A 175,174-nucleotide genomic window follows, 5' to 3' on the forward strand; every position below is an offset into this window, starting at 1 on the left:
TCGGTCACGTAGCAAAATAATACCTCGCCGAGCTTCGGCAAGCTTGTTCAGGAGGGTTTCGCTGCTCTTGACGACTTTCTCCATAGGGCTAATGTCATTCATATCCATGAGATGGCCCATTTAGCGTCCGCAATACCAAAGCCATAATCTTTCTGTGGCGAAAGACATTCAATCCCTATTTGTTGTGGCCGACCTCGAATTTTTGGTCCGCGTCGCTCCTGGCCACGTCGTCCATCTGTAGGTTTTCCCTACACCAGCTTCCTGTCGGGAAACCCGACAACTTGCCCATGCCCATAAATAGCGTCGGAAAAACCGACAGCAGGGAGGCGGCAAATGCGGGCATGGGAATTCATGAGGGAAGATGCGACGGCCAACAGCTTCGCCGACAATCTGAAACGACAGGCCGACGCCAAGGCCGATCAGGCCAAGAAGCTCAAGCAAGCGGCTTCCGTGCAAAAGAAGCGCGAACAGGTGAACAGCACGAGGACATCCTTGATGAAGAAGCAGGGCGAATTAAGCAAGATCGCCGCCGCATGAGCAAAACATAAGAAAATTCGCAATTTATTATGTTTGCCGTTAACCACTTGATTATCAATGCAGATAATTGCTGTCGGCCCTACTGCGCTTTTGATCATATAATGTTTTACCTAACGGAATAACTTTTCATTAGGTAAAGCGATGAAACAGGCCAAGGTACTCAGCGAAACGGAACTCAAGCGCGTGCTGTCCGTTGTCGCCAATCAGCGTCATGCAGCCCGCAACCGCGTTGCGCTCATGCTCAGCTTTTATGCTGGAATGCGCGTTGGCGAGATTGCCCATTTGAAGCTCGGCGATGTGATTGACGGCGATGGCCGCGTGAAGGACCAAATCGTGCTGCTGGCCCATTACACCAAAACCGCCGAGGCCAGGACGGTGTTCGTCAGCGGCAAGCTGCGCCGCGAACTGGAACGCTTCGTGTCGTGTAACACGACAACGGATCGCGCCGCGCCGTTCCTCGTGACGCAAAAAGCCACGGCGTTCTCGGCCAACACCCTCTGCCAGCTATTCGGCCAGATTTACGAACTGGCAGGCATTGATGGAGCGAGCAGCCACAGCGGTCGGCGGTGGTTTATCACGCAGATGGCCCACAAGGGCGTTTCAGCCAAGGTCATCATGACCCTGGCTGGTCATCGTCACCTATCTACCACGCAGCGGTACATTGAAGTCAACGACCAGATGATGAAAGCTGCGGTAGAAGTTCTATAGCTGGCGAAGATTAAATGCGGTCAAATCCGACGTTTTAGAGTTGTGCGAAATTATATTGCGGTTCATTCGCAATAATTGTTCTTTGATTACCCCCTCCCTGTTCGTGTAAGAAGATGTGACAAAACCACTCATAATGTATGGGTATTTGAGAGGGCGGGAATGCTGGCAAGCAACGTGGCGGGAACCAAGGCGGCAGCAATGGCGCCGATGGTTGGAAAGACAGTGGCCGTTGGAATTGGTGCGACCGTCGGATGGGGCGTGTTGTCCATCCTGGCCGTGGCCGCTGTGGGTAGTGTCTATTTCGCGAGGAAATACGCAGGCCCGATTGATGTGCCTGTTACCGATCTTGAGGCATAGGCCGTCGCCTTTTCGCTCGGCCACGCTGTGCGTGACGATGATCTGGCCGAACTCGCTAAACAAATAGCTCAAGCTTGGGCACGCGGTAGCGGTCGATCTGAAATTCAGGGACAGGCGGCCGTAGCGTCAATTTTCATGACGCTCCGCGAAATCCACGATCATGGTCATCAGCAAAATGCGGTCTTCGTGGAAAAGCCCAAGTCCAAACAATCAGTCAAGCTTGTGTGCTGTCCCGATTGCGAACGGGTGATGCGCGACTATTCTGCACTCGGTCGTCACAGCAAGTTCTGCACGGCCAATCTGCGCAATGTCCGCATAAAGTGAGCATGACAGCTTGTCGTGTTACACGACAAGCGCCTTCTCCACCAGCAAGCCAGCTTCCATGGCCGCTGCAATCATAGCATCGGCCCTCGGCCCGCGAACCTCGTCGGGCAACGTGACAGCGGTCTTCCATGAACCGTCAGGCGCTCGGTAATTGGGCAGGGTGATTTCGGTCTTGCTGGCATCGGCGCGAACCTGAACGCCGTGGATGACCAAAGACACGCCGTCGAGGATCAACCCCACGTCGGCCAACGCCAGCACGCGGCCAGCATGGATGGCCGTGATCTTTTGGACGCTGATGGTGGACGTGCTGGTTTCCATGTCGGCAGCATAACATCGGTTCGCCGTAGGTTTAACCTACACACCGCCAAGCCCACCAAAGAAAACGCCCCCAGGCGTTGGCCTGAGGGCGCGTGCTGTCGGAAAAACCTACAGAACCTTTATGGCGTTGCGGCCAACGATTGGTTCGAGGTGGTGACCGCTTGTGCTGCGACAACAGGCGGAATTGTGCTGGCCGAGTGCGCCGAAGGTGCCGAGGGCGGTGACGCAACGATGGGGGCTGCCGCAACAGGCGGTGCAACAATGGCCAAGGGCTGCGGCTGCACAGGTGCAGGGATAGCCCCACTTTGCTGAGCCTTCACAACGATGTCTTCAATCTCGCGCATCAGCTCGCGCAGATCAAAGCAATTGGCCTTCACCACGCGCTCAAGCGCAGCCCGATTGACGTTGTGGATGCCGTACTTCTTGAGGACGCTCTCGGCATAAGGGACGTAATTCATATAATTGACTTGGGTGAAATCGGCCTTGTAGCACCGACTTGCAATGGACGGAGCAACGTCGTCAATGTTGTTGGTAATGAAAATTGCCATACAATTCACGCGGCAGTCAGTCAGAGCATTATTCAAAGTACCGACAGACGCTTTGGAAATTCCCCCGAATTCATCAAAAATGATGAAGGATTTTTTCTTTGAGTTCATGCCAATCGTCCGCATGAACGTATTGGCAAGCTGCGCGATGGTCCGTGCGTCGTATTGCGCAGGATTGGCGAGCCTGACCTCCCAGGGATTGACGTCGGGGGCAATGGCCTTCGGCAGGAGGCCCGCCATCGTCGTCTTTCCCGAGCCCTTCGGCCCATACATGATGATGTGGCCAGATTTCCATCCGTTGACCAGCGCTTCGCACATGGCCGCAACACCTTCGTTCGGCATGGGGAGGTCGGACAGGTCGGTAATCGCGTTATCAAGTTCAAACTGAGACATAAAATTTCTCCTATAAATTGGATTGAATTGCGAAGGCGTGGGGAGCGCTGCGCGCACTCCCCTGGCCTTGCTGTTTGCCCTACGCGGCTTCGCGGCCAGCAGCGTCGTCGGCAGCAGCGCCACCACCGATCAGCTTGTTCACCGCATCCTCGTAGCTCATTTCCCCTTCTTCGCTGTTGAAGAAGCGCTCCTTGCGATTAACCGCGCCTTCATCAAAGCAGGAGAACTGGTTCGGGAAGATGCCGTCGGGGTCCGTCAAGCTCTTGGCGTTATCGTTCTCCTTGCCGATGGCACGGACGATGGCCTTGATCTGATCGCTGTTGGGATTTCCGACAGGGCGGTGGACCTTGATGGTGCCGTTCGCCTCAACGGTGCAAAGCATCAGGTACAGGCCGCTGCCGCTGGCGATGGTGCGAGTAGGCTCAAGCGTGGCGTATTCCCCCTGGCCGACCAGCTTGGCCAAGCCATCGGTGAACTGCTTGTCCTTTGTCGCCTGAGAGACAGGCGTCTTGCCGCGCCGCACATTTTCCACGCCGCCGCTCTTTTCCAGCCAGCTGACAAACTCAGCGGTCTTGATCCCCTCGGCTTCAGCAATACGGAGAACCTGGCCGTAATTGCTGGCACGCCAGCGGGGTTCTGCGCCGAAAACAATCTTGATCAGCTTGATTGCAGAAGGAGTAGCGCGCTCAACATGGATGCCGAGCTCGTCGGCAACCTGAGTGAGCAGCTCGCGGCTCGTTTTCGTGAGGGAAACGGTCGTATACAGGTCATAGCATTCGGCCAGAATGCCATAGAGGCGCTTGTTGCTGGCCGCGAGTTCCACACCCTCCCAGTTCTTGCGGGAGGCGATCAGGGTGGTGCAGGCGTTGGTCAGAGTGAAGATATCGTGAGACATAATATTTTCTCCTATATGGGGTCAGGCTTGGCGCCGATCTCGTCGGTCAAAATTCAGCCGTGACGATGTTCTTATTGATATTGGCTTTACGGGAAGCGCGAACGCCACGTACCAGTAATAGCCAAAATTGTATGCGATTGAGCATCCTCAGGTGGTGTCGATAGACATGATAGTCCTCCTCTCGGCAGCGCCTCGTAAAAGGCAAGGCTTGAGCGATATACAGAAATATTATTTCTGTAGCTTTGGCGAAGTCATGACACAAACGCAGAATAATTTGCGCTGATGCATGTGCTTTTATGGGAGATTTTGGAGCTATCTAAGCGCGTGTTATTCGACGCTTGTGGAGACAGCTTTGAATTCGACCATTCTGCCTCCCTTCCCCTTAGATGGTAGTGCTCATTTGATGAGATGCACCCTAACAAATTTTTTCAGACTGGTGGTCAAGTTTTTTTTGAAATCACGAAAAATATTTTCTCCGCACCTCTTGATTTTTCCTGAAACACGCAGAAAACCGCCATTTTTAAGGGGCAAAATTTTTGCACAAGCTCCATCGAGCGATATATCAATGCGTGTTACGCAGATTAGAATCTTTACCCATTAATAGAATAGTTGTTGCGCAGAACATTCTGGCTGTCGTGTAACACGACACGGCCTTCTGTAGGTTAAACCTACACCTGCCTTTCGGTTGTCCTCCTCGGCCATCAGGCCATAGCATGTTCGTCATGTGTTCCCATTTGGAGGATATGATGATGAGTGCATTGGACAAGCTGAAGCTGAGCGAAAAAACCCGACGCGCCGTTGCGGCAACGCCTGAAGGGCGTCTGCGGCACAAGCTGGTGGAGGCCATCAATCAGCAGATCGCTGCTGCGGAAGCGATGCAGAAGGGCGAAGGCTTTGAAATTCGGCGCAAGCGCTGGACGAAGGACGGCGAGGGCAACAAGACCCTGCAAGACCGAATGGTAAAATTTCGCCCCTGGTATTGGCAGGAGGCCAATGGGGCGTTCATGCTGGAAGTGCGCTACGGCAACAAGATCGTGGAGATTAAGCCGAAGAAGACGGCCATTGAGATCGGCGACGTGGCGGAACTGGTGCCCACGCTGACGCTGGTGCGCGATGCGGTGCTCGCTGGCGAACTGGACAAGCAGTTGGCCGCGATGAAGGGACGCTTCGGCAAGAAGCTCGCTTAAACGCCAAACAGCCCCGTACAAGCGGGGCTGTTTCCATGAGTGCCGTACTGCTGGACGCTCAAATCGGCGGCATGTACGACGCGCAAAGGGCCAAAGCGACGGCGGCCTATATATAAGGTGCGCCTGTCGTGTAACACGACACTCACTCGGCACGGCTCAGGCTCGCGGCAAACCAAGGTGCAGGCGGTAGAACTCAAGCAGAAGTTGGAACCAGTATTAGCCCTTTGCTCGGAGGAACGGCCTCGGCCGCCGCTAAAGCGGCAGCGTTTCCTCGGATAGCAACAGCCATCAAAGCATCAAATCCTGTAATATGGTCAGCAAGCCAGTTTACGACACCCTTTATCACATCTTCACCAATGACAGCGTTTTGATCTGAGATGATTTGCTCGCGCAATTTATGGACATGAGCTTCGAAGCCGTCATGGGCGCGCTTATGAGCCTCCATTCCATTATATGCACATGCGGCCATGGCGCGTTCTTCACGGCGAAAGTGATGCTCAACGTAATCACACAGGGAATCGATCACGTATATCAGGGTTTTATGCGGAAAGTTGTACGCGCCCATAGCGTGAATATCATTGATCCACGCAACGATATTCCTGTGGTCGTCATCGATTGACGGCACACCAACTTCCAGAGCACTTTCCCAATTGATCAGAGCCATTGGCGGTGCTCCTGCGAGGCATGCGTGGAAGAGAACCAAATTTGGATAATTTCAAATATATGTCATGCCCTGCCTTTGACCAATAGGCCAGCGTTCAACCTGTCGTGTAACACGACAGGTCAGGGCTTTTTGCCTTCCCGTTCGCTTGCGTCATCGCCTTTCCCTCTCTTCGATTTATGCGGGAATAGGGCGTGATGAAAAACAAACAAGGCAATGAGTGGGATCAGCATGTAGAGCGCTTTGAAGCGTGGCTCCAGATACTCGTCGAATAGCCAACTTGTGGCGAACATCACCGACAGTGCCAGAACGATAAAGCGGACCTTCGTCAATTATGCGCTCCGATGGTATCCTGCCCATCCCATCCTTGCTGCCGATCAGCTTAACATACTGCGCTGAAGGTGCGCGCGTCGTGTAACACGACAGGTCAGGGCTTCTTTTTTGGATCGCGCTGTCGCTTTACCTTCTTCAATTTCTCCCCATCCAGCGTCAGCCAGTCAATGTCTGTGTTGAATTCGTTGGCCCTGCTCACCGACGTGTCGTGTCCGTAATAGCGGTGGATCATGTCGGGGCCAGTGCCCATGTTGATACCGACCAAGCGATCCGAGACCCCCTCATTGAGCTTCAGCGTGGCATAGGTATGGCGCAAGCTGTACGGCACGAAGTGGTCGCCATGCACATCGGTTTCCAGCCTCAGCGCCTTCAACATGGTGTTGAACTGCCGCTTGAATGACACAACCGCCTCGCCCGTTTCCTGATTGGCCAGGACGAAATCATCTTCGCCATTGAACTTGCTGACATAGCGAAAGCCCGACAGCATCGGCCACACGAAGCTGTCGCAACGCACCTGTCGCGTGCCCGTCTTCGTATTTTTCACGATGGTCAAATAGGCGTGTTCCACGCCGCCGACGACCTTGACGGAAAAGTGCTTCCACTTGATCGGTTGATGCTCTTTCCCTGGCCGAAGCCCCGTGCCGAGAACGAGGTGGATAAATGCGCTGAATACCATCCGCTCGTTGGTCAGCTTTTCCGAGGGATCGTCGGGGAAGCTGTTGCAGTAATCCAAGATGGCCTTGGCCTGCTCCTTCGTGAACGCTGGGCGTCGGTTCACAGCGCCTTTATCGCCGCGTGTCGTCTTTTGTCCGATGATCGGCATTCGCGAACCATCAAGGTAATCGTTGCTGACCGCGAATTTGAAGATTTGCCTCAGCACAGTGTCTTCCGCGTCGCCCTTGCCCTTGCTCGTGACCGTCTTTTCCCGCGTGTATGATGTGCCGTCGCGCTTGCGGATTGTCTCTTCGCGCTGCTCAGCACCAGGACCAGTCTGCCAAAACGCCGCTCGCCAAATCTCGTATTCGCCCAAGGTCTTTTGTGTGATCTGCGTGATCTTGTGCTTGCCGAAATATGGGATGTGGTAGCGCTTCACGATCTTCGTGTAGTCGCTGATCTTGCGAGGCTTGTTGGACGGATCACGACCAATCGCAGCAAGCCAAAGCTCGGCCACCGATTTGAAGGACTTGGTGTTGGGATCAAGCCCTTGCTCCGTCAGCACCTCGGCCCGCATCTTCTCCTTGCGTGCCCAAGCCAAAGCCTTGTCAAAATTGCGCTCGCCTGTGCTGCGGACAAATGCCTTGCCGTCTTCCTTGACGATCCGCGTCTGCCACAAGGTGCTGTTGGGCCTCTGGTAGAGCGCTATCGCCTTGTCATCATAGTAGAAATATTCTGTCTTCTTTTCGCGGGGCATCTCGCACCAAAACAACTGTTAATTGTATCAATTCAATTCGCACTCGCTCTGAGCTTATGTGAAAAGAGTGTGAAATGCAAAAGGCCGCTTTTCAGCGACCCTGCATCATTGATTTTATTGAGGAAAATGGTGCCGGCGAGAGGACTCGAACCCCCGGCCCGCGCATTACGAATGTATGTTCCAAAAATATTGCATTGAAATACATAGCTTATTAATGCCATTTGCAAACTGTGAAAAGAGTGTGAAATAAACTGCGGAAAACATTATGATAGTTTTATAACAATATATGGCGTGCAAAATCAGCAATGCACCCAACATTTAGCGTCATTGAGTGCATTTTGCGCAGTGAAAATGCGCGGGTCGCAACTTGGTAGGTTCTTTATTTGTTCTTGTCCGATTTTGCTCGTTATCGTATGCTATAATGGGAAATCTGACCACCGAACGTGGCGCTCGGCTGTCGTGTAACACGACAGTGATGTGACAGGATTGGGGGGGGCTAAATCAAAACGCGACCGATGCATCAATTAAAGGGGAAATTACTACAGCAACTCCATCTCCACTAGTACAACTCCATTTATAATCATGATGATCTGGAAACCAATGATAACGAAGATTTATAACAGCATTTGCCCCATTGTGCTTTGCCTTCCACGAAAGCAAAGCGATGATTCGCTCATCTACTATTTCATTGTTGTCAATAGAATGATCAAACGCACTAATTTCTCCTATATTATTTGCAACATAATATCCCGGAACGCTGTCGCCTTGTGTGATCATTACGCCATCTATTAGAATTATATCTGGCGCTTTCAAAAAATTGTCACACGGGTGGTCAAGCCCTTTGCAAATAATAAAGTCATCGTCGCTGCGAAACAAATCGCGCACACAGTAACTCGAGGCAAAAAAATAATCTAACTCGTTCCGAGCCCATTTGTCCCAATCGTCATTCTCAATTGATGGAGTATTATTTTTCCATTCCCATATTTCACTCTCAGTCATTATCTTCCAGGCATCATCCGCCATTGCCTCCCACTCAGTTTTCACCCATCTCCATCGTTCAGTTCCCGACATTGTTGCCCAGGCATCTTCCCCCATAGTCACCCATTTATCCTCTGCCCAAGCCCTCCATTTGGCCCATATAATTTCCCTCCAAGTAGGAGGCTTGGAAGAGGCCTTCTCAACGTACCACTCGGGCAATAAAGAGCTTTTTTCGCTCCACCTGCGAAGATAATAATTTTTAATGGACATCCTCCACCTCGCTCACCATCTCAGTGCTTAGAACGAAGCTCCATTTTAACCCATTTTGAAGAAGATACGCTAATAAAATTAGTTATTCATTTTATGATCGCCGCTTTGGCAGCAAAATATTAAGCGAAGTTTTCCTAAAAATATTAACGGCAAACATATATACACGCAACATTCTCGTCGAAAAGCTTGCAATATTACATATGCGCAATTTATAGCCATACGCAGAATTTTATTAATGCACCAACTCAACCACGCCACTTTGCAACTCTTTGATAGCTCTAATCGCCATGCAATTCAGCTCGCTGAGCTTGCGGCAGTTCGCCTTCTCCATCTCGGTCGTCGCCACAGCGGCGTATTTGGCCGAGATGGATGCAAGTTTCTGCGACAGCCGCATCAGAACCAGCAATGACGGTGGCCGCTTCCGCGCCTTGGCGCAGGACATATAGCTGCGGGATTGGCCGAGCCAAAACCGCGAGAACTCATACTGGCTCTCAACCATCCACATCTCCCGCAATTCCCTATAGACCGTTTCCAACAGCATGTCCGTTCTCCCTCAAGGTGTTTCACGCCCGTATTTAGCCCTCCGCGCTAAATACGCTTACGGAGCAGCGCCACGCGGGACGCTGCCGCAAGGAGGAGAAAACGCCATGAACAGACTGACCTATTTGCCGAGGGGCTATTGCGAGATCGGATTTGACCGAGAGATCGTGCTGATCGAGGAGGCCGTCCATCAGGCCATCATCGTTACGCTGCTGCGGATGACAGCGAGGCGGTCGCCTTGTACTGCGGTGCTTTCAGGTTCGCATTGCGGGTCGGCTGAAGGTCAAATTTCCAGTCAGTGCCATTGATCTGCACGACGCACTGATTGGGCACGTCGCCGCGATAGCCCATGAACGCAATGCCGCAGCTCACGCCATGCCCTTCGCATTTGCTGTCGCGGAATTCATGGATGGCGCTGGCGACGTGCTTACGGGCCAATCTGCCCTCGGCAGCTTCGGCCTTGTCCAGCCAGAAGGGAATGACCTGGCTGCTGACTGCCTCGTACCACTGCCGCGCTTCCACGTCCTGGCCGCGCTCCACATAGATCAATTCCTCCACGTGACGTGGGCTGCGGAAATTCACGCGGTACTTCTCGTCTCCGACCTCCAATTGGCCGCGCACATAGCTGCGCGAACTGCCATCGACCCAGAGCGATATCGTGGCCTTGGAATTGGCCTTCATCTGACCTATTGGCCGATTGGCCTTTGCCCAAGTGGCGAACTCCTCATTCCCTCCAAGTGGCTCCCTCCTTCTCCCCAATGGCTCGTCCGATTTGGCGGCGAAGCCACGAAGTGGCGCAGCCGCATCGTCAATCACATTGTCATTCATTCCGATTGGGCAGATCACATCTCTTTCTTCCGAGTGGCGAGCCACAAGCGAGCCACCATCGACGAAATCGACCGAAGGGCCATTGGGCGTGGCCGAAGGCCGCGAATGAGCCAAAGGCGCATCGATTAGTTTTAGCAATAGCTTAGCAATAGTGACTTCATAAGTCGTTGTATCAACAGACGAATTAGCGCCTTTGGTGTGGAAAACGTGTGGGAACCGTGTGGAAACGGTGTGAAAAGTGTGTGGAAAGCGCCCGTTCAGATAGGCCATGCGGGTACTTGATGCATGGGCGTTTGTCCAATCCACGGCTTCCTTGATTGGCCGACGCTGCGCCTTCGTCATCTGTATTGCGCCGTGATGGGCCACCTGGATGCCGTAGTGCATGTCCAACTGCCTGACCAGCCAATCGCCCTGCTTCTCGGACGAACGCCCCTTTTGATGAAAGGCCGCGATGCAGCCAATCAGCATGTCGTCATACCGATGGCCCCCTTGGTGCTCGCATAGCTTGTTGATGTGTCTGTTCCATTGAATGTTTGCCATTTGCGTTTTCCTCCATGAGCGCTTTCGGTGAAAACGCTGGGGCGGCCTGGAAAACGCTGATGAAAGAGGCTGTCACTGATCCCGTCGGACGCAGTTAAGCCCCAGCATTGTATTTATCCCGAGCAGCCGCGCTGCCAACACGAATTTGGAAAATATTTTCTGCCGTCTTGTCACGTCGCGCCACATTGCTGCATGGCAGTAATCGTGCTGTTTGCAAGTCATTGATCTTATAGCAGAATTTCAGTTGATTATCGTGTTGTCGTGTTACACGACACCCGCGCCTGTAGGTTTAACCTACAGGCGGTCGACTTCCACGCCGTCAACTTGTCGGGAAAACCGACAACTCCCCCATGCCCATAAATAGTGTCGTGAAACCCGACAATAGGGAGGCGGCGATGCGGGCGTGGGAATTCATGACGGAGGAGGCGACGGCCAACAGCTTTGCGGACAATCTGAAGCGACAGGCCGATGCCAAGGCCGATCAGGCGAAGAAACTCAAGCAAGCGGCATCCGTGCAGAAAAAACGCGAGCAGGTAAACAGCGTCAGAGCGTCCCTGACCAAGAGGCAAGGCGAGTTAATCAAGCTGGCAGCTACAAACGCCAGCGCCTGAGCAAAACATAAGAAAATACGAAATTTATTATGTTTGCCGTTAACCGCTTGATTATCAATACAGATAATTGCGGTCGGGCCTGCTGTGCCTTTTATCATATAATGATTTACCTAACGGAATAACTTTTCATTAGGTAAAGCGATGAAACAGGCCAAGGTACTCAGCGAGGCGGAACTCAAGCGCGTGCTGTCCGTTGTCGCCAATCAGCGTCATGCAGCCCGCAACCGCGCGGCTCTCATGCTCAGCTTCTATGCGGGAATGCGCGTCGGCGAGATCGCCCATTTGAAGCTCGGCGATGTCGTTGATGGCGAAGGCCGCGTGAAGGATCAGATCGTGCTGCCAGCCCATTATACCAAGACAGCCGAGGCCAGGACGGTGTTCGTCAGTGGCAAGCTGCGCCGCGAGTTGGAACGCTTCCTGTCGTGTAACACGACAACGGATCGGGCCATGCCGTTTCTCGTGACGCAAAAAGCCACAGCGTTCTCGGCCAACACGCTCTGCCAGCTATTCGGACAGATTTATGCGCTGGCCGGAATTGATGGTGCGAGCAGCCACAGCGGTCGGCGGTGGTTCATCACCCAGTTGGCACACAGCGGAGTGTCCGCGAAGGTCATTATGACGCTGGCCGGTCATCGCCACTTGTCCACCACGCAGCGTTATATCGAGGTCAACGACCAGATGATGCGGGCAGCGGTGGAGGGGCTTTAACGGCATGTGCCTGTCGGGATTCCCGACAGGCGATTACCCCATACCCCAGCATTAATGCCTATGGAAGGCCAATCAACTTGTTGGAGCATCAGAAGGGCATCGTAAAAACTGCCTCAGCCTCCTCGCTCTAGGCAATATTAGAAAGCACTTAAGGAGTTAATGTTCGCACAATCATGGGGCGAGTTATTGGGTTAAGCTCCCGAGACCTATCCATTCCCCGAGCATCAACAGAAAACTGTTGTCCTACTCCGGAACCTCCCCCCTGAGTGCGCCCGGTTTCGAGTTGGCGGCGAAACTCCTCTCCCGCAGAGGTCGGGTAATTGCGGAGGCGTTCAATTTCTGCAACAAGCGTCATTGGTTGTCCCCGTCAGTTCACATGGCTACTGTAAAGGTAGGAGCGGATATCAACCCGAGACAGGTATTCTGAAAGGGTATCATTGTAGCGTCTAACAGCACGTTGCAGATCAGGATCTTGCCCGAAGTCGTCGATGTCTAGCTTACACCGCTCCTTTAGGGTCTGCATCCCGATCATGCGGCCATGGGAATGCCACTCCGCATTCGACGAAAGTAGGGTGGCTATTTCCCGCGCGCGCACAGCTTTCTCAACGTCCGTAACAGGTGCTCCCGCATTCTGCGTGCGATGGACCACCCAATCTTTAAATTTATACTGAACTAGCCATTTTTCAAGCAAGGCAACGGACAAGTCCCTCGCCTGCTCATAAAATCTAAGCATTGCCATATCTTGACTTATCAGCCACTGGAATTCGGCAGGGGTAATCGTGTTGTTTCCAGACTTTAATACAAGTTCATTTACCTTATCTAAATATCCCAGCGCAGGAACTAAAAATTTTCCCTCTCTATCGGGAACTTGTGGGTCGATTGGGCCTAGGGACGAGGAGTAATCCATATAGATTTTATCGCCGGACATGCAGAAAATGGTTCCTGCGGACATTGCCGCAACGGGCACAACAAAATAGACAAGCTTGAAGTGATTACGAACAACCTCAACAAGCTTCTCAACAGCTTCAGCTTGCCCGCCTGGAGTTGTTAGGAAAATTGCGATTGCATTCTTTTTCTCACGACGACCGGCTATTTTCTCAATAATCTCCCGGAACCAGGAGAATACATTCATCCGTATTTCGCTGTTGAAGTATATCACATCGGCGTCCAGGCGCTGTTCCAGGTCCATCTGGGCATCGCGTACAACCGTGAATATGATATCGTCATAGGCTGCCAATGCGCTTCCTCCCACTGGACACCCTCCCTATTAGCATACTGAGGGGGGCGTGAGAAGGCGTTCAGGCACAATATCTAGCTGCGGATATTGTGGAGGGGTGCGAATTGAGACGGTCGCGCCTGACAAAGGGATTGTTGGATTATGGCGAGACAGAGCATCAAATCGGCCGCGCCACCACAATTGCAGCTTACGAATGCCGTTTTCGGGCTACTGGATATGCCAGCAAGGGCACAATCCGATCACAGCCTTAATCGGCGTCCAAACCAAACCGGCTGGTGACGGATTTCCTCCGCTCTTGTACAAACAATAAGCGCACCGAAAGGCCTTCGTGCGCTGTCAGAGCTGTTGGATTGGGAGCCGTCGCCTGTGAACGCCGTCGAGATCGAAGAAGCCATCTCCGCGCTGGCTGAACAGCCTTTCGACCCTGCGGAATTTCCCTTCGCCTTCTTGGAAGCGTTCGGCAACAAGGACGCGACGCTGAAGCGTCTGCGCACCGGCGCGACCAATGGGTCCGACGTGGAAGGCGGCATTTGCCAGCGCAGCAACATTCATCTTGCCACCTGCGCGGCCGGAACCGTGTCGGCGACCCTGACCAAGCTGAAGGACAGCCCGGCCACCGCCAAGAACAAGGTGAAATTCATCCTCGCCACCGATGGCGATGAATTTCAGGCCGAAGACATGGCCTCGGGCGAGGTGGTGGCCTGCACCTATGCCGACTTCCCCAATCATTTCGGCTTTTTCCTGCCGCTGGCCGGGATCACCACGGTCAAGCAAATCCGGGAAAACGCCTTCGACATCCGGGCGACCAGTCGCCTGAACCGGCTGTATGTGGAACTGCTGAAGGACAATCCCGATTGGGCGGCGGCGGATCGGCGCAGCGACATGAACCATTTCATGGCCCGCCTGATTTTCTGCTTCTTCGCCGAGGACACCGACATCTTCAACGGGTCCGGCCTGTTCACTGCCACCGTCGATCAAATGAGCGCCAAGGACAGCAGCAACACCCACGAGGTTATCAGCTCTATCTTCCGCGCCATGAACACCAAGTTCTCAACGCCGGAACGTGCCGAACTGCCGCGTTGGGCGGGTGTGTTCCCCTATGTCAATGGCGGCCTGTTTTCCGGCAGCACCGATGTGCCGCGCTTCAGCAAGATTGCCCGGTCCTACCTTTTGACCATCGGCAATCTGGATTGGCGGCAGATCAACCCGGATATTTTCGGGTCCATGATCCAGGCCGTGGCCGATGACGAGGAACGTGGTGCGTTGGGAATGCACTACACCAGCGTCCCCAACATCCTGAAGGTGCTGAACCCGCTATTCCTGGATGATTTGCGGGCAAAGCTGGAAGAGGCGGGCGACAATCCGCGTTCACTGCTGAACCTGCGCAAGCGGTTGTCAAAAATCCGTGTCTTCGATCCGGCCTGTGGGTCCGGCAATTTCCTGGTCATCGCCTATAAGCAGATGCGAGCCATCGAGGCTGAAATCAACATTCGCCGGAGCGAAGCTGATCGCAGCAGCGAAATCCCCCTGACCAATTTTCGCGGCATTGAATTGCGGGAATTTCCGGCGGAAATCGCCCGCCTTGCCCTGATCATCGCCGAATTCCAGTGCGATATTCTGTATCGCGGTCAGAAACTGGCCTTGGCCGAATTTCTGCCCCTGGATTCCCAAAACTGGATTACCTGCGGCAATGCGCTGCGGTTAGATTGGTTAAGCATCTGCCCCCCGACCGGAACCGGGGTAAAGCTGCATGCTGAAGATTTGTTCCATACTCCGCTCGATCAGGCACAAATCGATTTCGAGAATGAAGGTGGGGAGACGTACATTTGCGGAAACCCTCCATACCAAGGAAGTCGAGAGCAGGCCAAAAGTCAAAAGGAAGATATGGACATCATCTTCTCGCCATACTTGAAAACATATAAAGATCTTGATTATGTCGCAAGCTGGCTTGTGAGAGCCTCAGAGTACTCACGCACTACAATGTCATGCTCTGCCTTCGTCGCGACTAATTCAATTTGCCAGGGCGAGCAGGTAGCGATGCTCTGGCCAATTTTACACTCCTTGGGGCAGAGCATATTTTTTGCCCATACATCGTTCAAATGGCAGAATAGTGCCACCGAAAATGCCGGCGTCACCTGTGTAATAGTTGGAATATCTCCAAACAAAATGCCTAGAGCAGTGCTTTATGAAAATCACGTAAGCCGCACAGCTCAAGTTATTGGTCCATATCTGATACCAAACAGCACTATAATAGTTCAAAAATTAGGAATAAGTGCATTTGGACTGCCGGAGATGGTGTCTGGAAACAAGGCAACGGATGGGGGCCATCTTATATTTTCGCGCGAAGAGGTTGATGAAATAGTCTCAGAATACCCAGATGGTCGTAATTTTTTTCGCCGCCTAGAGGGCGCGAAGGAATTTATACAGGGAACAATGAGGTGGTGCCTTTGGCTAGATGATAAGCAGCTCAGTGACGCAATTTTAATTGATGCAATACGGAGACGCTTGGAACTTGTTCGTTTTGTGCGGGAAGAAAGCAGGGGTAAGCAAGCAAACGATGCTGCAAAATTCCCTCATCGTTTTGTTTATGCTCCACACCAGAAGGGGCGCAGCATTCTCATACCATTTGTCTCATCTGAGCGCAGGAATTATATAACCTGCGGCCTATTTGATGACCATACGATCATAGTTGCGCCAAATCAGGTGGTTTATGACGCCCCTATATGGGGACTATCCCTAATCTCATCAAAGCTGCATCTAGTATGGATTACTACCATATGCGGTAAATTGGAGACTCGCATCCGATATTCCAACACTCTTGGATGGAACACATTCCCCGTTCCCTTGTTGACCGAGAAGAACAAAGCCGATCTAACTCGTTGCGCCGAAGACATCTTGCTGGCACGGGAATCGCATTTTCCGGCCACCATTGCCGACCTCTATGACCCGGATGCCATGCCTGACAATCTGCGGGCATCCCATGATCGCAATGACGAGGTGTTGGAACGCATCTATATCGGTCGCCGCTTCAAGAACGACACGGAACGGCTGGAAAAGCTGTTCGAGATGTATGGCCAGATGATTGCCGCTGAAGGTGGCGGCAAGAAGACGAAAGCCAAAAAGGGGGCCTGAGACATATGAGTGCCGCACAATCCATCCCTTCGGTTTCCGTCACCTATGCCCAGACCGGCAAGTCGGCCAAGGCCAATGAGTTGGGCATGCGTCCCATGCAGGAACGGGTCTATGAGAAGCGGGGCGAGCAATATCTGCTGATCAAATCGCCGCCCGCGTCGGGCAAAAGCCGGGCGCTGATGTTCGTCGCCCTGGACAAACTGCAAAAGCAGGGCCTATCGCAGGCCATCATCGTCGTGCCGGAACGCTCCATCGGGTCCAGCTTCAACGACGAACCGCTCTCCAAGTTCGGCTTTTGGGCCGATTGGGTGGTCACGCCTAAATGGAATTTGTGCAATGCCCCCGGCGATGACGGCGGCAAGGTCAATTCGGTCAAGGCGTTTCTGGACAGCGACGACAAGGTGCTGGTCTGCACCCATGCATCCTTCCGCTTTGCCGTTGATCGCTTTGGGATTGAGGTTTTCGACAACCGGCTGATCGCCGTGGATGAATTCCACCATGTCAGCGCTAGTCAGGACAATAAGCTGGGCGCACATCTGGGCCAGTTCATCGCCCGCGACAAGGTGCATCTGGTCGCCATGACCGGATCGTATTTCCGGGGTGACGCTATTCCGGTCCTGGCCCCGCAGGACGAGGCCAAGTTCGAGACGGTGACCTATACCTATTACGAGCAGCTAAACGGGTACGAATATCTGAAGGCCCTGGATATTGGCTATTTCTTCTATACCGATGCGTATACCGACCACATCATGCGTGTGCTGGACCCGATGGAAAAAACCATCGTCCACATCCCCAACGTCAATTCACGGGAAAGCCTGAAGGACAAAATCCGCGAGGTGGAACACATCCTGAGCGGCCTGGGGGATTGGCAGGGCAGCGACCCGGTGACCGGCTTCCAATTGATTGCCACGCCGGATGGCCGGAAGCTGAAGGTGGCCGACCTGGTTGATGATGACGCTGTAAGGCGCGAGCGTGTGATTACCGCCCTGAAAGACCCCGCGCACAAGAATGACCGCGATCATGTGGACATCATCATCGCACTTGGGATGGCGAAGGAAGGCTTTGACTGGATTTGGTGCGAACACGCCCTGACCGTGGGCTATCGCTCCAGCCTGACAGAGATTGTTCAGATCATTGGCCGTGCCACCCGTGATGCGAAGGGCAAGACCCGCGCCCGGTTCACCAACCTGATCGCCCAACCTGACGCATCCGACGAAGCTGTAAACGAAGCCATAAACGACACCCTGAAAGCCATCGCAGCCAGCCTGTTGATGGAACAGGTGCTTGCTCCCCGGTTCAACTTCGTTCCCAAGACCACCCAAAGCGGCCCACAGGAAGGCTTTGATTACGGCGAGGCCGGGTATGACCCTAATCGCTGCAATGTGGGATTCAACGAGGAAACCGCGCAGTTCCAGATCGAGATCAAGGGATTGGTGGAGCCGAAAAGCAAGGAAGCCACTCGCATCTGCAAGGAAGACCTGAACGAGGTGATCACCGCCTTTGTTCAGGACAAGACCACGTTGGAGCGCGGCCTGTTTGACCCGGAACTGGTCCCGGAGGAACTGACTAATGTGCGCATGGGCAAGATCATCAAGGACCGCTATCCCGAACTGGATGCGGAAGATCAGGAAGCTGTGCGCCAACATGCCGTCGCGGCCCTGAACCTGACCCAGCAGGCCAAGGCCATTGCCTTGAACAGCGATGACGGCATGGCAAAAGGCAACACGGCCCTGATCGACGGCGTGCGCCAATACGCCATGGATGTGCGTGAACTGGACATCGACCTGATTGATCGGATCAATCCGTTTGGCGAGGCTTATGCCATCATGGCCAAGACCATGAGCGAGGAAAGCCTGAAGCAGGTCCAAGCTGTCATCAATGCCAAGCGGGTGAACTTGACGCTGGAAGAGGCCCGCGAACTGGCCCAACGTGCCCTGAAATTCAAACAGGAACGTGGCCGGTTGCCGTCCATTACCTCGGCGGATGCGTGGGAAAGACGTATGGCCGAGGGAGTTGCGTTCCTTCAGCGCAAGGCTGCCGAGGCCAAGAATGGTTGATCAGTCCGATCTTGAACTTCTTGAGGCCCTTGGGGTTGATGTGGAGCCGGAGCGCAAGGGTTCGCGCACGGCCCGCGAAGAACGCATCATTGCGGGCTTCGAGGAAATCCAACGCTTCTATGACCAACATGGTCGAGCGCCCCGTCATGGCGGAGATCGCGATATTTTCGAGCGCCTTTATGCCGTGCGTCTGGACCGCTTGCGTGAACTGGAAGATTGCCGGGCCTTGCTGTTGCCGATGGACCGGCAGGGCTTGCTGAGCGGTAATGGCGCTGCCGATGCAGCGGCGGGCGAAAGCTTGGATGACGATGCTTTGTTGGCCGCGCTTGGTGTTGAGGCCGGTGGCGACGACGATCTGAGCAATCTGCGTCATGTCCGCTCGGTGGCCGAAAAGCGCGCCGCCGAAGAAATCGCCAACCGCACCAAATGCGAGGATTTCGACAAGTTCAAGCCGCTGTTTGCTCAGGTACAAAAGGAACTGGATGCGGGCATTCGGCAGACTCGTCCATTGAAGATTGGGGGCGAGGTTCGGCTTGAGGAAATCGCGCTTGCCGCATACTTCATCGTCGGCGGCCAGAAGGCCTACATCGCCGAAATGGGCGAGGAATTCGTCACAGAATACGACCGGCGTGATCGGCGATTGCGCGTCATCTACGACAATGGGACCGAGGCGGAAGTTCTATCGCGCTCCTTTCAGCGGGCGTTGCATCGAGATGACGCAGCCCGCAGGATCACCGATCCATCAGCAGGCCCCTTGTTCGATAACGTTAAGACCGAAGGCGACACCGAAAGCGGGACGATCTATGTCCTGCGCAGCAAGTCGGACCATCCCGTGGTCGTGTCACATCGGGAAGTGCTTCACAAGATCGGTGTGACCGGCGGCAGCGTCGAGCAGCGCATCGCCAATGCCAAGTTTGACCCCACCTATCTGATGGCCGAGGTCGAGGTGGTTGCCACCTACAAGCTCTGCAACATCAATCGGTCCAAGCTGGAACACTTGATCCATCGGTTCTTTGAACCGGCCCGGCTAAAAATCGAGATCACGGATCGTTTCGGCCACCCGGTTTCACCCAAGGAATGGTTTCTGGTCCCCCGCTTTGCCATTGATGAGGCGGTGGACCGGATACGGGACGGTACGATTGCCAACTTCACCTATGATCCCGGCAGCGCCAAGCTGGTGGTCCCAGCAAGCGGCAAGAATTAAAGGTAGTGATTGTTCAAAACGTTAATCGTGGCAGTTCTGTTTTTTTACAAGGCTGCATAGCACGCAGGCAGTGCTACATCGAGGTCAACGACCAGATGATGCGCGTTGAGGTCGAGGGGCTTTTACGACAAGAAACTGGCTTAGGTGCTGTTGGATGGCACCTAAAATCACCTTGCCATCTCCCATCTACAGGAAGAATCTGAGGCGAACTCTTCATAAAGGCAATCATCTCTTTGGAGGACAAATATGCCAACGCCGAAGCTTGATCAAAAATGTCGTTGGGTCATTTTCCCTGGCATGAAGAATAAGAAGAAACTTACTGAGTTTATGGATCAACCTACGAACAGGTCTTTTGCCAAGATCAGTTTGGCAATATTAGCAAAAAGTGGAAATGACGGAGTTCCTGTCGGAGCGCTCGGTTTTCTAGATGAGGACGCAACGGCATTCGTTTCGCATTTGGGACTGCCTCAAGAGCCTTGGGTTTCAGAAAATTTACATACAGAAGAAGAAATCAGGGCTTTGCTTGAAGATGTAAGCATGGAACTCTCTCATCAGAAATTTGCAAGGGGCCTAAAAGCTTTTTATAAGAAAAATGATCTAAATAAAGGCGATGAAGAGGTGAAGGATGGTGTTGAGTTCTGCTCTGATATAGGAGACAAAGCAGACAACTCCCTATTCGTACTTCAAGCTAAAATTTAGGATGTTGTAAGGTGGCGGCGCGCTACACGATAGCCACCTTCTCCATCAGCAGTCCAGCTTCCACGCCAGCAGCCATGACGGCGTCGCCCATTGGCCCGCGCACCTCCTCAGGCAGTGTCACGGCAGAACGCCATGAACCATCGGGCGCTCGGTAATTGGGAAGGGTGATTTCCGTTTTGCTGCCATCGGCACGGACCTGAACTCCGTGCAGGATAATCGCCACGCCATCAATGAGTAGTTCAACGTCGGCGAGCGCCAGCAAGCGGCCAGCATGAACGGGCGTGATGTTCAAAACGGTGATGGTGGCCGTGCTGGTTTCCATCGGGGCAGCATACCACGGAGGGCGTGCTGCGATAACTTGTCGGGATTCCCGACAAGTTGGCCGAGGCCAGAAGCACGAACGCCCCCAAGGGGTGAGCCTGGGGGCATTTGCGAAACAAGTGATGAACGGCAGCAGCTTTTTGGCTGAGCCGAGCTATAATATAGGCGCTATGCGGTAAGATTTGCGTGCGCAGACCTCTCTATTGAACGCAAGTGAGCCAATGATAGCGCCATAGAGTTGACAATTGACGCATGATCTTGCGGCATAAGCTTAATTGTATTGCTACATACAGGTATTGAAACATATCTTTTCGAGGTGCGAGATAAATTATTAATTGCATTTATCGTGCGGTCAAGCGCAATAGCGTCCTGCTTGGCAGTCAAGTACGCATTTATTAACGGCTTTAATTGCGTAAAAGTACAAGGCGAACCTTTGTTAAGTATAATTTTTTGCAACGCCGCGTTGTTTAGCGAAATCTTATACGCAAAAGCTTCGCTCTCGCTGACAAAGCCCATTACAACAGATGAGAATCCTAAACGCGGTATTTCTAGAGTTTTGTAATAAGTTTGGCACCACGCAAACGGCTGTAAATCACTGTTGATAGAGTCGATGGCGCTGCTAATGCTATTGAATTCGGTTAAAAAGTAATAGCGATTTTGTGTTGGCATTTTGACCTCCTATTTGTTTCTGGAAATTTCTTGTTTAATGCTCCCCAGGCTTTGGGCCTGGGGGCATTAACAATGTGTCGGGATTCCCGACAAGTTAACTACGCGGCGATTTGCTGCTGCGTTTTACGAATGCCGAGGACGACCTTTTCAAGGGCGCGCAGCAGCTGGCGGATGCTGCTGCTGTGCTGCTTGACCAGATCGACAACGACGTCGTGAGGCACTGCGACGTTTTCAGCACGCAGGACGCGTTCGGCCAGCGGCAGATAGGTCATGACGGAGCCATTGCTGAAATCAAAAGGATCGCAGCGGTCAAAAAGGCCGTGGTCAAATTTTGAAACGTCGTTGCTGGTCAAGATGACCATCAAGGATTCGGCGTTCTTCTCCAACGCGCCGCGCAGCACCGTTTTGGCCTCGGTGGACATCGTGTCCGCCTCGTCCAAAATCAGAAACAGCCTGTCACTATTAGGGGTAAACGCCGTGCCAATCATAAAGCTGTTGGCAAGATCGCGAATCTTATCAACGCTGGCATCCTTTGCTGCACTGATGAACAGAATGTCGTTCGGGTCAATGCCAGGGACAATTGCTTCGGGCAACATCTTGGCGATGGTCGTTTTGCCGCAACCATGCGGGCCATACATGAGGATATGCGCAAACGAACGGCCATCTACGTAATCCCCAAATTTTTCGGCAATAGCGGTACTTGGAAATACCAATTCGTCAAAGGTCTTAGGGGCGTGCTTTTTGAAAAAAATACTCATCGTTTTTCTCCTTTTCTGATGAGGAAAGGCGGGGAAGCAACGCGCTCCCCCGAGCCTTCTGGTTACGCAGCGATAGGCTGCTGGGTGCTGGACTGATTAAGGTCAGTGCCAGCGTTAATCGCGGCCTGAAGGGCGTCGGCCTGGGCCGTAGCCTGTGCGGCAGCGATATTGGCGACTGTGCTGGTCGGCACAGGCGTATTGGCATTGGACTTGCCCGACTTGGCCTTGTCGTTGCCGATGCGGCGGATTTCGGCCTTCACCTGGTCGCTGTCGGGATTCCCGACAGTTTGGATGACGGACAGAGCGCCGTTGGCATCGACGTAGCAGACAGCCAGGACATAGCCGTTGCGGGCAGTGACGTTGGCATGCGGGGCGATTGAGCCGATGCTGCCGACTTGCTGAAGCTTGGCAAGGCCGCTGCTGTAGGCATTGGTCTGCGCGGTCTGCTTTTGCTCGGGAGTAAGGCTGTTGCCGCGACGAACGGCATAAACGCCGCCGCTGTTGCTCAGCCACGCTTCAAAATCCGCTTTGCCAACATCCTGTGCGTCAGCGATTTTTAGCACTTTGGCGTAGTCACTGACTTGGTGGCGGTTGCCGTCGCCGAAGATGATTTTAATGACCTTGGCAGCCGTTGACGTGACTTCGTTGAACGACACGTTCAATGCAGCGGCAGCGTCGTTAATCGCCTTGCGGCCATCGTCCGTTTTGTTGTTGTCAACAAAGACGGCGTAGCAGCGAGCAAGAATGGAGTAAAGTCGCTTGTTGCTGGCGGAAAGCTCGTTTAGCTCCCAGTTTTCACGCTCGGCAATGATGGTGGCTAGTACGGACTGAAGGGTATTGTTTGTATTTTGCATAAGGTCCTCCTCTATGCAGGTTGCGGCATTTTGCCGTGTCGCAATTGCGCGACAAGAGGAAGCCTGATACTGTTGAAATACTATTTCAATAACTAAATGAATGTGAAAAGTGCCAAAATTGCACTTTTATTGCGTGGAAAAACAAGGGGTTACAAAAACGCTCTGTCCGCTTTTTGCCTGTCAGGTACCCCTGTACCGGGGGCGATTTTCGCCGGTTTTTCAAAAATTGATTTTTCGGCATGGAATTGGCCCTCCACGGCCAACTTGTCGTGTTTCCCAACAAGTGCCTTTCGGTTGTCCACCTCGGTTATCAGGCCATAGTGTGTTCGTCATGTGTTCCCAATTGGAGGATGTGATGATGAGTGCATTGGACAAGCTGAAGCTGAGCGAAAAGACCCGACGTGCTGTTGCGGCCACGCCTGAAGGGCGCTTGCGGCACAAGTTGGTGGAGGCCATCAATCAGCAGATCGCTGCTGCGGAAGCGATGAAAAAGGGCGAGAGCTTTGAAATTCGGCGCAAGCGCTGGACGAAGGACAGCGAGGGCAATAAGACCCTGCAAGATCGACTGGTCAAATTTCGCCCCTGGTACTGGCAGGAGGCCAATGGCGCGTTCATGCTGGAAGTGCGCTACGGCAACAAGATCATCGAGATCAAGCCGAAGAAGACGGCCATTGAGATCGGTGACGTGGCGGAACTGGTCCCGACGCTGACGCTGGTGCGCGATGCCGTGGTGGCTGGTGAACTGGACAAGCAGTTGGCCGCGATGAAGGGACGCTTCGGCAAGAAGCTCGCTTAACGCCAAACAGCCCCGTACAAGCGGGGCTGTTTCCATGAGTGCCGTACTGCCCGCGTATCAAATCGGCGGTGTGTACGACGCGCAAAGGCCCGCTGCGACGGCGGCCTATATATAAGGTGCCTCTGTCGTGTAACACGACAACGCCCGTGTATGTCACTGGCCTGCGTATAAAGAATTATTCTCCATACGCGCAGTAAAAATCACGACGTACAACACCAGTTGTTGCATATTAAAAATTGTGCGTTAGCTATGCGTTAGTATCGCGCCTTATGGCTGCCTATATCTGCTGTGAAAATGTAAGCTACCTTCATTCTTTGTGCGCCAACTCAATATCCACGCCTCTTGCAACGACAAAATCAACTATTGCAGTTGTCAGCAGTTCTAGTAGCTCGTCAATATGTGCCGGTTTTTGCATAAACCGATTTGCACCAGCATTATGCACCAAAGTGCCAACGTTAGTCTCGTCCTGTGACGACATAACGACAATTGGGATGTTCAACCACGAGTAAAATGAACGTATATATTTGGTAAGCTCAATTCCGTTAATAAAGTTCATATGTATGTCTGTAATTACTATGTCGTAGAAATTGTCTTCGCTTTTAAAGCGCTCACCCAGCATCTTTATTGCTTCCACGCCGTTAGCGGCTCTATCTATTATGCTGCTATATTCCATCTGCTCAAAAAGGAATAAAACAAGTCGTGCATAGCTATCGTCATCTTCAACAAGTAGCACCTCTACCGAACGCCCCATTTTGAAACTCCGCACACAAAAAGCTGCCCAGCCCCATGTGCCAGACAGCTTCTTCGTCACGTCCCAAACCCTGCATTACCGCGGAATTTGGAGATCCGTGTTAGCGCAAAATGCACATCCAATGCGGGTATGCCGTTGAGCGCATTGCATTTTTACGCTTTGAAATGCTGCCTGCTTCATACCTGTTATATCCCAAAAGCATAGTTGCAATCTACCACCTTTGCATCGTCAGCCCTTCCGCAGCGTCGCCATGCGCTCTTTCTTCGCTGCCGCTAGGGCCTTGTCCAGTTCGCCCGCTGCCACAGCCTCCATCAGCGTCTCGATCACGCCCGCAAGCTGCTCCAGCTTGCCCACCAGCACCGCCGTGTTGTCGCCGTTCAGCTTCAGTGGCTGATTGCCATAGCGCAGTTCCAAAAGTCAGTTGTACTCGTCACTTCGTTGGCAATGGCGGAGGCTTTCGCGTCAGGGCAGCATAGCACGGAGGCCGTACTGCGATAACTTGTCCGGAATCCAGACAAGTTGGCCGAGCCACAACATACATCATGTATGTTCATCGGCGTGTCGTGTTACACGACACTCGTCCCGTCAGATTTCTCATGCGAGCCGTTTGTCGGAAAACCCGACAGGCATAATCCAAGACTCCGTCGTGCTATATATAAGGCGCGCCTGTCGTGTAACACGACAACTCAGGGCTTCTTTTTCGGATTGGGCGGTCGCTTCAGCTTCTTCAGCTTCTCCGCATCCAGCGTCAGCCAATCAATGTCCGTGTTGAATTCGTTGGCCCTGCTCACCGACGTGTCGTGTCCGTAATAGCGGTGGATCATGTCGGGGCTTGTGCCCATGTTGATGGCGACCAGCCGATCCGAAACGCCTTCATTGAGCTTCAGCGTGGCATAGGTATGGCGCAGGCAGTACGGGGTAAATGGGTCGCCTTGCACGTCGGTTTCCATCTTCAGCGCCTTCAACATGGTGTTGAACTGCCGCTTGAATGAAACGACGGCCTCGCCAGTTTCCTGATTGGCCAAGACAAAATCGTCCTCGCCATTGAATTTGCTGACATAGCGAAAACCCGACAGCATCGGCCACACGAAACTGTCGCAACGCACCAGCCTCGTGCCCGTTTTTGTCTCTTTCACAATGGTCAAATAGGCGTGCGGTACGTCATCAACGACCTTGAGGGAGAAGTGCTTCCACTTGATCGGCTGATGCTCTTTCCCTGGCCGCAGGCCCGTGCCGAGAACAAGATGGATGAAGGCGCTGAAAACCAGCCGTTCGTTGGTGAGCTTTTCCGACTGAGTGTCGGGGAAGCTGTTGCAGTAGTCCAAGATGGCCTTGGCCTGTTCCTTGATGAATGAGGGGCGTCGCTTCACAACGCCCTTATCTCCTCGTGTCGTCTTTTGCCCGATGTTCGGCATGCGCGAACCGTCAAGGTAGTCATTGTTGACCGCGAATTTGAAGATTTGCCGCAGCACAGTGTCTTCCGCATCGCCCTTGCCCTTGCTCGCGACCTTCTTTTCTCGCGTATAGGTGGTGCCATCGGCCCGTCGGATTGTCTCTTCCCGCTGCTCAGCACCAGGGCCTGTCTGCCAAAACGCCGCTCGCCATATCTCGTAATCGGCCAAGGTCTTTTGGGTGATCTGCGTGATCTTGTGCTTGCCGAAATACGGGATGTGATAGCGCTTCACGATCTTCGTGTAGTCGCTGATCTTGCGGGGCTTGTTGGTCGGATCGCGGCCAATGGCAGCAAGCCAAAGCTCGGCAACCGACTTGAACGACTTGGTGTGCGGATCAAGCCCTTGCTCCGTCAGCACCTCGGCCCGCATCTTCTCCCGACGCGCCCATTCCACGGCCTTGTCAAAGTTGCGCTCGCCCGTGCTGCGCACAAAGGCGTTGCCGTCCTCCCTGACAATCCGCGCTTGCCACATGCTGCTGTTGGGCCGCTGGTAGAGCGCTATCGCCCTGTCATCAAGGTAGAAATATTCCGTCTTCTTTTCACGGGGCATTTCACACCAAAACAGCTAATAATTGCAGTAACCGCCCATGTGCTCGCTGCGAGCTTATGTGAAAAGAGTGTGAAATGCAAAAAGCCGCTTTTCAGCGGCCCTGCATCATTGATTTTATTGGGAAAAATGGTGCCGGCGAGAGGACTCGAACCCCCGGCCCGCGCATTACGAATGTATGTTCCAAAAATATTGCATTGAAATATATAGCGTATTACTGCCATTCGCGAAATGTGAAAAGAGTGTGAAATAAACTGCGGAAAACATTATGATAGTTTCATAACAATATATGGTGCGCAAAATCAGCAACGCACCCAACAATTAGCGTCATTGAGTGCATTTTGCGCAGCGAAAATGCGCGGGTCGCAACTTAATAAGTTCTTTGTTTGTTCTTGTCCGATTTTGCTCGTTATCGTATGCTATAATGGGAAATCTGACCACCGAACGCGGCGGTCGGCCGTCGTGTAACACGACAGTGATGCAGCCAACTTGTCGGGAAACACGACAACTGCCTCCTGTCGGTTAAGCCGACAAGGCATCCGCTCTGACCGCGTTGCTGACGATGCAGTTCAATTCGCTGAGCTTGCGGCAGTTGTTCTGCTCCATCTCGGTCGTCGCCACAGCGGCGTATTTGGCCGACATGGATGCAAGCCGTTGCGACAGCCGCATCAGCACCAGCAGCGACGGTGGCCGCTTCCGCGCTTTGGCGCAGGACATATAGCTGCGCGACTGGCCGAGCCAAAACCGCGAGAACTCATACTGGCTCTCGACCATCCACATATCCCGCAATTCCCTATAGACCGTTTCCAACAGCATGTCCGTTCTCCCTCAAGGCGTTTCGTCCCGCTATTTAGCCCTCCGCGCTAAATACGCTTGCGGAGCAGCGCCACGCTGGACGCTGCCGCAAGAAGGAGAAAACGCCATGAACAGACTGACCTATTTGCCGAGGGGCTATTGCGAGATCGGCTTTGCCAACGAGGTTGTGACCATCGAGGAGGCCGTCCATCAGGCCATCATCGCTATGCTGCTGCGGATGACAGCGAGGCGGACGCCTTGTACTGCGGTGCTTTCAGGTTCGCATTGCGGGTCGGCTGAAGGTCAAATTTCCAGTCAGTGCCATTGATCTGCACGACGCACCGGGTGGGCACGTCGCCGCGATAGCCCATGAAAGCGATGCCGCAGTTCACGCCAAGCCCTTCGCAATTTCTATCCTGGAATTCATGGATGGCGCTGGCGACGTGCTTACGGGCCAATCTGCCCTCGGCAGCTTCGGCCTTGTCCAGCCAGAAGGGAATGACCTGGCTGCTGACTGCCTCGTACCACTGCCGCGCTTCCACGTCCTGGCCGCGCTCCACATAGACCAATTCCTCCACGTGACGTGGGCTGCGGAAATTCACGCGGTACTTCTCGTCTCCGACCTCCAATTGGCCGCGCACATAGCTGCGCGAACTGCCATCGACCCAAAGCGATATCGTGGCCTTCACCTGAGCTGTTGGCCAATTGGCCTTTGCCCAAGTGGCGAACTCCTCATTGCCTCCAAGTGGCTCCCTCTTTCTCCCCAATGGCTCGTCCGATTTGGCGGCGAAGCCACGAAGTGGCGCAGCCGCATCGTCAATCACATTGTCATTCATTCCGATTGGGCAGATCGCCTCTCTTTCTTCCGAGTGGCGAGCAGCAAGCGAGCCACCATCGACGAAATCGACCGAAGGGCCATTGGGCGTGGCCGAAGGCCGCGAGTGAGCCAAAGGCGCATCGATTAGTTTTAGCAATAGCTTAGCAATAGTGACTTCATAAGTCGTTGTATCAACAGACGAATTTGCCCCTTTGGTGTGGAAAACGTGTGGGAACCGTGTGGAAACGGTGTGAAAAGTGTGTGGAAAGCGCCCGTTCAGATAGGCCATGCGGCCACTTGATGCATGGGCGTTTGTCCAATCCACGGCTTCCTTGATTGGCCGACGCTGCGCCTTCGTCATCTGTATTGCGCCTTGATGGGCCACCTGGATGCCGTAGTGCATGTCCAACTGCCTGACCAGCCAATCGCCCTGCTTCTCGGACGAACGCCCCTTTTGATGAAAGGCCGCGATGCAGCCAATCAGCATGTCGTCATAGCGATGGCCTCCCTGGTGCTCGCATAGCTTGTTGATGTGTCTGTTCCATTGAATGTTTGCCATTTGCGTTTTCCTCCATGAGCGTTTTCAGTGAAAACGCTGGGGCGGCCTGGAAAACGCTGATGAAAGAGGCTGTCACTGATCCCGTCGGACGCAGTTAAGCCCCAGCATTGTATTTATCCCGATCAGCCGCGCTGCCAATGTGGATTTGGAAAATAATTTCAGCCGTCTTGTCACGTCGCGCCATATTGCTGCATGGCAGCAATCGCGTCATTTGCAAGTCATTGATCTTATAGCCGAATTTCAGTTGATTATCGCCTTGTCGTGTTACACGACACTCGCGCCCGTAGGTTTAACCTACAGGCGGTCGGCCTCCACGCAGCCAACTTGTCGGGAATCCCGACAACTCCCCCATGCCCATAAATAGTGTCGTGAAACCCGACAACAGGGAGACGACGATGCGGGCGTGGGAATTCATGACGGAAGAAGCGGCGGCCAACAGCTTCGCGGACAATCTGAAGCAGCAGGCTGACACCAAGGCTGATCAGGCTAAGAAGCTCAAGCAAGCAGCATCCGTCCAGAAAAAACGCGAGCAGATAAACAGCGTCAGAGCGTCCCTGACCAAGAGGCAAGGCGAACTGGGCAAGGTCATGGCATCGGCCTCTTCGTTATAGATGGCCTCCGTATCGGCTACGGATAATCGGTCCTGCCGGGATCTGGTAAAATCTCAATCCCTGGAAATGCAGTTGGGGCCGTCTCATGAGTGCCGCGCCGTTCTGGCCCCTTTTCGGCCTCCAACCTCCGTCTCAAGACTCGCGATTACGGGAGCATGGCATGAGCCAGGATGGAGAAAAGTGCAAAACGCTCAAGGCAATGAGGAAAAGGCCCGCGCTGGCAGGAAACGATCACATTGATTTTCATCGGCGCACGATTAACTCCATGCTCAATTGCCCAAATGGCCGGGAATGTGAAGATCGTTCACTCTGCACCATTACCTGCGCCGCACTTCTGAGTGAATTACCCGTCAAGCATGACTGACAATCAGCGCTTTACCGTCGCGGTGATCGATGACGACGAGAGCTTTCGCGAAGCTGCTTTGTGGCTTGCCGCATCAAGAGGCTATTCCACAACAGGCTATGCCGATGAAAGCACCTTCTTGCGCGGACATCCTCTTGATGCTGTGGGGTGCGCCCTCATGGACCTGCGATTGGGCGAAAGATCGGGGCTTGATGCATTCCTGCAAGCGCGTGACCAGGGATTTGATATGCCCGTCATTATGATTTCTGCCTACGGTGATATTGCGACCGCCGTTCGTGCCGTTCATATGGGAGCATTTAGCTGGATCGAGAAGCCTATTCGGAATGAAAAATTAATCAAGGCGATTGAGGCAGCTTGTGCCGCACATGATGATATTTGTCGTCGTTATGGACGAGCCGCGAATTATGTTCGTAATTTCTCCATGCTTACTCAGCGTGAGCTTGAGATTTATTGGCATCTCTGCAAAGGACTGACTGCAAAGGAAATTGCCTCGGAGCTGGCCATAAGCCATCGGACGGTCGAGACGCATCGCAATCAAATTTCTGCGAAGCTGTGCATCCGCTCAATTAGGGATTTCTCATCCGCCGCATATCATACCAGATTTTTCGCCCCAAACGCCGCCGCATCAGTATCGGATACTTAGTTTCCTGTGCTGAGCGTAGCCCACTTAGTAATCAGACCGAATATCCCTGAGCCGTTCTGTTTGAGACAACCACTTCCAGGTGGCGTGCTTGTCTCGCGCAGATTACTCAAGGGGAACACTCAAATGAAACATTTTGCCGCTCTGGTCTGCTCGGTTGCCGTGTGCGCGACCATCGCAAGTGTCGCGACCGCCGCTGAAAATCAGCCCGCGAAGAAGTCTGGGTTCTACATGGGGGCTGAGGCTGGTTGGTCAGGGTCGCAGAGCACCAACTGGGGCGACGACCAGGGCAACACCAACATTCAAGTTTTTGGCTCTCAGAACGGAAGCCCGAATAAGCTGAATGCAGACGCAGGAAATGCCGCCGTCATGGGGCTGATGTTTGGCTATCAGTTTACCGATTGGTTCAGGGCCGACCTCGGCGTTGATTATCGGACGGGCTTTCAGGTGGATGGTTCCCGTACCGACATCACCATCAAGCAGTACAAGTCTGATGTCGATGTGTGGACTGTCATGGCCAATGGCTATGTTGAGCCGTTCACTTTCGGTAACTTCAAGCCGTATGTTGGCGTGGGCCTCGGAACTGCGATTGTCTCTACCAGTGGCGGTTATATCAATGATACCACCTCTGCGGGTGGCGTCAGCGGTAGAACCCAGACCAATTTCGCCTGGGATGCCAAGGCTGGTGTTGGTTACGCGCTGAATGACAAGTGGACCTTGGATTTGAGCTATCGTCACCTGGACGCGGGCAAGGTCGCTGTCGGAGGCGGTAGCGGGTATGGCCAGACCAAAGGTGATAAGCTGGAAACCAATGAGGTTCTCTTGGGCGTTCGTTTCGGTCTCTGATCGGCTATCAAGGCAATACAATAGGGCGGCCTTGGGCCGCCCTATTTTGTTGTGATGCTTCTGAACCCGCTACAGAATCTCTACCGCAGCCCGCATCATTTCGTCGTTCACATCAATGTAGCGCTGCGTCGTGCTCAGGTGCTTGTGCCCCGCCAGCGTCATGATGACCTTGGCCGATACACCCGAATGAGCGAGCCGCGTGATGAACCAGCGGCGGCCACTGTGGCTGGTCGCGCCATCAATACCGGCCTCATCATAGATCTGACCAAACAACTGGCACAGAGTGTTGGGCGAGAATGCCGTACGCTTCTGCGTCATCAGCAGCGGCTCCGCGATATCAAATGTCGTGTAACACGACACATAGCGCTCAATTTCTTTTCTCAGCTTGCCATTGATGAAGATCGTTCGTGCTTCATTAGCCTTGGTCATCGCTGCGCGGAGCGATATGCTGTCGCGCAATCGGCGTTCACTGTCAATTACGTCGCCAAGCTTCAGTGCCGCGATCTCTCCGACCCGCAATCCCGCGTAATAGCTCAGCATAACCGCCATACGGTTGCGGGACGCGAAGCGAGACTGCGCGATAACTGAGAGGACGCGTTTGAGTTCTGCTTCAGTTGGTACTCTTGCCTGCTTCATCGCAACACCTCATAAAATGTACGCTTTACGTATTTAATATTATACGATAGATATATGGCGGATCGCTACGGCGCTATTCTTTCGTAAGTTTCAATGCGTTAACGTGAAACATAATGAAACATAGCTTTTATGAGGTATTTTCCTGGGCAGTAAGGCCCCGTAAGGGAGCCGCGCTCTTTCGTGCCGCAGGGACAAGTGCCGTTTATGTTTTTGCGTGGATCGCCCTGTTTCGTGCGGCTATTGCCATGGGAGCCGCCCCAGGGGTAAGCGCTTGGTTCCCCCCTGCGGGTTTGACTTTTGCATTTCTTCTCAGGTTCCCGCGCTTGTGGCCCGTGGCATATGTTGGCGTTGGCTATATCGTTGCCACTGCACCGTATCCGCATTCAGCAATTGCCATTTTTCTCTCGTGGGTCATTCCACCGACGACTTACGTTGTTGGTGTTCATGCCTTGCGGCGCTCGCTGGGTTACGCGCGAATTGACCTCGCCAACATGCGCCACCTGATTGCTTTCTCAATAGTCTCGCTGCTGGTCCCCGTCGTGGCGGCGCTGGCCCTCATCGCGACCTTCTGTGCCGATGGACTGATCCTCTGGTCAAATTTCTGGGATATGGTTCTGCGGTTCTCCCTCGGTGATGCAATCGGCATCGTCACGCTCACCCCGATATTGCTGTTGACGCGTAGTGATTGGGTGGCGGCCATAAGCGGGCGCTCACTGATCTGGCTGATCGCCAGCTTTGCCGCAATCGGGCTGGCGCTCTATGTGGAAACGGTCGCCGTCATTCTGGGGCAAGACCAGGGGCCGATGTCGTATTTCCTGATGCTCCCCATTGCCTGGACAGCCATGCATTTCGGCAATGTTGGATCGTCGGCATCCAGTTTGATCGCTAATATCTCAATTACCTTAGCGAGTTGGTTGGCCCCCGATCATCGGATTGTCGCGGGCGCTCCCTACTTCATGCTGTCGGTCGGCTATCTCGGCCTGATCATCGGCAGCATGACCAGTGAACGCGAGCGAAGTGTGCAGAAGCTGCGGGTGCAGGAACGCGCTCTTGATCGCGCCTACACCCATTTTACAGGGCAGCAAACGGCGGCGAAGCTGGCTCACGAAATCCGACAGCCATTGGCGGTGGTCTCAACCTATGTCGAGGGGCTTGTCGGATATATTGAGAAGGACACCAATCGTACCGATGATGCACTGATGCTGGCTAAACGCACAGACCGCGAGGTTCAGCGCATCGGGGAAATCATTTCCGCTGCTCAGTCCAAAATTGAACATGCGGCAGGAAAGCGGGAGATTTTTGATTTCGCCAGCGTCATGCAAGACGTTGATCCCCTGTTACGCCAGATTTGCAAGGATCACGGTGTAACCGCGAGTTTTGATGTGGCCACATCGGCTCAGGTCTCGGGCATCAAAGCATCCTTGCAGCAAGTAATGGTGAATTTTGTGCGGAATGCCTGCGAGGCCATGAGCACGACTTCTCCAACGGACCGCCACCTCATGGTGGAAAGCAGCCACGACGACGAGCGGATCAACGTGACCGTTTCGGACACTGGAATGGGTCTTGCTGAGGACTTGGAGAAGGCTGGTCATGCACTGTTTGCATCCACAAAAGTCGGAGGCAGCGGCTTTGGCCTTCCCATCTCAAAAACCATCATCGAGGGGCATGGGGGGGCTTTGTTTATCATGAACCGCCCAGAAGGTGGTGCGGTTATTTCGTTCTGGCTCCCCATTGTGAAGGCCGACCGATCATGAGCGACAATCAGCACTGTACCGTTGCCGTGGTCGATGATGATGAAAGTTTCCGCGAAGCCGTTGTCTGGCTGCTGTCGTCGAGGTCTTTCAATGCCGCAGGTTACGCCGATGCCGCATCGTTCTTCGCCAAGCACCCCATCAAGGCTTTGGGCTGTGCTTTCATGGACCTGCGGTTGGGCGACCTGTCGGGCCTGGACGCGTACAGACAGACGCGTGAACGCGGCTTTGATATGCCTGTCATTATGATCTCCGCATACGGGGACATCTCAACGGCAGTCCATGCCGTTCAACTCGGAGCTTTCGGCTGGGTTGAAAAGCCGGTGCGCAACGAAAAGCTGGTTGAAATGGCTGTGTCGGCTTGCGCTGCGCATGAGCAGATATGCAAGCAATATGGTCGTGCGGTCGATTATGTCCGCAATTTCTCTCTGCTCACACCTCGCGAGCGGGAAATCTTGATGCATCTTGGCAAAGGGGCTACCGCAAAAGAGGTCGGCTTGGAATTGGAAATTAGCCACCGCACTGTTGAGACGCATCGCAATCAGATTGCGGAAAAGCTTGGCCTGAAATCTGCGCGAGACATTGCCGCAGCTCTTTTTCATACGCGGCATTTCTATGCAGAAGGGTCTGTTGAATGAATTATTTTTGCTCCCGCAGCGTGGCCGCTGCAATGTGTGTCGCCTCCATGGGAGTGATGCCCGCAGTCGCGGCTGAAGTTTCCAGCGACCATAAGCCGTCGATCAGTGGAACGGTGAATATGTTCATTGCCGACCGTTGGCGCTTTGCGGCTGAAGACAAAACCCAGCGCAATGACCTCTTCGTTTTTGTCGAGCCGTTCATAAAGGCAAACCTCAACAAAGAACTCTCAATTCAAACGCTATTCACCTACGACCCTGCCGTCGATCCCCATCCCGATGAAAGCCGTGCATTTGCGAATGAACAGCTGCACCTGAAAAACTTGGTCATTGACTACAGCAAGGACGAATGGGGCGTCTATGGCGGAAGGTTTGCCGCCGAATTTGGTCAGGCCTGGCTCACGCTTCCAGGCTATTTCGGCAGGGAACTGGCTGAGGACAACGCCATATGGGATCGCAACGGTGTTGGCGGCTGGATGAATGTGAAAGGCGGTGAAGCGGGGACCGTTCGCCTTGCCGCGAGCACCTTCATGCTTGACACCACTATTATGAGCAAATCGTGGATAGGGACGCCGACACGGACACGCAAGCGGCAATTTGACGGTGGAGCAAGCAATACGGGGCGTCTGGATTCTTTTGCAATATCCGCGACGGGAACCAAGTTGCCATCACTTGAGGGGTTTTCCTGGCATACGGGGGTATTGCGGCAGGAGGTCAGAAAAATCAGCACCACTAATTCCGATATTCCCGATGGTGAACTCGGTGTGGTCGGAGGCATTCGGCAGGAATGGAAATTTGACGAATGGCTTGTTGTGGCCCCGATGTTTGAGTATCAGCATTTCTGGAACAGGGGCGGTGTGCAGGGAGCGGAGCGGGATTACGTCTCAACGGGCATGGAGGTAAATCCTGCGAATTGGCGACTGAGCGTCGGCTATACGCTACGGGTCAGCAATGCGCCCAATGCCGAGGAAAAGCGCGACTATCTGTTCAACACGAGCCTCGGCTATGAGTTCGGAAACGGCGTTCGCCCCGAAATCGGCTACCGCGTCAGGAGCATCGACAGCCTTGAGGTGTACGAGATTACCTCACGGGTTCTGTACGTCTATAAATTTTGATCCAGGATCGATTAAGCATATTGGGGCGATATCTTTATAGAGATCTGTCTGGCGGTATTTGCGGATCAGATTGCATTCTTAAACATTCCACCGCAACCATTACCAACTCATAGGCCAGTCCATTCCCGCAGGCGCGGATTTCCTCGGCGGCACGTTCAAGAAACATGGCAAGGGCTTGCGGTGATGACGCCTGCTCTTTGGCGTGCCAGCGTTCAGGGTAAATGATCATTGATCACCCCCTTTCACGCCGAAACCGAGGAAACCTGAAGCGCCCGTGCGAGAGAGGCGTCAGCTTGATGCAGATGAATAATCAAATCGGGGATGAGGAAATCCAGAATTTTGGCAGCAGCGACAAAGTCGCCTTTGTCGCAGAGTGCCTCTTTCAGGTTATTGGCTATTCTTCTTGTTTCATAATGGGTTGCCCTGTGGCGCTCATCTTCGTGATCGCCCGCCTTTGTGAACAGCGTTTCCTCAAAAAGAAAATGCTGTTCGTTGACTTCCTCAAATTCCGCGAAAGCAATTTGAGCGGCTCCCAGGAGCCGCGCTTCCACAGCAGCGGCCACGGTGTCCAGTCGCATGAATAGCAGATGATGGGCCTCATCCAGTTCGGGGATGCCCAATATCATGCTGTCTGTCCATCTGAGCCGCATGGCCGCCGCTTTCGCCGATCCAATCAGCAAGGGTGTCATTGCCGCGTGATGGCGTGTATCCGTAGCGGCTACGGAGGCGCGAGAAAGCTGTTCTGCGAATGGTGTCGTGTTACACGACAGCCGCCTTCTCCATCAGCAGCCCAGCTTCCAGGCCAGCAGCCATAACGGCATCGCCCATCGGCCTACGCACTTCCTCGGGCAACGTCACGGCGGTGCGCCATGAGCCGTCAGGCGCGCGGTAATTGGGAAGGGTGATTTCGGTCTTGCTGCCATCGGCACGAACCTGAACGCCGTGCAGGATGACGGACACGCCATCAATGAGCAGTTCCACATCGGCCAGCGCCAGCAGGCGTCCAGCATGAACGGGCGTGATGGTCAAAACGGTGATGGTGGCCGTGCTGGTTTCCATGCCTGAAAAATATCATGGGAGGCATTGCCCACAAAAGCGAAGACCCCCGACTGCTTGGCAGGCGGAGGCTTCGCTGGTTAGGCCGCTTGGGAGCTTGGCGGCGACTGGTTGGGTGTCGGGTTACACGACACGGGGTTGGAGGTGGCCGCACTGGTCGGCGGCGACTGGTTGGGTGTCGGGTTACACGACACGGGGTTGGAGGTGGCCGCACTGGTCGGCGGGGACTGGTTGGGCGTCGTGTTACACGACACGGGGTTGGAGGTGACCGCACTAGTCGGCGGGGACTGATTGGGCGACGGTGTTTGGGTTGTAGTGCGCAAACGGTTGCGAAGCTTAAATTTGAGGACCATGCTTTCAAGCTGCATCAACAGTCCGCGCACACTGCCGCCGTGCGTTTCGGCAAAATGCTTGATTTGCTGATCGCTCATCGACAGCCCTTCCGCATTCAGCACCCGCTTCACCAGGGGGACGAGCTGCTGAACAGGAAGAGGGTCGAACAGAAACGCCTCTGACCGACTTTGAATTCCACCGTCCAGTTTGTTGATGGTGTTTGTAGTAAAGATAAACATTGCGCTCTCGATGAATTCGTCCAGAACGCCCTTCAACGAAAACTGTGCGGCTGCAGTAAGCTGTTCGGCTTCGTCAATGATGACAAACTTCGCGCCAATTTTGTTCCATGATACGTAATTCAGGAAATCTTCAATTGCACGAACCTCATTAATCCCGCGAACCATACTTCCATTGATAAAGCGCACATCATTCACTTCATCAACATCATCAACAACGGCCTTCGGCAACAGGCTGGCGACTGTCGTCTTGCCAGTCCCGAAAGTTCCATGAAGAATAATATGATTAAAGCGAACTGCATTTTCATAGAGCTTAATGCCAATTTCCGTATCAGTGTCGGGATACACGACATCAGCAAGGCACTTAGGCTTGTACTTAGTAACAAACGAAACCATTTTCTTTCTCCTAGCGGCTGGTGGATTTGTGCTGGAGGAGCGCCGCACCCCTCCAACACTGTTGGCCTGTTTTAGGCCGCAACATTAGCCTCAGTATTTTCATCATCTGCCTTGTAGGTGATTTCAAATTTTACACTGCTAATATCAATATTGCCGTCGTCATCATGGATATTGATATCTTCAGCCTCCTGTTCCGCCTTCTGTGCTGCCGCAAGCCGCCCATCAGGGGAATATTCCCACTTCCTCTTCTCTTCATCATCCTTCATTTTCCGCTCAATTGCCCGCTTTTCAGTCGCCTTATTCTTCTTAACGCACTTGCCAACGGACTTTTCCAGCAGCTTTTTTTCTTCGTCCTTGCGTGCCTTTTCTTCGGAGGCAACGACCTTAATGACCTGCGACTTTGCGTGGTCGTCGTTGACCTTGCCGACGAACTTGACGACGCTCAGGCTGCGATCAGGCGCAATGCGGGCAAGCACCATCACGTAGCCAGTTCCTTCGGGAAACTTGGAGCTGGGGGCAGTGGTGATGATGGCGGGCGTCTTGCTCAGCTGCGCATCGGCCTTGGTGAAAGCCTCAGTGCTTTTGGTCGATCCCGAGGAAGTGCTGCCACCCGTCGTGTTGCCAGTCCGAATAGCCTCAATGCCGCCCTTGTTCTTGACCCATGCCGTAAAGTCCGCGGTCGCTTTGCCCTTGTCTTCGTGCGCGGCCCGCATCACCGTCGCGTAGGAGCTGACGCGGCGGCGGTCATTGTCCCCGAAGATCAGCTTCATCAGCTTATTCGCGGGATGCAGCGTGGAGATGAACTTGATGCTATTCGCCTCCAGCAGCTTATCAACCTGGTCAACCAGAAACACATTGGCGACCATCTGCTTGTACACATCAAAGCAGGCGCTCAAGATCGTGTAGAGCTTGGCATTGCTGGCTGCGAGTTCGGTCGCTTCCCAGCTGACGCGCTGCTTGATGAGATTCTTGCAAGTAGTGGCGATGGAAGTATTAGAATTATTCATAATGTAGCTCTCCTTTATATTGTCAGGCTTGGCGCCGATCTCGTCGGTCAAAATTCAGCCGTGACGGTGTTTTTATTGATATTGGCTTTACGGGCAGCGCGGACGCCACATACACGCAATAGCCAAATTATATTAGTGCAATTAAGCGCTTAAGATGTGTCGTTAGGCATGGTTATCCTCCTCTGCTCATTTGCAGTTAAAATCCGAGATGGAGCAGCGCTGCGATGTAAAGTAAAAAACTATAAATTAGGCGCAAATATATCTTAGCGATGACATTGAATATCGTCGCAGTTCTTTTGCATCGATGTTTATGGAAGGTTTTAACTTGGCCTGCTGGCCGTGGGTTTTGGCGAAAAAAATACTGACCACTTTGTGATTTGCGGTCAGTTTATTTTTTTAAGGTGTTGCGCTTGACTGATTGGGAGACTACCAGAGCCACAAAATCTGTCAAGGAAAAAGTGAAGAAACATGGTTGACGAAGACTGTATTTTTATGGCAGCCACTCTGGCGTGACCTAGTCATTTGATTTCCCGTGATATTATTTTTTAGGCCGCTTAACAGGCTGCGGAAAAACTCTCGTCATTCCCGCGAAAGCGGGAATCCATGCATCAGCAACTCAATATCTTGTATCTAATCCCTCTCTTGCATCAACATGGCCCCCCACCTGCGCGGGGGTGACGATAGAAAGGGAGAGGGAACGAGTTTTTCCGCACCCTGTTAAATCTTGCTGGGAAGTTAACACGGCAAGGCTCAATTTCATCCTTACAGGCCTCTGTCGTGTAACCCGACACCCCCTGCCGTAGGTTAAACCTACACCTGCCTTTCGGTTGTCCAGCTCGGCGATCAGACCATAGTGTGTTCGTCATGTATTCCTATTTGGAGGATGTGATAATGAGTGCATTGGACAAGCTGAAGCTGAGCGAAAAGACCCGACGTGCTGTTGTGGCCACGCCTGAAGGGCGCCTGCGGCACAAGCTGGTGGAGGCCATCAACCAGCAGATCGCTGCTGCGGAAGCGATGCAGAAGGGCGAAGGATTTGAAATTCGGCGCAAGCGCTGGACGAAGGACAGCGAGGGCAACAAGACCCTGCAAGACCGACTGGTCAAATTTCGCCCCTGGTACTGGCAGGAGGCCAATGGCGCGTTCATGCTGGAAGTGCGCTACGGCAACAAGATCATCGAGATCAAGCCGAAGAAGACGGCCATTGAGATCGGCGATGTGGCGGAACTGGTCCCGACGCTGACGCTGGTGCGCGATGCGGTGGTTGCTGGCGAACTGGACAAGCAGTTGGCCGCGATGAAGGGACGCTTCGGCAAGAAGCTCGCTTAACGCCAAACAGCCCCGTACAAGCGGGGCTGTTTCCATGAGTGCCGTACTGCATTCCCAACAATTCCCCGGCGTGTACGACGCGCAAAGGCCCGCTGCGGCGGTGGCCTATAAGCGGCAATCTCAGTTCCGTTCACACAGGCGCGCGCATGGTGCGCCGAACTGAGTTGGACAGCCATGTAGCCGCCGCCACATCTCAAACGGTGTAAGAACGTAGAATGCGCCAAACACACAGAAGACTATGATTGATGCATTCCAAATAATATTGCCAAATTCAATATTAATTACAATGTATGAAATAATAGCGATGATTAAAGACGCAAGCAGCCATAGCATTAATGATGGTATTTTATACAGTGTGCACAGAGTGTGTTTATTTTTATTTGAAAGTATCATTATTCGCTCTCTTCGCATCGCGGTGGGGCCCAGGGGGGGGCAGGCAGAGCCGCCAACCAAGTGCTCATTTTCTCAGTTTGAGGGTGTATTGTCCATTCGTAGAATTTACGCTAAAACTTTAGTATTGGTCTGCGTGGTTGTCTTTGCCTCGTCCCAGCAATCATGGCGAGCCTGGGGGGCTAATCCCGCTAAAACACTGGCCCAAAAATTCACTTTTTGTTCGGCGCGCGTTCCGAATGACGCACCCATATTCTGATTGCCGAACCGTGGCGGTCGGCATCAGAGACAGGGGATGCCCAGCCTGTCGTGTAACACGACAACTCAGGGCTTCTTTTTCGGATTGGGCGGTCGCTTCAGCTTCTTGAGCTTCTCCGCATCCAGCGTCAGCCAATCAATGTCCGTGTTGAATTCGTTGGCCCTGCTCACCGACGTGTCGTGTCCGTAATAGCGGTGGATCATGTCGGGGCTTGTGCCCATGTTGATGGCGACCAGCCGATCCGAAACGCCCTCGTTGAGTTTCAACGTGGCATAGGTATGGCGCAGGCAATACGGGGTAAATGGGTCGCCTTGCACGTCGGTTTCCATCTTCAGCGCCTTCAACATGGTGTTGAACTGCCGCTTGAACGAAACGACGGCCTCGCCAGTTTCCTGATTGGCCAAGACGAAATCGTCCTCGCCATTGAATTTACTGACATAGCGAAAACCCGACAGCATCGGCCACACGAAACTGTCGCAGCGCACCAGCCTCGTGCCCGTTTTTGTCTCTTTCACAATGGTCAAATAGGCGTGCGGTACGTCATCAACGATCTTGAGGGAGAAGTGCTTCCACTTGATCGGCTGATGCTCTTTCCCTGGCCGAAGTCCCGTGCCGAGAACGAGGTGGATGAAGGCGCTGAACACCAGCCGCTCGTAGGTAAGCTTTTCCGACTGAGTGTCGGGGAAGCTGTTGCAGTAGTCCAAGATGGCCTTGGCCTGTTCCTTGGTGAATGAGGGGCGCCGCTTCACCGCGCCCTTATCCCCTCGTGTCGTCTTTTGCCCGATGTTCGGCATGCGCGAACCATCAAGGAAGTCGTGGTTGACCGCGAATTTGAAGATTTGCCGCAGCACAGTGTCTTCCGCATCGCCCTTGCCCTTGCTGGCGACCTTCTTTTCCCGCGTATAGGCGGTGCCATCGGCCCTTCGGATTGTCTCTTCCCGCTGCTCGGCACCAGGGCCTGTCTGCCAAAATGCCGCTCGCCATATCTCGTAATCGGCCAAGGTCTTTTGGGTGATCTGCGTGATCTTGTGCTTGCCGAAATACGGGATGTGGTAGCGCTTCACGATCTTCGTGTAGTCGCTGATCTTGCGGGGCTTGTTGGTCGGATCGCGGCCAATGGCAGCAAGCCAAAGCTCGGCAACCGACTTGAAGGACTTGGTGTTCGGATCAAGCCCTTGTTCTGTCAGCACCTCGGCCCGCATCTTCTCCCGACGCGCCCATTCCACGGCCTTGTCAAAATTGCGCTCGCCCGTGCTGCGCACAAAGGCGTTGCCATCCTCCCTGACAATCCGTGCTTGCCACATGCTGCTGTTGGGCCGCTGGTAGATCGCTATCGCCCTATCATCAAGGTAGAAATATTCCGTCTTCTTTTCACGGGGCATTTCACACCAAAACAGCTAATAATTGTAGTCACAGCTCGCGCACTCGCTGCGAGCTTATGTGAAAAGAGTGTGAAATGCAAAAAGCCGCTTTTCAGCGGCCCTGCATCATTGATTTTATTGGGAAAAATGGTGCCGGCGAGAGGACTCGAACCCCCGGCCCGCGCATTACGAATGCGCTGCTCTACCAACTGAGCTACGCCGGCCCATGACGTGGCGCGGACGTTACCGCCGCCGCCGCCGATTTGCAAGCACCGCCGTCGGACAGGGCTGGGCAACGGGTCCGGGTCAACCGCCGCCCAGAGCCGGAACCGCCGCTCCGAGGTATCCACGGCGGGATGAATCGTGCTAAAGCTTCCCGCCTTTCCAATGTGACGTGGTGTCGAGGTTGATGGTGAAGCGCTGGTTGCCGTGGCTGCTCAAGGGCGTGCTGTCGGTCGGACTCATCTGGTTCGCGTTCCGGAATATCGATCTCGACGCCGCCTGGGTTCAGGCCAGGACGATCGACCCCGCCATGCTGGCCCTCGCCCTCGGCCTGGGGGTGCTTCAGATCCTGCTGGGGGCGGTGCGCTGGTGGCTGGTGCTGCGCGCGCTGAAGGCGGCCTTCTCGGCGACCCAGGCCCTGCTGGTCTATTACATCGGCGTCTGCTTTTCCATCGTCACCCCGGTGGCCGGCGACGCCCTGCGCATGTGGAAGGCGCATCGGTCCGGACTGTCGCTGAAGGGCAGCGTCAATTCGGTGATGCTGGAGCGGGTGGTGACCATCCTGGGGCTGGTGCTGCTGGTGGCGGCGACCCAGCCGCTGCTGCTGTCCCGCGTCCCCGACATTCCCGGCTCCTGGGTGTTCCCGCTGCTGTCGGTGGCCGGGGTCGCCGGCATCGTGCTCCTGAGCCAGTTGGACCGGCTGCCCCAGACCCTGCACCGCTGGCGGCTGGTGCGCGGCCTCGCCCATCTGGCCGGCGACACCCGCCTGCTGTTCCGCCAGCCGGGATGGAGCGGCGGCACCCTGGCGGTCGCCATCATCGGGCACGCCAACCTGTCGGTGGTGGCCTATGTCCTGGCCCTGGGGCTCGGACTGGGGGACAAGGTCGACATGATCGATTGCCTGGTGCTGGTGCCGCCGGTGATCCTGGCCCTGACCCTGCCCATTTCCATCGCCGGATTCGGCGTGCGCGAGAACGTCATGAAGGTGGCCTTCGGCTATGTCGGCGTCGACGAGACCTCGGCGACGGTGCTGGGGCTGCTGTTCGGACTGAGCGGCATGATCACGGCCCTGCCGGGCGGCGTTCTCTGGCTGTTGTCCGCCGACCATCCCAGGCCGGAGGAAATCGCCGAGGTCGAACATGCCGTCGAGGACGCCGCCGAGAAGGCATAGGGGGCACGCCCCGGACGGACGGACGGAGCGGAAGGGAGGCCGAGGCATGACCAAGGCGCTGGTCGTTCTCAGCGATGCGCGCTTCAGCCTGCTGCGCAGCACCTGCGCCGAACTGGCCGAAGGGCTGGCCGAACTGGGCGTCGAGGCGGCGCTGGCCTGCTTTCCCGACCCCGCCGACGGACAGGCGGCGTTCGAGGCGGGCTATGATCGGGTCCTGGCCCGCATCCAGGCCATGGTCGATGCGGACGACGATTTCTTTCTCGTCGACCTCAACTGCAAGCTCAGCTACACGTCCCTGCGCCGACGCCGGCCGTTGCGGCGGTTCAGTTACGTCACCGACGCGCCGTGGAGCCAGTTCGACCATATCCATTCCGTCGGCGACGACACCACCATCAGCTATGTGGACCGCCACCACGCCGCTTTTCACCAGCGTTTCGCCAGCGGACGGCGGACGGTGTTCATGCCCCACGGCGGACCGCCGCCCGACCCGGCCTGGCATGACGAACGCCCCATCGACGTCCTGTTCATCGGCAATCTGGCCCCGCCTTGCCGCATGGAACAGTTCGAGGCGGCGCTGGCGCCGCTGCCGGAACCGCTTGGCCGCGCCGCCCGGCTGGCCCTCGACATGGTTCTTTGGGATGGCGGCGAGCCGTTCACCGCCCTCGATGGAGCGCTGGCGGCGGAAGGGCTGACCCCGGAAGGCCTGGGGCTGAGGCCATTCCTCGACCTGCTGCGCTTCCTGTCCGCCTTCGCCGAATCCCACGCCCGCCACCGCCTGCTGACCGGCCTGGGGCGGGTCAGGATCACCGTGGCCGGCCGGGTCGCGCCCGGCTTTTTCGACACGGTGCCGGACAACGTCCATCTGCTTGGAATGGTCGACGAGGCGGCGGCGCTGGCGCTGATGCGGCGAAGCCGCATCCTGCTGAATTCGGTGACGGTGTTTCCCGCCGGCTCGCACGAGCGCGTCTGGTACGCCATGGCCTGCGGCGCCGCCGTCTGCACCGAGCGCAGCAGCTTCATCGGGGAAACCCTGGATTGGGGGACCCATCTGCTGGACGCGGCCGACGCCATCGCCAGCGGCGGCGACACCCTGGCCGAAGCCCTGGCCGCCCCGCCCGGCGTGCTGGAGATGGCGCGGGCGGCGCGGATTCCCTATTCCGCCAATCATACCTGGCGGCGCCGCGCCGGCATCATCCGCCGGGCGATGACCGGGGGCTGAGCCCTTCCCCGCCCGTCATTCGCCGATCAGCGCCAGCCAGTCCCGTTCGGTCAGGGTCGCGACGCCCAATTTGGCGGCCTCGGCCGCCTTCGACCCCGCATCGAGGCCCACTACCACGTAATCGGTCTTCCTCGATACGCTGCCCATCACCTTGGCGCCCAGGGCCTCGGCGCGGGCCTTGGCCTCGGGCCGGGTCATGGCGGTCAGGGTGCCGGTGAACACCACCGCCTTGCCGGCCACCGGCGACGCGGCGGCCTCCACCACCCTGGCGTCCTCGACCCGACCGCCCAACGCCTCCATGGCTTTCTTCAGTTCGCCCAGAGCATTGACGTTGTGGCCCTCGGCAAAGAAGTCGAGCAGGTCGCGGGCGACGGCGGGGCCGATATCCTCGATGGAGGTCAGTTCGGCCAGCGCGGCATCCCCCCCCTCCATCGCCGCCATCCAGGATTCCAGGCTGCCGTAATGGCGCGCCAGCCGTTTGGCGGTGGCCTCGCCGACCTGGCGGATGCCGAGAGCGAAGATGAAGCGTTCCAGCCCGATGGTGGCGCGTCCGGCAATCGCCTCGAACAGTTTTTCGACCGAGCGCTTGCCCCAGCCGTCGCAATTCTCCAGCTTCCGGAGCGGACTTTCGTCGTTGGTCTTTTTCAGCCGGAAGATGTCGGCCGGGCTTCGGACCCAGCCCAGGTCCCACAGGAACTCGATGGCCTTGTCGCCCAGCCCCTCGATGTCGAAGGCGTTGCGCGAGACGAAATGCTTCAGCCGCTCCTTGGCCTGGGCGGCGCAGGTCAGCCCGCCGGCGCAGCGGCGGATGACTTCACCCTCGGGCCGCACCGCCTGGGCGCCGCAGACCGGACAATGGTCGGGAAAGGCGAAATCCGCCGCACCGCGCGGCGTGTTTTCCACCACGCCGACGATCTGGGGAATGACGTCGCCGGCCCGCTGGACGATGACGGTATCGCCGACCCGGACCCCCTTGCGGGCAATTTCATCCTCGTTGTGGAGTGTGGCGTTGGACACCACCACGCCGCCCACATTGACCGGCGTGAGGCGGGCGACCGGGGTCAGCGCCCCGGTACGGCCCACCTGGATCTCGATGGCCTCCAGCAGGGTTGTCGCCTGCTCGGCCGGGAATTTGTGGGCGATGGCCCAGCGCGGCGAACGCGACCTCATGCCCAGGCGGCGCTGAAGCTCCAGGTCGTCGACCTTGTAGACGATGCCGTCGATGTCGTAGGGCAGTCGGGCGCGGCTCGCCGCCATCTCGTCGTGGAAGGCCAGCAGCGCCGCCACGTCGGGGCAATGCCGGACATGGGGATTGACGGCGAAGCCCCAGGCCTTAAGCCGTTGCAGATACTGCCAATGGCTGGCGGCAACCGGCTCGGACGTCTCGCCCATGGCGTAGGCGAACAGGCTGAGCCGGCGGCCGGCGGTGACGGCGGAATCGAGCTGGCGCAAGGACCCGGCAGCGGCGTTGCGCGGATTGGCGAAGACCTTGCCGCCCTCCGCCTCCTGACGCTGGTTCAGCGCCAGGAAATCGGCCTTGGACATGTAGACCTCGCCCCGGATCTCGATCAGGGCGGGGGCCTCGCCGTCCAGCCGGCGGGGCAGTTCGGCCTCGGGCAGGGTCAGCACGTTGCGGGTGACGTCCTCGCCCTCGGCGCCGTCGCCCCGCGTGGCGGCCTGGACCAGGATTCCCCGTTCGTAGCGCAGGTTGATGGACAGGCCGTCGATCTTGGGCTCGGCCACGTAGGCCGGCGACGCCGCCAGTTCCAGCCCGAGAAAGCGCCGCACCGTTCCGTCGAACTCGATGACGTCCCCGGCCGAGAAGGCGTTGTCCAGCGACAGCATCGGCACACGGTGGCGCACCGTGCCGAAGCCCTCGGCCGGGACGGCGCCCACGGCGCGCGATGCCGGACTTTTCGCCGCCAGTTCGGGAAAGCGCGCCTCCAGTTCCAGCAGGCGCCGCCTGGCCGCGTCATAGACGTCGTCCGTGACCTCGGGGGAATCGGCGCCGTGATAGGCCCGGTCCCAGCGGGCGATGCGCTCGGCCAGTTCGCTGTGCTCGATGCGGGTCTCGAAATCGGCCAGCACTATGATTGATCGCCCCGATAGACGGTGACGCGGTCGCGGCCCTGGCGCTTGCCGTCGTAAAGCGCCTGATCGGCCTGTTCCAGCGATTCCTCCACCGAGAGGTCGGCCGACAGCAAGGTGATGCCGAAGGTGGCGCTGACCGGAATCGGGGTGCCGGCCTTGTCGGCCACCGCCAGGACATTGAGCGAGGCGCGCATGCGTTCCAGCACCATGATCCCGGCCTCCAGATTGGCGGCGGGCAGGCAGACCAGGAACTCCTCGCCGCCATAGCGGTAAAGGATGTCGTAGGGCCGCACCGCGCCGCGCAGACTTTCGGCGACGGCGCGCAGGACCTTGTCGCCGGTGGCGTGGCCAAAGGTGTCGTTGATGCGCTTGAAATGGTCGATGTCCACCAGACCGACGCAGCAGGGCTGCTTCAGCCGGATGGCGCGGTCGCGCTCGCTGACCAAATGGGTCATCATGGTCTGGCGATTGCCCAGCCCGGTCAGCGGATCGACGGTGGCCAGGGTCCGCCACGCCTCGCGCTCCAGATTCTGGGCGGCGGTGCCGAAGGCCAGGACCAGCGCCATCATCGCCTCGTAATCCGAGGTGGTGATGGTCTGCCCCGCCACCGCCCGGTCGGTGATGCAGTCGGCGGTCTGGTGAATCTCGCGGTGCAATTCCCCCAGCAGGTCGAAACCGGCGAAGCCGCCCAGGGCGCTTCCGGCGGAGGCGCCCTCGTACCACTCCTCGAACGGACAGGCGGTGGCGGCGTCGGACTGGCCGCCGCCGTCGCTCCAGTTGAGAATGGCGCTGTACCAGCCGCGCAGCCAGTCCATGTGTCCGCTCAGCGCCCGCTGATAGTCGCTGAGGCCGGAGAATATCTTTTCCGCCTGAAGCAGCGGCGGCATCTCGGCATGCATGTCAGTGCTCCTCGCGCCAGGAGGCCATGGCCTGTCTCGCCAAGGTCGGCGGGGCGAAGTGCAGCCCCTGGCCCGTCGCATAGCCGAGATCGAGCAGGGTGGCGGCGGTCTCGGCGTCCTCGATGCCCTCGGCCACCACGTCGATGTCCAGACGGCGGCACAGGTCGAGAATACCCTGAAGAATGGCCCGCTGTCGCGAGGAGGCATGGCAGCCCTGCACCAGCGAGCCGTCGACCTTGACGATGTCGAAATGCTGGCGGCACAAGACGTTGATGGAGGACAGGCCGGTACCGAAATCATCCAGGGCCATCCGGACCCCCAGGTTCCGCAGTTCGGTCATGCTGCGCCCGGCCGCGTCCATGTCGTCGATCAGGGCGGTTTCGGTCACCTCCAGGCACAGCCGCGACGGCGCCAAGCCGTGCTGATCCAGCATGCGCCGCAAGGTGGCGGCCAGATCGCGATCCTGGAACAGCCAGCCAGAGAAATTGACGGTGACGAACGGGGCGTCCGGGGCGTCCCCCAGGTGGGAGGCCACCGTCATGGCGCGGTCGGTCATGGTGAGGTCGATGCGCCGGATCAGGCCGGTGCGCCGGGCCATGGGCAGAAAATCGAACGGCCGCATCAGGCCCATGGTTTCCGACCGCCAGCGCGCCAGGGATTCGTAGCCCAGGGCGGCGCCGCTGCGCAGGTCGACGATGGGCTGGAGATAGGGCTCGATCTCGCCGCTGATGATGGCCTCGGCGATATTGCGTTCCACCACCAATTCGTTGTAGCCCGCGCCCAGATCCGAGGATCGCAGGGCGACGATGTCGTCGCCGGCGATCAGCGAGGCCTGGGTGTCGCGCAGGCGCCCCACCAGCTTGCGCATCAGTTCGGCGAAGAACGGATCGGATTTGGCGATGACCTGCTGAATCTGCTCGGCCGAGACCTCCACCAGCAGGCAGTTGCCGATGGCGGTGGCGGTGGCGGAACGGGGCGAGCCGTCGATCACGCCCATTTCGCCGAAGACCTCGCCCGGTCCCAGCATGGCCAGGGTCTGGCCGCCGCCGTCCGGTCCGACCGAGATTTCGACCGTGCCTTCCTCGATCAGGAAGGCCGCGTCGGCGGGCTCGCCCTCTGAAAAGATCAGATCGCCGGCGTCGATCTTCCTGGTCCGCATTCCGAAAGTCTCCCGAGGCTGTCTCCCGGCGGAGGCTGCACCCAGCCGCCGGCCTAGTCAACCATGCCGGAAGCGGATTGGCTAGCATCGGCCACTTCCACCCGGTTCCGGCCCATGGCCTTGGCCCGGTACAAGGCGGAATCGGCCTGGTCCAGCAGGGCGGACACGTCCGCCTGGGCGACGTCGCCGCGATCGAGGCAGGCGATGCCGATACTGACCGTCATGCCGAACTGATGCCCATGGGACGGCCGCACCACCACCTCGTCCACCTGATGGCGCAGGCGTTCGGCGATGACGCAGGCGCCGTCGCGTCCGGTGTTGGGCAGGGCGACGGCGAATTCCTCGCCGCCCAGCCGGCCCAGGATGTCGTATTCACGCAGGCAAAGCCGGCAGGCGGCGACGAAGGCCCGCAACGCCTCGTCGCCGGCGGCGTGGCCGAAGGTGTCGTTGACGCGCTTGAAATGATCGATGTCGAGCGCCAGCAGCGCGAAGGAACGGCCCATCCGCCGGGCGTGATCCAGTTCCAGCCCGGCGAGATGGTGAAAATGGCGGCGGTTGGCGATGCCGGTCAGGGAATCGCGGGTGGCCAGCACCTCCAGTTCCGCCACATGCTGCCGGGTGTCGCAGAAATCGCGCAACGACAGCGCCAGGTCGGCGACGCCGCCATCCTCGCCCAGCACCACCGGCACCCGCTCGATGGCCAGACGCAGAAGGGCGGTGGCCTCGTCGTCCCGGTCTCCGCAGGCCGTCGGATAGGCCCCCACCGCCAGCCAGCCGCCGCCGACCGGCAGCACCAGCCGCTGCCAGGTCTCAACCCGGCCGCCGTCGAACGGCGCGGTATAGGAACGCCACAGCGGCCGCCCCACCTGCCGGGCATAGGCGTATTCGAATTCCAGCATGCCGCGCCGCTCGGCCGGCAGCACGTCGGCCGGCAGCACGTCGATGACGCAACCGGTCAGGTCGGCGCCGAAATGCCGGGTGAAGGCGGCGCCGTAATGGACATAGCGGTTCCCCGCCGGTTCGGCCTCGATGACCAGCAGATGCGGGGCGTGCCGGGCGAAATGGGCGGCCGGGTCGGCGATATTGCCGCCCGCCGCCCGCCATTCGGCCAGCAGGTCGAGCAAGCGCGCGTCCATGACCTTGGCGATAAGAGCGGAGGCTGTCGTTGCCTGCATGAAAAGACTCCTGGCAGACGAGGCGGATTGATAGCACGATTATCGTTAACGACCCCTTCACGAGCCTCCGTCCGCAAGGATCACCATGCCATCCATGCCCCCGTCGGGTCTCGCCCGCGACCTGTTCCTGGCCACCCGGCCCATGTTCCTTCCCGCCTCGGCGATACCGGTGGCGGTGGGAACCGCCTGGGGCATGCACCAGTCCGGCAGGCTGGACCCGGCGGTGCTGGCGCTGACCCTGGCCGGAATGGCGCTGCTGCACGCCGGCGCCAACGTGATCAACGATGTCGGCGACGAGATCAACGGCAGCGACCGCCTCAATCACGACCGCATCCCTCCGTTCACCGGCGGATCGCGCATGATCCAGGATGGCCGCCTCGACCTGCGGACCATGGCGGTGTGGGGAACGCTGCTGCTGCTGGCCGGCGCCGGCGTCGGCATGGCGCTCTACACGATCAAGGGGCCGCTGGTGCTGGTGTTCGGCGTGGTGGGCGGCGGGCTGGCGCTGGCCTATTCCCTGCCGCCGCTGGCGCTGGCGTCGCGCGGACTGGGCGAACTGGCGGTGGCGGCGGGATTCGGCCTGCCGGTAACCGCCACCGCGTGGTTGCAGGGCGGCGCGTTCAGCCTTGCCGGCATCCTGGCGGCGGCGGTGGTGGGATGCTGGACCGCCGCTATCCTGATCTGCAATGAGGTTCCCGACAGCAAGGCCGACGAAGCCGCCGGCAAGCGGACCCTGGTGGTGCGTCTCGGCGCCAGGAGCGCGCCGTCCCTCTATGTCGCGGTCCACGCCGTGGCGGCGGCGCTGCAACTGGCGTTGGGCTGGCTGTCCCACCTGCCGCCGTGGGCGACGGTGCCGCCGCTGCTGATCATGCTGGCGGCATTGGCGGCGGCGCCGCTGATGCTGGGCGGCCGCGGCGGCCAGTTGGCCGCCATCCGCATCACCCTGGCGATTCACCTGCTGGGCGGAAGCTGGCTGGTCGCCGCCGCGCTGGTATGACGCCGGGCGCGGCCCAGACGGCCGCGCCCGGATGACTCGTTTCCAGTCCCTCAATCGCCGGGCGCATTCCTCCGGAATGCTTGGCTTTCGCGCCATGTGGCGCGCCGGGCGTCGCCCGCAACTCCTCGCCAATGAATTCATTCATTGGCTCGTCAATATTATACATTAAACAGGAAGTGGAAGATGTCGCCGTCCTGGACGAGGTATTCCTTGCCCTCCAGCCGCATCTTGCCGGCCTCCTTGGCGCCGGCCTCGCCGCCGCAGGCGATGAAGTCGTCATAGGCGATGGTCTCGGCGCGGATGAAGCCGCGTTCGAAATCGGTGTGGATGACGCCGGCCGCCTGGGGGGCCTTGGCGCCCTTCTGCACCGTCCAGGCGCGGGCCTCCTTGGGACCGACGGTGAAGAAGGTCACCAGGTGCAGCAGTTCGTAGCCGGCGCGGATGACGCGGGCCAGGCCGGTCTCCTCCAGCCCCAGGGTTTCCAGGAACTCCCGGCGCTCGTCCTCCGAGGCCAGTTGCGCCACCTCGGATTCGATGGCGGCCGAGATCACCACGTGGAGGTTGCCCTCGGCGGCGGCGAATTTGGCCACCCGCTCGGAATACTCGTTGCCGGCGGCGGCCGAGGCCTCGTCGACGTTGCAGGCGTAGACCACCGGCTTGGTGGTCATCAGGCCGAGCGTGCGCAGGATGCGGCGCTCCTCCTCCGAGTCGAAGGAGACGACGCGGGCCGGCTTGCCCTCGCGCAGCACCGCCAGCAGCGGCGTCATGACGTCGACCTGGGCCTTGGCCTCCTTGTCGCCGTTCCTGGCCTTCTTCTCCAGCGGCACGATGCGGCGTTCCAGCGAATCCAGATCGGCCAGCATCAGTTCGGTCTCGATGGTCTCGGCATCGCGCACCGGATCGACCGAGCCTTCCACATGGGTGATGTCGTCATCCTCGAAGCAGCGCAGCACATGGACGATGGCGTCGACCTCGCGGATATTGGCCAGGAACTGGTTGCCCAGCCCCTCGCCCTTGGAGGCGCCGCGCACCAGACCGGCGATGTCGACGAATTCCAGCTGGGTGGGGATCTCCTTCTGGCTTTTGGCGATGGCCACCAGCTTGTCCAGGCGCGAATCCGGCACCGCCACCCGGCCCACATTGGGCTCGATGGTGCAGAACGGGTAATTGGCCGCCTGCGCCGCCGCCGTCGAGGTCAGCGCGTTGAACAGGGTGCTCTTGCCCACATTGGGAAGCCCGACGATGCCGCAATTGAAACCCATGAAGGTCCTCGTTCTTGCTAGAGCGCGAAACGGCTGATGCCGTCGCGGATGAGGGGAACGTTGAAATTGATCAGGAAACCGAGCCGCTTTTCCGCCAGCTTGAGATAGGTCAGTATTTGGGCGCGGTGAACCGGAATGATCCGTTCCACCGCCTTGATCTCGATAATCACCGCATCCTCGACCAGGATGTCCAGCTTCAGGGCGGCGTCGATCACCTCTCCGTCGTAGATTACCGGCAACGGCACCTGACGTCTGGCCTGAAGACCGCGCTTGGCGATCTCGTGTGCGATGCAGTGCTCATACACCGATTCCAGCAAACCCGGACCGAGCGTCCGGTGAACCTGGAAGGCACAATCAACGATCACCTTCGCTAGGGGATCGAGATGGTTCGGTACATCAACCATCTTGGTGTCCTTGGTGCCTTGGTGGTGAAAAATCGTTGCTTTCACGGTCCCGGCCGGTGGTGGACCGGTCGCCGCAGGTTCTACCACCAAGACACCAAGGACACCAAGAGGACCTGCCGGCGGCTTCCCTCGAACCCGATCAGAAAGATCGCGAATGGATTATTCTTTCTTGTTTCCCGTCATGGCCGCCCGCAGCGCCTCGGCGAGGCTGCCGCCGGGCTGGGCGGTTGAATCCCGAGGCTCCGGAGCCGGGGCGGCCGCCGCCGGCTTTTCCTTTTTCGGCCGGGGCGGCGCGGTCAGATGCGCCACCCGCGTCATGAAGCCGGCATCGTCGCCCGCGACCAGCATGGGAAAGGCGGCGGCCACCGCGTCCAGCAGCGGCGTCAGCCAGGCCTCGTCCGCCTTGGCGAAATCGTGCAGCACATAGCCCGACACCAGATCCCGGTCGCCGGGATGGCCGATGCCCAGCCGCACCCGGCGATAAGTCTGTCCCAGGTGGGAATCGATGCTCTTCAGCCCGTTATGGCCGCCGGCGCCGCCACCGCGCTTGACCTTGAGGCGGCCCGGGACGATGTCGAGCTCGTCATGCAGCACGACGACGTCATCCACGGGAATCTTGAGGAACCGCGCCGCCGCCGCCGCCGACTGGCCCGACAGGTTCATATAGGTCATGGGCTTCAGGACCAGGACCTTGTCGCCGCCGATGGTTCCCTCGGCCAGTTGCCCCTGGAACTTGGCGCGCCACGGCCCAAAGGAATGGCGGCGGACGAGTTCGTCCGCCGCCATGAAGCCGATGTTATGCCGGTTCCTGGCGTATTCGGGTCCGGGATTGCCCAGTCCGACCACCAGCAGCGTCATGTCAGCCGGCGGCCTCTGCCTCGGTGGTCTCGCCACGGGCCACGGTCGGGGCCGCGATGGAAAGCACGGTGGCCTCGGCCGACATGTGATAGAGCTTCACGCCGGCCGGCAGCGCGATGTCCTTCAGATGAACCGACTGGCCGATCTCGAAGCCGGCGAGGTCGATGACGAACTCGTGCGGGATGTTGTCGGGGCTGCAGGTGACGTCGATCTCGTGCAGTTCGAGATTGACGACGCCGCCCTTCTTGATGCCCGGCGACTTGGCTTCGTTGGTGAAGTGGACCGGCACCTTGACGTGGATGGCGTGATCGGCCGAGACGCGCATGAAGTCGACGTGAACCGGCTGGTCGGTCACCGGGTGCATCTGGACGTCGCGGGCAAGGCAGCGATGCTTGCCGTTGGCGCCGAGGTCGACGTCGAACAGCTGGGTGAAGAAGCCCGACTTGGTGATCTGGGCCCACAGGACGCGGGGATCGAGCTGAATGCAGACGGGGGCCTGCTTCTCGCCATAAATGACTCCGGGAACCAAACCGGCGCGACGAGTGGCACGGGCGGCCCCCTTTCCGCTCCGATCGCGCAGCTCGGCGACGATGCTGATAGCTTCGGACATGATGTTCTCCAAGCAAACAGGTATGGGCGCGGCCTCCAGGGGTGCCGCGCGGAAGGGGCCCGTTTACACCGGTTGCGCCGGATTGGCAAGCGCCACGGCACGGGGAACCAGCCCCTTCATCCGTTCGGTCGCCCCGACCAGGGCGGCGCGCACCGGAACCTCCATGGCGGAATGGCCGGCGTCGGGAATGATCCTCAGCCGCGCCAGGGGCCAGGACTGGGCCAGTTCCTCGGCGGTGGCCGGCGGGCAGATGACGTCGTAGCGGCCCTGCACGATGATGGCGGGCAGATGCTGAATCCGCCCCAGCCCGGCCAGAAGCTGATCCGGTTCCAGAAAGCCGTCGTGGATCATGTAGTGGGCCTCGATGCGGGCCATGGCCAGGGTTCCGGGACCGTCCGATTCGTGAGCGGGGCCGATGGCGGATGGAATCAGGCGGGCGCAGGCCTCCTCGTAGCCGCACCAGATTCGCGCCGCCGCCATGTGCACCTCCGGATCGGGGTGGTTGAGGCGGCCCATATAGGCCGACAGCGGATCGGCCCGCTCGGCGACCGGAAGATGGCCCATGAACCGCCGCCACGCCTCGGGAAAGAAATGCCCCATTCCCGACAGGAACCACTCGACCTCGTGGCGGCGGAACAGGAACACGCCGCGCAGCACGAAGCCGGTGCAGCGTTCGGGGTGGGCCTCGCCATAGGCCAGCGCCAGGGTGCTGCCCCACGAGCCGCCGAACAGCAGCCAGCGCCCGATGCCGAGATGGCGGCGCAGGACCTCCATGTCGGCCACCAGATGGGCGGTGGTGTTGGCCTCCACCGAGGCGTGCGGGCGCGAGCGGCCGCAGCCGCGCTGATCGAACAGCACGATGCGCCAGAAGGCCGGGTCGAAGAAGCGGCGATAGGCGGGGGCGGACCCCGCGCCCGGCCCGCCATGGACGAACACCGCCACTGGCCCGTCGGGATTGCCCGAGACCTCCCAATACAGGCTGTGGCCGTCGCCGACCTCCAGCATGCCGAAGGCGTGCGGCTCGAACGGGGGGAACAGGTCCATGACGTCTCTTCGGTTACGGCAACGTCGCCTACTATGCCACGACGCCAGATCATTGACGCGCCTCTTTTGCCGGCCTAAACCGGGCGCCATGAACGTGGACGACTTCGATTTCGACCTGCCCCGCGAGATGATCGCCGAACGCCCGGCCGAGCCGCGCGGCGCGGCGCGCATGCTGCGCGTGACGCCGGACGGCCTCGCCGATGGCAAGGTGGCCGAACTGGCCGGCCTGCTGCGGCCGGGCGACGTCATGGTGTTCAACGACACCCGCGTCATTCCGGCCAGGCTGGCCGGCCGGCGCGGGCTGGCCGGCGTCGAGGTGACGCTGCACCAGCGGGTCGGGCTCGATTCCTGGAAGGCCTTCGCCCGCCCGGCCAAAAAGCTGCGTCCCGGCGACCGCATCGATTTCGCCGAGGGCTTCGCCGCCGAGGTGATGGAAAAGGGCGAGGCCGGCGAGGTCGGGCTTCGCTTCGACCGCTCCGGTGACGATCTGCTGGCGGCGCTGGAGACGTTCGGCCGCATGCCGCTGCCCCCCTATATCCGGAAGGGCGAGGCCGACGACCGCGACCGCGACGACTACCAGACGGTGTTCGCCAGCGCGAAGGGAGCGGTGGCGGCGCCCACCGCCGGGCTGCACTTCACCCCCGAATTGCTGGCCGGGCTGGCCGGGCGCGGGATCGGGCGGGTGACGGTGACCCTGCATGTGGGGGCCGGAACCTTCCTGCCGGTCAAGGTCGACGACACCGACGACCACCGCATGCACGCCGAGACCGGCGTGGTCACCGCCGAGGCCTGCGCCGCCATCAACGCCGCGCGGGCGGCGGGCGGGCGGGTGGTGGCGGTGGGCACCACCTCGCTGCGGCTGCTGGAAAGCGCCGCCGACGAACAGGGAATGCTGCATCCGTTCGACCGGGCCACCGACATCTTCATCACCCCGGGCTACCGCTTCCGGCTGGTGGACGTGCTGCTGACCAATTTCCACCTGCCGCGCTCGACCCTGTTCATGCTGGTTTCCGCCTTCATGGGGCTGGAGCGCATGAAGGCGGCCTACGGGCACGCCAAGGCTTCGGGCTATCGCTTCTATTCCTATGGCGATTGCTGTCTGCTGGAGCGGAGAATCGCGCCATGACTTCCTTTTCCTTCGACCTGCTCGCCACCGACGGCACCGCCCGGCTGGGCCGGATCAATACCGCCCACGGCGCCATCGACACCCCGGCCTTCATGCCGGTGGGCACCGCCGGCACCGTCAAGGCCATGCTGCCCGGATCGGTGGCCGCTACCGGCGCCCAGGTGGTGCTGGGCAACACCTATCACCTGATGCTGCGGCCCGGCGCCGAGCGGGTGGCGCGGCTGGGCGGCCTGCACCGCTTCATGAACTGGCCGGGGCCGATCCTGACCGATTCCGGCGGCTTCCAGGTCATGAGCCTGGCCAAGCTGCGCACGCTGACCGAGGACGGCGTCACCTTCCAGTCCCATCACGACGGATCGAGGCACCACCTGACCCCGGAAAGCTCCATGGCGATTCAGCACCTGCTGGACGCCGACATCACCATGGCGTTCGACGAATGCACCCCGTTTCCCGCCACCGTCGAACAGGCGGCCCAATCCATGCGGCTGTCCATGCGCTGGGCGGCGCGGTCCAAGGCTGCGTTCGTGCCGCGTCCCGGCTATGGCCTGTTCGGCATCGTCCAGGGCGGCATCCATCCGGAGCTGCGGGCGGAATCGGCCAAGGCCTTGCAGGAGATCGGCTTCGACGGCTACGCGATCGGCGGCCTCGCGGTGGGCGAGGGCCAGGAGGCCATGTTCGCCACCCTGGACGTCACCACGCCGCATCTCCCCGCCGACCGGCCGCGCTATCTGATGGGAGTGGGCCGGCCGTCCGACATCATCGGGGCGGTGCTGCGCGGCGTCGACATGTTCGATTGCGTCATGCCGACCCGGTCGGGCCGCACCGCCCAGGCCTTCACCCGGCGCGGCACGGTCAACCTGCGCAACGCCCGCCACCAGGACGACCCCCGGCCGCTGGAGGAAGGGTGTCCCTGCCCGGCCTGCCGCGATCATTCCCGCGCCTATCTCCATCACCTGATCCGCTCGGAGGAGATTCTCGGCCCCATGCTGCTGACCTGGCACAACATCCAGGCCTATCAGGATCTGATGAAGGGGTTGCGCGACGCCATCGCCGCCGGACGGGTGGCCGATTTCGCCGCCGAGGCCGCCCGGCTGGAAGCCCTGGGCGACATCGAGGCGCCGTGACCCCCGCCCTGGCCCACGCCCTCTACGCCCTGGCTTGGCTGGCCTTCGGCCTCGGCCATTCGCTGCTGGCCGGGCGGGTCTGGCTGGGGCGATGGTCGCGGCTGGCCTATAACGGAATCGCCGTCGCCTCGTTCGCCGGCGTCTCGGCGGTGGGGGCCGTGACCCTGGCCGGCCAGCCGATGTTCGACCTGCCGGCGCCGGTCCTGGCCGGACTGGCGGCGATTCATTTCGGCGGCTGGGCGGTGCTGCTGCTCTCGGCCCGCCATTACGACCTGGGACGGCTGGGCGGCCTGACCCAATTGCGCCACCCCGATCGGCCGTCCGACGAGGAACTGCGCCTGGACGGCCCCCACCGCTGGGTCCGCCATCCCCTCTATGCCGGGGCGTTCCTGATCCTGTGGGGGGCGGCGGTCAACCCGCTGGGGCTGGCCACCGCCTGCTGGGGCAGCCTGTACCTGCTGGCGGGAACGTGGTGCGAGGAACGCCGCCTGATCCGCCTGTACGGCCGGGCCTATTCCGACTACCGCGCCCGGGTTCCCGCCTTCGCGCCATGGCGGGGGCGGGTCACTGATCCTGGGCGGCGAGACTGACGAACAGGGGGCCGAACACCTTTTCCGGCTCGCTGCCCCAGCGCTCCATGAAGGCGGCCTTGCGCTCGGGCGTGAAGGTCTCGATCCGGAACTGCGAGAACAGCGCCTGGAACAGCCGCGACATCTGATGTTCGCCGAATTCCCGCGTCACCTTGTCCTCCGCCTTCTTGGGAATGAAGGCGTTGGAGGCGGTCGAGATCGACGACGGGCTGGAGTTCATGATGATCAGGAACCAGTCCCTGCGCGGCTCGAACCGCCGGAACGAACGGGCCACCGCCACCGCAATGGTCTCGAACACCCGCTTGACGTCGTCATCGCCGTAGAAATTGTCCCAGGCCACCGCGCCGTCGGCGGTGCGGTGGCGCTCCGCCGCCTCGTTGGCGCGGGTGCGCAACCCGTCATAGGGCTCGTCGCCGACGATCAGGTGGATGGCGGCGAAGAATTGCGGCAGGTGCTTGCGCTCGATACCGGAGGCGCGGTCGTCGAGCAGCGCCGAGAACGGCTGGGTGACGATGCGGCCGATGAAATCGGTGCGCTGCTGCTCGATCCGCCGCAGGGTGAAGGCGGAATCGCAGCCCATCTCCCAATTGGCATAGTATTCCGACAGCGGCCCGCGCGCCGACAGCACCGCGTTGGCGATGCGCCGCACCACGTCCATGGAGACGGTCCCGTCGGTCGCCGATTCGTCAAGCAGATCGATCAGGGCGCGGACAGCCACGCCGGCCACCCCCCGACACCGCTTGCCACCGGGTTCCCGCAACTGGATGGCGGCATCCGGCTCGGCCACCGGCGCGTTCTGCTGCGCCCCCATTCCAACCTGCCCTTGACGCATCCGTCAAATTAAAAGCCCATCTCCCCCACTAATAATATAGCCCACATCTTGGGCGTTATGAAGTATGTCTATTGGTTGTCTCCCGGATATGACGATAAGTTCTGCGGCAAGTTTGTACCGCATCGCAATATAAGACAGATCTCACACATGAATTCAGTGGCCGCCGCCGCTGGCGCTGGGATGCCCGACCTTTTGCAGCAGCGGCAGCAACAGCAATCCCAGCACGAACACCGAGGCCATCAGCATCATGACGTCGGCGAAGGCCATGGTCATGGCCTCGCGCCGCGCCATCTGGGTCAGCAGCTTCAGCGCGGCGGCCTCGGACGAGCCGCCCAGCATCGGCTCCAGCCGGGCGGCAAGGCCGTCCAGCGCCCCCATGGCCGCCATGCGCGCCGTGGTCAGGGTCTCGGACAGCCGCGTCATGTGCAGGTCGATCCGGTTGGTCAGGGCGGTGTTGATGGCGGCCAGGCCGATGGCGCCGCCCAGATTGCGCATCAGGTTGTAAAGCCCCGAGGCGTTCTGGACCTGATCGGGCGGCAGATGTCCCAGCGCCACCGCGTTGATGGGCACGAAGCAGAACATCAGCGACAGACCGCGCACCGCCTGGGGCAGGAACATCTCCCAATAGCCCCACTCCGACGTCATGGCGGAATTCAGCCACAACCCGCCGCCGAACAGGGCAAGGCCCAGCCCCAGCATCCAGCGCAGGTCCATGTGGCGGGCCAGATTGCCGGCCAGTGGCGCCGACAGCGCCTGGAACAGGCCGGTGACCATCATGGTGATGCCAATCTCCAGCGCCGAGAAGCCGCGGATGCGGCCGAGATAGAGCGGCACCACGTAGACCGAGCCATAGAGCCCGATGCCGATGATGAAGCTGTAGAGGCACCCCACCGAGAAATTGCTGTCGGCGAAGGCCTTGAGGTCGACCACCGGATGCAAGGCGGTAAGCTCGCGCCAGACGAAGGCGAGGCCGGCGGCAACGGTGACGATGCTCAGCGCCACGATATGCCGGTCGTCGAACCAGTCCTTGGCCGCCCCTTCCTCCAGCACGTATTGCAGACAGCCCAGGAACACCGCCACCAGCACGATGCCGGCCAGGTCGAATCCCTTCAGCATGTCGAGCCGCGGCGATTCGCGCCGGCCGCAGACCAGGACCAGGGCCGCCACGATCACGCCGGGAACCACGTTGATCAGGAACAGCCAGTGCCAGCTCCAGGCCTCGGTCAGCCAGCCGCCCAGGCTCGGCCCCAGGGTCGGGGCCATGGTGGCCACCAGGCCGATCACCACCGACAGCCCCGCCTGCATGCGCGGCGGAAAGATCATGTAGGTCATGGCGAAGACGGTCGGAATCATCGCGCCGCCGAGAAACCCCTGAATCGCCCGGAACACGATCATGGACTCGATGTTCCACGAGAAGGCGCAGGCGACGCTGGCCAGGGTGAAGGTGACGCACGAGGCGAAGAACAGATAGCGGGTCGACACCACTCGGGCCGCCCAGCCCGACAGCGGAATCATCACCACCTCGGCGATCAGGTACGAGGTCTGTATCCAGCTGATCTCCTCGGCGGAGGCCAGGATGCCGGCCTGGATCTGGGTGATGGAGCTGGCGACGATCTGGATGTCCAGGATCGCCATGAACATGCCCAGCACCATGGCCAGGAACGCCACCCAGTCGCGGGTGGTGACGACCCGGTCCTGCGGCAGGACCGCCGCCACGCTCACTTCGCGGCGTCCCGGGTGTCGACCTTGACCACCACCGACAGGCCGGGGCGCAATTGGCCGGCCAGGGGATGGTCGGCGGCAAGGGCGATGCGGACCGGCACCCGCTGCACCACCTTGGTGAAGTTGCCGGTGGCGTTCTCGGGCGGCAGCAGGCTGAACTTGGCGCCCGAGGCCGGAGCGAAGCTGTCGACCACGCCGGCGATGGGGCGGCCGGGAAAGGCGTCCACCGCCACATGGACCGGCTGCCCCGGCTTCAGGCGATGCAGTTGGGTCTCCTTGAAATTGGCGTCGATCCACAGCCGGTCCAGCGGAACCACCGCCATCAGCATCTGGCCGGGGCGGGCATACTGGCCGTCGCGCACGGCGCGATTGCCGACGACGCCGTCGACCGGAGCCCGGATCACGGTGGCGTCCAGGTCGTTGGCGGCCAGGTTCACCTGCGCCTTGGCCTGCTCGACCTGGGCCTGGACCATGGCCCGTTCCGAGGCCAGCACCGCCAGTTGCCGCCGCGCCGCCTGCAATCCAGCCCCCGAACCCGATACCCCGGCCTGGGCCTTGGCGGCATCGGCGGCGGTGACGTCGAAGCGCTGGCGGCTGACGAAATCCTCGCGCACCAGCTTGCGCGACCGCTCGAAATCGGCCTGGGCGCGGGCCATGTCGGCCCTGGCGGCCGAGATGGAGGCCGCCATCTGGACGATCACCGCGTCCTGGACCGCCACCTTTTCCTCGATCTGGATCAACTGGGCCATGCGGGCGGCAAGCTGGGCGTTGGCCTCGGCCAGACGGGCGCGGTAATCGCGGTCGTCGATGCGCAACAGCACATCACCCCTGGCGACTCTGCGGTTGTCGGCGGCGACGAGGTCGACCACATGACCGGCCACCTTGGGGACAATGACGGTGATGTCGCCGTCCACATAGGCGTCGTCGGTGGATTCCATCCAGCGCCAGTCCTCGGCCCAGCGCCTGGCGGCCCAGCCGCCCGAGGCCAGCAGGATGACGAGAACGGCGAGGGCGATGACCTTCTTCATGACGGATGCCACCAAGTAAACTGAACTGAACGGTTCAGTTTATAGCTCCGTCATGGCGACCGAGTCAAACGGACATCGCCCATCCCGCCCGCGGCGGCGGAACGGGATGGGCGGCGCGGTTCTAGTAGCGGTAGGTGTCGGGCTTGAACGGCCCGGCGACCGGCACGCCGATATAGTCGGACTGCTTCTGGTTCAGCGTGGTCAGCTTGACGCCAAGCTTGGCCAGATGCAGCGCCGCGACCTTCTCGTCCAGGTGCTTGGGCAGGACGTAGACCTTCTTCTCATACTTGCCGGGATTGCAGAAGATGTCGATCTGGGCCAGCACCTGATTGGTGAACGAGGCGCTCATGACGAAGCTGGGATGGCCGGTGGCGCAGCCCAGGTTCACCAGCCGGCCCTCGGCCAGCAGGATGATGCGCTTGCCGTCGGCGAACTCGACCTCGTCCACCTGCGGCTTGACGTTGTGCCACTTGAAATTCTTCAGGCCAGCGACCTGAATCTCGGAATCGAAGTGGCCGATGTTGCAGACGATGGCGCGGTCCTTCATGGCCCGCATGTGATCGACGGTGATGACGTCGACGTTGCCGGTGGTGGTGACGAAGATGTCGCCCCTGGGCGCGGCCTCTTCCATGGTGGTGACCTCATAGCCTTCCATGGCGGCCTGAAGGGCGCAGATGGGGTCGATCTCGGTGACGATGACGCGCACGCCCTGGGACGCCAGCGATTCGGCCGAGCCCTTGCCGACGTCGCCGAAGCCGGCGACCACGGCGACCTTGCCGGCCATCATCACGTCGGTGGCGCGGCGGATGCCATCGACCAGCGATTCGCGGCAGCCGTACTTGTTGTCGAACTTGGACTTGGTGACCGAGTCGTTGACGTTGATGGCCGGCCACAGCAGGGTGCCCTTCTTTTCCATCTCGTAGAGACGGTGGACGCCGGTGGTGGTCTCCTCGGTGACGCCGCGGATGGCGGTGCCGTTGCGGGTGTAGAAGGTCTTGTCGGTCTCCAGGCGCTTCTTGATGGAGGCGAACAGGACGTCCTCTTCCTCGCAGGTCGGATTGGCGATCACCGAAATGTCCTTCTCGGCACGCATGCCGAGATGGATCAGCAAGGTGGCGTCGCCGCCGTCGTCCAGGATCATGTTGGGGCAGCCGCCGTCGGCCCACTCGAAGATGCGATGTGTGTAGTCCCAGTACTCCACCAGCGATTCACCCTTGTAGGCGAACACCGGGATGCCGGCCGCGGCGATGGCGGCGGCGGCGTGGTCCTGGGTCGAATAGATGTTGCACGACGCCCAGCGGATGTCGGCGCCCAGGGCCGCCAAGGTCTCGATCAGCACGCCGGTCTGGATGGTCATGTGCAGGGAGCCGGCGATGCGGGCACCCTTCAGCGGCTGCGACGGCCCAAATTCCTGGCGGATCGCCATCAGGCCGGGCATCTCGATCTCGGCGATGGTCAGTTCCTTGCGGCCCCAATCGGCCAGCTTGATATCGGCAACGTGAAAGTCGGTCATGATCGTCCCTTGGGCTATGAATGGCATGCTGCGCCGTATGTAGCAGCCTCCCGCCCAGAACGCAATATCATATAAAGATATCTTTATGTATTAATGTGAAATCAGGCCAGGGTGGCGTTGAAGACCGTCTCCCACAGCGGCAGGCCAGGATCATCGGGATGACGCATGTAATGGGCGACGAATGCGGCATAGGCGGCGCGGTCGTGGTCCAGCAGGCCGGCCAAGGGGACGGATTCGGGATCGTCTTGCGATCGCGCCGGCGTTCCCAGGGCGCGGGCGATGCTGTCGACGGCGATGGGGTACATGGAATGGCAGTTCAGCATGTCCTGGCTGGCGAACAGGCCGATGGGCTTGTTCAGGGCCGCCGCGATGCCGAGGGCGGTGCTCACATAGCCGAGAACGAGCCGGCTTTGGGCGATCAATTCGGCGGTGCGGCCGAACAGGACCCGCCGGCCGGGATAGGCGAAGGGCTTGTCGCCGTAATCGGCGCGGGGATGGGCGGCGATCACCACCTCGAGGCCATATTCCGCCTCGATACGGCGAAACAGGCCCTCAAGCTGACGGTAATGCAATGCCGGATCCGGCGCCCGGTAGCCCATGGCGATGGTATCGGGATGGAAGGGCAGATACTGGTCGAGATAGACGGCCTGGGGCAGATCGGCCGCCGCCTCGGACGGCACGGCGCGCAGCAAGGTGTCGTAATCCCAGCTGTGGGTGGCGATGACCTTGGTGTCGGGGCCGACCAGATTGTTGCGGATCGAGGCCGCCGCCAGCGACCCGTGAACGACGTGGGCGGCGTGATGGATGCCGAGCAGGGGCGGCGGCATCCGGGTCAGAAGCGAGGTCAGGGGATCGAACGACCGCAACCGGCGGATCAGGGCGCCGAGGCGGCCCGTCTGCATGGATGGCGCCGTGAACGGTATGGGCTGGGGGGCCATGACCAGATAGGGGGCTCCGACCTTGCCCAGGGCATGAAAGACCGGCAGCACCAGACGAGACAGACCCGATGACGAAATTCCGGCGACCACCAGATCCGCCTTGCGGGCGATCCGGGCCAATTCCGGCAACTGGCGACGATGGGACAGCCGGCGAATGTCAAGGTCGGGAACGTCGGGACCGAACCGGACGGCGTTGTCCAGATTGGGGTGCAGCATCTCGCTGAGATCAAAAAGCGTCACCGAAAAGCCGCGGGCGAGGGCGATGTCGATGCCGAAGCGCTCCATGTCGCGCTTCGCCAGGGGCCGCTTCACGATGATGACGATGCGTTTCATGGTGCCTTTGATCAGCATGCGAAAGGCGTCGGTTCTGGCAATTCCGGCCGGAATCGAAGCGTGCCCAGTACCAGTCGCCGGCTCCGGTGTCAACGTCCCCCACAGGCCTTCGCAGGGTCTTCCACCGACCCGTCGCGTCTGATGGTTTACCCGCCCGACCGTGATGGATAGAGTGTTCCCCGGCCTGCGTCCACGCCATGCGCGGCATCAATCGGAGGTCCCTGCCCTGCCCTTTTCCCCGACACCGGCTCCGGCCCACCGCACCATCTGCGTGGTCACCGGCTCGCGCGCCGAATACGGTCTGCTGTTGCCGCTGATGAGGACGATCGAGGCGGATTCGGCATTGGACCTGCGGCTGGTGGTAACCGGCAGCCATCTGTCGGCACGGTTCGGCGCCACCGCCGCCGCCATCGAGGCCGACGGCCTCGTCATCGACGCCCGCGTCGACCTGGAACTGGCCGGCGATTCCCCCCGGGAAACCGCCCGCGCCATGGCCCTGGGACTGACCGGCATGGCCGAGGCGTTCGAACGGCAGCGCCCCCACCTGGTGGTGGTGCTGGGCGACCGCTACGAGATTCTGGCCGCCGCCCAGGCGGCCATGCTGCTGCGGATTCCCATCGCCCACATTCATGGCGGCGAGGCCAGCGAGGGCGCCATGGACGAAGCCATCCGCCACGCGCTGACCAAGATGGCGCATCTGCATTTCGCCGCCGCCGAGCCCTATCGCCGCCGCATCGTCCAGATGGGAGAGCGGCCCGAGCGGGTCTTCACCGTCGGCGCCATGGCGCTGGACGCCTTGGCGGCGCTGCCGGCCATGCCGAGGGCCGAGCTGGAGCAAAGGCTTGGCCTGCCCGAAGGCGCTCCCTTCTTCCTGGTCACCTATCACCCCGTCACCCTGGAGAACGGCGATCCCGGCCACGCGATGGAGGCCCTGGCGGCGGCGCTGGACGCCTTTCCCGACCATCATGTCATCGCCACCGGCGTCAATGCCGATCCCGGCCACGATTCGGTGTCCCGCGTCATCGACCGCTGGTGCAAGGCCCGCCCCGGCCGGGTGCGGGCGGCAACGTCGCTGGGCCTGTCGCTCTATGCCGCCGCCATGGACGCGGCGGCGGCGGTGGTGGGCAATTCGTCCAGCGGCATCATCGAGGCACCGTTCCTGAAAACCCCCACCGTCAACATCGGCCGCCGCCAGCAGGGCCGGCTGCGGGCCGCCTCGGTGATCGACTGCGCCGAGACCGAGGCCGATATCCGCGCCGCGCTGATCCGGGCGCTGGCCCCCGCCTTCCGCGCCGAGGCCGCCCGCGCGCCCTATCCGTTCGGCACGCCCGGCGCCGCCGCCCGAATCGCCGAGGCGCTGCGAACCGTCCAACTGGACGGCCTGCTGATCAAGACATTCTTCGACCTGCCGGGAGACTGGGCATGAGCGTGCTGGTGATCGCCGAGGCCGGCGTCAATCACAACGGCGACCTCGACCGCGCCCTGGAACTGGTGGACGCCGCCGCCGACGCCGGGGCCGACGTGGTCAAGTTCCAGACGTTCAAGGCCGGCGCCATCGTCACCGACGCCGCCGGCAAGGCGGAGTATCAACAGCGGGCCACCGGCGCGAAAGAGAGCCAGCGCGACATGCTGGCCCGGCTGGAACTGGACGAGGCGGCCCACCACGCCCTGCTGGAAGGCTGTCGCCGACGCGGCATCCGCTTTCTCTCGACGCCGTTCGATTTCCCCAGCCTGCGCCTGCTGACCGAGGGCCTGGGACTCGACACCATCAAGATCCCCTCGGGCGAGATCACCAACGCGCCCCTGATCCTGGCCGCGGCGCGGACCAGGGCCAGGATCATCCTGTCCACCGGCGCCAGCACACTGGACGAGGTGGAGCAGGCGCTGGGCGTCCTGGCCTTCGGCTACACCCAACCGCCCGACGCGATGCCGGGGATCGAGGCGTTCCGCGCCGTCCATGCCGGCGAGGCCGGCCGCGCCGCCCTGTCGGCGCATGTGCGCCTGATGCATTGCACCAGCGAGTATCCGGCCCCCTATGCCGAGGTCAATCTGCGCGCCATGGATACGCTGCGCCGGGCCTTCGGCCTGCCGGTGGGACTGTCGGACCATACCGAGGGCATCGCCGTGGCCATCGCCGCCGTCGCCATGGGCGCCGATTCGATCGAGAAGCATTTCACCCTCGACAAATCGCTGCCCGGCCCCGACCATCGCATGTCGCTGGATCCCGCCGAGTTGGCGGCCCTGGTCGCCGGCATCCGGCAGGTGGAGGCGGCGCTGGGGGACGGCCGCAAGCAGCCGGGTCCGGCCGAATTGCGCAACCGTCCGGTCATCCGCAAGGCGCTGGTGGCGGCCCGGCCCATCGCCAGGGGCGCCGTGATCGGCCCCGACGACGTGACCGCCAAGCGGATTTCAGCCGAGGGGATGTCGCCGATGCTATGGTGGAGCCTGGTGGGCAGTGTCGCCCGCCGCGACTTCACTCCGGACCAGCCGCTGGAGATGGAGCCGTCATGAGCACCATCGTCATCGTCGGAGCCGGCGGTCACGGCAAGGTGCTGGCCGATGCCCTGCTGGCGCGGGGCGAGGCGGTGGCCGGCTTTGTCGACGCCGATTCCCGATTGCACGGCCAGACCGTGCTGGGCCTGCCGGTGCTGGGCGGCGACGACCGCATCCTGCCGGGCTGGCTGCTGGTCAACGGCATCGGCTCGGTCGCCGACCCAGGCCTGCGGATGCGGGTGGAGCGGAGCTTCGGCCAACGCGGCTTTTGCTTCCTCACCGTCATTCATCCGGCGGCATCGGTGGCGCGGGGGGTTTCGTCGGGCGAGGGCTGCCAGATCATGGCCGGCGCCGTGATTCAGGCCGACGCGACGCTGGGGCGCGGCGTCATCGTCAATACCCGCGCCTCGGTGGATCACGACTGCCGCCTGGGCGATTTCGTTCATATCGCGCCCGGCGCGACCCTGTCGGGAGGCGTCGACGTGGGCGAGGCCAGCCATATCGGCACCGGCGCGGTGGTGGTCGAGGGCGTGCGCATCGGCCGCGGCTGCCTGGTGGCGGCCGGAGCGGTGGTGGTCCGGGAGGTGCCCGACGGCGCCAGGGTGGCCGGACTTCCCGCCAGGGCGATGACGCCATGATCGACGGCCTGTCGGTCCTGGCCCTGATCACCGCGCGCGGCGGCTCCAAGGGCCTGCCGGGCAAGAACGTCCGCCCGCTGGGTGGCAAGCCGCTGGTGGCCTGGAGCGTCGAGCAGGCCAGGACGGCGACGCTGGTCGACCGGGTGGTGATCTCGTCCGACGACGCCGCCATCATCGACGCGGCGGTAACGGCGGGGGCCGAGGCTCCGTTCGTGCGCCCGGCCGCGCTGGCCGACGATTCGGCGTCCTCGGCCGACGCGGTCCGCCACGCCCTGGGCGCGCTGGACCGGACCTACGACCTGCTGGCGCTGTTGCAGCCGACATCGCCATTGCGCCTCGCCGCCGACGTCGACGCCTGCATCCGCAAGGTGGCGGAAACGGGCGCGCCATCCTGCGTCGGCGTCACTCCGGCGGCCAAGCCGCCCTGGTGGATGCAGACCATGGACGAGCATTGCCGGCTGTCGCCGCTGCTGCCGCCCATCCAGGGGGGCCGGCGCCAGGACCTGCCGGTGGTCTATGTCCCCAACGGCGCCGTCTACGTGGTGCGGGTGCCGTGGTTCCTGGAACACGGCGCCTTTCTGGGCGAGGGCAGCCTCGGCTACGTCATGCCGGCGGAGCGGTCGGTCGACATCGACTCCCTGCTGGATTTCCGGCTGGCCGAGGCGGTGCTGGCGGATTCGAAGACTTGATGCCTCCTGGCACATGGTCTACCAGAGGATAGACGGAGGAGACGAATACCGTGGAACAGCAGGAACAGACTAGGAATTATTTCCGGGCCGCCGCCGATGACTGGCAAGCCAAGGCCACCGGCTATTCCGGTCGCTACAGCCTGATTGATGACCGCAACCGTGCTGCCCTGGCGGTAGCCGGGTCCATGACGGGTACCCGGAGGTTTCTCGATGTCGGCTGCGGCACAGGCCAATTGGTGATTGCCGCCGCACGAAACGGCCTGTTAGCCGAAGGCATCGATTTTGCCGATGAGATGATCGGCCAGTGCGAGATCAACCGCCAGGAAGCCGACGTAACCGCGACGTTTAGCGCCGGATCCGTCTTCGAAACCGAGTTCGAAGACTCCGCCTATGACATCATCAGCGCCCAGGGACTGATCGAGTACTTCTCTCCCGAGCAGATGACCGACTTCTTCCGGCGTTGCCATCGCATGCTGAAGCCAGGCGGCGCCTTGGCGGTGGGATCGCGCAACCGCCTGTTCAACGCGGTGTCCCTGAACGATTTCACCCGCATTGAAGCTGAATTAGGCACTCTGAACGCATTGGTCGCCGAAGCGATCACACTTCATGGCAGCGCTACTCAGGAAGAGGCCTTTCTGGCACTGCGTCGTCACGAGCGCATCGACCCTCAGCCAAACACTCATCCCGTAACCGGCATTCCGGTCGATTCCCGCTATCAGTACTCCCCGGCGGATCTGATCTATCGCCTGCGTCAATGCGGCTTTTCTCCATCCACGCTGTATCCGGTCCATCTCCACGCCCTGCCCCTGGCGATGAAGGCTGAAAATCCTGACCTTCATTCCCAGTTCGCCCATGTCCTGTCCGACCTGACCATGCGCGATCAACGAGTGGTGCCCTATAGCTCCACCTTTGTCCTGGACGTCAGGAAGGAGTGCTGATGCCGCTCACCATCGTCATGTACCATTACGTCCGCGATCTTGAGCGGTCGCGCTTTCCCGCCATCAAGGGCCGGACCCTGGCGGACTTCCGACGCCAACTCGACCATATTGCCAAGGCCTATCGAGTTGTGAGGGTGGACGAGGTGGTGGCTGCGTTGAAGGGCGAGACCACCCTGCCCGATAATGCCGCGTGGCTGACTTTCGACGATGGCTACCTTGACCATTACACTAATGTTTTTCCACTGCTGTATGAGCGTGGCTGGCAAGGATCATTCTTTCCACCGGTAAAGACAATACGGGAAAGAGACCTGCTAGATGTTAACAAGATTCATTACATCTTGGCCGCAAGCAAAAATACTACACTCATAATCGATATGATTAGAGACTTCATTGACCAGAACCAAGAAAATGGTCGTTTTGACGATTATTGGAGTGAACTCGCGCATCCATCTAGATTCGACCCTGCTGATGTTATATTTATCAAGAGGCTCCTGCAGCATCGCCTTCCTGAAACTATCCGAAACCAGCTGACGCAATCGCTATTCAGCCATTTCGTATCCGAGGACACCAAGGCCTTTGCATCAGAACTTTACATGACCGAGGATCAATTGCGGACCATGATTGGCTGCGGCATGTACGTGGGCAGTCACGGCGCGGGTCACTACTGGCTCGATCGCCTGCCGGCCGAACGCCAGGCGATCGAGATCGACGCCTCACTAGGCTTCCTGGCCGAGCTGGGAGCCCCCACCACTGATTGGGTGATGTGCTATCCTTACGGCGCCCATAACGGCGACACCAGATCGTTGCTGGGTATGCGCGGATGCGCCGCAGCGCTGACCACCCAGGCGGCAGTGGCCCACATTGGCGAACACTCGCCCCTGGCATTACCGCGTCTGGACACCAACGACCTGCCCCCATCGCGCCAGATCGCCTGAGAGAGCCCGCCCATGAAGAACTGGTCGAATATCCTGGTCGGTCCTGACAGCCCGATCATCGACGTCATCAAGATCCTGGACCTGTCGGCCGCCCAGATCATCCTGGTGGTGGACCAGGAGCGTCATCTGCTGGGCACCATCACCGACGGCGACATCCGCCGCGCCATCCTCAGAGGCGAGAAGCTGGAAGAGCCGGCGGCCAAGGTGATGAACCGCGGCCCGCTGGTCACCACGCCGCAATCCTCGCGCCAGGACCGCCTGGCGCTGATCCGCTCGCGCAGGCTGCGCCATCTGCCGGTGGTGGACCAGGACGGCGTGCTGCTGGGCCTGGAGACCGAGGACGAATTGCTGGCCGGGGACGAGTTGCCCAACTGGGCGGTCCTCATGGTGGGCGGGCTGGGCGAGCGGCTGAGACCACTGACCGCCACCACGCCCAAGCCGCTGCTGCCGGTGGGCGGGCGGCCGCTGCTGGAAACCATCCTGGTGCAATTAGCCGGTTGCGGCATCCGCCGCGTCTATCTGGCGGTCAATTACATGGCGGAGAAGTTCGAGGCCGCGTTCGGCGACGGCTCGCGCCTCGGTCTCGACATCCGCTACCTGCGCGAAGACGGCAGGCTCGGCACCGCCGGCGCCCTGGCGGCACTGCCCGAACAGCCGGAAGCGCCGCTGGTGGTGATGAACGGCGACGTGCTGACCTCGGTCAATTACCGGGCGCTGCTGGACTTCCATGCCGAACAGCGGGCCGACGCCACCATGTGCGTCCGCGAATACGACATCGAGGTGCCCTACGGCGTGGTCGAGGTCGAGAACTCACGGGTGCGGGCGTTGCAGGAAAAGCCGGTGCTGACCCATTTCATCAACGCCGGCATCTATGTGCTGGCCCCCCGGATGCTGGCGCGGCTGGAACCGGGCCGGCCCTGCGACATGCCTGCCCTGCTGCAACGGGCGATGGACGACGGCCGGCCGGTGGTGGCGTTTCCCATTCGGGAATACTGGCTCGACATCGGCCGCATGGACGATTTCGCCAAGGCCAACGGCGACTTCCACAAAGTGTTCAGCGACCCGGAGAAGGACTTGAGTCCATGACGTCCCCCATCCTGGTGGCCGGCGGGGCCGGCTATATCGGCAGCCATGTGGCGCTGGCGCTGGCCGATGCCGGCCGCAAGGTCGTGGTGCTGGACGACCTGTCCACCGGCCGGCGCGATCTGGTGCCGGCGGGCGCCGTCTTCGTCCAGGGCGACGTGGGCGACGCCGGCCTGGTTCGCCGCATCCTGGCCGAGCACGGCTGCGACGGCGTCATGATGTTCGCCGGCTCCATCATCGTCTCGGAATCGTTTCAGGCGCCGCTGCCCTATTGGCGCAACAACGTCGGAGCCGGCTTCGCCTTCCTCGACGCCTGCGTCGCCGCCGGAATCAGGCATTTCGTCTATTCCTCCACCGCCGCCGTCTATGGCGAGCCCGACCGTCTGCCGGTGCCCGAGGGGGCGGCGCTGCGCCCCATCAGCCCCTATGGCCGCTCCAAGCTGGCGCTGGAATGGGCGCTGGCCGATGCCTGCTCGACCGGGGCCTGCTCGACCGGGACCATGCGCTTTGCCGCGCTGCGCTATTTCAACGTCGCCGGCGCCGATGCCGCCATGCGCAGCGGCCAAGTGTCGCCGGTGGCGACCCATCTCATCAAGATCGCGGTGGAGGCGGCGACGGGAAAGCGCCCCGGCCTCGCCATCTACGGCGACGACTACCCGACGCCGGACGGCACCTGCATCCGCGACTATATCCACGTTTCCGATCTGGCCGAGGCCCATGTGCGGGCGCTGGGGCACCTGGAGGCCGGCGGCGACTCGCTGATCGCCAATTGCGGCTATGGCCGGGGCTATTCGGTGCGGGACGTGCTGGACGCGGTCGAGCACGTCGCCGGCAAGCGGCTCGATATCCGGACCGAGGGCCGCCGGCGCGGCGATCCCCCCGCCCTGGTGGCGGATTCGTCGCTGCTGAAGCGGGTGCTGGGCTGGAGCCCCCGGCACGACGATCTCGACCTGATGATCCGTTCGGCCCTGGACTGGGAGGCCCGGTGACGATGTCCGGCTCCCGACCCGGCCCCGGCGGGCGGAATGCCCGCCAAGGCCGCCCGATATGACCATCCGGCGCCACGACGTCACCCTGGCCTTCGGCGGTGGCGTCCCCCCGTGGCCGGGCGAGCCGGCCCCGGTCATCACCCGGCTGTCTGACATGGACAGGGGCGATGCCTGCACCGTCACCCGCATGGATTTCGTGGTGCATTACGGCACCCATCTCGACGCGCCGCTGCATTTCATCCCCGGCGGCAGCGACGTGGCCGGGCTGGATCTCGACATGCTGATGGGGCCGTGCCATGTGGCGCGGGTGCCGGATTTGGCCGACGCCGTCGGACCGGACGAGCTGGCCGGGCTGGATATTCCCGCCGGCTGCCGCCGGCTGCTGTTGCGCACCCGCAATTCGGCGCTGTGGGACGACCCGGCCCGGCCGTTCTTCGAGGATTTCGTCGCCTTCACCCCCGAAGGCGCCGCCTGGGTGGTGGAGCGCGGCATCGGCCTGGTGGGAGTGGACTACCTGTCGGTGCAGCGATTTCACGATTCCGAGCCCACCACCCACCGCATCCTGCTGGGAGCAGGCGTCATCGCGGTGGAGGGGCTGGACCTGCGCCACATCGAGCCCGGCGGCTACGATCTGGCCTGCCTGCCGCTGCGGCTGATCGGCGCCGACGGCTCACCCTGCCGGGTGGTGCTATCCCGAGGCGACGGCTGAGGAGCCCGGCCGGTCAGGCCCCCGGGGCGTCGGGAACGGTGAAGCGGAAGCGGCAGCCCTGGCCCGGCACGGATTCGACCCAGATACGGCCGCGATAGCGGTTGACCACCCGCTTGCACACGGCCAGCCCGATGCCGGTGCCGTCGGCCTCGCCACGGACATGCAGACGCTGGAATATCTGGAAGATGCGGTCGAAATATTGCGGCTCGATACCGATGCCGTTGTCCTCGACCGCGAAACTCCATTCCTCGTCCGCGTGCCCAACCAGGATGCGGATGCGGGGCGGCCGGTCGGGGTGGCGGTACTTGACGGCGTTGGCGATCAGGTTCTGGAACAGGCGGACGAATTCCACCTCGTCGACGCACAGGTCCGGCATCCCGGCCGGCACCGTCACCTCGGCCCCGCTCTCGGTCAGGGCGACGGTGAGATTGGCCAGGGCGGTCTCCAACGCCCGGCCCAGCGGCACCGGCCGCTCCGGCGGGGCATTGCGGCCGATGCGGGCATAGTCCAGCAGGTCGAGGATCAGGTGGTCCATCCGCCGGGCGCCGTCCTTGGCGAAGGCGATGAATTCGCGGCATTCGTCGTCCAGCGTCGCCAGGATGCGGCGCTCCAGCAGGCCGAGGAAGCTGTTGACCATGCGCAGCGGCTCGCGCAGGTCGTGGGAGGCGACATAGGCGAACTGTTCCAGGTCGGCGTTGGAACGTTCCAGGTCGGCGGTCTTGCGCGCCAGTTCGGCCTGGACCTTCCGGCGGATGCTGATGTCGCGGGTGATGCCGCGATAACCGATCAGGGCGCCGTCGGCGTCATGGAACGGCAGCATGCTGCACTCGGTGTGGACGCGGCCACCGTCGGCGGCCTCCAGCACCAGTTCCATGCGATGGCTGCCGCCCAGCAGGGCGAGGCCGAGGCGCGAGGCGTCCTCGGGCCGGCACAGGGAGACCAGCGTCCGGCCCTCCAGCGCCGCCGGATCGAGGCCCAGCAGATCGAGGCTGCGCGGGCTGACATAGGTCAGGCGGCCGTCGCAATCGACCTCCCAGATCATGTCGGCGGTGTTTTCGACCAGATTGCGGAATTTCTGCTCGCTGACCCGCAGGCGGGCCTCGCCTTCCCGCAACGAGGCGGCCATGGCCTCCGAGCGCGCCAGTTCCGCCTCCAGCCCCTTGCGGGCCAGATAGAGTTCCAGGAACACGCCGACCTTGGACCGCAAGATGAAGTCGTCCACCGGCTTTTGGATATATTCCACCGCGCCGACGCCATAGCCGCGCCGGCGGTGGATGTCGTCCGAGCACGACGCGGTGACGAAGATCAGCGGCACATGGGCGGTCTTGGGCTCGCCGCGCAGCAGTTCGGCCAGTTCGTAGCCGTCCATGCCCGGCATGTCCACGTCCACCAGGATCAGGGCGAATTCATGATCCAGGCACAGCGCCAGGGCGTCGTTGCCGTTGTCGGCCTCGATCAGCCGGGCGTCCACCCGCGCCAGCACCTTGCGCAGGGCCAGCAGGTTGGCCGGGCGGTTGTCCACCGCCAGGATCTTCGGCTTGGCCGGGCTCATGACGTCGCCTCCAGCCGGGGCGGCGGACACAGCGAGACGATCAGGCCGGCGATCTCGTCGAGGGGCGCGACCCAGTCGGCGCCGCCGGCATCGATGGCGGATCGCGGCATCGTCGGGGCATGGGCGCCGGCGGGGTCCTGAACGATGCAAAGCCCGCCGGCCGCCTTGACCGCCGCCATGCCGGCGGCGCCGTCGCCACTGGCCCCGGTCAGCAACACCGCCAGCAGGCCGCTGCCCCAGCTTTCGGCGGCGGCGCACAGGAAGACGTCGATGGACGGGCGGGAATTGTTGACCTTGGGGTCCACCGACAGGGCGAAGCCGTGGTCGGCCTCCACCAGCAGATGATAATCGGGCGGACAGACGTGGACGAAGCCGGCCACCGCCTTGCCGCGCTCCTTGGCCTCCACCACCGGCAGGCCGGAATGGCGGCCGATGGCCTCCAGCACCGGATTGTCCGGCGACGGCCCCATATGCGCCACCACCACCACCGGAACCGGCAGGCCGGCCGGCAGGCCGGGCAGGATATGGCGCAGGGCGTCCAGCCCGCCGGCGGAACAGCCGATGCCGACCGCCGCGATGGGAGAATGTCCGGACGGAAGGTGCGGGGACAGGGCCGACATCGCCGTCACCCCCGCTTCTTGTACAGGCGCAGGGCCGGATCGACAGCGGCGAACAGCGGGGCCGCGGCGGAAAAGGTCACGTTTTCCTTGGTGCCCAGGCACAGGAAGCCGCCGCGCGACAGGCTGTCGGAGAACAGGCCCAGCACCCGGTCCTGGAGGACGCGGTCGAAATAGATCAGCACATTGCGGCAGACCACCAGACCGACCTCGCAGAACACGCCGTCGGCCACCAGGTTGTGATGGGCGAACGAGATGTGCTCCTTGATGGCCGCGTCGATCTTGGCGAAGCCGTAGCCCATGCTGAAATAGGAGGCCAGCGCCCCCTGGCCGCCGGCCTTCAGGTAGTTGTCGGAATATTTCTCGATGGCCTTGGCGGGAAAGATGCCGTCCTCGGCCTTGGCCAGGGCGATGTCGTTGATGTCGGTGGCGTAGATCTGCGTCTTGTGCAGCAGATCCGCCTCCTTCAGCAGGATGGCCAGGGAATAGACCTCCTCGCCGGTGGCGCAGCCGGCCTGCCAGATATTGATGCGGGGATGGGTGGCCAGCATGGGCAGCAAGGTATCGCGGATCGCCTTGAACACCGGTGGATCGCGAAACATCTCGGTCACCGGCACCGACAGGCCGGCCAGGATCTCGGGCAGCAGGGCGTCGTCGTGGAGTACCCTGGGCACCAGTTCGGCGATATGGGCGCAGCCCAGTTTCTGGGCCAGCCCGGTCATGCGCCGCTTCAGCGAGGCGCGGGCGTAATGGCGGAAATCGTAGCCGTGGCGCCGCGCCAGGGCTTCCAGCACCAGATCCATCTCGATGCCGTGGATGGAACTGGCCCTAGCCGGCATCGGGTTCTCCCGGAAAATGCCCGGCCATCAGTTCCATCAGCCGTTCCAGGTCGACCGGCTTGGCCATGTAGTCGCTGGCGCCGGCCGCGATGCAGCGGTCGCGGTCGCCGGCCATGGCCTTGGCGGTCAGGGCGATGATGGGCAGACGGGCGTGGCGGGCATGCCCGCGGATGCGTTCCATGGTCTGATAGCCGTCCATTCCCGGCATCATGATGTCCATCAGGATGATGTCGACGCGGTCCTGGCCGTCAAGCTGCTTCAGCGCCTTGGCGCCGTCCTGGGCGATCAGGACCTTGAGCCCCCGGCCGCGCAGCACCTTGGACAGGGCGAAGGCGTTGCGCATGTCGTCGTCGACCACCAGCGCCGTCCGCCCCGCCAGGGACCTGAACCGCGGTTCGGACGCCGTCGGCGCGACGGTCCTGTCGCGGTTCAGCCGGGCCTCGACGCTGTGCAGGAACAAGGAGACCTCGTCGCGCAGACGTTCCGACGACCGCGAGCCCCGGATGATGATGCTGTCGGTGAATTCGCGCAGCCTCAGGGTCTGGTCCTGGGTCAGCTCGGCCGACGAATAGACGATCACCGCCGGCAGCCGGACACGCTCGCGCGTCATCCTTTCCAGCAGGGCGGCCCCGTCCATGTCGGGCAGACCGGGAGCGAGGATCACGCCGTCATAGGCATGCAGTTGAAGCAGGGCGAACGCCTCGGCGCCGCTGGCGCAATGGGTGATGTCGAGATCGAGCCCCGCCAGGATGGCGGCGATGGCCTCACGTTCCCCGGCGTCGCCGTCGACCAGCAGCAGATGGCGGCCATCGGCGGGAACCGCCGCCTGAAGCAGGCTTTCGAAGGCGCCCTCGATCTGGGCCTTGCTGACCGGCTTGGCGAGAAAGCCCACCGTGCCCGTCTCGCGGGCGCGGAGTTTCTCGTCGGCCGCCGAGATGACGTGAACGGGAATGTCGCGGGTCTCGGGCGCCCGCCGCAGGGCGTCGATCACGCCCCAGCCGTCCAGCCGGGGCAGGCCGATATCGAGCACGATGCCGGTGGGACGGTGGCGCCTCGCCATCTCGACGCCGTCCAGCCCGTCCGAACAGGCCAGGGTGCGGAATCCCCGCTTGCGCGCCAGATCGCAGACGATATCGAGGAAAGGGGCGTCGTCCTCGATCACCAGCAACAGCGGCTGGTGCCCCGGCACGCCGGCCGGACGGGGCGGCAGGGCTGCCTCGACGGGCAGGATGGCGGGCGGCAGGATAGCGGGCGGCGGGGCGGCAGGCGGCCCCTGGGTCAGCGGCAGCACCAGGGTGAAGGTACTGCCGCCGCCGGTCTTGCTGTCCACCAGCACCTCGCCGCCCATCAGGCGGGCCAGCTGGCGCGAGATGGTCAGGCCGAGCCCGGTTCCGCCGAACTGGCGGGAAGTGCTGCCGTCCACCTGTTCGAAGGCGCGGAAGATGCGGTCCTGATCGGACGGGGCGATGCCGACGCCGCTGTCGGTCACCGACAGGGCGAGACAGGAGCCGGGGGCGCCGCCGGGAACCGCCGCCGCCATCTCGGCCGGACCGGGATGGGCCAGCCGCACCCTCACCCCGCCGGCGGCGGTGAACTTGACGGCGTTGCCGACCAGATTGTTGACGATCTGCTCGATCTTGCCGCGATCGCCCACGAATTCCTCGGGCAGGCCGTCGGCGATCTCGACGGACAGCACCAGCCCCTTGTCCGCGGCCACCGGCTGGAAGCGGCGGCGAATGCCGGCGGCAAGGGCGGAAACGGCAATCTCGGCGGCGTTGACCCGCATCTTGCCGGCCTCGACCTTGGACAGGTCGAGGATGTCGTTGATCAGGCCAAGCAGGTGATTGCCGCTTTCGAAGACGACCGAGGCCGATTCCACCTGATCGGGGGTCAGGTTGCCGTCCTCGTTGTCGGCCAGGGATTTGGACAGGATCAGCAGGCTGTTCAGCGGCGTGCGCAGTTCGTGGCTCATATTGGCGAGGAATTCCGACTTGTAGCGACTGGCCTGGTCCAGTTCGACGGCGCGGCGGTCGGCTTCGGCGCGGGCCTGTTCCAGGGACCGGCCGCGTTCCTCCAGCGCCTCGCCCTTCAGGCGCAGTTCCTCGTTGACGGCTTCCAGCGCCTCTTGCTGGATGCGCAGTTCCTCCTCGCCGGCGCGCAATTCCTCGTTGGCGGATTGCAGCGCCTCGCTCTGGACGCGCAGTTCCTCCTCGGACGAACGCAGCTGCTCGGCCTGGGCCTGGGTCTCGATCAGCAATTCGCGGGTACGGATATTGCGTTCCAGCACCTCCAGATTGAGGCCAAGCACCGGCAGCGCCTCTTCCAGAAAGGCCAGCCCCTGTTCGCTGAACGGGGCCAGCGAGGCCATCTCGACCACCGCCAGGACGCGGCCATGCGCCATCACCGGCGCCGCCATCGCCACGCGTGGCGCCGCCTGACCCAGGCCGGAACCGATGCGCAGGTAATTGGCCGGCAGGTCCTCCAGGAACAGCGGCGTCTTGGAAACGACGCATTGCCCGGCCAACCCTTCGCCGGGCGAGAACACCCCGGTGGTGCCGCCCCCCCAGCCGGCGGCCCCCCAGCCGGCGGCCATGGCGAAGCCGAAGCCGCCCTCGGCGCGGACATGGAACAAGGCGACGCCGCCCCCCAGTAGCGGCGTCAGGACGCCGAGCGCGGCGGCGGCGAAATCGGCCGTGGTCTCCGTCGTCTGGATGGCGGCGGACAGGCGGGCGACGCCGTCCTTGACCCAGCGCTGGCTGTCCAGCCGCCGGGCCGCGTGCTTGAACACCTCGACGGCGCGGGCCATCTCGACCACCTCGCCGCTGCCCTCGCGATTGGGAATCTCGGTGGAAAGGTCGCCGGCCGACAGCCGTCCCATGCTGACGCGCAACTGGTTCAGCGGCACCGTGATGGACCGGGTGATCAGCCAGGCGAGGCCATACCCCAGAATCAGCAGGGCGGCCAGGGTGAGGACGATGCGCAGGGCGGTCTCGTCGCGCTGGCTCTCGATGCGGCGATGGAAGTCAGCGGCCTTGCCAAGGGCGAAAGTGTAGGCGGCTTCCAGTTCGCGGCGCAGTTCGGTGTATTGCGGCCCGCCGAATTCGGCCGCGTTGGCGACGGCGTCGTCGAACCGGCCGCTGCGGGCCAGGAAGATGTTGCGCTCGCGGGTGGAGCGATAGCGGGCCAGCAGCTCCGTCACCCGCTGAATGGCTTCGACGTCTCCCAGATACTGGGACCGGATGACGTCGAGGTTGCGATGGATATCGGCGTCGGTTTCCACCATCCGGGCGGCGATGCGCTCGACCTCGTCCTGGTCGCCGCTCCGAACCAGGGTCAGCATGTCGGCCCGCAGCCCGTTGATGTGGGTGCGCACCTGCATCAGGGCATTGGTCACCGCGAAGGGGTGGCGGTAGAGGTCCGACGCCGTCGCCGCCATCTCGGACATGGTGCGGTAGGCCATGCCCGCCATGATGGCGGTAAGCAGCAGCAGCGCCGCGAAACCGGCGGTCAGACGGGTGACGATTCGGGTCCGGGACGACAGCACCAGGGTCCCCCTCCTCGGGGCATGCGGGGCAGACCGCCATACATACCAAGGAATGGGTCGGGTTCGCTACAGGACAGGCGTCCGACGCGGATACATATTGCTCTCTCATAAATTGCAACGACCATCACATCCGGCATCGGATCAGCGAGCCCGGATGCCGGCGATGAAGCGGGTCACCTCGTCCATCAGGTTCCCGGTCCGGTCGGACAATCCCCGCGACTGCTCCAGCACCTGATCCGACGCCAGTCCGGCCTGATGCGAGACCGAACTGACCCGCGCCACGTTTCCCACCACCAGGCCGGCGCCCCGCACCGCCGCCTCGACCCGGGCGGTGATCTCGCCGGCCGCCGCCTGCTGAAGCGTCACCGAATGGGTGATGGATTCCACCACATGGCTCATGTCGACGATGATGCGGGCGATGTCTTGTATCGCCGTCACCGTTTCGGCGGTGGCGGCCTGGACCTGGGCGATCTGGCTGGAGATTTCGTGGGTCGCCCTGGACGTCTGGCTGGCCAGATGCTTGACCTCGCCCGCGACCACGGCGAAGCCCTTGCCGGCGTCGCCGGCCCTGGCGGCCTCGATGGTGGCGTTCAAGGCCAGCAGGTTGGTCTGGCCGGCGATGGAATTGATCAGCCCCACCACCTCGCCGATGCGGTCGGCAACGGCGGCCAGGCTCTGGACATTGGCCGAGGCGCCCTGGGCCTTGCCGACCGCGTCGGCGGTGGTGCTGGACGACGCCACCACCTGGCGCTCGATCTCGGCGATGGCGCCCGACATGCGCGTCACCGCGTCCACCACCGTCTGGACGTCGCCCGCCGCCGCCTTGGCGCTGTCCTCGGCGGCGGCGGCGCCGTCGGAGGCATCGGCGACGGCCGACGACATGGACGAGGCGGTCCGGCTCATCCGGGAAGCCTCGTCGGCCAGACTGGCGACCAGCGCCTTGACCGTCGCCTCGAACTCGCCGGCCAGGGCGGCGCGGGCCAGCCGCCGCTCCTCCGAGGCGCGGGCCTCGGCCTGACGGCGCTCCTCGGCCAGTTGCCGCATCTCGTTTGCGTTGCCGGCGAACACGCCGACGGCGCGGGCCATGTCGCCGATCTCGTCGCGACGGTCGAGACAGGGCACCGACACGGCCTCGTCGCCGCCGGAAGCCAGGGTGGTCATGCTGCGGCGCAGGCTTTCCAGCGGCCGGGTCAGGCTGCGGGTCGCCACCAGCGCCACCGCCAGCCCCACCGCGACCAGGACGGCGAACGCCCCCAGCAGCAGGACGGTGGCGTCTTGCTGCTGCGTCTGCGCCCGTTCCCGGAAATTGGCCGCGTCCTCGGTGGCCAGCCGGATGGCCGATCCCATCAATCCCTGGATGAGGGCGGCCTGCCTGGCGGCGGCCCCCTTGGTGAGATCGGCGCCCTCGACGCTGCGCCCCTCCTTCATCATGGCGACGATCTCCTTGCGGATCGGCCGCCACCGTTCGAGGGCGTCGCGCAGGTCGTCGAAGATGGCGGTATCGGCCAGGAAGCGGGCACGGGCAAGGTCGAGCCCGGCGATGACCACGGCCTCGGCCTGATCGATCGCCGCCTCGGCGACGGCGATGTCCTTGTCCTCGTAGGCCAGCGCCAGATCCTTCATGGAGCGGTGCATGGAAATGATGCCGGCATTGGCCTCGGCCAGCGCCGACGAGACCGTGAACGGATGGCGGTGCATCAATTCGGTCTGCGCCGAGATGGATCGCAGCTGACTCACCGACAGCACGCCGAGCCCGCCGGTGATCAGGATCATCAGGCCGAAGCCGGCGAACAGCCGGGCGCCGATCTTCATGTCAGCCAAGCGCATGAGTTCCCCCCTTGCGGCGCGATGAACTCCGCCGCTCCGATGAAGCCTGATGATTGTCTGTTCGTTGTTGGACGCCGGACCGATGGACGGCACGATGCGGCGGCCATTATGTTATGGCAGACAACAGTTGTTCATTGCAACTATATTCGGGGTCTACCGCGATTTCAGCATGGCGAACGGGGAATCGGGATTGTCCCTGGGCCGGCGATGGGGCCGGGGCCGGCGGCCCAGGCCGGCCATGACGGACCGGGCGGCGGCAGGCCCCAGCCCCAGCAGCGACAGCAGCAGGCGGCTGGGCTCGGCGGTTCCGGCCCGGGCCAGGGCGCGGGCCTCGGCGGCGACCCGTTCCAGGATATCGACCCGCACCGCCACGCCCCCCACCGGGCGATAGCCAACGGCGTCCAGGAAGCCGGCGGCGGCCGCCTCGTCCACCATCACCGCCGGCCGGGGGCCGGGCGTCGCCGGAACCGGAATCCGGTGACGGAGCCCCCACAGCAGGGCGCGGGTCCGCTGAGCCGGCGGCTTCAGCAGATCGGGCAGGAACACGCTTTCGGTGCCAAGGCGAACCCCCAGCCGGGCCAGCGCCTTGCGATCGGCTCCGCTCAGCGCCGTCACCTGGGGACCGGCCGATTCCCGCGTCACCGAGCCCAGCGCCTCGACCAATTGGTGCGCCAGCCCCCGCGCCGCGCCGGCCAGCGGCGCCTCGCGCAGGCGGACCAGCGGCGCCAGGTCGCGGGCGAGCAGGCCGTGAACCACCCCGGTCAAGCGGCGGCGCAGCCGGTCGCGGGCGGCGGCCTCCAGCAGGTCGGATTCGGCGGGCTCGGCCAGCGGGCGCAGCGGATCGCCAGTCGCCGCCAGCCGGGCGACGGCTTCGCCGCGCCATAGAACACCATCGGGGCCGAGGGTGAAAACCTCGTCGCCGTCCTGCATCAACTGATCGAGCCGGCGGGCGGTCTCGCGCTTCAGCGCCCGAAGCGCCGCGTTCTGCATGGTGCGGGCGGCCCCGGCGGTTTCGGCCCGGTCGGCGGCGAAGGTGAAGCCGGTCAGCCGCCCCACATACTGGCCCTCCACCCTGACCTCGCCATCGCCGGCGATCTCGGCCGCCATCTCCCCGTCGTCGCGCAGCCGCCGCGCCAGCACCGCCGTGCGCTTGTCGACGAAACGGCTGGTCAGGCGGTCGTGCAGGGCGTCGGACAGGCGATCCTCGACGGCGCGCGTCGTCTCCTGCCAGTGAGCGGGATCGGCGACCCAGTCCGGACGGTGCGACACATAGGTCCAGGTGCGGATGTTGGCGATGCGGCTTACGATGGCGTCGATCTCGCCATCGGCGCGGTCGATGCGGGCGATGGATTCGGCCAGCCAGTCGGCGGGCAGCCGCCCGGCCGGCGCGGTCAGGTGGCGAAAGACGCGCCCCAGCAGCCGGGTGTGGGATTCATCCATCACCTTGCGGAAATCGGGAATCCGGCAGACCTCCCACAGCAGCCGGACCCGCTCGGGATGATTGGCGAGGCGAAGAATCTCGGGGTCGGCGGCCAGTGCGGCCAGCGCCGTCTGGTCGTCGGCGTCGCGGGCGCGGATCAGTCCGGCCCGGTCGGGCTTACGTTCCAGACTGGCCAGCAACGCCGCCACCGAGGCGAAGCGCAGATCGGCATTGCGCCACGACAGCGCCTTCAGCGGCGGGAACCGGTGGTTCTCGATGGCTTCGGCCACGTCGGGGGCGATGATGCCGGCGTCAGCGGTGGTGCCGAAGCTGCCGTCGTTCATGTGGCGGCCGGCACGGCCGGCGATCTGGGCCAGTTCGGCGGGGTCCAGCGAACGGGGGGCGCGGCCGTCGAACTTGCGCAGGGCGGCGAAGGCCACATGGTCCACGTCCATGTTCAGCCCCATGCCGATGGCGTCGGTGGCGACGATGTAATCCACCTCGCCGGCCTGGTACATTCCCACCTGGGCGTTGCGGGTGCGGGGGCTGAGCGCGCCGAGGACCACCGCCGCGCCGCCGCGCGACCGCCGCACGAATTCGGCGGTGGCGTAGACCTCGGCGGCCGAGAACGCCACCACCACCGAGCGCGGCGGCAGCCGCGCCAGCTTGCGCGGGCCGGCATGGGTCAGGCTGGAAAAGCGCGGCCGGCTGACGAATTCCACCCCCGGCACCAGCCGGCGCAGCAGTGGCTTGATGGTCTCGGCCCCCAGGAACACGGTTTCCTGCCGGCCGCGGGCGTGCAGCAGCCGGTCGGTGAAGATGTGGCCGCGCTCGGCATCGGCGCACAATTGGATCTCGTCCACCGCGACAAAGGCCACCGGCCGGTCCAGCGGCATGGATTCCACCGTGCAGACGAACCAGCGCGGACAGGGCGGCAGGATCTTCTCCTCGCCGGTGATCAGCGCCACCGCCCCGGCTCCCTTCAGACGGACGATGCGGTCATAGTTCTCGCGGGCCAGCAGCCGCAGCGGAAAGCCGATCATGCCCGAGGCATGGCCCAGCATCCGCTCCAGCGCCAGATGGGTCTTTCCGGTATTGGTGGGGCCGAGAACGGCGAGAATGCGGCCGGCGGTCATGGCCCCGCCACTGTGCTCCAGGCTTTCCCGCCGGGCAAGGGCGGTATAGTCTGACTCCCTGTTCAACCCATCGGTCAAGATCACGGTGAGCGACGACACACCACCTTGCGCGCCGACGGCCCCGCCCCGGACCGAGCGGCCGCCGGCCGAGCTGCGGCGGATACTGCGCCTGCTGGTCGGGCTGGTCCTGGCGCTGATGATCGGCGGAACCGTCAGCGTCCTGGCCCATCTCCGCACCGTCGCCCTGGAAGAGGCGGCCGCCAGCACCCAGGGACTGGCCCGGCTGTTCGACGATCACCTGGGCCGGACCCTGTCGGTCAGCGATTCCATTCTCCAGCGCATGGTCCGGATCGGCGAGGCCCACGCCGCCGGTGAAATGTCGTCGCTTCAGGTACGGGCCGAACTGCTGGCCCTGCGCGAGACCCTGCCGGAACGGGGCGAACTGCTGATGGCCGACGCCGACGGCCACGTCGTGGCCGCCACCGCCCCGACCCCGGCCCAGGCGGTCACCCTGGCCGACCGAAACTGGTTCCGCACCCTGGCCGGGGGCACCGAAATGGTGGTGGGGCCGCTGATCACCGGCCGCTATTCCGGAAACCTGATCTTCAGCCTCAACCGCCGCATCGCCGGCCGCGACGGGCGGTTTCTCGGCGTGGTCAGCGTCGGCATCGACGCCGCCTTCTTCACCGATTTCTACAACAGCCTGGCCCTGGGACAGGGCGGCTATGTCGCCAGCGCCAATTTCGACGGCGAGGTGGTGCTGCGCCAGCCCCACCCGGAACGCCATGTCGGCCGCACGGTGAAGACCGGCACGGTGCTGGACGCGGCCAGGCGGGCGCCGTCCGGCACCGTCCGCGCCGTCTTGCCGCTGGACGGGGTCGAACGGGTGGTCTCGTTCCGGGTACTGTCCCGCTTCGGCATCCTGGTCAACGCCGGCATGAGCATCGACGAGGTGCTGGCGCCCTGGCGCCATGCCGCGCTGCTGCTGGGGCTGGCCCTGGCGGCGGCCTGCATGGGCGTGCTGGGGCTCGCCCTGCTGGCGTTCCGGGGCATCCGCCGCGAGGAGGCCATGATGGACGGCCTGGAGGCCGCCGTGCGCGAGCGCACCGTGGAGGCCGAACAGCGCGCCGAGGAGGCGCGGCAGGCCAACGACAGCAAGACCCGCTTTCTCGCCGCCGCCAGCCATGACCTGCGCCAGCCGCTCCAGGCCGCCGGCATGTTCGCCGAGGTTCTGGCCACCCGCTTGGATTCCCCCGCCGACCTCAAGGTGGTGGACAAGCTGCGCCAGTGCATCGAGGCCACCAATTCGCTGCTGACCTCCCTGCTGGACGTCTCGACCCTGGAGGCCGGCCGCGTCACCCCGACCGTCTCCACCTTCGCGGTGCTGCCGCTGCTGCGCGGACTGGCCGAACAGATCGAGCCCGAGGCCTCGGCCCGGGGCCTGTCGGTGCGGGTCGCCGCCACCTCGGCGACCATCCGCACCGATCCGGTGCTGCTGGAACGGCTGTTGCGCAATCTGGTGGTCAACGCCGTCCACCACACCCGGTCGGGCGGCATCCTGCTGGGTTGCCGCCACCGCGCCGGCGACCTCGTCCTCCAGATCTGGGACACCGGCATCGGCATTCCCGCCGACATGCACCGGGCCATTTTCGACGATTTCGTCCGCGGCGACGCCGCCGCTCCGGGCGGCGGCCTCGGCCTGGGCCTGGGCGTGGTGCGGCGCATGGCGGCGCTGCTGGGACTTCGCCTGGAGCTGCGTTCGCGCCCCGGGCGGGGATCGTGTTTCGCGGTGGTGGCGCCAAATGCTGGCCGGCCGCCCCGGTCGGAGCTATAACCACCCGGTCAACGATTCGAGGAGAGGCCCGTGACCGTCGCCAGCATGACCGGCTATGCCCGTGCCGAGGGGCGCGACGCCCAGACCGCCTGGGTGTGGGAGGCGAAAAGCGTCAATGGCCGCGGCCTGGACCTGCGCTGCCGTCTGGCCCCCGGCCACGACGCCCTGGAAGTGGTGGCCCGCGAGGCCGCCGCCCGGCGGCTGAAACGCGGCAACGTCCAGCTGTCGCTGTCGGTCAGCCGCATTGCCGAACAGGCGCCCATGCAGGTCAACACCCAGATGCTGGCCCAGCTTCTGTCCATGTGCAAGGAATGGGAGGGCCGCTTTCCCGGCGTGGCGCCGGCCCGGCTCGACGGCCTGCTGGCGCTGAAGGGGGTGCTGGAACCGGTGGTCGATGCCGAGCAGGGCGATTCCGAGGCCACCCGCCAGACCCGCGAGGCCGCCATGAGGGCGACCCTGGACTCCATGCTGGACCAGCTGGCCGCCATGCGCGAGAGTGAGGGCGGGCGCATCGGCGCGGTGCTGACCGGCCAGACCGACGAGATCGCCGCCCTGGCCGACAAGGCCGGGCAATGCGCCGCCTTGCGGCCCGAGGCCATCCGCGAGCGGTTTCAGGCGCAGTTGAAGGCGGTGCTGGAGGCCGCCCCCACCCTGGCCGAGGACCGGGTGGCGCAAGAGGTGGCCCTGCTGGTGCTCAAGGCCGACGTGCGCGAGGAACTGGACCGCCTCAAGGCCCATGTGGCGGCGGCGCGCGAACTGATCGGCCAGGGCGGCGCCATCGGCCGCAAGCTCGACTTTCTCGCCCAGGAATTCAACCGCGAGGCCAATACCCTGTGCTCCAAGTCGTCGGACGTCGAGCTGACCCGCATCGGTCTCGACCTCAAGGCGGTCATCGACCAGTTCAAGGAACAGGTCCAGAATATCGAGTAGGACGCCATGACCACCGAACCTTCCCCCCTGATCGGCCGCCGCGGCCTGATGCTGGTGATGTCGTCGCCGTCCGGCGCCGGCAAGAGCACCATTTCCCGCGCCCTCCTGCAACGCGATTCCGGCATTTCCATGTCGGTCTCGGCCACCACCCGGCCGCCCCGCCCCGGCGAGGTCGACGGCCAGGACTATTATTTCGTCCCGGTGGAACGGTTCCAGGCCCAGGTCCGGGACGGCGAATTCCTGGAACACGCCCGGGTGTTCGACAATTACTACGGCACCCCGCGCGGACCGGTGGAAGCCATCCTGCGCCAGGGCCGCGACGTGCTGTTCGACATCGACTGGCAGGGCACCCAGCAGGTGCGCGACGCCGCCCGCGCCGATCTGGTGTCGGTGTTCGTGCTGCCGCCGTCGGTGGCGGAACTGGAACGCCGGCTGCACGCCCGCGCCCAGGACAGCGCCGAGGTGGTGGCCAAGCGCATGGCCAAGGCCGGCGACGAGATGAGCCATTGGCCGGAATACGACTACATCATAGTCAATCAGGACCTGGAGCGTTCCATCGCCAGCGTCCAGGCCATCCTGACCGCCGAACGGCTGAAGCGCGACCGTCAGGTCGGGCTGCCCGACTTCGTCACCCGCCTGCGGGGGATGGAGTAGGAGCCAGGCCGAGGGCGGCGCGGCCGGCGGCCAGGGTGACGTCCTTGGGCGGCGAGGAATCGACGCGGGTCCAGGCGATGTCCCCCAGGTCGTAGCTCCGCTGCCGCTCCAGCACCTCGGGCGTGGCGTCGGAGACGTTGGCCTTGCGCTCGACGATGCGCCGCGCCGCCAGATCGGGCGGCGCCTCCAGCCACAGGCCGTCGAAGCGCACCCCCGCCCGCCGGGCGACCGCCTCGATGGCGGCGCGCTGCTCGGGCCGGGCGAACACCGCGTCCGCCACCACCGAATGGCCGGCCGCCAGCAGGCGGGCACAGGTATCGTACAGCGCCCGGTAGGTTCGCTCGGTGACCTCGACGGCATACCCGTCGGGGCCGAGGCGGTCGTGGATGGAAACTCCCATCAGGTGCTTTCTCAGGGAATCGCTGCGCACCACCGCCGCTCCCGGCACCCCCAGGAACGGCGCCAGCTCGCGGCCCATGCGCGACTTGCCGCTGCCCGAAAGGCCGCCCACCGCCAGCAGCCGGGGCGGGGGCGGCTCCAGATAGGCCTGCGCCGCGTCCAGGTATTCCACGGCGTCGGCCGCCAGCCGTTCCGCCGCCCCGGCCCCGGCGTGCACGGCCATGGCGGCCGAGACATGGGCGCGGATGGCGGCGCGGACCGACAGGAACAGCGGCAACGCCGCCACCCCGTCGAAGTCGCCCGACAGGTCAAGGTAGTGGTTCATCACCCAGCTGGCGGCCCGGCGGTTGCCGCGCCGGTCCAGGTCCATCAGCAGGAAGGCCAGATCGTAGAACACGTCGATGCAGGCGATGTCCTCGGAAAACTCGATGGCGTCGAACAGGACCGGGCGGCCCAGGTAAAGACAGATATTGCCGAGGTGGAGATCGCCGTGGCAGTGGCGCACCAGCCCGGCCTCGCGCCGGGCCTCCAGCAGCGGCCCCAGCCGGGCCACCGCCGCGCGCGAGGCCTCGGTCAGCCGGTCCACCGCCCCGGCGGCGAGGATGGCCGGAACATGGGGCAGCATGGAGGCGCGATTGGTGTCGACGGTCCAGGCCAGTCCGGCGGTTCCACCCTTGTCCGGACGGCGGGGCGCGGCGGAATGGAAAGCGAACACCGCCTCGGTCAGGCGGTTGGCCAGGGCGCGGTCCAGTTCGCCGCGCCGGGCCAGCCGGTCGAACAGGCCGTCCTGGTCGAAACGGTTCATCTCCACCACCCAGTCGATGACCTCGCCATCACCGTCCAGGCCGACCCGCCCGTCGGGACGGCGCGTCAGCGGCCGGACCCCCAGATAGAGATCGGGGGCGGCGCGGCGGTTGATCTCGAACTCGGCGTCGCAAGCCGCCTTGCGCGCCGCCAGCGCGGTGAAGTCGAGGAACGGCAGCCACACCGCCTTCTTCAGTTTGAAGGCGCGATCTCCGGCCAGAAAGACCGCCGAGATATGAGTGTCGATGCGCTGGACGGCGGCACCGCCATGGCTGGCGGGATCGGACAGGAAGGCGACGGCCTCGGCCTGGGTTTCCACCGCGCTACAGCCGGGGCAGGGTGACGCCCTTCTGGCCCTGATACTTGCCGGAACGGTCGCCGTAGGAGGTCTCGCACACCGTGTCGCCCCTGAGGAAGATGAACTGACAGGCGCCCTCGTTGGCGTAGATCTTGGCCGGCAGCGGCGTGGTGTTGGAGAATTCCAGGGTAACGTGGCCTTCCCACTCCGGCTCCAGCGGCGTCACGTTGACGATGATGCCGCAGCGGGCGTAGGTGGACTTGCCCAGGCAGATCACCAGCACGTCGCGGGGGATGCGGAAATATTCCACCGTGCGCGCCAGGGCGAAGCTGTTGGGGGGAATGACGCAGACATCGGTCTCGCGGTCGACGAAGCTCTGCTGCGAGAACGACTTGGGATCGACCACCGCCGAATCGACATTGGTGAAGATCTTGAACTCGCGGCTGACGCGGGCGTCGTAGCCGTAGGACGACAGGCCGTAGGAGATGACGCCTTCGCGTTGCAGCTTCTCGGTGAACGGCTCGATCATGCCGCGCTTGATGGCCTGTTCGCGAATCCAGGTGTCGGGCATGACGGACATGGCGGCGCTCCCCAAAGTGTTGACCGGTTGTAGCGCATGGCCCCGCCGCCGACAAGCGCCAGGGGGAAAGCGATCCCGCCCGCCCTTTCCCGCCGCCGGGCGGCTACGGCCGCTGGCCCCGCAGCAGGCGCGGCAGGTCGCCGGCCAGTCCCATGGCGTGACGCATCAGGAACCGCCTGGCCGGGGGCAACCGGTTGACGGCGGCAAGGCCAAGGCGGCGCGCCAGCCTGACCGGCCCGATCGCGTTGGAGAACAGGCGGTCCAGCGAATCGGTCACCCCCAACATCAGCATGGTGTCGAATCGGCGCCAGCGCTGATAGCGCTCCAGCACGTCGGCGGAGCCGATGTCGAGGCCGAGGCGGGCGGCGTCGACCACCACCTCGGCCAGGGCGCAGATGTCGCGGATTCCCATGTTCATGCCCTGGCCGGCGATGGGATGCATGCCGTGGGCGGCGTCGCCGACCAGGGCAAGGCGGCGGCCGATCATGGTCTCGGCCCAGTGCAGGGACAGCGGATGATGAAAGCGGGCGCCCTCCAGCCGGATTTCGCCCAGGAAGCCGCCGACGCGCCGGCTCAGTTCAGCCAGGAAGGCCTCGTCGTCCAGGCCGCAGAGGGCGGCGGCAAGGTCGCGGCGCTCGGTCCAGACGATGCCGCTGCGGTCGCCGGCCAGCGGCAGGATGGCGAAGGGGCCGGCCGGCAGGAAGCATTCGTGGGCGACGCCGTGGTGAGGATGCTGATGGGCGATGACGCAGACAATGCCGCTTTCGGCGTAGTCGCGGCGGATGATCCGCAATCCGGCGCCGTCGCGGGTGGCCGAATCGCGGCCATCGGCCGCCACCGCCAGCGCCGCGCGGACGGTCCGGCCGTCCTCGAGTTCGGCTTCGACCCGCCGGGACGACCGCTCCAGCCGCCGAATCCGCGCCGGCGCCAGCAAGGAGACGGCGGGATCGGCCCGCATGCGTTCGAGGATGGCGCGGCGCAGGTCGGGAGCGGGCACGATCCAGCCCAGGGGATGGTCGCCGACCTCCCGATGGTCGTAATGCAGGAACAGCGGCGAGGAGGCGTCGGTCACCCGGATGTCCAGGATGGCCCCGGCAGCGGCGGCCATGCCGTCCCAGGCGCCCACCGCCCCGATCGCCCGCCGCGAGCTGTAGGATACGGCGATGGCGCGGGGGTCGGCGCCGGGGCGGCCCAGCACCTCGGGCGTCGCCACCTCGACCACCGTCACCGTCAGTCCCGCCTGGGCCAGGGCCGCCGCCAGCAGCCCGCCGACGGGACCGCCACCGGCGATCAGGACGTCGCAGTCCCCGTCAGCCATCGTGAAGGTTCAGCTTCGGCTTGGTGAATTTGGGGTCCTGGAAGCGGAACAGCTTGGGGTCCAGGGTCAGGCCGCTCTGGGCCTCGAACAGCGACACGGTGGTGATCTGGTTCTGGGAATCCCGGATCTGCCACTGGCGCAGGGCGAACGGACGGTCGGAAAACACCAGGGTGATCTCGCCGGCCGCCGGGTCCTCGGCCGCCACCAGCGAGACCCGGACCACGCCGGGCTGGCGGGCGACGCGGGTCACCGCCACATCGCCGCCGGTCAGCCTGACGTCGGCCCGCACCAGGATTCCGGCCGGAGTCGAGTCGAGCGGAATGTAGCTGGGGTCGAGCTGCGAATCGTGGACGATCAGGAAGGTTCCGTCGGCCACCACCAGCAGCGGGCTGGGCGGGTCGTATTGCAGCCGCATCCGGCCGGGCCGCGACAGATAGGCGTCGCCCTCGGCGGTGGCGCCATTGGGCGACATCTGGAGAAAGCGGGCCTTCAGGGTGGTGATGCCGTTGAGATAGGCCTCGGCGCGGGCGACGTCGGCCTTGTCCTGCTCGGACAGGGCGGCCGGCTTCGGTCCGGCGGCATCGGCGGCCGCCCCCCACCAGGCCAGCAGCGCCAGGGTCAGCACGGCCAGTCGTCGCGTCATGCTCATCTCAGTACTCTTCCTTGCCGCCACGGGCCAGAATCTCGCGCTTGCCCGCATGGTTGGGTCTGCTGATCACGCCCTCGGCCTCCATGCGCTCGACCAGGCGGGCGGCGCGATTGTAGCCGATCTGAAGCTGGCGCTGCACGAAACTGGTGGAGACCTTGCCCTCCCGGATCACCACCGCCACCGCCTGATCGTAGATATCCTCGCCGCCGTCACCGCCGCCGCCGCCGGCCGGACCGAACTCGGCCTCCTCGTCCTCGGTGACCGCCTCGATATAGGAAGGCTCGCCCTGGGAGCGCAGATGCTCCACCACCTTCTCCACCTCCTCGTCCGAGACGAAGGGGCCGTGCACGCGGGTGATGCGGCCGCCGGACGCCATGTAGAGCATGTCGCCCTGGCCCAGCAGCTGCTCGGCGCCCTGCTCGCCCAGGATGGTGCGGCTGTCGATCTTGGAGGTGACCTGGAACGAGATGCGGGTGGGGAAATTGGCCTTGATGGTGCCGGTGATGACGTCCACCGACGGCCGCTGGGTCGCCATCAGGATATGGATGCCGGCGGCGCGGGCCATCTGGGCCAGGCGCTGCACCGCCGCCTCGATGTCCTTGCCGGCCACCAGCATCAGGTCGGCCATCTCGTCGACGATGACGACGATGAAGGGCAGCGGCTCCAGCGCCAGGATCTGGTCCTCGTAGGTCGGCTTGCCGGTTTCGGGATCGAAGCCGGTCTGCACCGTGCGGGTCAGCACCTCGCCCCTGGTCCGGGCCTCGCCCAGGCGGTGATTGTAGCCGGCGATGTTGCGCACGCCGAGCTGGCTCATGGCGCGATAGCGGTCCTCCATCTCGCGCACCGCCCATTTCAGGGCGACCACCGCCTTGCCCGGCTCGGTCACCACCGGGGCCAGCAGGTGGGGAATGCCGTCGTAGACCGACAGTTCCAGCATCTTGGGATCGATCATGATGATGCGGCACTCTTCCGGGGTCAGGCGGTAGAGCAGCGACAGGATCATGGTGTTGATGGCCACCGACTTGCCCGAGCCGGTGGTGCCGGCGATCAGCAGATGCGGCATGCGCGCCAGATCGACCATCACCGGAGCGCCGCCGATGTCCTTGCCCAGCACCAGGGTCAGCTTGGCCGAGGCCTTCTCGAACTGCTCCGCCGCCAGCAATTCGCGCAGGAACACCACTTCGCGGCGGGAATTGGGCATCTCGATGCCGATGACGCTGCGCCCCGGAACGGTGGCGATGCGCACCGACAGGGCGCTCATGGACCGCGCGATGTCGTCGGCCAGCCCGATCACCCGGCTGGTCTTGGTGCCCGGCGCCGGCTCCAGCTCGTACAGCGTCACCACCGGCCCCGGACGGACCTTGACGATCTTGCCGTTGACGCCGAAATCCTCCAGCACCGATTCCAGCATCCTGGCGTTCTGGGTCAGGGAATCCTGGCTCATGCGGATGCCGGTCTGGTCGGGAGTATGGGCCAGCAGCGACAGGGGCGGCAGTTCGTAGCCGGAAGCGGACGGCGGGGCACCCAGGTCCAGGGTGCCCTGGCGGGCGGCGCGTTCCCGCTTGCCCGGCGGCGCGGGCGGACGCTTGGGCTGGACCAGCGATCCCTGGGGGTAGCCCTGGAGAGGGGCGTCGTCATCGGCCGAGGACGGCGGAGGCGGGACGAAGACCTCGTCGTCGTCGTCCTCGTCCCCGTCGTCGCGACGGGAGGGGGAATGGAAGGCCGGTTCGGTCCGGCGCGGCGGCGGCGCATCGTCGGCGGCGGGCGGACGGCGCAGGGCGGTGGCGGCATGGCCGGTGGCCACCGCCATGTCCAGCGAACGGCGGCCCAGCGTCGCCCAGTCGCCGCCGCTGAGGCCGATGACGTAGACGGTGCCGGCCAGGGCCAGGACCACGGCGGCCGGCCCGGCGATCCAGGTGATTTCCGGCGGCAGGATCAGGGCGAGGCCGGCATTGAGCAGATGCCCCAGGGCGCCGCCCGGCCCGGCGGGCAGCACGGCCGCCTCGGGAACCGGCAAGGCGGCCAGCGCCAGCGCCCAGACCACCATCGACGGCGCCAGCAGCGCCAGCCGCCAGGGCCAGCCGATGGGCAGGCGGACATGGACCAGTACCAGCACCCCCCAGACCAGGGCGGCGGCGGCAGGCAGCACGGCGCCCCAGCCGACCGCCTGATAGAGGAAGTCGGCCAGATAGGCGCCCGGCCGGCCCATGACGTTGACCACCAGACCATCGGCGGCGGTATTGAACGAGGGATCGTGGGGATCGGCGGTGACCAGGGCCGCCAGCATCGCCAGCCCCAGGGCCAGCAGCGCCAGGCCGCCGGACTGGATCAGGCGGCGGCGCAGGAATTCGGCGGTGCCGCGCGGCAGGAAGCCGCTGCTGAGTCTGGCCTTGCGCGACGGAACCGCCATCGCCGCCTACCCGCCCAGCACGGCGACGATGCGCCTCAAGGCGATCTCGGTGGTGGCGAGGTCGTGGACCAGGGCGACCCGGATGAAGCGGCCGCCGGGATTGCCGTCCTCGGAATCCTCGGCCGCCAGATAGGCGCCGGGCAGCACCCGGATGTTGGCCTCGCGCCACAGGCGGATGGCGGCGGCCTCGCCGTCGCCCACGTCCAGCCACAGGAAAAAACCGCCGGCCGGGCGATAGAAGCCGAATCGCCGGCCCAGGATCGCCTCGGCAAGGTCCAGCTTGGCCCGGTAGAGATCGCGGGTCTTCTCCACATGGCTCTCGTCGCGCCACAAGGCGGCGGCGGCGGCGGCCACCGGCAGCGGCATGGCGGCCCCACCATAGGAGCGCAGCCGCGAGAACGCCCGGATGACGGTCTCGTCGCCGGCGACGAAGCCCGAACGCAGGCCGGGCACGTTGGACCGCTTGGACAGAGAGTTGAACACCAGCACGTTGGCCAGTCCCTCGCCCAGGGCGGCGCAGGTTCCCAGCACCCCCGGCGGCGGCGCCTTGTCCCATATCTCGGAATAGCACTCGTCGGCGGCCAGCACGAAGCCGTAGCGCCGCGCCGCCTTGACCGAACGTTCCAGCAGGGCGGCGTCAGCCACCGTGCCCTGGGGATTGGCGGGACTGCACAGATAGGCCAGGGCGGTGCGCTCCAGCGCCTCGGCCGGCAGGGCGGAAAAATCCGGCTGGCTGACCGAACCGTCCTGGCCGGGCACGAATACCGGCTCGGCCCCGGCCATGACCGCGGCCCCGGCATAGACCTGATAGAACGGATTGGGCAGCAGAACCAGCGGCCGCTTGCCGCCCCGGTCGCCACAGACCGCCTGGGCGATCAGGTAAAGCGCCTCGCGGGTGCCGGCCACCGGCAGGATCGACCGTTCCGGATCGATCAGGCCGGCGGGCAGGCCATAGCGGCGGGCGGCCCAGTCGGCCACCGCCTGGCGGAAATCGGCCGGGCCGTTGGCGGGGGGATACTTGCCCCACAGATGGGCGTTGGCCGCCACGGTCTCGGCCACCAGGGCCGGCGGCGCGTGCTGAGGCTCGCCGATGGACATGACGATGGTGTCGGAGGCGGGTGCGCCGCCCAGCAGCTTGGCCAGTCTGGCGAAAGGGTAGTCCGGCAGGGTGTCGAGGCGGTCGTCGAGATGGGGCTGGAGGATCATGGCACCATGGCGGGCGATGGGAGTGGAGGACAAGGCCGGAGCGCCGAGTTATACCGCATTTGTTCTGGAGAGGATAAGCAAAAACAGGCGCGCGCCCGGGGGCGCAGCCCCCATCTAGAGACCAGGGGCGCAGCCCCCGTCTAGAGATAGGCGCGCAGCAGTTCCATGGCCTGATTCAGCTGACTCATGCGGTGATGGTCGCCATGGTTGCTGTCGGGGTGGTGGATGGTGGCCAGCATGCGGAACTTGGCCCGGAGCGTCCGGCCGTCCGGCCGTTCGCCGGGGGGGAAGCCGAGGACGTGCAGGGCTTCCTCGCGGGTCTGGACGCCATCGGGCAGCGGCTCGAACGCCAGCACGCTGATGATCGCCTTCAACCGCTCGATCTCCTCGGCGGCCTGGGCCAGCTTCTGGCTCTGTTCGCGGCGGCGCTCCACCTTGGGATAGGCCTCGGCGGCGGCATGCTGCCGGACCTGGGATTCATCCGGCGGAGGGTCCCGCCGGACTTCCGGCCGGGGCGGCGGCGGCGGCGGCGCGGCGGGATCGTCCAGGCGCACGCGCAATCCGCCCTGATCCAGCGCCAGCGCCATGCCCAGCGCCCGGCGGATGGTCTCGACCGCGTAACCCGGCGCCATGCGCACCTGAAGCCTGGGCTTGCGCCGCCACGGCCGTCCCTTGGCCGGACCGGACTTCAAGATGACCGTCTCGCGATCCTCGGGCGTGGGTTCGCCAGGATCGGCGAAGGCGGCGATGACCTCGCCCGGCATCACCAGCAGCACCGAGCGGGCGACATCCCCCACATTGACCTTGCGGCGCCCCGCCAGCCGGTCGATGGCGTCACGGAACGCGCTCGAACACGGAACCGTGTAGGAATGCTTGACGGTGGCGGCGCCGGCGATGGCGGATTGGTCGTGATCTCTCATGGCGATGGCCGTGTCGCGGTCCTGGCTGTCGGGGAACGTCCTTGCCCTGGGGCAACGAATATGCCCGATGCCGCCGACCGGTCAACTGCCAATGTTGGCCGCTAAGAAAAAACATTAGCTCACCGATTTAACCGCCTTTAAATAACCAATTTTTAACAAGTACATCTTAATCCGGCCATGTAATGCCAAGCACCGACGCCGATAACGCCCGGAATGGCGCCGGTGGCGGCGGAAGATAAATATCTTTTGTAAAACAAGTGGATAGCCCGGATTGGCGGTCGTTGCGAATCCGATTCATCTTGAAATTTCGAGCAATCCAGGCTATACGTATAAGCAGTAAAAGAACCGTTTTCAGGCAGAACGCCATGTTCGTCGGCAGCCCAGCAGAGCGCGGATACGCCTACACTCCCCTCAGTGGACGGGGCGAGGCGGTTGCTGCTGCCGTTTCTCCGGCCGCTTCGGGCGCGGCCGCCGCTGCGGACGCCGTTCCGCTGATCAATCCCGCCATCAATTACGATTACCGCTCGGGCATCGCCGTGCTGGAAATCCGCGACCCCGACACCGGCGAGGTCGAAGTCCAGTATCCCTCCAAGAAAGTGGTCCAGGAATACATCCGCCAGGGCGCCGCCTCCAAGGATGCGCCCCACCCCACGCCGGCGCCCGATCAGGCCGCCGCGCCCCCGGTGGCCGCGCTGTCTCCCGTCGCCGCGCCGGCGACGGCCGCGCCCACGGCCCCGGCGCCCGCCTCTCCCGAACCCGCCCATACCGACCAGACGGCGTAGGCCGCGCGCCCACGCCTTCTACCGCCCGCATGCCGCCAGGGCCGGCGGCAAACGCTGGGCGAATGCCTCGCCCCAGCGTTCGGCCTCGGGCACGGTCAGGTGGTTGCCGTCGAAGCTGGCATAGCCTTCGGCGGGAACATCCACCAGCGGGCTGCCGATGGCGGCGGCCATGCGGCGCACCACCTCGGGATTCGCCTCGATGGACGGCACCGCCGTCAGGATCAGGCAGCCGCCGCGCTCCTCCACCATGCGCCTGAACTCGCGCCCGGTGGCGACGATATGGTCCAGGCCGCGCGGCTCGCCGGTGGCCGGCTTCATCACCGGAAACGAATCACGGGCGAAGTCCACCGTCAGGGCGCGGCCGTTGAGGCGCGAGCGGTACTGCGCCATGTGGCGGCCGCAGATCATGTCGCTGAACCGGTTGGGCTCGTCGCGGCACCAGCGGCGGTGCAGGTCGAGCACCCTGGACTTCAGCTCGTATTCCAGCGTCACCTCGGGATGGCCCGACACCACCCGCCGCCCCCACAGATTGATGGAGTTGAAGAAGAAGTAATCGGCGTTGACCACCACCAGGCGCGGCCGGAGGTCCAGCTTCTGGACCACCATCTTGGCGAACAGGTCCCATTCGCCGTTGATGGACGCATTGAAGGTCTTCAGGCCGCGATCCTCGAACGGGCGGCGCACCGCCTCGGCCGAGAACGCGATCACCGCCCGGCTGTTGCCCAGGAACACCACGTCGGCCGCCTTCAGGTTGGCCACCGCCGCCGGCTCCTTGTCGAGCCACAGGGCGGCGTGCTCGTAATCGCCAAAGGCGCGGTCGGCGCAGGTGCCCATGTAGAATTCCGCCGAATAGCCAGCGGGCGAACAGCGGAATACCCAGAAATTCGACGACAGCCGCCCGTCGACGGCGCTGCCGGCCAGGGCCAGCACCAGGGCGACGGCGCCCCAGCCCAGCAGAATGCGCAGATAGCGGACCGGATCGGCTTTGATCATCTCAGAACTGCCAGTAAATGAATTCGACGGGTTGCATGGACTGCACGAAGGCGATGCAACCCACCACGATCATCGCCACCGCCCAGGCGGCGTTGGGAGACCACGCCACCCGCCGGGCCAGGTGTCCGGGTCTGGGCTGTTCGCCCAGGGCGGGCTGGTGGGCGTGCAGCCATTCCTGGGTGTTGGGCAGCACCAGCGCCAACCCCAGCACCAGCAGCGTCACCGCCAGCTGGTGGAAGCCCAGGAAGTAGGGCAGCGCCCGCTCGCTCACCGACACCGGCCCCAGCAGCGGCGCCAGCCTGTTCGCCACCGCTTCCAGGCCGGGGGTGACCACGAACCGGCCCTCGGCCACGATCAGGCCGTGAAACACGTTCATGGCCGCCTCGAAGCTGGCGGCGCGGAAGAACACCCAGGCCAGCATCACCGCCAGGAAGGTCAGCCCCCACCCGGCGGCGCGGTAGGCAAAGGCCGGACCCGGCGCCCGCATCCCCGCCGTCAGCTTGCGCCACAGGTGATTGATCACCAGGAACAGGCCGTGCAGGCCGCCCCAGACGGCGAAGGTCCAGTTGGCCCCGTGCCACAATCCACCCAGCAGCATGACGACCAGCAGATTGGCCATGCGCCGCCCTTCGCCATGACGGTTGCCGCCCAGCGGAACGTAGAGATAGTCGCGCAGGAACCGGGACAAGGTGATGTGCCAGCGCCGCCAGAATTCGATGATGCTGGTGGCCTTGTAGGGCGAGGCGAAATTGGCGGGGAAGCGCAGGCCGAACATCCGCCCCAGCCCCAGCGCCATGTCGGAATAGCCCGAGAAGTCGAAGTAAATCTGAAGGGTATAGGCCAGGGTTCCCGACCACGCCTCCAGGACGGTGATGGGGTTGCCGGCCGCCGCGCCGTCGAACATGGGGGTGGCGTAGCGGGCCATGGATTCGGCGATCACCACCTTCTTGAACAGCCCGATGATGAACAAGGTCAGTCCCACCGCCACGTTCCCGGCGTCCAGGCCGGCCCGGCGCGCCTGATACTGGGGCAGGAACTCGGCGTGATGGATGATGGGGCCGGCGATCAGCTGGGGAAAGAACAGGACAAACAGCGAGAATTCCAGGATGTCGTAAGGCTTGGTCTCGCCCCGCCAGCAATCCACCAGATAGGCGATCTTCTGGAAGGTGAAGAACGAGATGCCCAGCGGCAGCGCCACCGTGACGATGAAGCCGTCCAGGCCGGTCAGATCGGCGAAGGTGCGGGAAAACAGCCCGGCATACTTGAACCAGCCCAGCGTCCCCAGGTTGAAGGCCAGACCCAGCGCCAGCACGGCGCGCGAGCGGGTCTCGGCCAGGGAGCGGCCCAGCCGGTAATTGACCAGGGTCGAGCCCAGGATCAGGGCCAGATAGGCCATGTCCCACCAGCCGTAGAACACCATGGAGCACAGCACCAGCCAGCCGGTGCCGGCGCGGCGGCCGAACCGGCCGCACAGGGCGTAGCCCCCCAGGGTGGCGGGCAGGAACACCAGCATGAACAGGTAGGAATTGAACAGCATGGGTCAGCTCTTTCCCCGCAGCAGGCCGTCGACGTAAGGCGCGATCGCCGAGGCGGGCGGATGGTAGTAATCGGTCCAGTCGTTGGGCTCGCCGGACGTTCCCAGCACCGGCGCCAGGGCGCATTCCAGCCCCTCGCGGGCGCAGGCTTCGACGAACGCCTTGCGCAATGCCATGGGAGCCGGGCGGGCCTTGGCGTTGAAATGGGCGGCGGCGGCGGGTTCCAGCGGCAATTCCGCCACCACCACCCGAGGTCGTCCCGGCAAGGTGGCGAGGCGGTGCAGATCATGGGCGATGAACGAGGCCAGCACCTGCGGTTGGTCGGGCAGGTCGGCCGGAACCGGGGGCAGGCCGGGCCGCGCCGCCGTCATCGGGCCGGCGGCGCCATCGGCCTTGAACCTGCCCCAGACCAGCTGGTCGCCGGGGTCGAAAACCGGAAACAGCCCGGCGAACACCATGGAAACGTGCTCGGCCACCGTGCGGGGGGACAGCGACAGCAGCCACAGCGTCGCCTCCTGCCGGGCCAGGCGCGCCGCCATGCGCAGCCAGTCGCGGCCCGGCACCCGGGGATCGTCGAAGCTGCCGGCCAGCAGGCGGGCCATGTCCGGCCAGCGCTGGCCAAGCGGCAGCATCTGCACCTGCTGGGTGAAGTGCTCGAAATTCTCCACCAGCACCACCAGGGTCGGCGCCAGGGCGCCGGCGGCGGCCAGGGACTGGGCCAACGATGCCGAACCGCCCAGCGACGAGCCCGGCACCGCCATGCTGAAGACGCGGCCATGCGACGCCAGTTCCGCCTGTCCCAGCGCCAAGGTGGCGTTATCGCCGAAGATCAGGACGTCGAACGGGCCGGATTCCCGGACATGGCGCAGCTTGTGGGCGATCAGGTGGGGATTGGATTGCAGCATCAGCCGCGCCAGCCGCCGGTCCTGGCCGGGGGCGAAGGGATCGGGGCCGACGGCGCCCCAGTTCTGGAAGGCCGCGAGTCCCAGCAGCGGCACCGCCGCCGCCAGGAAAAGCCGGCGCAGCAGCCTCATCGGCCGAGGCCCAGTTCCACCAGCCGGGCCGCCGCCGCCTCGCCGGCCAGACGATGCCCCAACGCCGACCAGTGACCGTCATGGGCGAAATGGATGGCGCCGACGCCATGGGGCCGGAACAGCGGCATCGGATCGACGGCGGCAATGCCCCGTTCCGACAAAAGCCTGACCATGTCCTGACGCTGGCGGCGATAGAACGGATCATCGTCCATCAGGTCCTGGCGGGCGGGAATGATCACCACCACCAGCGGCGTTGCCGGCGGCAGCATGTCGCGCAACCGCCCGACCTCGTCGGCGGCGGAGACCAGCACCGCGTCCATGCGGCCTTCCTCGAACATGCGCTTGCCGTGATTGGGGGCGTCGATCAGCCTCAGTTCAATCAACAGGGTCTGGAGGCCGCCGACCCGCTTGACCGACACCGCCATGAAATTGTACAGCGCCGAAATCCGGGTCAGGCCGTGCTTGAACCAGATCAGCGGCGGCGGACGCAGCCCCCCGCCGCCGGCCTCGACCGGCGCCAGCGCATGCCGCCCCATGCAGTCGTAATCCATCACGTCGTTCTCGATGGTGAGACCGACCACCACCGCCCTGGGCCGCGCCTCGGCCGGCATGCGGGCGATCAGGGTGCGATAGCCGCACACATCGGTGCCGGGGCTGGCGACGTCGTACCACGGCAGGTCGAGGGCCTTGCCGGCCACCGCCCCCATGATCTGGTCGCGCTCCACCCCCCAGCCGAAGGTGAAGGAATCGCCCACCGCCCACAGCCGGCCGGCGGCGGCGGTCTCGGGCTCGTCGTTGCGCAGGCCGAAGGAATTGATCCGCACATGGCTGCGGAAATCGCCGTTGTTTTGCGAGAACCAGCCGTCGAACCCGGGCCGGCCGATGGGAACGTCCGGCCAGCCGGCGACCTTGGCGACGGTGATGAAGCGCGACGAATCGAACTCGTCCCAGCGCGGAAACATCACCCGCGCCGCCACCTCGGCCAGCCCGACCGCCAGGATCAGGCCGAACAGGACGGCCAGCAGGTTGCCAAGGACCGAGCCCCCCTCCGGGCGCCGCGCCGCGCCGCGCCGGCGCCGGCTCATGGCGCCTCTCCGGGAATCCGGTCGGTCAGGCCCCAGCGCGCCTTCCACTGGGGATCGGCGCAATAGATGCGGTAGACCATCTCCATGGTCTTCAGCGCCTCCTCGGACGAGCCGTTGACGATGGCCGAGCCCGAGCGCACCGCATCGGCGAATTCGGCGATCTCGTCGGCCCAGCTGGGATCGTGGTTGTAGCGGGTGGTCTGCTCCTTGGGGTCGCCGGCGTCCTGGGGATGCGCCCAGGCCACCGTCAGGGTCTCGGCGCCGTAGGACTTGGAACCCGACAAGATGCCCGCCAGCACGATGGTGCCGCCCGACAGGGTGATCTCCAGGTTGAAGCGGTGCCGCCACTGGGTGGCCGAGCTGTGCAGCATGGCGACCACGCCGGATTTCGAGCGCATCAGGGCAAAGGCGTTGTCCTCGACGTCGTGCTTCCAGAAATCGTTGGACACGAAGGAATGGATGTCGTCGAACTCGCCGCCGAACAGCCGGATCAGATCGACCATGTGGATGCCCTGGTCCAGCAGGACGCCGCCGCCGGCGATGGTGCGCTTGGTCCGCCAGTGGTCGGGCGAACGGAAATCGATGATGGTGGACTTGCCGTAGACGCCGCGCAGGTTCAGCACCCGGCCCAGTTCGCCCGACTGGACCAGCGCCAGGGCGTCGCGGACCGAATCGTGATAGCGGTGGTTGAAGCCGTATTTGAGCTTCAGGCCGGGATGGCGCGCCTCGGCCGCCCGGACTGCGGCGATATCGGCCAGATCGCGGCCCGGCGGCTTCTCGCAGAAGACGTGCAGCCCCCGCTCCAGCCCGGCGATGGTAACCTCGGCGGCGATGTCGTTGGTCAGGCAGACGAACAGCGCATCCAGCCGCTCGGCCTCCAGCAGGCGCTGGTAATGGCCGTAGTGGCGGACACCGTCGGCGAAGGCACCCTCGCCGTCCAGCCGGCGGTCGCACACCGCCGCCGTCTCCATGTGGGGATGCTGGTCGATGAACTGGCGGCGGCGCTGGCCGACCACGCCATAGCCGGCGATGCCCACCCGCAGGCGGTCAGCCATGGGCGGGAATCCGGTAAAGATCGGATATGGCCTCGTCGGGTCGGCCCAGCCGGTTCGACTGCTCGGGCGAGTCCACCGTCACCCAGCCGCCGCCGGCCTCGTCCGAGCGATAGAAGGCGTGCAGCAGCTTCAAGGTCGCCAGGCAATCGGCGCGGCTGACCGGATAGGGCGCGCCCTGGTGGAAGCTGGCGGCGATGTCCCTGTACATCTGGGCATGGCCATAGCCGTAGACCGCGCCATGGCCCTCGATGCCCTTGAAATCCTCGGAATGAAGGGCGCAGGCGGTGGGATCGGGGGTGAACACCTGCAATTCGTTGACGGCGATGCCGCCGATCTGGGCCAGCCCCTTCTCGCCGACGATGGAGATGGACGCCTCGAAATCGTCGGGCCGGGCCGCCGTGGTCACTTCCAGCACGCCCACCGCCTTTCCGGCATAGCGCAAGGTCGCCACCACGGTGTCCTCCACCTCGATGTCGGCGCCCAAGGTCCGCATGGTGGCGGAAACCTGATCGACCTCGCCACCCAGGTGGCGCAGCAGGTCGACATGGTGGATGCCCTGGTTGGTCAGCGCGCCGCCGTCATGGCTGAAGGTGCCGCGCCAGGGCGCCAGGTCGTAATAGCGCTGCGGCCGACACCAGCGCACCCGCACGCTCATGATGCGGATGGCGCCCAGCTCGCCGTCGGCCAGGGCCTGCCTGACGCGGGCCACCGCCTTGTTGTGGCGGTTCTGGAACACCGGGAAGATCCCCAGGCCCAGCCGGTCGGCGGTCTCCCACGCCTTCTCCAGCTGCTCGGGGCGCATCATGGTGGGCTTTTCCAGGATGATGTGCTTGCCGAAGCGCTCCATCATCTCCAGCCCGTGCTCGGAATGCATGCCGGACGGCGTGATCACCGCCACCACCGCCACCTCGGGATGCTCGGCCAGCATGCGGCGGTAATCGGTGTAGCAGGGAACCCCGAACTCGTCGCCATAGGCCCGGGCCTTGTCGAGGACGAGATCGCAGACGGCGGCCAGTTCGACGCCGCCGGTGGCGACGATGGAACGGGCGTGGTGGCCGGCGATGCGGCCGCAGCCCACCAGCGCGACTTTGACGGTATTACTGGTCATGCGATGTCCCCTGCTTCGCGGCTAAGGGTCAATATCACCAAACAGCAGGGATTTCCAGGTCGCCACGTCCGGCGGACTGAGCACCCGGGCGTAGTCCAGCGGCGCGGGCGGCGGCGTGGCCGCCAGCGCCCCGGGCAACTCGTCCGGCGTCACCGCCACCGCCTTGATGCCGGCCGGCAGGATGTCCACCGCCAGCCGGTCGTCGGGCAGCAACCGGAAGGTGGGCAGCCCCAGCAGCAGCCCCTCCAGGCTGGAGGTGCCGGTGGCGGCGATCACCGCCGACAGGGCGGCGTGGCCGGCGATGCCGGTGTCGGTGCGCTCCAGATTGGCTTCCTCGGCGAAGTCGAGCGGGTACATGGGATGCGGCTTGACCAGCACGCGGCGGCCGCCCCGCGCCAGCCGCCGCCCCGCCTCCACCTGCATCCGGGCGATGGCGGGAATCGCCGACAGCGGCACGAACACCGGCGCATCGGCGGCATAACGTCCGCCGGCGACCGGCGGCAACCGCCACGCCCCGGCGACGGCGATGCGCCCGGCCGGCACGTCCCAGGCCACCAGTTCGTCACGGTAGGCGGGACCGTCGGCGATCACCTCGTCGGGCAGGCTGTCCAGCCCGTCCACATTGGCACGCGGCGAGTAATTGATCTGATGCGGTCCGATCACGGTGTGCTGATAGCCCAGGCTGCGCACCGCCAGCGGACGGGCGGCGCGGCAGAGATCGCGTTCCCAGGCGTGATTCTCCCACGGCCAGCACACCGAGGCGGGCCGGGCCGAGCGAAGAAACCGCCGCTGGCAATGCATCTGCCAGGCATTCATGGCGGGGCCGCCACCGGAATTCTCGCGCGATGCCGCCCGACGCACCAGCCAACCGAATTCGCCGGCCGTGTCGGCGGCGGTGGGCCGCCACGCCTGGACCGGCATGGAGAGCGCGAACCAGGGCGAGCCCCAGCCGTGCAGCGAGGCGGTGCGGCCGTCCCCGGCCAGCTCGGCCGCCCGGCCGGGCGGACAGTCGCAGTGCAGCAGGCGCTTCAGGGCCGGCAGCTCGCGCATCAGGGTGCCAAAATAGACGTCGAAGCCGTCGGCGCGGCTGCCGGGATGGCCGTAGACCAGCAGCACCGCCGAGCCCGGCGGAAGCGCCGGCCGCAGCCGCCGGGTCCTCGCCACCGCCACCACCAGCCGCAGCGCCAGCTTGCCCCGCGCCAGGAAACCGCGGATGGCCCGCCGCCATGTCGGCAGGACCAGCGGCGGCGGCGTTCCGGCCGTCACGCCGGGACGGGACGCGATCTGGCGAAAGGTCCAGGGATCGTCGCAGACCATCAGGCAGGGCTCGGGCAGCGCCGCCAGCTCGCGGGCCAGCAGGTCCCAGGCCAGCATCAGGCCGAAATCCGAGCCGAAGGCGCCGCAGGCGACGCCGTGCGACAATTCCGCCGTGGGGGTGCGCCCCAGCCGGCGGGCCAGGCTCCACCACGTCTCGCGGCAATCCTCGAACGCCGCTTCCAGCCGGTGGGCCAGGCGCGGCAGCTTGCGGGCGGGATCGAGCCCGGAGACATCGGACTCGGTCACCGCCAGCCAGTGGCGCCACTGGCCGTCGACGGACGGCAGGTCGCCGGATGTGCGGAGCAGGATGGTCATTTACAAAAGGGTTGTGGCATAGTGCCGGCCCCCGCGCAAGGTGGCGAAGGATTACGATGATGGGCTCTCAGGCGTTCTTCCGGCAGGTGCTTCAGGCGATCGGTGAGGCCGATTGCGACGGTCTGATGTCGGACAAGGGAGCCGCCGTGCTGGGCGGCCTGTCGGGCCGCGCCACCGTCGGCCTGTTGCAGCGTCTGGCCGGACTGGTCGGGAACCGCGACAGCCTGTGCTATCTGGAAATCGGCGTGTTTCAGGGGCTGTCCTTGCTGTCGGTGGCCATCGAGCATCCCGGCTTCGCCTGCTTCGGCATCGACAATTTCTCGATCCTGGACCCCAAGGGCGAGAATCTGGGCATCGTCCGGGAGCGGACGCGGCGGCTGAACGCCACCAACGCCCACCTGATCAACCAGGATTACGAGGCGGCGCTGGAAGGCCTGCCCGGCCATATCGGCGAGCGCAAGGTGGCGGTGTTCTTCATCGACGGCGCCCACGACTACCGCAGCCAGCTGATGGCGCTGCTGCTGATCCGCCCCTATCTGTCCGAACGCGCGGTGATCGTCGTCGACGACGCCAATTACTTCGACGTGCGGCAAAGCACCCGCGATTTCCTGATCTCGCATCCCGAGTTCAAGATGGTGTTCGAGGCCTATTCCCCCGGCCATCCCGCCAATCTGGACCAGCCCACCCGCGAGAGGCAGGAGGCCGGCTGGCTGAACGGCGTCAACGTGCTGGTGCTCGATCACGAGAACGTGCTGCCGGTGATGCTGCCGCGCGTCGAGCCGCTGGCCCGCGACCTCTACGTCAACGAATGGCTGGTCCACCGCCACCGCTATGCCGAGCTGGCGCCCCAGGCGCTGGACGCCGCCGCCGCCATGGTCGAGGGCCGCGAGCCCGACGCCGCCGGATTGCGCGCCGCCGCCGAGGCCGGCAAGGATGCGTTCCAGGCCCGCCATCCCGACCGCAACCTGCATTGCGACGGGCTGCCGGACAGGCGCTTCACGGCATGGAAATAGCCAAGTTCATTGACGTTCACAACATGAACACGGTATACAGGGCGCCATCGGAAGCGGCTAGAATCCGACTGTCTGCCTGAAAGCGATCCCATGAGCGGCGTACTGTATTCCAACCTTAAATTCCTGCGATTTCGGGATCAGCTCGACGCCCTTGCCACCGGCACCGTGGCCGCACCGGTCCATATCCGCATCAAGCCTATCAACCATTGCAACCACCACTGCTGGTACTGCGCCTATCGCACCGACGACCTCAAGCTGGGCGAGGACATGGACGAGAAGGACGTCATCCCCAGGGACAAGATGGTCGAGATCGCAGACGATATCGTCTCCATGGGGGTCAAGGCGGTGACCTTTTCCGGCGGTGGCGAGCCGCTGCTGTACAAGCCCCTGCCCGAGGTGATCGACCAGCTGGCGGCTGGCGGAGTGCGGGTGGCGACCCTGACCAACGGCTCCAACCTCAAGGGCCGGGTGGCCGAGGCACTGGCCCGCCACGCCACCTGGGTGCGGGTGTCCATCGACGCCTGGGACGACGAGTCCTATGTCAGATCGAGGGGCGCCAAACCGGGTGAGTTCTCGCGGCTGATGGACAACATGAAGGCGTTCGTCGCCACCGGCACCAGATGCGTGCTGGGGGTGTCGTTCATCACCGGCAAGGACAATTACCACCGGCTGCACGAGGTCTGCTCGCGCTTCAAGGATATCGGCGTCAACCATGTCAAGCTGTCGGCCGCCGTGGTCGGCAATTCAGTGGACGAGAACAACCGCTATCACCATGAGTTCGCCACGGGGGCGCGGGCCGAGATCGACCGGTGCCTGGCCCTGAACGGCGATAGCTTCACGGTGCTGGATCATTTCCACGAGATGGAAAGCCGGTTCGAGAAGAACTACACCCGCTGTCCGTTCCTTCAGTTCCTGACGGTGATCGGGGCGGACCAGACCGTCTATACCTGCCAGGACAAGGCCTATACCAAGTCGGGAACGCTGGGCTCGATCAAGAACCGCTCATTCCGCGACTACTGGTTCTCGGAAGAGAACCGTCGCGCCCTGGCCGAATTCGATCCGTCCAGGCTGTGCAAGCATCACTGCGTGTCCCACGCCAAGAATCTGGCGCTCACGCAATATCTGGCCGTTGATCCGGAACATGGACAATTCGTGTGATACCCTCCTGTTCCGCCTGAAGAAAGCCGAGCCGATGTCGAAGCGCGTTTACTTCGCCGATCTGACCCATTGCGGAACAATCACCAATGCCGACACCTTCCCCTATGGGGTCGGTTGTGTCGCCGCCTATGCCAAAACCATCTTCGGTGACGCGATCGAGCTTGATATCTTCAAGTTCCCCGCCGAGTTGGACGCGGCCATGGCCGGCAATCCGCCCGATATCCTGTGCATCACCAATTATGCCTGGAACGCCAACCTCTCCATGACGGTGGCCGACATGGCGCGGGCCGCCCACCCCCACATGACCATCGTCATGGGGGGGCCGAATATCTGTATCACTCCGGAAGGACGCCGCCGGTTCCTGGAGGAGCATGCCTCCATCGATTTCTACGCAAAATTCGAAGGTGAACGTGCTTTCGCGGGGCTGTTCAAGACTCTGGTCGAGACCGGCATGGACAAGTCGGCACTGCGTGCCTCCGGCCGGTTGCTGGACAACATGCTCTACCTGACGCCTGATGGCGCATATGTCGAGGGTCCGGAAAAGCGGATCATGGATTACGCCGAGATGCCGTCCCCCTATCTCATGGGGCTGATGGACAAGTTTTTCGACCAGGAATTGCGGCCGGTTCTGGAATTCACCCGGGGCTGCCCCTATGCCTGTACCTTCTGCACCGATTCCCATGCCCATCGCAGTAAGGTGGTGCGCAAGCGGCCTGATCTGGCCCGCGCCGAGATGGAATACGTGGCGGCCCACGTCAAAACCGCCACCGACATGTTGCTGACCGACCTGAATTTCGGTCAGTATCCCGAAGACATCACCTTTGCCCATATCATTCGCGACACCATCGATAAATTTGGATGGCCCAAGGCCATGCTGGTAGCCGGTGGCAAGAGCCATGGTGAGCGCGTCATGGAATGCGTCAAGATCGTCAATGGCAGCGACCTCGGCGTCATCAAGTTCTGCTCGTCGGTCCAGTCCACCGATGACACCGTACTGGACGCCATCAGCCGCAAGAACCTACCTGTGGACAAGGTGCGCGAGATCATGGACTCGGCCAATGCCGAGGAGGGCTTCACCGAATACTTCACCGAAATCATCCTCGGACTGCCCATGGACAGTGTCGAGTGCCACTATAACTCGTTGCGCGACACTATCGACAAGGTGGGCATGAACATCGTCAATGTTCACCAGCTGACCCTGCTGCAGGGCTCGCCCATGGCGCTGCCGGAGCAGCGCCGGCGCTACCAACTGGACCCGCGCTACCGGGTGTTCGTCGGCTGCGTCGGCATGTATCACCTGTTCGGTCAGGATATCGGCATCGCCGAAATCGAGGAGGTGGTGGTCTCCAACAGCACCATGACATTCTCTGAATGGCTGGATTGCCGGGTCATGAGCCTGCTGGTGAAGACCTATATCGACCGAGATTATTTTGTCGAGGTGTTCGGCCTGATCCGCCGTCTCGGCCTATCATCGGTCGACCTGTTGCGGATCGTCAAGGACGAGACTTTCCCGCGATATCCCGGCCTGACTGCCCTGGTCGATGGCTACCTGCACAAAACCCAGGAGCCGTTGCACCCCACCTTGGCCGCCGCACTGGACTATGTCACCCGTCCCGACACCATCGCGAAATTCCGCACCGGCGAATTGGGCGGCAACGAATTGCTGTTCTATCGGGTCAAAGCTTATCTGGACCATACCGACGAGTTGCACGATGCTCTGCGGGATGCGGCCCTGCTGCTGTTGAAGCGTCACGACCTGCTGGACGATGATCTGGCTACCTATCTGGACGAAGCCACCCGCTTCAGTCGGTTGCGCAAGTTCGATCCCCGCACCTATACCGAGGATCTGTTCGACCGGTTCAGCTATGACTTCCAGGCGGCCAAAGCCAAGGGTTTCAAGGTGATGCCCCGTGAAATCCAGATCAAGCCCCGCGAGGCCCGGCTCTATTTCACCGACAGCGCCAATGTGGCCATCGACTACGCCATCAGGGCCTGGGTTCGCCCCAAGAGTGATGTCACCGAAATCAAACACAACACCGATGCTCAGACCATGTTCGGCTTCGGCAAGCTGTTTCATTACAGCAATCTGAGGGTGCTGTGCCGTTCGCTGGAGTGGGTTCGCTAGGTGCCGGCCATGTTGAAACGGATTCAACACGTCATCGGCAGAGCGTTGGCCAAGACGCTTTCTTATTTGTTCATCCTGCCGGTTCTATATCTGATCGAGCCGTTCTGGAGAATTCGCCTGACCCATCTGTGGGTGGCCCGGTTCGGTCCCTTGGCCTACAATACCCATGTGTTCGTCGGCACCCGTATTCTGGAGGGACCCGAACCGCGCACCACCCGTCTCTTTTTCGGAGCTCGCCCGGCCAATCAGCCGCTATTCACCATGTGGAAGCGCATTCTGCCGATCATCGAAAACCCGATCCTGTCGGCTTTTTATCACTATGCCGGCCCCACCTTGTCGAAAACCCGCTTCTTCCGGCCACTGCCCAACAACTATCATGACCACCGCCCCCTCAATGTCGGCCCCGTCCTGTCGTTCTCGAAGGCAGAGGAAGAGCGTGGTCAATCATTGCTGAGGGATATGGGCCTGACCCCCGACGATTGGTTCGTGGTCTTTCAAAGTCGTGACGCCAGTTTTCACGCCCAGACCGGCCTGGGCGACAGTGGAACCCACCGGCTATGCTCCATCGATGGGTTCATGGCTGCGGCCGGGGAAATCACCCGGCGCGGCGGCTATGCCATTCGCATCGGGGCCGGCCTCAACACTCCCCTGCCGGAAAACGGTAATTCCCGCATCATCGACTATGCCACCCGGTTCCGGCGCGACTGGGCCGATATCTACCTTCTTGGAAAGTGCCGTTTTCTTCTGGCTCCCGGCACCGGTACCGTGTTCGTGCCAGGCTTGTTCGGCAGACCAGTGGCGCAGAGCAACATGCTGCCCTATATCCCCAATCCCATGGGCCGCCACAGCCTGTACACCACCAAATTGCTAAAGGATGCCAGGACAGGCCGGATTCTGAATTTTGCCGAATTGTACGAGATGGGTGCTTTCAATTTTTTCCATCCTCACGAAGCCATGCTGAGATTTCCGCGGGAACTGGACGAGTATGGCTTGATCGCGGTCGACAACGATGAGGAGGAGATCCTGGGACTGTGCCTCGACATGATCGCACAATTGGATGGCAATCCGGTGAATCCGGAGGCGGCAAGACTGCAACGCCTGTACAAGACCCAGTTTCTGAACCAAGCCACCGACATTGACCTGATCCCGGATCTAGCGCCAAGCTTTGCCCTGAAATACCGCTATCTGATCGAAGCCTGATCATGGCAACGGACAACCCCGCCGAGATGAACACGACCATGGATCCGAGCAAGGATATTCTCCCCCCCAATATCGTGATGGCGGACAGCTTTTCACCATTCAAGCCCAGCCCCCAACGCGGTCTGATGAAATATGTCCGGGCAGGCTTCGGTATCATCAAGCTGGCTCTGATCCGCCGCGCCCTGAACGATGACCTTGTCTATGAGCGCTATATCCGCGAGAACCTAGCGCGGCTGTTCGTCGCCAACACCACCATATGCAATGCTCGCTGTGTTTTCTGCCCGCAACAGTTTCACGTCGACAAGAAACAGGCGATGCCGTTCGATATCTTCGCCGATGCCATCGAGAACTTCGTGGCTCATGGCGGCCGGTTGGTGACTCTGAACTCCAACAATGGCGATCCCCTGGCGGATCCCGGCCTGATCGACAAAATTCGCCATGCACGCAAGGTCGGGTTGCCCGTCCTGAACTTCAGCACCAACGGCATCCTGCTGAGCCGCGGCACCCTGGTCCAGGACATCGCCGCCCTGGTGGACGAGATCGACATCAGCCTGCCGGGTTTTGACCGCGAGGATTACAAGCGGGTCTACGGCGTTGACCGGGCCGAGGCGGTGCTGGACGGGCTGATCAAGCTGATCGAGGCCAAACGCGCAGCCAACAGTCCCCTCCGTATCCTGCTGGCGTTGCGCATTGATAGGCCGCTGGAAGAGGTAATGGCCGACGAGGGCATGCGCCAACTTAAACCATATCTCGACGATGGCACCGTGGTGATCGATCCCGATCAAATCTACAGCGAGATGGAGACCTGGTCCGATCAGATCACCGCCGAAAGCCTGCCCGGCATCATGACGTTGCGTACCGACGTGCCGGTCCGGACCCGGCCCTGCAAGCGCATGATGAACGATGTCTTCCTGCTGGCCGATGGTCAGGTCCGTATCTGTGCCTGCCGCATCAAGCTCTCCAATTACGATGAACTGGTGATCGGCGACACCCGCACCCAGCCATTGGCCGACATCGTCCACGGCCCCGCCCATCGGGCCTTGCTGCAGCGGGTCGCGGCGGGGGACTGGCCCGAGGTCTGCCAGGATTGCACCTTGTATCAGGCCCAGGACTTGCCGCGCCAAACATGGCTGGCCATGGCGTGGGATCTGCTGGGTGGATTATTCCGGCGATGATTACCCTTCTGCGCCAGGCCTTTTCCATGATGAGGCCGGCATTGCGCTGGCGGTGGGGCATGATCGTTGCCTCCGCCCTGGTGGGGGCCGCCCTGGAAACCGTCGGCACCGGCGCCGTGTTCGGCGTCATCACTGTCATCGCCGATCCCAGCCAGATCCATCGCATACCAATGATCGGTGACACCCTGTCGGCTCTTGCCGCCCGCAATCCCGCTCAGGCACCGCTGATCATCGGCATTGGCGTCATCATCTTCTTCATCGCCAAGAACCTGTTCATGTTCACCCATTCCTACTGGGCCGAACGGACATGCATGGACAGCGTCGTCGCCGGTGCCGGCCAATTGCTGAAGGGCTATCTTCGCGCCCCGTTCCAGCTCTATTTTCAGCGCAATCCCGCCGAACTGACCCGCAATCTGTCGCGCACCATCGATGATGTGTTTGGCGGCGTGGTGCGATCCACCGTAGGATTAGTGGCGGAGGGTTTCGTCCTGCTGGCCCTGCTGGCGGTCCTGCTCGTGGCGCAGCCGGCAGCGACCGCCATTGCCGCCCTCACCATCGGCACTTCCATGATCCTGGTATCCGCCATCTCCAAACGGGTGCTGATCACCCGTGGCCGCCGGGTCCAGGCCCTGGCCACTCAGATTCTTCAAGGTGCCCAGGAAGCCATCGGCGCCGCCAAGGACATCCGCATCCTGGGTCGGGAGGATTTCTTCTGGTCACGGTTTATCGGACGGCGGCGTGAAAGCGCCGACCTCCAGCGCCTGACCCTGGCGCTGCTGGAAATGCCGCGTCTTGCGCTTGAAACTGCCATGGTCATCGGATTGGTGAACGTTGCCCTGGTTCTCGCCATGCAAGGAGAATCCGCCTCGGTGGTCCCGACTCTGGGGCTGTTCGGCTATGTGGGGTTCCGAATCCTGCCCTCGGTAACCCGCCTGCTGAGCCACGTCGGTCATATCCGCCAGTTCAGCGGCGCCGTCGAGGTGATCTGGGCGGATTATTCCGCCCTGTGCGCTCCTGATCTCCATGCGCAACCGGATGAGCCGCCGATGCCGTTCGAGCGGGAATTGCGTCTGTCCGGCATCAGCTACGCCTATCCGGGAGGGCGCGGCACCGTCCTGGATGCTATCGATCTGGTGGTACCGGTGCATGCCTCCATCGGCATTGTCGGGTCATCGGGTGCCGGGAAGAGTACCTTGGTGGACATCATCCTGGGATTATTGGCCCCTAGTTCGGGGCAGGTGCTGGTGGACGAAAAGGATATCGCCGGCCATATGCGCAGCTGGCAACGCCGCATCGGCTATGTCCCCCAGAGCATCTACCTGACCGATGATTCACTGCGCAACAACATCGCCTTCGGCATTCCCATCGAATCCATCAACGAGGAGCGTCTGCGCGAGGCCGCCGCCATGGCCAGCGTCCTGGAGTTCATCGAATCGCTGCCGGAGGGGTTCGACACCATGGTCGGAGACCGAGGCCTCCTGCTGTCGGGCGGACAGCGCCAGCGCATCGGCATTGCCCGTGCGCTGTACCATCAGCCCGAATTGCTGATCTTCGACGAGGCTACCTCGGCGCTGGACAGCGAGACCGAACGCGAGGTCGCCACCGCCATCGATTCCCTGGCCGGATGCAAGACAGTAATCATGGTCGCCCACCGCCTAACCACCTTGACTCGCTGCGACAGCCTTGTATTTCTAAAGCAAGGTCGACTCGCCGCCACCGGGACCATGGCCGAACTGATCGAGCGGGACGAGGATTTTCGCCGCCTGGCGGCAAGCTCGGGCGTCTTGCATTCCCACACAGGAGCCTGAGGGGCATGGGCCAGGAAATCGACTTCCTCGGACGCTTCCACAACGCCACCAAGCGCGATTACGTGCAGCGGGTGGTCGAACACGACAAGGCGGAATGCGCCGCCATCGCCAAGCAATGGGGCTTTGACTATTGGGACGGCGACCGCAGTCACGGCTTCGGCGGCATGCGGTATGACGGCCGCTGGCTGCCACTGGCCGAGGACATGGTCAAGCATTACGGCCTGAAGGCGGGAGATAAAGTTCTCGACATCGGCTGTGGCAAGGCCTTCCTACTGTACGAGCTCACCCGCGCCTGCGCCGGGCTGGAGGTGGCCGGGCTGGATATCTCGCAATACGGCATCGACAATGCCAAGGAGGAGGTGCGTCCATTCCTCCATCAGGGCAACGCCACCAGCCTGCCTTGGCCCGATGCCAGCTTTGACTTGGTGATATCCATCAACACCTTCCATAACCTCCAGGTTCACGAGCTGGACCAAGCGTTGCGGGAGATGCAGCGGGTCAGCAAGGACAAGGCCTATCTGTGCGTCGAAAGTTATCGTAGCGAATGCGAGAAGGCCAATCTGCTGTACTGGCAGCTCACCTGTGAAAGCTTTCACCGGCCGGAAGGCTGGCGTTTCTTGTTCGACATGGCCGGATATACCGGCGATTGGGGATTTATCACCTTCGCATGAGCAAGCTTGTCATCCTCGGCGCCTCCAGCTCGGTGGGCCGCCACCTGTGGAACCACCTCGGCCCCGAGCGTGCCATCGGTACCTATCGCGCCAATCCGATTGCCGGCGGACGGCCCTTCGACTCGGTCACGCAACGCGCGACCGATATCCTTCGCCCTGGCGAGGCCAGTCATGCCGCCATCCTGCTGGCCGATCCACAGCCTGATTCCTGTATCAAGGACCCGGAGGCATCGCGGCGCCTCAATGTCACCGCCATGACCCGGCTGTGTCAGGACCTGTGGGCACTGGGCATTACCCCCATCTTCGCTTCCACCGAATTCGTGTTCGATGGTGCCGGGGGTGAGTATACCGAGGAGGATGAGGCCCGGCCGATCCTGCTCTACGGACGGCAGAAGAAGGAAGTGGAGGATTTCCTGGCCTGCTCCGGTCGACCCCATGTCATCCTGCGCTTCGCCAAGGTGTATGGCGACCGCCCCGGCGATGGCACCATCTTCACCGTCTGGGCCGCCCAATTGCTGTCCGGAACCCGGACCATGCGCTGCGCCTCCGACCAGGCATTTTCACCGGTATTCGTCGGTGATGTCGGCGATGCCATCGTCCGGGCGGCGGAACGGAACCTGGCCGGCCTGTTCCACCTGTCGGGCAATCATCGCTTCAATCGGCTGGAATTGCTGGAGATGACGATAGCGGCCATCCGCCGTCGCCGGCCGCTGGATCTTGAGATCCAGCCCTGCTCCATCGACGACTTTAACCTGCCCGAACCCCGTCCCAAGGATGTGTCCATGCGCTCGGACAAGCTGGCGGCGGCGGCCGGCCTGGTATTTGCCGATACCGAAGCCAAGGTCGATCGCATCGTGGCGGACACGCTGGGATGAAATTGAAGCCACTGCTATTCCTGGCTGTGATCTGGGGGGGGCTGTTCGCCTTGGTCGAGGCCGGCAGTTGGATGGTGTTGAAGGTGGCCAATGCCCGTCACCCAAGCGACAATCCCCTGGTTACCGAGTATCTGGCCCGCGGCCATCCCCTGTTCGTCGACAATGAGGATTTGCGGATTCAAAGTCAGGAATTCTTCTATCACCCTTTCCTCGGCTATGAGCAGGCGCGCAACCACGTCACCATCAGACCCAGCCCGGAATACACCGGACATATCGGCGTAGATGCGGCGGGATTTGTCCATACCGGTGATCCTGAACGTAATCCCAAGCGACTGGCCGAGCCGAAGGGGCGTTCTTACCGCGTGGTTTTCCTTGGTGGTTCGACCATGTTCGGACTAGGGTCGTCCCGCAACCAAACCACCATTCCCGCCTATTTTGAGGCCCTGCTGCATCAGGCTTGGCCGGGAGTGGAGTTCCTGGTTCTGAATGCCGGGGTCCAGGGCTATCAGAGCACCCAGGAGCGGGTCGCCTACGAGCTTTACCTGGACGGGCTGGAGCCCGACCTGGTGATCGCCCTGGATGGCACCAACGACGCCATGTTCCCAGCCGATCTAGCGGTGTGGAAGCCCTATTTCAGCACCACCTCGCTGGTGGATAATGCCCGCTTCGTCAGCCTGCACAAACCCTCGGTCAATCTGGCCAGCACCATCCAGGCCCTGATTACGTTTCCCGAACCTCTGGCCTCGCTGGCCCTGTTGCGTCGGGTGATCAGCCGTCTACCGGGAGGGCCGCAACCACGCCACGACCAGCCCGGCATCTATCATCCAGAAGCGGCGGTTCAACTGCACGGCAATCTCAAATCATTAGCCCGTCAATTGACGAGCGACCACCGCCTGGGTCTGTTCGTACTTCAGCCCTATCTTGGCCATGCTAAGCCCAACCTGACCGAAGGCGAACGCGCCATCGTCGACGGCTATGGCGGTCGGATCGAAGTCTTCAACCGTCACTTCTCAGATTTTGCAGCCCTGTACCATGATCTTGATCAACACTTCTCCGGCTCAGGACTACTATTCATCGATCTGCGAACAGTATTTTCCGACACACCGAATCTGATCTATCACAGTCTTGCCCATTATAATGATACCGGCAATAAAATGCTTGCCGATGTCATGTTCACCCGAGTCCAGGCAGATATGGCGGCGGATCTCGGGACAAAAGGATTGCTGCCATGACCGCTTGGCTCAAGGGCTGGCGGTTGATCGCCGGCATGCTCCTGCTGGCCTTCGTTTTGGAGGCGGGATCATGGGCAGCGCTTCGGTTCTGGTTCATGCTGCGCCCCACCGACAATCCTAGAGTTGTCGAATACATGCGGCGCGGCCATCCGCTTCTGACCGACAACGAGGATCTTCGTGCCGCTGAAATCGGCATCCAGCTCGATGGTTATCTTGGGTATCGCCTGCTCCCCAGCTACGTCTCACCACGTGTCAACCGGCAGTATGTCAGCATTATCGAAACCGATGCGGCCGGCTTCGTGCATAACGGTGACCGTGATGCCAACCCCCGCCTTCTGGCTGATCCGAAGGCAAAAATCTATCGGATACTGGTTCTCGGCTGTTCAGCGGTGTATGGCGCAGCCAATACTACCAATGCCGCCACCTTGCCGGCACGGCTGGAGGCACGGCTGAAAGCGCGTTGGCCGCAGGTTCCGTTTCAGGTTATTAATGCTGGAGTCCTCGGCTATCAATCAACACAAGAACGCCTGTCCTATGAACTCTATCTCCGCGAGCTGAAGCCGAGCGCGGCGATCGATGTCACCGGCAATTGCGACGCCAAATACAGCGCCCAATTGCCGGTCTTCATCCCCCATTGGTCGGCGAGCCTGCCTCTGACCAGTGAGAGCTATCTTGATTATTTCCGCCCTGAACCATCGGCTCGTATCTTTGTATCTAATCTGATCCAGTTCCCCGAGCCCCTCTACAGCCTAGCCGTCCTCCACCGAATCATTGCTCGTTTTGGCGGCGGCACTACTTATACCACCGCCACCGCTTATTATTACCATCCCGAGGCGGCGCAGCAGTTCACACGCAACATGGAAGGACTGTCGCGGGATTTCATCGCCGACGACGTGCTTGGCCTGTTTGCCCTGCAGCCCCATCTCGGTGGCAAGAAAGCCGAACTGGGCTCCCGTGAGCGCGAGGTCTTGGCCGAAAATAAGGAGTGGGCCGATGCTCTCCAGCGGCATCAACTCGATCTGGCCGGCGCGTTCCAGACCCTGGCGAAGCGCCATGCCGGGCAACGCCTGCGCTTCATCGACTTCTCCGATGCCTTCGATGGCGTGAACGAACAGACCTTCGAAACCTTCACCCATCCCAACGATCTTGGCAGCGATCTACTGGCCCAGAGGATTGAGGAGCGATTCGGGGCGGCACTGCAGACGGACCTGATCGCCAGGGGCTGGTTGCGCCCATGAGCGGGTTCGTCGCCCTGATTATGGCAGCCTCCAGCCTGGGCTGGGGGGCTTTGGCGCTGCGTCTGGCAGGGGGCTTTGGTGGTCTGGCATGGCGCGAACGGATGGCATGGTCATTCGGACTCGGCATGGGCGTGCTGGGATGGCTTGGCTTTTTCGCCGCCCTGTCCGGTCATCCCGATCCGATATTCTTCACCCTGATCGTCGCGGCCGGCCTGCCGGGACTGTATTGGCTGCACCAGTCCGATATATCGCCGGAACCTTTCACCCTCTGGACTTGGATGATGCTGGCCCTCGGCACCGTCGTGCTGGCGGGCGACCTGATCGAGGGGCTGGCTCCGCCGACCGATGCCGACAGTCTGGCCTATCACTTCGCCATTCCACGCCGGATTTTGCAGGATCACCATCTGATCTTCGTGCCGCGTGCCGCCGATGGCGCCATACCGCTACTGCAACAGATGACCTATCTTGCCGCCCTGGCCCTGGGGGGTGAGCAGGCCATGACACTGTGGTGCGGCCTGTCCGGCTGGGCGGCCGTTCTGTTGACCTATGCCACCGCGCGCCGGCACCTGTCACGCGACTGGTCCTTAACCGCCGCGCTGGCCGTGGCCACCCTGCCTGCCTTCCTTTATGGTGCCGGATCAGGACAGGTGGAGACGCGGATGGCCACCTTCGTCACCATCGCCGTCATCGCCGTCATGGATTGTCGTCGGCAGGGTGGATTGGGACTGGCGGTAATTGCCGGATTGGCTGTCGGCTTTTCCATGGCCAGCAAGTATCCTGGCCTGCTGGTGGCCTTGCTGTGCGGCCTGGCCCTGCTCGCCCAGCGTGGCGGATTGGTCCGGGCAAGTGTCCTGACCGTGGTCGCCTGCACCGCAGGATTGCAGTGGTATGCCTGGAACTGGTGGAATATCGGCGATCCCGTTTTTCCCATGCTCTACGGCATCATTCCCTATCCCGCCGACGCCCCTTGGAATGCCCTCCAGAATGCCGCCTTCAAGGAATGGGCCACCGAAGTGGAATCCCCGATGTCTCGGGGAATATTGGATATCCTGGTCTATCCGCTACGGGTGACCTTCCTGCCTCCCGCTGCATTGGATTCCGGACGGACCGGCCTGGGCGTGTTGCCGATACTACTGCTGCCCTTCGCCATGGCCGGGGCCTGGAGGAACCGGAACCATTCTATCGTCCGCAACTGGCTAGTCGCTGCCTTCATCTGTTTGGGATTCTACCTGCTGTGGTCGGTGTTCGGAGCATCGCAAAGAATTCGGCACTATCTGCCGTTCATGCCACTGGTCATCGTCGGCTTGCTGGCCGCCGCCCTCCAAACCAAGAGTCGCCTTCCCCTGATGGTGGCGGTGGCAGCCACCTTGCTGCTGCAATCGGTCGCACAGCTTATGTTTGTTCGCAATGCCGCCGCTCATATCCTATCCCGGGAATCCAGGATGGAATATCTGGAACGCAATGTCGGCCTCGCCTTCGCCGTCACCTGGGCCAATGCAAATCTGCCGGACACGGCCAAGATCATGATTAATGCCCGACAATGGCTCTACCTGCTGGATCGGCCAACATTGTTCGTGACCAAGGTACAAGCTGCGGAGGTCGAAGTTCGACCCGACAATGCCGACGTTTCCATCTTCTGGCGGCAGATGCGGAGGCATGAAATCACCCACGCCATCTTGCCCAATGCCGATCTCTCCTTGCGCACCTCCGACCAAGATCCTCTCTACCTCCTGATGGCCGGTGTGGTCGCCACCGGCTGCGGCCGGATCGTCGAGACTCTGACCGGTCCCGACGCGGTGATAAGCCGGACCATGGGAAACCGCGGTGACCGCATGGTTCATGTGCCGGTAGTCGAGCTGGTTCCCACCGGCTGCCCACTGGAGTGACCCCCGCCAAGATGGACAAAATCGCCCGGTTGGGGCACTCTCCCGCCACCCCCTGCCACTCCATGGTGCGACCCGCCCCTTAGCAAGGATAGCCGATGCCCGCTTCCGCCTCTTTCGTTGCGCTGAACGATCCGGAGACCTGCTGGAAGGATCTCAACGCCAAGTCGACCGGCTATTTCGCCAAGCGTCAGCAGATCTGCCTGACCCGCGACGTGGTTGAGGAGATCAAGCGCTCCGCCCTGGAAACCGGCGTCAATTGCCGGCTGTCGCTGCACACCTCGCCGGAAGAAGAATTCCACGAGATGATCATCTTCCAGCACCGCGACCAGTATTACCGGCCAAAGAAGCATATCCGCCCAAAATCATTCCATATGATCGAAGGCGAGATGGCGGTATTCGTGTTCAATGATGACGGGAGCGTGATCGATGCCCAGATCGTCAATACAACCACCAACCTGATCTACCGGGTCGGGGCCAACCTTTTCCATACCGACGTGCCGCTGACTCCTTATGTAGTGCACCATGAAAGCACCTTGGGGCCATTTCTCGGTAAGTCTGATCACACCTTCGCCCCCTTCTCGCCGCCCGCCGACGACAAGGAGGCCTATCTCAAGTTCCGCGACGGGCTGTTGAAGCTGGTCGGACGCTGATATTCAGGAGTTCCATGGCATGAAGAAGGCATTGGTCATCGGCGGCGGCTTCGCCGGCCTCAGCGCCGCCCATCTGCTGTCACTACAGGGCGGTTGGGACATCACCATCGTGGAGAACGGTCCCTGGCTGGGTGGCGGCTGCAAGACCCTGTGGTATGGCGGCCACCCCTATACCTTCGGGCCACGCCACTTCCTGACCCAGAATGTGCCGGTATTCGACTATCTGAACAAGTATTGTCCACTGCGCCGCTGTAACGATCACGTCTTCCTGACCTATGTGGAGAAGGACGCCCAGTTCTATAACTACCCCATCCACATCGACGACGTCGCCCGCATGCCGGAAAAGACGCAGATCGAGACGGAACTGGCCGAGGCCAAGCAGATCAACGGCGCCGGCGCCGCCAAGGATTTCGAGGAATACTGGCTGGCCTCCATCGGCCGCACCCTCTATGATAAATTCGTCAACACCTACTCCAAGAAGATGTGGATGTTGGATGACAACAAGGTAATGGATGACTTCTCGTGGTCGCCCAAGGGCGTTGCCCTGAAGACCGGCCCGCGTCAGGCCTGGGATACCGCCATTTCCGCCTATCCCATTGCTCCCAACGGCTATGACGGCTATTTCGACATCGCCTCCACCGCCGATAACGTCACGGTGCTGCGGACCGATATCGAAAAATACGATCTGCCCAACAAGACGGTGGTGATCGACGGCGAGAGGCGGACCTATGACGCCATCGTCAATACCGCCTCTCCCGACGTAGTGATGTACAACGAGTTCGGCGAGTTGCCCTATATCGGCCGCGACTTCATCAAGTTCGTGCTGCCCATCGCGCACGCTTTTCCCAAGGACGTCTACTTCCTGTACTACGCCAGCAACGAGCCCTTTACCCGGCTGGTGGAGTACAAGCAGTTCACCCGTGTCAATTACGACTCCGATTCCACCATCATCGGCATGGAAATCCCGTCCAAGAATGGACGCTATTACCCGGTGCCGCTGAAGTCCGAATATGAACGCGCCCAGAAGTATTTCGACGCCATGGGCGAGAACGTGTTCTCCATCGGCCGAGCCGGCAGCTATCAGTACCGCGTCGACGTGGATGATTGCATCGCCCAGGCCATGGACGCGGTTGCCAAGCTGAAATAACCCAACCTCCCGGTCCCCTGATCACGAGAAGACAGACATGAGCCATATTCTCAAGAAATTCCCCAAGGACCCACCTGGTCCGGTTGTCACCAAGGCCGAGGGCGTCTACCTCCACACCGATGATGGGCGCAAGCTGCTGGACACCACCGGCGGCTGGACCTCGTGCGCGGCGCTTGGCTACTCGCACCCGGTGGTGCTGGAGGCCATGCGTGAGCAGATGTCCAAGTTCACCCATGTGGACTACAACATCTTCACCAATCCCATGCTGGAAGAACTGGCCGAGTTGCTGCTCTCCCAGGCGCCCAAGGGCATGAACCGGGTCTACTTCGCCGGCAATGGCGGTTCGGAGGCCATGGAAGGGGCGCTGAAGCTGAGCTACCAGCTCCATTACGACGCCGGTAAGCGCGACAAGCAGTGGTATATCGGCCGCGACCAGTCGTTCTACGGCTCGACCATGCATTGCGCCGTGGTGTCCGAGTTGCCGGTGCTGAAGATGTACGAGCCGCTGCTGCCGATCCAGCGGGCGCTGGTGCCACAGCACAACCCCTACCTCAACATGCTGCCGGGCGAGAGCCTGGACGACTACGCCCGCCGCGGCGCCAAGGACCTGGAAGACAAGATCCTCGAGATCGGCGCCCACAGGGTTGCCGGCTTCGTCGGTGAAACCCAGTTGGGCTCGCTGGTTGGCGACGTACCGGCCGCGCCCGGTTACTGGAAGTATATCCGCGAGGTCTGCGACCGCCACGACGTCCATCTCATCCTGGACGAAATCTATTGCGGCCTGGGCCGCAGCGGCAAGATCTACAACATCTCCAATGACGACGTGACGCCCGACTTCATCGTCATCGGCAAGAATCTGGGGGCCGGCCATGCCCCCATCAGCGCGGTGATCACCGACAATCGCCTGGAATCGGTGGTGTTGGGGCCGCACGGTTCGGGTCGCCTCAACCAGGGGCACACCCACCAAGGCTATTCCCTGGGTGCGGCGGCGGCGCTGGCGGTGCAGAAGATCGTTCACAGCCCGGAGATGCTCGCCCATATCAACAGCCTGGGCGCCCATATGCGCGGCCGGCTGGAAAGTGAGCTGGGCAACCATCCGTTCTTCCGCAACGTGCGTGGTCGCGGCCTGCTGTTCTCGATCGAGTACGATTGCAAGGACAAGAATGTGTTCGGCCTGACCTTGGCGAAAAACCTGAATGAGAAGCACTGCGTGCTGATCAATTCCAAGTGGCACCGGGTGTCGTTCACCCCGGCCTATATCCTGAGCCGCGAGCAGGCCGATTTCGTCCTGGACGGCTTTGTCGCCGAATTCAAGGCCATCGCCGAAACCTGGCCTCGGGATTAGCATTGCCTTCCTCTCCCCTGGCCAGACCGGGGGAGAGGAAATTTCCGAATCGGATCAGATGTCGTCCTGGGCCATCATCATCTTGACGCCCTCGGCCAGCGACACCTTCGGCTCCCAGCCGAGATGCGCCTTGATCTTATCGACCTTGCCCAGGATGGCCGGCGGCTCGGGGCGCGGGTCGATGAACTGAATCTCACCACCGATCAACTGACACAGTTCCAGCAGCGTATGCTGTCTGCCGGTGGCGACGTTGTAGGCTTCGCCTGAACGGTCGCTTTCCGCGCCCAGGATAAAGGCATTGATCACGTCGCTGATATAGGTGAAATCGCGAGTCTGCATGCCATCGCCCGTGACCGTCAGGGGCTGGCCGGCCCGGCTGCGACGAATGAAGAAGGCGATGGGACCACTGCCGCCACGCGGGCCATAGCCGTTGAACACCCGGAAGCTAAGGGTGGGAACCTTGAAGAACCACGACCAGTGCTGACACACCTCTTCGCCCAGCCACTTGGACAGGGCATAGGGATTGTCGGGATTGATGGGGTGATCCTCGCCGGTCGGCGGCGTGGCGACGCCGTAGACCGCCGCCGAGGATGGGTTGATCACCTTCTTGTAGCCATGATGGCGGGCAGCTTCCAGTACCCGGATCATGGTGCCGACATTGGCCTCCAGGAACGGCTCCGGCGTCTTCATGGACTGCATGTGGTTGGGATTGCCGGCACAGTGAAAAGCGTAGTCGATACCGGCAAAGAACGTATCCTCGGCCGGAATGTCCATCAGATTGCGCTCGACCTCCTCCAGATTGGCGTGAGAGCGTACCGCCGCTAGGCCACGGGCGAAATTGGCGCCGGGCAGGTCGAGAGCACGAACGTGGTGGCCCTTGGCCAGCAGACCCTCAACGAGATGACTGCCGAGAAAACCAGCGGCGCCGGTGACAAGCGAAACGGGAGAGGACATGATTTCTCCTTGCACGGAACATCGGACTTGGGTAGCCCATCCTGGGCTGGGCGGTCAATAATCCTGGCGAATCGATCTCAGGCAGGGCAACCCGCAGCCAAGCCCATGCCGCCGACATTGGCGCCATCACGGTTGATGGCATAACGGAAGAAGGTTCGCTCCCACACGATGACCTCGCCCCGCCGGGTCATGCCGGCATTCTCCATCACCCGCATGGAAGCGATGTTCTCGGGACGGGCGATGGCGATGATGGTTTCGAAGTTCTTTTGCGAAAATCCCCATTCTAGGGTGGCCCTGACCATCTCGGTCGCCAGGCCACGTCCCCAGAACGGACGATCGAGCAGATAGCCGCACTCGACCTCACCCAGAGGGTCCAGGAAGTCCAGACCGCAATGGCCAATGGCGGTCCCGCTGGCCTTATCTTCCACGCACCAGAAGCCGTAACCCTGGCTCTGCCACTTAGCGGCCTTGCGCTCCACCGATATGCGAGCGACATCGGGGGTCTTGGGGCCATTCATATGTTCCATAACCACCGGGTCTGCATAGATACGCTGAAACTCCGGAATATCGGCGTCCTGGAATGCGCGCAAAATCAGACGTGCTGTCTCGATCATCATTGGTCTTCCTTAAGCCCCGCCGCCCGCCACACCTCGGAGCCAGGCCGGGGAATTTCGGCGTTGCTCAGGCCGGCGATGGCGGCGCGGCCCATGGCGATGACCGCCTCCTCGGCGCTGCCGCCGATATGGGGGGTGGCCAGCAGATTGGGCAGGGCGAGAAACTCGCGGTCGGCGGGCGGTTCGCCGGCGAAGACGTCGAGGCCGGCGCCCGCCAGCCGGCCGTCCGTCAGCATGGCCTTCAGCGCCGCCTCGTCCACCAGCCCGCCACGGGCGCAATTGATCAGGATGGCGTCGGGACGCATCAGGGCGAGGCGCCCGGCCGACAGGATATTGGCGGTCGAGGCGTCCAGCGGCAGGTGCAGCGTCACCACGTCGGCGCGGCGCAGCAGGTCGTCGAGGCCGACCGCCTCGATGCCGTGGGCGGCGTAGAAATCGGGAAAATCCAGCAGGTCATGGGCCAGGACGCGGCAGCCGAACGCTTTGAGCAGCGGCGTCAGGTCCTTGCCGATATGGCCGCAGCCGACGATGCCGACAACGCGGTCCGACAGGTGGCGGCCCTGCAACTGGCGCCAGCCGCCGGCCCGGACCTCCAGATTGCCCTTGGGGACGTGGCGCAGCAGGGCGATGGCCATGGAGATGACCAGTTCCGAGACCGAGCGACGGTTGACGCCGCCGGTCCAGCCCAGCCGGACGCCGTGCCGGCGCATGGCGCCGAGGTCGAGCATGTCGAGGCCAACGCCGTACTTGCCGATCACCCTGAGTTCGGGCAGGGCGGCGAACACGCTTTCGTCCAGCCGCTCCAGGGCGGTGACGGCGCCGTCATGGCCCCTGAGGAAGGCGATCAGCTCGTCCCCCGCCAGGCTCTTGCCGGCGTCATTGAAGGTGGCGCCGGGAAAGCGCTCCAGCAATTCGGCGCGCAGCACCGGATGCCTGGAGAACGAGCGTGACGCCACAGCGATCCTCATGACAGCATCTCCTCGATGACCGCCGGCAATTGGGCGAGGCTGGAAATCAGCCGGTCGGCGCCGAGGTCGGCCGGAGCCATGCGGGCATAGCCCCAATCCACCGCCACCACCGGCAGGCCGGCATTCCGCGCCGCCCGTACGTCGGTGATGGAATCGCCCACATAGAGCGCCGGTCGGCCCTCGGCCCCCATGCGGCGGATGGTTTCCAGGATGTGCTCGCCATCGGGCTTGCGGCGGGGAAAGTCGCCGCCCAGCACGGCGGCGAAATGCCTGGACAGGTCCAGCGCCTCCAGCACGATCTCGGTCATGCGGTGCGGCTTGTTGGTGCAGATGCCCAGCAGGTCGCCCCTGGCCCGCAGGCCCTCCAGCAGCTCCGCCACCCCGTCATAGACCAGGGTGTGACCGGCGGGGCAGGCGCGGTAATGGGCGAGATAGCGTTCCACCAGCGGCCCGACCCGGTCGGGCGCGGCGGCGGTTCCGGTGGCGGCCCAGGCGCGCTCGATCAGGGCGGTGGCGCCCTCGCCCACCAGATCCTGCACCTGCGGCAGGCTCAGTTGCGGCCGCCCCTCCTCGGCCAGCAGCAGGTTGATCGCGGCGCGCACGTCGGGGGCGCTGTCGATCAGGGTGCCGTCCAGGTCGAAGACGATGGCGCGGCCGCTCACCTCAGTACGTGCCCCACAGCGGATCGGCCCGCATGTGGGCCTCGACGGTGGCGGCGTCGGCCGGGCTGTCCACCGAGAAGTAGTTGACCGCCGGATAGGGGGCGAGGCGCTGGAACCAGCCATTGTCGGGAATGCGGTTGGAATCGCAGGATTCCTTCTGCTCCAGCGGCGATTCCGGCGTCTCGGTGAACCAGCGCAGCGCCTCCCAGCGGAAGGCGAAGATGCCGCCGACCCGGCGGGCCTCCAGCCCGGCCGAGAAGGTCTTGGCATAGGGAATCGGGCTGCGCGAGGTGTAGAGCACGTTGCCCTTCAGATCGTGGGCGATCTTCACGATATCGGGATTGCGCCACATCTCCTCGTCGGTGATGTGAACCCCCAGCATGGTGCCGCGCACCCCGGCATCGGCCTTGAACGGATCGATCACCGCCCGGATCATGTCGGGATGCAGCATGGGCTCGTCGCCCTGGACGCAGGCGACAATGTCGTCATCGGCCAGTTCGATGCCGCATTTGCCGGCGGCCTCGGCGACCCGGTCCAGCGCCCTGGTATGGGTGTCCCTGGTCCAGATCACCGGCCAACCCCTGGACTCGGCGAAATCCCGGATCTCGGCATCGCAGGTGCAGATGGCCAGGGCATCCCAGCGGTCGAACATGCGGGCGCGCAGGAAGCAATGTTCCAGCATGGGGCGGCCGCACAGGGGAAACAGCGGCTTGCCGGGAAAGCGGCTGGCCGCCATGCGGGCGGGAACGAGTCCAATGATTCGGGTCATGGCTATCCCTTCGACATCCCAGGAACGGTCGGTCTTAGCATCCCGTCCAGCCGGTTGTCGAGTTGGGATGGCATGGCGCAAACGGCGAATCAGGTGACATTTCGGGATTTTCCCGCTAGTGTGCGCGCCGCCCGCGACAAGGCGGGATCGCCCATCCGCGCAATGTGACCCGAAACAGGTGGCCGTGACCCAGACCATAGTGCCGTCACTCCGGGGCAAGCGGGTCTTGGTAACCGGGACCGCCTCCGGCATCGGGGCCGCCATCGCCCGCGCCTTCGGCCGCCAGGGCTGTCTGGTCGGCCTGCATTACCGGGGCGAACCCGACCGCATCCACCCGGTACGGGCCGATATCGAAGCCGCCGGCGGCCGGACGATCCTGCTGTCCGCTGACCTGGGCGAGCCCGCCCAGGTCAGCCGCATGGGCCAGGATTTCCTGGCGGCGGCCGGCGGCATCGACGTGCTGGTCAACAATGCCGGCGGAGTCGAGGATTACGTGGATTTCCTCGACATGACCGAGGAATCCTGGACCAGGACCATGGCGGTCAACGCCCAGGCGCCGCTGTGGCTGATCCGCGCCGTCTGGCCGTCCATGACGGCGGCGAAGGCCGGGCGGATCATCAACATCAGTTCGGCGGCGGTGGGCTATGGCGGCAGCGCCAGGGGCATCCACTACGTCGCCGCCAAGGCGGCGCTGGAGACCATGAGCAAGACCCTGGCCAAGGATGGCGCCCGCCACAACATCCTGGTCAACGTGGTCCGCCCCGGACTGACCGACACCGGCATGCACCGCAAGGTCGCCGGCTATACCGACGAGCAATACGCGAAGCGGGCGGCGCTGGTGCCGCTGGGCCGCGCCGGCCGGCCGGAGGAGGTCGCCGCCATGGTGCTTCATCTGGCCTCGGCCGATGGCGGCTTCATCACCGGCCAGATCATCGCCGTCTCGGGAGGAGATTGACGTGACCGCCCCCATCGTGCGTTCCCAGGTCGATAACTCAAGGATGGAGCTGGCCCGCGCCGTGTTGCGGGTGCGGTTGTCGCAGATGCTGATCAACGAACGTCTCAAGGCCAAGGCGTTCAAGGTTCCGGTCCACCTCGCCCTCGGACACGAAGCCATCGCGGTGGCGGTCTCGGCCGCCATGGCCGATGGCGACAGCCTGTACCTGACACACCGCAACATCCACTACAACATCGCCCGCGCCGCCTCGCTGGCCGCCGAGGTGGCCGAATTGCGGCTGGACCCCGCCGGGCTGGCCGGCGGCGCCCTGGGATCGATGAACATGAACAATCCGGCCCGGGGCATCGCCTATACCTCGTCCATCCTGGGCAACAGCCTGTGCGTCGCCGCCGGCGCCGCCCTGGCCGAAACCGTGCTGGATTCCGGGGCGGTGCCCTTCGTGATCACCGGCGACGGCGCCCTGGAAGAAGGCGTGTTCTACGAATCCCTGGAACTCGCCGCCAGCGTCGCTGCCCCGATGGTGGTGGTGGCCGAGAACAACGGCTGGTCACTGGCCACCCGAATCGAGGAGCGGCGCTGTCCCATCCGGCTGGACCGTCTGGCCGCCGCCTTCGATCTGCCCTACCGCCGCCTTGCCGGCAACGACGTCGCCGCCTATGCCGCCGAACTGGCCGGGTTGCGGCGTCTCTCCCAGGAAAAGCGCCGGCCGGTGGTGGTCGAGGCCGAGGTCTCCACCCTGGGCGACTGGCTGATGCCGCATCCGGACTTCCCCGGCGGCAAGCATATCAACTACCACCACGGCGCCGCCCCCGAGGTCAGCCCATCGGACTGGCCGGTGATCCGCGAGGACGATGGCGACCCGGTGTTCGCGCTCGGCCACCGCTTCGACCCCGACTGGCTGAGAAGCCAGGCCCGCGACCTGCTGGCCGCCTTGGAAGGAGAGCTGGCATGACCTATATCGGCCACCTCAACGCCCTGATCCGGGCCAAGGTCTCCGCCACCCCCCGGCTGGTGGCCTATGGCCAGAACATCACCGCCGGCTCGTGCCTGTCGGGCCTGACCCGCGGCCTGGAACCCGGCCCCGGCGGACGGGTGATCAACACCCCCAACGTGGAAAACACCCTAGTCGGCGCCGGATTCGGCATGGCGCTGCGCGGCGTCGATTCCATCTATTTCATGAAGCAGCAGGATTTCCTGCTGCTGGGCCTGGACCATCTGGTCAACACCTGGAACATCGTCCGCCGGATGGAACCCAGGGCCTCGTTCACCGTGGTCGCCATCATCGTCGATTCAGGATTTGAAGGACCGCAATCCAGCCTGAATAACTTCAACGATTTCTGCTCCATGTCCCACATGCCCGGCTACGCCATCAGCAATGCCAGGGATGCCGAACTGGTGATCGGCCGCCATCTGGTGGCGCCCGGCTGCCGCATGATCGGACTCAGCCAGCGTCTGTTCGGCACCCCGGAACTGGCCGCCGACCTGACGGCCGAAACCGATGCGGACGGGGACATCCTCAGATACGCCGACGGCCCGGCGGCGACTATCGTCGCCTGCAATCTGGCGTTTCCCCAGGCCCTGGCCGCCTGGCGTCATTTCCACGACGAGGGATTGGCCGCCTCGCTGTTCTCGGTGCCGGCCATGCTGCCGCGATCCTGGGATTTCATCCTTGCCGACGTGGCGCGCAGCGGCCATCTGGTGGTGATCGACGATTCCAAGAGCGAGAACCGCAACAGTGACAGGTTGATGCTGGAAGCCTATAAGTCCATGAGAAGTGTTCGCATTACAAGTCTAAGCCGCGATTTCGACCCGGCCATGCTGTCGCCCAATCGTGACGCGCTGGACGTGGACCCCGCCGCCCTGGTGGCATGGCGGCGGCAAGCGCCCTGAACGGAAGGACAAGCCCATGAGCTATCCCGTCGTCCTCGTCAACGTATCGCGCAACACCAACGCCATCTCGTTCCCCATGGGACTGAGCGTGGTGGCCAATGCCCTGCTGCACCACGACATCACGCCGCAGATCATCGACCTCATTCCGGTGGCGCCGGACCGGCGCATCGACTATTTCCTGCGCTCGCTTCCCACCGAGCCGGCCATTTACGGCTTCAGCATGATGATCGGCAACTTCCATCTGGACCACGCCGAGCAATACGCCCGCCTGATCAAGGAAAGAAGTCCCGACAGCATCATCGTCTATGGCGGCTCGCTGCCGTCGTCGGTGCCGGAGATGCTGGTGGAGAACTGCGCCTGCGACTTCGTCATCCACGGCGAGGGCGAGGTGGTGTTTCCCGCCTTCGTCAAGGCCCTGCGCGACGGCCGGCGCCATCCCGAAAGTCCCGGCATCTTCTACCGCAAGGACGGCAAGGTGGTGGGAACCAAGGCCAAGCGCATGCGCCGGCTCGACCACCTGTCGCGTCAGAACTATTCGCTGTTCGACATGGATTTCTACACCGGCTACTTCAAGGAAGTGGGGCTGGGCTGGGAAATCATGGCGTCGCGCGGCTGCAAGGCCCATTGCTCGTTCTGCTACAAGTTCATGGGCGACGGCATCGGGCTGCGCGAGCCCGGCGAGGTGCTGGACGAAATTCAGCACATCATGGACAATTACGGCATGAAGAAGTTCTACTTCGTTGATGAGAACTTCATGCAGGTCAAGAAATACTTCTTCTCATTCCTTGAAGAGAAGACCAAACGCGGCCTTGAATTCGAGTTCATCGCCTCGTCGCGCATCGACGAGATCGACGAGGAGCGGGTCGGCATCGCCAAGCAACACGGCCTGCTGGCGCTGACCACCGGCGTCGAATCGGTCAATCAGGCGACCTTGAACGCCATCGACAAGCGTATCGACGTCGCCGACGCCGAGCGGGCGATCGCCCTGCTGCGTCGCCACGGCGTCCGCCCCCACGTCAACCTGATCATGGGATTCGAGTGGGAAACCGAGGACGATTACAAGGCGATGCTCGATTTCATCGAACGCAACGGCCTCAAGGGCACCGTCAAGCTGTCCTATCTGACGCCGCTGCCCGCCACCCGGCTTTACGACGACGCCAAGAGCCGCGACAAGCTGGGCAAGCCCGAGTTCGAGTATGTCCGCACCCTGGGGAACCTCTATTGGGAGCTGATGGTCAACATGACCACGATGCCCGACGAGCTGCTGAAGCGCTATTACGCGCTGATCTCGGATGTGGGCAAGGAAACCCGCGCCTTGCCGGTGACCCCGGCCTACCGCCAGAATCTGAACGAGGATCTGGTCATGTACAAGACCATTTCCGCCACCACCCCTGTGGCGACCATGGGAGCCTGATGTGAACGAGAACCATGTGCGGCGCCCCGTCACCGTAACCGGCGAGGACTGGTTCGAGGTCGCCCGGACCCTGGATATTTCGGACGAGACGGTGGTCCGGGACTTCCTTGCCGACAACCCCGCCTTCGGCGCCGATCTGGTGATTCCCAAGCGCGTCACCATCGAGACCATCTTCGGCTGCAACGCCCGCTGCGGCATGTGCGTCATCGACCAGCCCACCGAACGGATCAAGGGGGTCATGCCCATGGCCCAGTTCACCGGCATCATCGACAAGCTGGCCCCCTATCGCGACCGGATCGAGATGATGGATTTCTTCGCCCTGGGCGAACCGCTGATCGATTCGCTGCTGTTCGACCGCATCCGCTACGCCAAGGCCAGGGGATTCCGCCGGCTGGCCTTCGCCACCAACGCGCACCTCCTGACCAAGGCCAAGCGCAAGGCCCTGCTGGAGAGCGGCATCGACACCGTCATCTTCAGCATCGACGGCATCACCAAGGCCACCCACGAATCCATTCGCGAGCGGGTCAATTTCGACAAGGTGATGGAGAACGTCCAGGCGGTGATCCGCGAGCGCGACGCCGGCGACTTCAAGACCCGCTTCGTGGTGCGCTTCGTCCGCCAGGCCCGGAACCGCCATGAATGGGACGAATACAAGGCATTCTGGTCAAGCCGGATCTCGCCCGGGCGCAACGACGTGGTCACCTCCTACGACATGCACACCTGGGGCGGCCAGGTCGCCAACAAGGACGAGGTCATCGGCGGCGACCAGCAGCGCGACGAGGAGATCGAACGCCTGCCCTGCCACCATGTGTTCGACAAGCTGACCATCCTGGCCGACGGCTCGATCCCGCTGTGCTCGGAAGACATCCTGGAACCGGCCTACGGATTTGGCCTGATCGGCGACCAGGACCCCATCCAGGCCTTCAACTCGGCCCGCCTGCGGGCCATGCGCCGCCTTCATCTCGCCGGACGGAAAACGCTGTTGAAAGGATGCAGCGAATGTACTCTTCTCTACAGCGAACCGAGGCGCGGCAGCGACTGACCCTTTCCATCCCACAGAGAGACCGGATTTCATGAAGGAACGCATCCTTATCACCGGCATCACCGGCTTCGTCGGCTCGCATCTGGCCGATTACGTGCTCGGCCTGGGCGACAAGTACCAGGTGATCGGAACCAAGCGCTGGCACCTGTCGCGCATGGACAATATCCGGCACCTGCTGGATCGCGTCACCATGCTGGATTGCGACCTGACCGATTCGATCTCGACCCGCGAGATGCTGAACGTCGCCAGGCCCGACCGCATCTTCCACTGCGCCGCCGAAAGCTTCGTCAGCCCATCTTGGAAGAACCCGCAGCGCTACATGGCGATGAACTACAACGCCACGGTCAACATCCTGGACTGGCTGCACCAGAACAAGTCGAACGCCCCGTTCCACATTCCCGGCTCGGGCGAGGAATACGGCGAGATCGACGAATCCGAACTGCCCATCACCCCGGAATCGGTGCTGCGCCCGGTCAACCCCTACGCGGTGACCAAGATCGCCCAGGATCTGATCGGCTTCGTCTACAACCGCTCCTACGGCGTCAACGTCATCCGCACCCGCGCCTTCAACCATGAAGGCCCGCGCCGCGACAAGGTGTTCGGGATTCCGTGGTACGCCTATCAGATCGCCATGGTCGAAGCCGGCAGGATGGAGCCGCTGCTCAAGGTCGGCCATATCGACGACCGCCGCAACTTCACCCATGTCCGCGACATGGTCGAGGCCTACTGGCTGGCCAGCACCAAGTGCACGCCGGGCGAGCTGTATCTGGTGGGGTCCGAGGCCCCCGAAACCATCTATACCTTCCGCCAGGCGCTGGAGATGCTGATCGGCATGTCCACCGTCAAGGGCATCCGCCACGAGACCGACCCCCAATATGTCCGCCCGACCCAGGTGCCGCGCCTGATCGCCGACACCCAAAAGTTCCGCGACGCCACCGGCTGGGAACCGAAGATTCCGTTCCAGACCATCCTGACCGAGACGCTTGAGTACTGGCGCGAGCGCGTCCGTCTCGGCACCGCCTGAGGAAGACCAGACGATGACACCGCCCCGCATCGACGGCATCAAGGGAAACTGGATCGACGGCGTCACGGTGACGCCGCTGCGCCGCATCTGCGACGAGCGCGGCAAGATCATGCACCTGATGAAGAAGACCGACCCGCACTTCACCGAGTTCGGCGAGGTCTACATCTCGTCCGGCTATCCCGGCATCGTCAAGGCCTGGCATATCCACAAGGAAATGACCCTGAACAACACCTGCATCGTCGGCATGATGAAGCTGGTGCTGTTCGACGGCCGCGACGGCTCGCCCACCAAGGGCAACCTGATGGAGTGCTTCATCGGCGAGGACAATTACGTCCAGGTGAAGATTCCGCACGGCATCAGCAATGGCTACAAGGCCTACGGCGACAAGCTGGCCATGCTGGTCAATTGCGCCTCCATGCCCCATGACCCCAATGAACTGATCTACATCGACCCGTTCAACAACGACATTCCCTACAACTGGGATGTGAAGCACGGCTGATGTCCACAGGGGTGGAGCGGCCGCGCCAGGCAGTCATTCTCGCGGGGGGTCAGGGGACGCGGTTGCGCCCCCTGACCGACCATACGCCCAAGCCGATGATTCCCTTCCACGGCCGGCCGTTCGCCGATTATCTGGTGGAGATGCTGACGCGGCAGGGCTTCACCCGCATCCTGTTCCTGCTGGGCTATCTGCCCGACAAGGTCATGGATCATTTCGGCGACGGCTCGCGATTCGGCATCGCCATCGACTACGCCGTCTCGCCGGTGGACGACGAGACCGGCACCCGCCTGCGCCGGGTCCGCGACCGCCTCGACGACGTCTTCGTCCTGCTCTATTGCGACAATTACTGGCCGATGCCGTTCGAGACCATGTGGCGGCGTTACCTGGACCACGATGTGGCGGCGATGGTCACCGTCTATCGCAATCGCGACGGCTATACCCGCGACAATCTGCGGGTGGATTCGGACGGATTGCTGGCGGTCTACGACAAGTCGCGCGCCGCCCCCGGTCTGGCCGGGGTCGACATCGGCTTCTTCATCCTGCGGCGCGAGGTCATCGACCTCATTCCCGAGGACGGCAACCCGTCTTTCGAGAAGACGGTCTATCCGGTTCTGGTGGAGCGCCGCCAGTTGGCGGCTTTCCAGACCGATCACCGCTATTACAGTGTCGGCAGCCATGAACGCCTGCCCCTGACCGAAGCCTTCCTGGCGCGGGTTCCAACGGTGTTGCTGGACCGCGACGGCACCTTGAACGTCCGCATGCCCCAGGCGCGGTATGTCTGCTCGTGGACGGACTGGCGCTGGCTGCCCGGCGCCCTTGACGCCTTGGCGGCGCTGAACCGGGCCGGCTATCGGGTGATCCTGATCACCAACCAGCCCGGTCTGGCGCGCGGCGCCCTCGACCCGGCGACGCTGGACGACATCCATGCCCGCATGATGGCCGAGACCGAGGCGGCGGGCGGGCGCATCGACGCCATCTATTTCTGCCCGCACAATTGGGATGACGGCTGCGATTGCCGCAAGCCTCGCCCCGGCATGCTGTTTCAGGCCCAGCGCGACTTCCACCTTGACCTGTCGCGGGTGACGTTTATAGGTGACGATGACCGCGATGGCGAAGCGGCCCAGGCTGCCGGCGCGCCATTCCTTCAGGTCACCGATTCGTATTCCCTGCTCGACGCCGTCCACGACCTGCTGCGCGCCGATCACCCAAGCCCGGTAGCCGGATAATGCCGAGACAGAGCAATTCCCCCCGAATCGTCATGACCGCCGTGCCGTTGCGCCTGTCCTTCGCCGGCGGCGGCACCGACATCGCCGATTTCTATCTCAAGGAAGGCGGGGCGGTGCTGTCGACCACCATCGACAAGTTCGTCTACGTCACCGTCAAATCCCACGGCGAACTCTACCGCGAACCGTATCGCCTGAACTATTACAATGCCGAGCACGCCCAGGATCTGGACAGCATCAAGAACGACATCATGCGCGAATGCCTGCGGCTGGTGCCGGTGGAACCGCCGCTCTACGTCAGCACCGTGGCCGACGTCCCGTCGTCATCGGGGCTGGGGTCGTCCAGCTCGTTCGCGGTGGGGCTGCTGCACGCGCTGCACGTCATGCGCGGCGACCGCGTATCGCTGGGACGGCTGGCCGAGGAGGCCTGCCACATCGAGATCAACGTGCTGAAGCAGCCTATCGGCAAGCAGGACCAGTATGCCGCCGCCTTTGGCGGCCTCAACTGCATGCGCTTCGAGACCGATGGCCGGGTGGTGCTGGAGCCGCAGACCATCTCGGCGGACAAGATCCGTATCCTGTTCGACCACCTGATGCTGTTCTGGACCAACACCACCCGCTCGGCCAGCGAGATTTTGACCCGGCAACGCCAGGCCATCGACGACCGCATGGCCAATCTGCGTTCGATCAAGGCCCATTGCGAGCAGGTCCGCCATCTCCTCAACGGCGATTTCGACCCGGCGGCGCTGGGCGGCGTGCTGGATGAGACCTGGCGTCAGAAGCGCGGCATCACCGAAGCCATCAGCAATTCGCAGATCGACCAGTGGTACGAGATCGCCATGGCGGCCGGGGCCACCGGCGGCAAGATCGCCGGAGCCGGCGGCGGCGGCTTCCTGCTGCTGATCGTTCCGCCCGACCGCCAGCCGGCGGTGGCCGAGGCGCTGAAGGAACTGGACCGCCTGCCGATCCGCTACGAAGCCTCCGGCACCCGCGTCCTTATCCCCCTGGGGCACTGATCCATGACCAAGACCTTCCTGCTTACCGGCGGCGCCGGCCATCTCGGCAGCCTGCTGGCCCGGCGGCTGTCGGCCCAGGGACACCGGGTGTTCTCACTGGTGCGGCGCGGCGGCCACGCCCTGCGGCTGGAAGACCTCGGCGGCACCATCGCCCGGCTGGAGGCCGACGTGGCCGATGCCGCCTCGCTGGGGCGGGCGGTGGCCGAGGCGCGGCCCGACGTGGTGTTCCATCTCTCCAGCTCGGTCTTCAACCCGCCGCCGACCCTGGACACCCACATGGCGACCAATGTCGGCGGGGCCGCCAACCTGATCCAGGCGCTGGAACCGTTCCCCGCCGCCCAGATCGTCTATGCCAGCACCGCCGCCATCTACGGCAACGCCAACCGGGCGAAGGAGGACGAGGCACCGGCCCCGGCGACCTGGCTGGGCGCCAGCAAGGCCGCCGCCTCGCTGCTGTTCGCCACCCATGCCCGCATGACCGGCCGCAAGATCACCGAATTCCGCATCTACACCCCGTTCGGCCCATGGGAACGCAACACCCGGCTGATTCCCCAGATCATCCTGTCGGCCCTGGACGGCAAGCCCATCCGCACCACCGAGGGCCGCCAGACCCGCGACTACCTCTATGCCGACGACCTGATCGACCTGATGCTGCTGGCGGTGGAGCGGCCGCACGAGGGCTGGCGCGCCTATAACGCCGGCGCCGGCGAGGGCGTGCCGGTGCGCACCATCGTCGCCACCGTGCTGGAACTGATGGGCAATCCGGTCGAGGCGCAGTTCGGCGCCATTCCCACCCGACCGGACGAGATCATGGAAATGTCGGCCGACATCTCGCGCGCCGCCGCCGAATTCGGCTGGCGCCCGAGCACGCCGTTCATGGAAGGATTGACGCGTACGGTGCGCTGGTTTACCACCAATGCCGACTTGGCCCGCCGGCTGATCTAACAGCGAAAGCGCTTCCGATGACCACCTGCATCGCCTGTGGTTCGACCAGGGTCGAGCCCTTCCTTGACCTGCACGAGACCACCCTGGCCAACAAGTTCCTGGCTCCCGACGAGATCGGCGCGCCGGAACCCCGCCACCCCCTGGTCGTCGGGTTCTGCCACGATTGCAGCCATGTCCAGCTGACCCATCTGGTGCCGCCGCCCGAGATGTTCGACGACTATCTCTACATCTCGTCGTTGTCCAAGACGTTGGTCGACCACCTGCACGGCCTGGCCGCCACCGTGATCGAGCGATTCCGGCTGGGGGCCGGCGACCTGTTCATCGATGTCGGCTGCAATGACGGCACCCTGCTCTCCGAGGCGAGGCGACGGGGCGTGCGCATCCTGGGGATCGACCCGGCCAGGAATCTGGCACCACTGGCCAAGAAGAACGGCGTCGATACCCTGGTCGCCTTCTTCGGGGCCGAAACCGCCCGGGCCGTGGTCGCCCGCGAGGGCCAGGCCTCGGTGGTCACCGCCACCAACGTCTTCCCCCATATTCCCGCCCTGGACGATCTGGTCACGGGCCTGGACGTCGTGCTGAAGCCGGGCGGCGTGTTCGTCGCCGAGGCCCATTACCTGGGCGACCTGCTGGACGCCTGCGCCTTCGACACCGTGTATCACGAACATTGCTCGTATTGGTCGCTGCACGCCGCCCAGCGCATGTTCCAGCGCCACGGCTTCGAGGTGGTGGACGTGGAACGCCTGCCGATCCATCACGGCCAGTTGCGCCTGTTCGCCCAACGCCGGGGCGAAGGCCGGCCCAGCCCCGCCGTCGCCACCCTGCTGGCCGACGAAGCCCGACGCGGCATGACCGGCATCGAGTGCTACAAGGCCTTCGCCAGGCGGGTCGAGGCTATTCGCGCCGAACTCAACGCCGCCTTCGCCGGGTTCAAGGCGGCGGGCAAGACGGTGGTCGGCTACGGCGCCCCCGCCAAGGGCAACACCCTGCTCAGCTATATCGGCTTCGGCCCCGGCCAGTTGGCCTATATCGCCGACAAGAGCCCGCTGAAGCAGGGCCGCGTCACGCCGGGCACGCACATTCCGGTGGTGGGGCCGGAGCGCCTGCTGGCCGACCAGCCCGATTACGTGCTGCTGCTGGCCTGGAACTTCGCCGACGAGATCATGGCCGAGCAGGCCGAATACCGGGCGCGCGGCGGCAAGTTCATCCTGCCGGTGCCCGAGGTCAGGATCGTCTGATGCGCATCGCCGAACGCGAGATCAAGGGCATGTTCGATGTGGAGGTCGATCCGGCCGCCGATCATCGCGGCTGGCTGATCAAGCCGTTCGACGCCCGCCCCTTCGCCGCCGCCGGCCTGACCGCCGAATGGCGTCAGGTGATCGTGCAGTACACCGAGCACAGGAATACCCTGAAGGGCCTGCATCATCAGGCCGATCCGTTCCTTGAGGCCAAGCTGATCGCTCCCATCGAAGGGCGCTGCTTCTGGGTGTCGGTGGACCTGCGCCCCGGCAGCCCCACCTTCGGCCGCTGGGGCGGGGCGGTGCTTGACGCCGCCAAGCGTAATTCGCTCTACGTGGCCCGCGGTTTCGCCCATGGCTGCCTGACGCTCACCGACCGGGTCAACCTTCTGATCTGCGCCGACAACGACTATTCGCCCGATCACGGCGTCAGCATCGCCTGGAACGATCCGGATTTCGCCATCGACTGGCCACTGGCGCCCGGCGAGGACGTGGTGATGAAGGACGAGCATCGCGCCGCGCCGCCCTTCGCCGCATTGCGGGACAGGCTCGACCTCTGACCCAGGAAGGGTTCACCATGGCCCAGACGACCACCGGTCTTCGCAGCATCCTCAGCGCCGCCTGGGCCTATGAACTGCTCCAGACCCTGCTGGGCACCCGCCCCATGCGCCGGGTATTCGTCAACGATTACGTCCGGCCGTTCAAGGGGGCCCGCGTTCTCGACCTGGGCTGCGGCCCCGCCAGCCTGATCGAGATGCTGCCCGACGACATCGATTACACCGGAATAGATCTCAGCCCCGGCTATATCGCCAGCGCCACGGCCAAATACGGCCATCGCGGCTGTTTTCACGTCATGGACGCCGCCTCGCTGCGAAACACCGGCGAGACCTTCGACATCATCTATTCATTCGGCATGCTGCATCACATCGACGACGACCGCTGCCGCCACGTCTTCGAGATGGCCGAGGCCATGCTGCGGCCGGGCGGACGCTATGTCACCTTCGATCCCTGCTATGCCGAGGGGCAGCACGCCTTCGCCCGCAAGATCGCCGACTGGGATCGCGGCGACGCCGTGCGGACGCCCGACCAATACCTGGCCCTGGCCGGTTCCGCCCCCTTCGCCAGGATCGATCACGCGGTCCGCCACGATCTCTGGTTCCTGCCGGTAACCGTGCATCTGATGGAGTGTCTCAAGCGATGACCGATTCCGCCCGTAAGCTGATCAGCATCATCGTCCCGGTCTACAACGAGCAGGAAGTCCTCCCCGTCTTCTTCGACCGCCTCCAGAAGGCGGTGTCCCCCATCCGCGAACGCCACGACGTCGAGTTCATCTTCACCAACAACTGCTCCACCGACCGCACCCGCGACATCATCCTGGGCTGGCGCGAGACCGACCCCAACATCCACCTGATCACCCTGACCCGCAATTTCGGCTATACCGCCTCGGTACTGTCGGGCCTGACCCATGCCAGGGGCGACGCCATCATCAACATCGATTCCGACGGCGAGGACCCGCCCGAACTGATCGCCAGTTTCGTCGAGGGCTGGGAACAGGGCTACGACGTGGTCTACGGCCTGCGCGACAAGCGGGCCGAACCGGACCTGCTGGTCAAGGGCCGCAAGGCCTTCTACCGCTTCACCCGCCTGATCGCCGACAACGACTTCATCCTCGACATGGCGGAATTCCTGCTGATGACCCGCCGGGTGCGCGACGAGGTGATCAAGATCGCCAACTCCTTCCCGTTCATCCGCAACGACATCGCCTATGTGGGATTCAGCCGCAAGGGCATCCCCTACACCCGCGAACCGCGCATCGCCGGCCAGACCCATTACAACGCCCTGTCGCTGTTCGCCGGCGCCGTCGCCTTCATCCTCACCGCCTCCACCTTCCCGCTGCGCATGGTCGGCTATCTGGGGGTGCCGTTGCTGGCGCTGGACCTGTTGTGCATCCTGTCGTCACCCTTCCGTTCGGGAGAGGCGTCCAACACCCTGATCGTCGCCAATCTGGCGCTGCTGGTCTATGCCATGGTGTTCCTGTCCATCTACATGGCCCGCATCTACAAGAACGGAATGATGCGCCCCACCTTCATCATCGACTGGGACCGCACCACCGTATCGCCCCGTGGCGGCGGAGCCACCGCGCATGGCAACGGCTAGCCCGTCCCACCCGCTGGCGCTGGCGGCCTTCGCCGGTCCCGTCATCGCCCTTTACGCCCCGCTGGGGATGGCGCCGCTGTTCATCGTCGTCGGCCTCGCCACCCTGGCGTTGGCGTGGAAGCGGCGGCCATGGCGAGGCGTCGACCGTCGCGTTGCCCTGATTCTGGGGACCATGCTGGCATGGGCGGCCCTGTCGCTGACATGGGCGCTGGACCCGCCGCAAGGCATGAAGACCCTGGCCGGCCTGATTGGCATTACCGGTGGCGGATTGCTGCTGACGGGGACCGCCGCCACCCTGGACGAGAGCGAACGGCGGCGGGTCGGCATGGCCCTGGCCGCCGGCGTGACCCTCGCCTTGCTCCTGGTGCTCGCCGAAATCGCTGGGCTGGGGCCAAAATCACTATTGCGGCCGGATGACCGGAACGTGGTGGACCGGCTGGGCCGCGGCCTGACCGTTGCCGCGGTGCTGGCGGCTCCGTCCATGGTTGCGGCCTGGCGCCAGGGTCATCGCGCCTGGACGGCGGGCATGGCCCTGCTCCTGGTGGCCGCCACCATCGGTGGCCATACCCTGTCGGCCAAGCTGGCGCTGCTGGTCTGCCCGCCGGTCTTCGCCCTGGCGCTATGGCGGCCACGCCTCGCCGCCTGGGGCGTCAGTGGAGTGGCGGTCACCATCGCCCTGGCCTTCCCGCTGCTGTCCATGGCCCCCACGCCGCAGGAAACCATGGACTGCTATTCCTTCCTGCCCAATTCGGCCCACCACCGCCTGACCATCTGGACCTTCACCGCCACGCGGACGATGGAAAAGCCGCTGTTCGGCTGGGGCCTGGACGCGTCCCGCTCGCTGCCCGGCGCCGAGGATATCATCAAGGTCTGGCGCCGCGAGAATCTGCCGGCCTGGCTGATTCCCAATGGAGAACTGGTGACAGAACAATTATTGCCGTTACACCCCCATAGCGGCCAGGGGCAGATATGGCTGGAACTGGGAGGAGTTGGAATTACCCTGCTTTCGGGCCTGCTGCTCGGCCTGGGACGGATGGCGCTCCGCCGGTCCATCCGAATCGATACCGCCGTACTGGCAACCATGACCATCTCCGCGTTTCTGATCTCCAGCGTCAGCTATGGAATTTGGCAAAGCTGGTGGCTGTCGTCACTGTGGCTGGCCGCTTCCCTGGCCAGAGCGTCCATGCCGCTGCCGGATGGCAACCATGATGGAGCACAGGCATGATGGATGTGAGGCACCTCTACCTGATGACCGAGGTCGTCGTCGGTCTGGCTGTACTGTTCGCCATGCTTAAGGGATGGCTGCGGCTGCCCGACAGCCGGCGGGCTGTCGTGGTCTTGGGCCTCGGCTGGGTCGCATTGGTCAGCCTGCCTCACTGGATACTCGGTCCTTACTCCTATATGGACTGGCTGGGCGACCTGGACTACATGGTCCCGATCATCAAGCTTATCAATGCCCAGCCCCCAGGCACCCGCTTCATTCACGAATATGCCGGCGGGCACGACGCCTATGTGTTCGGAGCGATCGCCGGTCAGTATCTGTCATTCGAGCAGATCCTGATGCGGTTGCTGCCACCCTGGGCAGCCAGCGGCCTGCACAAGGCGCTGCTGGCGGCAATCTGGAGTTCCGGAACCTATTTTCTGGCCCGCCGAGTGGCGGGAACCGACCGGTCCGTCGGCATGGCGCTGGCCTGCCTCGCCACGGTATCCTATCACTACGCCTCGGTCGGTTCGTTGCTGTTCGGCCCGCCGGTGGCCATGGTGCCGCTTGGCGCCTATCTGGTGGTCTATCGAGTGGGCAGGCGGTACTACTGGCCCGGCGTTCTGGCCTTCGCCGCCTTCTATGCCATCGCCGGCGCCCAGCCGCCCGGTGCCATCGGCCTGTTGTCGGCACTGCCGATCCTGGCCCTCGCCGTTTCGATCAGACGACTGATCCAAATTCTCCCCGCCCTGGGAATCATCACCCTGCTGATCCTGCTCAACTGGCATGAATCACTCTATGGCATGCTGGCCTCGGCCCCCTTCACCAGCCGTGGCCGCGTAAGAACTTTTCAAACTCTCCCGACGAATGTGCCAGAAGCACTGTGGGGCATAGCTAGCGTACACCTTGAATGGATAGTTGCCGTTATCCTAGCATCCGCCGTGGCGGCCCATAAAAATATTGAGTCGCTTATTACGACACGCCGATCAATATTTAGCCTGATTGCATTCTTAATATTCCCGCATTTATTCATGATTGTTCCATTCGGCCTGATAGGCCTTCCTTTTTTGTATGGCTTCCCGTTCCACTACATGCTGCTGGCCGGATCGATATTCTTCATCATGGTGTTGGCCAGACTAGCAGCCAGCCGCACCGCCGCTCCAACCATCTGCGCCGTAATCCTGGCGATTGGGCTCGGCAAGGCCGCCTGGGCCAAGGCCTATGAAGTGACGGGATGGTTCGGCCAAGCTGGTCACCGCTTGACAGAATTGGCCGAACTGCGCGATCCACCATGGCTTCCTCCGGAACCGGTGCGGATGGTTGCCGTTCCCTACCGCCTGGGCGAGAACACCCTGGCGGCTGCGGGACGTGAAGCGCTGGACTTCCATTTCTCCATGGGCCTGGGTGACCTGTCGAGTTACTGGGCGGCCATCATCCGGGCCGACAGCAGGTTGGAAAGCGGCGCCATGTCGCTATCACCTCGCCTCGGCGAAGATATTTCGAAATGCTGCGCCACCTACGATATCGACAGCTACCAGGTGAGCTCGACCCTGCTTCGTATCGCCAATGTCGGCTTCATCGCCAGCCGGCTACCGCTTCGAGGTAATGGCGTCACCAAAGTCGGAGGTCCGGCCGAAACCGAAATCACCCCGCGCGAGGGAGCAAGTCTGGCCGACCGGCTGCGGGTTAGCATGAAATGGAAATTCACGCCGCCCGAGGTGTTCGTCTATTCCCTGGGAACACCACTGCCGCGCGCCTATGGCGCAACCTCTATCCGGGTGGTGCCCGACGATCTGCCTCTGGCCGATTACTTCGCCGAAATCGAACGCCACGGCCTGAACCGCAGCCTGATCGTGCGGCAAGATGACGCGGGGAAATTGGGAAATATCTCCGATTCCGGTACCGTCACCGTCCGGAAAGCCATGTTGGTGCAAAACGGCCTTGATATCCTGCTGGAACCGGGAACAGGCGGGGTTCTGGCGATCAACTACACTTGGCTGCCGTTCTGGAACGCCACCGCTGATGGCGTATCGCTGGACGTGGTCAAGGCCAGCGGCGTTCAGATGGCGGTCAAGGTGCCGCCTGGAACCACCAGGGTCGAGATGCGCTACGTCCGGCCTTTGCTTCGTGATCGGATCGCCGGATGGCTGAACCGATGACCGCCACGACCGATTCCGGACACTTTCTCCAGCATGCCGGCATCGACTACCTATCCGCCCTGACCGGTCTTCGGGGCGTAGTGGCCCTATGGGTAGCCATCTATCATATCCGAGCCTACCTGCACGCCCTGCTGCCCGGCATGCCGAACGCGCTGACCCAGGTGATCGATAGCGGTTTCATCGGCGTCGATATCTTTTTCCTGCTTAGCGCCTTCATCATGTCCCACGTCTATGGCGGTATGTTCACTCGCATCACGCGGACCTCCTACGGCTACTTCCTGATGCTGCGGTTGGCGCGCATCTATCCACTGCACCTGCTGATGCTGTTGGCCTACGGCGTGGCGGTACTGGCATTCGTGACGCTCGGCATCAAGCAACCGGAACCGGTGGAGCGGTGGAGCGGATTATGTTTCGCCGAAAGCCTTATTCTCGTTCAGTCCTGGGGGTTCCACGACCACAGCTGTTTCAATGGCGTCGCCTGGTCAATCAGCGTCGAGTGGCTGGCGTATCTGATTTTCCCATTCCTGGTGCCGCTATTTGCCAGGATCACCTCGCTCCGAACGGCTCTGGCCGGCGCCGTGCTGGCCCTGGCCGCGATGCATGCCTATTTCTGGTCTCTGGGTTCCGGTTCGACCCTTGCCTTTCTCGGCTTTGCCACCGTGCCCCGCATGGCGGGTAGTTTCATCGCCGGGTGCTTCTTGTACCGCGCTTATCTAAGATTGCCAGCGCATCGGAATGCGGCAACCATAGCGGTTATTTTGGGCTGGGCTGGACTTTGGGCAACTCTGGTCTTCGACGCCAAGCTATGGACAGCCTGGTTCTGCGCCCTGCTGGTCCTGGCCCACGCAGGCGGCACGGACCCGATTGGAACGCAACTCAGTCGGCCTATTGGGCAGTATCTTGGAAATATCTCCTACGCCCTCTACATCTCCCATTTCGCCGTGGTCGATGTCTATGTCCGCCTGTTTCGGCTTGAGAGCCTGGAACAACGTCCCGCTTGGCAACTGGTCGCAATTTTGGTGTTGTACTTGGCCGTGATCCTTGGAATCGCCACCCTGCTCCACCGTCTGGTCGAGATTCCCGCCCGGTATTGGCTGGGGCGGCTGGCAAAACGGATGATCTCAGCGCCGTAACGCCAGCGCCATCAGGGTATAATGGCCGCGAAGGGTGCGGACCCGCGCCAGCCGCAGGGTCTCGAACCCGGACCGCGCCAGCAGCGCCAGCAGGCTGACCGGGTCGAACATCCACAGATGGCATGAATTGAAGATGTCGTCCTCGACCGGCTTGCGGCCGAAGGCGAGGGCGTCGGGCACCTCGATGAACGCCATCCCGTCCCCGCCCAATCCCGAGGCCACGTCGCGCAGCGCCTGTTCCGGGTCGCGCAGATGCTCCAGCACGTAGACCAATGTCGCCAGTTGCACCGGCCCGGAGATCAGCCCGTCCCGAAACGGCGCCTGGACATAGGGAATGCCGTGGGCTTCGATGAAACGGCCTTCCGGCGCCGGATCAACCACATGGGGCCGCCATTCGGCATCCCGGAACTCATAGGCCATGATACCGGTGGCGCCGCCCACGTCGACCATGGACCAGGGCGGCGACGGCCAGTCCAGCAGGCCGGCCTGGCGGGCCTCGGCGATTCCCTGCCTGATCCAGCGGATACGGGCGCGGGTCTCGGACTGGTCGTCGGGCAGCGCGACGACCTTGCGGAAGGTTTCCTCGGTGGTGGCGCCGCGCCAGGCGGCGGCGGCCTCGCGATAGCCCTGTTCGTACAGCCGGTCCAGCACCGCCGGGTCGCGGGAATAGCGGGAATAATGAAAGCCGCAGCCGTCACAGCGCATCCAGGCGCGATAAAAGCCATCCCCGCTCACCCCCACCCGCTGCTCGTAGGCGTCGGGGGCCGGCGCCGTCAGCACGGCTGTGGCCTCCGCGGCACCGCAGATCAGGCAGCGGTCCGGCGTCACGGGGCGATCCCCAGGAAATCGCGCAACCGGATCAATCCCTCCTCCAGTTCCACCCGGGCTTGCCAGCCCAGCAGGCGTTCGGCCTTGACGCTGGACACCGGCCGCAGGCTGGGAGCGGCGGGCGCGGTCTCGGTCACCCGGGGCGACCGGCCCAGCAGACGGGCGCTGGTGGCGATGACATCGCCCAGCGTCACCATCCGGCGCCCCTGGATGTTGATGATCTCGAAACCGGGCAGGCGGCCGAGCGAGGCCAGGATGCCATCGGCCACGTCGGAAACATGCAGGAAGCGCCGTCCGGTGGCCAGCGAGCCGATGCCGACCTCGTCCCTGGTGGCGACGGCGTTGAACAGCGCCTCGACCGCCGACCAGTTGTCGGACCGCGAGCCGTAGACGATGCCGAAACGCAGCACTGTGGCGGCGCAAAAGCCATGAGCCGACTTCTGGCGCAGGTTGTTCTCACTGACGAATTTCGAAAAGGCGTATTCCGAGGTCAGGCGCGTGGCGTCGATGACGTCGTCCTCGGTCTTGTCCACGCCCGGCTGGAAGCTGTCGTAGACCCATTCGCTGGAGGCGAAGACGAACTGGCGGGCGCGCCGCGTCTCCGCCGCCTCCATCAGATTCAACGTGCCCATGACGTTGACGTCGAAGCAGTGGCGTCCGCGATTACGGCAATCCGGATCACGCGACAGCGCCGCCAGATGGACGATGGCGTCGACGTCCTCGGGAATCAGGTCGGCGATGGCCGGATCGCGGATATCGGCGGCATGACAGCCGGCAACGGTGCGGGAATCCACTCCCACCACGTCGATGCCGCGATCGCGGCACTGATTCAGCAGTTCGGTTCCGATGAAGCTGGCCGCGCCGGTGACAAAAATCCGCATGATCCGATCCTCGATCTGGCTACAGCGCCGTCCGCACCCGTTCGGCGATCTGTCCCGCCGTCAGGCCGAAGGTTTCGAACATGGTCTCCTGCGAGCCGTATTCCCTGGTGAAGGCATCGGGAATGCCGAGGCGGACCACCTTGGGCAAACTCACGCCGGCATCCACCAGCGTCTCCAGCACCGCCGACCCCAGGCCGCCGGCCAGCAGATGTTCCTCGACCGTCACCAGCAGGTCGCGGCCCGGCACCAGCGACAGCAGCGCCCCGACGTCCAGCGGCTTGATGGTATGCATGTGCAACACGCCGGATTCGACGCCGCCGGCCGCCAGGATCTCGGCGGCCCGGAGGCAGCGCTCGGTGGTGGCGCCGGTGGCCACCATCAGCACCCGGCCGGGCGGGCGGCGCAGGATGGCCCTGCCGATGCGAAAGTCGTCGGTAGGCTGGCTGATCACCGGATCGCCGCCCTTGGCGAGGCGGATATAGAGCGGACCCGGCCAGTCCAGCGAGACGTCCATCAGCCGCTTCATCTCCTCGGCGTCCGACACCGCCACCACCGCCATGTTGGGCAACGCCCGCAGGATGGCGAAATCCTCAATGGCGAGATGGGTCGGCCCCAGCGGGGCGTAGACCACGCCGCCGCCATTGGCGATCAGCCGGACCGGCAGGTTGTGGACGCAGACGTCCACCGCCACCTGCTCGTAGCAGCGCCGGGTGATGAACGGCGCGATGGTGTTGACGTAGGGAATAAGGCCGTCCATCGCCATGCCGGCGGCCATGCCAACGACGTTCTGCTCGGCGACGCCCTCCATGAAGAAGCGCTCGGGCATCTCGGCCTTCATGGCCTTCAGCGTGCCGACCCCCAGGTCGGAGCCGATGAACACCACCCGCGAATCCCTGCGGGCCAGTTCGTGGACCTTGTTCAGGCTGGTATTGCGCATCAGGCATCCTCCAGCGCGGCGGCGATGGCGCGCACTTCGTCATCGGTGAACTTGTTCTTGTGGTGCCAGGACGGCTGGTGCTCGGCGAACGGGACGCCGCGCCCCTTGACGGTGTGGGCGATGATGGCGGTGGGCCTGTCGCCGTCGTAGCGCAAGCCCCGAAACAGCGCCGACAGGGCCTCGACGTCGTGGCCGTCCACCTCGATGGCGTCGAAGCCGAAGGCGGCCCATTTCTCGGGCAGCGGGTCCAGCGGCTGGACCTCGTCGGTGAAGGCGTAGGACTGGATCTTGTTGTAATCGACGATGGCCACCAGATTGCCCAGTTTGTGCTTGCCGGCGCTCATGGCGGCTTCCCAGACGCTGCCCTCGTTGATCTCGCCGTCGCCCATCACCACGAAGACCCGGGACGGCCGCTGCTGGATACGCGCCGCCAGCGCCATGCCGAGTCCGATGGACAGGCCGTGGCCCAGCGCCCCGGTCGAGGCCTCGACCCCGGGAACCTTGCCGGCCTCGGGATGGCCGCCCAGGATGGACTCGCGCTTGCAGAAGGTGGCCAGGGTTTCCCGCCCGATGAAGGCCTTGTCGGCCAGCAGGGCGTATTGGGCGAGGCAGCCATGGCCCTTGGACAGGATGAAGCGGTCGCGGTCCGGCCATTTGGGATTGGCGGGGTCGAAGCGCATCACCTCGTCATAGAGCACCCGCAGGATCTCGATGGGCGACATGGAGGACCCGATATGGCCGCGCCCGCCGCCCAGCAGGCCTTCCACCACCAGCCGGCGCAGATGCTTCGAGCGATTGTCCAGCGGTCGGGCCTCGGCCTGGCGCGCCGCCTGACGGATGGGGGAATCCTGCCTCATGTCTCGTTCACCCTTTCAAGCAATGCCGCCGCCTTGGCCAGTTGGCGAATCCGCGCCGCCGCCCCGTCGGTCTCGCCGGCCGCCACCCGCCGCGCCCAGCGCTCGGGCAGGAATTCGTTGAGCACGATCAGCGCCCACCGCGCCACGAACAGGGGCCGGAACGCCGCCAGCCGGCCATGAAATTCCGGCACGTCCTCATACACCCGGGCGATGCCCTCGCGCCAGCGGGCACGCAGGGTTTCATCCAGACTCTGACCCGGATGCAGCGGAAATTCCGCCGCCAGCTTGACCGGATCGTCCCAGCCGAAATATTCAAAATCCAGGAACGCCAGCGAACCGTCCGGCCGCCGCAAGGCGTTGTGAAAGCCGAAATCGGCCGGCGACAGGGTGCGGCATTCCGGCGCCAACGGACCGAACGTGACGGCTTCGGCGGATTGTTGCAGGATCGGAGCGATTCCGGCCTCCAGCAGGTCGCCCAGGCCGGGATGACCGGCGGCGACCTGACGCAGCCGCACCAGCCGGGATTCGGCCTGACGGATCAGTTCGGCCCCCGAGACACAGGCCTCCGACGCCCAGGGCAGACGGGCGGCGGCGGCGGCATGGCGAAGCGCGTGCAGACGGGCGGCGAAGGCCAGGGCGGCATCGACATCGGCGGCGGCGGGACTGTCGACCGGAACGCCCTCGATCCATTCGTAAAGCCCCTGGCCGGCTTCGTCATCGCGAGCCAGGGCGGCCGGCACCTCGACGATGCCGTTGGCCGCCAGGAACGACAGCGCCGCGAACTCGACGCCCAGACGGTCGCGGGCATCGCCGGTGGTGCGGGGATAGGACTTGAGGGCGAAGCTGCGGCCGTCCTCGGCCTCGACCCGTTCCAGGCGGTTGTTGCCGCCGCGCCCGCCCGGCCGGATCGCCCGGACAGGTGTCCGCGCCAACCGGGCGGCCCGCTCAACCGAGTCGCTGGAACAGGTGGCGGCCAAGGCTGGTCCAGTCGGAAAAGGCGAGAAAGGCGCCGGTCGGAAGCGGCTTGGCCGGATGGAACAGATAGCGCTCGATTCCGGCCGGGAAGCCGGGCTCGGCAAAGACCTCCTCCAGGTCGTCGACGAAGGCGGCGCAACGGAGCTGGCCGATGCGGGCCAGCTTCTCGGCGCGGGTGGAGCAGAAGTGAATGTTGGGGCGCTTCAGCCCGAAACCATCCCCGGTGAAAAAACCCCTGGCATCCATCCAGGCCAGGGCGGCCTGACGCAGGTTGATCTGGTCCGGATCATGGGGCGCCGTCTCGGTCTTGTGGCTGACGATGGCCACATCCCAGCCCAGGCGGCGGCATTCCAGCAGGAAGTCGCCGACGCCCTCGATCAGCTCGGCCTCGGCCATGCGGCGGGCGTAGACCTCAGCCTGAAGCTTCTGCCACGCCACGTCGGCGTCGGGCGACAGCCGCACCAGATCGCGCACCTGCTTCTTGGTGGCGGCGCGGGCGGCTCCGGGAAAGCCGGCCGCCAGGGCGGCATCCCGGAACACCCGGTCATAGCCCGCGATGGTGTTGTCGAAATCGAGGCCGATCAGCATGCCGCGGCGATCCTATTGCAGCTTGAGCTGCTGCATCAGCTTGATATTGAAGTATTCCGGGTTGTTGAGCGGGTCCGTCAGCTTGCCGGCCTTCATGGCCTCGACCAGTCCCCGCACCGCGTCCTCGATGGTGTATTTCAGCTCGAAGCCGATCTCTTCCCGGATCTTGCGGCCCGACACCTGATAGGAGCGCGGATCGTTGGTGGGAACCGTCTCGATGGTCACATGGTCGCCCACCACCTTGCGAACGATCTCGGCCAGTTCGGAAATGGGGAAGTTGGTGTCGCCGGCATTCCAGATCTTGCGGTTGATGGCCGAATCGGGCTGCTGCAACAGATGGAGATAGACCCGCACCATGTCCATGATGTGGATGTTGGGACGCTTCTGCGGTCCGCCGGTGACCCGGATCCTGCCGTTGTTGACCGCCTGATTGGTGAAGATGTTGACCACCACGTCCAGGCGCTGGCGCTTGGCATAGCCGCAGACGGTGGAGGGACGGATGGTGCAGACGGTGAAGTCCGGCCCGGCCTCGGCGTTCAGCTCCTGCTCGCACAGGGCCTTGAACTTGGAATAGTCGGTCAGCGGCTCCAGCGGCAGATCCTCGTGGACTTCCGGGTCGTCCTTGACGCCGTAGACCGAGGACGACGAGGCGTAGATAAAACGCTTCACTCCGGCGGCCTTCGAGGCCTTCACCAGCGGCAGGAAGGCGTCGTAGTTGATGGACTTGCCCAGATTGGGGTCGAGATCGTAGCTGGGGTCGTTGGAAATACAGGCGAGATGGATGACGCAGTCGCAGCCGGCCAGCGCGTCCTTCACCACATCGATGTCCCGCAGATCGCCCCTGACCTCGCGCAGGTTGGGATGGCCCTTCAGTTCGTCGAACACCTCGCCGTAGAGATAGAGGTCGAGCACCGTGACCTTGTGGCCCTCCCGGATCAGTTCGGGAATCAGGGCGCTGCCCACATAGCCGGCGCCGCCGGTCACCAGCACGTTCCAAAGCTTCATGATTCCCCCCCGGTCACTTCAACAGAGTGTTGACGAATTTCAGCAGCGCCACCTTGTCCACCGACGAGCGGTGGCCGACGATGCCGACCTTGATGGCCCCGGCGGCGTTGCCGACGAAGGCCACCTGATGCATGGGACAGCCGGCCGCCACCAGCGGCGCCGTCACCGCCAGGAAGGCGTCGCCGGCTCCCACCGTGTCCACCACCTGCTTGGTGAAGGCGGGAATCCGCTGCACGCTCTTGCCACGCTCGTAGGACACGCTGCCGTGCAGGCCGGCGGTCACGATGATCTTGTCGCACTCCACCAGGGCCGGCAGGCGCCGGCCGGTCAGCTCGGCCACGTCGCAATACTTGTCGGCGGCGGCGAAGCGGGCCTCGCGGTGATCGATGCAGACGTAATCGGCGCTGGCGTATTTGGTGATGAAGTTGAATCCCAGATTGCCGGCATTGGTCTGGGTGTTGACGGTAAGGAATTTCGAGCACCGGCGCACCAGTGCGATGGTCTCGGGCGTCAGCATGCCGTGGCCGAAATCGGTCACCACCACCACGTCGGACGCCGGGCAGCGATCGGCCAGGACCGCGTTGACCCGGTCCACCACCTCGGCCGCGTAGGGCCGGTCGTCCATGTGATAGACCTCGAACAGCTTGCGGACGTAATTGGGCTCGATGAAGCGGGTCTTGCGGGTGGTCGGCGCGCCGGGACGGCGGATCACCGTCAGGGTGACGTTGGGCTTCAGGCTGGCGCGGACCAGCTCCTCCCAGCTGTCGTCGTCGCCCAGCACGGTGACGATCTCGACCTCGGCCACCAGATCGGCCACATGATTGGCCGCCGCGACCACACCGCCGGCGAAGACCTCGCGGCTCTTGAACAGGGTGGCGATGAGCTGCTCCTTGGACGAGCGCTCCATGGTGTCGACGTAATTGTATTCGTCGATGATGGTGTCGCCGACCATCAGCACCTTGTAGGACTTGATCTTGTCGATATAGGTCGCGATGGAGGCGGTGGCGTCCTCGGCCCGCAATTCCTCGAGGAAATCGCGCAGCGGCGGATCGTAGACGTCGAGATAGCGGTTGATCAGGGTCGACGAGCTGAAGGTGATGTCCCTGGTGAACACCAGCCGGCCGCCGTGCTGTTCCACGGCATCCTTCTCGGCCCGGATCTTGCCGGTGATGTCGTCGTCCGGATTCTCGTAGTCCGAGCCCTTGACGTAGACCGAGGGCCGCACCGTATCGAGCACGTTCTCGGCTGTGGGGGCGTGGTTGACCGCCACCCAGTCCACGTATTGGCAGGCGGCCAGCATCTCGGCGCGCAAGCCCTCGGGAAAGATGGGACGGCCGGGTCCCTTGTTGACGAAACGGTCGCCGGTGAGCGTCACGCACAGCCGGGTGCCTTCCCGCCGCGCCGCCTCCAGGTGGCGGACATGACCCATGTGCAACAGGTCGAACACGCCGTGGCACAGCACCACCTGCTCGCCGGCTTCGCGCGCCTGGCGCACGATCTCGGCCATGCCCTCCAGGGTGACGACCTTGTCGCGGGCGCTGACCGGCTCGCTCACGTCTTGTCTCCGAGATACTTGAACCAGTCCCTGGTTGCCTCGGCGATGGAATCCGGCGACCACACCGGAGCCTCGCGCCAGTAATCGATATTGTCGAGAATCCGCCCCACGCCGTCTTCCAGGCTGACCTTCGACGACCAGCCCAGCAGGGAGTTGATGCGGGTGGTGTCGGCAAAGGTGCAGTCGGGCTCGCCGGGGCGCTTGGGGATATGGGTCTTCGGCCCGCCCAGCAACTCCACCAGCCGGTTGACGCTGTAATGCCCGCCCGAGCCCACGTTCATGACGACCTGCTTCAGGTCGGATTCGGACGCGGCGAAGAAGGCGTCGGCCACGTCGGTGACATAGGTGAAATCGCGGGTCTGGGTGCCGTCGCCGACCACGGTGTAAGGCTTGCCGGCCAGCTTTTGCGCCAGGAACACCCCGAACACCGCGCCATAGGTGCCCGACGTGCGCGAGCGCGTGCCGTAGACGTTGAACAGGCGGAGCGACACCACCGGCAGGCCGTAGCACTGCCCCCAGTGCATGACGTAGCTTTCGCCGGTCATCTTGGTCAGGGCATAGGGGTACATGGGCCGCATCTCGGCGGTTTCCGGCGTCGGATAGACGTCGGGAATGCCGTAGCACGACGACGAGGCGGCGTAGACGAATCGCTTCACCGCGGCGTGGCGGGCGGCTTCCAGCACCGCGAAGGTGCCGTTGACGTTGGCGTGGTGGTATTCGGTGGCGTTCTGGATCGATGGCACGATGTCGGCCAGCGCCGCCAGATGGAACACCCGGTCGACCCCCTGGAACAGCGGATTGATCGCGTCGCGGTCGGTGATGTCCAGCTGATGCACCGCCAGCCCGGCCCGCTCCCGCAGATGCATCAGGTTCTCGGGCCGGCCGGTGGAGTAGTTGTCGATGACCGTGACCCGGTGGCCCTCGGCCAGCAGGCGGTCGACCAGATGGCTGCCGATGAAGCCGGCGCCGCCGGTGACCAGACTGTGAGTGGTATATGCGGACATTCTTATTCCCCTCGCCACGATACGTGGCTATAGCCGGTTTGACGGGGCCGGGTCAACGGCGTTCAAATTATGAACGGCGGTTTCCGCCGCCAGGATCTCCCCGACGATTTCGGGATAGGGGCGCCGGTCCAGGTTGACCAGGGCGGCGAAACGCTCGCGCTCGAAGGTCTCGCGTCCGTCGGCCCAGGCCCCCAGCCGCTCCGCCACCGCCTCGGCGGAATCGGCGCACAGGCCGGGAAATTCACGGAAGATGGACGTCTTCTGGCCGGGAATGACGTCGATCATCAAGGTGGGGGTTCCCAGCTGGATGGCCTCGGCGATGATGGTGGACGGGTCCGAGACGATCATGTCAGCCCTGGCCACCAGATCGTAGACCGGGTCGGTAACGTGAACCACGTTGGCGAGGCCCTGGCGGCAATTCTCGATGAAGCCGGGGGTCAGGGTGTCGTGAGGATAGCCGCTTTTCACCTGCAACAAGATGGTGCGGTCGGGGAAGCGTTCGGCCGCCAGGCGCACGGCGCGGACGAATTCCGGATTGCCGATGGCGAAGCGGGCCATGAACAAGATGTCGGACGAGGTGCGGGTGGGACGCCGGAAATCCGCCTCGGTGAAGGCGAACGAGCCGATGGCGTGCAGCCCGGCCACGTCCCAACTACCCTTGAAGTGACGATGAAAGGCGCTGCCGATGGTGAAGTAATGGTCCATGGACACCCAGCGCAGTTGCGGCATCAGGATGGTGATGCCCTGGACGGCGTGGTTGAGGCCCCATTGCGCGGCACCGACGCGGCGCAATTCCTGGCGGCGCAGCACATGCTCGACGTTGTAGTCGTCGCGCGCCCAGAAGATGTCGGGCTGGCAGCGGTTGAACAGTGCCCGGATGCGCAGCCGGCGGAACGGCAACAGCGCCATCTCCCAATAAAGGCCCGGCGCCAGCCCGCCCCGGCGCAGCCACAGCCCGCCGCAATCCCGAACGGCCACGGCGGCCGCCTCCAGCGCCTGCCAGGGATTGAAGGCGCCGTCTCCGGGCAGGCAGCGCGGCCAGTCCCCGAAGCGTTCGGCCGCCCGTTCCGCCACCTCGGCGTTGCGCATCACCACCATCACCTCGCCGTTCCGGCGGAACGCCTGGTAAAGGGCGACGTCGCGCCAGTCGTCGTTGTGATCGGCCATGACGAAGACCGAACGGGTGGTCACCGACGGCCGCAGCTTCGCCGCCACCAGCGCCAGCGCCGCCCCCAGGCCCAGCGCCAGGGCGGCGAGATTGAGCAGCCGGTTCGGCACGGCCCGGGTCGCGATGCCGGACAGGGCGTCCGGACCGAACCAGGCCCGCGCCAATCCGACCAGTTCGGGCGAGGCGCCGACCACCCTGGCCCCAGTCGCGGCGACATGCTTGTTCAGCAGGAAGGCCGCCATGTAGCGGCGGAACATGAACATGGTGGCCAGCAGCTTCAGGGCGAATCCGTGCCGCCGGTCCGCCGATGCCGCGTCGAAATCGAAATGCCTTGCCTGCCACGGCTCGATGGTGGCCAGGACGTCATCGGCGAAGATCAGGGTGGGATAGGCCCATTCCTGGGCGTGTTCGGGGTAATCGTCGATCAGCCGCCGGGCGCCCCGGGCCAGCGCCCAGGCCTCGATGCGGTCGAGAACCCGCTTCAGCGGCGGCAGCAGCGGATCGGTCATCAGGATGCGCGGGGTCTCGCCCCGCCTTACCCGCCGGATCAGGCCGAAGGCGGTGATCTCGTCGAGGATGATGACGTCGTCAGCCATAGGCCTTGGCGTTCCACAGCGGATCGGTCGCCATGGTCCCGGTGACGCGGGCCAGATCCTCGGCATTGTCCACCGTGTCGGACACGATGGGGGTCACCAGCACCTTCATGGAGCGGCCCATCTCGATGACGCGGTTGTAGTCGATGCCCTCGACCTCTTCGTTGTAGGTCATGCCGAAGGCGAGGAACTCCTTCAGGAAGGCCGGCTTGAAGGCGATGATGGCGGTGTGCTTGTAGACCCGCTCCGGCAGAACCCCGTGCTTCTTGGGGCTGGGGATCGGGGCGCGCGACATGTAGATCAGGCCGCCGTCGCTGTCGCGGAACAGCACCTTGACCCGGTTCAGGTCGTGAAACTCCTCGATCAGGGTCAGTCTTTCCACCAGGGTGGACGAGTCCAGCTCCGGTTCCGCCACATGGGCGGCGATGATCTGGTCCAGCATGCCGGGATGGACCAGCGGCTGGTCGCCCTGGACGTTGATCACCAGGTCATAGGGACCGTCGGCCCTGGCCACCTCTTCATAGGCCCAGGCGATGCGGTCGTTGCACATGTCGAATTCGGGGGTCAGCACCACGTCCCCGCCCAGGCGCCGGATATCGTCGGCCACTTCCTCGTTGGGGGTGGCGACCACCACCCGGGTCAGGGCCTTGCACAGCCGGGTGCGCAAATAGCAATGGCCGACCATGGACATGCCGTCGATGTGCTTCAGCGGCTTGCCGGGAAAACGGCCGGAATTCATGCGGGCGGGAACGATGGCGATGGTGCGGAGCACCTGGGGAGCGATGGTGCGGAGGCTCATGGGGTTTCCTCGACGTCCAGGATGATCTTGAGCTTGGAGCCCGAGCGCGCCAGCTCCCACGCCTCGGCGAAGGACGACAGCGGCAGCCGGCAGGCCAGCAGCGGCGACAGGTCCAGCGACGGCATCAGGCGGATGGCCTCGGCGAAGTCCTCCGCCGTGCTGCCCACCGAGCCGATCACGCACTTGTCGAAGGCGGCGATGGCCTCGAACGAGAATTCCTTGCGGGCGTAGGGCAGGCCCAGCAGCAGCAGGGTCGCCCCGGCCGGAGCCCCGTGCAGCGCCTTGTCCAGCACCTCCGGGTGGCCGGTGGCCTCCACCACCACGTTGAACTCGCCCAGGCGGTCGAGATCGGTGGCGGTCTCGATGCCGGGCCGGCCCCTGAACACGTCCAGCCGGGCGGCATTGCGGTCGAACACCGTGACCGGATAGCCGCGCCGGGCCAGTTCCACCGCGCAGATATGGCCGATGCAACCGGCCCCGGTGACGGCGGCGCGCTTGTCGCCGCCGGGAGCGGCGGCCAGGGCCGGCATCAGTCGGCGCATGCCCTTCAGCACCACCGCCAGCGGCTCGCACAGCGCCGCCTGGCGCATGTCGGTGCCCGGTTCCAGCCGGTGGACGAACCGGGCCGGAACCGTGACGAAATCGGCATAGGCGCCGTTGCGGCGGAACACCCCCAGTTCGGTGCGCTCGGCGCAGCCGATGAAATTGCCGGCGCGGCATTCGGCGCAGGTGCCGCAGCTCTGGATGCACTCCACCACCACCGGATCGCCCTCCCCGAGGGTGGCGACGTTCTGGCCGACCGAGACGATGCGGCCGGAGAATTCGTGGCCCGGCACGATGGGATACTTGGCCATGCCGGTCTTGTAATAGCCCAGGCTGCCGGACAGCAATTCCAGGTCGGTGGCGCAGACCCCCACATGGGAGGTCGCGACGACCACGTCGCCGGGCTTGCATTCGGGCAGTTCCACCTCTTCCAGCGCCACTTTTCCGGGGCCGTGAATCACCACGGCGCGGGTCGAGCGGTCGAACAGGGCGTCTTCCCGCTCGGCGGCGGTTTCCAGGGGGTGGCGCTCCAGCAACCCCCGGAAGGCGCCGGCATTGCGGTTGAGACGGAAATAGATCACTTCGCGCAGGCGCTGGCCCAGGCTCAGCCGCTGCGCGACCGGATTGTCCCTGGGGCGGATGGCGCCGGCAAGGTCGGACACGGTGTTGCGCAACTCGGCCGCCAGTTCCGACACAATGCGTTCCGGCCCCTTGATGCCCATGCGCCGCGCCGCCACCGCTTCCCGGTAATAGCGCCGCCGGATCTGGCGCCAGCTTTCCTCGTGCAGGTGGTAAAGCCGGGCCTCGGGCTGGTAGACCACGCGATAGCCCTCGCCCATCCATCGGCGCGCCCAGTCGATGTCTTCCAGCCCGGTCAGTTCCTCGTCGAAGGGATAGCGCTCCCACAGATCGCGGCGGATGGCGGAATTGGCGTTGTTGACGCACCAGCGGTCCGGGCTTTCGTCGCGGGGCTGCGGGCCGAAGGTGCGCTCGAAATCCTCGGCCTCCGAGAATTTCGAGCAGGCCTTGCCCAATTGGCGGCCATAGGTCATGGCCACCTTGTCGTCCCTCAGCGGCGCGATCAGCCGCTCCAGCCAATGCTCGTCACAGGGCTCGGTATGGGCCGAGGCGATGGCGACGAAGCGCCCCGCCGCCGCCCGGATGCCGGTGTTCAGGGAATAGCCGAAGGTGAAATCGTGGCTGGAGATGCGCAGCACCTTGTCGGCCCTGGCCTCGGCGATCTCGCGGGTACGGTCGAACGAGCCGGAATCGACGATGACGACCTCGAAATCGCGGTAGCTTTGCCGGTCCAGCGCGTCGAACAGGCCGGGCAGATATTTCTGCTCGTTGAAGCAGCGGATGACGACCGAGGTCTCCACCGGATCAGGCACGCAGGCCGTCCAGCAGGTTCTTCAGGGTGGAATGGTGGATGCGCTCCCACGCCTTGGGGCTGGAATTGCTGTTGTGGGGCGCCAGCATGACGTTGTCCATGCTCCGCAGCGGGCTGGTGGCGGGCAGCGGCTCGTCCTCGAACACGTCGAGCGCGGCGCCGCCGATCTCGCCGGCCTGAAGGGCGCGCACCAGTGCCTTCTCGTCCACCACCGGGCCGCGGCCGGTATTGATGACCACGGCGGTGGTCTTCATGCGCTTGAACTGGGCGTCGGACATCAGATGGAACGAGGTCGGGTTGAGGTCGCAGCACACCGAGACGAAGTCGGATTCCTCCAGCAGCCGGTCCAGGCCGGTCATCTCGACCCCGGTCTCGGCGATCAGGGCGGGATCGACCTCCTTGATGTCGCAGCCCAGCAGGCGGGCGCCGAACGGCCTGGCGCGGCGCAGCGTGGCGCCGCCGGTGCAGCCGCAGCCCACCACGCCGATGGTGGATTCGTTCAAGGCCCGGCCGGGGATCTTGTCCCACACGCCGGCCTTCATCATGCGGTCCATCCAGGGCAGCCGGCGGGCGAAGGACAGGATATAGCCCAGCTGGGTGTCGCCCACCGGCTGGGTGAAGGCGTCGAGCGTGCGGCCGGTCCGAATGCCCTTGGTGGCGGCGTAGACGGAATCGATGGAATCGATGCCGGTGCCCCATTTGGAGATGATCTTGAGGTTGGGGGCCGCGTCGATCACCGCCGGGGTGATGCGGTCGTCGCCGCAGACGATGCCGTGATACCTGCCGATGATCGGCAGCAGGTCTTCCTCCTCCAGGCGTTCGTTGACGTCGGCCACCGTGATCTCGATGCCGTTCTCGGCGAACCACGGCCGGAACCGGTCCACCACCGGGATCATGTAGGGGGCGCTGATCAGGACATTCCAGGTCATGGCGGCTCCGGTGCTTGCGTGCGTCGGCCTTTCTCGCGCTTACGGCCCCGGCCGTCAAGACTCACCACGCCACAAACCCCTCCCCATCGCGGGCGGTTTCTGCTTTAGTGACGGCCTTTCGGGCCAAGGGGCTGATCGGGACACGATGCAAAGCTTGAACACCTATCGCGCCGGACCGGACGAGCGCGGCCATTTCGGCATCTTTGGCGGCCGCTTCGTCGCCGAGACCCTGATGCCGCTGATTCTCCAGGTGGAACAGGCCTATGCCGACGCCAAGGCCGACCCGGCATTCCAGGCCGAGTTCCGCGAGCTGCTGGCCCAGTATGTCGGCCGGCCCAATCCGCTGTATCACGCCAGGCGCCTGACCGAGGCGTTCGGCGGCGCCAAGGTGTTCCTGAAGCGCGAAGACCTCAACCATACCGGCGCCCACAAGATCAACAACTGCATCGGCCAGATCCTGCTGGCGCGGCGCATGGGCAAGCGGCGCATCATCGCCGAGACCGGCGCCGGCCAGCACGGCGTCGCCACCGCCACCGTCTGCGCCCTGTTCGGCATGCAATGCGTCATCTACATGGGCTCGACCGACATCGAGCGGCAGATGCCCAACGTCTACCGCATGAAGCTGCTGGGCGCGGAGGTCAAGCCGGTGACCAGCGGCGCCGCCACCTTGAAGGACGCCATGAACGACGCGCTGCGCGACTGGGTGTCCAACGTCCACGACACCTATTACCTGATCGGCACGGTGGCCGGCCCCCATCCCTATCCCGCCATGGTGCGTGATTTCCAATCGGTGATCGGAGAGGAGGTCCGCGCCCAGATGATGGCCGCCGAAGGTCGCCTGCCCGATTCCCTGGTGGCCTGCATCGGCGGCGGCTCCAACGCCATGGGGCTATTCCATCCCTTCCTCGACGAGCCCTCGGTCCGCATCATCGGGGTCGAGGCGGCCGGCCACGGCCTCGACAAGCTGCACGCCGCCTCGCTGACCGGCGGCAAGCCCGGCGTACTGCACGGCAACCGCACCTATCTGCTGCAAGACGCCGACGGCCAGATCGCCGAGGCCCATTCCATCTCGGCCGGCCTGGATTATCCCGGCATCGGGCCGGAGCATTCCTGGCTGCACGAGACCGGACGGGTCGAATACGTCTCGGTCACCGATGACGAGGCGGTGGCGGCGTTCCAGCAATGCACAAGGCTGGAAGGCATCATTCCCGCCCTGGAATCCAGCCACGCCATCGCCCATGCCGGCAAGATCGCCGGGGCGCTGCCCAGGGACCACCTGATGGTGATCAACCTGTCCGGTCGCGGCGACAAGGACGTCAACACCATCGCCAAGGCGCTAGGCGACATCCATCTGGGAGGGCTGGTGTGATGTCCCGCATCAAACGGCGATTCGAGTCGCTGAAGGCCGAGAACCGGGCCGCCCTGGTCACCTTCATCATGGCCAGCGATCCCGACCGCGCCACCGCCCAGGCGGTGCTGAACGGAATGCCGACCGCCGGGGCCGACATCATCGAGCTGGGAATGCCGTTCACCGATCCCATGGCCGACGGCCCCGCCATCCAGCTGGCCGCCGGCCGCGCCCTGGCGGCGGGCGGTTCGCTGAAACAGACCCTGGAGATGGTGGCCGAGTTCCGCAAGACCGACCGCGACACCCCCATCATCCTGATGGGCTATTACAACCCGATCCATGCCTGGGGGCCGGAAAAATTCGCCGGCGACGCCGCCCTGGCCGGAATCGACGGCATGATCGTCGTCGACCTGCCGCCGGAAGAGGCCGGCGAGCTGGTGCCTTTCTTGCGTTCCGCCGCCATCGACTTCATCGTGCTGACCACACCGACCAGCGACGATGCCCGCCTGCCGGTGGTGCTGGCCAACGCCTCCGGCTTCGTCTACTACGTCTCCATCGCTGGCGTCACCGGCACCGGCTCGGCCACCGGCGCCGCCGTCGGCGAGGCGGTGACCCGCATCCGCCGCCACACCGACCTGCCGGTCTGCGTCGGCTTCGGCATCCGCACGCCCGACCAGGCCGCCGGGATCGCCCGGCTGGCCGAGGGTGTGGTGGTCGGCTCGGCCATCGTCCAGGTTCTGGCCGAGACCGGAACCGCCGAGGCGCCGCTGGCGCTGGTGCGCGACCTCGCCGTCGGAGTGCGGAATGCCCGAGGGTCGCAAGATTAGGGCCACAGATGCACACAGATAGACACAGATGAACGGCGACGACGCCAAGGATCCCCTGACCCGCCGGATTCTGGCGGCGGCCTTCGAAGTCTCGAATTCACTGGGTCATGGCTTTCTGGAGGCCGTCTATCACAGGGCGCTTGCTCATGAGCTGATCCTTGCCGGAATGATCGTCGAACGTGAAAAGCCGTTCAGGATAATGTACAAGGGAGCCGAAATCGGCACCTACATCGCCGATTTGATCGTGGACGGACAGGTCGTCGTTGAACTGAAATCGGTTGAGACATTGAATTCGGCACATGTCGCACAGTGTCTGAACTATCTGAAGGCCAGTGGAATCAAGACCGGACTTCTTCTAAATTTTGGACGGCCCCGTATCGAATACAAGAGGTTGGTTCTGTGACGCCTTATCTGTGTTCATCTGTGTTCATCTGTGGCTAACAATATGCCCGTCGATCAGGAAATCTCGCCATGAATTGGCTGACCAATCTTGACGCCACCCGCCGCTCGCTGAAGGAACGGCTGATCGGACTGGTGGCCCAGAAGGAAGTCCCCGACAACCTGTGGCACAAATGCCCGGGCTGCGGCCACATGATCTTCCACCGCGACCTGGACAAGGCGCTGAACGTCTGCCCGCATTGCGGCCACCACATGCGCCTTCCAGTCAGGAAGCGGCTCGGCATGCTGTTCGACGACGGCGAATACCAGCGCATCGAATTGCCCAAGGTTGCCGACGATCCGCTGCGGTTCAAGGACCAGAAGCGCTATTCCGACCGGCTGAAGGACACCCGGTCCAAGACCGGCGAGCACGACGCCATCGTGGTGGCGCACGGCCGCATGGGCGGCATCAACGTGGTGGCGGCCTGCTTCAATTTCGACTTCCAGGGCGGGTCCATGGGCATCGCGGTGGGCGAGGGCATCGTCGCCGCCGCCGAACTGGCGGTGTTGCAGGACGCGCCGCTGATCGTGGTGCCGGCCTCGGGCGGCGCCCGCATGCAGGAAGGCATCCTGTCGCTGATGCAGATGGCCCGGACCACCGTGGCGGTGGACAAGGTCAAGGAGAAGCGGCTGCCCTATATCGTGCTGCTGACCGACCCCACCACCGGCGGCGTCTCGGCCAGCTTCGCCATGCTGGGCGACATCGCCATCGCCGAGCCCGGCGCAGTGATCGGCTTCGCCGGAGCCCGCGTCATCGAGAGCACCATCCGCGAAAAGCTGCCCGAAGGCTTCCAGAAGGCGGAATACCTGCTGGAACACGGCATGATCGACATGGTGGTGCCGCGCCGCGACCTGCGCTCCACCCTGATCCGGGTGCTGTCGCTGCTGAAGAACCGCGCCCCGGCCGGCGATTTGATCGCCCTGCCCATCGACACACCCGACGAGGTCGAGACCGATTGATCGACGCGGTTCTGGAACGCCTGACCCGGCTGCATCCGAAGGTCATCGACCTGTCGCTGGACCGGGTTTTGCGGCTGCTCGACGCCCTGGGCAATCCCCAGGACCGGCTGCCGCCGGTGATCCATGTGGCCGGCACCAACGGCAAGGGCTCCACCGTCGCCACGCTGCGGGCACTGTTCGAGGCCGCCGGCCTGCGCGCCCATGTCTACACCTCGCCCCATCTGGTGCGGTTCAACGAACGCATCCGCGTCGCCGGCCGGTTGCCGGCCGACGACCAATTGCTGGCGTTGCTGGAGGAGGTCGAGGCCGCCAACGCCGGCGCCGCCGTCACCTTTTTCGAGATCACCACCGCCGCCGCCTTCCTGGCCTTCGCCCGCACCCCGGCCGAGGTTTGCATCCTGGAAACCGGGCTGGGCGGGCGGCTGGACGCCACCAACGTGGTCAGCCGGCCGGCGCTGACGGTACTGACCCCCATCGCCATGGACCACCAGCAGTTCCTGGGCGGCCGCATCGAGGCGATCGCCGCCGAGAAGGCCGGCATCATGAAGCGGGGAATCGCCTGCGTCGTCGCCCGGCAGAACCGCAAGGCCGCCAAGGTGCTGGAGGCCCGCTCCACCGAGATGGGGGTGCCGCTGTTCCAGGAAGGCGCCGATTTCTTCGTCCGCACCACCCCCGACGGCGGCCTGATCTATCGCGGCAAGACCGTTGAGTGGTCGCTGCCCGCCCCGGTTCTGGCCGGCAGCTTCCAGGCCCGCAACACCGCCCTGGCCCTGGCCGCCATCGAGCGCCTGTCGCGCATCGAGACGCCGCCGCCGTTCGGAGGTTTTCCCGACGGCGCCCTGGCGCTTGGCATCCGCTCGGTGGAATGGCCGGGGCGGCTGCAACGCCTGACCGAAGGCCCGCTGGTGGACCTGCTGCCCGAGGGCTGGGAATTGTGGCTGGACGGTGGCCACAACCCCCATGCCGCCGAGGCCCTGGCCCAGCATTGCCGGTCATGGCGGGACAAGACCTTCGGAGGGGTGTTCGGCATCCTGGCCACCAAGGACGTGGACGGCTACATGGAACCGCTGGCCGCCCGCTTCCACTCGCTGCGCACCGTCACCATTCCGGGAGAATCCGCCAGCCTGCCCGCCGAGGACGCGGCGGCGGCGGCCAGTCGCCATTTCTGCCTGGACGCCCGTCCCAGCGCCTCGGTCGAGGAGGCGGTGGGGGATCTGGCCGCGACGCTTCCCGGCCCGGCCCGAATCCTGATCTGCGGATCACTCTATCTGGCCGGCAGGGTCCTGGCCGATAACCGATAGCCTCTGGCAAAGGTAGGTGTGTAAATACTTGCCGTCACCCCTGATATGGAGTGAAGATCACCGTCGGGAAGGACGGAGGCGATGGGATGATTACCTGGCGCGATGCCATGTCGGTCGGGGCTCCGGCACTGGACGCCGACCACAAGAAGCTGATCGAGCTGGTCAACTTCGCCGATCAATGGGTGGCGCGGGAATCGTGGCCGCAGGTCGCCACCGTACTCGATGAACTGATGGTCTATGCCCAGGGGCATTTCCGTCGCGAGGAATCGGTGATGGCCGCCCTCAAGTTTCCCGAAACCGAATCCCACAAGAAACTGCACGAGGCCCTGGGCATGAGGGCCCGCGTTCTGCGCGACCGCTTCAACGCCTGCGCCAACGACGAGGACCGCAGGGCCTGCGGCGCCATCTTGCTGAAGGTGCTGAACGACTGGCTGCTTGACCATATTCTCAAGCAGGACATGAAGTACAAGCCATACATCCCCAAAAAAGCCCTGCCGCCCCCATCCCGGGGCGAGACCGAGCTTCAGATCGGCCTGCCGCCGCCGCCCACCGAGGCCGAGATGGTGGCCGAGCGCAAGGCCCGCATGGAGGCGCGCAACAAGGATGTCGAATACGCGCTGCCGCCCAATCTGGCCCATCTGCTGAAGCGGCTGGACTATGTCATTCCCGAATTGCCGCCGCCGGCCAAGGGCTTCGACAGCTTCGAGAAGCTGTGCCTAGCCGCCATCTGCCGCCGCGTCGACAAGGTGCTGGTGTTCTTCCACCGCCACAATCCCGCCCTGAAGCTGGAACTGCCCACCTTTTTCCTGGCCTCGCCCGAATTCGCCGAGAAGTTCCACCAGGCCATCAACACCTTCATCTTCCCCACCCTGTGGGAAAGCCGCCAGATCCGCATGCTGGCGACCAGCTTCGACTGGGCCTCCGAGGATACCGACGCCTTCTGGGAACACGTCACCCGCCCGCTGGAGCAAAGCATCCTCCAGGGCTGGACCCAGGCCTGGGACGATCTGCGGCTGGTGGAGAGCAAGAAGAGCGACGGCACCAGGGTGCTTCAGGTCAAGGAGAACACCAAGGCGCTGCGCGACGTGCTGCTGCCGTCCGACCCCATGATCTACGACATCCCCAAGATCGGTAACCGCGAGATCGACGTGTTCAAGTCGCTGCTGGACCCCACCAACGACTGGTGGGCGACGCTGAACCGGTCGTGGCGCGTCTGCCACGACCTGTACGAGCAGGAAAAGGACCCGCGCATCTTCCAGCAGAAGGCCCGCGAGGGCGCCTTTCGCGACGGCCTGCTGGCCGCCTTCAACCGGTTTCCACCGGACTGGGTGGACTTCATGGTGCTGGCCTGCCACCGGGTGTTCCCGCGGATATCGACCACCTTCCTGGAAAGCTTCGCCACCAATCTCGGGCGCAGCGAGGCCGAGCGCGAGGCCCACATCCCCTATACCATCCGCTATCTCCGTCAGGTGCGCGAGATTCCCGAGATCGCCGCCCGGGAACGGATGGAGGAGATGGAGTGGCGGGCCAAGATGAAGGAACTCAGCGACTTTCTGGCCAAACGCGAGCCCAAGAAGCCGTGATTCCCGCCGTCCGTCCGGTCAGCCTTCCTTCAGATCCTCCCAAAGCTCCTTCACCTTGGCGAAAAAGCCGTGGCTTTCCGGCGAGTTCTTGGCGGTCTCGCCCTCGCCGGCCGTATCGAACTCCCGCAGCAGCTCGACCTGGCGCTTGGTGAGGTTGACCGGGGTCTCCACCACCGCCTGGATGAACATGTCGCCCCGGGCCGGGCTGCGCAGCACGCTCATGCCCTTGGCGCGCAGGCGGAACTGGTGGCCGCTCTGGGTGCCCTCGGGGATGGTGACGCGCGCCTTGGCGCCGTCGATGGTCGGCACCTCGATGGCGCCGCCCAGCGCCGCCGTGGTCATGGGAATCGGCACCCGGCAGAAGATGTTGGCGCCGTCGCGCTGGAAGATGCGGTGCGGCTGGATCGACAGGAAGATGTAGAGGTCGCCGGGCGGCGCCCCCCTCATGCCGGCCTCGCCCTCGCCGGCCAGACGGATGCGGGTGCCATCCTCGACGCCGGCCGGAATATTGACCGACAGGGTCTTTTCCTTGCGGGTGCGGCCCGACCCGCCACAGGCGCGGCAGGGGTCCTTGATGACCCGGCCCATGCCCTGGCAGGACGGGCAGGTGCGCTCGATGGTGAAGAAGCCTTGCTGGCTGCGCACCTTGCCGGCGCCGTGGCAGGTGTTGCAGGCCACCGGCTGGGCGCCGTCCTTGCCGCCGGTGCCGTTGCAGCTGTCGCACTGGGCCGAGGATGGAACCTTGACGGTGGTGGAGGTCCCGGAAAAGGCGGTCTCCAGCGAGATTTCCAGGTTATAGCGCAGGTCGGCGCCGCGCCCGGCCGCCTGACCGCGCCGGCCGCCCATGAACTCGCCGAACATCTCGTCGAAGATGTCGGCGAAACCGCCGCCGCCACCGCCAAAGCCGCCAAAACCGCTGCCGCCGCCCTGCTCGAAGGCGGCATGGCCAAAGCGGTCGTAGGCGGCGCGCTTCTGCTCGTCCTTGAGGACGTCGTAAGCTTCGGTGATATCCTTGAACTTCTGTTCGGCGGCCGCGTCACCCGGGTTGCGGTCCGGGTGATACTGCATGGCCATCTTGCGATAGGCCTTCTTGATCTCATCGGCCGTGGCGCCCTTCTCGACGCCGAGAAGTTCATAAAAGTCCTGCTTGCTCATGCGCTTCGCGTCCGAAATGAGGCCGGCGGCGACGGGCCGCCGGCGCCCGGATCAACAAACAGGCTTACTTGCCCTTCTTGTCGCCGTCGACTTCCTCGAAGTCGGCGTCGACCACCTTGTCGCCGGCCTGACCGCCGCCGTGGCTGTCGCCGCCCCCCGCCGCGTCGGCGCCGCCAGCGGCTTCCTGGGCCTTGTACATGGCCTCGCCCAACTTCATGGACGATTGCATCAGCGCGTCGGTCTTGGCCTTGATGCCGGCGAGATCGTCGCTTTCCATCACGGTCTTGAGGGCGGCGAGGTCGCGCTCGATCTCGGCCTTGAGGTCGCCGGCCACCTTGTCGCCGAACTCCTTCAGGGTTTTCTCGGTGGAATGGGCCAGTCCGTCGGCGTGATTGCGGGCCTCGACCAGTTCCTTGCGCTTGCGGTCGTCGGCAGCGTGGGCCTCGGCTTCCTTGACCATGCGCTCGATATCGCTGTCGTTGAGACCGCCCGAGGCCTGGATGCGGATCTGCTGTTCCTTGCCGGTGGCCTTGTCCTTGGCCGAGACGTTGACCAGGCCGTTGGCGTCGATGTCGAAGGTGACCTCGACCTGCGGCACACCGCGCGGCGCCGGCGGGATGCCCACCAGATCGAACTGGCCCAGGATCTTGTTGTCGGCGGCCATTTCGCGCTCGCCCTGGAAGACGCGGATGGTGACGGCGGTCTGGTTGTCCTCGGCGGTGGAGAACACCTGGCTCTTGCGGGTGGGGATGGTGGTGTTGCGGTCGATCAGGCGGGTGAAGACGCCGCCCAGGGTCTCGATGCCGAGCGAAAGCGGGGTGACGTCAAGCAGCAGGACGTCCTTGACCTCGCCCTTCAGCACGCCGCCCTGGATGGCGGCGCCGATGGCGACCACCTCGTCGGGGTTGACGCCCTTGTGGGGCTCGCGGCCGAAGAATTCCTTCACCACTTCCTGAATCTTGGGCATGCGGGTCATGCCGCCGACCAAGATGACCTCGTCGATCTCGCTGGCCTTGATGCCGGCGTCCTTCAGCGCGGACTTGCAGGGCTCGACGGTGCGGGCCACCAGATCCTCGACCAGGGCTTCCAGCTTGGCGCGGGTCAGCTTGATGTTGAGGTGCTTGGGACCGGAGGAATCGGCGGTGATGAACGGCAGGTTGACCTCGGTCTGCATGGCCGACGACAGCTCGATCTTGGCCTTCTCGGCAGCTTCCTTCAGGCGCTGGAGGGCCAGACGGTCCTTGCGCAGGTCGATGCCCTGCTCCTTTTTGAACTCGTCGGCCAGATAATCGATGATGCGGGCGTCGAAATCCTCGCCGCCCAGGAAGGTGTCGCCGTTGGTGGACTTCACCTCGAACACGCCGTCGCCGATCTCCAGCACCGACACGTCGAAGGTGCCGCCGCCCAGGTCATAGACCACGACGGTGCCGCCGCCCTTCTTTTCCAGGCCATAGGCCAGGGCCGCGGCGGTGGGCTCGTTGATGATGCGCAGCACCTCCAGGCCGGCGATGCGGCCGGCGTCCTTGGTGGCCTGGCGCTGGGCGTCGTTGAAATAGGCCGGCACGGTGATGACCGCCTGGGTGACCTTCTCGCCCAGATAGGATTCGGCGGTTTCCTTCATCTTGCCGAGAATGAAGGCCGAGACCTGGCTGGGGCTGTACTTGCCGTCGCGGGCCTCGACCCAGGCATCGCCGTTGTCGCCCGCCACGATGTGGTAGGGGACCAGGTTCATGTCCTTCTTGGTGATGGGATCGTCGAAGCGCCGCCCGATCAGGCGCTTGATGGCGAACAGGGTGCTGGTGGGATTGGTCACCGCCTGGCGCTTGGCCGGCTGGCCGACCAGACGCTCGCCCGATTCGGCGAAGGCCACCATCGACGGCGTGGTGCGCATGCCTTCGGCGTTCTCGATGACCTTGGCGCTCTTGCCTTCCATCACGGCGACGCACGAATTCGTGGTGCCCAGGTCGATGCCGATAACCTTGCTCATGTCGTCCTCTTTCCTGTTCGGCGGGTCCCGGCGGCCCTGATGGCTTCAGCAGCCGCCCGACCCCCTTGGCGTTGTCACCGGAAGCGGCGGTTCCGCTCCCACCGGCCTTATATAGGGCGTGGGTGGGAACACGCAACTGCCGGATACGCGACGCGGACGCGACCATGGGCCGGAAGGGACGAGACCCCGCCCGCGACGAAGCGTCCATCTTCCTGATCGGCTAGCGTTCCCGGCGGAGAGTCCAGCGAATCCGCTGGCCGGCACGGCTGGTGGCATAGCCGTAGATGCGCCCGTCCTCGGTCCGCACGCCGTCGAAGGCGAAGGCGGTTCCGTCACCCTCGCCGGCGACCAGACGCAAGGTGCAGGCGCTGACCGCCTGGACCGTTCCGTCGATGCGGGCGCCGTCCTTCCACCCCAGGGCGGCGTTGATGTCGGGTTTCTGCTCCAGCGTCCAGGCCAACCCGCCCGCCTCGCGCCGGATGTTCCAGCGGCCATAGGGCATCACCCAGCGCCCCACCAGCCAGTCGCCGGAATCGGGCAGGACGGCATCGCACAGCGGTTCCGGCAACGGGTCGGGCGGGGGGGCCTTGGGGCCTTGGGGCAGGTCCTGGGCCAAGACAGGTACGGCCAGCAGCGACAGCATGGCGGCGAGAACGGGGCGCAAGCGGGTCATTCCTTCGAACTGGCCTTGGCGTTGGCGCGGGAGGCCTGGACATAGCCGCGGTCGATCATGCAGCCGGCCAGCACGGCGTCGAAGCGCTGCTTGGCCTTGTGGCGGTCGTAGTCGCGCAGCGGGCTGCCCTGGGAATCGTCCTCGCGCCAGCCGGAATCGCGGTCGGCCATCCGGCGGCAGGCGGAATAGTCGGCCCCCCAGCGGTCCTTGGGCAGGTCGGGATTGACCCAGGGCACCGCGCGGGCGGCGCAGCCGGCCAGCGACAGCATCAGAAGCAGGGAAAGGACGGCGGAACTCTTCATGCCGACATACCGCCACAGCCGGGCCGAATTGGCAAGGGATCGGGTCGATTGTGCCGGCCGGCCAGTCGCGATAGCATCGGATGCGCCCCAGGCACGAACGGACCGATCCTTGACCGTCTTCACCATTCCACCGGGCCTGCCCTTCGTCGACACCCTGGCCGCCGCCCTGCTGGCCGAGGCCGGCGACGATCCGCTGGCCCTGGCGGCCATGGAGGTGCTGCTGCCGACGCGGCGCGCCTGCCGCGCCCTGTCGGACGCCTTCCTGCGCCTGTCGGGTGGGCGGCCGCTGCTGCTGCCGCGCCTGCGTCCGCTGGGCGACATGGACGAGGACGAACTGGACCTGGTGGCCGGCGACGATTCGCTGGACCTGGCCCCGGCCATCGCGCCGCTGGAACGCCGGCTGATCCTGACCCGGCTGATCCTGGCCATGGCGGCGGGCGAGGCCCACCCGCCATCGCCGGATCAGGCGGCGCGGCTGGCCGGTGAACTGGGGCGGCTGCTGGATGCGGTCAGGTCGGAACGGCTGGATTTCGCCCGGCTGGCGACGCTGGTTCCCGACGAACTGGCCGAGCATTGGCAACTGACCTTGACCTTCCTCGGGCTGCTGACCGAGGCGTGGCCCCGCATCCTGGCCGAGCGCGGCGTCCTGGAGGCCGAGGACCGCCTCGACAAGGTGATGGCCGCCCAGATCGAATCATGGCGGACAAGGCCACCCGAGCATCCGGTGATCGCCGCCGGCTCGACCGGTTCGCGCCCGGCCACCGCCGATCTGCTGGCGGCGGTGGCGGCCCTGCCCACCGGCCGGGTGGTGCTGCCCGGCCTGGATCGGGACATGGACGAGGCCGGCTGGAACGGCCTCGACCCCGCCCACCCGCAATACGGCCTGAAGCTGCTGCTGGCCCGACTGGGAACGACGCGGGACGCGGTCCGGCCCCTGACGGACCGGCCCGACCCGCGCCCCCGCCGCATCCGCCTGCTGGCCGAGGCCATGCGGCCGGCCGGCGCCTGCGAAAGCTGGCGCGACCTGACGCCGCTACCGCCGGAAACCCTGGAAGGGGTCACCCGGCTGGACGCCCCCGGCCCGCGCCAGGAAGCCGGCGCCATCGCCCTGATGCTGCGGGAAGCGCTGGAGGAGCCCGGCCGCACCGCCGCCCTGGTCACCCCCGACCGCGCCCTGGCCCGGCGGGTGGCGGCCGAACTGGAACGCTGGGGCATCCGCATCGACGATTCCGCCGGCCGGCCGCTGGGCCTGACCGAGCCGGGCGCCTTCCTGAGGCTGGCGGTTCGCATGGTGGACGAGGACTTCGCCCCCCACGCCGTCCTGGCCTGCCTCAAGCATCCCCTGGCCGCCGCCGGACGCGACGCCGCCCAGTTCCGCGCCGCCATCCGCCGGCTGGAGGTGGAGATTCTGCGCGGCCCCCGTCCCGCCCCCGGCGTGGCCGGGCTGCTGGCCGCCACCCGCGACGGCCGGGCCGCCGCCCTGCTGGCCGACCTGGACGCGCTGGCGGCCGGGTTCGCCGGCCTGTTGCGGGCCGATCCGGCGCCGCTGACCGATCTGGCGCGCGCCCACATGGACTTCGCCGAACGGCTGGCCGCCGACGACCGCCTGCCCGGCCCGGCCCGGCTGTGGCGGGGCGAGGCCGGCGAGGCCGGCGCCCGCTTCGCCGCCGACCTGGCCGCCGCCGGCCCGGCGCTGGGATGCATTCCCGGAAACCGCTATCCGGCGCTGTTCGAGGAATTGCTGGCCGGACAGGTGGCGCGCTCGGCCTGGGACCACCACCCCCGCCTGCACATCTGGGGACCGCTGGAGGCCCGGTTGCAGCACGCCGACCTGCTGATCCTGGGCGGCCTGAACGAGGGGACCTGGCCGGCGGCGCCCGAACCCGATCCATGGATGAGCCGCCCCATGCGCGAGGCGTTCGGCCTGCCGGCGCACGAACGCCGCATCGGCCTCGCCGCCCACGATTTCGCCCAGGGTTTCGGCGCCCCCGCCGTGGTGCTCACCCGCTCGGTCCGGGTGGACGGCACGCCGACGGTGCCGTCGCGCTGGCTGATGCGGCTGGACGCGGTGATGAAGGCCACCGGCCTCCACTTCGCCGGAAACGCCCGCCGGTGGCTGGACTGGCACGACCTGCTCGACCGCCCCCGGACCTGGGCGCGACCGTCGCCGCCGGCGCCGCGCCCGCCGGTGGAGGCCCGGCCGCGCCGCCTGTCGGTCACCGAGGTCGAGACCTGGATGCGCGATCCCTACGCCATCTACGCCCGGCACGTCCTGGGGCTGAGGGCTCTGGACCCCATCGACGCCGACCCCGGCGCCGCCGAATACGGCAGCATGGTGCATCTGGCGCTGGAACGCTTCGCCAAGGAATGGCCCGCCGCCCTGCCGGCCGACGCCGAGGCCCGGCTGATCGCCCTGGGCCGCGAGGCGTTCGCCGAGACCGTGGCCTCGCCGGCGCAATGGGCGTTCTGGTGGCCGCGCTTCCAGTCCATCGCCCGCTGGGTGGTGGCGATGGAGCGCGAGCGGCGGCCCGGCGTCAAGGCCATTCATGCCGAGAGTCGCGGCGCCCTGGAGATCGACGCCCCCGCCGGCCCGTTCACCCTGGTGGCCAAGGCCGACCGCATCGACGAGCTGCGCGACGGCGGTCTGGCCCTGATCGATTACAAGACCGGCCAGCCGCCCTCGGCCCGCGAGGTCGCCGCCGGCTATGCGCCGCAATTGCCGCTGGAGGCCGCCATCGCCCGCCATGGCGGCTTTGGCGGCATCGGGGCGGCCGAGGCATCGGAACTGCTGTACTGGCGGCTGAAGGGCGGCGAGGACGGTGGCGAGCAGCGTTCGGCCGGCGACGATCCGTTCCGCCTCGCCTCGGAGGCGCTGGAGGGGCTGAAGGCGCTGGTGGCGGTATTCGACGATCCCGCCACCCCCTATGGCGCCCGCCCCCACCCCGAGCACGCGCCGAAATATTCCGATTATCTCCACCTCGCCCGCCTGCGCGAATGGGCCAGCAGCGCCGAGGACGGCGAGGAATGATCACATCACCAGCTTGACCTTCCGGCCGGGGGCGGGCGCCTCGCCCTCGGCAAGGCCGTTCAGCACCCGGAACCGCTCCAGCCTGCGGTCGTCGTAGGCCATGCGCCCGGCCAGCGTCTCGACGGTGTCGCCGGCCTTGACGGTCACCACCTTGACGCGGAGCGGACGGATGTCGGTCCGTTCGTCCTTGGTCAGGCGGCGCAGGCTGTAGGTGGCGCGGCGCTGCCCCTCCACATGCCGGGCGGTAAGCTGCGGCGGCGTCAGGAACAGCATGCGATAGACCGCCTTGCCGTCCCTGACCGCCAGCAGGCGGGCGTCCATCGCCCCCTTCTTGGTATTCAGGCGGGTAAGGCCGGTGGCGGCGGGCATGCCGTTGATGGTGATGGCCTCGATGCCGGCCAACCGCACTCCCTTGGCCCATTGGCTTTGCAGATAGTTGGTCATGTCGCCGTGGGCCTCCGGCCCCATGTCGAACTGGATCGCCGATCCGTCGGAATGCTGGGCGGTGACCGCCTTGGCGCCATTGACCAGCCGGTATCCCTCCGGCGCCTCGAACCGGATGCCGAGATCGCCATGGGAAAAGACGCGGCCGCGCACCACCCCTTCCGACGGATCGTCACCGTACAGCAGGCCGTCGATCCGGGAAAGATAGAGATCGCGTCCGACCGCCCCCTGGTGGGAGCCGTCCTTGCCGGCCAGGGCGGCGGCCTCCTGGACCCGGTCGATCAGGCGGGGATGGCTGGCGAACATGGAATGCTCGTCGATGACGTCCGGCAAACGCCCGGCCAGCAGGGCCTCCAGCCGCGCCTGATCGCGCAGCTTGCCGAGAAAGGTCGCCATGTAGCCGGGATGCCAGCCGCCCTTGTGCATGTAGCGGATGCCCAGGGTGTCGGCCTCGCTCTCCTGATCGCGGGAATAGCCCTGGACATAGGCCTGGGCGGCGATGCCGGCCAGGTCGCCGACGCCGCTGACGCCGGTGAAGATGCTGACCGCCGCCCCCAGCACTCCGGACGCGACGTTGGCGGCCACCGCCTGGCTGTGGCGCTGGGCGGTGTGACGGCCGGTGACGTGGCCGATCTCGTGGCCGATCACGCCGGCCAGCTCGGCCTCGTCGTCGGCCAGCGCCATCAGGCCGCGGGTGACGTAGATGTAGCCGCCCGGCAGGGCCATGGCGTTGACGACAGGGCTGTTGAGGACGGTGAAGCGGTACTTGGCCTTGGGGGTCTCCGACTGCGCCACCAGCCGCTGGCCGAGGCCGGCGACATAGGCCTGGATTCCGGGATCATTGTAGGCGCCGCCGAACTGGCCGAGAATCTCGGGATGGGCTTCGGCCCCGATCTCGGCCTCCTCCTCCTCCGACATGATGTTGAAGTTGGACTGGCCGGTGCCGGGCGCCACCTGGCACGACGACAGCAGCGACACGGACAGCATGGCGGCGGCGAGAGCGGAGGGACGGCGCATGGTGACCTCGGAACAAAAGCCCTGCGTACGATGATGATAGGATGTTCGCATCGGGGGGCAAGGGGAGTTATACCAGACTCCCACGGCAACTTCAGGCACCCCGTCCCGCCATGACCGACGGCCCATCCTCCCGGCCCCCCGCATCCGGCCCCCGCTGCTGCGAGACGGTCGGCGCCACCATGATCGGGCATTTCGCCACCCGGCTGGAGGTGGAGGCCGGCAAGGCCGGCGGCTCGCTCACCGCCGCCCGCATCCGCGCCCTGGCCCGGCACTTCGTCGAGACCGAGCAGGCCCGCTTCCACGCCTATTACCAGCGCGCCTGGGACGAATGCACCATCCGGCGCGAAACCGTCCTGCTGGAGAACTCGCGCCGGATGCCGTTCGACCGGGTGCTGATGCGCCGCTTCGCCCACCTGTTTCCGCCGCGCACCGGCGACGATGGCGGCGAGGGCGTGCTGTCGCGCCGCATCATCCCCGGCTTCACCCTCGCCATCCACAAGATGATCGGCCCCACCTTGCAGCGGCAATGCCACGATAAGTGCGAGGCGATCATGGAACGCCACGCCCTGGACCGGGGCGGCTGGAACTGGGATGCCATCCACGGCGACCCCGAAACCAGGGCGGTGGTCAACGACGTGCTGGTGGTGGTGGCCCACTATTTCTCCAGCTTCCAGCGGCGGCGCGACTGGTTCATGGACATGGTCAACGGCCAGTTGACCCCGGTGCGGCGCGGTGCCTCGGACGAACATTTCCGGCTGGGGGAAAGCGGCTTCTCGGCGTTGATGCGCGCCCTGTTCGCCGACCTGGAGGCCTCGTTGCGCCGGGACCCCGGCGGCGTCCGCGCCCGCTGGGGCGCCGATGCCGTCGACGCGCTGGAGCTTTTCCTCCGCCGCCTGGACGGAGTCTGAGCCAGATGTCCGCATCGGCCCTCGCCGGCGGCTGGGTGGTGGACTTTCCCCACCACGACCAGACGCAGCTGTTCGCCCTGGCGGCGGACGTGGAATCCTATCCCCGCTTCATCCCCTGGTGCCGGCTGGCCCGCATCCGCCGTCGCGACGGCAACCTGCTGGAGGTGGACAACCTGTTCGGAGCCGGACCGGTTCAGGCCCGTTTCCGCTCGGCCGCCGAATTCGATCCGCCGCACCGGCTCGACATCACCTCGCGGGATGGGCCGTTCCGGCATTTTCGCCTGACCTGGGTGTTCGAGACCATCGAAACCGGCGGCTGCCGGGTGCGGGCCGATTACCGGATGGAGCTGCGCTCCGGCCTGCTGCATTCGCTGGCCCGGCTGTCGCTGCCCGAGATGGAGCGCCGGGTGGTGCAGAATTTCAAGGACCGCGTCCGGGCGGCATGCGGACGCTGACGCGGCCTATCCGCGAAGCCGTTCCAGTTGCTCGCGAATCTCGTCGAGGCGAAGCACGATGGCGACGATGCCCAGTTCCTCCTCGACGCGGCCGCGTTCGGCCATCAGGTCCTGGCGGGCGGCGCCGTCGGCGGTCTGCCAGCGGACATTCATTCCCTCCTCGTATTCGGCGAAGGTATGAAGCGCGTCGTCCAGCTGGGCGTCCAGCCGCTTGCGTTCCTCGGTCAGAGCCTCGATCAAGGCCGTACTGTCTTCAGCGGACATGGGCTCCCCATCAGGCGGCAAGCCGCGCCTTGACGTCGATCCTGTCGATTTCGGCGCGGGCGGCGGCATCCTCGGTCCCGGTCACCGCCGCCAGCAGCATGGCGGCGGCGGTCAATCCCTCGGCATGGGCGACGGCCTCGGAATGGCCCCCGCCCCTGGCATCCTGATAGGTCTCGTCATAGGCGGTCAACACCATTTCGAGAGTCGCGGCATCCATGACATCCTCCCACCCCGTCCGAGGCCCACACCCTTCCGAAGGGGGGTGCCGTCCTGGTCGATGGTATGTCGTCGGGAGTCCGCGCCACAATCAAATAATTGGGATCGTCAACAATATGA

At 63.6% G+C, this 175,174-nt stretch carries 164 protein-coding genes and 1 tRNA gene; 79 read left to right on the forward strand and 86 right to left on the reverse strand.

What is annotated here, in order from left to right:
* Nucleotides 1-333: 333 nt before the first annotated feature.
* From MTBSS4_RS02985 to MTBSS4_RS03000, 4 genes are all read left to right on the forward strand, one after another.
* Nucleotides 334-537: a hypothetical protein gene (locus MTBSS4_RS02985; RefSeq protein WP_173981918.1), complete on the forward strand. Its 204-nt coding sequence runs from the start codon at nt 334-336 to the stop codon at nt 535-537.
* A gap of 141 nt (nt 538-678) precedes the next feature.
* Nucleotides 679-1,245 (forward strand): site-specific integrase, encoded by a 567-nt coding sequence (locus MTBSS4_RS02990; RefSeq protein WP_173981919.1) that lies wholly within the window; start codon nt 679-681, stop codon nt 1,243-1,245.
* 159 nt (nt 1,246-1,404) lie between these two features.
* Nucleotides 1,405-1,602 (forward strand): hypothetical protein, encoded by a 198-nt coding sequence (locus MTBSS4_RS02995; RefSeq protein ID WP_173981920.1) that lies wholly within the window; start codon nt 1,405-1,407, stop codon nt 1,600-1,602.
* Between the two features lie 27 nt (nt 1,603-1,629).
* Nucleotides 1,630-1,926, forward strand: coding sequence for a hypothetical protein (locus MTBSS4_RS03000; RefSeq protein ID WP_173981921.1), 297 nt, complete (start codon nt 1,630-1,632; stop codon nt 1,924-1,926).
* 18 nt (nt 1,927-1,944) lie between these two features.
* Here the strand turns inward: MTBSS4_RS03000 and MTBSS4_RS03005 are convergent, their stop codons facing one another.
* The 3 genes from MTBSS4_RS03005 to MTBSS4_RS03015 form a co-directional block, all read right to left on the reverse strand.
* Nucleotides 1,945-2,244, reverse strand: a complete 300-nt coding sequence (locus MTBSS4_RS03005) for a hypothetical protein (protein ID WP_173981922.1) — start codon at nt 2,242-2,244, stop codon at nt 1,945-1,947.
* A gap of 119 nt (nt 2,245-2,363) precedes the next feature.
* Entirely contained in the window at nt 2,364-3,308 is a 945-nt protein-coding gene (locus MTBSS4_RS03010; RefSeq protein ID WP_173981923.1) for an ATP-binding protein, read from the reverse strand.
* The gene (locus MTBSS4_RS03015) at nt 3,262-4,077 is read right to left on the reverse strand and encodes a hypothetical protein (RefSeq protein ID WP_173981924.1); all 816 of its coding nucleotides are present in this window, start codon (nt 4,075-4,077) and stop codon (nt 3,262-3,264) included. The genes MTBSS4_RS03010 and MTBSS4_RS03015 overlap by 47 nt, the downstream gene beginning before the upstream one ends.
* Before the next feature lie 749 nt (nt 4,078-4,826).
* Between MTBSS4_RS03015 and MTBSS4_RS03020 the strand changes: the two genes are divergently transcribed.
* A complete protein-coding gene (locus MTBSS4_RS03020) occupies nt 4,827-5,264 on the forward strand; it encodes a DUF6641 family protein (protein ID WP_254432357.1) in 438 nt (145 codons plus the stop codon).
* A 193-nt stretch (nt 5,265-5,457) separates the two neighbouring features.
* On the opposite strand, the gene MTBSS4_RS03025 is transcribed toward MTBSS4_RS03020, so the two are convergent.
* From MTBSS4_RS03025 to MTBSS4_RS03050, 6 genes are all read right to left on the reverse strand, one after another.
* Complete coding sequence (locus MTBSS4_RS03025; RefSeq protein ID WP_173981926.1) at nt 5,458-5,928, reverse strand: bacteriohemerythrin; 471 nt, start codon at nt 5,926-5,928, stop codon at nt 5,458-5,460.
* 119 nt (nt 5,929-6,047) lie between these two features.
* Nucleotides 6,048-6,257 carry a hypothetical protein gene (locus tag MTBSS4_RS03030; RefSeq protein ID WP_173981927.1) on the reverse strand — a complete coding sequence of 70 codons (210 nt, stop codon included), beginning with the start codon at nt 6,255-6,257 and terminating at the stop codon, nt 6,048-6,050.
* Between the two features lie 95 nt (nt 6,258-6,352).
* A complete protein-coding gene (locus MTBSS4_RS03035) occupies nt 6,353-7,669 on the reverse strand; it encodes a tyrosine-type recombinase/integrase (RefSeq protein WP_173981928.1) in 1,317 nt (438 codons plus the stop codon).
* A 501-nt stretch (nt 7,670-8,170) separates the two neighbouring features.
* Nucleotides 8,171-8,917 carry a hypothetical protein gene (locus MTBSS4_RS03040; RefSeq protein ID WP_173981929.1) on the reverse strand — a complete coding sequence of 249 codons (747 nt, stop codon included), beginning with the start codon at nt 8,915-8,917 and terminating at the stop codon, nt 8,171-8,173.
* 232 nt (nt 8,918-9,149) lie between these two features.
* Nucleotides 9,150-9,458, reverse strand: a complete 309-nt coding sequence (locus MTBSS4_RS03045) for a DUF6626 family protein (protein WP_173981930.1) — start codon at nt 9,456-9,458, stop codon at nt 9,150-9,152.
* Between the two features lie 203 nt (nt 9,459-9,661).
* Complete coding sequence (locus MTBSS4_RS03050) at nt 9,662-10,825, reverse strand: hypothetical protein (protein ID WP_173981931.1); 1,164 nt, start codon at nt 10,823-10,825, stop codon at nt 9,662-9,664.
* Between the two features lie 395 nt (nt 10,826-11,220).
* On the opposite strand from MTBSS4_RS03050, the gene MTBSS4_RS03055 reads away from it, so the two are divergent.
* Together MTBSS4_RS03055 and MTBSS4_RS03060 are read left to right on the forward strand one after the other, a co-directional pair.
* A complete protein-coding gene (locus MTBSS4_RS03055) occupies nt 11,221-11,436 on the forward strand; it encodes a hypothetical protein (protein ID WP_173981932.1) in 216 nt (71 codons plus the stop codon).
* A 141-nt stretch (nt 11,437-11,577) separates the two neighbouring features.
* On the forward strand, nt 11,578-12,144 hold the full coding sequence (locus tag MTBSS4_RS03060) for a site-specific integrase (RefSeq protein WP_173981933.1): 567 nt from the start codon (nt 11,578-11,580) through the stop codon (nt 12,142-12,144).
* Nucleotides 12,145-12,511: 367 nt separating this feature from the next.
* Here MTBSS4_RS03060 and MTBSS4_RS03065 read toward each other — a convergent pair whose 3' ends face one another.
* Complete coding sequence (locus tag MTBSS4_RS03065; protein WP_217425489.1) at nt 12,512-13,381, reverse strand: hypothetical protein; 870 nt, start codon at nt 13,379-13,381, stop codon at nt 12,512-12,514.
* A gap of 366 nt (nt 13,382-13,747) precedes the next feature.
* Between MTBSS4_RS03065 and MTBSS4_RS03070 the strand changes: the two genes are divergently transcribed.
* From MTBSS4_RS03070 to MTBSS4_RS03085, 4 genes are all read left to right on the forward strand, one after another.
* Nucleotides 13,748-16,513: a class I SAM-dependent DNA methyltransferase gene (locus tag MTBSS4_RS03070; RefSeq protein WP_173981934.1), complete on the forward strand. Its 2,766-nt coding sequence runs from the start codon at nt 13,748-13,750 to the stop codon at nt 16,511-16,513.
* Between the two features lie 5 nt (nt 16,514-16,518).
* Entirely contained in the window at nt 16,519-18,570 is a 2,052-nt protein-coding gene (locus MTBSS4_RS03075; RefSeq protein ID WP_173981935.1) for a DEAD/DEAH box helicase, read from the forward strand.
* Nucleotides 18,563-19,774, forward strand: coding sequence for a GIY-YIG nuclease family protein (locus tag MTBSS4_RS03080; RefSeq protein ID WP_173981936.1), 1,212 nt, complete (start codon nt 18,563-18,565; stop codon nt 19,772-19,774). The genes MTBSS4_RS03075 and MTBSS4_RS03080 overlap by 8 nt, the downstream gene beginning before the upstream one ends.
* Before the next feature lie 246 nt (nt 19,775-20,020).
* Nucleotides 20,021-20,473: a hypothetical protein gene (locus tag MTBSS4_RS03085; protein WP_173981937.1), complete on the forward strand. Its 453-nt coding sequence runs from the start codon at nt 20,021-20,023 to the stop codon at nt 20,471-20,473.
* Between the two features lie 22 nt (nt 20,474-20,495).
* Here the strand turns inward: MTBSS4_RS03085 and MTBSS4_RS03090 are convergent, their stop codons facing one another.
* The 4 genes from MTBSS4_RS03090 to MTBSS4_RS03105 all read right to left on the reverse strand — a co-directional run bounded on the left by MTBSS4_RS03090 (nt 20,496) and on the right by MTBSS4_RS03105 (nt 23,075).
* Nucleotides 20,496-20,795: a hypothetical protein gene (locus MTBSS4_RS03090; RefSeq protein WP_173981938.1), complete on the reverse strand. Its 300-nt coding sequence runs from the start codon at nt 20,793-20,795 to the stop codon at nt 20,496-20,498.
* Nucleotides 20,796-20,962: 167 nt separating this feature from the next.
* Complete coding sequence (locus MTBSS4_RS03095) at nt 20,963-21,463, reverse strand: hypothetical protein (protein WP_173981939.1); 501 nt, start codon at nt 21,461-21,463, stop codon at nt 20,963-20,965.
* Between the two features lie 98 nt (nt 21,464-21,561).
* Nucleotides 21,562-22,221 (reverse strand): AAA family ATPase, encoded by a 660-nt coding sequence (locus MTBSS4_RS03100; RefSeq protein ID WP_173981940.1) that lies wholly within the window; start codon nt 22,219-22,221, stop codon nt 21,562-21,564.
* A gap of 62 nt (nt 22,222-22,283) precedes the next feature.
* The gene (locus MTBSS4_RS03105) at nt 22,284-23,075 is read right to left on the reverse strand and encodes a hypothetical protein (RefSeq protein ID WP_173981941.1); all 792 of its coding nucleotides are present in this window, start codon (nt 23,073-23,075) and stop codon (nt 22,284-22,286) included.
* Between the two features lie 355 nt (nt 23,076-23,430).
* On the opposite strand from MTBSS4_RS03105, the gene MTBSS4_RS03110 reads away from it, so the two are divergent.
* Nucleotides 23,431-23,871: a DUF6641 family protein gene (locus tag MTBSS4_RS03110; RefSeq protein WP_173981942.1), complete on the forward strand. Its 441-nt coding sequence runs from the start codon at nt 23,431-23,433 to the stop codon at nt 23,869-23,871.
* 307 nt (nt 23,872-24,178) lie between these two features.
* Here the strand turns inward: MTBSS4_RS03110 and MTBSS4_RS03115 are convergent, their stop codons facing one another.
* From MTBSS4_RS03115 to MTBSS4_RS03135, 5 genes are all read right to left on the reverse strand, one after another.
* On the reverse strand, nt 24,179-24,682 hold the full coding sequence (locus tag MTBSS4_RS03115; RefSeq protein ID WP_173981943.1) for a response regulator: 504 nt from the start codon (nt 24,680-24,682) through the stop codon (nt 24,179-24,181).
* Nucleotides 24,683-24,850: 168 nt separating this feature from the next.
* The gene (locus MTBSS4_RS03120; RefSeq protein ID WP_254432358.1) at nt 24,851-25,036 is read right to left on the reverse strand and encodes a hypothetical protein; all 186 of its coding nucleotides are present in this window, start codon (nt 25,034-25,036) and stop codon (nt 24,851-24,853) included.
* Nucleotides 25,037-25,308: 272 nt separating this feature from the next.
* Complete coding sequence (locus MTBSS4_RS03125) at nt 25,309-26,625, reverse strand: tyrosine-type recombinase/integrase (RefSeq protein ID WP_173981944.1); 1,317 nt, start codon at nt 26,623-26,625, stop codon at nt 25,309-25,311.
* 519 nt (nt 26,626-27,144) lie between these two features.
* Complete coding sequence (locus MTBSS4_RS03130) at nt 27,145-27,438, reverse strand: DUF6626 family protein (protein WP_173981945.1); 294 nt, start codon at nt 27,436-27,438, stop codon at nt 27,145-27,147.
* A 203-nt stretch (nt 27,439-27,641) separates the two neighbouring features.
* Entirely contained in the window at nt 27,642-28,793 is a 1,152-nt protein-coding gene (locus MTBSS4_RS03135; RefSeq protein WP_173981946.1) for a hypothetical protein, read from the reverse strand.
* Nucleotides 28,794-29,188: 395 nt separating this feature from the next.
* Here MTBSS4_RS03135 and MTBSS4_RS03140 point away from each other — a divergent pair, with 395 nt between their 5' ends.
* From MTBSS4_RS03140 to MTBSS4_RS03155, 4 genes are all read left to right on the forward strand, one after another.
* Nucleotides 29,189-29,404, forward strand: coding sequence for a hypothetical protein (locus MTBSS4_RS03140; RefSeq protein ID WP_173981947.1), 216 nt, complete (start codon nt 29,189-29,191; stop codon nt 29,402-29,404).
* A gap of 160 nt (nt 29,405-29,564) precedes the next feature.
* A complete protein-coding gene (locus MTBSS4_RS03145; RefSeq protein ID WP_173981948.1) occupies nt 29,565-29,768 on the forward strand; it encodes a hypothetical protein in 204 nt (67 codons plus the stop codon).
* The gene (locus tag MTBSS4_RS03150) at nt 29,761-30,411 is read left to right on the forward strand and encodes a response regulator transcription factor (RefSeq protein ID WP_173981949.1); all 651 of its coding nucleotides are present in this window, start codon (nt 29,761-29,763) and stop codon (nt 30,409-30,411) included. The genes MTBSS4_RS03145 and MTBSS4_RS03150 overlap by 8 nt, the downstream gene beginning before the upstream one ends.
* 123 nt (nt 30,412-30,534) lie before the next feature.
* Entirely contained in the window at nt 30,535-31,254 is a 720-nt protein-coding gene (locus MTBSS4_RS03155; protein WP_173981950.1) for an outer membrane protein, read from the forward strand.
* A gap of 69 nt (nt 31,255-31,323) precedes the next feature.
* Here MTBSS4_RS03155 and MTBSS4_RS03160 read toward each other — a convergent pair whose 3' ends face one another.
* The gene (locus MTBSS4_RS03160) at nt 31,324-31,890 is read right to left on the reverse strand and encodes a site-specific integrase (protein WP_173981951.1); all 567 of its coding nucleotides are present in this window, start codon (nt 31,888-31,890) and stop codon (nt 31,324-31,326) included.
* Nucleotides 31,891-32,003: 113 nt separating this feature from the next.
* Between MTBSS4_RS03160 and MTBSS4_RS03165 the strand changes: the two genes are divergently transcribed.
* Genes MTBSS4_RS03165 through MTBSS4_RS03175 form a run of 3 tightly spaced genes read left to right on the forward strand, consistent with a single transcriptional unit; the run spans nt 32,004 to nt 35,391 of the window.
* Nucleotides 32,004-33,644 carry an ATP-binding protein gene (locus MTBSS4_RS03165; RefSeq protein WP_173981952.1) on the forward strand — a complete coding sequence of 547 codons (1,641 nt, stop codon included), beginning with the start codon at nt 32,004-32,006 and terminating at the stop codon, nt 33,642-33,644.
* The gene (locus MTBSS4_RS03170; RefSeq protein WP_173981953.1) at nt 33,641-34,279 is read left to right on the forward strand and encodes a response regulator transcription factor; all 639 of its coding nucleotides are present in this window, start codon (nt 33,641-33,643) and stop codon (nt 34,277-34,279) included. Before MTBSS4_RS03165 ends, MTBSS4_RS03170 begins: the two co-directional genes overlap by 4 nt.
* Complete coding sequence (locus MTBSS4_RS03175) at nt 34,276-35,391, forward strand: hypothetical protein (protein ID WP_173981954.1); 1,116 nt, start codon at nt 34,276-34,278, stop codon at nt 35,389-35,391. The genes MTBSS4_RS03170 and MTBSS4_RS03175 overlap by 4 nt, the downstream gene beginning before the upstream one ends.
* A 34-nt stretch (nt 35,392-35,425) precedes the next feature.
* Here MTBSS4_RS03175 and MTBSS4_RS03180 read toward each other — a convergent pair whose 3' ends face one another.
* The 5 genes from MTBSS4_RS03180 to MTBSS4_RS03200 form a co-directional block, all read right to left on the reverse strand.
* Complete coding sequence (locus MTBSS4_RS03180) at nt 35,426-35,620, reverse strand: hypothetical protein (protein ID WP_173981955.1); 195 nt, start codon at nt 35,618-35,620, stop codon at nt 35,426-35,428.
* Between the two features lie 13 nt (nt 35,621-35,633).
* On the reverse strand, nt 35,634-36,017 hold the full coding sequence (locus MTBSS4_RS03185; protein WP_173981956.1) for a hypothetical protein: 384 nt from the start codon (nt 36,015-36,017) through the stop codon (nt 35,634-35,636).
* 133 nt (nt 36,018-36,150) lie between these two features.
* Nucleotides 36,151-36,450: a hypothetical protein gene (locus MTBSS4_RS03190; protein WP_173981957.1), complete on the reverse strand. Its 300-nt coding sequence runs from the start codon at nt 36,448-36,450 to the stop codon at nt 36,151-36,153.
* 77 nt (nt 36,451-36,527) lie between these two features.
* A complete protein-coding gene (locus MTBSS4_RS03195; RefSeq protein WP_173981958.1) occupies nt 36,528-37,412 on the reverse strand; it encodes an AAA family ATPase in 885 nt (294 codons plus the stop codon).
* A 71-nt stretch (nt 37,413-37,483) separates the two neighbouring features.
* Nucleotides 37,484-38,470 carry a hypothetical protein gene (locus MTBSS4_RS03200; protein ID WP_173981959.1) on the reverse strand — a complete coding sequence of 329 codons (987 nt, stop codon included), beginning with the start codon at nt 38,468-38,470 and terminating at the stop codon, nt 37,484-37,486.
* A gap of 840 nt (nt 38,471-39,310) precedes the next feature.
* On the opposite strand from MTBSS4_RS03200, the gene MTBSS4_RS03205 reads away from it, so the two are divergent.
* Entirely contained in the window at nt 39,311-39,748 is a 438-nt protein-coding gene (locus tag MTBSS4_RS03205) for a DUF6641 family protein (RefSeq protein ID WP_254432359.1), read from the forward strand.
* Nucleotides 39,749-40,462: 714 nt separating this feature from the next.
* Here MTBSS4_RS03205 and MTBSS4_RS03210 read toward each other — a convergent pair.
* Nucleotides 40,463-41,779, reverse strand: a complete 1,317-nt coding sequence (locus MTBSS4_RS03210; RefSeq protein WP_173981961.1) for a tyrosine-type recombinase/integrase — start codon at nt 41,777-41,779, stop codon at nt 40,463-40,465.
* Between the two features lie 127 nt (nt 41,780-41,906).
* Nucleotides 41,907-41,982 (reverse strand) — tRNA-Thr (locus MTBSS4_RS03215).
* Nucleotides 41,983-42,167: 185 nt separating this feature from the next.
* On the opposite strand from MTBSS4_RS03215, the gene MTBSS4_RS03220 reads away from it, so the two are divergent.
* Complete coding sequence (locus MTBSS4_RS03220) at nt 42,168-43,151, forward strand: lysylphosphatidylglycerol synthase transmembrane domain-containing protein (RefSeq protein ID WP_173981962.1); 984 nt, start codon at nt 42,168-42,170, stop codon at nt 43,149-43,151.
* Nucleotides 43,152-43,197: 46 nt separating this feature from the next.
* Nucleotides 43,198-44,370 carry a glycosyltransferase gene (locus MTBSS4_RS03225; protein ID WP_173981963.1) on the forward strand — a complete coding sequence of 391 codons (1,173 nt, stop codon included), beginning with the start codon at nt 43,198-43,200 and terminating at the stop codon, nt 44,368-44,370.
* Between the two features lie 15 nt (nt 44,371-44,385).
* Here MTBSS4_RS03225 and ligA read toward each other — a convergent pair whose 3' ends face one another.
* From ligA to MTBSS4_RS03245, 4 genes are read right to left on the reverse strand one after another with little or no spacing between them, the layout of a single operon-like run.
* Complete coding sequence (gene ligA / locus MTBSS4_RS03230) at nt 44,386-46,458, reverse strand: NAD-dependent DNA ligase LigA (protein ID WP_254432360.1); 2,073 nt, start codon at nt 46,456-46,458, stop codon at nt 44,386-44,388.
* On the reverse strand, nt 46,458-47,360 hold the full coding sequence (locus MTBSS4_RS03235; protein ID WP_173981964.1) for a diguanylate cyclase: 903 nt from the start codon (nt 47,358-47,360) through the stop codon (nt 46,458-46,460). Before MTBSS4_RS03235 ends, ligA begins: the two co-directional genes overlap by 1 nt.
* A gap of 1 nt (nt 47,361) precedes the next feature.
* On the reverse strand, nt 47,362-48,519 hold the full coding sequence (locus MTBSS4_RS03240) for an EAL domain-containing protein (RefSeq protein WP_173981965.1): 1,158 nt from the start codon (nt 48,517-48,519) through the stop codon (nt 47,362-47,364).
* Nucleotides 48,520-48,572: 53 nt separating this feature from the next.
* The gene (locus MTBSS4_RS03245) at nt 48,573-49,694 is read right to left on the reverse strand and encodes a diguanylate cyclase (RefSeq protein ID WP_173981966.1); all 1,122 of its coding nucleotides are present in this window, start codon (nt 49,692-49,694) and stop codon (nt 48,573-48,575) included.
* Nucleotides 49,695-49,779: 85 nt separating this feature from the next.
* Between MTBSS4_RS03245 and MTBSS4_RS03250 the strand changes: the two genes are divergently transcribed.
* Nucleotides 49,780-50,691: a prenyltransferase gene (locus tag MTBSS4_RS03250; protein WP_173981967.1), complete on the forward strand. Its 912-nt coding sequence runs from the start codon at nt 49,780-49,782 to the stop codon at nt 50,689-50,691.
* Nucleotides 50,692-50,849: 158 nt separating this feature from the next.
* Here MTBSS4_RS03250 and ychF read toward each other — a convergent pair whose 3' ends face one another.
* The 5 genes from ychF to pip all read right to left on the reverse strand — a co-directional run bounded on the left by ychF (nt 50,850) and on the right by pip (nt 54,869).
* On the reverse strand, nt 50,850-51,953 hold the full coding sequence (ychF, locus tag MTBSS4_RS03255; protein ID WP_173981968.1) for a redox-regulated ATPase YchF: 1,104 nt from the start codon (nt 51,951-51,953) through the stop codon (nt 50,850-50,852).
* A gap of 17 nt (nt 51,954-51,970) precedes the next feature.
* Entirely contained in the window at nt 51,971-52,402 is a 432-nt protein-coding gene (locus MTBSS4_RS03260; RefSeq protein WP_217425490.1) for a GxxExxY protein, read from the reverse strand.
* A gap of 114 nt (nt 52,403-52,516) precedes the next feature.
* Nucleotides 52,517-53,215 (reverse strand): aminoacyl-tRNA hydrolase, encoded by a 699-nt coding sequence (gene pth, locus MTBSS4_RS03265; protein WP_173981969.1) that lies wholly within the window; start codon nt 53,213-53,215, stop codon nt 52,517-52,519.
* Nucleotide 53,216: 1 nt separating this feature from the next.
* Nucleotides 53,217-53,825 carry a 50S ribosomal protein L25/general stress protein Ctc gene (locus MTBSS4_RS03270; RefSeq protein ID WP_173981970.1) on the reverse strand — a complete coding sequence of 203 codons (609 nt, stop codon included), beginning with the start codon at nt 53,823-53,825 and terminating at the stop codon, nt 53,217-53,219.
* A gap of 63 nt (nt 53,826-53,888) precedes the next feature.
* Nucleotides 53,889-54,869: a prolyl aminopeptidase gene (gene pip / locus MTBSS4_RS03275; protein WP_173981971.1), complete on the reverse strand. Its 981-nt coding sequence runs from the start codon at nt 54,867-54,869 to the stop codon at nt 53,889-53,891.
* Nucleotides 54,870-54,957: 88 nt separating this feature from the next.
* On the opposite strand from pip, the gene queA reads away from it, so the two are divergent.
* Genes queA through MTBSS4_RS03290 form a run of 3 tightly spaced genes read left to right on the forward strand, consistent with a single transcriptional unit; the run spans nt 54,958 to nt 57,709 of the window.
* Nucleotides 54,958-55,995 (forward strand): tRNA preQ1(34) S-adenosylmethionine ribosyltransferase-isomerase QueA, encoded by a 1,038-nt coding sequence (queA, locus tag MTBSS4_RS03280; protein WP_173981972.1) that lies wholly within the window; start codon nt 54,958-54,960, stop codon nt 55,993-55,995.
* Nucleotides 55,992-57,119, forward strand: coding sequence for a tRNA guanosine(34) transglycosylase Tgt (gene tgt / locus MTBSS4_RS03285; protein WP_173981973.1), 1,128 nt, complete (start codon nt 55,992-55,994; stop codon nt 57,117-57,119). Before queA ends, tgt begins: the two co-directional genes overlap by 4 nt.
* Nucleotides 57,116-57,709, forward strand: a complete 594-nt coding sequence (locus MTBSS4_RS03290; protein ID WP_254432361.1) for an isoprenylcysteine carboxylmethyltransferase family protein — start codon at nt 57,116-57,118, stop codon at nt 57,707-57,709. Before tgt ends, MTBSS4_RS03290 begins: the two co-directional genes overlap by 4 nt.
* Here the strand turns inward: MTBSS4_RS03290 and MTBSS4_RS03295 are convergent.
* From MTBSS4_RS03295 to MTBSS4_RS03315, 5 genes are all read right to left on the reverse strand, one after another.
* Complete coding sequence (locus MTBSS4_RS03295; RefSeq protein ID WP_173981974.1) at nt 57,684-58,520, reverse strand: hypothetical protein; 837 nt, start codon at nt 58,518-58,520, stop codon at nt 57,684-57,686. The two genes, MTBSS4_RS03290 and MTBSS4_RS03295, sit on opposite strands and share 26 nt — an antisense overlap.
* A 174-nt stretch (nt 58,521-58,694) precedes the next feature.
* Nucleotides 58,695-60,263, reverse strand: a complete 1,569-nt coding sequence (locus tag MTBSS4_RS03300) for a DHA2 family efflux MFS transporter permease subunit (RefSeq protein WP_254432362.1) — start codon at nt 60,261-60,263, stop codon at nt 58,695-58,697.
* Nucleotides 60,260-61,291, reverse strand: coding sequence for an HlyD family secretion protein (locus MTBSS4_RS03305; protein ID WP_173981975.1), 1,032 nt, complete (start codon nt 61,289-61,291; stop codon nt 60,260-60,262). The genes MTBSS4_RS03300 and MTBSS4_RS03305 overlap by 4 nt, the downstream gene beginning before the upstream one ends.
* A gap of 121 nt (nt 61,292-61,412) precedes the next feature.
* Nucleotides 61,413-62,804, reverse strand: coding sequence for an adenosylhomocysteinase (ahcY, locus tag MTBSS4_RS03310; RefSeq protein WP_173981976.1), 1,392 nt, complete (start codon nt 62,802-62,804; stop codon nt 61,413-61,415).
* 101 nt (nt 62,805-62,905) lie between these two features.
* On the reverse strand, nt 62,906-64,093 hold the full coding sequence (locus tag MTBSS4_RS03315; RefSeq protein WP_173981977.1) for a hypothetical protein: 1,188 nt from the start codon (nt 64,091-64,093) through the stop codon (nt 62,906-62,908).
* Between the two features lie 154 nt (nt 64,094-64,247).
* On the opposite strand from MTBSS4_RS03315, the gene neuC reads away from it, so the two are divergent.
* The 9 genes from neuC to MTBSS4_RS03360 are packed head-to-tail and all read left to right on the forward strand — an operon-like array spanning nt 64,248 to nt 72,549.
* The gene (neuC, locus tag MTBSS4_RS03320) at nt 64,248-65,501 is read left to right on the forward strand and encodes a UDP-N-acetylglucosamine 2-epimerase (RefSeq protein WP_217425491.1); all 1,254 of its coding nucleotides are present in this window, start codon (nt 64,248-64,250) and stop codon (nt 65,499-65,501) included.
* On the forward strand, nt 65,498-66,586 hold the full coding sequence (neuB, locus tag MTBSS4_RS03325; RefSeq protein ID WP_173981979.1) for an N-acetylneuraminate synthase: 1,089 nt from the start codon (nt 65,498-65,500) through the stop codon (nt 66,584-66,586). The genes neuC and neuB overlap by 4 nt, the downstream gene beginning before the upstream one ends.
* The gene (locus tag MTBSS4_RS03330) at nt 66,583-67,206 is read left to right on the forward strand and encodes an acetyltransferase (RefSeq protein ID WP_173981980.1); all 624 of its coding nucleotides are present in this window, start codon (nt 66,583-66,585) and stop codon (nt 67,204-67,206) included. The genes neuB and MTBSS4_RS03330 overlap by 4 nt, the downstream gene beginning before the upstream one ends.
* Nucleotides 67,203-67,895 carry an acylneuraminate cytidylyltransferase family protein gene (locus MTBSS4_RS03335; RefSeq protein ID WP_173981981.1) on the forward strand — a complete coding sequence of 231 codons (693 nt, stop codon included), beginning with the start codon at nt 67,203-67,205 and terminating at the stop codon, nt 67,893-67,895. The genes MTBSS4_RS03330 and MTBSS4_RS03335 overlap by 4 nt, the downstream gene beginning before the upstream one ends.
* Before the next feature lie 50 nt (nt 67,896-67,945).
* Complete coding sequence (locus MTBSS4_RS03340; RefSeq protein ID WP_173981982.1) at nt 67,946-68,833, forward strand: class I SAM-dependent methyltransferase; 888 nt, start codon at nt 67,946-67,948, stop codon at nt 68,831-68,833.
* Nucleotides 68,833-69,768: a polysaccharide deacetylase family protein gene (locus MTBSS4_RS03345; RefSeq protein ID WP_173981983.1), complete on the forward strand. Its 936-nt coding sequence runs from the start codon at nt 68,833-68,835 to the stop codon at nt 69,766-69,768. Before MTBSS4_RS03340 ends, MTBSS4_RS03345 begins: the two co-directional genes overlap by 1 nt.
* A 12-nt stretch (nt 69,769-69,780) precedes the next feature.
* Nucleotides 69,781-70,854, forward strand: coding sequence for a nucleotidyltransferase family protein (locus tag MTBSS4_RS03350; protein WP_173981984.1), 1,074 nt, complete (start codon nt 69,781-69,783; stop codon nt 70,852-70,854).
* Complete coding sequence (gene galE / locus MTBSS4_RS03355) at nt 70,851-71,840, forward strand: UDP-glucose 4-epimerase GalE (RefSeq protein WP_173981985.1); 990 nt, start codon at nt 70,851-70,853, stop codon at nt 71,838-71,840. The genes MTBSS4_RS03350 and galE overlap by 4 nt, the downstream gene beginning before the upstream one ends.
* A 58-nt stretch (nt 71,841-71,898) precedes the next feature.
* Entirely contained in the window at nt 71,899-72,549 is a 651-nt protein-coding gene (locus MTBSS4_RS03360) for a cyclase family protein (protein ID WP_173981986.1), read from the forward strand.
* A gap of 13 nt (nt 72,550-72,562) precedes the next feature.
* Here the strand turns inward: MTBSS4_RS03360 and MTBSS4_RS03365 are convergent, their stop codons facing one another.
* From MTBSS4_RS03365 to MTBSS4_RS03390, 6 genes are all read right to left on the reverse strand, one after another.
* Nucleotides 72,563-74,101: an ATP-binding protein gene (locus MTBSS4_RS03365; protein ID WP_173981987.1), complete on the reverse strand. Its 1,539-nt coding sequence runs from the start codon at nt 74,099-74,101 to the stop codon at nt 72,563-72,565.
* Nucleotides 74,098-74,721 (reverse strand): chemotaxis protein CheB, encoded by a 624-nt coding sequence (locus MTBSS4_RS03370; protein ID WP_173981988.1) that lies wholly within the window; start codon nt 74,719-74,721, stop codon nt 74,098-74,100. The genes MTBSS4_RS03365 and MTBSS4_RS03370 overlap by 4 nt, the downstream gene beginning before the upstream one ends.
* Before the next feature lie 5 nt (nt 74,722-74,726).
* Complete coding sequence (locus tag MTBSS4_RS03375; protein ID WP_173981989.1) at nt 74,727-75,557, reverse strand: protein-glutamate O-methyltransferase CheR; 831 nt, start codon at nt 75,555-75,557, stop codon at nt 74,727-74,729.
* A complete protein-coding gene (locus MTBSS4_RS03380; protein ID WP_173981990.1) occupies nt 75,547-79,101 on the reverse strand; it encodes a response regulator in 3,555 nt (1,184 codons plus the stop codon). The genes MTBSS4_RS03375 and MTBSS4_RS03380 overlap by 11 nt, the downstream gene beginning before the upstream one ends.
* 141 nt (nt 79,102-79,242) lie before the next feature.
* Nucleotides 79,243-80,928, reverse strand: a complete 1,686-nt coding sequence (locus tag MTBSS4_RS03385; protein WP_173981991.1) for a methyl-accepting chemotaxis protein — start codon at nt 80,926-80,928, stop codon at nt 79,243-79,245.
* Nucleotides 80,929-81,081: 153 nt separating this feature from the next.
* Nucleotides 81,082-83,484 carry a helicase-related protein gene (locus MTBSS4_RS03390; RefSeq protein WP_173982074.1) on the reverse strand — a complete coding sequence of 801 codons (2,403 nt, stop codon included), beginning with the start codon at nt 83,482-83,484 and terminating at the stop codon, nt 81,082-81,084.
* Between the two features lie 85 nt (nt 83,485-83,569).
* Here MTBSS4_RS03390 and MTBSS4_RS03395 point away from each other — a divergent pair, with 85 nt between their 5' ends.
* Genes MTBSS4_RS03395 through gmk form a run of 3 tightly spaced genes read left to right on the forward strand, consistent with a single transcriptional unit; the run spans nt 83,570 to nt 86,902 of the window.
* Nucleotides 83,570-85,318 (forward strand): ATP-binding protein, encoded by a 1,749-nt coding sequence (locus tag MTBSS4_RS03395; protein ID WP_254432363.1) that lies wholly within the window; start codon nt 83,570-83,572, stop codon nt 85,316-85,318.
* Nucleotides 85,319-85,348: 30 nt separating this feature from the next.
* Nucleotides 85,349-86,248 (forward strand): YicC/YloC family endoribonuclease, encoded by a 900-nt coding sequence (locus MTBSS4_RS03400; protein WP_173981992.1) that lies wholly within the window; start codon nt 85,349-85,351, stop codon nt 86,246-86,248.
* 6 nt (nt 86,249-86,254) lie between these two features.
* A complete protein-coding gene (gene gmk / locus MTBSS4_RS03405; protein ID WP_173981993.1) occupies nt 86,255-86,902 on the forward strand; it encodes a guanylate kinase in 648 nt (215 codons plus the stop codon).
* On the opposite strand, the gene MTBSS4_RS03410 is transcribed toward gmk, so the two are convergent.
* From MTBSS4_RS03410 to MTBSS4_RS03440, 7 genes are all read right to left on the reverse strand, one after another.
* Entirely contained in the window at nt 86,877-88,424 is a 1,548-nt protein-coding gene (locus MTBSS4_RS03410; RefSeq protein ID WP_254432364.1) for a bifunctional aminoglycoside phosphotransferase/ATP-binding protein, read from the reverse strand. The two genes, gmk and MTBSS4_RS03410, sit on opposite strands and share 26 nt — an antisense overlap.
* A 4-nt stretch (nt 88,425-88,428) precedes the next feature.
* Complete coding sequence (gene dcd / locus MTBSS4_RS03415; protein ID WP_173981994.1) at nt 88,429-88,983, reverse strand: dCTP deaminase; 555 nt, start codon at nt 88,981-88,983, stop codon at nt 88,429-88,431.
* Between the two features lie 103 nt (nt 88,984-89,086).
* Nucleotides 89,087-90,301, reverse strand: a complete 1,215-nt coding sequence (locus MTBSS4_RS03420; RefSeq protein WP_173981995.1) for a UbiH/UbiF/VisC/COQ6 family ubiquinone biosynthesis hydroxylase — start codon at nt 90,299-90,301, stop codon at nt 89,087-89,089.
* Complete coding sequence (locus MTBSS4_RS03425) at nt 90,294-90,944, reverse strand: outer membrane lipoprotein carrier protein LolA (protein ID WP_173981996.1); 651 nt, start codon at nt 90,942-90,944, stop codon at nt 90,294-90,296. Before MTBSS4_RS03425 ends, MTBSS4_RS03420 begins: the two co-directional genes overlap by 8 nt.
* A gap of 7 nt (nt 90,945-90,951) precedes the next feature.
* Entirely contained in the window at nt 90,952-93,360 is a 2,409-nt protein-coding gene (locus MTBSS4_RS03430) for a DNA translocase FtsK 4TM domain-containing protein (RefSeq protein WP_173981997.1), read from the reverse strand.
* Nucleotides 93,361-93,366: 6 nt separating this feature from the next.
* Entirely contained in the window at nt 93,367-94,566 is a 1,200-nt protein-coding gene (locus MTBSS4_RS03435) for an aminotransferase class I/II-fold pyridoxal phosphate-dependent enzyme (RefSeq protein WP_173982077.1), read from the reverse strand.
* Between the two features lie 140 nt (nt 94,567-94,706).
* The gene (locus MTBSS4_RS03440; protein ID WP_173981998.1) at nt 94,707-95,486 is read right to left on the reverse strand and encodes a J domain-containing protein; all 780 of its coding nucleotides are present in this window, start codon (nt 95,484-95,486) and stop codon (nt 94,707-94,709) included.
* Nucleotides 95,487-95,851: 365 nt separating this feature from the next.
* On the opposite strand from MTBSS4_RS03440, the gene MTBSS4_RS03445 reads away from it, so the two are divergent.
* Complete coding sequence (locus tag MTBSS4_RS03445; RefSeq protein ID WP_173981999.1) at nt 95,852-96,268, forward strand: hypothetical protein; 417 nt, start codon at nt 95,852-95,854, stop codon at nt 96,266-96,268.
* A gap of 18 nt (nt 96,269-96,286) precedes the next feature.
* Here the strand turns inward: MTBSS4_RS03445 and MTBSS4_RS03450 are convergent, their stop codons facing one another.
* The 7 genes from MTBSS4_RS03450 to MTBSS4_RS03480 are packed head-to-tail and all read right to left on the reverse strand — an operon-like array spanning nt 96,287 to nt 104,710.
* Complete coding sequence (locus tag MTBSS4_RS03450; protein WP_173982000.1) at nt 96,287-97,261, reverse strand: hypothetical protein; 975 nt, start codon at nt 97,259-97,261, stop codon at nt 96,287-96,289.
* 1 nt (nt 97,262) lies between these two features.
* Nucleotides 97,263-98,798, reverse strand: coding sequence for an MBOAT family protein (locus tag MTBSS4_RS03455; RefSeq protein WP_173982001.1), 1,536 nt, complete (start codon nt 98,796-98,798; stop codon nt 97,263-97,265).
* A 3-nt stretch (nt 98,799-98,801) separates the two neighbouring features.
* Nucleotides 98,802-99,830 (reverse strand): hypothetical protein, encoded by a 1,029-nt coding sequence (locus MTBSS4_RS03460; RefSeq protein ID WP_173982002.1) that lies wholly within the window; start codon nt 99,828-99,830, stop codon nt 98,802-98,804.
* Entirely contained in the window at nt 99,827-100,915 is a 1,089-nt protein-coding gene (locus MTBSS4_RS03465) for a hypothetical protein (RefSeq protein ID WP_173982003.1), read from the reverse strand. Before MTBSS4_RS03465 ends, MTBSS4_RS03460 begins: the two co-directional genes overlap by 4 nt.
* The gene (locus MTBSS4_RS03470; protein ID WP_173982004.1) at nt 100,912-101,970 is read right to left on the reverse strand and encodes a Gfo/Idh/MocA family protein; all 1,059 of its coding nucleotides are present in this window, start codon (nt 101,968-101,970) and stop codon (nt 100,912-100,914) included. Before MTBSS4_RS03470 ends, MTBSS4_RS03465 begins: the two co-directional genes overlap by 4 nt.
* Nucleotides 101,963-103,078, reverse strand: coding sequence for a Gfo/Idh/MocA family protein (locus MTBSS4_RS03475; RefSeq protein ID WP_173982005.1), 1,116 nt, complete (start codon nt 103,076-103,078; stop codon nt 101,963-101,965). The genes MTBSS4_RS03470 and MTBSS4_RS03475 overlap by 8 nt, the downstream gene beginning before the upstream one ends.
* A 21-nt stretch (nt 103,079-103,099) precedes the next feature.
* Nucleotides 103,100-104,710, reverse strand: a complete 1,611-nt coding sequence (locus tag MTBSS4_RS03480) for a hypothetical protein (protein WP_173982006.1) — start codon at nt 104,708-104,710, stop codon at nt 103,100-103,102.
* Between the two features lie 56 nt (nt 104,711-104,766).
* On the opposite strand from MTBSS4_RS03480, the gene MTBSS4_RS03485 reads away from it, so the two are divergent.
* The 14 genes from MTBSS4_RS03485 (at nt 104,767) to MTBSS4_RS03550 (ending at nt 122,233) form a co-directional block, all read left to right on the forward strand.
* Entirely contained in the window at nt 104,767-105,723 is a 957-nt protein-coding gene (locus MTBSS4_RS03485) for a class I SAM-dependent methyltransferase (RefSeq protein ID WP_173982007.1), read from the forward strand.
* A 90-nt stretch (nt 105,724-105,813) separates the two neighbouring features.
* Nucleotides 105,814-106,881, forward strand: coding sequence for a radical SAM protein (locus MTBSS4_RS03490; RefSeq protein ID WP_173982008.1), 1,068 nt, complete (start codon nt 105,814-105,816; stop codon nt 106,879-106,881).
* Nucleotides 106,882-106,915: 34 nt separating this feature from the next.
* Nucleotides 106,916-109,006, forward strand: coding sequence for a radical SAM protein (locus MTBSS4_RS03495; protein ID WP_173982009.1), 2,091 nt, complete (start codon nt 106,916-106,918; stop codon nt 109,004-109,006).
* A gap of 9 nt (nt 109,007-109,015) precedes the next feature.
* Nucleotides 109,016-110,206, forward strand: coding sequence for a TIGR04372 family glycosyltransferase (locus MTBSS4_RS03500; protein ID WP_173982010.1), 1,191 nt, complete (start codon nt 109,016-109,018; stop codon nt 110,204-110,206).
* 2 nt (nt 110,207-110,208) lie between these two features.
* Nucleotides 110,209-111,381, forward strand: coding sequence for a radical SAM/SPASM domain-containing protein (locus MTBSS4_RS03505; RefSeq protein ID WP_173982011.1), 1,173 nt, complete (start codon nt 110,209-110,211; stop codon nt 111,379-111,381).
* Complete coding sequence (locus MTBSS4_RS03510; RefSeq protein WP_173982012.1) at nt 111,378-113,189, forward strand: ABC transporter ATP-binding protein; 1,812 nt, start codon at nt 111,378-111,380, stop codon at nt 113,187-113,189. The genes MTBSS4_RS03505 and MTBSS4_RS03510 overlap by 4 nt, the downstream gene beginning before the upstream one ends.
* Before the next feature lie 5 nt (nt 113,190-113,194).
* Nucleotides 113,195-113,860 carry a class I SAM-dependent methyltransferase gene (locus MTBSS4_RS03515; protein ID WP_173982013.1) on the forward strand — a complete coding sequence of 222 codons (666 nt, stop codon included), beginning with the start codon at nt 113,195-113,197 and terminating at the stop codon, nt 113,858-113,860.
* The gene (locus MTBSS4_RS03520; protein ID WP_173982014.1) at nt 113,857-114,735 is read left to right on the forward strand and encodes a sugar nucleotide-binding protein; all 879 of its coding nucleotides are present in this window, start codon (nt 113,857-113,859) and stop codon (nt 114,733-114,735) included. The genes MTBSS4_RS03515 and MTBSS4_RS03520 overlap by 4 nt, the downstream gene beginning before the upstream one ends.
* Nucleotides 114,732-115,967: an SGNH/GDSL hydrolase family protein gene (locus tag MTBSS4_RS03525; protein ID WP_173982015.1), complete on the forward strand. Its 1,236-nt coding sequence runs from the start codon at nt 114,732-114,734 to the stop codon at nt 115,965-115,967. Before MTBSS4_RS03520 ends, MTBSS4_RS03525 begins: the two co-directional genes overlap by 4 nt.
* A complete protein-coding gene (locus MTBSS4_RS03530) occupies nt 115,964-117,205 on the forward strand; it encodes a hypothetical protein (protein WP_173982016.1) in 1,242 nt (413 codons plus the stop codon). Before MTBSS4_RS03525 ends, MTBSS4_RS03530 begins: the two co-directional genes overlap by 4 nt.
* Entirely contained in the window at nt 117,202-119,091 is a 1,890-nt protein-coding gene (locus MTBSS4_RS03535; protein ID WP_173982017.1) for a glycosyltransferase family 39 protein, read from the forward strand. Before MTBSS4_RS03530 ends, MTBSS4_RS03535 begins: the two co-directional genes overlap by 4 nt.
* 95 nt (nt 119,092-119,186) lie before the next feature.
* Complete coding sequence (locus tag MTBSS4_RS03540) at nt 119,187-119,741, forward strand: WbuC family cupin fold metalloprotein (RefSeq protein ID WP_173982018.1); 555 nt, start codon at nt 119,187-119,189, stop codon at nt 119,739-119,741.
* A gap of 19 nt (nt 119,742-119,760) precedes the next feature.
* Nucleotides 119,761-120,888 carry an FAD-dependent oxidoreductase gene (locus MTBSS4_RS03545; protein WP_173982019.1) on the forward strand — a complete coding sequence of 376 codons (1,128 nt, stop codon included), beginning with the start codon at nt 119,761-119,763 and terminating at the stop codon, nt 120,886-120,888.
* A 37-nt stretch (nt 120,889-120,925) separates the two neighbouring features.
* Complete coding sequence (locus tag MTBSS4_RS03550) at nt 120,926-122,233, forward strand: aspartate aminotransferase family protein (RefSeq protein ID WP_173982020.1); 1,308 nt, start codon at nt 120,926-120,928, stop codon at nt 122,231-122,233.
* A gap of 54 nt (nt 122,234-122,287) precedes the next feature.
* Here the strand turns inward: MTBSS4_RS03550 and MTBSS4_RS03555 are convergent, their stop codons facing one another.
* The 5 genes from MTBSS4_RS03555 to MTBSS4_RS03575 form a co-directional block, all read right to left on the reverse strand.
* On the reverse strand, nt 122,288-123,187 hold the full coding sequence (locus MTBSS4_RS03555) for an NAD-dependent epimerase/dehydratase family protein (protein ID WP_173982021.1): 900 nt from the start codon (nt 123,185-123,187) through the stop codon (nt 122,288-122,290).
* 77 nt (nt 123,188-123,264) lie between these two features.
* On the reverse strand, nt 123,265-123,804 hold the full coding sequence (locus MTBSS4_RS03560; RefSeq protein WP_173982022.1) for a GNAT family N-acetyltransferase: 540 nt from the start codon (nt 123,802-123,804) through the stop codon (nt 123,265-123,267).
* A complete protein-coding gene (locus tag MTBSS4_RS03565) occupies nt 123,801-124,769 on the reverse strand; it encodes a phosphoglycerate dehydrogenase (RefSeq protein WP_173982023.1) in 969 nt (322 codons plus the stop codon). The genes MTBSS4_RS03560 and MTBSS4_RS03565 overlap by 4 nt, the downstream gene beginning before the upstream one ends.
* Nucleotides 124,766-125,431, reverse strand: a complete 666-nt coding sequence (gene gph, locus MTBSS4_RS03570) for a phosphoglycolate phosphatase (RefSeq protein WP_173982024.1) — start codon at nt 125,429-125,431, stop codon at nt 124,766-124,768. The genes MTBSS4_RS03565 and gph overlap by 4 nt, the downstream gene beginning before the upstream one ends.
* A 1-nt stretch (nt 125,432) precedes the next feature.
* Nucleotides 125,433-126,200: a 3-deoxy-manno-octulosonate cytidylyltransferase gene (locus tag MTBSS4_RS03575; protein WP_173982025.1), complete on the reverse strand. Its 768-nt coding sequence runs from the start codon at nt 126,198-126,200 to the stop codon at nt 125,433-125,435.
* Nucleotides 126,201-126,384: 184 nt separating this feature from the next.
* Here MTBSS4_RS03575 and MTBSS4_RS03580 point away from each other — a divergent pair, with 184 nt between their 5' ends.
* The 17 genes from MTBSS4_RS03580 to MTBSS4_RS03660 are packed head-to-tail and all read left to right on the forward strand — an operon-like array spanning nt 126,385 to nt 144,096.
* Nucleotides 126,385-127,155, forward strand: coding sequence for an SDR family NAD(P)-dependent oxidoreductase (locus tag MTBSS4_RS03580; RefSeq protein ID WP_173982026.1), 771 nt, complete (start codon nt 126,385-126,387; stop codon nt 127,153-127,155).
* A 1-nt stretch (nt 127,156) separates the two neighbouring features.
* Nucleotides 127,157-128,107, forward strand: coding sequence for a thiamine pyrophosphate-dependent enzyme (locus MTBSS4_RS03585; protein WP_173982027.1), 951 nt, complete (start codon nt 127,157-127,159; stop codon nt 128,105-128,107).
* Entirely contained in the window at nt 128,104-129,045 is a 942-nt protein-coding gene (locus tag MTBSS4_RS03590) for a hypothetical protein (protein ID WP_173982028.1), read from the forward strand. The genes MTBSS4_RS03585 and MTBSS4_RS03590 overlap by 4 nt, the downstream gene beginning before the upstream one ends.
* Before the next feature lie 16 nt (nt 129,046-129,061).
* On the forward strand, nt 129,062-130,459 hold the full coding sequence (locus tag MTBSS4_RS03595; RefSeq protein ID WP_173982029.1) for a radical SAM protein: 1,398 nt from the start codon (nt 129,062-129,064) through the stop codon (nt 130,457-130,459).
* Nucleotide 130,460: 1 nt separating this feature from the next.
* Nucleotides 130,461-131,501: a radical SAM/SPASM domain-containing protein gene (locus MTBSS4_RS03600; RefSeq protein ID WP_173982030.1), complete on the forward strand. Its 1,041-nt coding sequence runs from the start codon at nt 130,461-130,463 to the stop codon at nt 131,499-131,501.
* Nucleotides 131,502-131,532: 31 nt separating this feature from the next.
* Nucleotides 131,533-132,525, forward strand: coding sequence for a GDP-mannose 4,6-dehydratase (locus MTBSS4_RS03605; protein ID WP_173982031.1), 993 nt, complete (start codon nt 131,533-131,535; stop codon nt 132,523-132,525).
* A gap of 13 nt (nt 132,526-132,538) precedes the next feature.
* A complete protein-coding gene (locus MTBSS4_RS03610; protein WP_173982032.1) occupies nt 132,539-133,024 on the forward strand; it encodes a dTDP-4-dehydrorhamnose 3,5-epimerase family protein in 486 nt (161 codons plus the stop codon).
* Nucleotides 133,024-134,250 (forward strand): HAD-IIIA family hydrolase, encoded by a 1,227-nt coding sequence (locus MTBSS4_RS03615; protein WP_173982033.1) that lies wholly within the window; start codon nt 133,024-133,026, stop codon nt 134,248-134,250. The genes MTBSS4_RS03610 and MTBSS4_RS03615 overlap by 1 nt, the downstream gene beginning before the upstream one ends.
* Nucleotides 134,250-135,263, forward strand: a complete 1,014-nt coding sequence (locus MTBSS4_RS03620; RefSeq protein ID WP_173982034.1) for a GHMP kinase — start codon at nt 134,250-134,252, stop codon at nt 135,261-135,263. Before MTBSS4_RS03615 ends, MTBSS4_RS03620 begins: the two co-directional genes overlap by 1 nt.
* 3 nt (nt 135,264-135,266) lie before the next feature.
* On the forward strand, nt 135,267-136,208 hold the full coding sequence (locus tag MTBSS4_RS03625; protein ID WP_173982035.1) for an NAD(P)-dependent oxidoreductase: 942 nt from the start codon (nt 135,267-135,269) through the stop codon (nt 136,206-136,208).
* Between the two features lie 17 nt (nt 136,209-136,225).
* Complete coding sequence (locus tag MTBSS4_RS03630) at nt 136,226-137,446, forward strand: class I SAM-dependent methyltransferase (RefSeq protein ID WP_173982036.1); 1,221 nt, start codon at nt 136,226-136,228, stop codon at nt 137,444-137,446.
* Nucleotides 137,446-138,006, forward strand: coding sequence for a dTDP-4-dehydrorhamnose 3,5-epimerase family protein (locus MTBSS4_RS03635; protein WP_173982037.1), 561 nt, complete (start codon nt 137,446-137,448; stop codon nt 138,004-138,006). Before MTBSS4_RS03630 ends, MTBSS4_RS03635 begins: the two co-directional genes overlap by 1 nt.
* A gap of 17 nt (nt 138,007-138,023) precedes the next feature.
* A complete protein-coding gene (locus tag MTBSS4_RS03640; RefSeq protein WP_173982038.1) occupies nt 138,024-138,647 on the forward strand; it encodes a class I SAM-dependent methyltransferase in 624 nt (207 codons plus the stop codon).
* Nucleotides 138,644-139,603 (forward strand): glycosyltransferase family 2 protein, encoded by a 960-nt coding sequence (locus MTBSS4_RS03645; RefSeq protein ID WP_173982039.1) that lies wholly within the window; start codon nt 138,644-138,646, stop codon nt 139,601-139,603. Before MTBSS4_RS03640 ends, MTBSS4_RS03645 begins: the two co-directional genes overlap by 4 nt.
* Entirely contained in the window at nt 139,590-140,828 is a 1,239-nt protein-coding gene (locus MTBSS4_RS03650) for an O-antigen ligase (protein WP_173982040.1), read from the forward strand. The genes MTBSS4_RS03645 and MTBSS4_RS03650 overlap by 14 nt, the downstream gene beginning before the upstream one ends.
* A 23-nt stretch (nt 140,829-140,851) precedes the next feature.
* Complete coding sequence (locus MTBSS4_RS03655) at nt 140,852-142,963, forward strand: hypothetical protein (RefSeq protein WP_173982041.1); 2,112 nt, start codon at nt 140,852-140,854, stop codon at nt 142,961-142,963.
* Nucleotides 142,960-144,096, forward strand: a complete 1,137-nt coding sequence (locus MTBSS4_RS03660; RefSeq protein WP_173982042.1) for an acyltransferase — start codon at nt 142,960-142,962, stop codon at nt 144,094-144,096. The genes MTBSS4_RS03655 and MTBSS4_RS03660 overlap by 4 nt, the downstream gene beginning before the upstream one ends.
* On the opposite strand, the gene MTBSS4_RS03665 is transcribed toward MTBSS4_RS03660, so the two are convergent.
* The 13 genes from MTBSS4_RS03665 to MTBSS4_RS03725 are packed head-to-tail and all read right to left on the reverse strand — an operon-like array spanning nt 144,085 to nt 158,148.
* Nucleotides 144,085-144,924: a class I SAM-dependent methyltransferase gene (locus MTBSS4_RS03665; protein ID WP_173982043.1), complete on the reverse strand. Its 840-nt coding sequence runs from the start codon at nt 144,922-144,924 to the stop codon at nt 144,085-144,087. The genes MTBSS4_RS03660 and MTBSS4_RS03665 overlap by 12 nt on opposite strands.
* Nucleotides 144,921-145,805, reverse strand: coding sequence for an NAD(P)-dependent oxidoreductase (locus tag MTBSS4_RS03670; RefSeq protein WP_173982044.1), 885 nt, complete (start codon nt 145,803-145,805; stop codon nt 144,921-144,923). The genes MTBSS4_RS03665 and MTBSS4_RS03670 overlap by 4 nt, the downstream gene beginning before the upstream one ends.
* Nucleotides 145,806-145,824: 19 nt before the next feature.
* Nucleotides 145,825-146,742 carry a transketolase family protein gene (locus MTBSS4_RS03675; protein WP_173982045.1) on the reverse strand — a complete coding sequence of 306 codons (918 nt, stop codon included), beginning with the start codon at nt 146,740-146,742 and terminating at the stop codon, nt 145,825-145,827.
* Nucleotides 146,742-147,599 (reverse strand): transketolase, encoded by an 858-nt coding sequence (locus MTBSS4_RS03680; RefSeq protein WP_173982046.1) that lies wholly within the window; start codon nt 147,597-147,599, stop codon nt 146,742-146,744. Before MTBSS4_RS03680 ends, MTBSS4_RS03675 begins: the two co-directional genes overlap by 1 nt.
* Nucleotides 147,596-148,576: a phosphotransferase gene (locus MTBSS4_RS03685; protein ID WP_173982047.1), complete on the reverse strand. Its 981-nt coding sequence runs from the start codon at nt 148,574-148,576 to the stop codon at nt 147,596-147,598. The genes MTBSS4_RS03680 and MTBSS4_RS03685 overlap by 4 nt, the downstream gene beginning before the upstream one ends.
* Nucleotides 148,545-149,162: a hypothetical protein gene (locus MTBSS4_RS03690; RefSeq protein WP_173982048.1), complete on the reverse strand. Its 618-nt coding sequence runs from the start codon at nt 149,160-149,162 to the stop codon at nt 148,545-148,547. The genes MTBSS4_RS03685 and MTBSS4_RS03690 overlap by 32 nt, the downstream gene beginning before the upstream one ends.
* A gap of 12 nt (nt 149,163-149,174) precedes the next feature.
* On the reverse strand, nt 149,175-150,167 hold the full coding sequence (locus MTBSS4_RS03695) for an NAD(P)-dependent oxidoreductase (protein ID WP_173982049.1): 993 nt from the start codon (nt 150,165-150,167) through the stop codon (nt 149,175-149,177).
* Nucleotides 150,168-150,180: 13 nt separating this feature from the next.
* The gene (locus tag MTBSS4_RS03700; protein ID WP_254432365.1) at nt 150,181-151,722 is read right to left on the reverse strand and encodes a PfkB family carbohydrate kinase; all 1,542 of its coding nucleotides are present in this window, start codon (nt 151,720-151,722) and stop codon (nt 150,181-150,183) included.
* Entirely contained in the window at nt 151,719-152,726 is a 1,008-nt protein-coding gene (locus MTBSS4_RS03705) for an SDR family oxidoreductase (protein WP_173982050.1), read from the reverse strand. Before MTBSS4_RS03705 ends, MTBSS4_RS03700 begins: the two co-directional genes overlap by 4 nt.
* 27 nt (nt 152,727-152,753) lie before the next feature.
* The gene (locus MTBSS4_RS03710) at nt 152,754-154,490 is read right to left on the reverse strand and encodes a hypothetical protein (RefSeq protein ID WP_173982051.1); all 1,737 of its coding nucleotides are present in this window, start codon (nt 154,488-154,490) and stop codon (nt 152,754-152,756) included.
* On the reverse strand, nt 154,483-155,286 hold the full coding sequence (locus MTBSS4_RS03715; protein WP_173982052.1) for a 3-deoxy-manno-octulosonate cytidylyltransferase: 804 nt from the start codon (nt 155,284-155,286) through the stop codon (nt 154,483-154,485). The genes MTBSS4_RS03710 and MTBSS4_RS03715 overlap by 8 nt, the downstream gene beginning before the upstream one ends.
* The gene (locus tag MTBSS4_RS03720; protein WP_173982053.1) at nt 155,283-157,220 is read right to left on the reverse strand and encodes an alcohol dehydrogenase catalytic domain-containing protein; all 1,938 of its coding nucleotides are present in this window, start codon (nt 157,218-157,220) and stop codon (nt 155,283-155,285) included. The genes MTBSS4_RS03715 and MTBSS4_RS03720 overlap by 4 nt, the downstream gene beginning before the upstream one ends.
* Complete coding sequence (locus MTBSS4_RS03725; RefSeq protein ID WP_173982054.1) at nt 157,213-158,148, reverse strand: NAD(P)-dependent oxidoreductase; 936 nt, start codon at nt 158,146-158,148, stop codon at nt 157,213-157,215. Before MTBSS4_RS03725 ends, MTBSS4_RS03720 begins: the two co-directional genes overlap by 8 nt.
* Before the next feature lie 145 nt (nt 158,149-158,293).
* Between MTBSS4_RS03725 and trpB the strand changes: the two genes are divergently transcribed.
* From trpB to MTBSS4_RS03755, 6 genes are all read left to right on the forward strand, one after another.
* Nucleotides 158,294-159,517: a tryptophan synthase subunit beta gene (trpB, locus tag MTBSS4_RS03730; RefSeq protein ID WP_173982055.1), complete on the forward strand. Its 1,224-nt coding sequence runs from the start codon at nt 158,294-158,296 to the stop codon at nt 159,515-159,517.
* On the forward strand, nt 159,517-160,323 hold the full coding sequence (gene trpA / locus MTBSS4_RS03735; protein WP_173982056.1) for a tryptophan synthase subunit alpha: 807 nt from the start codon (nt 159,517-159,519) through the stop codon (nt 160,321-160,323). The genes trpB and trpA overlap by 1 nt, the downstream gene beginning before the upstream one ends.
* Before the next feature lie 28 nt (nt 160,324-160,351).
* The gene (locus tag MTBSS4_RS03740; RefSeq protein ID WP_173982057.1) at nt 160,352-160,726 is read left to right on the forward strand and encodes a GxxExxY protein; all 375 of its coding nucleotides are present in this window, start codon (nt 160,352-160,354) and stop codon (nt 160,724-160,726) included.
* Nucleotides 160,727-160,794: 68 nt separating this feature from the next.
* The gene (gene accD, locus MTBSS4_RS03745; protein ID WP_173982058.1) at nt 160,795-161,721 is read left to right on the forward strand and encodes an acetyl-CoA carboxylase, carboxyltransferase subunit beta; all 927 of its coding nucleotides are present in this window, start codon (nt 160,795-160,797) and stop codon (nt 161,719-161,721) included.
* The gene (locus MTBSS4_RS03750) at nt 161,718-163,022 is read left to right on the forward strand and encodes a folylpolyglutamate synthase/dihydrofolate synthase family protein (RefSeq protein ID WP_173982059.1); all 1,305 of its coding nucleotides are present in this window, start codon (nt 161,718-161,720) and stop codon (nt 163,020-163,022) included. The genes accD and MTBSS4_RS03750 overlap by 4 nt, the downstream gene beginning before the upstream one ends.
* Before the next feature lie 86 nt (nt 163,023-163,108).
* Entirely contained in the window at nt 163,109-164,605 is a 1,497-nt protein-coding gene (locus MTBSS4_RS03755) for a bacteriohemerythrin (RefSeq protein WP_173982060.1), read from the forward strand.
* Nucleotides 164,606-164,623: 18 nt separating this feature from the next.
* Here the strand turns inward: MTBSS4_RS03755 and dnaJ are convergent, their stop codons facing one another.
* The 4 genes from dnaJ to MTBSS4_RS03775 all read right to left on the reverse strand — a co-directional run bounded on the left by dnaJ (nt 164,624) and on the right by MTBSS4_RS03775 (nt 168,722).
* Nucleotides 164,624-165,760, reverse strand: coding sequence for a molecular chaperone DnaJ (gene dnaJ, locus MTBSS4_RS03760; RefSeq protein WP_173982061.1), 1,137 nt, complete (start codon nt 165,758-165,760; stop codon nt 164,624-164,626).
* Nucleotides 165,761-165,824: 64 nt separating this feature from the next.
* Nucleotides 165,825-167,747 carry a molecular chaperone DnaK gene (dnaK, locus tag MTBSS4_RS03765; protein ID WP_173982062.1) on the reverse strand — a complete coding sequence of 641 codons (1,923 nt, stop codon included), beginning with the start codon at nt 167,745-167,747 and terminating at the stop codon, nt 165,825-165,827.
* A gap of 220 nt (nt 167,748-167,967) precedes the next feature.
* A complete protein-coding gene (locus MTBSS4_RS03770) occupies nt 167,968-168,420 on the reverse strand; it encodes a hypothetical protein (protein WP_254432366.1) in 453 nt (150 codons plus the stop codon).
* A complete protein-coding gene (locus MTBSS4_RS03775) occupies nt 168,417-168,722 on the reverse strand; it encodes a hypothetical protein (protein WP_173982063.1) in 306 nt (101 codons plus the stop codon). Before MTBSS4_RS03775 ends, MTBSS4_RS03770 begins: the two co-directional genes overlap by 4 nt.
* 109 nt (nt 168,723-168,831) lie before the next feature.
* Between MTBSS4_RS03775 and addB the strand changes: the two genes are divergently transcribed.
* Entirely contained in the window at nt 168,832-171,750 is a 2,919-nt protein-coding gene (gene addB, locus MTBSS4_RS03780; RefSeq protein WP_254432367.1) for a double-strand break repair protein AddB, read from the forward strand.
* On the opposite strand, the gene MTBSS4_RS03785 is transcribed toward addB, so the two are convergent.
* Entirely contained in the window at nt 171,751-173,211 is a 1,461-nt protein-coding gene (locus MTBSS4_RS03785; RefSeq protein ID WP_173982065.1) for a M48 family metalloprotease, read from the reverse strand. It lies immediately after the preceding gene.
* A gap of 110 nt (nt 173,212-173,321) precedes the next feature.
* Here MTBSS4_RS03785 and MTBSS4_RS03790 point away from each other — a divergent pair, with 110 nt between their 5' ends.
* Nucleotides 173,322-174,119, forward strand: a complete 798-nt coding sequence (locus MTBSS4_RS03790) for a hypothetical protein (protein WP_173982066.1) — start codon at nt 173,322-173,324, stop codon at nt 174,117-174,119.
* Nucleotides 174,120-174,124: 5 nt separating this feature from the next.
* Entirely contained in the window at nt 174,125-174,574 is a 450-nt protein-coding gene (locus tag MTBSS4_RS03795) for a type II toxin-antitoxin system RatA family toxin (protein ID WP_173982067.1), read from the forward strand.
* A gap of 6 nt (nt 174,575-174,580) precedes the next feature.
* On the opposite strand, the gene MTBSS4_RS03800 is transcribed toward MTBSS4_RS03795, so the two are convergent.
* Both MTBSS4_RS03800 and MTBSS4_RS03805 read right to left on the reverse strand, forming a co-directional pair.
* On the reverse strand, nt 174,581-174,838 hold the full coding sequence (locus MTBSS4_RS03800) for a hypothetical protein (RefSeq protein WP_254432368.1): 258 nt from the start codon (nt 174,836-174,838) through the stop codon (nt 174,581-174,583).
* Nucleotides 174,839-174,848: 10 nt separating this feature from the next.
* Complete coding sequence (locus MTBSS4_RS03805) at nt 174,849-175,055, reverse strand: hypothetical protein (RefSeq protein WP_173982068.1); 207 nt, start codon at nt 175,053-175,055, stop codon at nt 174,849-174,851.
* Between the last annotated feature and the right edge of the window lie 119 nt (nt 175,056-175,174).

It is taken from the genome of Magnetospirillum sp. SS-4 (assembly GCF_902729425.1).
Lineage (GTDB): Bacteria > Pseudomonadota > Alphaproteobacteria > Rhodospirillales > Magnetospirillaceae > Phaeospirillum.

Excerpts from the sequence above, each read along its gene's own strand:
- MTBSS4_RS03465 (WP_173982003.1), bottom strand. The coding sequence starts at position 100,915 with ATGAGCCGGCGCCGGCGCGGCGCGGCGCGGCGCCCGGAGGGGGGCTCG.
- MTBSS4_RS03485 (WP_173982007.1), top strand. The coding sequence starts at position 104,767 with ATGATGGGCTCTCAGGCGTTCTTCCGGCAGGTGCTTCAGGCGATCGGT.
- MTBSS4_RS03455 (WP_173982001.1), bottom strand. The coding sequence starts at position 98,798 with ATGCTGTTCAATTCCTACCTGTTCATGCTGGTGTTCCTGCCCGCCACC.
- MTBSS4_RS03530 (WP_173982016.1), top strand. The coding sequence starts at position 115,964 with ATGACCGCTTGGCTCAAGGGCTGGCGGTTGATCGCCGGCATGCTCCTG.
- MTBSS4_RS03785 (WP_173982065.1), bottom strand. The coding sequence starts at position 173,211 with ATGCGCCGTCCCTCCGCTCTCGCCGCCGCCATGCTGTCCGTGTCGCTG.
- MTBSS4_RS03045 (WP_173981930.1), bottom strand. The coding sequence starts at position 9,458 with ATGCTGTTGGAAACGGTCTATAGGGAATTGCGGGAGATGTGGATGGTT.
- MTBSS4_RS03590 (WP_173982028.1), top strand. The coding sequence starts at position 128,104 with ATGACCTATATCGGCCACCTCAACGCCCTGATCCGGGCCAAGGTCTCC.
- MTBSS4_RS03390 (WP_173982074.1), bottom strand. The coding sequence starts at position 83,484 with ATGACCGCCGGCCGCATTCTCGCCGTTCTCGGCCCCACCAATACCGGA.
- MTBSS4_RS03050 (WP_173981931.1), bottom strand. The coding sequence starts at position 10,825 with ATGGCAAACATTCAATGGAACAGACACATCAACAAGCTATGCGAGCAC.
- MTBSS4_RS03615 (WP_173982033.1), top strand. The coding sequence starts at position 133,024 with ATGTCCACAGGGGTGGAGCGGCCGCGCCAGGCAGTCATTCTCGCGGGG.
- MTBSS4_RS03365 (WP_173981987.1), bottom strand. The coding sequence starts at position 74,101 with ATGAGCCCGGCCAAGCCGAAGATCCTGGCGGTGGACAACCGCCCGGCC.
- MTBSS4_RS03505 (WP_173982011.1), top strand. The coding sequence starts at position 110,209 with ATGGCAACGGACAACCCCGCCGAGATGAACACGACCATGGATCCGAGC.
- MTBSS4_RS03545 (WP_173982019.1), top strand. The coding sequence starts at position 119,761 with ATGAAGAAGGCATTGGTCATCGGCGGCGGCTTCGCCGGCCTCAGCGCC.
- MTBSS4_RS03515 (WP_173982013.1), top strand. The coding sequence starts at position 113,195 with ATGGGCCAGGAAATCGACTTCCTCGGACGCTTCCACAACGCCACCAAG.
- MTBSS4_RS03145 (WP_173981948.1), top strand. The coding sequence starts at position 29,565 with ATGAGCCAGGATGGAGAAAAGTGCAAAACGCTCAAGGCAATGAGGAAA.
- MTBSS4_RS03495 (WP_173982009.1), top strand. The coding sequence starts at position 106,916 with ATGTCGAAGCGCGTTTACTTCGCCGATCTGACCCATTGCGGAACAATC.
- MTBSS4_RS03125 (WP_173981944.1), bottom strand. The coding sequence starts at position 26,625 with ATGCCCCGTGAAAAGAAGACGGAATATTTCTACCTTGATGACAGGGCG.
- dnaJ (WP_173982061.1), bottom strand. The coding sequence starts at position 165,760 with ATGAGCAAGCAGGACTTTTATGAACTTCTCGGCGTCGAGAAGGGCGCC.
- MTBSS4_RS03135 (WP_173981946.1), bottom strand. The coding sequence starts at position 28,793 with ATGGCAAACATTCAATGGAACAGACACATCAACAAGCTATGCGAGCAC.
- MTBSS4_RS03185 (WP_173981956.1), bottom strand. The coding sequence starts at position 36,017 with ATGATATTGGGCATCCCCGAACTGGATGAGGCCCATCATCTGCTATTC.
- MTBSS4_RS03565 (WP_173982023.1), bottom strand. The coding sequence starts at position 124,769 with ATGAGGATCGCTGTGGCGTCACGCTCGTTCTCCAGGCATCCGGTGCTG.
- MTBSS4_RS03080 (WP_173981936.1), top strand. The coding sequence starts at position 18,563 with ATGGTTGATCAGTCCGATCTTGAACTTCTTGAGGCCCTTGGGGTTGAT.
- MTBSS4_RS03025 (WP_173981926.1), bottom strand. The coding sequence starts at position 5,928 with ATGGCTCTGATCAATTGGGAAAGTGCTCTGGAAGTTGGTGTGCCGTCA.
- dcd (WP_173981994.1), bottom strand. The coding sequence starts at position 88,983 with ATGTCCGTCATGCCCGACACCTGGATTCGCGAACAGGCCATCAAGCGC.
- MTBSS4_RS03695 (WP_173982049.1), bottom strand. The coding sequence starts at position 150,167 with ATGAAGCTTTGGAACGTGCTGGTGACCGGCGGCGCCGGCTATGTGGGC.
- gmk (WP_173981993.1), top strand. The coding sequence starts at position 86,255 with ATGACCACCGAACCTTCCCCCCTGATCGGCCGCCGCGGCCTGATGCTG.
- MTBSS4_RS03800 (WP_254432368.1), bottom strand. The coding sequence starts at position 174,838 with ATGTCCGCTGAAGACAGTACGGCCTTGATCGAGGCTCTGACCGAGGAA.
- ahcY (WP_173981976.1), bottom strand. The coding sequence starts at position 62,804 with ATGACCGACTTTCACGTTGCCGATATCAAGCTGGCCGATTGGGGCCGC.
- MTBSS4_RS03510 (WP_173982012.1), top strand. The coding sequence starts at position 111,378 with ATGATTACCCTTCTGCGCCAGGCCTTTTCCATGATGAGGCCGGCATTG.
- accD (WP_173982058.1), top strand. The coding sequence starts at position 160,795 with ATGAATTGGCTGACCAATCTTGACGCCACCCGCCGCTCGCTGAAGGAA.
- MTBSS4_RS03370 (WP_173981988.1), bottom strand. The coding sequence starts at position 74,721 with ATGTCGGCCCTGTCCCCGCACCTTCCGTCCGGACATTCTCCCATCGCG.
- MTBSS4_RS03690 (WP_173982048.1), bottom strand. The coding sequence starts at position 149,162 with ATGCTGATCGGCCTCGATTTCGACAACACCATCGCGGGCTATGACCGG.
- MTBSS4_RS03385 (WP_173981991.1), bottom strand. The coding sequence starts at position 80,928 with ATGCGCTTGGCTGACATGAAGATCGGCGCCCGGCTGTTCGCCGGCTTC.
- MTBSS4_RS03140 (WP_173981947.1), top strand. The coding sequence starts at position 29,189 with ATGCGGGCGTGGGAATTCATGACGGAAGAAGCGGCGGCCAACAGCTTC.
- MTBSS4_RS03550 (WP_173982020.1), top strand. The coding sequence starts at position 120,926 with ATGAGCCATATTCTCAAGAAATTCCCCAAGGACCCACCTGGTCCGGTT.
- pip (WP_173981971.1), bottom strand. The coding sequence starts at position 54,869 with ATGGACCTGTTCCCCCCGTTCGAGCCGCACGCCTTCGGCATGCTGGAG.
- MTBSS4_RS03560 (WP_173982022.1), bottom strand. The coding sequence starts at position 123,804 with ATGATGATCGAGACAGCACGTCTGATTTTGCGCGCATTCCAGGACGCC.
- MTBSS4_RS03630 (WP_173982036.1), top strand. The coding sequence starts at position 136,226 with ATGACCACCTGCATCGCCTGTGGTTCGACCAGGGTCGAGCCCTTCCTT.
- MTBSS4_RS03775 (WP_173982063.1), bottom strand. The coding sequence starts at position 168,722 with ATGAAGAGTTCCGCCGTCCTTTCCCTGCTTCTGATGCTGTCGCTGGCC.
- MTBSS4_RS03655 (WP_173982041.1), top strand. The coding sequence starts at position 140,852 with ATGACCGAGGTCGTCGTCGGTCTGGCTGTACTGTTCGCCATGCTTAAG.
- MTBSS4_RS03445 (WP_173981999.1), top strand. The coding sequence starts at position 95,852 with ATGTTCGTCGGCAGCCCAGCAGAGCGCGGATACGCCTACACTCCCCTC.
- MTBSS4_RS03250 (WP_173981967.1), top strand. The coding sequence starts at position 49,780 with ATGCCATCCATGCCCCCGTCGGGTCTCGCCCGCGACCTGTTCCTGGCC.
- MTBSS4_RS02990 (WP_173981919.1), top strand. The coding sequence starts at position 679 with ATGAAACAGGCCAAGGTACTCAGCGAAACGGAACTCAAGCGCGTGCTG.
- MTBSS4_RS03345 (WP_173981983.1), top strand. The coding sequence starts at position 68,833 with ATGCCGCTCACCATCGTCATGTACCATTACGTCCGCGATCTTGAGCGG.
- neuB (WP_173981979.1), top strand. The coding sequence starts at position 65,498 with ATGAGCGTGCTGGTGATCGCCGAGGCCGGCGTCAATCACAACGGCGAC.
- MTBSS4_RS03005 (WP_173981922.1), bottom strand. The coding sequence starts at position 2,244 with ATGGAAACCAGCACGTCCACCATCAGCGTCCAAAAGATCACGGCCATC.
- MTBSS4_RS03100 (WP_173981940.1), bottom strand. The coding sequence starts at position 22,221 with ATGAGTATTTTTTTCAAAAAGCACGCCCCTAAGACCTTTGACGAATTG.
- MTBSS4_RS03090 (WP_173981938.1), bottom strand. The coding sequence starts at position 20,795 with ATGGAAACCAGCACGGCCACCATCACCGTTTTGAACATCACGCCCGTT.
- MTBSS4_RS03670 (WP_173982044.1), bottom strand. The coding sequence starts at position 145,805 with ATGCGGATTTTTGTCACCGGCGCGGCCAGCTTCATCGGAACCGAACTG.
- MTBSS4_RS03725 (WP_173982054.1), bottom strand. The coding sequence starts at position 158,148 with ATGACCTGGAATGTCCTGATCAGCGCCCCCTACATGATCCCGGTGGTG.
- MTBSS4_RS03240 (WP_173981965.1), bottom strand. The coding sequence starts at position 48,519 with ATGCGGACCAGGAAGATCGACGCCGGCGATCTGATCTTTTCAGAGGGC.
- MTBSS4_RS03620 (WP_173982034.1), top strand. The coding sequence starts at position 134,250 with ATGCCGAGACAGAGCAATTCCCCCCGAATCGTCATGACCGCCGTGCCG.
- MTBSS4_RS03235 (WP_173981964.1), bottom strand. The coding sequence starts at position 47,360 with ATGCATGCCGAGATGCCGCCGCTGCTTCAGGCGGAAAAGATATTCTCC.
- MTBSS4_RS03105 (WP_173981941.1), bottom strand. The coding sequence starts at position 23,075 with ATGCAAAATACAAACAATACCCTTCAGTCCGTACTAGCCACCATCATT.
- MTBSS4_RS03625 (WP_173982035.1), top strand. The coding sequence starts at position 135,267 with ATGACCAAGACCTTCCTGCTTACCGGCGGCGCCGGCCATCTCGGCAGC.
- MTBSS4_RS03060 (WP_173981933.1), top strand. The coding sequence starts at position 11,578 with ATGAAACAGGCCAAGGTACTCAGCGAGGCGGAACTCAAGCGCGTGCTG.
- MTBSS4_RS03015 (WP_173981924.1), bottom strand. The coding sequence starts at position 4,077 with ATGTCTCACGATATCTTCACTCTGACCAACGCCTGCACCACCCTGATC.
- MTBSS4_RS03645 (WP_173982039.1), top strand. The coding sequence starts at position 138,644 with ATGACCGATTCCGCCCGTAAGCTGATCAGCATCATCGTCCCGGTCTAC.
- MTBSS4_RS03210 (WP_173981961.1), bottom strand. The coding sequence starts at position 41,779 with ATGCCCCGTGAAAAGAAGACGGAATATTTCTACCTTGATGATAGGGCG.
- MTBSS4_RS03315 (WP_173981977.1), bottom strand. The coding sequence starts at position 64,093 with ATGCTGATCAAAGGCACCATGAAACGCATCGTCATCATCGTGAAGCGG.
- MTBSS4_RS03740 (WP_173982057.1), top strand. The coding sequence starts at position 160,352 with ATGAACGGCGACGACGCCAAGGATCCCCTGACCCGCCGGATTCTGGCG.
- queA (WP_173981972.1), top strand. The coding sequence starts at position 54,958 with ATGAACGTGGACGACTTCGATTTCGACCTGCCCCGCGAGATGATCGCC.
- MTBSS4_RS03460 (WP_173982002.1), bottom strand. The coding sequence starts at position 99,830 with ATGAGGCTGCTGCGCCGGCTTTTCCTGGCGGCGGCGGTGCCGCTGCTG.
- MTBSS4_RS03650 (WP_173982040.1), top strand. The coding sequence starts at position 139,590 with ATGGCAACGGCTAGCCCGTCCCACCCGCTGGCGCTGGCGGCCTTCGCC.
- MTBSS4_RS03195 (WP_173981958.1), bottom strand. The coding sequence starts at position 37,412 with ATGGTTTCGTTTGTTACTAAGTACAAGCCTAAGTGCCTTGCTGATGTC.
- MTBSS4_RS03295 (WP_173981974.1), bottom strand. The coding sequence starts at position 58,520 with ATGGGGGCGCAGCAGAACGCGCCGGTGGCCGAGCCGGATGCCGCCATC.
- MTBSS4_RS02995 (WP_173981920.1), top strand. The coding sequence starts at position 1,405 with ATGCTGGCAAGCAACGTGGCGGGAACCAAGGCGGCAGCAATGGCGCCG.
- MTBSS4_RS03130 (WP_173981945.1), bottom strand. The coding sequence starts at position 27,438 with ATGCTGTTGGAAACGGTCTATAGGGAATTGCGGGATATGTGGATGGTC.
- MTBSS4_RS03055 (WP_173981932.1), top strand. The coding sequence starts at position 11,221 with ATGCGGGCGTGGGAATTCATGACGGAGGAGGCGACGGCCAACAGCTTT.
- MTBSS4_RS03020 (WP_254432357.1), top strand. The coding sequence starts at position 4,827 with ATGAGTGCATTGGACAAGCTGAAGCTGAGCGAAAAAACCCGACGCGCC.
- MTBSS4_RS03480 (WP_173982006.1), bottom strand. The coding sequence starts at position 104,710 with ATGACCATCCTGCTCCGCACATCCGGCGACCTGCCGTCCGTCGACGGC.
- MTBSS4_RS03710 (WP_173982051.1), bottom strand. The coding sequence starts at position 154,490 with ATGGCTGACGACGTCATCATCCTCGACGAGATCACCGCCTTCGGCCTG.
- MTBSS4_RS03095 (WP_173981939.1), bottom strand. The coding sequence starts at position 21,463 with ATGCCAACACAAAATCGCTATTACTTTTTAACCGAATTCAATAGCATT.
- MTBSS4_RS03535 (WP_173982017.1), top strand. The coding sequence starts at position 117,202 with ATGAGCGGGTTCGTCGCCCTGATTATGGCAGCCTCCAGCCTGGGCTGG.
- trpA (WP_173982056.1), top strand. The coding sequence starts at position 159,517 with ATGTCCCGCATCAAACGGCGATTCGAGTCGCTGAAGGCCGAGAACCGG.
- MTBSS4_RS03640 (WP_173982038.1), top strand. The coding sequence starts at position 138,024 with ATGGCCCAGACGACCACCGGTCTTCGCAGCATCCTCAGCGCCGCCTGG.
- MTBSS4_RS03085 (WP_173981937.1), top strand. The coding sequence starts at position 20,021 with ATGCCAACGCCGAAGCTTGATCAAAAATGTCGTTGGGTCATTTTCCCT.
- MTBSS4_RS03330 (WP_173981980.1), top strand. The coding sequence starts at position 66,583 with ATGAGCACCATCGTCATCGTCGGAGCCGGCGGTCACGGCAAGGTGCTG.
- MTBSS4_RS03180 (WP_173981955.1), bottom strand. The coding sequence starts at position 35,620 with ATGATCATTTACCCTGAACGCTGGCACGCCAAAGAGCAGGCGTCATCA.
- MTBSS4_RS03165 (WP_173981952.1), top strand. The coding sequence starts at position 32,004 with ATGAAACATAGCTTTTATGAGGTATTTTCCTGGGCAGTAAGGCCCCGT.
- MTBSS4_RS03375 (WP_173981989.1), bottom strand. The coding sequence starts at position 75,557 with ATGCCGGCTAGGGCCAGTTCCATCCACGGCATCGAGATGGATCTGGTG.
- MTBSS4_RS03335 (WP_173981981.1), top strand. The coding sequence starts at position 67,203 with ATGATCGACGGCCTGTCGGTCCTGGCCCTGATCACCGCGCGCGGCGGC.
- MTBSS4_RS02985 (WP_173981918.1), top strand. The coding sequence starts at position 334 with ATGCGGGCATGGGAATTCATGAGGGAAGATGCGACGGCCAACAGCTTC.
- MTBSS4_RS03035 (WP_173981928.1), bottom strand. The coding sequence starts at position 7,669 with ATGCCCCGCGAAAAGAAGACAGAATATTTCTACTATGATGACAAGGCG.
- MTBSS4_RS03150 (WP_173981949.1), top strand. The coding sequence starts at position 29,761 with ATGACTGACAATCAGCGCTTTACCGTCGCGGTGATCGATGACGACGAG.
- tgt (WP_173981973.1), top strand. The coding sequence starts at position 55,992 with ATGACTTCCTTTTCCTTCGACCTGCTCGCCACCGACGGCACCGCCCGG.
- trpB (WP_173982055.1), top strand. The coding sequence starts at position 158,294 with ATGCAAAGCTTGAACACCTATCGCGCCGGACCGGACGAGCGCGGCCAT.
- MTBSS4_RS03110 (WP_173981942.1), top strand. The coding sequence starts at position 23,431 with ATGATGAGTGCATTGGACAAGCTGAAGCTGAGCGAAAAGACCCGACGT.
- MTBSS4_RS03490 (WP_173982008.1), top strand. The coding sequence starts at position 105,814 with ATGAGCGGCGTACTGTATTCCAACCTTAAATTCCTGCGATTTCGGGAT.
- pth (WP_173981969.1), bottom strand. The coding sequence starts at position 53,215 with ATGACGCTGCTGGTGGTCGGACTGGGCAATCCCGGACCCGAATACGCC.
- MTBSS4_RS03220 (WP_173981962.1), top strand. The coding sequence starts at position 42,168 with ATGGTGAAGCGCTGGTTGCCGTGGCTGCTCAAGGGCGTGCTGTCGGTC.
- MTBSS4_RS03705 (WP_173982050.1), bottom strand. The coding sequence starts at position 152,726 with ATGTCCGCATATACCACTCACAGTCTGGTCACCGGCGGCGCCGGCTTC.
- MTBSS4_RS03440 (WP_173981998.1), bottom strand. The coding sequence starts at position 95,486 with ATGAGAGATCACGACCAATCCGCCATCGCCGGCGCCGCCACCGTCAAG.
- MTBSS4_RS03520 (WP_173982014.1), top strand. The coding sequence starts at position 113,857 with ATGAGCAAGCTTGTCATCCTCGGCGCCTCCAGCTCGGTGGGCCGCCAC.
- MTBSS4_RS03635 (WP_173982037.1), top strand. The coding sequence starts at position 137,446 with ATGCGCATCGCCGAACGCGAGATCAAGGGCATGTTCGATGTGGAGGTC.
- MTBSS4_RS03500 (WP_173982010.1), top strand. The coding sequence starts at position 109,016 with ATGTTGAAACGGATTCAACACGTCATCGGCAGAGCGTTGGCCAAGACG.
- MTBSS4_RS03805 (WP_173982068.1), bottom strand. The coding sequence starts at position 175,055 with ATGGATGCCGCGACTCTCGAAATGGTGTTGACCGCCTATGACGAGACC.
- MTBSS4_RS03170 (WP_173981953.1), top strand. The coding sequence starts at position 33,641 with ATGAGCGACAATCAGCACTGTACCGTTGCCGTGGTCGATGATGATGAA.
- galE (WP_173981985.1), top strand. The coding sequence starts at position 70,851 with ATGACGTCCCCCATCCTGGTGGCCGGCGGGGCCGGCTATATCGGCAGC.
- MTBSS4_RS03525 (WP_173982015.1), top strand. The coding sequence starts at position 114,732 with ATGAAATTGAAGCCACTGCTATTCCTGGCTGTGATCTGGGGGGGGCTG.
- MTBSS4_RS03595 (WP_173982029.1), top strand. The coding sequence starts at position 129,062 with ATGAGCTATCCCGTCGTCCTCGTCAACGTATCGCGCAACACCAACGCC.
- MTBSS4_RS03225 (WP_173981963.1), top strand. The coding sequence starts at position 43,198 with ATGACCAAGGCGCTGGTCGTTCTCAGCGATGCGCGCTTCAGCCTGCTG.
- MTBSS4_RS03790 (WP_173982066.1), top strand. The coding sequence starts at position 173,322 with ATGACCGACGGCCCATCCTCCCGGCCCCCCGCATCCGGCCCCCGCTGC.
- MTBSS4_RS03610 (WP_173982032.1), top strand. The coding sequence starts at position 132,539 with ATGACACCGCCCCGCATCGACGGCATCAAGGGAAACTGGATCGACGGC.
- MTBSS4_RS03450 (WP_173982000.1), bottom strand. The coding sequence starts at position 97,261 with ATGATCAAAGCCGATCCGGTCCGCTATCTGCGCATTCTGCTGGGCTGG.
- MTBSS4_RS03420 (WP_173981995.1), bottom strand. The coding sequence starts at position 90,301 with ATGGCTGACGGGGACTGCGACGTCCTGATCGCCGGTGGCGGTCCCGTC.
- MTBSS4_RS03175 (WP_173981954.1), top strand. The coding sequence starts at position 34,276 with ATGAATTATTTTTGCTCCCGCAGCGTGGCCGCTGCAATGTGTGTCGCC.
- MTBSS4_RS03155 (WP_173981950.1), top strand. The coding sequence starts at position 30,535 with ATGAAACATTTTGCCGCTCTGGTCTGCTCGGTTGCCGTGTGCGCGACC.
- MTBSS4_RS03040 (WP_173981929.1), bottom strand. The coding sequence starts at position 8,917 with ATGTCCATTAAAAATTATTATCTTCGCAGGTGGAGCGAAAAAAGCTCT.
- MTBSS4_RS03575 (WP_173982025.1), bottom strand. The coding sequence starts at position 126,200 with ATGACCCGAATCATTGGACTCGTTCCCGCCCGCATGGCGGCCAGCCGC.
- MTBSS4_RS03160 (WP_173981951.1), bottom strand. The coding sequence starts at position 31,890 with ATGAAGCAGGCAAGAGTACCAACTGAAGCAGAACTCAAACGCGTCCTC.
- MTBSS4_RS03245 (WP_173981966.1), bottom strand. The coding sequence starts at position 49,694 with ATGCAGGCAACGACAGCCTCCGCTCTTATCGCCAAGGTCATGGACGCG.
- MTBSS4_RS03360 (WP_173981986.1), top strand. The coding sequence starts at position 71,899 with ATGACCATCCGGCGCCACGACGTCACCCTGGCCTTCGGCGGTGGCGTC.
- dnaK (WP_173982062.1), bottom strand. The coding sequence starts at position 167,747 with ATGAGCAAGGTTATCGGCATCGACCTGGGCACCACGAATTCGTGCGTC.
- MTBSS4_RS03605 (WP_173982031.1), top strand. The coding sequence starts at position 131,533 with ATGAAGGAACGCATCCTTATCACCGGCATCACCGGCTTCGTCGGCTCG.
- MTBSS4_RS03540 (WP_173982018.1), top strand. The coding sequence starts at position 119,187 with ATGCCCGCTTCCGCCTCTTTCGTTGCGCTGAACGATCCGGAGACCTGC.
- MTBSS4_RS03305 (WP_173981975.1), bottom strand. The coding sequence starts at position 61,291 with ATGAAGAAGGTCATCGCCCTCGCCGTTCTCGTCATCCTGCTGGCCTCG.
- ychF (WP_173981968.1), bottom strand. The coding sequence starts at position 51,953 with ATGGGTTTCAATTGCGGCATCGTCGGGCTTCCCAATGTGGGCAAGAGC.
- MTBSS4_RS03470 (WP_173982004.1), bottom strand. The coding sequence starts at position 101,970 with ATGGCTGACCGCCTGCGGGTGGGCATCGCCGGCTATGGCGTGGTCGGC.
- MTBSS4_RS03555 (WP_173982021.1), bottom strand. The coding sequence starts at position 123,187 with ATGTCCTCTCCCGTTTCGCTTGTCACCGGCGCCGCTGGTTTTCTCGGC.
- MTBSS4_RS03430 (WP_173981997.1), bottom strand. The coding sequence starts at position 93,360 with ATGGCGGTTCCGTCGCGCAAGGCCAGACTCAGCAGCGGCTTCCTGCCG.
- MTBSS4_RS03770 (WP_254432366.1), bottom strand. The coding sequence starts at position 168,420 with ATGACCCGCTTGCGCCCCGTTCTCGCCGCCATGCTGTCGCTGCTGGCC.
- MTBSS4_RS03795 (WP_173982067.1), top strand. The coding sequence starts at position 174,125 with ATGTCCGCATCGGCCCTCGCCGGCGGCTGGGTGGTGGACTTTCCCCAC.
- MTBSS4_RS03435 (WP_173982077.1), bottom strand. The coding sequence starts at position 94,566 with ATGATCCTCCAGCCCCATCTCGACGACCGCCTCGACACCCTGCCGGAC.
- MTBSS4_RS03680 (WP_173982046.1), bottom strand. The coding sequence starts at position 147,599 with ATGAGGCAGGATTCCCCCATCCGTCAGGCGGCGCGCCAGGCCGAGGCC.
- MTBSS4_RS03270 (WP_173981970.1), bottom strand. The coding sequence starts at position 53,825 with ATGTCCGAAGCTATCAGCATCGTCGCCGAGCTGCGCGATCGGAGCGGA.
- MTBSS4_RS03205 (WP_254432359.1), top strand. The coding sequence starts at position 39,311 with ATGAGTGCATTGGACAAGCTGAAGCTGAGCGAAAAGACCCGACGTGCT.
- MTBSS4_RS03475 (WP_173982005.1), bottom strand. The coding sequence starts at position 103,078 with ATGACCAGTAATACCGTCAAAGTCGCGCTGGTGGGCTGCGGCCGCATC.
- MTBSS4_RS03715 (WP_173982052.1), bottom strand. The coding sequence starts at position 155,286 with ATGAGCCTCCGCACCATCGCTCCCCAGGTGCTCCGCACCATCGCCATC.
- MTBSS4_RS03675 (WP_173982045.1), bottom strand. The coding sequence starts at position 146,742 with ATGCGCAATACCAGCCTGAACAAGGTCCACGAACTGGCCCGCAGGGAT.
- MTBSS4_RS03350 (WP_173981984.1), top strand. The coding sequence starts at position 69,781 with ATGAAGAACTGGTCGAATATCCTGGTCGGTCCTGACAGCCCGATCATC.
- MTBSS4_RS03425 (WP_173981996.1), bottom strand. The coding sequence starts at position 90,944 with ATGACGCGACGACTGGCCGTGCTGACCCTGGCGCTGCTGGCCTGGTGG.
- MTBSS4_RS03190 (WP_173981957.1), bottom strand. The coding sequence starts at position 36,450 with ATGGAAACCAGCACGGCCACCATCACCGTTTTGACCATCACGCCCGTT.
- MTBSS4_RS03755 (WP_173982060.1), top strand. The coding sequence starts at position 163,109 with ATGATTACCTGGCGCGATGCCATGTCGGTCGGGGCTCCGGCACTGGAC.
- MTBSS4_RS03660 (WP_173982042.1), top strand. The coding sequence starts at position 142,960 with ATGACCGCCACGACCGATTCCGGACACTTTCTCCAGCATGCCGGCATC.
- MTBSS4_RS03075 (WP_173981935.1), top strand. The coding sequence starts at position 16,519 with ATGAGTGCCGCACAATCCATCCCTTCGGTTTCCGTCACCTATGCCCAG.